The following is a 230,686-nucleotide window of genomic DNA, read 5'->3' on the forward strand; positions in this document are numbered from 1 at the left end:
CGGTCGAGCTGCCCCTCCAGGCCCACGAACGCGGCGATCTCGCGGACGCGTTCGCGGTGCCGCCGGTCCTCGCGCGCCGCCGCGGGCAGCCGCAGGCCCGCGGCGAGGAATCCGGCGCGGGTCAGCCGGTGACGGCCGAGCAGCAGACAGTCCTCGACGGTGGCGTGTGGTGGCAGGGCGAGGTTCTGGAAGATCCGGGCCACCCCGAGCCCTGCGATCCGGTGCGGCGGCAGGCCGGTGAGCTCCTGCTCCCCGAGGCGGACGCTTCCGCCGGCGGGCCGGCAGACACCGGACAGCACGTTGAAGCAGGTGGACTTTCCGGCACCGTTCGGGCCGATGAGGGCGTGTACGGTGCCCGGTCGCACGGTGAAGCTCACCGCGTCGAGCGCGGTCAGTCCCGCGAACCGGACCGTCACGTCCCGGACGGTGAGCGGCGGAATGTCGGAGGCCACGGTGGCCCCGGTCGTCCCAGTCGTCCCGGTGGCCCCGGCGATCTCGGTCGTCCCGGTGGCCCCGGCGGTCTCGTCGGCGACGGGTGTCGCCGCGCTGTGGTGTTCTTCCACGGTGGGTTCACCCCTTCCATCGGGACAGGGACGGGAGCCCGTCGCGCGCGGGTGCCCCGTCGGCCGCGGCGTCCTCGTCGACCACGCCGAGATAGCGACGGCGCACCTCGTCGGAGGCGGCGAGCTCGGCCGCGGGGCCGGACAGGGTCACCTCGCCGACCTCCAGGACGTAGGCCCTGGAGGCGAGCCGCAGCGCGAGGGCCGCGTTCTGTTCGACGAGCAGGACGGAGGTGCCCTGTTCGTTGATCTCCCGCACGGTGTCGGCGATCCGCGCGGCCATCAGCGGGGCGAGCCCGAGTGACGGTTCGTCCAGCAGCAGCACCTTGGGGGCACCCATGAGAGCCCGGCCGACCGCGAGCATCTGCTGCTCACCGCCGGACAGCAAACCCGCGCGCTGCTGGGCGCGGTCGGCGAGGACCGGGAACAGGTCGTGCACGCGCCGCAGTGCGCGTGCCCGGTCCACTCGGCCGCCGGTGCCGCCGAGTGCTCCGGCGCGCAGATTGTCCGCGACCGTCATCCTGCTGAACACCCGCCGCCCTTCCGGGACTTGGGACACCCCGGCGGCCACCACCCGGTCCGGCGCCAGCCGGTCCAGCGGTCGTCCGCCCAGCGTGACCGTGCCGCCGGTGACCGCTCCTCCGTGGAAGGAGAGGGTCCGGCACACCGCCCGCAGCAGCGTCGACTTGCCCGCGCCATTGCCGCCCAGGACCGTCACCACGGTTCCCTCGGGCACCTCCAACGACACGTGACGCAGTGCGCGTACGGGGCCGTATCCGACCGACAGTTCCCGCACGAGCAGAGCGGAACCGTCCATGGCACCTCCCTTGTCCTTGCTCGGTGTGGCGCTCACCTCAGCACCGGCGGACACCCCAGTCCACGGGGTACGGCCGAAACGCGGCGGGAGCCCAGCGGTGGCCCCCGCCCGTTGTGCACGCGCACAACACCGCGTGTCAGGGGCCTGTGCGACCCCGTGTCCGGGTGGCATCCTCCGGCCATGGGAGGGCGCAGACCGCGGACCGGTCATGACTGGAAGCTGCTAGCGGAGTCGTGTGTGGCTCTGCTGGACCGGCTGCCCGAGCTCGTCGACGAGCACGTCAGGCAGCTCACCGAGTACTCCTCCGTCTACGGACAGGTGCTGCCGTACGACCAGCAGTGGCGGGAGGCGGAGACCGCGATGCGGATCGGCATCCAGGCGATCTCCGCGCCCCGGGACTCACCCCGCCGCGATCTGGAACACGCCGAGGCGGCGGGCCGGCGGCGGGCCCAGCAGGGGCTGCCGCTCGAACTCCTCGTGCACGCCTACCGTGCCGCGGGCTATCTGGTGTGGGACGCGCTGATGGAGAGCGCGGCGAGCCGGGAGCCCGAGCGCCTCGCGGTGCTCATGCGGTGCGCCACGATGGTCTGGTCGGCCGTGGACGCGCAGGCCGCGACCGCGTCGGAGTCCTACCTCGCCACGGAACGGGAGCTGCGGCGGCGCACGGACGAGCAGTTGCAGGCCCTGCTCGACGCTCTGCTGGAGGGCCAGGAGGCACCGGGGCTCGCGGCGCGGGCGGCCGCCGGGCTCGATCTGCCCGAGCACGGACCGTACGCGGTCGTGGTGCTGCGGACGGAGCGCCACGACGGACGGGACGGCTGCGTCCGGCCGATGCTGGGGGCGGGGCTGCGGTTCATCTGGCGGATGCGGGCCGACTGCGAGATCGGGGTGGTGGCGCTGGACGCCGACCAGGGCCTGGACGCGGTGGCCCGGCTGCTCGACGGACGGCGCTCGGGTCCGGGCGGTATCAGCCCCGTGGTCTCGGGACTCGGCGAGCTGGGCCGGGCCCGGCGGTGGGCCGAGCTGGCGCTGCGCACCTGTCCGCCGGACGCGACCGCTGTCGTACGCCTCGATCAGCGGATGCCGACGGCACTCGTCGTGAGCCAGCCGGAGCTGGCCGACCGGCTGGTGTCGGACGTGTTCGGCGCGCTGCTGGAGCTCGAACCGGGCGACCGGGCCGTGCTGATCGAGACGCTGGACATGTGGCTGGCCTGCGAGGGTTCCGCGGGTCGGGCCGCGGGCCGCCTGTACTGCCACCGGAACACCGTCTTCAACCGCCTCCGCCGGCTGGAGCAGCTGACGTCCCGCTCACTGGCCCGCCCCCGCGACCTGATCGAGATGACCCTGGCCCTGGACGCCTACCGGCTGGCAGGCGCGAGGGCGGTCCCGGGGACGGGTACGGGGACTGGGACTGGGACTGGGGTGGGCACGGGGGCGGGACGGTGAGACGGCGGCGTCGGACGACAGGCGTCGGCCGTCCGACTACAGGCGACCGACGGCAGGCAACCGACGACCGACGGCAGGCGACCGACGGCAGGCGGCAGGCGGCAGGCGGCAGGCCACAGAGCAGGGCGGTGGATCGCCCTGGGAGCCGAAGGGGTGGCGAACCCCTTGGGCCTCAGACCAGGAAGTCCCGGCCGATGTTCTCCGCCACCCGCTCCAGGATCGGCCCCGCGTCGGAGATGCACTTCGCGATGTCGGGCTCGACCTCGGTGAGGGGATACGCCCGCCGGATGCCGGCCCTGCCGAGCGCCTCCGGCGGGAGCGCGAGGCGGCCGCAGACCGCGACGACCTCCTTGCCTTCGGCACGGGCGGCCGCCGCGACCCCCGCGGGCGCCTTTCCGTGCAGTGTCTGCTCGTCGAGGGACCCCTCGCCGGTGATCACCAGCGTGGCGCGCTCCAGCGCGGCCGCGAAGCCGAGGACCTCGAGCATCACCTCGATGCCGGGCCGGAAGCGGGCGCCGAGCACCAGAGCCCCGTAGCCGATGCCGCCGGCGGCGCCCGCGCCGGGCGCGGAGGCGTACCCGGCCGCCTTCGGCCCGATCGCCTTCTCCAGGACGGTCGCGAAGTGGGCGAGTGCGGTGTCCAGCGTCGCCACGTCGTCGGGACCCGCCCCCTTCTGGGGGCCGTACACGGCGGGCGCGCCCTTGGGGCCCGTCAACGGGTTGTCCACATCGCTGGCGAGGACGAGGTCGACCGCGGAGAGCCGGTCGTCCAGGCCCGACAGATCGGCGGTCTCCACGTCACGCAGTGCCGCGCCGCCGGGAGCCACCGGCTCACCGTGCGCGTCGAGGAAACGCGCGCCGAGCGCGGACAGCATGCCCGCGCCGCCGTCCGTCGTCGCGCTGCCGCCCACGCCGAAGACGATGGTGCGGGCACCGGCGTCCAGCGCCGCGCGCAGCAGTTCCCCGGAGCCGTACGTCGAGGACGAGAGCGGGGCGAAGACGCCCTTGGGCAGCCGCTGCAACCCGCTCGCCTCGGCCATCTCCACGACCGCGGTGTCACCGCGCAGCGCGTACGCGGCGGTCACCTCGTCGCCCAGCGGTCCGGCGACGCGCACCTCGCGGCGCTCGAATCCGGCCGCGACCGCCGCGTCTACGGTGCCGTCACCGCCGTCGGCCACGGGCAGCGACTCGACCTCGACCCGCGGCGCGACCCGGCGCAGTCCGGCCGTCACCCGCTCCGCGACCTGCACGGCCGTCAGCGATCCCTTGAACTTGTCCGCGGCGATGAGCACACGCGGGGTCCGATTCACTGCAGCGTCCGCCACCTTGCATTCCCCTTGCTTCCGGGCCTTGCACACGTCAAGGCAGTCGCGCCGCTGCGACCTTAACCGGAGGAAGCCCCCGCCGTCATGCCCCGCCCAGCCCGCGGGACAGGCTGCGCGACGGCCCTCGGGGCGGCCCGCGGCCGATGCTCACGGGCGCGCGGCATCGGCGGCATCGGCGTCGTCGAGGGCGCCCGGAGCGCCCGCTTCCGTGCCCCAGCGAGCATCCCCGCCCGGAATTGGGTAGACCGGAGCCATGACCCCTGTGGGCACAGACCTCGCCGACCGCGTCCTCGGGGGCTGGCTGGGCCGGATCGCGGGCAACATGCTCGGCAAGCCGGTCGAGCAGGGCGACCACTGGACGCGGGACCGGATCGACCGCTATCTGCGGCAGGCCGCGGCCCTGCCCCTGACCGACTACCTCCCCGGGCCCGCAGAGGACGCCGCGGGCGGCGAGTTCGAGCTGCGGCCCGAGTGGCGCGACTGCGTGCGCGGCCGCATCCACGGCAGTTGCCGTGACGACGACGTGGACTACGCGATCCTCGGGCTCGACCTCCTGGAGACGCACGGCTTCTCGTTCAGCACCGAACAGGTGGGTGACCTGTGGCTGCTGCGCCTGCCGTATCTCCAAACGTTCACGGCGGAGCGGGCCGCGTACCGCAACCTCGCCCAGGGTCTGAAACCCCCGCTCACGGCGACGTACGAGAATCCGTACCAGGAGTGGATCGGCGCGCTGATCCGCGCCGACGTCTACGGCTGGACCTGCCCGGGGCTCCCGCAGCGCGCCGCCTCGCTGGCCCGCCGGGACGCCGTCCTCTCGCACACCGGCAACGGCGTGTACGGCGCGATGTGGGCGGCGGCGCTGATCTCCGCGGCCTTCACCGCCCCGTCCGTCCGGGACGCGCTGGACACGGCACTCACCGTGATCCCCGCGAGCAGCCGCCTGGCCCGCACCGTACGCCGGGTGCAGACGCTTCACGAGACCCGGATGACCTGGGAGGACACGCTCAACACGGTGTCCGAGGAGACCGCCGGGATGGGCTGGATCCACACGGTGCCGAACGCGGCGGTCCTGACCGCCGGGCTCCTGTACGGCGACGGCGACTTCACGCGCACCATCACGCTGACCGTCCGGGGCGGCCTGGACACCGACTCCAACGGCGCGACCGCCGGCTCCGTCGCGGGCGTCCTGTGCGGGGCGGACGCGATTCCCGCGCAGTGGAAGGACCCGCTGGAAGACACCGTGCGCAGCGCGGTGTTCGGCTTCGACGGGGTACGGATCAGCGAGCTCGCGTCGCGCACGGTCGCGTTGGCGGAGGTCGGGGCCGGAGCCCGGATCTAGCGCGCGGCGGGCCGGTTCGTCGTCCTGGCCGCGGGGGCCGAAGTGCCGTACGTTCCAGGGGTGTTGGAGTCGGTGTCCCGGCCCGCTCCCTTGTGTACCCGCGCGCGGCCGGGCAGCGAGTCCGGGGAACATCCGAGTCCGGGGAACGTCGGGACGCGCTCGATACCCTTCCTGGGTGACCACTTCGGACTTCGCCGCATACATCGCCGGTCTGCCCCGTGTCCTCGCCGGGGCCGCCGCTCTCTTCCGGGACGCCGAGGGGCGGGTGCTGCTCGTCGAGCCGAACTACCGCGAGGGCTGGGCGCTGCCGGGCGGAACCGTGGAGTCGGACGCCGGGGAGAGCCCACGGCAGGGCGCGCGCCGCGAGACGGCCGAGGAGATCGGCCTCGACGTGGAGCTCGGACGGCTGCTGGCCGTCGACTGGGTCCAGGGGCCGGGGCGCCCGCCGCTGGTGGCGTATCTGTACGACGGCGGAGTGCTCGGCGAGCACGAGCTCAAGGCGATCCGCCTGCAGGAGGAGGAGCTGCTGTCCTGGCGTCTGGTGCCGCGCGAGGAACTGGCCGCGCATCTGCCGGGCGCGCTGGGCCGTCGTGTCCTCGCCGGACTCGACGTCCTGGGGAAGGGCTCGGGGACGGCGGAACTGGAGAACGGCCACCGGGTGGGCTGACCCGGGCGCAGGACGCGCGGGGCCTCGGCACAGGGATCCGGCCCCGGGTGACCCCGGGCGCCCGGTCCGCGGGTTCCACGGGTTCCCCGGGTTCTGGTCGCTCCGGGCCCGCGGGTCTTCTCACCGCGACCCGGCACGCGTGCCCCTCGCACAGCCGGTGCCCGTGTGTGCCCGCCTCACACGCGGGAGCGTGGACGCCCATGCCTCGGCGGCCGAGGGCTCACCCCTCGGCCGCCGGGCCCGCGTTCTCGTCTCTCGTCTCTCGTCTCTCGTAGAGGACCCTGCGCGGGTCAGCCGAGGATCCTGCGCTTCTGTTCCTCGAATTCGGCTTCGGTGAGGACGCCCTGGGCCTTGAGGTCCCCCAACTGCTTCAGCTGATCGATCTTGCTGGTCATGTCGTCCGCCGGCGCGGCGGGCGGGGGCGCGGCGGCGGGCGGCGGCTCCTGGTACTGCTGCTGGGTTTCCTGCTGGGCCCATCGCCCCTGCTGACGACGTGACACACGGTTCGAGACGGCGGTGGCTGTACCGGCCACGACGGCGGTGCGGGCGACCCCGCGGAGGAGACCTGGCACGGTGGTTTCCTTTCAGGCACGAGGCGGAGGGAATGCCCCTCAAGGGATTCGATACCTCGCGGTGCGCCGAATTCCCGGCGCGCCGGACAGGTCCATTGGAGCACCGTACGCATTCCCCCGCACATCGGTCTCGGCCCCGACCGGCGCGGTTTCCGACGATCTGCCGGTCCGTCATTCTCGTGGCAAGCTGAAATGTGGCCACCGACCGTCACCCGGTCAGTGGCGAGGTCTAGTCAGAAGGAGCTCGCAATGGCTACGACGGGTATGCACCGGCAGGGAACCGCCGGCAGTTCGGGCGCGTGGGTGTCCGGCTGGACCGCCTTCGCCGGGGTCATGATGATCTTCGGCGGTGCGATGGCGATCTTCCAGGGCATCGCCGCCATCGCCGAGGACGACGTCTTCGTCACCACCCGCAACTACGCTTACAGCTTCGACCTCACGAGCTGGGGCTGGATCCACCTCACCCTCGGCGTCCTGGTCGTTCTCGCCGGCGTCGCCGTGTTCCGCGGAATGCTGTGGGCCCGCATCGTCGGCATCACGCTGGCGGGCCTGGCCATGATCGCCAACTTCATGTGGCTCCCGTACTCCCCGGTGTGGGCCAGCGTTCTGATCGCCATCGACGCCTTCGTCATCTGGGCGCTGTGCGTCGGGTCCGGCCGGGACGCCGCCCGTACCGACTAACACCTGACCGGCCGCGCCTTCCCAGCGCGCTCCGACCAGCAGCGGCCCCGCACCGAGGTGCGGGGCCGCTGTCGGTTCAGACTCATCCCACTCAGACTCATCCCACCCCCAGACCCCCACGCGGCGCAGCCGGGCACGCGCCGCGGGCGCGGGGGGGCACGGCCCGCCGCGGGCCCGGCGGACGCAGCGAGCATGTGGCGGGCACGGCGGACACAGTGAGCACGCGGCGAGCACGGCGAATGCAGCGGGCACGGCGGCGGACGCGACGGGCACGGCGGCGGACGCGGCGGGCACGGCGGCGAGCACGACCGCGCCCCCGGATACCGCTGGTCGGCGGTGTCCGGGGGCGCGGTCGAGGCCGGTCCGCCTCGCCGTCGGCGGAGCGGACCGGCCTCGGTGTCCTCTATCCGGCGTCCGTGTCGTCGAGCGCGGCCAGCACCGCCGGCACCGGGATGCGCCCGGAGGCGACCATCTGGGCACCGCCGCGTCGCAGGGCGGTGGCGAAGGGCGCCGCCCACACGTTCTCGTAGACCAGGATTCCGGCCGAGTTGCCGGGCTTCAGGGCCCTGCCCGCCTCCTCGATGTCGTCGTCGCCGAGCAGGCCGGAGGACGCGCCCTCGAAGACGGCCAGGTCGAGCGCGCCGTCTCCGGTGAGGTCGGCGATCTCCAGGCCGACCACGGATCCGTCCTCGTCCTTTCTCACGAACAGAAGGTCGAGGATCCGAATGAGGCCGCGGTCCACCAGATCGACCAGAATCGGAAATCCCTCGCCCGTCATTCGGTTGCCGGGAAACTCGACGACCACATAGTCGATCGGTCCCATCTCGACGAATTCCTCTTCGCTCACGGCTTCACCCCTGCGTGGTCATGGTGATCCCCCTACCCCCCATTGCATTGCAGTCCATTGCAGCATCGGACCGATGCCGCCGCACTTCGGTGCGACGGCCTTTCCCGCGCCTGACGGACGCGGCGATCCGGGCGGTTGGAGCGGCGGCTCGGGGTTCAGCGACTCAGGGCTCGGCAAGGCCCGGGGCTCGGACGCGGCTCGGGGCCCGGACCCCTCGGTGGCTCGGACGGTTCACGCGGTCAGCTGGTAGATGCTCTTGCCCACCAGCCACAGCCCCAGGAACAGCACCAACGAAACCAGCGCCTGCTCCTGGTGCCCCTCCAGCCACGTACGCAGCTTCGCGAGCCGTACGTGGGCCGATCGCGGGGCGAACGTCGCGTAGAGCTCCATCGTCAGCAGGCTGGAACTGGCCAGCAGGCAGTAGCCCATCAGTGCCGCGTACGACGCGGCATGCGCGAGGTTCGCGTCCACGACCGTGGCGGCTCCGGCCGCGACCATCCCCCACGGCTGGAGCAGCAGCGCCAGCCCGGCCGCGGACCAGGGGGAGATCTGCTCGATCCTCGACATGAAGCCGGCCGACTTGCGCCGCTTGCCGATGTTGCGGCGGGTGCGCTCCGCGTAGCAGACCATTCCGACGCCGATGGCCAGTTTGACCGCCAGGGCGGCCGTCGACGGCGCGGACTTCGGCGCCGGTGGCTGGCCGCCGGTCATGATCAGTACGGCGGCGATGATGCCGACGAAGGTGGCCAGCCAGGTGAGGATGAAGGCGAGGCCCTTCCAGACTCCGTTGCGTGCCGACAGCACCAGCACGAATCCGGTGACCGGCAGCGGGTCCAGGGCGATCACCAGACCGATGAGGACCAGGTCAAGGACCATCGCCGCCCCCGCCTGGTCCAGCACGGCTCACCGCCGCGGCATCGCGCATGCCTTCATCGTCACCTCCCCCGCCCACCTCCACAAATCCACGGTTCCACCCGCCTCACCATCGCCCGCCGAACACCCCCGTACGGCCCAATGGCACTCGCGCCGCGAGCCCGGCGGACGCACCGGACCGCACCCTGGTTGCGCGGTCGCTCCCGACGGGGTGTGCGGCGACTGCCCGAAGCGGGGAGCGGAATACGCGCAGGCGAAGGACCCGGCCCGAACACCGGCGGCGGCCGGAGCCGTTGGCGCGGGCAGCGCGGGCAGCGCGGGCAGCGCGGGCAGCGCCGAGGAACGGTTCCCGGTGATCACCCGCCTCACCTCGCATCTCATCGCGGTGAACCTGCTGGACTCCGCGACATGGCTCGCCGCCCAGGCCTTCCTCACCGCCGTCCCCCTGCTCTTCGTGGTCGCCTCCTTCGCCCCTCGGTCGGTACGCACCGAGATCGTCGACTCCGTGCACGACGTCCTCGGCCTCGGCGGCTCCGCGGGCATCACCGCCGGTGCCGTCATCGCACGGGAACCCGCCGTGGCCCGCCGCCTGGGCTCGCCCGACCGGCCCGACCGGCCCAGCGCGGGAACCGGCCGTAACCCGAGGTCCGGGTCTCCCGATTCACCCAACTCGCCGGGCATATCGCCCAGAGCTACCTTGGTGAGCGGGCCGGACGACCCCTTCGGCCGGCAGGCCCGGATCACGATCCAAGGACGGTGGCCGGCATGACAGACGCACGTCACTACGACGTCATCGTTATCGGAACCGGCGCGGGCGGCGGGACCATCGCCCATCGGCTGGCACCCACCGGCAAACGGATTCTCCTCCTCGAGCGCGGTGGCTACCTCCCGCGCGAACGCGACAACTGGGACTCCACGGCGGTCTTCGTCAAGGGCAAGTACCGCGCCCCGGAGTTCTGGTACGACCGGCACGGCGACGAGTTCCCGCCCGAGGTCAACTACTACGTGGGCGGCAACACCAAGTTCTACGGCGCCGCGCTCTTCCGGCTGCGCCCGGAGGACTTCGGCGAGCTGCGCCACCACGACGGCCTCTCCCCCGCCTGGCCCCTCGGCTACCAGGACCTGGAGCCGTACTACACCCAGGCGGAACACCTCTACCTCGTGCACGGCCGCCACGGCGAGGACCCGACCGAGGGGCACACCAGCGCCCAGTACGCCTACCCGCCGGTCCAGCACGAGCCGCGCATCCAGCGGCTCAGCGACGACCTGGAGAAGCGGGGGCTGCACCCCTTCCACCTTCCGATCGGGGTGAACCTCACCCAGGACGACCGGGGCCGGGCCGTGCACACCAGCGCCTGCATCCGCTGCGACCGCGTCGACGGCTTTCCCTGCCTGGTCGGGGCGAAGTCCGACGCGCAGGTGATCTGCGTCGACCCCGCCCTCGAACACCCCAACGTCGAGATGGTCACCCACGCGAACGTCCGGCGGCTCGACACCGACGCCACGGGCCGGAGTGTCACCTCCGTCGTCGCGACGGTGGGAGACGGTGACGGCTCGGCCGACGGTACGACCGTCGAGTTCAGCGCCGACATCGTGATCGTCGCCTGCGGCGCCGTCAACTCGGCTGCCCTGTTGCTGCGTTCGGCGAACGACCGGCATCCGGGCGGCCTGGCCAACAGCTCGGACGTGGTGGGCCGCCACTACATGCGGCACAACAACCTCGCCCTGATGGCCATATCCGAGGAACCGAACGACACCAAGTTCCAGAAGACGCTGGCGCTGCACGACTGGTACCTGGGGTCCGACGACTGGGACTACCCCCTCGGCGGCATCCAGATGCTCGGCAAGTCCGACTCCGAGCAGATCCACGGCGAAGCGCCGCGCTGGGCCGGGGCCATCGCTCCCGACATGCCCTTCGAGGTACTCGCGCACCACGCCGTCGACTTCTGGCTGTGCGGAGAGGACCTGCCCCTCGCGGACAGCCGCGTCACCCTGGACCGGGACGGCGCCATCCATCTCGCCCTCGACGAGAAGAACAACATCGCCGGCCTCCAGCGCCTGCGGCACGAACTGCAGAGCATGCTCGGCCACTTGGGCATGCGCGAACACCATCTCCTCCCGCACAGCATCTATCTGCACAAGGGCATGCCCATCGGCGCGACGGCGCACCAGGCGGGAACGGTCCGCTTCGGTCACGACCCCGCCGAATCGGCTCTCGACATCAACTGCAAGGCCCACGACCTCGACAACCTGTACGTCGTCGACACGAGCTTCTTCCCGAGCATCGGAGCGGTGAATCCGTCGCTGACCGCCATCGCCAACGCGCTCCGCGTCGGAGACCACATCGCGGAGCGTCTGCAGTGACCCCCAAACACACGGCCGACGGCCACCCCCCGCACCACACCCCGGCGGAACGGGCCGCGCTCGGCAAGGCGGCCCGGTCCGCCGTACCCCGTTCCAGCCACGCCGACTTCGCCCCCTCGCCGAAGCGGACCGACCCGGTGGACGTCGTGGAGGGCCAGTCGGCGACCCGGGTGCCCGAACTCGTCCCGATCCGCTACGGCAGGATGACCGAGTCGCCCTTCCGCTTCTACCGTGGGGCCGCCGCCATCATGGCCGGGGATCTCGCCGACACCCCCCGGTCCGGGATCAGGGTCCAACTGTGCGGCGACGCCCACCTGTTGAACTTCCGGCTGCTGGCATCGCCCGAGCGCCGCATGATGTTCGACATCAACGACTTCGACGAGACGCTGCCCGGCCCCTGGGAGTGGGACGTCAAACGGCTGTCCACCAGCTTCGTCATCGCGGGCCGGGCGAACGGCTTCAGCACCAAGGAGCGCGCCGACATCGTCCGTGCGACGGTGCGGTCGTACCGCGAGTGGATACGTCGCTTCGCCGGGCTCGGCAATCTCCCCGTGTGGTACACGCATTTCGACGAGGACTGGGTACGGACCCATATCGCCGGGGAGTTGAGCTCGCGGGCCCGCGAGCGCTGGTCCAGGTCGACGGCCAAGGCGCGCGGCCGGGACACCCTCCAGGCCTTCGCCAAGCTCACCCACCTGGTCGACGGCCAGACCCGCATCGCCCCGGATCCGCCGCTGATCACGCCGCTGCAGGACCTGCTTCCCGATGTCGAACGCGGCGCGCTGGAGAAGCAGATCCGCCGGCTGATCGACCGTTACGGCCGGAGTCTGAACTCCGACCGGCGATTCCTTCTGGACCAGTACCGGATCGCCGACGTGGCCCGCAAGGTGGTCGGTGTGGGCAGTGTGGGCACTCGCTGCTGGATCATCCTGCTGCTCGGCCGGGACGACGAGGATCCGCTGCTTCTGCAGGCCAAGGAGGCCGACGAGTCGGTGCTGGCGCCGTTCGCCGGTGCCAGCGAGTACCGGACGCAGGGCGAGCGCGTGGTCGCCGGCCAGCGGCTCATGCAGGCCACCAGTGACATCTTCCTCGGCTGGGAGCGGGCCGACGGCATCGACGGCCGTCCACGGGACTTCTATGTGCGGCAGTTGCGGGACTGGAAGGGCATCGCCGAACCCGAGGCCATGGTGCCGTCCGGCATGCGGGCCTTCGGCGAACTGTGCGGTGCCACGCTGGCCCGCGCGCACGCGAGGTCCGGCGACCGGATCGCCATCGCCTCCTACCTGGGCGGGGGTGACGTCTTCGACCGGGCTCTCGTCCCGTTCGCCGAGGGCTACGCCGACCAGAACGAGAAGGACCACCAGGCACTCGTCGACGCCGTCCGCTCCGGCCGCGTCAAGGCCGAGTCGGCCTGACAAGGAGACCAGCATGGATCGCTATCCGCCCATCGCCGACCACGGCCTCGTCGGGGACCTGCAGACCGCGGCCCTGGTGTCGTCCCAGGGCGTCGTCAACTGGTTCCCGGCACCACGCTTCGACTCCCCCAGTGTCTTCGCCTCGCTGCTGGACCACGACGGCGGCGGCTACTTCCGCCTCGCGCCCGATCACCCCGACGGAACGTGGAAGCAGCTGTACTACCCGGACACGGCGGTCGTGGTGACGCGCTTCATGTCCCCGGACGGCGTGGGCGAGATCATCGACTACATGCCGGTCCTGACGGGCCCGACCCCGACCGACCGGCACAGTCTGGTGCGCGTCGTGCGCTCGGTGCGCGGCACCGTGCACTTCGCTCTGGAGTGCCGGCCGCGGTTCGACTACGCGCGGGCGGGCCACGAACTCGACCTGACGCCCGGCACGGCGGTGTTCCGGTCCCCGGGGGCGACCGCCTACCTCCAGGGCAACATCCCGTTCGAACGCGACGGGAACGATGTCCGGGGCGGCATCACGCTCGACAACGGCGAGCAGGCGGCCGTGGTGTTCACGGTGTGCGGGCCGGACGGCGAAGCGCCGCCGCCCCCCACGATCGACGGGCTCACCGAGGGCCTCTGGAACAACGTCGACTTCTGGCAGAAGTGGGTGCGCACCTCGAACTACCGGGGCCGCTGGACGGAGATGGTGCACCGCTCCGCGATCACCCTCAAGCTCCTCACCTACGCCCCGACCGGCGCGCCGGTCGCCGCGCCCACCATGGGGCTGCCCGAGCAGGTCGGCGGTGAGCGCAACTGGGACTACCGGTACACGTGGGTGCGGGACGGCTCGCTGTCGGTGCGGGCGCTGCTCGACCTCGGCTTCGTGGAGGAGGCGACCCAGTTCACGCGCTGGCTCGGCGACCGTCTGCGGGAGCGCGAAGGACCGGCCGACGAACCCCTCCAGATCATGTACCGGGTCGACGGCGACCCTCATCTGACGGAAGAGATCCTGGAGCACTTCGAGGGCTACCGCGGCTCGTACCCGGTACGCGCCGGAAACGCCGCCTCCGACCAGTTGCAGCTCGACATCTACGGCGAGGCCCTCTACGCCCTGGCCGAGGGCCGCGCGGTGGGTGAACAGGCGGGCTACCACGGCTGGAAGGGCCTGGCCGGCATCCTCGACTGGCTCGCGGACAACTGGGACCGGCCCGACGAGGGCATCTGGGAGACCCGCGGCGGGCGCAAGGACTTCACCTACAGCCGGGTGATGTGCTGGGCCGCGTTCGACCGGGGCCTGAAACTGGCCGCCGAGTTCAGCAGGCCGGCCGACACCGTCCGCTGGACGAAGGCCCGGGACGCGATCCTCGAACAGGTCATGGCGCGCGGCTGGAACGAGAAGGAGCAGGCGATCGTCCAGCACTACGACGGCGCCGTCCTGGACGCCTCCCTGCTGCTGGCCCCCCGCGTCGGCTTCGTCTCCCCGCGCAGCCCCGGCTGGCTGAGCACCCTGGACGCCATGGAGCGCGTCCTCGTCTCCGACAGCCTCGTCTACCGCTACGACCCCGAGGCCTCGCCGGACGGACTGCGCGGCTCCGAGGGGACGTTCAGCCTGTGCACGTTCCTGTACGTCGACGCGCTCGCCCGGGCGGGACGGCTCCCCCAGGCCCGCTACACCTTCGAGAAGATGCAGACGTACGCCAACCATGTCGGCCTGTTCGCCGAGGAGATCGGCCCCAGCGGAGAGCAACTGGGCAACTTCCCGCAGGCCTTCACCCATCTCTCCCTCATCATGGCCGCGACGACACTGGACGAGGCGCTCGACCGGCTGCGTCCCTGAACGTGTCCACCCTGTGGGTCCGTCGCATACGCGCTGTGTCCGGGAAGCCTGCGCGGGGGTCCGGTGTTTCCCGCGCTGCTCCTCGGCGGCGCGATGGGCGCCCTGCCGGCGCCGCTCGCCCCGACCCGGCACGGCCTCCGAGGCCGCCCGGTACGACGCGCCGGCCTCCCGTCCGGTCAGACGTCGCCGCGCTGTGTCCAGGTGCCGCGTCTGCCCGCCTTCATCAGCGTGTTGACGATGTGGGACCGCTTGCGGCTGCCGCGGAGCAGTTTCTCCGCCGCCAGTCCGAACGCCAGCGCGGGTGCCGCGAGTCCGAGCGTCTCGCCGGCGCCGAGGGCCAGCCCGGCACCGGCGAGACCGAGACCGGCTTCGGCGGCGGCCCAGGTGAACTGCCGAGGCGCTCCCCCGGTGGCCGGCAGCTTCGTTCGGACCGTCCGCAGCAGCGCTGACAGATCGTCGTCGGCCGCCGCCGCGTCCGCGGCGCGCAGCGCGTTCTGGAAGTCATCGCGCCGACGGGTCACGGCGTCGTCCTGATAGATCTTGGCGATGTCCTGCCAGCTCAGTGTTCCGACCGCCGCCAGGTCGGACGGGGTCAGGCCGTGCCCCGCGGGTGACGTGGAGGCAGGGCGCACGGGCTCGAACAGCGCGTCCGTCGGGCGCCCGAGGTACAGCCCGACGTCGGCCGCTTCCGGCAGGGACCGCGGGGATGCCCCGTCGGTGCCGAGCGTACGCTGCACCGCCGCGTTCCACGCCTGCGTCGCGGTGTTCCGGATCGCGGTCCTGTGCGGCGGGTCCGTCGCGTCGAGGTGGGCGATGAGCAGTGCTCTGCGGTGCCGGTCCGATTCTCCCAAGTGGTCGGCCAGGTAGGCGAGTGTGCGTTCCACCGGCGCGTAGTCGTGGCCCGGGAGTCCGGGCAGCTCCGCCACTTCCTCCAGCACGTCGCAGTACGAGCTGGGGCGCTCCACGGCACTCGTACCCAACGGCACTCCGGCTTCGCGGGAGAAGTGGTGCAGCGTCCATGCCACGGCCTGGAGCCTCTGCCGGACCGCGCTGCCCTCCTCGTACCGCGTTCCCAGGACGGTGCCTCGTGCGAACAGCGGACCCGGATTGGCGTCCCCACGTTCCAGGATCGCCTCCGCCAGCCTGATCACGGGCTCCGCCGTCTGGAACGACGACGAGAGCCATCCGGGTTCCAAGGCGCGATGCAACCCGGTGGTGACCAGGGTGAACGGGTCGCTCCCGGGTGGCGCGCCGGTGGTGCAGCGCAGGAACTCGGGGCAGCTGCGCGCGAAGGATCTGAAGTCGTCGGACTCGAACAGGGTCTGCACCACCGGGCTGTCGATGAGCTGGATGTCGCTCAGGACCACCGTGTGCCCCAGCAGGGCCTGGATCTTCAGCATGACGCCCAGCGACTGGTCCTGTGGAACCCACTCGGACAACCGCAGGTGCTCACCGTCGAGCCAGTAGGCGTAGATCTCCATGACCCTCTCCCCCGCTGAATGAGCTTCTTCTCATCGAAACCTGACGGCATGCCACCGCAGTCGTCCGCACGGAGGCGCGAACTCCGCTGGACGGCACGCCAGTTGCGGTGGGCCGCGAGACGATCATGCCAGTGACACCCGCTCTCCGACCCTGAAATCCGTTCGCTCCGAGCAGGCACGACTCCTACTCTCGGTCCATGAACAGGCCCCTCGTCGCCATCCTCAGTGGCGCAGGTATCTCGACCGACTCCGGAATCCCCGACTACCGCGGGCCCAACGGCCTGTGGCGGCGCGACCCCGAGGCCGAGAAGCTCGTCACGTACGAGTACTACATGGGCGATCCCGAGATCAGGCGCCGGGCCTGGCTGATGCGGCGCGAGAGTCAGGCGCTGCAGGCAGAACCCAACCCCGCGCACCGGGCAGTTGCCGAGCTGGAGCGGTCCGGGGTGCCCGTGCGGGTGATCACCCAGAACGTGGACGGACTGCACCAGCTCGCCGGAATGCCCGAGCGCAAGGTCCTCGAGCTGCACGGGACCGCGCGGACCGTGGTGTGCACCAAATGCCACGCCAAGGCACCCATGGAAGAAGCACTCGCCCGCGTCGACGCCGGGGAGGACGACCCGGCATGCTTGAAGTGCGGCGGGATCCTCAAGCCGGCGACCGTGATGTTCGGCGAACGACTCGACCCCGTCGTCCTCGGCGAAGCCGCCGCGATCACCAAGGCCTGCCAGATCTTCATCGCCGTCGGCAGCAGCCTCCAGGTCCAGCCGGCGGCGGGCCTGGCGGGCGTCGCCGCCGACCACGGAGCGCGGCTCGTCATCGTCAACGCCGAGCCCACCCCCTACGACGAGATCGCCGACGAGATCGTCCGCGAACCCATCGGCACCGCCCTGCCGGAGCTGCTGCGCCAGTTGCACGCGGCGAACCGATAGCCAGGAATGCCTTGTCCGGCTGCAATGCGGCAAGGTCGGCTGGTCCGACTCATCGTTGGCCGGCCGCGCGCAGGCGCTTGCCGCGCTTCCCCGTCGCGGCCTTGAGGGGGATCAGCACCACCCACCACCACTTCGCGCTCGTCGGGGACACGAAGGCAAGCGGCACCGCGATGGCGAAGACCGCCACCGTCGACGCCAGATCGGCCACATCGTTGCGGGCGACGGAGTCGGGCAGTGCCTCGCTGCTGAGCCACGGGCGTTTCCACAACACGACCGCCAGCGCGAGTTGTGCGGCTCCCACGGCCGCGACGGCGCCGGAGTAGGCGGCCACCGACTGCGGCTGGTCCCCGTACTCGGCCAGCAGGGTGGTGGGGAACGGCATCAGGGCGACCAGCCCCAGGCTCAGCAGCCCGAACCGGATGACCATCCCGTCAACTTCCCGTGTGAACCGGAACATCTGGTGGTGGCCCCGCCAGAACGCCGCGATGACCAGAAAGCTGATGGCGTACGCGAACAGGTTGGGCATCACATCCCCCAGCGCACGCTCGAACCCAACGGAGTCCAGCCCGGCAGGCAACGTGATGTCCAGCGCCAGCAGCGTCATCGCAATCGCGAAAACGCCGTCCGACAGCGCCAGGAGTCGCGCCGCGCTCCCCTCGTCGTCCCTCGCTCGCTGATGGCGGTCCACAACCCCCACCCTAGGATCAAGCATCTGGAAATGCCCAGATTGCCCCTTCTTCTCCGTCGCTGCGCGGGAAGCCGTTCCGGCGCTCCCAGGGGTCCGTTCGAAGTACCGTCGGGAGCGGCGGGCCGGTCGGTGGCAAGGCCTGCTCCTACGTTCGATCTCATGACGAACGCGTACACAGACCATGCGCAGACGCTCACCCGACGGGGCGCGCTGGCCGGGCTCGCAGCAGGGGCGGGGGCAGTCGCGCTGTCCGCGGCGTCAGCCGCCTCGGCGAGCTCGGCACCGGCGTTCGCGACGGAGCGTGACGCCCACCCTTCGGCCCCAACTCCCGCACCCGACGCGTCGCCGACGCCCGGCGCCATGCAGTTGTTCACGGACCCGGGGCTCAATTTCAACGCGCTGCTCGCGCTCGGGGGCGCCGGGTACGGCGCGGCCGAGGTCGGGGAGGTGCTGACCGCCGTCAACGCCATCAACGCCGCCGGGGCGAGCGAGCAGACCTATACCGCGGAGTTCCGCCGCTGGGGTGACCGGCTGACGACCACCGCCTCGCCTCACGAGCAGACACACCGCGCTCACTCGCTGCGCGCCGCCCAGTACTACGGGCAGGCGCTGTTCTTCGTGCTCGGCTCGGAGACCCCGGGTGACGAGAAGAAGCTCTATCTGGCGGGGCGCCGGTCCTGGGACACCTTCGCACGGCTGTGCACGCCGACGGCGATCACCGACCAAGTCCCGTACCAGGGCAGGATCTCGATTCCTGTCTGGTTCTTCCGCCCCGACGACTCGGGAAGGCCCCGGCCGACCGTCATCCTCACGAACGGGAGCGACGGCCCGAACGTCGACATGTGGACCTACGGGGTCTCCGCAGCGCTCGCCCGCGGCTGGAACGCGCTCGTCTACGACGGCCCGGGCCAGGGCCAGTTGCTCTTCGTCGACCAACTCGTCTTCAGCCCACGCTGGGAGCAGGTGGTCTCGCCGCTCGTGGACTGGCTGGAGCGCCGCAGGGACGTCGACGCCCGTCGGATCGCGCTGACCGGCCTTTCCATGGGCGGTGACCTCGCACCACGCGCCGCGGCCTTCGAGCACCGGATCGCCGCTCTGGCCGCGCTGCCGGGCTGCCTCGCCCCGTGGCTGGGCTTCCCGGCGGAGCTTCGGGACATCGTGACGCCGGACAAGGCGGAGACCAACCGTATCTGGAACGAGGAGGTCGCCCCCGAACTGACGCTGTCCGAGCAGTTCGTCCTCAAGAAGCGGATCGAGCCCTTCTCGATCCCGGCGATGCTCGCCGCCCGGCAGGGCCGGCTCTTCACCGACTTCTGGACACCGGCCCAGCGGATCATGGCACTCGACATCACCCGGATCGTGGGCCGCATCAAGTGCCCCACACTGGTCCTCGACTACGACGACGAGATCTTCTACCCGGGTCAGCCACGCGAGTTCTTCGAACTGCTGCGCACCCGCAGGGAGTTCCGGCTGATGCGGGCGGCCACCGGTGCCCAACTGCACTGCTCGCCGATGGCGCCGCAACAGCACTGCGAGGTCGTCTTCGACTGGCTGGAGGACACCCTGGGTCGGGGCGACCGCGGTTAGTCGGCATCGGTCAGGCCTCCCCGGCACGACCGCTATGTATTGCCAGCGATCACTGCGCGGGCCACGTGGGGGGCCTGACACCAACTGCCCACTTCGGTCGGTCCATAGGGCGCTACCGCCGTGCTCGCCCGCGTCGACGCCGGGGAGGACGATCCGCCGTGCCTGAAGTGCGGCGGCATCCTCAAGCCGGCGACCGTGATGTTCGGCGAACGCCTCGACCGGTCGGCCTCGGCCAGGCCGCCGCCATCGCCAAGGCCTGCCAGGTGTTCATCACGGTCGGCAGCAGCCTCCAGGTCCAGCCGGCGGCGGGCCTCGCGGGCGTCGCCGCCGACCACGGAGCCCGGCTCGTCGTCGTCAACGCCGAAGCGACCCCCTACGACGACCGCGCCGACGAGGTCGTCCGCGAACCCATCGGCACCGCCCTGCCGCAGCTGCTGGGCCGACTCTGCGGGGACGGCGGTCAAGTGCGGTGAGCTGAAGCGTTGTTCGCGGGACCGCTCGCAGGTGGCCCGCTAGGCGCGGATCCCGTCGCAGGCGAGGTGCAGCTGCCGCGGCCCGCGCAGCACGGCGTTCTTCCGGTACGGGGGCGGGTCCTCCAGCAGACGCGGGTTCTCCAGCCTCCGGGCCAGCTCCGACAGGGCGAACTGGGTCTCCAGCCGGGCGAGCGGTGCGCCGAAGCAGCTGTGGATGCCGCTGCCCAGGCCGAGGTGCTGGATGTCCGGGCGGTCCGGGTCGAAGCGGTCCGGGTTGTCGAAGCGCTGGGGGTCGCGGTTGCCCGACGCAAGGACCAGCCACAGGGTGGCGCCCTTGGGGATGGTGATCCCGCGGACCTCGATGTCGGCGACGGTGGTGCGCTGCGGCACCAGTTGCACCGGCGGCTCGAACCGCAGCAGCTCCTCGACGATGGGCACGGCCAGCCGCGGATCGGCACGCAGCCGCTGGAGGACGCCGGGATTGCGCAGCAGGGTCAGCATGCCGTTGGTGATCAGGTTGACCGTGGTCTCGTGTCCGGCGATGAGCAGCAGCGCCGCGGTGCTGAGCAGTTCCATCGTGGTCATCGGGCCGTCCTCGCCCTTGGCCGTCGCCAGCTGGGAGAGCATGTCCTCCCCGGGGTTCCTGCGGCGCTCCTCGATCAGACCTGCCAGGTACATGCCCAACTGCATCCGCGCGTCCTGCGCGCCCTTGTCCCGCTCGGCGGGATCGGCGTCCGGGTCGGGATCGAGGTTGGCGGCGAGGGTGTCCGCCCAGGTGTGGAAGCGCGCCTCGTCCTCGCGCGGCACCCCGAGCAGCCGGCAGATCACCGTCACCGGGAAGGGGTACGAGAACTGTTCCACCAGGTCGATCCGGTCCGGGTCGCCGATGCCGTCGATGAGGCCGGTGACGATGTCGCGGAGCTCTCCGCGCATCCCGTCGACCCGGTGGGGGGAGTGCGGCGGACCGAAGGGGCGGTTCGTCATGCGCCGCAGCCGGTCGTGCTCCGGCGGGTCGAGCCGCAGGAAGCCCGGCGGCAGAGTGCTCTCCTCCTGCGGCGCCTCGGCCAGGGGGTCGGCGGCGTTCGAGGCCAGGTTGCGGGCGTCGGAGCTGATCCGGGGATCGTGCAAGAGGCTGCGGATCTCGTAGTACGTGCTGATCACGTACGGCCCGTCGGCCTCGTGGTGGACCGGAGTCTTCCGCAGCTCCTCGTAGATCGGGTACGGGTCGGCCCGGTTGGCGTAGTCCAGGATCTGGTGCAGCAGGGATTGCGTCATGGCGAGTCCTAGAGTCCTAAAGTCCTCGGGGCCGTGCGGTCAGTGCGCCGGGGTGAACGTCATCCGGCGGTCGGCCGGCGAGTATCCGCTGAGGGTCACGGTGGGGCCGTGGGTGGGGACCGAGGGGTCGGGGAAGTCCGCGTCGAGCGGCCGCTGTCCGTCCGGGCGCCGGTCGACCGTGGCGAACGGCGGCGGGAACGGCGCGGTGGTCTCGATCAGCCCCTGGTAGAACGGCAGCCACCGGCCGTGGTCGAAGGCGACGGCGCCGATGACACGCCCCTGGTACCCGTACACGCCGAGGAACCGGTGATCCGCCAGCGAGCCCTGGGAGATGAGGATCTCCGTCCCCATCGAGGGGATCCCGACGGACTTGATGTTGACTCCGAACTGCGAGGACCAGAAAGCCGGCACCTCCATGTGGGGCAGGCGGTCGGTGCTCTCGCTGAGCATGTTGTGCGCCGCGATCCGGGCTTGTGAGACGGCGTTGCCCCAGTGCTCCAGGGACAGGAACTGGTAGCCGAACAGGGGGTGCGGGCACCGGGCGACGTCGCCGGCCGCGTAGATGTCGTCGGTGACGATCCCGCGGATGTCGAAGGCGCGGCAGCCGGCGTCACAGGCGATGCCACGGGGACCCGCGCCGAGTCCGGACCCGGCGAGCCATTCGGTGTTGCGCAGGGCGCCGAGCGAGACGACCACCACGTCGGCCTCCACGGAGGAGCCGTCGGACAGCTGGGCCGCGCGCACCCTTCCCGAGGCGTCGCCCTCCAGGGCGGTCACCATGACCCCGGTCCGCAGGTCCACGCCGTGCTCGCGCTGCATCTCGGCGGCGACCGCGCCGACCACCCCGCCGAGTGCGCCGACCAGGGGCGCGGCGCCGCGTTCGGTGACGGTGACGCGGAGGCCGCGCTCACGGCAGGCGGAGGCGATCTCCGAGCCGGTGAATCCGCCCCCGATGACCAGGACCCGCTTGGGGCCCGCCTCCAGCCGCCGCGCGAGCGCGGCACTGTCGTCCCGGCTGCGCAGCACGAAGACTCCGTCGAGGTCCGCCTCGGCCTCGTGCGGCCACGGCCGCGCCCGTACGCCGGTGGTGATCAGCAGCCGGTCGTACGGCACCTCGTCGCCGTCGGCCAGCCGTACCCGTCGGGCGGCCATGTCCAGGCCGGTGGCCGGGGTGCCGAGCCGCCAGGTCGCGTCGACGGACCGGAGCCTGGGCAGTGCGGTACGGTCGGCGCTCGCCCGGCCCAGCAGCACCTGCTTGGACAGCGGGGGCCGGTCGTACGGTTCGCAGGGCTCGTCGCCGATCATGGTCAGCGAGCCCGCGAAGCCCTTTTCCCGCAAGGTCTCGGCGGCCCGCAGGCCGGCCAGCGAGGCGCCGACGACGACGATGCGGCCATCGCGTTTGAGCCGGTCCAGGGATCCGTCACCGGGCATGGGACACCCCCTCTGCCGGTACGTCCACGGCGTCGGGTTCCACACCGTCGGGTTCCACCGCATCGACGAGGACGGCCTGGACCGGGCAGGCCGCGGCGGCCCGGTCCAGCTTCTCGCGCAGCGCCTCGTCGGGCTCAGGGTCGTACAGCAGCGCCTCGTCGCCGTGCATGGTGAAGATCTCGGGAGCGAGGAACGCGCACTGCGCGTACCCCTGACAGCGGTTCAGATCGACGGCAATCCGTACCACGGGATCGGTCCTCTCCAAGGGCCCGGTCAAGCCTCCTGCGACCACTCTCGGCGGCCGGGCGGGAAGCGGCGACGAGGAGCGGACCGTTCGAGTGAGCGGTGTAGGCGGATCAGGCCGGAGGGGCGGGCGGTGCCGTGGAGGGGCGACGGCCCCACAGGATGTTCAGGCTGAGGAGCAGCGCCCAGGCCGGGAAGACCAGCTCGGACCAGGGCACGCCCGTTCCCGCCACGAGCAGCGTCAGGCCCGCGAGATAGCCGACGACGACGAGCGGGCGCGGGAACACGCCGAGCCGGCGGCCGATGGTCGACGTCGTGATGATGAACACCGCCGCCATCCGCATGGCGTACGTGGTCAGCAGGGCGTAGGCGAAGTGGCTGCCGAAGGAAGAGGAAGCGTCCTGCGGGCTTTCGCCGAGCACGGTCCCGGCCGCCGCGGCGGCACCGAACAGCGTGGCGACGAAGACCACGCCGCTGCCCAGGAACACGGTGGCGACGAACCGGTCCTCGGCCCGGCCGGCCTGCTCGCGGAGGGCGCCCATGAACCACAGGAACGCGATCCCGGCGAACGGCACCAGCTCCAGCGCCGTCCGAACGCCGTTCCGCTGTCCGGCGTCGAGGGTCACGCCGTCCCCGCCGCCGGGCAGAGCGACGCGCACCAGCACGATCGCCGCGGCCATCAGGACCGCGAACACCACCCCGGCCGCCCCGGCGGCCCGGGGTGTCGCGAGGCGCTTGTACTTCCGCTCCATGGTCTCCCGCTTTCTGCCGGCTCCCCCTTCGTCCAGACACCAGTGATCGCGGGGCTCACGCCACCGGGGTCACCCGGGAGGAAGACCGCGGTGCGCCATACAGGTCATGACAGCCGGTCGAATCCGGGCCGCCCCTGACGATGCGCTGCGTGCACCTGGCCGCTGTCACATCCGCCGATGCCCTGCGACTCCGGCATCCCCGATCACCGCGGCTCGAACGGCCTGTGGCGGCGCGACCCCGAAGCCGAGAAGCTCGTCACGTACGAGTACTACAAGGGTGATCCCGAGATCAGGCGCCGGTCCTGGCGGAAGCGGAGGAAGAACCAGGGGCTCCGGGCGGAACCCGACGCCGCGCACCGGGCCGTGGCCGATGGGTTCACGGACGAGGTCGTCCGCGAACCCATCGGCACCGCCCTGCCGGAACTCCTGCGCCGGCTGGGCGACCAGGGGATGTCCGGCGGCCCGACGGGTGCGTGAGAGAGGTCAGAACAGCGCCGATCCGCTCTCGAAGTCCAGGAGTCGCTTCTTGCGGTCCAGGCCGCCGCCGTACCCGGTGAGGCTGCCGTTCGCGCCGACCACGCGGTGGCAGGGCACGATGATGCCGATCGGGTTCTTGCCGTTGGCGAGGCCGACCGCGCGGGAGGCGCCCATGTTGCCCAGGGCTTCGGCGAGTTCGCCGTACGACCGGATCTCGCCGTAGGGGATCTGCCGCAGCTGGTCCCACACGCTGCGCTGGAACGGTGTTCCCGCCATCCGCAGTTCGAGAGTGAACTCCTTCAACTCACCCTCGAAGTAGGCGTGCAGCTGCTCCGTCACCTCGTCGAAGAGCGTGTCGTCGCGCTCGCCGAAGCTCTCCTCCGGCGGGCGGTGACGCTGACCGACCATGTAGAGGCCGCACAGGACGCCGTCGTCGGCGACCAGGGTGAGAGGGCCGTAGGGGCTGTCGATGACCATGTGCTGTTTCACTGAGCGTCCTTGATGCGTGACGTGCGTCGAGTACGGGGAGCGCGTGGTGCGGGCTTCGTGGCGTCAGAGGTGTGCGGGGTGCCGGCCGGTGCGGGGAGGAAGTTGATCGGGTGGCTGCCCGTCGCCCACAGATACTGCACCGCGTACGCCCGCCACGGGCGCCAGGCCGCGGCACGGGCCGTCAGGGCGGCCGGTGTGGACGGAAGTCCCAACTCCTGGGCGGCGTACCGGATTCCGAGGTCGGTGGGGAGGAAGGCGTCCGGGTCGCCGAGGGCGCGCATCGCGATCACGTCGGCGGTCCAGGGGCCGAACCCGGGGAGCGCGAGGAGCCGGGCCCGCGCCTCCTCCCAATCGTTCTCCACTCCCAGGTGAAGTGTTCCGTCGGCGAGTTGACCCACCAGCGTGGTGAAGGTGGCACGCCGGGTGCGGGGCATCGCGAGCGACTCGGGATCGATCGCCGCGAGCGCCTCCGGCGAGGGGAAGAGATGGGTGAGGCCGCCGTGCGGGTCGGCCACCGGATCGCCGTGCGCGGTGACCAGGCGGGCGGCGTGGGTCCGCGCGGCGCCCGTGGACACCTGCTGCCCCAGCACGGCCCGTACGGCGAACTCGGCCTCGTCGACGGTGCGCGGAACCCGGCGGCCGGGAGCCTTGTCGACCAGCGGCGCCAGCAGCGGATCCGCGCGCAACTGGCCGTCGACCGCCACCGGATCGGCGTCCAGGTCCAGCAGACGGCGGCAGCGGCTGATCGCGACGGCCAGGTCGCGCAGGTCGCTGAGGGTCAGGCGGCACGCGATGTGGTCCGGCATCGGCGTCAGGCCGGCGATGCCGTGCCCGTACGGCAGCCGGAGCGTCCGCCGGTACGCCCCTTCGCGCCACTCCTCCACCCCGGGTACGGCCGTCGCCGCGAGGTGTCCGAAGAGGTTGTCGGGGTTGAGCGGGGCGCGGAAGGGGAGCCGGAGGTTCAGTACGCCAGGCATTCCCGGGGTTCCCGCGGCGGCTTCGGCCCGGCTCCTGGGCAGCCGGGCGCGCAGCTCGCTCGGGGACAGCGCGAAGACCTCGCGGACGGTGTCGTTGAAGGTGCGGATGGAGGAGAAGCCGGCGGCGAAGGCGACCTCGGCCATGGGGAGCGGTGTCGTCTCGATGAGCAGCCGGGCGGTCTGGGCCCGCTGGGCCCGGGCGAGTGCCAGCGGCCCCGCGCCCAGCTCGGCCAGGAGCTGCCGCTCGATCTGGCGGGTGCTGTAACCGAGCCGGAGGGCCAGGCCGGGTACTCCGTCGCGGTCGACCACCCCGTCGCCGATCAGCCGCATGGCGCGGGCCACCAGGTCGGCGCGGTGGTTCCATTCGGGTGAGCCGGGGCTGGTGTCCGGGCGGCACCGCTTGCAGGCCCGGAATCCTGCCTGCTGGCAGGCGGCCGCGCTCGGGTAGAAGGTCATGTTCTGCGGTTTCGGCGGCACGACCGGGCAACTGGGCCGGCAGTAGATCCTCGTCGTCGTCACGGCCGTGAAGAACCATCCGTCGAAGCGCGCGTCCTTCGACTGGACGGCACGCACGCAGCGCTCCGTGTCCGTGTGCATCCCGTTCTGCATGCCTCAAGCATCGGGTACCCGGGAGTGGCGGGGCTGGCAGGAATCCGACATCTACCTCGCCCTGCCTGCGACCGGCCCCGGCCCCCTCCGCCGGGTGTTCCCGATCCCGCGACCGGCCCTCACCCCCGCTGCTCGTGCTGTGCCATCTCCCGATCAGAACCCGTGCCGGAAGCGGTCAGCGGGGCTCCTCGCCCTGGGCGACCTCCACCTCGTGGTGGAAGGCGAGGACACCCGCCCCCGAGGCGCCGGCCGAGACGGCGGCGCAGGCTGCGAGGACGAGGGCGATCCGGACGGCGGCGCGGGGGCGGTGCCGGGGAGTGGACAGAAGTGCCGCGACCCGCTGCGGGACGGGACCCGTGGTGGCCGCGGGGGCGAAGCCGGGGCGGTCGGAGCGGGCGTCCCCGACGGCCAGGGCCGCGCGGGCGATGGCCCGGGCGGTCAGCCTGCGGTCCCCCACGGCGACGGCGGCGGCCTCGTCCGCGGCGCGCTCCGCCGCGAGCGCGACGGTCGCGCGGACCGCGCGCAGGCCGGGATGACAGTGGGCCGCGAGTTCGGCGGCGACGAGGAAGCGGTGGTGCCCGCCGGCGTTGTGGGCCCGCTCGTGGGCGAAGAGGGCCTCGCGCTCGTCGGCTCCGAGGCTGCGCAGCATCGCGGTGGTGACGACGATGCGGTGCGGCCGGCCCGGGAGGGCGTAGGCGTCGGGGTGCGGCGATTCGATCACGCACAGGTCGCCCGCGGCGGGGCGGCGGTCGGCCTGGCTGCGCGCGGAGCGGAAGGCGCGCAGCTGGCGCAGGCCCGAGCGGACCACGGTCCAGGCCCCGACGGTGAGCGCGCCGGTCGCGGCGGCGGCCGCGGGCAGGACGACGAGGTCCGGGGCCGTGCGCAGGGGGTGGACGAGGTCGCCGAGGCCCGCGAGGAAGGGCAGCTTGAGCAGCCCGGTCAGGAGCAGCGCGCCCAGCGAGGCCACTGAGGCCCCGGCCAGCACCACCATCGCGAGGGTCACCGCCCACAGGGCGGTCGCCGGGGCGAGCCGCTCGAGGCAGCGGCGGGCCGGCGGCCCCACCACGAAGGGCACCAGCAGCGGGATCAGCAGCAGAAATGTCATGCCTCAGCCGATTCCGGACCCGTGTCGAGGTCAGGCTCCAGCAGATCGCGCAGGAGCCGCTCGTCGTCGGGGTTCAGCTGGGCGACGAACCGGGCCAGCGCGGTCTCCCGGTCGTCGTCCCGGTCGAGCTCGCTGTGCATGCGCCGCGCGGTGAGGCCGTGCGGGTCCTGGACGGGGAAGTACGCGTAGCCCCTGCCCAGCCGCTCGCGGCCGACGATGCCCTTCTCGTGCAGCCGGGACAGGATCGTCGTCACGGTCGTCCGGGCCAGACCGGAGTCCAGCTCGCGTTGCACACGCCCGGGTGTGAGCGGCCCACCGGCGGCCCAGAGAGCCGCCATCACGCTGGCCTCCAGCTCACCCGCCGGCCGGCGTTCGTCCTTGCCACTGCTCATGGGAACGATCCTCATCCTGCCTTCGTCTACAGTCCAGTAGACCGTCTACAGAATTGTAGTCCGCCGGGTACGCGTATCGACCGTGCCCGCCCATCCAGTACGAGAGGGCACGTGACGATGGTCGCACCTTTGTTCGGAGCGTCACAGCTCGCCGTGAATCCTCTCAGCGCCCATTCCCTGCTCGCCGCCTTCGGCGTCCTGGGGGGTGGGAGTGATGACCGGCCTGCCGATCGGCCTCTTCCTGCCCGGGGGCTGACGGCTGTTCACGGCGGGCCTGCTCCGCACCGGATCGGGGCAGGACGGTCTGAAGCTGTCGCTCGCCCCCTTCACAGCACCCGGCGGCGGATCAGCAGCCCCAGCGCCACCAGCCCCGGAAGCAGGGGAAGCCATACGGTGAGCAGCCGGTAGCCGAGAACCGTCGACGCGGCCGCGCCGGCGGGCGCCCCGGCGAGAGTGAGGGCCAGGGCGAGGGCGGCGTCCAGGGAGCCGAGGCCGCCCGGGGTGGGCAGCAGGACGGCGGCACTGCTCGCGGCGAGGTAGGCGAGGGCCACCCGCGCCGGGGGCAGCGGCAGGTCGATGGCCTGGGTGACGGCGATGACCACGGCGGCGTGCAGTGCGGCGAAGGCGAGCGAGCCGCCCCACAACGCGGCCGCCCGCGCGGGGACTTCGTGGACGGCGCGGACGTCCAGCAGCACGCAGCGCAGTGCGCGCCGCAACGGTCCGGCCAGGAGAGCCGCGGCGACGGCGGCCACCACCGCGGCCACCGCCCAGACGGTCGCGGTCCGGGCGGTCGCCGGCACCTGGGGCAGACGCAAGGCCCCGGGGCAGGCCAGGGCGAGCCCACCGATCAGACAGCCGCGCACCGCGGTCCCGGCACAGGCCTTGACGGCGAGGGCGGTCGCGGAGCGGGTGACGGGCAGTCCGCACCGGGTCAGGAACCGCAGATTGACGGCGCCCGCGCCGAGCCCCGCGGGCAGCACGTGGTTGGCGGCGGAGGCCGCGAACTGCACCGCCACCAGTCGCCCGGCGGGCAGCGGCCTCGTCACCGCGCCCTGTTGCGCGAGCGCCGAGCACGCCCAGGTCGCGATGGTGGCGGCGGTCGCCACCAGCAGCCAGCCGCGGTCGGCGACGGCGAGCCTGCCCACTCCCTCCTCGATCACCGGCCAGTGCCGACGGGCCAGAATCCCGGCGCACACCAGAACGAGCAGCGAAATCCCCGCGTGCCAGGACACCCGCCCGCCCCGCACGCCCCCGGACAGCCGCCGCCCGGCGGTCACCCCCGCGCGGTCGGCCACCGCGGGGGACGGCGCCCCGCCCGCGCCGGACACCGGCTCGGCCGACGGCACTCCACGTCCGCCGACGATCGGCTCGACCAGGGGTCCCCCTCCCCCGTGCCCCGGCGAAGGCCTGTCCGGCGGGACGGTCACGGCGTGCCGCCCCCCGCTCCCGGGGCGACGTAGACGTTCAGGCGACCGGCGCGATGCGGTGCCCAGTCGCGGGCGTACCCCGGCGGCCTGGTCCCCGGTTCGGTGAGGACGGCGACCGGCATCCGCCGGGCGTCCCGCGTGATGCTCGCCCGGGTGGCGTTGGCGTTGTGGCCACCGGTCGCCACGGAGGCGCAGCCGGTGTAGTAGGCGATGGGCACGGCCTGACGGCCGGTCAGCCGGCAGGGCGGCCGCACACCGAGCCGGTGGAGCTCCGTCGCCGTCGCCGCCCAGCCGCGGTGCCCGTCGGTGGTGCGCCGCACCGTGTCCTGCAGGACCGCGAACTGCACGGCCAGATGACCGGCGAGACCGAGGGCCACCAGCGTCACGATCACCGGTCGCCAGGGCCGGCCGGGGGCGGCGACCAGGTGGACGAGGGCGTCGGCGACGGGGATCGCGAGGAGGGCGTAGAACGGGAGCAGGAAGCGCGGGGCGGCGTATCCGATCATGAAGAGGTACGGGGTCGCGGCCGTCGCGGCGCAGGCCAGGAGGAGCAGGGTGGCCGCGGGGCGACGGGCCTTGACGGCGATCACCAGGCCGAGGGCCGCGACCAGCGGCAGGACGAACCACCACGCCGTCACCGCGGGGCCCGGCATCCCCCCGGTGCACGGCCGGCACAGCGCGCGTCCGCCGAGGCTGCGCAGTTGGTCGCCGATGGCGATGTTCCAGCCGAGGCCGCCCTGGATGCGCGAACCGTCCGCGAGCCGTTGCCCCAGTCCTCCGTACCCGACGTACGCCTCGACGATCCACTCGGCTGCTCCGGCGAGCAGCCCCGCCGCGAGCGCGAGCAGCGGCCGGGCCCGCCGCCACCGGGGGACGGCCACGGCGGCGACCAGCAGCGGCAGGGTGACCCAGACCGCGTCGGTGGGCCGCATCCAGGCCATCAGCGCGGCACTCAGCCCGACCCCCAGCGGTGCCGCCCGGTTCCAGCGGTCCGCCTGGGCGCGCAGGAAGCACCCCACGCAGACCAGGGCGCCGATCGCGACCCAGTAGTTGGGCATGGCCTGCGGGCCGTAGAAGAGGGTGACCCACAGCGTCGCGAAGAACGCGCCCGCCACGGCGAGGACCCGTACCGGGAAGAGTCCGCGCCAGACGCGCAGGGCCACGAACAGGCCGAGTCCGGACAGCACGGCGAGGTAGACCCGCAGCAGGCTGGTGGACGACGACCAGGAGGCGATCGGCGCCACGAGCAGGGAGACGCCGCGGGCACGCGGCGCGCTGAAGAACGCGGCGGGGGCATGCGGGGAGACCTGGCTGACGTACACCGTCTCGTCCCAGCCGAGGCCCATCGCGGGGTGCACGAGGACCAGTTGGGCCACGGTGAACGCGCCCGCCACCAGGGCGAGCAGGCGCGGGTCACCGGCGTACCGGGACACGCGGGCCGCTCTGTTCGGCGGTCCGTGCCGGCGGGCGCCGATGAGCGGGACGTTCAGGGTCTTGGCCATCGTCCACCCTCCATCCCTACACGCTGTAGGGTTATTTCACCCTACAAGACGTAGGGTGAAGGCGGGAGCCGGGGATTCCCGGACAAATTACCGCGCTCATGGGCAAGTCGCCGCGCCGGTCGGGCATCCGAGGGAACACCCGGGGCGGTGTGCGCGGCCCCTGAGGCCGGGGGGACGCCCGCATCGGCACCCTTCCCAACTCCCCTACGCGCTGTAAGGTGACGGGCATGGCTGGCACAGGTCCCCACGGAAGGGCGGAGCGGCGCAGCGCGGGCGAGCTGGAGAGCGAAGTCCTCGCCGCCCTATGGGCCACCGACGACGCGCTGACACCCGCCGAGATCCAGGCCGAGATCGGCGGCGGACTCGCGTACAACACCGTGCACACCATCCTCAAGCGCCTGTACGACAAGGGCCTGGTGCTCCGTGACGTGGACGGCCGGCGCGGCGCCTACCGGCCCGCGAAGAACGCGGCCGAGCTGACCGCCGAGGCCATGCACCAGGCCCTCGACCGCGGACCCGACCCGATCGCGACCCTTCAGCAGTTCGTCACCGGGCTCAGCCGCCAGGAGGAGGAAGCCCTGCGCGACCTCCTCGGAGGGACCGGTCCATGAGGATCGACGTCTACGTTCCGCTCGCTCTGGCACTGCTCCTCGCGGGAGTCGCCCCGCCGGTGGGCAGGCGGGTGTCGCCGGCCCTGGCGGCCCGCGCCCTCACGGCCGCCGCCGCGCTGACCGCGGCGGCCTCCACGTGGGCCCTGCTGCTGCTCTCGATGACGCTGATCGACCAGGCGCCAGCGGTGATCGCCGAGGCCGGCGAGGAGGGCCGGTCGCTGCCGGAGCCCGTCCCGGAGACCGTCGCGCTCTTGGCGGTGGCAGCCCTCGGCGTGATCGCCCACCGGCTCCTCGGCGTCGTACGAGCACACGCCTCCACCCGCCGGATGATGCTCAGGCTGTGCGAGGGGCACCCGCCGGACAGCGAGCTGGTCGTCGCCGCCTCGCCGACCCCGCACGCTTTCGCCATCCCCGGCAAGCCGGGCCGGATCCTGGTCACGGCCGCGATGTTCGGTGCGCTGGAGCCGGCCGAGCGGCGCGTTCTGCTGGCCCACGAACGCGCTCATCTCACCCACCGGCACGCGGCGTTGTCGACGGCAGTCGCCCTGGCCGCGGCGGCGAACCCGCTGCTCGTGCCGGTGCGCGCCACCGTCACCTTCCTGCTGGAGCGCTGGGCCGACGAGGAGGCCGCGAGCACCGTCGGCGACCGGCACACGACGGCCCGCGCCCTGGCGCGGGCCGCCCTCGTCTCCCAGCGCGCCCGCACGGGATGCGCCCTGCATTTCTCCGAGCACGCCGTCACCCGTCGGATCGCGGCCCTGCAGACCGCTCCGCTGCCCGTCGTCCGGTCCGTCGGCGTGGCCGTCCTGGCGCTCGGGGCCCTGCCCGCGCTGGGCGCGGTCGACGCGACGGGCGATCTGCTGCGCCTGCTCGCCGAGACACTGCCCGGCCTGTAGAAGGGCGGGCCACCGTTCACGGCTCTCGCTGGATACGGTCGCGCTCATGACACCTTCCGAGACGGCCCGCCACGACCTGTCGCACTCCGGGCGGGTTCGGTGCGCGACGTTCAACGTGCTGCACGGGCTGCCGATGGCGGCGGGAAGGCCCGTTCCCGTCCCGGCCGCGAGCGGCTGCGAGACGCCACTCGTCCGGGCCGTCGTCTCGCTGGACGCCGACGTGCTGGCGCTCCAGGAGCTGGACCGGCTGCAGGAACGCTCGGGCGCGGTGGATCAGGCGTCGGTCGCCGCCGTGGGGTCCGGTGCGCACGACTGGCGTTACGCGTCCGCGTTCCACGGCGGTCAGGCGGCGGACGGCGGCTGGGTCCAGGACCCGTCCGAGCCGAGACTGCGGGTGTACGGGCCGGGCGGGGCCGACGCGGCCCTCGGTGTTCCCTCGCACGGCATCGCTCTGCTGTCCCGGCTGCCCGTACGGCACTGGAGGGCGCGACGGCTGGCCCCGGCGCCTCTCCCCATGCCGCTGCGGACGCCCGGCCGCCGGGGACTCACCGTGGCCAGGGACCAGCCGCGGGCGGTGCTGGCCGCCGTGCTGGAAGGGCCTCGCGGGCCGTTCACCGTGGTGGCGCTGCACCTGTCGTTCGTGCCGGGCTGGAACATCCGCCAGTTGCTCACCGTCCGCGCCTGGATCGCCGACCTGCCCCGGCCCCAGGTGCTTCTCGGCGACTTCAACCTCACCGGCGCGATCCCGCGAGCGGTCCTCAACTCGGCCGGGCCGACCGGTCGCACCGAACCTCGGCGGAACCGGCGGAACCAGCGGGAAAAACCCCTTCCGGTGCCGCGCGGCTGGCGGGACCTGGCCCGCACGCCGACCTATCCGGCGCACCGTCCCCTCGTCCAGTTCGACCATGTACTGGCCACCGGAATCGAGGCGGGGGCGGCCGGTGGGGCACACGCGCCGCGTACCGCGATCTCGGATCACCGGCCCCTGGTGGTCGAACTCTCCCTGTGACCGAGGCGCGCGGCCGCGTCCGGTGGCCGCCCTGTCAGCCCAGCTGCCCGGCGAACGCGTCGTACGCCCGTTCGTCGAAGAGCACGAAGCGGACCTCCTCGACATCGGTCTTCGCGGCGCGGACCGTCTCGATCGCGATCCGGGCCGCGTCGTCCATCGGCCAGCCGTAGATGCCCGCGGAGACGGCGGGGAAGGCGACGGTACGGGCACCGAGCTCGTCGGCGACGCGCAGCGACTCGCGGTAGCAGGAAGCCAGCAGCTCGGAGCGGTCCTCCGCCCCGGCGTAGCGGGGGCCCACGGTGTGGATCACCCAGCGCGCGTCGAGTTCGCCGGCGGTCGTGGCGACGGCCCGGCCGGTCGGCAGCCCCTTGCCGTAGTGGCCGGCGCGCAGCTTGCGGCAGTCGGCGAGGACGGCCGGGCCGCCGCGGCGGTGGATGGCCCCGTCGACGCCTCCGCCGCCGAGCAGCGAGGAGTTCGCCGCGTTGACGATGGCGTCGGCGCTCTGCCGGGTGATGTCGCCCTGAACCAGCGTGATCGTGGTCATGACTGTCTCAGCCTCCTCCAGACGGCCTTCGCCGCGTTGTGTCCCGACATGCCGTGCACTCCCGGCCCGGGCGGAGTGGCCGAGGAGCAGAGGAAGACGGCGGGGTGCGGAGTGCTGTACGGGAACAGGGACAGTTTCGGGCGGAACATGAGCTGGATTCCGGAGGCGGCACCGCAGGCGATGTCGCCGCCCACGTAGTTGGCGTTGCGGGCCGCGAGCTCGGGTGGTCCGGCGGTCGCGCGGGCCAGCACACGGTCACGGAAGCCCGGCGCGAACCGCTCCAGCTGGCGCTCGATCGCGTCGGTGAGGTCTCCGGTCCAACCGCTCGGGACATGGCCGTACGCCCAGAAGACCTGTTTGCCCTCGGGGGCGCGGGAGGGGTCCATGACACTCGGCTGCACGGTGATCAGGAAGGGCGCGTCGGGTGCCCTGCCCTCGCGTGAGGCCGCGCGCAGCGCGCTCCCGATCTCCGCTCGGCTCGCCCCGACCTGTACCGTCCCGGCGGCGCGGGCCTCCGCGGCGGTCCAGGGCACGGGTCCGTCCAGCGCGTAGTCGATCTTGAAGACGCCGGCCCCGTAGCGGTAGCCCTCGTAGTAGTTCCCGAATCCCGCGATCCGGGCCAGCGCCGTGGGCGAGGTGTCGAAGACGTACGAGCGGGCGGGCGGCAGATCGTCCAGGCGCTTGACCTCGTAGTCGGTGTGGACGGTGCCGCCGAGGTCCTTGAGATACGCGGTGAGGGCGTCCGAGACGGACTGGGAGCCGCCGCGTGCGACCGGCCAGCCCCGGGCGTGCGCGGCCAGCGCGAAGACCAGGCCCACGGCGCCCGTGGCGACACCCTCCAGCGGAGCGATGACGTGCGCCACCAGGCCGGCGAACAGCGTCTTGGCCCGCTCGTCGCGGAAGCGGCGCATCAGCCAGGTCGACGGCGGCAGTCCGGCCAGACCGAAGCGGGCGAGGGTGACGGGGTCCCGGGGCAGCGCGGTCAGCGGCAGCGACATGAAGTCGTGCGCCAGGGTGTCCCACTTGCTCAGGAACGGCGCGACGAGCCTGCGGTACGCGCCCGCGTCGCGCGGGCCGAACGAGGCGGCCGTCTCGGCGACGGACCGCGAGAGCACCGCCGCCGAGCCGTCGAGGAACGGATGCGCCATGGGGAGCTCGGCGTGCAGCCACTCCAGGCCGTACCGCTCCAGGGGCATCGCACGGAACGCGGGTGAGTTGATTCCCAGCGGATGCGCCGCCGAACACGGGTCGTGCCGGAAACCGGGCAGGGTCAGCTCTTCGGTGCGCGCTCCCCCGCCCACCGTGTCGCGTGCCTCGAACACGGCCACGGAGAAGCCCCGGCGGGCCAGCTCCACGGCAGCCGTCAGTCCGTTCGGCCCCGCACCCACCACGACGGTATCGAGCATCGACGGCACCTTCGGACTCCTTTGTCAGCCGACGGCCACTGAGGATCAGGATATGCCGGGGCACCGACAGCCTTGACGGCGCGGGGCGTTGGACGGCGATGCCGCGGACCCGCGCGCCGGCCTCCGGACGGGAACCGGGACCCCCGCGTGGGCCGCGGAAACCCCCCTCAGGCCCCGGCCTCCACCTGCTCGGGCCGCGCCGCCAGCAGGGCCACCACCCGGCGGGCCGTGGCCTCGTCCCGGGCGGCCGTGAACGGCAGCGCGTTGCCTCCCGTGACACGGAAGGGCTCACCCCGGAGCGTCAGATGGGCGCCGCCCGCCTCCTCGACCAGCAGCAGGCCCGCCGCGTGATCCCAGGCCGCCTCCCAGCTGAATGCCGTGGCATCCAGCTCGCCGCGTGCGACGGCCAGATATTCCAGGCCGGCCGAGCCGCACGCGCGCGGGACGACGCCCTCGACGCGCAGGCCGAGGAGCGCGCGCTTCTGCTCGTCCGTGGTGTAGTCCGGGTGGGAGGTCGCGATGTCGAGGTCACGGCCGGGCTCGGGCGAACCGGAGCGCAGGGGCACGCCGTCGAGAACGGCGCCCCGGCCCCGTATCGCGGTGGCGAACTCGTCGCGCGCGGGCGCGTACGTCCACGAGGCGTGCACCACCCCGTCCAGTACGAGCGCGACCAGCGTGCAGAACCCGGAGTCGCCGTGCACGAACTGCCGGGTGCCGTCGACGGGGTCGACGATCCAGACCGGCGCCGTCCCGCGGATCGCCTCGTAGGTCGCCGGGTCTGCGTGCACCGCCTCCTCGCCGACCACGACCGAGCCGGGCAGCAGCGCGGTGAGGGCCTCGGTGAGGTACTTCTCGGCCAGGCGGTCGGCGTCCGTCACCAGGTCGTGCGGGCCGGACTTCTGGTCGATCTCGTGCGCGGAGAGCTGCCGGAACCGGGGCATGATCTCGGCGGCGGCCGCCCTGCGGATGGCGTCCTCCACGTCGGACGCGCGGTGCGCGAGAAACTCGTCGATGGTTTCGATGTCTTCGATCATGGCTCCATGACAGCACGCGCCACTGACAATCCCCACCCCTCCGGGGTACTGCGGGTGGAATCACCATGAATTCCCGGGGCTGTCGATCACCGACGACGGCCCGCGCCCACGAGCGGCGGGGAAGGGATCACGGTCACCGGGAGGGTCACAGGTGCCGCGAAGGGTCACAGGCGCCGGGAAGGGATCGCGCGGACCGCTCGGCACCGGTGCCGCCGATGCCGGGCCGAGCCTCACCGTCCGACCGCGTACCCCTGCATCCCGCGCGGATTGGCCCCCGCCGACAGCACGCCCGTCGCGGGATTCCGGGCGACCGCGCACAGCCGCCCCTCGGACCAGGCCTCGGCGACCGTGACGTCGTGGCCCCGGCGGCGCAGTTCCTCGACCACCGCCTCGTCCGTACGGGACTCGACGGTGAGGCTGCCGGGACGCATGCCGCGCGGGTAGAAGGAGCTGGGGAAGCTGTCGGTGTGCCAGTTCGGGGCGTCGATCGCGCCCTGGAGGTCGAGTCCGCCACGCACCCGCGGGCGCAGCGCCACGGACAGGAAGAAGTGCGTCTGCCACTGGTCCTGCTGGTCGCCGCCGGGGGTGCCGAACGCCATGACCGGCACACCGTCCCGCAGCGCGATGGACGGCGTCAGCGTGGTGCGCGGGCGGCGGCCCGGGGTCAGGGAATTGGGCAGCCCCTCCTCCAGCCAGGCCATCTGGAGCCGGGTGCCGAGCGGGAAGCCCAGTTCCGGGACGACCGGGTTGGACTGGAGCCAGCCGCCGCTGGGGGTGGCGGCGACCATGTTGCCCCAGCGGTCGACGACGTCCAGGTGGCAGGTGTCGCCCCGGGTGCCGCCGTCCGCCGCCACCTCGGGTTCCGCGGTCGCCCGGGCCACGGTGGGTTCACCGGCGCCCGGTACGGCGAGCGCGTCGAAGCCGGGCTCCCCGGCGGCCGCCACGCGCGCGTGCCCGCTCATCCGCGGCTCGCGGCCGCCCGGGCCGCCGGGGCGCAGTTCGTACGACGCCTTGTCCCCGACGAGCGCCCGCCGGGCGGTGTTGTAGGGCTCCGACAGCAGGTCGTCGAGCGGTACCTCGGCCGCGTCCCCGTACCAGGCCTCGCGGTCGGCCATGGCGAGCTTGCAGCCCTCGACGAGCAGGTGGACGTACTCGGCGGAACCGTGGCGGGGCAGTTCGGGCGGGAGCAGCGCCAGTTGCTGGAGGAGGACCGGGCCCTGGCTCCAGGGGCCCGCCTTGCACAGGGTCCAGCCCCGCCAGTCGTACGTCGCCGGCGCCTCGTAGGTGGCGGTCCAGCCGGCCAGGTCGGCGGCCGTCAGGGTGCCGGTGTGGCGCTCCCCGCTGGTGTCCATGGTGGGCCGCCCGGCCTGCCGGACCAGGGCCTCGGCGATGAAGCCGGAGCGCCACACCTCCCGTGCCGCGTCGATCTCGGCCTCCCGGTCCCCCGCACCGGAGACCTCGCCGAGCAGCCGTCGCCAGGTCGCGGCGAGCGCCGGGTTGCGGAACAGCTCGCCGGGGCGCGGCGGCCTGCCGTCCGGCAGATACACCCGGGCCGAGGAGGTCCACTCCGTCTCGAACAGCGCTCGTACGCTGTCCACGGTCGCGCCGACGCCCTCCACGGGCGCGTGGCCGTCCTCGGCGTACCCGATGGCGTACTTCAGGACGTCGGCGAGCGGCTTGGTGCCGTGGTCGCGCAGCAGCAGCATCCAGGCGTCGAACGCACCCGGCACGGCGGCGGCGAGCGGGCCCGTACCGGGTACGAGATCCAGTCCGAGCCCGCTGTAGTGGGCGATCGTCGCTCCGGCGGGCGCGACGCCCTGCCCGCACAGCACCCGTACTTCACCGCCCGCGGGTGCCAGCAGGATCGGGACCTCGCCGGCGGGTCCGTTGAGGTGGGGTTCGACGACGTGCAGGACGAACGCGGCCGCGACGGCGGCGTCGTAGGCGTTGCCGCCGTCCTCCAGGACGGCCATCGCGGACTGCGAGGCGAGCCAGTGTGTGGAGGACACCATGCCGAAGGTGCCCTGGAGGGTGGGTCGGGTCGTGAACATGCCTACCACCTCGCGGTACGGAGCGATCAACCTCGGTCCCGACTATGACACTTGCCCGCCGACGGACCGCAGGACGGGCGGTACGGGCGGCACAGGCGCTACGGGCGGCACGGGCCCGTCAGTTCACGGGCGTCCACGCCGTCGTGCCCAGGGTGTTCTCCGGACCGATGTCGAGCGGGTCCGGCAGCGGCAGGGTGACGACGCCCTGCCCCTTCCGCGGCGCCACGCGCAGATACGTGCCGTCCTCGGCCGCCATCCGCCAGTAGAGGCCCGCCCGGGCGCTCTCGCCCGGCCGGAGCGTGAAGGGCGCGGGGCCGGGATCCTCGGGCGCCATGGGCACCTTGTCCGTCCCGACCACTCTGCGCACGCCGGTGATCGGGGCGCCCTCCGGGCCGAGGACGCCGACGACGTCCGGGTAGCCGTCCACCGCGTACGGCCGCTTGCCGCAGTTGGTGAGGACGAGTGTCATGGCGCGCAGCCCCATGGCCGCGTTGACGGGACCGGTGCCGAGGCGCAGCCCGGACCCCGGGCAGCCGCGGCCCTGCAGGCCCGGCACGCTGCCCGACGGGGAGGGCACCGGCACGGACGTCGGGAGCTCGGGCGGTTCGATGCGGAGAGGCGCTGACGCGTCGGTCCCGACCGCGCTCGGAAGCGGAGCGGCCGTACGCTCCGGGTCGCGCTCACGGTCGAGCTCGGCGCCCAGCCCGCACCCGCTCGTGACCGTCACCATCAGGCAGGTGAGGACGACCGGGCGAACCCACCTGGCCTTCGCGCGCGGACCGCCGGCCGAGCCGGAGCCGGCCCGTCGCGGACCACCGGCGACGTCACCGCCGTACGGCGGACCCGCGGCACCCGCCTCCGCGCCGGACTTCTTCGGGCGTGTCGCGATCATCGGCAGATCATGGCACGGGCGCCCGGCGGACGGACTCACTCCGCCTGACCTCGTGCCGTCACCAGGCCCGACTCGTAGGCGAAGACGACCAGTTGGGCCCGGTCGCGGGCGGCGAGCTTGGTCATGGCGCGGCTGATGTGGGTCTTGGCCGTGAGAGGGCTGATGACCATGTGCGCGGCGATCTCCTCGTTGCTCAGGCCGCGCGCGGCGAGCGCGGTGACCTCGCGTTCGCGGCGCGTGAGGCCCTCGAGGCCCGGCGCCGTGGCCCGGTCGGGAGGCCGGGCCACGAACTCCCCGATCAGGGTGCGGGTCACCGAGGGCGACAGCAGCGCCTCCCCGCGCGCGACGACCCCTATGGCCTGGAGCAGATCGGCGGGCTCGGTGTCCTTGAGGAGGAAGCCGCTCGCCCCGGCCCGCAGTGCCTCGAAGACGTACTCGTCCAGTCCGTAGTTGGTGAGGATGACGACGCGTACCCCGGAGAGCGCCGGGTCGGCGGCGATGCGGCGGGTCGCCTCGATGCCCGTCATCACGGGCATCTGCACGTCGACCAGGGCGACATCCGGTAGCTCGGCGCGGACCAGGTCCAGCCCCTGTGCCCCGTCGGCCGCCTCGCCCACCACCTCGATGCCCTCCTCCGCGTCCAGCAGCGCGCGGAAACCGGCGCGCATGAGGGCCTGGTCGTCGACGAGGGCGACCCTGATCAGGCGGCCGGCCCCTGCCCCCGCGCCCAAGCCGCTCATCGGGCCTCCTCCGGCAGGCCCAGGGGCAGTTCGGCCCGTACCGAGAAGCCGCCCTCCGCGCGCGGTGCGGCACGCAGGGTGCCGCCGAGGGCGGTGACGCGTTCGCGCATGCCGGTGAGGCCGATGCCCGGGGTGGGCGGCCGGGACTGCCGGGCGATCCCGTCGTCGTGCACGCCTATAGTCAACTCGTCCCGGGTGTAACCGAGTTCGACCGTGACCTTGGCGGGGCCCGCATGCCGCGCCGCGTTGGTCAGGGCCTCCTGGACGATGCGGTACGCGGCGCGGTCCACGGTCGCCGTGAGCGGACGCTCCTCGCCGCTCACCCGCAGATCGACGGCGAGTCCCGCGGCACGGGCCCGCTCCACCAGGAGCGCCGGTGTGCCGGTCGGCTCGTCGGTGCGCAGCACCTCCAGCGTGGCGCGCAGTTCACGCATCGCCTCACCGCCCGCCTCCTGGATGGCGAGCAGCGCGGGCGGCACGTCCTCGCCGCGTTTGCGCGCCAGATGGACGGCGACTCCCGCCTGGAGTTTGACGATCGAGATGCTGTGCGTGAGCGAGTCGTGCAACTCCCTCGCGATACGCAGGCGTTCCTCGCCAGCGCGACGCAACGCCGCCTCTTCGCGGGTGCGTTCGGCCTCCAGGGCGCGCTGTTCGGTCTGACGGAGATAGGCCTGCCAGTTGCGGTCGGCGAGACCTGTGACGAGGGCGCACAGGAACCAGCCGGCGAGCAGCAGGGTCCGCTCCACGACCTCCCGTGTCTCCGGTCCCGTCGTCACGAATCCGGCCAGGAACAGGGCACTCGCCAGAGCCGCGACACCACGGTGGCCGGCTCTGGCGGCCGTGTGCACCGCGCCCAGGACGGGCAGGGCGGACAGGGTGCCGGGGTGGGCGTGCACGACATACCCCGTCGTGGCGGCGGTGGTGATCGCCAGGACGACGCGCGGCGCGCTGCGGTAGGCCGCGAGGGTGAGCGAGCCGAGGGCGATCAGGGCGAAGTCGAGGGCGGTCGTGCCCTCGTCGAACACGGCCGCGGTCACCACGAGGGCGCCGACCACGACCGCGAGGGCCGCGTCGGCCAGACGCCTGCGGACGACCTGGTCGAGCTGCATGTCCGGCACTCTATGCGGCTGTTGCGACCGTCGCGTCAGACCTGTGGATGGATGCCCGGCTACTCCCGCTGGAGTAGCCGGTGCCGGGCACGGGGCCGGCCGGGGTAGCCCGAATCGTCTTCGGCCGTACGACGCCCGCGACCCCTCGTCCGGGCCAGGGTTGCCGACGGCGGCCGATCGCCCGGCAGCCACCCGGTCCACTCAGGAGGCACCCATGGCCCTGTCCCTCTCCACGCCCTTCCGGTACACCACCCCGCCCCCGCGGAAGTCCGTCACGGGCGTGACCGCCGACGTCTACGCCCAGCTCGCCTCGGACTTCGGCATGGAGCGCCCGTCCACCTTCGTCGTCCTGTCCTCCGTCCCCGAACTCCTCACCGCCACCTGGGCGTTGATGCGGGAGTCATTGATCGCCGGCGAAGGTGACCGGACCGGGAAGGAACTCGCCGCGCTCGGGGTGTCGCTGGCCAACCGGTGCCCCTTCTGCGTGGACGCGCACACCATGCTGCTGCACGCCACCGGGGACCATTCCCTCGCCGAGGCGATCGCGCGCGGAGAGACACCCTCCGACGAGGGGCACGCGCGCGTGCTGGCCTGGGGCCGGGCGAGCCGGACCCCCGGGGCTCCGGAGCTGACGCCGTTCCCGTTCCCCGCCGCGCACGCCCCGGCCTACATCGGTACCGCGCTCACCTTCCATTTCATCAACCGGATCGCGTCGGCACTGTTGACCGAGAACCTCCTTCCGGGCAATGCGCAGCGGTTGCGGGCGGTACGGAGTCTGGGCGGGCGTTCGCTGGCCAGGACGGTGCGCCGCCGGCCCGCGCCGGGGGTGGGTCTCACGCTGCTCGACGCACCGGGTCCGGGGCCCGACTGGGCGCGGGGCACCGCCGTCGGCCCCGCCTTCGCCGCCCTGCGTGACGCCGCCACCGCGGGGGGCGGGCTGCTCGACGCGGCGGACCGCTCCCTCGTACGGGAAACGCTCCAGGGGTGGGACGGCTCGCACCCGTCGCTCGCGTGGGACGGTCTTCCGGACCGTTCGCGCCCCGGTGCGCGGCTGGCGCTGCTGGCCGCTCTCGCCCCGTACCGCATCACGGACGAGGACGTGACAGCCTGGCGCGATCCCTCCCATTCCGACCGGCATCTGGTGCGACTGGTGGCCTACGGCGCGTTCGCGGCCGTCGACCGCGTCGAGCGGGCGCTCCCGGCCCGCGTCGCCAAGAAGCCGTCGTAAGTCGCCGCGACCACCGCGAGGCCGGCGCAGCGAGGGTCGATCAACAAGCGCCGCACAAAGCAGACATTTCGCGCCAGCATCGGTCAAGCGTCGCCAAGGTGAGTCACTGTCACCACACGGGCACGGAGCGAGTTGGCCCTTCCGCGTCACAGCGTCTCGTGTGACACTGGCGTCCCGTCCGCAGTGCGGGCCTCCTCCGCACCATCCCCCACGAGAAGTGCGTTTTGGGTTCTCTTCCTCTGCCGCTCGCGCTCGCCGCGCGCCTGCTACCGGTCGCTCTGCTCGCCTCCGCGGGCTGGGCCCTGGCGGCCGGCCCGTCCGCAGCGACCCCCTCCGCCGAGCACGAACCGACGCAAAAGAAGACAACCGACTCGGCATCGGCCCCGTCGACCTCCGCGGCCACCAAGACCTACGCCGCGTCGCCCGCCCCCTGTGACGGCGTACCGGACGCGACGATCAAGTCGCTCGTTCCCGGGGCCAAGACAGCCGGCCAGGAGATCGCGTCGACCGACAAAGCGGTGCGCCGCACCTGCTCGTGGAACGCGCTGGAGGGTTTCGACTACCGCTGGCTCGACGTCTCCTACGAGATCAAGGCTTCGGACGCCGCGGCGGAGAAGGCCTACAAGGACCGCCTCGCGGACAAGAGCGGCGGCGGGGCGGTGCCCGGTCTCGGCGACTCCGCCTACTCCGTCGTCAATCTCAGCACCGAGGACAAGCAGCAGACCCGCGAAGGCGTGGTGATCGTCCAGGCGTCCAACGCCCTGGTGGTCATCACGTACAACGGCAGCGACTTCGAGACCAAGAAGGCGCCCGGCACCAGCGAGATCAACAAGGGTGCCATCAAGGCGGCCAAGGAGGCGACGGCGGCGCTGGAGGACGGCCAGAAGAGCTGACCGTCCTCCGGTCCCGCTGTCAGACCGCGGCCCTGTCCTTCCCGCGGAGCACCATCAGCGCCAGGTACAGTGCCATCGACGTGCCGAGCCCGACCGCCCAGCCGTAGTCGGCGAGCGACTCCAGTGCCGGGACGGGCCGCCCGTCGATCAGCGGATGGAAGTCCGCGCCGCCGACGGCCAGGACGCCGCCGGTGACGAACGCGACCACGGCCCGCCAGTTCCAGCCGCCGTCGTACCAGTAGCGGCCACCCGTGCGATACAGGTCGGCGAGGTCGAGCTTGGTGCGGCGCAGGATCCAGTAGTCGGCGATGAGGATGCCGGCGACCGTGCCGAGCAGACCGCCGACCAGTCCGAGCCAGGTGAAGATGTAGCCCTGCGGGTCGGAGTACAGCTTCCACGGGAAGATCAGCACGCCGAGGACGCAGGTGGCGAGCGCGCCGGTACGGAAGTTGATCTTCCGGGGCGCGATGTTGGAGAAGTCGAAGGCCGGGGAGACCAGATTGGCCGCGATGTTCACGGACAGTGTCGCGATCAGCACGGTGACCAGCGCGAAGAGGATGCCGACGACGTTGTCCGCCTTGGCGGCCAGCTGGACCGGGTCCCAGATGGCCTCGCCGTACACCGCCTGCGAACCCGAGGTGACCATGACGGACAGGAAGGCGAAGAGCGTCATGGTGGTGGGCAGGCCGAGCGCCTGACCCCAGGTCTGCGCCTTCTGGCTCCTGCCGTACCGGGTGAAGTCCGGGATGTTCAGCGACAGGGTGGACCAGAAGCCGATCATGCCCATCAGCGAGGGCCAGAACAGCTTCCAGAAGTCCCCGCCCCAGCCGAGCTTCGACGGCTGGTCGAGCAGCGGCCCGAAGCCGCCGGCCTTGCTGCTCATCCACCACAGCATCACGCCGGCGCCGACGAGGACGAAGGGTGCCGCCCAGTTCTCGAACCGGCGGATGGTCTCCATCCCCCGGTAGATGATGGCGACTTGGAGCGCCCAGAAGATCGCGAACGACAGCCACATGGTCCAGGCGTGGCCGCCGACCTGCGAGGCGTTCCTCCAGCCGTCGCCGAAGAGTTTGCCCGCGAGGAAGTAGATCGCCTCGCCGCCGATCCAGGTCTGGATGCCGAACCAGCCGCACGCCACCAACGCCCGTACGACAGCGGGGAGGTTGGCCCCGCGGACCCCGAAGGAGGCGCGGGCGAAGACCGGGAAGGGTATGCCGTACTTCGGCCCCGCGTGCCCGGTGAGCAGCATCGGGACCAGCACGATCAGGTTGGCGAGCGCGATGGTGAGGACGGCCTGTTTCCAGTCCATGCCGACGGCTATGAGACCCGAAGCCAGCGTCCAGGAAGCGGTGTTGTGGGCCATGCCGACCCAGAGGGCCGAGAAGTTGTACGTGGTCCAGGTGCGCTTCTCGACCGGAACCGGCAGCAGGTCTTCGTTGGCGTAGGGACCGCTCGGCGCGGGCGCGTCGGGCGCGATCTCCACCCGGCCGTCGGGGAGGGTGACTTGTCGGGCGGGCGGGCTGTCCGGGGGGACGGTTTCTGTCATGAGCAGGCCAATCAATGAGGAGTGACGGGAAAGGCCGTGCGGGACATCCTGGGGGGTGCGCGGGGAGCGCCCTGGTCCCCTTCCCGGGACGGCGGGAAGGGGAGAACTGGGGGACCTTCAGCTACTGGCCGTTGACACCCGGGATGACCTGCGTCCCGTACGCGTCGATGGTGGCCTCCTGCGCGTCGTGCATGTCGTAGACCGCGAACTGGTCGACGCCCAGCTCGCGCAGCGCGTTCAGCTTCTCGATGTGCCGCTCGGCCGTGCCGATCAGGCAGAACCGGTCGACGATCTCGTCGGGCACGAACGCGGTGTCGGGGTTGTCGGCGCGTCCGTGGTGCGAGTAGTCGTAGCCCTCACGGGCCTTGATGTACTCGGTGAGTTCGTCGGGTACGGCGGCCGAGTGCTCGCCGTACTTGGAGACCAGGTCGGCGACGTGGTTGCCGACCATGCCGCCGAACCAGCGGCACTGCTCGCGCGCGTGGGCGAGCGCCTCGGGCGAGTCGTCCTCGGTGATGTACGCGGGCGCCGCCACGCAGATCTTCACCTCGGAGGGGTCGCGCCCGGCCTCGGCCGCCGCGTCCTTGACGGCCTTGACCATGTATTCCGTCAGGTAGAGGTCGGCGAGCTGGAGGATGAAGCCGTCGGCCTCCTCGCCGGTCATCTTGAGGGCCTTCGGGCCGTACGCGGCCATCCAGACCGGCAGTTCGGCACCCGGCTTGACCCACGGGAACTTGATGACCGTGCCGCCGAGGTCGGCCTCGTCGCCCCGGCCGAGGGCGCGGATGACCTTCATCGCACCGCTTATCCGGGCGAGCGTGTTGGGCTTGCGTCCGGCGACGCGCATCGCCGAGTCGCCGCGCCCGATCCCGCACACCGTGCGGTTGCCGTACATGTCGTTGAGCGTCGCGAAGGTGGAGGCGGTGACCTCCCAGGTGCGGGTGCCCGGGTTGGTGACCATCGGGCCGACCGTCAGCTTCTCGGTGTTGGCGAGAATCTGGCTGTAGATCACGAAGGGTTCCTGCCACAGCACGGCCGAGTCGAAGGTCCAGCCGTACGTGAAGCCGTTGGCCTCGGCCCGCTTCATCAGCTCGATGACGCGGGAGGCCGGGGGGTCTGTCTGCAGGACGAGTCCGAAGTCCATGGCGCCGCTCCTGGTCGCTCAGAGAAGGTACTGACAGGTGGATCGGGGGGTGTAGACGCCGTGGCCCGCGCGTCCGGTGAACTCCCGTTCGGTGATGACCGGTTCGCCGCGTGAGAGCACGGTCTCGACCCGTCCGGTGACCCGCTTGCCCTCGTACGCCGAGTAGTCGACGTTCATGTGGTGGGTCTCGACCGACATGATCTGCTCGGCGTGCGGGTCGTAGATGACGACGTCGGCGTCGGCGCCGGGCGCGATGGTGCCCTTCTTGGGGTACAGGCCGAACATCCGGGCCGGGGTGGCGCAGGCGATCTCGATCCAGCGGCGCCGCGAGATGTGTCCGTCGACGACGGCCTGGTGCAGCAGGTCCATGCGGTTCTCGACGCCGGGAAGGCCGTTGGGGATCTTGGAGAAGTCGCCGCGGCCGAGTTCCTTCTGCCCCACGAAGCAGAACGGGCAGTGGTCGGTCGACACGACCTGGAGGTCGTTGGTGCGCAGGCCGCGCCACAGGGCCGCCTGGTGCTCCTTGGGCCGAAGGGGCGTACTGCACACGTACTTCGATCCCTCGAAGTCCGGTTCAGCGAGGTTGTCGGTCGACAGGAACAGGTACTGGGGGCAGGTCTCGCCGAAGACGTTCAGGCCTTCGTCGCGGGCGCGGGCCAGTTCGGCGACCGCCTCCGTCGCCGAGACGTGCACGACGTAGAGCGGGGCGCCCGCGACCTGGGCGAGCTTGATGGCCCGGTGGGTGGCCTCGGCCTCCAGGAGCGCCTTGCGCACCTCTCCGTGGTAGCGCGGGTCGGTCTCGCCGCGGGCCAGCGCCTGTTCGACGAGTACGTCGATCGCGATGCCGTTCTCGGCGTGCATCATGATCAGGCCGCCGTTCTCGGCGGAGCGCTGCATGGCGCGCAGGATCTGGCCGTCGTCGCTGTAGAAGACGCCCGGGTAGGCCATGAACTGCTTGAAGGAGGTGACACCCTCCTCGACCAGCAGGTCCATCTCCTTGAGCGTCTCCTGGTTGACGTCGGAGACGATCATATGGAAGGCGTAGTCGATGGCGCAGTTGCCGTCGGCCTTGGCGTTCCAGGCGTCGAGGCCCTCGCGCAGGGAGTGGCCCACGCTCTGGACGGCGAAGTCGATGATGGTGGTGGTGCCGCCCCAGGCGGCGGCCCGGGTGCCGGTCTCGAAGGTGTCGGAGGCGAAGGTGCCGCCGAAGGGCAGCTCCATGTGGGTGTGGGCGTCGACGCCGCCCGGGATGACGTATTTGCCGGTGGCGTCGATGGTGCGCTCGGCCGTCCACGACTCGGCCGCGGGCGTTCCCGTCGCGGCGAGGGCGGCGATCCGGCCGTCCTCGATCAGGACGTCGGCGTGGATCTCGTCGGACGCGGTGATGACGAGACCACCACGGATGACGGTACGGCTCATGCTCCCTCTCCTTCCGGTCGTGCGTGCACTGAGGGGACTCCGAGGTTGTCAGGGGCTGGGGTCAACGCTGTTTCCTGGCGAGGAAGCTCGTGGGGCGGTTCACGGGCGGAGCCGTGCCGACCGCCGTGCCGCGGGTCCGGCCGGTTCCGGGCGCCGCCGTCCGGCGCCCGGAACCGGTCCGGGCCCGCGGCACGAGCTGTCCCTACGGCGCGGTCAGCGGCCCGTAGGCCCCCGGGGCGCGGTCGCGGTAGAACTGCCACCGGTCGCGGACCTCGCGGAGTTTGGCCATGTCCAGGTCGCGGACGACGAGTTCGCTCTCCTTGTCGCTCGCCACCTCGCCGACGAACTGGGCCTCGGGGTCCACGAAGTACGAGGTCCCGTAGAAGTCGTTGTCGCCGTACTCCTCGACACCCACCCGGTTGATCGCGCCCACGAAGTACTCGTTGGCGACCGCCGCGGCCGGCTGCTCCAGCTGCCAGAGGTAGCCGGACAGACCGCGTGAGGTGGCCGAGGGGTTGAAGACGATCTCGGCACCCGCGAGGCCGAGGGCACGCCAGCCTTCCGGGAAGTGCCGGTCGTAGCAGATGTAGACGCCGATCCGGCCGACGGCCGTGTCGAAGACGGGCCAGCCGGAGTTTCCGGGCCGGAAGTAGAACTTCTCCCAGAATCCAGGGACTTGGGGAATGTGGGTCTTGCGGTACTTGCCCAGGTAGGAACCGTCGGCGTCGATCACGGCCGCGGTGTTGTAGAGGACGCCGGGCTGTTCCTCCTCGTACATCGGCAGGACGAGGACGAGGCCCAGTTCCTTCGCCAGCGCCTGGAAGCGCCGGACGATCGGCCCTTCGGGGATCTGCTCGGCGTACGCGTAGAACTCTTTGTCCTGGACCTGGCAGAAGTAGGGTCCGTAGAACAGCTCCTGGAAGCACAGGACCTGTGCGCCCTGCGCGGCCGCGTCGCGAGCCGCCTGCTCGTGGACCTGGATCATCGATTCCTTGTCGCCGGTCCATGCGGTCTGGAAGACGGCGGCGCGGATCACTCTGCTCATCGGGACCTCCGGTCGCTCGGTGTGCTGGGGCGGGCGCCGGAGATCGCGTCGTCCGCCCGGAGGGCGGGCCCTGCGGCGTCCGGTGCGTGCTCTCGGCGTGCCGGGCGCAGGTCCTCGTACTGGATGTACTTGGGCCTGCGTCCGGGGCGGCGAGAGTGCGTGCCGGGCGTCGCGGGGCAGACGCGAACTCCGGCGCCCGCCCCAGGAGCCTAGAAAGCCCGGACCGGGTCTTTGAGTTGCACCGTGTCACGTCTGAAGTGCTGTGCCGTTCCACGGTGTCACCTCCGCGTGGTCCCGTGTTTCACCTGAGTCGTCGTGTGTTTCACCGCTGTTGCGCACCGAGGTGTCACCGGTGCCGTGCACCGGGATTCCCGTCGGTGCACAGGGGGCCTCACCGTTGTCGTGCATGGAGCTCACCGTTGTTGTGCGTCGTGCGCGAGAAGGGCGATGTGGACGGAGGCGGCTTGCTCGAAGTCGTCGAGGTCGACGCCGAGGCGCGCCTGTATGGCCTCCAGGCGGCGGTAGAGCGCGGGCCGGCTGACGTGGTGGAGCTGGGCGGTGCGCGACTTGTTCCGGCCGGTGGCGAGGTAGGTCCGCAGGACGGGCAGCAGTTGCGGGTCCGCCCGCGCGCCGCAGAGCAGCCCGTCGAGTTCCCGTTCCGCGAAGGACTGGACGTGCGGGTCGTCCCGGAGGAGCCGGACGAGGCCGCGCAGATGGACGTCGCGCAGCCGCACCAGCGCCGGCCGGTCCTGGTCGGCGGGGGTGTCGGCGGCGGCCTCGGCGACGTGGAGGGCCTCGCGGAGTCCGGCGGGGACGTCGTCCCAGGCGGTACGGGGTCCGGCCGCCGCCACGGTGGCGGGGACTCCGGTCTCGTGCCGCAGCCGCACGGCGAAGTGCGCGGCCAGGGCGTCCGCGTCCTGGTCACGGGCGAGGCTGAGCAGCAGGGCGGTGGCTCCGTCGGACAGCTCGGCGACGAGCCCCGGGAGCCCCAGCAGCCTGAGTACGCGGTCGAGTTGGGCGGGATCTCCGTCGCGTACCACCAGGGGGACGAAGGTGCGGCGGTTCACGGGCAGGCCGGCGGCCCGCGCCCGGGGAAGGAGCTGGCGGGCCGGTACGACACCGCTCACCAGGTCGGTCAGCAGGCTCTGCGCGGACTCCTCCTCCCAGGTGTGGACGGAGCCGCCGAGCATGCGGTGCAGGACCAGCGCCTCGGCGGCACGGTCGGCGAGCAGCCGCCCGGTTCCCGCGTCGCCCCGGTGGCCGCACAGCACGATGCGGCCCCATCTCTCCCCCCGTCCGCCCAGTTCGGCGCGGATCCAGCCGTCGCCCTCGCTGCCGCCCGCCTGCCGGGCGATGCGGTCCCAGTCGCGCAGGACGTCGTCCACGGCGGAGCGTTCGCCGGCGGTGGCGAGGACCCGGTGGGCGAGGTTGGTGACGACGACGGGGCAGGCGGCGTGCACGGCGATCTCGTCGAGCATGCTCTGGAGCGGGGCACCGGTGGTGATGAGTCCGGTGAGCGCGGTCCGCACGGCCTCGGAGAGGCTCACGGCGGCGAACTTGCTCCGCACCAGCCGGGACTGCACCTCCTCCGTCAACTCGGCGAAGGGGAAGGGCCGGTGGAGCACGACCATCGGCAGTCCGCAGCGTTCGGCGGCCCGGCGCATCACGTCCGGGGGCGCGGGGAAGGCCCGGCCGAGTCCGAGGACGACGGCGGCGGCCTCGGCGCGGTGGAGCGAGCGGATGTACTCGGCCTGGGCGTCGGGGTCGCCCGCGAGCAACACCCCTGTGGTGAGGACCATTTCGCCGCCGCTGAGCATGACGCCCACGTCGGCGGCCTCGGCGACGTGCACCCAGCGGACGGACCGGTCGAGGTGGCCGGCGCCGGCCACCACCTCGGGTTCTCCGGCGAGCACCCGGTCCAAGGCGAGGACCTGGCGTACCGAAAGAGCGGGTTCCAAGGCGGTGGTCATGGCGGCGTTCCCCTTTTTCTGTGGCTCGGTTCGCCTCCGGAGGCTGCGGCCGGTGCCGAGGACTCGACGCGTGCTCAGCCCTTCGGGTCTTCGCACGTCGGGTTTTCGACACCGGGCGCCCCATCGGCTCGCTCGCCCTTGCTCACGATCTGCTACTGGGCGCGCCTCAGGGCGCGTTCGAGGATCGACGCGCCCTCCTCGGCCTCCGCGACCGTCAGGGAGAGCGGCGGTGCGATCCGCAGCACGCTGGTGTTGTGACCGCCGCCCTTGCCGATCAACAGGCCTTCCTCGCGGGCCGCTTCGAGTACGGCCGCGGCCGCTTCGGGGTTCGCCCGGTCGGTGCCGGGCTCGACCAGCTCGATGCCGATCATCAGTCCGCGCCCGCGCACCTCGCGCACCCCGTCGAACTGCGCGGCGACCGCGCGGAGCCGTTCGATGAGCAGGCCGCCGACGCGCCGGGCGTTGCCCTGGAGGTCGTGTTCGAGGAGGTAGGTGAGGTTCGCGAGCGCCGCCGCCATCGTGACCGGTGAACCGCCGAAGGTCGAGATGGAGTTGGAGTCGAGGCAGTTCATGATCTCGGCGCGGGCGACGACACCGCCGACGGACATGCCGTTGCCGATGCCCTTGGCGAAGGTGAGCATGTCGGGCGGGCCGGAGGCGGCGTGCGCCTGCCAGCCCCAGAAGTGCTCGCCGGTGCGGCCCCAGCCCGTCTGCACCTCGTCGGCGATCCAGAGGATGCCGTGCTGCTGGAGGACCTCACGGAAGGCCGCGTACAGGCCGTCGGGGGGTGCGGTGAAGCCGCCGACGCCCTGGACGGGTTCGGCGATCAGCGCCGCGGGCGGGCGGACATGCCCGAGCAGGTCCTTGAGGTCCTCGACACACGCGGCGATGAACTCGTCGTCGCCGAGGTCGGCGTACGGGCCTCGCGTCCGGACGCCGCCGTGCACGTACAGCGTCTGGAGCGGTGACAGGGAAGTCGGTGACCAGCCCTTGTTGCCGGTGATCCCGACCGAGCTGAACGACCGGCCGTGGTAGCTGTTGCGCATCGCCAGGATCTGGTTGCTCCGCCGGTGAGCGGTGGCGAGCAGCAGGGCCGTGTCGTTGGCCTCGGTGCCGGAGGTGGTGAAGAAGACACGGGCATCGGGGATGCCGGACAACTGGGCGACGCGCTCGGCGAGTTCGACCATCGGCCGGTTGAGGTAGAGCGTCGAGGAGTGGATGATCCGGCCGGCCTGCTCGCTGACCGCTTTCGTCACCTCGGGCAGGGCGTGCGCGGTCATCGTGGTGAGGATGCCGCCGAAGAAGTCGAGGTACTTGTTGCCGTCGGCGTCCCAGACGTGGCGGCCCTCGCCGTGGGTGATCTCGATCGGGTCCTCGTAGTACAGGGCTAGCCAGTCGGGCAGGACGGCCTGGTGGCGGGTGTACAGGTCGGTCATGGCTGCACCAGCCCTTCGTAGGCGTCGGGGCGCCGGTCGCGGTAGAACGCCCACTGCTGGCGTACTTCCTCGATGAGGTCGAAGTCCAGGTCGCGGACGATGAGTTCCTCGGCCTTGTCACTCGCCGTCTCGCCGACGAACTGGCCGCGCGGGTCGACGAAGTACGAGGTTCCGTAGAAGTCGTTGTCGCCGTACTCCTCCTGCCCGACCCGGTTGATCGCGGCGATGAAGTACTCGTTGGCGACGGCCGCCGCGGGCTGCTCCAGCTGCCAGAGATGGGCGGAGAGGCCGCGGGAGGTGGCGGAGGGGTTGTAGACGAGCTGGGCGCCGTTCAGGCCGAGCTGCCGCCAGCCTTCGGGGAAGTGGCGGTCGTAGCAGATGTAGACGCCGATCCGGCCGACGGCCGTGTCGAAGACGGGCCAGCCGAGGTTGCCGGGCTTGAAGTAGTACTTCTCCCAGAAGCCCTTCACCTGCGGGATGTGGTGCTTGCGGTACTTGCCGAGGTAGGTGCCGTCGGCGTCGATCACGGCCGCCGTGTTGAAGTAGAAACCGGACTGCTCGACCTCGAACACGGGTACGACGATCACCATGCCGGTCTCGCGCGCGAGCTCCCGCATACGGGTGACGGTGGGCCCGTCGGGAACCGGCTCCGCCCAGCTGTAGTGCTCCGGCTCCTGGACCTGGCAGAAGTAGGGGGCGTTGAAGACTTCCTGGAACCCGATGACCTTGGCACCCTGCCGGGCCGCCTCGCGGGCGTGCTCCACATGTTTGGCGACCATGGATTCGGTGTCGCCGGTCCAGGTGGCCTGGACCAGGGCGGCGCGTACGACGTTGGCCATGAGCTGCTCCTTCGACGGGACGTCAGAGAGCCTCTACGCCCGTAGACAAAGGCTGTAGAGGCTCGAAAGTAAGCCCCCCGGACAGCCTTGCCAAGACCATCGTCGTTAACCCGCTGAGTCGATCACGTTTCTGACCCCCACGGGTGAGTGACGTGGCCGGTGGCCCCGGCCGGTGGGGCCGATCGGAGGACGGGACCGCCGCCCGGCGTCGCCGCCCGGCGGGCCCGGCGGCCGAGTTCCGCCGCCGCCCGCGGGGCCGGGCGGCCGGGCCGCGCGACCGCGCCCGGAGCCGGCGGTCACGCGGTGAGGCCGGCGACGCGCAAGGCGTGGAGCAGGTCCCAGTGGCATTCGTCGGACACGCTCCGGGCCGCCTCCAGGAGGAGCGGCACAAGGCGATGGGGGTCCGCCTCGGCGCTGCGGGCGGCCTCCTCGGGGGCGCGCACACGGACGTACGCGTCGAGGAGCGCGTCGAGCTCACGCCGACGGCCCTGGTGGGCGAGGTCGAGTACGGCGGCCCCGATCTCGGGTGCGGGCCGGGAGACGCCCTGGCGCAGCATCTGCCGGCCGTCGGGGGTGCGGCCGGCGGCGGTGAGCGCGTCGGCCGCGGCGACCAGGCGGTCGGCGGGCAGCGAGGCCGCCTCCCACAGCAGGGTGGCCCAGTCCGCGTCGAGCCCGGCGCGGTGCAGTTCGGCGGCGAGCAGGGGGAATCGTGCGGCGGGCCAGTACGCCGCCTCGACGAGCAGGGCGTGCGCCTCTCCGCTGCGGCCTTCGCCGCGCAGTCGCGTGAGTGTCCCGATGGTGTCCGCGGTGAGCCGTCGCGCGTCCTCGTCCACCGGCTCCGGCCGTGTCCGCGGGCGCACGGGTTCCTCGGCGGCCCCCGCGAAGCGTGCGCCGCGCGGTGTACGCCTGCTCGGCGCGGCCGGGGCGGGCAGCACCGGCGCCGTCTCCGGCAGGGCCGTGGGCGCGGCGTCCGGCTCCGCCATCCCGGCGAAGCGGGCGCTGCCCCGGGAGCGGCGCTTCGAGCGTTGCTTCGGCGCGGGAGGCGCGGGGCGCTCGGGGGTGGACTGGGAGCGGTCGGCGCGCTCAGGGGGCACGTAGGAGTCTTCAGGGCGCATGCTCGGGTCGTTCGCGCCCCGCTGCTGCCGTGGGACACGCGGCGCGCCCCCGCCTTCACCCGCGACTCCCCCGCCGTCACGCCCGGAGTAGGGCCCGTCGTGCTCGGCGCCCCCGCCGTCCTGTCCGGCTCCCCCGCTCTCCCGCCCGGTGTACGGCCCTTCACGCCCGGCGTACGGGGCGTACGCGTCGGTACCGGAGCTCGGGGCGGTTCGTTCGACCGGGGCGTACGCGCCGGAGCGGGACGGGGTCCACCCGTCCGGCGAGAGGGGCGCGGCGCCCCGGATGTACGCCCCCTCGCCGCCCGGTGCGTGGTCCACCGGCGGAGACACGGGCCCCGCCTGCTCAGGGACCCTCGGGCGGGCGCCGGGACCCGGCTCCGGGGTCCGGCCGAGGGAGCTCGTACCGATGTCGTGAACGCCCGCTTGCCCGCCCGGAAGCGCGCTTGGATGCGTGCCGGAAGCACCCGTCTCCGGGCCGCGCCGGGCGCTTCCCGTTTCGGACGGGTCCGCCCAGCCCTCCGGCTGCCCGGCCCACATGCCGTCCCCGGCGGCGGGGGCCGGGAAGCTCAGCGCGTCCTGCGCGCGGGTGCGCAGGGCTCGGCGGTCGACGCTGTCCATGCGGTGACGGAGCTCGGTGCAGCGAGCGCTGGCGCGTGCGTGATCGTCCTGGGCCCAGGCGAGGTCCAGACGGATCGTCTCGGCCTCTTCCCGGGAGGCGGCCGAGTGGAGCAGCCCGCCCAGCTCGGCCTGGCGTTCGGCGGCGTAGCGCTGTTCACGGAGCATGACGTCGAGGCGGTCGCCGAGGGCGTCCCGGCCGCCCGGACGGGCGTCGTACGCGGCCAGCGAGGCGTCGTGCAGGCCGCGGGCCCGTTCGGTCTCCTGAGCGGCGGCGCGCTCCCCGAACCCCGCGCCGACATCCTGCAGGAGCGCCTCCACGACGTCCCAGGGCGGCACTTCCCAGCCCTGGAGGCAGGCTCGCATCCCGTCGGGATCGCGTTGCCAGAAGACTCCGCACCAGCCGCCGTTCTGGTCCAGTCGTTCCACCAGCCCGTTCAGGTACCTGGCGAACTCCAGTACCTGTCCCGGGAGTTGTTCTACAGCCATCACCCAACTCCCCGCCCGACGTGAGTGTTCCGCCCCGATAGAAAACACCAACTGTGTTACGGGACGGCTACAGGGAGTTTTCGGAGCGGACGCAGAGCCCTCAGGGCGGGACCGCATCGGCGCACTCCCCGTCGGGCACGCCGATGTCGAGCGACCCTACGCCCCTCCCCCATCAGCTTGTTGAAAGCCGACCCATCGCACCCTGCGCGCGAGGGCCGCCGGCGCCGGCGCGCGCGGGCCGCTCGCGCGTGCGGCGGCCTGCGGGCCCGCAGCCCGAACTCCCGCGAGAGCGGCGGACCTTGGGGTGGCCTCAGATGCGGCACACCTCCACCGCGGGCGCCCGGGGCAGGACCAGCCGGATCAGGGCGGCGACGCCTTCGTCGTCGTTGCTGGGCAGCACGATGTCGGCGGCGCGCAGGGTGTCCTCGTGAGCGTTGGCGACGGCCGCGGCGAGCCCGGCCGCGCGCAGCATCGGGATGTCGTTCGGCATGTCACCGACGGCGGCGGTGTGTTCCAGCGGCAGTCCGCGCCGCTCGGCGAGCAGGCGCAGCGCCTCCCCCTTGTCCACGCCGGGGGCCGACAGTTCGAGGAAGCCGCCGGTGGACCTGGTGATCACCGCGCGGTCACCGACGACCGTGGCGAGCACGTCGGCCAGTTCGTCCACGAGCAGCATCGGGTGAGCGGCGAGAATCTTGGTCACGGGATCTCCGTCCACCGGTGCGGACGTGTCCTCCAGGGGCAGGTGCGACCAGTTGTTCGGCACCAGCCGCGCGAAGGCGGCCCCCAGCCGGAGCCCGGACACGAAATCGACACCCACCGCGATCCCGGGCACCGCGTCCCGCACCGCGCGCAGGATCCCCGCCGCGTCGCCGGAGCCGAACCCCCGGCAGTCCAGCAACCGCCCCGACGCGACGTCGACGGTCACGGCGCCGTTGCTGCACACCACGGGCCCGGTGAGCCCGTAGCGCCGGGCCAGGTCCAGGGTGTCCCGGACGGGCCGTCCGGTCACCCCCACCACGGCGACGCCGGCCCGCCCCGCCTCCGCGAGCGTGCTCAGGGTGCGTTCGCGGATGACTCCGGACGAGTCGAGCAGGGTGCCGTCGAGGTCGGTGCAGACGAGGCCCACGACCGTGCGCACGCGGCGTCCGCGCCTGGCCGCGGCCTCCGGACCGGTGGAAAGCCGCGCCCCGCCGAAAGGCGGCTGGTTCGAAGTCGCCACGCCTAAGCGGGCGTTGGTGTTCGACATGGCCGGAGGCTAATGACTACGCGTGTAGACAACAAGTGATTATTCCGTGAATTCAACAATCCGGCGACCACCCACGACAGACGGCAGACGCAGACGACAGCGACAGCGACAGCGACCAACGGCAACGGCAACCACGGAGTAGGGCCCTGCGCCCGCCCCCACCACGCCGACCGGCCATCGGCCATCGACGACCGGCCACCGGCAGGCACGGACTGCCGACGCGGACGACCGGCAGAGACAGCCGAACGGGTCGGCCGACAGGGGCATGACACACCCATCCTCGTGCGGCGCCCGGACGGCGCACGGAGGCCGGTCAGACCACCGGCACCAACGCGCACCGCACGACGAGGTCGTCCATCGAGAGCCCGAGGGCCCGCGCCAGCGCCGCGACCGTGAAGAAGGCGGGCGTGGGCGCGCGCCCGGTCTCGATCTTGCGCAGCGTTTCCGCGGAGATTCCGGCCACCCCGGCGACGTCCACCATGCTGCGACGGCCGCGGGCCTCCCGCAGCAACCGGCCGAGCCGTTCGCCGCGTTCGCGCTCTTCGGGGGTCAGGGGGGTTCGCACCATGGACCCATTCTAATACCGGTATAGTAATTGGTATGGTGGAACTGAAGACGGACACATCGATCGACGAGATGCGCGCGGCCGGCCAGGTCGTGGGCAAGGCGCTCACGGCGGTGCGGGAGGCGGCCGACGTAGGCGTCTCCCTCCTGGAGCTCGACGAGGTGGCGCACCAGGTCCTGCGCGACGCGGGCGCGAGCTCACCCTTCCTCGGCTATCGCCCCTCCTTCGCGCCCACGCCCTTCCCGGCGGTCATCTGCGCCTCCGTGAACGACGCGATCGTGCACGGCATCCCGACCGACCAGCGGCTGCGCGACGGCGACCTGGTCTCCATCGACTTCGGCGCCGAACTGGGCGGCTGGGTGGGCGACTCGGCGATCAGCTTCATCGTCGGTGAGCCGCGCGCCGCCGACGTGCGGCTCATACGGACCGCCGAGCGCGCCCTCGCCGCGGGGATCGAGGCGGCCGTCGTCGGGAACCGCATCGGGGACATCGCGCACGCCGTCGGCACGGTGTGCCGCGCGGCGGGGTACGGGATCCCGGAGGGCTTCGGCGGGCACGGCGTGGGCCGCCGGATGCACGAGGACCCGCCCGTCCCCAACGAGGGCCGTCCGGGCCGCGGACTGCCCCTGCGCCACGGCATGGTCCTCGCCATCGAGCCCATGCTCATCGGCGGCGGCACGGACGGCTATCACGCGGCCCCCGACGGCTGGACGCTGCGCACCGACGACGGCTCCCGAGCGGCCCACACGGAGCACACGGTGGCCATCACGGACGCGGGCCCTCGCATCCTGACGGCGCGCTGACCTCTCGGGGAGTCGACTGCCGCGGGGCGAAAGGGCCGTCCAGCCGCCCCGCGGCTCGATCGCTACGGCGTGGGCCGCACCACCATGGCCGAACCTCCGCCCCGCCGCACCTTCTCCGCGGCGGCCAGCCACTTGCCGTTCGCGAGGCGCTGGACGCCCGTCGCCGCGCCGATCTCCGGGTTCGCCTTGAAGGAGTGGCCGATGGCTTCGAGCCGCGCCTTCAACGGGCTGTCGTACAGACCGGGTTCGAGTTCCGTCTGGGCGGCGTTGCGCTGGCTGGCGCGTGGCGTGGCGATCGCGTCGACCAGCGGGAGGCCGCGGTCGACGAACTCGGTCAGCGTCTGCAGCACGGTGGTGACGATGGTCGCGCCGCCCGGTGAACCGAGCGCCACGACGGGCTTGTCGTACCGGTCGAGCACGATGGTCGGCGAGATCGAGGAGCGCGGACGCTTGCCGGGACCCGGCAGGTTGGGGTCGTGCACGGCCGGGTTGGCCGGCGCGAAGGAGAAGTCGGTCAGCTCGTTGTTCAGGATGAAGCCGCGCCCCGGGACGGTGATCCCACTGCCACCGGTCTGCTCGATGGTCAGCGTGTAGGCGACGACGTTGCCCCACTTGTCGGCCACCGTCAGATGGGTCGTGTTCTCGCCCTCGTACGTCGTCGGGGCGGCCGTCCCCGCGGTGGCGCAGGCGGCGGGACTGCTCGGGTCGCCCGGCGCGAGCGGGCTCGTCAGCACGGCGTCGTCCTTGATGAGGCAGGCTCGCCCGTCCGCGTACTTCTGCGAGAGCAGGCCCTTGGTGGGTACGTCCTCGAAGGCCGGGTCGCCCACCCAGCGGCCCCGGTCCGCGAACGCGATCCGGCTCGCCTCGATGTAGCGGTGCAGATACTGCGCCTCGCTCGCCTTCGAAAGGTCCGTCTTCTCCAGGATGTTGAGCGCTTCGCCGACGGTGGTGCCACCGGAGGAGGAAGGTGCGATCGAGTAGACCTTCAGACCGCGGTACGAGGTCTTGGTGGGCGCCTGGCGCTTCGCCTCGTACGCCGCGAGATCGTCCAGGGACAGCTTGCCGGGGCGGGCGTTGTAGCCGGACGCCGGGTCCACGGGCGGCTTGTTGACGGTACGGACGATCTCCCGGCCGAGGCTGCCGCCGTAGACCGCGTCCGCCCCCTTCCTGCCCAACTCTTCGTACGTGCGCGCCAGATCGGGGTTCTTGAAGGTCGATCCGACGACCGGCAGCGCGCCGCCGGGCAGGAAGAGCTTCGCGGTGTCGGGGAAGTTCTTGAAGCGGGCCTGGTTGGACTCGGTCTGCGAGCGGAAGGTCGCGTCGACGGTGAACCCGGCGCGGGCGATGCGCTCGGCGGGCTTCAGGACGCTGCCCAGGCGCTTGCTGCCCCACTCGTCCAGGGCCGTCTGCCAAGTGGCGGGCGTGCCCGGTGTGCCCACGCCCAGCCCGCTGGTGACGGCGTCCGCGAAGGGGAGCGGCTTGCCGTTCTCCAGGAACAGCCCGGAATCGGCGCTCAGGGGCGCGGTCTCGCGCCCGTCGAGCGTGCGCACCGTACGGGACTTGGCGTCGTAGTAGACGAAGTAGCCGCCCCCGCCGATGCCGGACGAGTAGGGCTCGGTGACGCCGAGGGCCGCCGCCGTGGCGACGGCCGCGTCGACGGCGTTGCCGCCCTGCTTCAGGACCTCGATGCCGGCGGCGGAAGCGTCCGCGTCGACGCTCGCCACGGCGCCGCCGTAGCCGACCGCGACGGGCACCTTCGCGGCGGACGACTTCGCGACCGCGGCCGGTGGCCCGGGCGGCGCCGCCGCACCGACCGACACCACCGCGGCCGAAACCGCCAAGACCGCCAGATTCCGCGCAAGTGGGCGACGCATCCGTACCTCCAGTCAACAGCCGTCTGCGCAGCGTAACTTCCCCGGCATGCCCGCGTCAGGCCCCCTCGAACGCCGTTTCGGGAGCCCGCTAGCATGCGCGCCCATGAATGACGACGTGCGCAACATCGTCCTCGGCGTCCTGGCGACCGGCCTCAGTGCCGCGCTCGGCTGGCTCGCCCGTACCTATCTGTGGAAGCGCAAGCTCCGCCGCAAGCAGGCGTTCTTCGGGCTGCCCGACAACGCCGAGTCGCTGCTGGTGGTGAACCGCGAGGCGGGCGGCCCGGAGCTCACAGTGATGCGCCATGACGTGTTCGCGCTTCTCGAACTGTCCGCACTGATCAAGGACTGCGGCGCGCACGCCCAGGTCATCGCGCACGACGCGACGCAGCAGGGCTTCGGGGAACGTACGGAGTTCTGCGTGGGCGGGCCGTCGTCGAACCGGCGCATGGCCGCGCATCTGCACTCCCTGCTGCCCGGCATACGCGTCAACGTCGATTCCGAGCCGGGGCCCGACCGGGGCGCCTTCCAGATCGGCAGCGAACGCTTCCGCCTGGACCCGGGCAAGGCCGAGTACGTGATCCTCGCCCGGCTGACCGCGGGGCAGACCCGTGACGCGAGACCGGTCTTCCTCTTCTGCGGCCAGCGCGCGATCACCAACCAGGCGGCGACCCGCTATCTCGCCCGCAACCACACACGCCTCACCCGCAAGCACGGCAGCAACAGCTTCGTACTGCTCCTGAAGGTCGTGAATTCCCAGGCGTACGGCCCCGATGTCGTCGAAGTCGTCGCGGACGTCACCCGCGCCGCCCAGACCCCGTTGCCCACGCCACCGCCCACGACGCCGGAGCCCGAAGAGGGCGAGAGGACCCCGGCGGCACCGACCACGACCCGGTCGCGTCGGCGTACCTGACACCGACGCTTTCCGGCCGTCCGCACGGACGCGGGGTCGACCGGATCCCGATCAATGAAATGCACACTTCAACAATCGTTACCCGCACGTAACTTACCGACGGGTTACTTCGGGTAGGCCGCCGAGGTTACCGTCGGGTCACTTTGCACTGACCGAGTGAGGAGTGACCCGTTGGGACACGGTCGCAATCCCCTGCGCACAACCGCCGTCGGTGCCGTCTCCGCGACACTCATCGCCGCCGCAGGCCTGGGCCTGGCCCCCGCCGCCCAGGCCGCGGGCGGCACGAGCGGCGTCCGCTTCGTCGACATCTCCGGAGACGGCGGCACGACCCTCAAGGGCAATGTCGTCACCCCCGCGGGAGCCGACGGCACCCGCGCCTACCCGCTCATCGTGCTGCCCACAAGCTGGGGCCTGCCCCAGGTCGAGTATCTGGCGCAAGCCCAGAAGCTCGCGAACTCCGGCTATGTGGTGGTCAGTTACAACGTCCGCGGCTTCTGGCAGTCGGGCGGCGAGATCGAGGTCGCGGGGCCGCGCGACACGGCCGACGTGTCCAAGGTGATCGACTGGGCGCTCGCGAACACTCCCGCCGATCCACGCAAGGTCGGCGTGGCGGGCATGTCCTACGGCGCCGGAATCAGCCTGCTCGCCGCCGCGCACGACAAGCGCATCAAGGCGGTCGCGGCACTGAGCGGCTGGGCGGACCTGACCGAGTCGATCTACTCCGGCCGTACCGAGCACGTACAGGCGGCCGCCCTGCTGAACGGCGTCGGGCACATCACCGGCCGTCCCAGCGCCGAGACCCAGCAGGTGTTCAAGGACTTCTTCGCCTCGAACCTGTCGAAGGAGCAGGATCTGATCGACTGGGGGAAGAAACGTTCCCCCTCGACCTACGTCGACCAGATCAACAAGAACGGCGCCGCCGTCTTCATGGCCAACACCTGGGGCGACACGATCTTCTCGCCCAACCAGTACGCCACGTTCTACGAGGAGCTGACCGGACCCAAGCGGCTTGAGTTCCGCCCCGGCGACCACGCCACCGCCGAGCTGACCGGCCTGTTCGGGCTCCCCAACGACGTGTGGACCGACACCGGCCGCTGGTTCGACCGCTATCTGGCGGGCGAGGACAACGGGATCGACCGCGAACAGCCGGTCCAGCTCAAGTCCCGCTCCACAGGCGGCTACGAGGGCTATCCCGACTGGAAGTCGATCGGCGCGACCACGAGGAAGATCGCCCTCGGGGGCACCACCAGGATCCACACGAACGTCGACTCGGGCGCGGACGGCGGGGTCATCTTCCTGTCCAGCATCCTCGACCAGCTCACGCGGATCCCGCCGGTCGCCTCGATCCCGCTGCTGCCGCGCTACTGGGCGGCGGTGTGGCAGTCGGAGAAGTACACGAGCGCCCAGCACATCCGCGGCACCGCCCGGTTGCACACGACGGTCACCGGTACCAAGGAGAGCGGCACCCTCGTCGCCTACCTCTACGACGTGGGCCCGCTCGGCCTCGGCAAGCTGGTCAGCAACGCGCCGTACACCTTCCACGGGCAGACGCCCGGAAAGCCGTTCGGTGTGGACCTGAAGTTGTTCTCCACGGCCTACGACGTCCCGGCAGGGCATCGTCTCGCCCTGGTGGTCGACACGGTCGACCCGCTCTACATCGAGCACAACCCGTCCGGCGCGCAGCTGACCTTCTCCTCGCCCGAGCACGACCCGTCCTACGTGTCGGTGCCCCTGCGCGAACAGTGATCTCCGGCTGCCGCCGGCCGGGCCTGGCCCTGTGAGCTGCTGCTCCCCCTACGGTGTCGGGGCTGTGGGGGGAACCCCACCAGGCAGCAGCGTCCCTGGTTCGGCCGGAGCCACCACGGCCTCGGTCTCGGGACTGCGCCGCTCCCACCGGGACGCCCGCGGGGCGGACCAGGAGAACAACACGCACATCCCGTTGCAGATCGGCGAGATCACCGTCACCACGGGGATGAACGGCAAATCGTAGTCGAGGTTCGCCGCGATCAGCTTCCCGGTGGGAAGGAACTCTTCGTAGGTGAAGGGCGCGGACCGTTGCCACGCCGTCATGGCCAGGAGGTTCACGGCCAGTACGGGCTCCGACGGCGGGTTCCCGACGGTGAGGATCGGCGCATCGCCACCGCTCGGGACACGACGACCGTACGGCTGGGCCTCCTTGGCGCGGGCGATGAGGCGTGCGCGACGGCACGCCCGCTTCGGGGTGCACGCCATCAGGTGCCGAATCCCTTGCGTGGCAGGGCAGTCGGGAACCTGTTCGGGGACGGGCCCCCGGGCGGGCGGACGGTCCGGCGCGCCGCCCGCGGTGGCCGCGGCGAGCCGTGCGGTGAGCGCTCGCGGGCGCGCGGACACACGTGTGGTACGGATCATGCGGAGCGCTCCCCGCTCAGTGCTTGAGGATCTTGGAGAGGAAATCCTTGGCGCGGTCGCTGCGCGGATTGACGAAGAACTCCTCCGGGGTGCGGTCCTCGATGATGCGGCCGTCCGACATGAAGACGACACGGTTGGCGGCGGAGCGCGCGAAGCCCATCTCGTGCGTGACGACGACCATGGTCATGCCGTCGCGCGCGAGTTGCTGCATCACCTCCAGGACTTCATTGATCATCTCGGGGTCGAGCGCCGAGGTCGGTTCGTCGAACAGCATCACCTTGGGGTCCATGGCGAGCGCGCGGGCGATGGCCACACGCTGCTGCTGTCCGCCGGAGAGCTGAGCCGGGTACTTCGGGGCCTGGGAGGCGAGGCCCACCCGGTCCAGGAGTTCCCGCGAGCGCTTGTCGGCCTCCTCCTTCTTGCGGCCGCGGACCTTCGTCTGGCCGAGCGAGACGTTCTGCAGGACCGTCTTGTGCGCGAAGAGGTTGAAGGACTGGAACACCATCCCCACTTCGGCGCGGAGCCGCGCGAGGGCCTTGCCCTCGTCCGGGAGCAGCTGCCCGTCGAGCTTGATCGTCCCCGACTCGATGGGCTCGAGCCGGTTGATCGCCCTGCACAGCGTCGATTTACCGGACCCGGACGGGCCGATGATCACGACCACCTCCCCCTTGGCAACGGTGAGGTTGATGTCCTGCAGAACATGCAGCTCCCCGAAGTGCTTGTTGACGTCGTGCAGCTCGATCAACGGATCGACGGCCATCCCGGTCCTGCCCACTCTCGGCTGTGTCGGTCAGCGCAAACTATCTACGCGAATCAGTACTTAACGGGCGACACGCACGCAGGGGAATTAACCGTATTTGAGGCTGCATGACGAGCAGATCGCGACACTCCGGCCCTCCCCCGGATGCCTCCCGGGCCCCTAGGCCTCCGCAGCCTCGGCGTACATCTGGGACAGCTCGGGGACGCCCTGTACGGCCCAGTCGAGTCCGGCCTCGACCACCGGGATCTCGCGGCCCGAGGCCAGACGGACCGCCGGGCTGCCTCCGGGCCAGACATGCCAGGCGGCGCCCGGCACCGTGCGCACCACGACCGTGCCGAGGTAGAGGCCGGCGTCATTGCCGAGCCAGGGCAGCGCTTCGGGATCCTCGCGCCACAACGGCAGGAGCTGGTCGAGGGCCGCCAACGAGGCCGGGGTGTCATCCAGTTCGAGGCCGACGGCCGCGGCGTGGGAGCGGAGCAGTTCACATTCCGAGAGCAGCTCGGCGACCCCCTCCGGATCGTCCTCGAAGGCGGCGGCGAGGGCCTGGTCCCGTCGTACCGGATGCCGCTTGCGCCACTTGTCCAAGAAGGGGATGTTCATGACCGGCCTCTCCGTGGGTGCGATCGCCGAAGCTCCGCGTTCCCGGCATTTGACACGAATGTATCTTGCGGCAGTTGATCACGGAATCGGGGGAATCGCGCCGCCCGTCAAACCGCGGCCCGGACCTCCCTCAGGTCTTCCCCGGCCGGGCGAGGCACACCCTTGCCGGGGGTGCACCTCGTCCAGAGGGTTCAACGCGGCATGATCTCCATGCGTGTTGGCTTTCGCGCTTCGCCGGCCGTACAGCGCGCCGCGGAAAGGGAGTTGCCCGTACGGAACGCCGTGCGGTCGGTCGACGAGGGCGCCGGGGACCGCCCCGGCGGGCGACGGCGGAGGGACGGACATGACCGGGGAAGCGATCACGGACCTGGTGACGATCGCCCGTGTGCACAACGAGCGGCGCGAACTCGTCGACGGCGACTGGGGCGAGGTGGCCTCCGTCATCCGGCTGGACTCCGGGCGGTTCACGGCCGCCGCGCTGCTCTCCAAGACGGACGGTCTCGATCTTCACGTGGTCGGGCTGGACGCCGTCGACGGCACTCCGGTGCTCGGCATCAAGCCGTATCTGCGGGAGTTCGGGCGGCGCGCGGCGGTGGTCCAGCCGGAGTGGGCGGACGAACTGATTCGCCGGTACTACCGAACTCCGGCCGGGTGAGGAATGGCTTCCGATCGCGAAGATCCGTGGAGTCCGGACATCACCCGACCACGCCGTGGCGCGGACGCGGCCACGCCGGGCGCGGACGGGACGGGGAGGGGACGGGTCGGGGCGCGGACGGGTCGGGGCCTAGACGTCCAGGTCCACGACGACCGGCGCGTGGTCCGAGGCGCCCTTGCCCTTGCGTTCCTCGCGGTCGACGTACGCGTCCTTGACCGCCGTCGAGAACGCTTCGTTGCCGTAGACGAGGTCGATGCGCATACCGCGGTTCTTCGGGAAGCAGAGCTGGCGGTAGTCCCAGTAGGTGTACGGGTGCTCGTACTTGAGGGGACGCGGGACCACGTCCGTCAGGCCCGTCTCGCGCAGGGCGGCCAGCGCGGCGCGCTCGGCCGGCGTGACATGGGTCAGGCCCTCGAACGCCGCCACGTCGTAGACGTCGTCGTCCGTCGGAGCCACGTTGTAGTCGCCCATCACGGCGAAGGGCCGGCTGCCCGCCGCGTCACCCGCGACCGCGGCGCGCAGGGCCTCGAACCACTGGAGCTTGTACGCGTAGTGGGCGTGGTCCACCTCGCGGCCGTTCGGCACGTACACCGACCAGACACGGACCGGGCCGCAGGTCGCGGAGACGGCCCGGGGCTCCTCCACGCCCTCGTACCCGGGGTCGCCGGGGAGGCCCTTGACCACGTCCTCCAGGCCGACGCGCGAGATCACCGCCACGCCGTTCCACCGGCCCGTGGCGTGCACGGCGGACTCGTAGCCCAGCTCGCGCAACTGTTCGACCGGGAACTGCTCGGCGGCGACCTTGGCCTCCTGGAGGCACAGCACGTCCGTGCCGCTGCTCTCCAGCCAGGCCAGCAGCCTCGGGAGACGGGCGGTGATCGAGTTCACGTTCCAGGTGGCGATGCGCATGCCTCACAACCTACCGGGCGGGTACGACAACGGGTCCGCCGGAGACACCCGGGCGCCGCGAGGACAGCGCGGGAGAGGTGCCGGTTCGCACACGGCCGTCTCAGACCTCCGCCGACGCCCCCGGAGCGAGCCGCAGGTGCTCGGAGCCGCCGAGGGCGCCGATCTGGCGGTCGTAGATCGGCCGGGCCAGGTCCGTGAGCAGGGCGTCGTGGATGTCGTACGCGCGTTGCGGCTTGACCTCGCGGACGTACTCGATCACCTCGGAGATCTTGTTCCACGGGGCCATCACCGGGAGCATCAGCGTCTCGACCGGCCGGTCGGGAACGGTGAGGGCGTCGCCGGGGTGGAAGACGCGGCCGCCGTCGACGAGATAGCCGACGTTGGTGATGCGGGGGATGTCCGGGTGGATCACGGCGTGCAGCTCGCCGTGCACCTGGACGTCGAAACCGGCGGCGGTGAACGTGTCGCCGTGGCCGACGGTGTGCACCCGGCCGGGGAAGGCGGCGGAGACCTTCTCCGCCACCGACCGCAGCGTCCAGATCTCGGCCGCCGGGTTCGCCTCCATGGCCGCCCGCAGCCGCTCCTCGTCGAAGTGGTCCGGGTGCTCGTGCGTGACGAGAAGGACGTCCGCGCCCAGAGCGGCGTCCGTCTCGCTGAAACCGCCGGGATCGATGACGAGCGTCCGCCCGTCCTTCTCGAGACGGACGCAGGCGTGCGACTTCTTCGTGAGCTTCATGGGTCCATCCTGCCCCCGCGCCCATGCGGAGGTAGGACTCCCGCGGACCTCACCGCCCGCTCACTCCTCGGGTGTCGTCTCCTCACGGATGACCTGCTGCGCCACCTTGAACGCGCTGTTCGCGGCCGGCACACCGCAGTAGACGGCCGTCTGGAGCAGGACTTCCTTGATCTCCACGGGGGTCAGACCGTTGCGCAGGGCGGCGCGGGTGTGGAAGGCCAGCTCGTCGAGGTGGCCGCCCGCGACCAGGGCGGTGAGCGTGACACAGCTGCGCGAGCGCCGGTCGAGCCCGGGCCGGTCCCAGATCTCACCCCACGCGTACCGCGTGACGAACTCCTGGAAGTCCCCGGAGAACTCGTCCGCCGAGGCCAGCGCCCGGTCGACGTGCGCGTCTCCCAGCACCTCGCGCCGCACCTTGATCCCGGCGTCGTAGGGATCGGGCCGCCCCATGACCTCGGGCGCTACGACGGCCGGGGCGATCTCGGCGAAGGGCCCGGCCTGCGGCGGAACGACCGCGAGGGACTGCGCCGGCGCGACCTGGACCGCCATCTGACCGGTGGACGAGTCGAAGGCGGGCTGCCAGGCCGTGGAGAAGTGCCGTACGAGCAGATCCGTGACGGCCGCCGGTTGCTCCACGGGAACCAGGTGCGAGGCGCCGGGCACGACCGCGAGCCGGGCATCCGGTATTCCGGCGACCAGGGTCCGCGCCTCCGCGGGCCCGGTGACCTGGTCGTCGGAGCCGACCAGGACGAGCGTGGGCACACCGACCATGCCCAGTTCGGCCCGCACGTCGAAGGCGGCGAGCGCCTCGCAGGCCGCGATGTAGCAGCCGGGGTCGGTGGTGCGCACCATCTGCACGGCCCACTCGGTGATCGCGGGCTGGGCCGCCACGAAGCCGCTCGTGAACCAGCGTTCGGGCGAGGTACGGGCGATCGGGTCGAGCCCGTTCGATCGCACGATCACCCCGCGCTGCCGGAACTCGTCGGCCGTGCCGAAGCGGGGCGAGGCGGCGATCAGCGCCAGGGAGGCGATCCGCTCCGGACAGCGCAGCGCCAGCTCGATCCCGAGGGCCCCGCTGAACGCGCAGCCCGCGTAACCGAAACGCCCGACACCGAGCTGGTCGAGCGTGGCAAGCAGCCGCCCGGCCAGTTCGGACACCGATCCGGCCGGATACGCGGGGGCCCCGCCGTGTCCCGGCAGGTCGAAGCGGAAGACCCGCCAGCTCTTCGCGAGCTCCGGGACCTGCCTGTCCCACATGTGCCAGGTGGTGCCGAGCGAGGGTCCGAGTATGAGGACGGGGGCGTCTTCCGGGCCGTCGATGCGGTACTGAAGGGCAGGGGTCTTCGTCTCACTCACCGCCCCACGCTAACTTCCGCCCCTGTCCGGGAGGAAATGGGGCCCATTCGTCCACGGCGCCCACACGGGTCCGCCACATGCGTCCAAGCCCTGGTCGGAGCACGCGTGGCGGGTCCGACGGACCGACTCTGACCGGCTCGGACCGAGTTGGACCGAATTGGACCGACCCGGGAATCCGGTCCGCGTCAGAACTCGCCCGGTGCCCCCAGGCCCGTCAGCGCGCCGACCGGGTCGAGGTCGGGGGTGCCGCGGGGCCACCAGTCGTCGTGGCCCGGCTCGGACTCGTAGGCGTACCACAGGCCGTTCCGGCCGAGGCGGAGCTGGGCGTCGCCGCGCGGGTGGGTGAGGTGGTTGCGCCAGGGGCGGAAGGCGGGAAGGTCGGCGGCCAGCAGCAGCGGCCGGGCCCGGTCGAACCGGCCCGCCGGAGGGTCCCAGGGTTCCTCGAGCACGCTGAGCGCCTCGAACCCGCCCTGCCGCCAGGCCGCGACGGCCCGCGCCAGGTCGGCCGGCGTACGACCGGTCGCGGAGGCGAGCGAGGAGTAGAGGGCTCGGGTGGCGGCGGTGAGACCCGAACCGGGGCGGGCCGCGGCGATACGCACCGCGTCCTGCCAGAGCGTCAGCTCCGCGACGGGATCGCGGCCCGAGGTGAGCAGCGCGTGCGCGCGGGCGGCCGCGTCCGTGGCCAACTGATCCAGCGCGAACGGGTCCGGGCCGCCCGGCGCGCCCGGGTAGGTCGGCGGCTGCTCGGGATGCGCGGGCGGCGGCAGCGGGGCGGGGAGAGGGGGCAGCACGCGCCGCGCGACGGCGTCACGGGCGCGCACGCCGGGCAGCGGTGCCGGCTCCCGCTCCTGGGCGGCACGGGCCGCGCGGGCGGCGTTGCGCCGGGACAGCGCGTCCAGCAGCTCGCGTTCACCACGGCCGCGCAACAGCAGCAGGACGAACGGGTCCTGGTCCAGCAGCCGCGCCATCTGATAGCAGAGCGCGGCCGCGTGCTTGCAGGGGTGGCCGAAGTCGGGGCAGCTGCAGTGCGGTTCGAGTTCGCCGGGGCCGGGGAGCAGGTCGACGCCGCAGTCCGCGAGCGACCTGGGCATCTCCTTGTCGAGCAGTGCGGCGATGTGTCCGGGGCGCTCGGCGGCCGCGTCGAGAAAACGGTCCCAGTCGTCGTCGGCCAGCGTCCGCACCCGCACCTGGACGCGGTACGGCCGCGGGCGGCTGCCGTGCACATACGCGAGCACCAGGCCCGGGGTGACGGTGATGGCGTCGACGTACCCCTGCCCGGCGTACCTCCGCCCGCGCGCCAACCGCGCCGCGTCCAGCGCCCCTTCCTCCAGCGCCCCGACCCAGGCGTTGCCCCACCACGTCTCCGCGAACGCGTCGGCCTCCGGAACCCGCGCGGGGAAGCGCGGGAACGTACGGCGCAACTCACCGTCGCGGCCGGGGGATGCCATGGAACGGGGAAGCCGCTCGGCGGGGACGGCGGCGGCCGGTCTGCCGAACGGGGTGTGGGCGTCGGCCGGCGAGTGGGGAGCGGGGTGAGCCCGGCGCGGCCCGGGCGTTGCCTCGCGGGCGGTCCCGGGGGCGAACTCGGACGGCGTGGGCCGAACGGTCGGGGACTCCGGGTGCGGGGTCTCACCGTGGAGGAACGCCGGGTCGAGGGACCCTGGACGGAGGGGCCCGGAGGCGAAGGAGTCGGTGGCGGAGGAGTCGGTGGCAGAGGGCTCGGGGTCGAGAGATCCCGAGGTGAAGGAGTCGGTGGCCGCCCCTGTGTCGCGCTCGGCCGCGGGGTGCGCGGGTTCCCCATGGCCCCGGTCACGAATGGCCTCACCGGTGGCGTCGGCCGGGTGCGCCGCTCCGGTGTCGGCGGGATGCGCCGGGTGTCCGGTGACGGCGGCCACGTCGGGGGGCAGCTGGAAGGCACCCGCGAGCAGATCGCGCAGTTCCCGCGCCCGGGATTCCCGGTCCGTGTTCGCGGGGTCGACGGGACTCCGTCGCCCCCGGGAGCCGGTCGACGACGTCCTGGCGGACCGGCGCCGTGGGCCGACTCCCTTGCCCGCGGCTTCTGTTGCTCCTCCCCCGTCGCCCTCCTTCCCCTCCGTCCCCTCCGTCCGAACTCGCCTCGCCTCGTCCCGCGCGGCGCGCAACGCCTCGCGGGCGATGTCACCAGGGCGTGCGCCTCCCGCGGTCCCCGCGCCGGAACGCCCGGCCGACGGGTGCTCCGTCACTTCCGCAGGCTCCGTCGAGATCTCGGCGGAGCGGGCGGGGCGCTGACCCGAGCCGGCCTCGGCGGCACCGTCGGACACGGGAAGCGGCACATCGCCCACGTCACGCACATCGCCCACGCGAGCACCGGCATCGGTCCCGGGGGCGGGGTCGGTCTCGGGGTCGGAATCCGCGTCGGAGTCGGTGGCCGCATCCGGGTACGCGTCCGAACCCGCACTCTCCCCGACCCGGACGCCGGTCCCCTCCGCGGCACCGGCACCGGCGGCCTTCGCTGCCGCGGTCGCCCGTCGCAGGGCCTCGCGGGCCGCGTCACTCGGCCTGGCTCCCGGAGAGGGCGCCTCCTCGGGCACGGTGGGCGCCGCGGAGGAAGCGGGTGCCGAAGGCCGGGTGGACGAGATGGACGACGTACCGGTGACCGCTTCCCGCGCGGCGCGCGCACCCGCGTGCCCGTCGGCCGCCGGAGTCTCCCGCGCGTCCCGTCCGTCCCTCCCCTCGCGCTCCTTCTCCCGGGCGGCACGCAACGCCCGACGAGCCTCGTCGGCCGGCCGGTCCCCGGTCGCGGGACGCGGCCGACCGGCGCCGTCGGCCCACTCGCCGCTCCCGGCCTCCGAGGCGCGACGCTCCTCCCCCTCGGTGCCGCTCATGTCGGCCTCCGAAGCGATACGAGGTCCGACAGCTCACGGTCGGTCAGTTCCGTCAGGGACGCCTCGCCGGAGCCGAGGATCGCGTCGGCGAGGGCTCGCTTGGCTTCGAGCATCTCGGCGATGCGGTCCTCCACCGTGCCCTCGGTGATGAGGCGGTGGACCTGGACGGGCTGGGTCTGGCCGATGCGGTACGCGCGGTCGGTGGCCTGCTCCTCGACCGCGGGGTTCCACCAGCGGTCGAAGTGCACGACATGGCCCGCGCGGGTGAGGTTCAGGCCGGTGCCGGCGGCCTTGAGGGACAGCACGAGGACCGGGGTCGCCCCGCTCTGGAAGCGGTCCACCATGCGTTCGCGCTCGGCGACCGGTGTGCCGCCGTGCAGGAGCTCGACGGGGACGGCGCGGGCCGTCAGGTGTGCGGTGATGAGGCGGGCCATGCCCACGTACTGCGTGAAGACCAGTGCGGAGCCGTCCTCGGCGAGCAGCGTGTCCAGCAGCTCGTCGAGCAGTGCCAGTTTGCCGGAGCGGGCGGAGGGGCCGTGGGCTGCGGCCTGCGCGTCCTCCTTCAGGAAGAGCGCCGGGTGGTTGCAGATCTGTTTGAGGGAGGTCAGGAGCTTGAGGACCAGTCCCCTGCGGGCGATGCCGTCGGTGGTCTCGATCGCCAGCAGGGATTCGCGGACGACCGCTTCATAGAGCGAGGCCTGTTCGCGGGTCAGCGGGACGGGGTGGTCCGTCTCCGTCTTGGGCGGGAGCTCGGGGACGATTCCGGGGTCGGACTTCTTGCGGCGGAGCAGGAACGGGCGGATCAGCCGGGCCAGTCGGGCCACGGCCTCGTCGTCCTCGCCGTTCTCCACGGCGCGCGCGTGCCGGGCGCGGAAGGACTTGAGGGGGCCGAGCAGCCCCGGGGTCGTCCAGTCCAGCAGGGCCCACAGCTCGGAGAGGTTGTTCTCCACGGGTGTGCCGGTGAGTGCCACGCGCGCGGGGGCCGGGATCGTCCGCAGGGCCTTCGCCGTCGCCGAGTACGGGTTCTTGACGTGCTGTGCTTCGTCGGCGACGACCATGCCCCAGGGCTGGTCGGCGAGGTGGGGGGCGGCCGACCGCATCGTGCCGTACGTGGTGAGGACGAAGCCGCCGTCGAGACCTTCGAGGGTGCGGTCGGGGCCGTGGAAGCGGCGCACCGGGACGCCGGGCGCGAAACGGGTGATCTCCCGCTGCCAGTTGCCGAGGAGCGACGCGGGGCAGATCACCAGGGTCGGTTCGCTGCGGGACCGCCGCAGGTGGAGCGCGATGAGCGTGACGGTCTTGCCGAGTCCCATGTCGTCGGCGAGGCAGCCGCCGAGCCCGAGGGAGGTCATGAGGTCCAGCCAGGCGAGGCCGCGGAGTTGGTAGTCCCGCAGGCGGGCATCCAGGCCGGGGGGCGGCTCGACGGGGGTCACGCCCGCCGTGAGGCGGTCGCGCAGCGCGGCCAGCGCGCCGACCGGCACCGCCTCGACCGTCTCGCCGTCGACCTCGGCGGTTCCGGTGAGCGCGACGGAGAGGGCGTCGACGGGGTCGAGCAGGCCCAGTTCGCGCTTGCGGGCCTTGCGGACGAGCGCCGGGTCGACCAGGACCCACTGGTCGCGCAGCCGGACGACCGGCCGGTGGGACTCGGCCAGGGCATCCATCTCGGCCTCGCTGAGCGGATCTCCGCCGAGGGCCAGCTGCCAGCGGAACTGGAGGAGTTCCTCGCTCTCGAAGAATCCGGTCCCGTCGGTCGCCGACCCCGGCGCGGGGCGCACCACCGCGGCGGCGCTCAGGTCGTGGGCCAGGTCCCGGGGCCAGTGCACGGCGACTCCGGCCGCGCCGAGGCGGGTCGCCGCGACCCCGAGCAGATCCGACAGCTCCTCCTCGGAGAGGGCGAGCACATCGGGCACGTCCTGTCCGGACAGGCGGTCCAGGGGTGGCCAGACCCGGGCGGCGCGACGGACGGCGAGGGCGGCGTCGACGCGCGCGCGGGGTCCGAAGACCTCGTCGGCGTCGCCGGCCCACAGGGCGGCGGCGTCGACGACGAGGGTGGGGTCGGCGAGGCTGTGCACCTGGACGACGGCGGCGCCCGCGCGGCGCGCTCCCTCACCGTCGTCGAAGAGCTGGTGGGCGGACAGGTCCAGGCGCAGCGAGATCCGTACGCCCGCGTCCATGCCCGCGGCGACCTCGGCGGCCCAGTCGTGGGCGCCGGCCAGCCGCTGCGGCTCACGCGCCGCGAAGGGGCTGCCGGAGGTGTACGGCGCGGCCGGGGTGCGCGGCAGTGTGTCGGCGACCGCGTCCAGGAAGGAGCGCATCAGCGCTTCCGGCTCGGGCAGGCGGACCGGTCCCTTGCCGGGCAGCGGTACGGCGTGTCCTTCGTACGGGAGGGCCGCGGCGACCGACCTCAGGTGGGCGATGTCGTCCTGGTCCAGCGGGCCCGCGCGCCAGGAGTCGAAGCCGTCGGGGGTGAGCCCCGGCAGCAGTCGCCCGCGCGCGACGAGACGCAGCGCGTGCAGCGCGGCGGCGCCCCAGCAGGCGGTGGCGGGATGCGCCGCGGGGTTCCGGCGGGCCCCCGCGAGCAGGGGGAGGGCTTCGCCGACGGAGAGCGTCAGCGCGGGCACGGTGCCCCTGCGGACTCCTGAGCCGTGCGGTCGTACGACCGTCAGTTCGGTGTGCTCGCGCGCGGACGCTCCCGCGCGGTGTGCGGCCGACGGCGCGCCTTCGGGGTGCTCCCCCGTCGGCCCGCTCTCCCCATGCTCCTCGGTGGGCAGTGGGTCGCCCTCCGGGTCCCAGAACGCGATCCGTCCCTCGCGGGGCAGCGGCGCGGGCAGGAAGACGGCGGCGAGCCGCACGGAGGGCGGCTCGCCGGGAAGCGGCCGCGCCGTGAGCTCGCGCGCCGAGGGATCCGTCGCGGACGCGGAGCGTGCCCGTGCCGGGTGCGCCCCGGCGGAAGGAACCCGCTCGGCCACCACGTCCACCCCGTCCCGCATACGCCCGGTCACCTCCCGCCCCTCGGTCGAATCAGTTGTCTTCGACTCTACGGGCGGGGTCTGACAATCGGCTCCCACGGCCGCGCCGCGCGGGCGCGGGCCGTCCGCGGGGCGGGCCGGGACACGTGCGCCTCGGGACGCGACCGGTGCGGGGGCGGGCTACGGGATCGTGCGCGAGACGACGTACACCATGGGGTGTCCGGGCTCGGAGCGGTTCACGACGATGTCCTGGGTGGGCGCGGGGTCCTTCTGCTTGTGGACGAGTCCCCACCAGGGACCGGGTCCCGTGAACTCCCAGCCGACGACCTTCTGGTCGCGGCCGTTGATGGTGACGTCGCCCTTCTCCAGGGCGTCACGGCTGGTGCCGACGTCCGCGAGGAACTTGTCGAGGCCCGCCTCGTTCGTGCCGAACTGGACGTAGAGCCGACTGGTCTTCCAGTTGTTCGTCTCGTAGTACGCGACGTCGGTGGACCTGCCCGGGATGGGCACCTGGTAGAGGCGGCGCTGGACGCGCGAGGGCCAGCCCGAGGTGAGGCCGGTCGCCGAGTACTTCTCCTCCTTGTCCTTGCCGCTGTCGCGGCTCTGGTTGGCGGAGATCACCAGGTAGCCGGCCGGTACGCCGATGAGCAGCACGATGATCAGCAGCGTCAGGGCGCGGCGGCGGACCTTGTGGCGCGGGTCCTCCGGCGGCCGCTGTGGCTCGTCCGGGGGCGACGCCTGGCGTGGCAGCGAGGCCGTCACAGCGACTCCTGGGTGCGACGGGACTCGGCGTAGCGCTCGTACCGTTCGTAGCGCTCCACGCGACGGCGCTTGGCGCGCCGGAAGCGGCGGGCGACCAGGCGCGCGAGGTCCGCGGCGCCGACCATGCCGGCCTCGGGGCCGAGCTGGGCGCGCGCGATCCGTGCCTCGGGGCGGTAGCCGCGGCCCGTGAGGTGCCTGCGGAAGGCCTCGCGCGCGGGGCCGATCAGCAGGTCGTCGGCCGCGCTGACACCGCCGCCGATGACGAAGCAGGAGGGGTCGAGGGCGGCGGCCAGGTTGGCGATGCCGACGCCGAGCCACTGACCGATGTCCTGGAGGAGTTCGACGCACATGGCGTCGCCCTCGCGGGCCAGCTCGGTGATCATCGGGCCGGTGATCTCCCCGATGTTGCCCTTGACGTGCTCGATGATCCCGTACGCCACCGGGGAGTCGGCGGCGGCGAGCTCGCGGGCCTCGCGGACCAGCGCGTTGCCGGAGCTGTACTGCTCCCAGCAGCCGCGGTTGCCGCACGGGCAGCGGTGGCCGCCGGGCACGACCTGCATATGGCCGAACTCGCCGGCGACACCGAACTTGCCGCGCTTGACCTGGCCGTCCTCCAGGATCGCGCCGCCGATGCCGGTACCGAGCGTGATCATCACGAGGTGGTCCTCGCCGCGCCCGGCGCCGAAGCGCCACTCGGCCCAGGCGGCGGCGTTGGCGTCGTTGTCGACCAGGACGGGCACGGCGAGCCGCCCCGCGAGGCGGTCGCGCAGCGGCTCGTTGCGCCAGGACAGGTGGGGGGCGAACAGGATGCGGTTGCGCTCCGCGTCGACCCAGCCGGCCGCGCCGATGCCGACGGCGTGCACGTCGTGCCGGTCGGAGAGGTCCAGCACCAGTTCGACGATGGTGTCCTCGACGACCTTGGGGCTCTTGGACTTGTCCGGCGTCTCGGCGCGGACCTTCTCCAGGATGTTGCCGTCGGCGTCCACGACGCCCGCCATCACCTTCGTGCCGCCGATGTCGATGCCGACGGTGGGGACGCGGGGTGCCGTCAGATGGGAACGGCGCTCGCGTGTCCCCACGGTCCGCAGGACGGTGGCCCGCGCGGAGCCGATGGGGGTGCCCCCCGCTCGAGCGGAGCCGAGAGCTCGGGGGAGCGCGAGGTCGCGGTAGGTGCTCATCGCGCCGATTCTGCCCTACGCCGCACCGGGGCCGCACCGTGGAAGCGCGGGGACGCGCGTGACCCGTGGGCCGCCCGTGGCCGGTCCCGGCCGGTCGCGGGAGCCGTTCGGGTCACGGCACGGCCCTCCTCACACGGCGCGGTTCTCCAGTTCGTGCCGCAGGTCGTCCAGCTCGCTTCCGCCCGCCATCTGGCGCGTCAGCTCGTCCAGCGTGATCCCGTCCCGGGTGTAGCTGCCCGACATGGTTCCGCGCTTCAGCAGGACAAAACGGTCGCCCACCAGGTACGCGTGATGCGGATTGTGGGTGATGAACACGACACCCAGTCCGGCGTCCCGTGCGGCGGCCACATATTTGAGGACCACGCCGGACTGCTTCACGCCGAGGGCGGCGGTGGGCTCGTCGAGGACCAGGGCCTTGGCGCCGAAATGGACGGCACGGGCGATCGCCACGCACTGCCGCTCTCCTCCGGAGAGGGTGCCGATCGGCTGGTCGACGTCACGGAGGTCGATACCCATGCGCAGGAGTTCCGCGTGGGTCGTCCGCCGCATGAGGTCGACGTCCAGGTGCTTGAACGGACCGAATCCCTTCCGCGGCTCGGAGCCGAGGAAGAAGTTCCGCCAGACCGGCATCAGCGGGACGACGGCGAGGTCCTGGTAGACGGTGGCGATGCCTCGGTCCAGGGCCTCGCGCGGGGACGAGAGCCGGGTCTCCTCGCCCTCGACGCGCAGGGTGCCCGCGTCGTGCTGGTGCCGGCCAGCGATGATCTTGATGAGGGTGGACTTGCCCGCGCCGTTGTCACCGAGCACGCAGGTGATCTCCCCGGCGCGGACCTCCAGCGACACCCCTTCGAGGGCGCGGATGTTGCCGTAGTACTTGCTGACGTCGTCGAGCTCGACGAGCGGCGTGCCGTCCGTGGCGGCGGGTTCCTCGGCCATGTGCGTGTCCGTCGTCACTTCGTCGCCTCCGCGCGCTTGCGGACCCAGTGGTTGAGCAGGGTCGCGAGGAGCAGCATCACTCCCAGGAAGAACTTGAACCAGTCCGGGTTCCACTCGGCGAACACGATGCCCTTGCTGACCATGCCGAAGATCAGCGCGCCGACGGCCGCGCCGACCGCGGAGCCGTAGCCGCCGGTGATCAGACAGCCGCCGATGACGGCCGCGATGATGTAGATCAGCTCGTTGCCGACGCCCTCGCCCGACTGCACGACGTCGAACGAGAACAACAGGTGCTGGCCGGAGATCCAGGCGCCGAAGGCGACACCCATGTAGAGGCCGATCTTGGTCCTGTCGACCGGGACGCCGACCGCCCGGGCCGCTTCCTCGCCACCGCCGACGGCGTAGATCCAGTTGCCGACGCGGGTGCGCAGCAGGATCCACGTGGCCACGGCGACCAGGACGAACCACCACAGGATGGTGATCTTGAAGTCGAGGCCGCCGATGGTGATCGTCGAGGCGAAGACGTCCTTGGCGGAGGAGAAGCCCTCCATGTCGGAGATCGACTTGGTGGAGACCGTGCCGCTGATCAGCTTGGTGAAACCGAGGTTCATGCCGGTCAGCATCAGGAAGGTTCCGAGCGTGATGATGAAGCTCGGCGGGTCGGTGCGGGTCAGCATCACACCGTTGAAGACGCCGATCGCGAGGGTGACGAAGAACGAGACGACCACGCCGACCCAGACGTTCGCCGTCATCTGGTAGCTGAACATCGACGAGATCAGCGCGGAGCTGGTCACCATGACGCCCGCGGAGAGGTCGAACTCGCCGCCGATCATCAGCAGCGCGACCGGGACGGCCATGATGCCGATGACCGACGCCGCGTACAGGACGGTGCTGAGGCTCGCGGTCCGTACGAAGCTGTCCGCGAAGATCGAGAAGAAGAGGAAGACCGCGACCGCGCCGACCACGGAGCCGAGCTCGGGGCGGCTCATCAGCTTGCGCAGGGGCGAGGTCTTCAGGAGCCGTTCGTCGGTCCCGGGGCCCGGCGTCGGCGCGGGTGCCGTGGCGGTCATCGGGTCCCCCGGTCCGCGTACTGCTCCAGCTCGGAGGCCTGGTCCTTGGTGATGATCTGCGGTCCGGTGAGGACGGGCCGGCCCCCGCCGAGGACGTCCGCGTTGTACTTGTAGAGCCAGAGCAGGTCCACGGCCTCGTAGCCCTGGAGGTAGGGCTGCTGGTCGACGGCGAAGCCGAGGGTGCCGTCCTTGAGCCCGGCGGCCACCTTGGCGTTCAGGTCGAAGGTGTCGATCTCGGCCTTGCTGCCCGCGTCCGCCTTGGCCTTGACCGCGGTGTCCGCGAACGGCGCGCCGAGCGTGACGACCGAGTCGATGGACCCGTCGGCCTGGAGCTTGGCGCCGATGGACGACTGCACGTCGGGCATGCTGGTGCCCTGGACGTAGAGGTTCTGCACGGTGCCGTCGAACGTCTTCCTGACGCCGGCGCAGCGCTGCTCGTGGCCGACGTTGCCCTGCTCGTGCAGGACGCACAGGGCCTTCTTGCGGCCCCGCTTGTTCAGCTCCTCGCCGACCGCCTCACCGGCGATCGTCTCGTCCTGGCCGATGTGGGTGAGCGCGCCGAAGGCCTTCGACTCCTCGGAGCCGGAGTTCACCGTGATCACCGGGATGCCGGCCTCGCGGGCACGCGCGACGGCGGCCTTCATCGCGTCGGGCTTGGCCAGCGAGACGATGATGCCGTCGACCTTCTTGTCGACCGCGGCGTCCACGAGCTGTGCCTGCTGCTGCGCCTCGTCGTCGTGCGAGTACAGGAAGTTGATGTTGTCCTTGTCGGCGGCCTGCTGGGCGCCCTTCTGCACGATGTCCCAGAAGGTGTCGCCATCGCCCGAGTGGGTGATCATCGCGAAGGTCCACCTGGGGGTGTCCACCGCGGCCCTGCCATGGGCCTCCGCCGCCTTGCGGGCGTCCTCGGCCCGCTTCCCGCCGGTGCTGCTGCATCCCGCGAGGGACACCGTCAGCGCTCCTGCCAGCGCGATGGTCACCCAGGTCCGAGTCCGTGCCACGAGGCCTTGCCCTTCTTGCCGTGCTCCTTGGTGTGCCGGGCCAAGCGGACCGGCCCGGGGGCCCTTCCGCGGGCCCTTCGGGGCCGGTGTCGAACCGGCCCAAACGACCAAGTATCGATCACGGGGATCATCCACCCGACCGGCGGGTCCCGCGCGCGATGCGCTTCAGGGGCGTGGCGGGGCCACTCACGTGGTGTCGACGGGGGCGCTCGGAGGCCTGCGCACGAGCCCGTCAGGATCCGGGGAACCGCCCGCCGCGCCGGTCGCCGTCCGCGGCACGGCGCTCGCCGGGCGAGCGGGTCACGGCCGTACGAGGAGCTGGAACTCGAAGGAGTAGCGCGAGGCGCGGTAGATGTGGGAGCCGAACTCGACGGCGCGGCCGGTGTCGTCGAAGGTGGTGCGCTGCATGGTGAGGAGGGGAGCCCCGGCCGGTTCGCCGAGCCGTTCGCCCTCCTCCGCGCTCGCCGCGCGGGCACCGACGGACTGGCGGGCGCTGTGCAGGGTGATCCCGGCGCCGCGCATCAGCCGGTACAGGCCGGTGGTCTCCATCCGGTCGCTGTCGAGCTCCAGCAGGCCGGGGGGCAGGAAGTTGCAGAGGTACGCCATCGGCTCACCGTGCGCGAGACGGAGCCGCTCGACACGGTGGACCTCGCTGTCCTCGGCCACCCCGAGGGCGGCGGCGATCTCGGTGGACGCCGGTTCGACGGTGTTGACGACCACCTGGGTCGCGGGGCGCTGGCCCGCCGATTCCAGGTCGTCGTAGAGGCTGCTGAGTTCCAGGGGGCGCTTGACCTGGCTGTGCACGACCTGGGTGCCGACGCCGCGGCGCCGTACGAGCAGGCCCTTGTCGACGAGGGACTGGATGGCCTGGCGGACCGTGGGGCGGGACAGGCCGAGCCGCGCGGCGAGCTCGATCTCGTTGCCGAGCAGGCTGCCCGGGGTCAGTGCTCCGTGCTCGATGGCGGCCTCGAGTTGCTGCGACAGCTGGAAGTACAGCGGGACCGGGCTGCTGCGGTCGACGCTGAGCTGGAGCGACACGGTCGGATCCACATCTGGTTTGGGCACGGCCCGAGCGTAGCTCCGGGAGATGTTGACGGGAAGTTGTGAAGTTCGATTGTCCGGACAAAGCATTGACAGCACGGCGGGTCGGCCCTCACTTTGTTCCCATGCGCATCGGACTCATCGGAGCGGGTCGTATCGGTACATTTCATGCGACCACTCTCAGCCGTCACCGTGAGGTCGGCGGCTCCCTCATCGTCACGGACGCGGACCCCGCACGGGCTCAGCGACTGGCGGACCGGCTGGGCGCGACAGCGGCGCCCAGCGTGAACGAGATCTTCACCTGGGGCGTGGACGCGGTGGTCATCACCGCCGCCACCTCGGCCCACGCCGAACTGATCGGTCGGGCAGCACGCTCCGGGCTCCCGGTCTTCTGCGAGAAGCCCATAGCGCTCGATCTGGCGGGCACGCTGGCCGCGCTCGCCGAGGTGGACGCCGCCGGAACGGTTCTGCAGATGGGATTCCAGCGCCGCTTCGACGTGGGCTACACGGTCGCCCGCGAGGCAGTGCGGTCGGGCCGGCTCGGCCGGCTGCACACCGTACGCGCGATGACGTCCGACCAGTCGCCGCCCCCGGCCGAATACCTCCCGCTCTCCGGAGGGCTCTACCGCGACTGCCTGATCCACGACTTCGACATGCTGCGCTGGGTCACCGGCCGCGAGGTCGTCCAGGTCTACGCGGCCGGCTCCGACGCCGGACCCGCGATGTTCCGCGAGGCGGGCGACATCGACACCGGCGCGGCCGTCCTCACCTTCGACGACGGCATGCTCGCGACGGCGACGGCCACCCGGGTGAACGGCGCGGGCTACGACGTCCGCATGGAGCTCTCCGGCGAACTGGACCAGATCACCGTCGGCCTGGACGACCGTACGCCGATCGCCTCGACCGAACCCGCCGGACCGCCGCCCGCGGACAAGCCGTGGACGGGCTTCCTGGAACGCTTCGGCCCCGCGTACGAGGCGGAGCTCGCCGCCTTCGTCGAGGTGGTCCGCGGCGAACGCCCGAACCCCTGCGACGGCCGCGAGGCACTGGAGGCGCTGCGCATCGCCGAGGCCTGCGAGCTGTCGCGGCGCGAGCGACGCGCGGTCTCACCGGCGGAGATCCCGGGCGGCCGGGACTGACGGGCGCACATCGCGCCCCGAACCCGGCCGTCCGCCGGTTCACGAGCCCCCGGCGGCCGTGCGGTCGCTCAGCCGAGCAGCCGCACGGCCGGGCTCTCCCGGTCGACGCCGAGCAGCCGGTCGCAGTGCTCGCACGTCAGCCGGTACGGCCGCACCAGGTTGGTCTGGATGCTGCCGGTGCCCGACTCCTTCGCGTCCGGACAGTAATAGGCGAGGCGCAGCCGCACCCAGGGGTGACTGGTGGGCGCGGCGGCCTTGATGCCGTCGCGGGTGTCGGTGAAGGGAGCCCACCAGAAGTCGATCAGCGCCCGGACCGCCAGCCGCTCCGGGCCACTGGTCGTGTCGAACCCCGCGAGCCTGGCGGCGGTGTGGTGGCGCTTGAATCCGCTGCGGCTTCCGGAGCACAGCGCCTGCTCGGCCCCGCGGTCGAACACCGTCGTCCGCCCGGTCCGCTCACAGACGAAGCAGTCCAGGCTGAACTCCAACTGGGAGCGCCAGTAGAGCCGGTGGGAGTCCTCCAGGCCGGTCAGCTCCGCGGTGATCTCCGCCGTACGCAGCACGGTCGACGCTCCTCACGCGGCACCGGGCCGCTCACCAGCGCACCGGCATACGGCGCACGCCTCGCATCAGCATGCCGGGCAGCCATCCGCTCGGCGGTCCGTCGAGCGCCAGGTCCGGGCACCGCTCCAGCAGGGAGCGGAGCGCCACGCGGGCTTCGATCCGGGCCAGCGGCGCGCCCAGACAGTAATGGATGCCGTGCCCGAAGGCGAGATGTCCGCGGGCCTCGCGCCGGATGTCGAAGCGGTCGGGCGCCGGATAGCGCACCCCGTCGCGGTCCGCCGCGGTGAGACCGATCATCACCGCTTCACCGGAGGCGATCGCCGTGCCGCCGATGTCGAGCGGCTCCGCGGCATACCGGAAGGTCGCGTTCTCCACCGGCCCCTCGTAGCGCAGGGTCTCCTCGATGGTGGCGTCGAGGAGCGTCATGTCGGCGCGCAGCGCGGCGAGTTGGTCGGGATGGGCGAGCAGGGCCCGGACCGCTCCGGCGATGAGGTTGACCGTCGTCTCGTGTCCGGCGATCAGGAGCACGAACGCCATGCCGCGCAACTCCTGCGGCGAGAGCCGGTCTCCGTCCTCCGCGGTGGTGCGGATGAGGCCGCTGAGCAGGTCGTCCGCGGGACCCGCACTCCGTTTGTCCTCGATCAAGTCGCCCAGATAGGCGGAGAGTTGGACGAAGGCCGCGTGCTCGCTCTCGGCGCTGGTGGGCGCGACCGCCTCCGTGGACATCGCGCGGAAGGCCGCCCGGTCCACCTCGGGCACCCCGAGCAGCTCGCAGATGACCGTCAGCGGGAGCGGATAGGCGAACGTCTCGACGAGGTCGGCGCGTCCGCGCGGGAGCATCGCGTCGAGCAGCTCGTCGGTGATCTCCTGGACCCGCGGGCGCAGCGCCGCCACCCGCCGAGGGGTGAACTCACGCGCGATCAGCGCCCGCAGCCGGGTGTGCCGCGGCGGGTCGGCGACCAGCAGATGTTTGCCGATCAGCTCCTCGTCGAGGAACGTGACCCCGATCTTCTCCGCGTCCTTGGCCAGCCGCGGGTCGGCGAGCGCGGCCCGGGCCTCCTCGTACCCGACGACGAGCCAGGTCTCGTGGCGCGCGTCCGGCGACGGCAGGCGCACCCGGTGCACCGGACCGAGCGCGCGTAACTCGGCGTAGACCGGGTGCGGGTCCTCGGTGAACCGCGCCCCGTACTCCCCCAGATCGATCACGACTCCCCCTCTCGCCCCACCGCTCAACGCGCGAGGGCCGCGATCAGTGCCCGTCCCCCTCCAACAGCCCGGCGTCGTACGCCAACAGGGCGATCTGCACACGGTTGTTGAGATCCAGCTTGGCCAGGATCCGCGAGACGTGCGTCTTGACCGTGGCGACACTCATGAACAGTTCGCCGGCGATCTCCGCGTTCGAACTCCCCCGCCCGACGGCCACGGCGACCTCGCGCTCCCGCTCGTTCAGTACAGCCACCCGTGAACGCGCCCCGGACCTGCGGGTGTCGGGGGCGGAACCCGCGGCGTGTTCCATCAACTGGCGGGTGACGGTGGGCGACAGCACCGGATCTCCGGCCGCGACCCGGCGTACCGCCGCCAGGATCTCCGCGGGCGGGGTGTCCTTGAGGACGAAACCGGCCGCGCCCGCCCGCAGCGCGCGCAGCACCTGGTCGTCGGCGTGAAAGGTCGTCAGGACCACTACCTGGGGCGCCTCTTCGCGCCTGCGGAGCCGCTCGGTGGCCGTCAGTCCGTCGACGTTCGGCATCCTGATGTCCATCAGGACGACGTCGGGCCGGGTGCGGTCGACGAGCGCCTCCACCTCGCCACCGTCCGCGGCCTCACCGACGATCTCGACGTCCTCGGCGCCGCCCATCATGAGGGACAGCCCCGCTCTCACCAAGGGGTCGTCATCGACGAGCAGCACACGAATCGCAGTCATGGCACCCACCTAACCAGCTCCCCAAGCAGTCCATCGCCCCCTCCGCCCCTACCCGACCCACCCCTGGGGCTCCGCCCCAGCCCCCGCTCCTCAAACGCCGGAGGGGCTGAATCTTCACCACGCACGACCCACAGCCGGGATCCGGCGGAAGGGGCCGAATCTTCACCACGCACGACCCGCAGCCGGGATCCGGCGGAAGGGGCCGTGCCGGTACATCCCTATGTCCGTCGCTTACGTTCGGATCGAGCAGCGGCTCCCGTTCAGCACTCACGTCTGATCCAGCGGCGACGGACTGGGATGTACCGGCACGGCCCCGCCCCACCCACCGGACCCGACCCGACCCGACCCGACCCGGAAACGCCAGCGCGAGCGAACCCTCACCGCCCCCACGGCAACCAGGCCCGAACCCGAAACCCCCCGTCCCCCACCGCCCCGTGCTCGAGCCGCCCTCCCGCCAGAGTCGCCCGCTCCGTCAACCCGATCAGCCCCTGCCCGGACCCCGGCACCTTCGGCACCTCGCCCGGCGGCGCGGAATTGGCGACGGTCACGGTCAGCCCGTCCCCGGCAGCCCCCCGCACCGTCACCGTGACCTCCGCCCCGGGCGCGTGCTTGCGGGCATTGGTCAGTCCCTCCTGGGTGATGCGGTACGCGGTGCGGCCGACGGACGCGGGCACGGCGGCCGGGTCGGCGACACGGTTGTCGAGAACGACCTTCGTACCGGCGGAACGCGACTCGGCGACCAGCCCGTCGAGCGCCGCGAGCGTCGGCTGCGGCCGCCCCGCGTCGTCGGAGTCCCCGGCCCGCAGCACCCCGATGATCTCGCGCAGGTCCTGCAGTGCCTCGTGCGCGCTCTCCCGGATGACGCCCGCGGCCCGGGCGACCTCCTCCCGGGGCGCGTCGGGCCGGAACTCCAACGCCCCCGCGTGCACGCTCAGCAACGTGAGCCGGTGCGCGAGCACGTCGTGCATCTCGCGCGCGATCGCCTCCCGGGCCAGCCGCTGCGCCTGCTCGGCCCGCAGCGCCGCCTCGGCCTCGGCCCGTCGCGCCCGGTCCCGCAGACTCAGCATGAGCTGCCGCTTGGACCGGACGAACATGCCCCAGCCGACCAACGCCGAGGTGAGCAGCGCGGTGACAGCGATGGCGGCGGGGTACGGCAGGTCCGGGTCGGGCCGCAGCCAGAAGTACGCCGGGAGCAGCGCCAGCTGGACGCCGGCGACGCAGGCCACGTAGCGGAAGGGCCGGTGCACAGCGAGGGTGAAGAGGGCGACCAGGCCCGCACCGCCCGCCGTGTTCGAGACCAGCCCGACCGGCATCATGGCGACGGCGAGCCCCAGCGGCCACCGGCGCCGCAGCCAGACCGCCGCACAGGCGAGCGCGCCGATCCACTGGTCGGCGACGGCGAGGCCGTGCGGGGTGTTCGGGTCGTCGGTCAGGGTGTTCGCGGCCGCGAGTCCGACGGCGACGGCCAGCAGGAAGAGGCCGAAGTCGACGACCCAGTCGCGCAGCGTGCGCCGCGGCCGTCCGGAACGCCCCGCACGCTCGGCGTCGTGGTCGAGCTCGGCGGCCACGGCGGACGGCAGCAGCCAGCGTCGGCCCGGCAGGGTCGACGCGGGAACGTCACGGGGCTCGGGCGCCGGATTGTCACCACTCACGGTCGACAAATCTACGCAGCCGAACCCGCCGCCACCTCCCCACGAGCACGGTCACCGACCAAAGTCGGCCCACTTCAGACTTTCGTCGGGCCGAGGGCCTGGCACCCCGCGACTTCGGTCGGACAGCCCTCGCCCCGCGGCCGATGTGCCTGGGGGGTCCGCGGGGCGAGGGTCGTCCCATGAAGCAGATTCTGGAGGTGCTCGGATTCGTCGCCCTGGTTCAGGGCGTCCTCGGCCTGGTCCAGGAGATCACGGGCCGACTGCACGGGTGGGGACTCGTGCAGCGGCTCGGTCTCCTCGACGGTTTCGAGATCTACGCGAGCGCCGTACTCCTGGTGCTGGCGTTCGCGCTGTTCGCGGCCGCGGAGACCCAGAAGCCCGGCTGACCTCGGCCCGGACTCCCGGCGACCCCGCCCACCGGCCGATCAGCAACCGAAGTTGATCAGCTTGAACGTGACGTAGTGGTCCGAGGTGTAGTAGTCCTCCAGGGTCTTCTTGCCGGTCACGATGCGACGGGCGCCACGCGTCGAGGATCCGGGCGTCTTGACCGTGTACTCGTGGTAGTACCCGGTGGACTGGGAGGGCAGAACACCCTCCCGGTTCTGGAAGACCGCCCCGTCCTGCGAGTACGGGAAGGGGCCTCCCGAGTCGATCAGATCCAGGGTGTCGTACGCCTGGGACGGCAGCGCGCCGTAGCAGATGCTGCCGACGGCGGTGGCCGCCGCGTTGGCCGGAACCACGGCGGTGCCGCCGACGAGCAGGGCGGACATGAGGGCCACGAGGGCACCGATGCGAGTGGTACGTGGGGGGAATCTCATGGACCTAGGATGACGCGCGTAGAGCATGACATGTCAATGTCAAGGAAGCTGATTTCTCCCGCTAAGTCCGATGATTTATCCGGGAGTTAACCTGTCGCGCGGCGTCCTCACCCGGTCCCCACAAGCACCGGGGCACCACCCACCAGGCTCGTCGCCCGGAACGTTCACCACCGAGCGCGACGCCCTCCGGCGACGGCCTCCAAGGCCATCCCCCGGCGCGGCTAGTAGCTGCCGTACGTCGGCCGGCCCTCGCGCTCGTAGGTGTTGATGGCGACGCCCGCGCCGGTCGAGGTGCCACCGGCATGCCGGAACGCGGTGGGAAGGGCGCCCTCGGCGAAGAGGCGGCGGCCCGCGCCCAGCACGACGGGGAAGGTGATCAGGTGCAGGGTGTCGACCAGGTCGAGCGCGAAGAGCGACTGGGCGAGCGCGGCGCTGCCGTGGACCTGGAGCTCGCCCTCGGTGCGCTCCTTGAGAGCGGCGACCTCTTTGCCGAGGTCGCCGGTGATCACGGTCGTGTTCTCCCAGGCGGGCTCAGTCAAGGTCGAGGAGGGGACGTACTTGGGCAGGGCGTTCAGCTTGGACGCGATCGGGTCGGCCTGGTCGGTGATCTTCGGCCAGTAGCCCGCGAAGATCTCGTAGGTGCGCCTGCCCAGCAGAAAGGCGTCCACGCGGGAGAACACGTCGGTGATGAAGCGTCCGAAGTCCTCGTCGCCGTAGGGGACGCTCCAGCCGCCCTGCTCGAAGCCGCCGCTCGGGTCCTCCTCGGGACCGCCCGGCGCCTGGTGGACTCCGTCGAGCGTGACGAAGGCGGTAACAGTGAGCTTGCCCATGACGGTGCCTGCTTCCTTCCGGTGGGGTCTGCTGTCATCAGGGCAGACCCCACCGGCGCCCGCAACTCATCGGTCCCGCGACGGAGTCACCCGGCATCCGTCTCCCCGGTCCCGCCGCGAGGCTGTCCCGCTCACGACTCCACCGCCGCGCCACGGAGGCACCTGGCACCTGGCACCTGGCACCCGGTCGAGCGTCCGGCCTCGACCGGATCACCCCGCGTCGGTCGAGAAGAGGCCGCCCGTCGGGCCCTGCTTGTCGCCGCCCTGGGCCTTTCTCAGGGCATTGGCGAGGCTCTCGATGGTGAGGGACTGGAGGATCACCCGCCCGTTGCCCTCCAGGGTGGCGAGCGACAGACCCTCGCCGCCGAAGACCGCGTTCATCATCCCCTGCCGGTTGAGGCCGCCGATGCGCTGGATGCCGTACTGGATGCCCTCCTCGAAGGCGACGACACAGCCCGTGTCGACCTCGACGCGGCCGCCGAAGTCGGCCGGGTTCAGGTCGATGAAGTTGCCCGCGCCCGCGATGATCACCGTGCCCTGCCCGGTGAACTTCTCCAGGACGAATCCCTCGCCGCCGCTTCGTCCGGTCCGGCCGCCCTGGAAGGCGATCCCGAACCGCACGGTCGACTCCGCCGCCACGAACGCGTCCTTCTCGGCGAACCACGCGCGCGTGCCGTCGAGCTCCAGAGCGCGCATCTCACCGGGCAGCACGCCGGCGAAGCCGACGGTGCCCTCGCCGCCCGTCGAGGTGAAGTACTGGAAGGCCAGGGACTCGCCCGCGAGGGCGCGCTGCCCGGCCTGCATGGCGGTGCCCACGGCCTGGCGCAGCATGCCGCCCATGCCGCCGCCACCGCCCTGCTGCTGGCCACCGCCGCCCGACGGCCCGGAGAGCCGCGTCTCCATGGTCACGTTGGTCGTCTTGAACAGGAACTTCCCCGCCTCGCAGTACACGGTCTGGCCGAGGCCCAGGGTGACCACCGCCATCTGCATGGCGTTGCCGACGATTTCTTGCTGAAGAGTCACACCAGGGGAACGCGGGAAGCGGAGCGAAGAGTTCCGCGCCATCGGGTGAGCCGTTGCGCCCGGTGCCGGCGTCCGGGAACGCGGTGTCCGTTCGCCGCCAGCGCCGGGCGGGTGCGACCGCTGGGATGGACACATGACTTCTCAAGGAACCATGAACGGCAAGGTGGCCCTCGTGACCGGTGGCAGCCGGGGCATCGGGGCCGCGACCGCGCTGCGCCTCGCCCGCGAGGGCGCGCACGTGGCCGTCACCTACGTGAGGGGCAAGGAGGCGGCGGAGGACGTCGTACGGGGCATCGAGGCGCTCGGGCGCAGGGGGCTCGCCCTGTGCGCGGACTCCTCGGACGCGGTGGAGGCCGGCGGGGTGGCCGACCGGGTCGTCGCGGAGTTCGGGCGGCTCGACGTGCTCGTCAACAACGCGGGGGTGGGTGTCCTGGGCCCCTTGGACTCCCTGTCCCTGGCGGACGTCGACCGCGTGCTCGCCGTCAATGTCCGGGGGGTCTTCCTGGCCTCCCGGTCGGCCGCGCCGCACCTCGGGGACGGCGGGCGGATCATCACGATCGGCACCTGCATGACACAGCGGGTCCCCGGCCCCGGCGGGACGCTCTACGCGACGAGCAAGTCGGCGCTGATCGGGCTGACCAAGGCGCTGGCGCGGGAACTGGGCGACCGCGGGATCACCGCCAACATCGTCCATCCCGGGCCGATCGACACGGACATGAACCCGGCGGACGGCCCGTACGCACCGGGTCAGGCCGCGATGACCGCCGTGGGCCGCTTCGGCGCCGCCGACGAGGTCGCGTCGATGGTCGCGTACCTGGCGGGGAGCGAGGCGGGGTACGTGACGGGGGCCGAGTTCGCGGTGGACGGAGGCCACGCGGCCTAGCGCGTCGGGGCCCGCCCGCCCCCTGGCGCGGGCCCCGGACGTCGAGCGCGGCCGGGTCGTCGTCGGGCCGGGCCCGGTCACTGCGCCCAGCGAGTTCGAGGCGAGGGCCGCCCGAGCCCGTCGCACGGGACGACCGGGCGCCTACGGCCGCCCGGAGCACGGCCTGTGGGACGCACCGGAATCGGTCTGTCCCACAGGCCCGCGGCCCGTGGATCCGGCCCCGGCGCCGCGCCGGCAGCGGAGCCGGGGCCGGGAGGCTCAGCCGCCGAGCTCCTGGTGGCGCGCCACCAGGCGTGCCGCGCCCTCCTCCGTCAGGGAGCCGAACAGGCGCAGGCGGGAGATGCCGCCGTCCGGGAAGATGTCCACGCGCGCGTGGGTGCCGACGACGGGTGCGGCCAGGGTGAAGCGGTGGTTGGTGTCGGGCTGGAGGCGGGTGCGGGGCAGGACCTCGGTCCACTCCCCCGCGTCGCCGTTCCTCACCGAGACCGAGGCCCATCCGGCGCTGTTGCCCTTCAGGTACGCCGTGTCGATCTCGAGGACACGGATCTCGGACTGGGCGACGAGCCGGTAGCGGATCCAGTCGTTGCCGTTGTCGCGACGGCGGCGTGTCTCCCAGCCGTCGTCCATCTTGCGGGAGCGGCCCGGCTGGATGGTGTTGGTGGCGGGCGAGTAGAAGAGGTTGGAGGCGTCCTCCGCCTGTCCGCCGTTCTCCAGGGCGACCACGTCGAAGGTGCCGAGGGCGGACAGCCAGCGCGGGTCGGGCACGACCTCGCCGTACACACGCAGCCGTGCGATGCCCCCGTCGGGGTGCTGGTTGACGCGCAGGTGCGTGAAGCGCTGTTCGACGGAGACGGCGAATCCGTTGGCCGCGTGACCGCCGACCGCGGTGCGCGGTACGAGGGTCGTCCACTTCACGTCGTCCGCGAGGAGTTCCTCCGGGGAGGGCGAACCGGGCACCGACGCGCCCTCGACCGACACCGCCTGCGGGTAGTTGCCGCGGAAGTGGGCCGTGTCGACCACGATCCCCCGGATCACGCCGGGGGCGCCGAGGCGCACCAGGGCCCAGTCGTGGTCCTCGGCGGTCGGCCACGGGTGCTCGGCCGAGGCGCCGCGGCGCCGCCGGGTCTCCCAGCCGTCCATGATCTTGCCCTTGTGGCCGAAGTGCTCGGGGTCGAACTCGGCGGGCCCGGGGACGAGGAGGTTCTCGCGCTGGGCGAAGAACTCGTCGTTGGCGGCCACGACCCCGGCGCCGAGCTGCCGGTCGGCGAGGTCGGCGTACTGGGTGAAGGGGAAGTCGGCGGTGCGGTAGTCCGCGTACGGGTCGCCGCCTCCGTAGGGGTTCGCGTCTCCGGTGAAGGTGGCCAGAACGGTTGGGCGCTGCGCCGTCACGATGATCGATCTGCCTTTCGGGGTCGGCCGTTGCGGGTGCGGATGCGGTGCGGGTGCCGGAGTGCGGTGCGGCGGTCGGTGGTGCGGATCAGTGGGGTGGTGCGGATCAGTGGTGGGCCGGTGATGGTGATCGGTGAGGGGGTCGGGTAATCGGTGAGGGGTTACGGGTGGCGGGTGAGGAGGTGGCCGGCGGGCTCGGCGAACCGGCCCTCGGCGACGATGCGTTCGCCGCGCAGCCAGGTCGACTTCACGACGCCGGTGAGGGTCCTGCCTGCGTAGGCCGTCACCCGGTTGCGGTGCTGGAGTGCGGCGGGATCGACGGTGAAGGTCTCGTCGGGGGCGAGCACCGCGAAGTCGGCGTCGCGGCCCGCCTCGATCGCGCCCTTGCGGTCGCCGAGGCCGACCAGTTCGGCCGTGCGGGTGGACATCCAGCGGACCACGTCCTCCAGGCCGTGGCCGCGCGCCCGGGCCTCGGTCCAGACGGCGGACAGGCTCAGCTGAAGGCCGGAGATGCCGCCCCACGCGGTCGCGAAGTCGTCCGTCTTGAGGTCGGCGGTCGACGGCGAGTGGTCGGTGACCACGCAGTCGATCGTGCCGTCGGCCAGCGCCTGCCACAGCAGGTCCTGGTTGGCGGCCTCGCGGATGGGCGGGCAGCACTTGAACTCGCTGGCGCCGTCCGGGACTTCCTCGGCGGTCAGGGTGAGGTAGTGCGGGCAGGTCTCCACCGTGAGCCGGACGCCCTCGGCCTTCGCGGCGGCGATCAGCGGGAGCGCGTCGCTCGACGAGAGGTGCAGCACGTGCACGCGCGCGTCGAGGCGCTTGGCCTGCGCGATGAGACTGGCGACGGCCGTGTCCTCGGCGTCACGGGGGCGCGAGGCGAGGAAGTCGGCGTACCTCCGGCCGCCCTTCTGCGGGGCGGACGCCAGGTGGTGCGGGTCCTCGGCGTGCACGATCAGCAGGCCGCCGAAGCCGGCGATCTCGGCGAGGGACCGGGCGAGCTGGTCCTGGTCCAGTTCGGGGAACTCGTCGACGCCGGAGGGCGACAGGAACGCCTTGAAGCCGAAGACTCCGGCATCGTGCAGGGGCCGCAGATCCTTGACGTTGCCGGGGAGCGCGCCGCCCCAGAAGCCGACGTCGATGTGCGCCTTGGAGCGGGCGACGTCCTTCTTGGTACGGAGGTTGCCGACCGTCGTCGTCGGCGGGAGGGAGTTGAGCGGCATGTCGATCAGGGTGGTGATGCCGCCGGCGGCCGCGGCGCGCGTCGCCGTCCAGAAGCCCTCCCACTCGGTGCGTCCCGGGTCGTTCACATGGACGTGGGTGTCGACGAGTCCGGGCAGCAGGACGTCGTCGCCGAAGTCCTCGAACCGGGCATCGGGCGGCACCTCGGCGTCGTGCGGCAGCACGGCCGTGATCTTCCCCTGGGCGACCGCGACCGAAGCGGCGCGCGTCCCTTCGGGAGTGATGACGCGCGTCGAGCGCAGCACCAGTTCGACGTCGGACACCCGGACCCCTCTCTCTGCCGCCGTTGAATCCCGCTGCCGCCGGTTTACTTCCACGAAACGAAATTCAACGTTCTGTTGAAGGAGTCTTCACTCCGGCCCTCGCGTCGTCAAGGGTTCACTCCTCCACTCTGCCCCCGACCTGCTCCGCTCTGGATGTTTCCACAAAGCGGAAGTATGGTTCCGACAAGCAGAATGTGGCTCCGCACAACCGGGGAGTCGACCGACTGCCGGGTAGGCTGCGTCTCTGCCTGCCCGCCACCCGCCACCACCCCGCTCGAGACGCTTCGGGTCACCCTCTCGATCCGCTCGATTCTGCGCCCCGAAAGGACCGCCGCCGTGCCGCCGTCCAGCGCCAGCACCACCGACGCCAAATCGTCCGCTCCCAGTGGCGGTGTCCAGTCCCTCGAGCGCGCCTTCGATCTGCTGGAGCGTATGGCGGACGCCGGGGGCGAGGTCGGCCTGAGCGAGCTCTCCGCGAGCAGCGGGCTGCCGCTGCCCACCATTCACCGGCTGATGCGCACCCTGGTGGCCTGCGGATACGTACGCCAGCAGACCAACCGCAGGTACGCGCTCGGCCCCCGTCTCATCCGCCTCGGCGAGTCCGCCTCCCGGCTGCTCGGCACCTGGGCCCGCCCCTACCTGGCGCGCCTGGTCGAGGAGACCGGGGAGACCGCGAACATGGCGCTGCTCGACGGGGACGAGATCGTCTACGTCGCCCAGGTCCCGTCCAAGCACTCCATGCGCATGTTCACCGAGGTGGGCCGCCGGGTGCTGCCGCACTCCACGGGCGTCGGCAAGGCGCTGCTGGCCCACACCCCGGACGCCGAGGTGCGCGCGCTGCTCTCGCGAACCGGGATGCCCGCCGCGACGGAGAAGACGATCACCACGCCGGACGGCTTCCTCGCCGCGCTCGAAGAGGTACGCCGGGCCGGCTACGCGGTGGACGACAACGAGCAGGAGATCGGCGTCCGCTGCCTGGCCGTCTCCGTGCCCGACTCCCCGACCGCCGCCGCGATCTCGATCTCCGGTCCGGCCGGCCGGGTCACCGAGGCCGCCACCGACAAGATCGTGCCGGTCCTCCAGCAGGTCGCGGCCGAGCTGTCGGAGGCCCTGGCCAGCTCGGGCCCCGGCGCCGCCTGACCGGGGCACCACCCCGGCCCGGCACGCGACGGTCCCGGCCCGGCTCAGTCCGACCCGGCCGCTCCGACGCGCTCCCCCAGGCGCCCGTCCGCCATCTCCCGCACCGCGTCCGCCTCGCCGAGGTGGGCGCGGTCGTGCGTCACGAGGACGGTCGCCGTGCCGCGTTCACGGGTGAGCCGGACCAGCAGGTCGAGCACGGCCGTGCCCCGTTCGTGGTCGAGGGCGCTGGTCGGTTCGTCGACGAGGAGCACGGACGGCTCGTTGACCAGCGCGCGGGCGATGTTCACCCGCTGGCGCTGACCGCCGGAGAGCTGGTGGGGACGCCGGTGCGCCAGCTCTTCGAGTCCGACCGCGGCAAGCAGCTCCCGCGCTCGTTCGGCCACTTGGCGCCTTCCGTCCAGGTGGCCCATCACCTGGAGCTGCTCCAGCGCGGTCAGTGAAGGCAGCAGGTTCGGCTGCTGGAACACGATCCCGATCGCGCGCCGCCGCAGGACGGCCCGTTCGGCGCGGGTCAGCGCCCCCGTCTCCGTACCCCCGACGAGGACGCGGCCCCGGTCCGGGGTGACCAGGGTCGCCGCGACCGCGAGGAGGCTGGACTTGCCGGATCCCGAGGGGCCGACGACGGCCGTCATGGTTCCGGCCGGAACCAGGAGACCGACGCCGTCCAGAGCGGTCAGGCGGCCGTCGCCGTCCGGGTAGGTGAGGGTGATGTCGTCGAGCGTCAGGCTCATGGGGCACTCTCTCGTGGGTCGGTCCGGCGCTTCTGGGCGCCAGCGTCGGGCGCGCTTCCGTGCCGTGCGTCGCGCGCGGTCACCGCGCTGTCATCGGGCGCTTCCCAGCGCGGTCAGCGGGTCGACGGCGGTGATCCGCCGGACGGACAGGCCCGCGCCGAGCGCCCCGAGGACGGTGATCACGGCGGCGGGTCCGAGCACGGTCGGCCCGTCCAGCGCGAACGGCACGTCGCCGCCCCGCACCAGCGCTCCGGCTCCGGCGGCGAGCCCGGTGCCGAGCAGCGTGCCTCCGGTGAGCATCAGCACCACCTGGCCGAGCGCGTCCCGCAGCAGGTACGGCGTGGAGGCGCCCAGCGCCTTCAGGACGGCGATGTCGGGCGACCGCTGGATCGTCCAGACCGTGAAGAACGCTCCTATGACGAGCGCCGAGATGGCGAAGAGGAAGCCGCGCATGAGCTGGAGCGAGCCGTTCTCGGCCCGGTAGGAGCCGATCGCGGTGAGGGCGTCGTCCCTGGTGAGGGTCCTCGTGCCCGCGGCGCGGTCGGCCGCCGCCAGGTCGGCGCCGTCGGTCCGCAGGGCCACCACGGTCGCCGGACCGGAGAGGTCGGTCCACACCACGGGGGTGTGGCTGTACGCGGCACGGCCCTCGACGGCCGCGACCGTCCGCTCGGTGCCGCCGAGCCGCACCCGGTCCCCCGCCGCGACCCCGAGCTCGGCGGCGGCCTTCTCCGAGAGCACGACCCGGCCGGGGGCGACCCCGGCCGGGGCGATCCCGGAGTGCGGCCGTACGGCGAAGGAGGACACCGCGGCCGTACGGTTCCCGGCGCCCGCGTTCAGGGTGCGGATGCCGATCGGCTCGGCCGAGGTGACGCCCGGCCTGTCGGCCCAGATCCGCCACGCGTGGGCGGGAACCGTCGAGCCGGTGAACGACACCGACTGCCCCGCGGGCGGCGCGGCGAAGGCGAGGTGGTCGGCGGGCAACCCGGTGACCGCCGAGGTGTTCTCCTCGGCGAGCCCGGCGGTCAGCCCGGACAGCAGCCCCACGAGCAGGGTGATCAGTACGACCACGGCCCCCATGAGGGTGAACCGCCCCTTGGCGAACCGTAGGTCTCTCCATGCGACGAACATGGCTCCACCCTGCGGTCCGGACCGGGCCCGGGGCATCGCGCCGCGGCATGGTTCACCCGCGTCGAAAGGGGGTGTCCCCGTCACTGGGAGGCGGACCGGCCGGCATCGGAGGAACGGTCGCTCACGGACGGGGGAGGGAGGCCGCGGGGACGAAGGGGGCAGTCCGCTTTCAACCTTTCGGTTGACCGGGTCCCGCCCGGACCCGCCTACCCTGGAACGACCATGAATGTCCCCCGCCTCTCCCCCGTCGTCGCCGTCCTGCGCCGGTGCCTGTACGCCCTGCTCGCGGGGCTTCTGGTGCTGGCCGCCGTCCGTGCGGGGGACAGCGGGCATCCGCGAGCGGTGGTCCTGTCGGTCCTCGTGACCGGCGCGGTGCTCGCGGCGGGCGCCGTCGGTCCGGCGGTGCACCGCTCACGGCGTACGGCCGCGCTGTGGGTGGCCGCCCTGAGCGCGAGCTGGCTGGTGCTGGTCACGCTCTCGCCGGACGGGCTGTGGGTGGCGTTCCCGCTCTACTTCCTGCAGCTGCACCTGCTGCCGGTGCGCTGGAGCCTGCCCGCCGTCGCCCTGACCGCCGGGGCCGCCATCGCGAGCTTCGTGGCGCACGGCGCGCCCCTGACGCCCGGCGCGTTCATCGGCCCGCTCCTCGGGGCGGCGGTCGCGGTCGCCACCGTCCTCGGGTACGAGGCGCTCTACCGGGAGAGCGAGCGCCGCCGCGAACTCATCGAGGAACTCGTCGCCACCCGCGCCGAGCTGGCCGAGGCCGAGCGCACGGCGGGCACGCTCGCCGAGCGGGAGCGGCTCGCCCACGAGATCCACGACACGCTCGCCCAGGGCCTGTCCAGCATCCAGCTCCTGCTGCGGGCCGCCCAGCGTCTGTTGCCCGCGGGCTCCCCGGCGGCCCCGCACCTGGAGCAGGCCCGCTCGACCGCGCAGGACAACCTCGCCGAGGCCCGCCGTTTCGTCCACGCCCTCACCCCTCCCGATCTGGAGCACGGCTCGCTGGCCGGCGCCCTGGAGCGGCTGTGCCGGTCGGCCGCCGTGGACACCCCGAAGGTCCGCTTCTCGGTGAGCGGTCCGCCGGCCGGGCTTCCGACCCCGTACGAGGTGGCCCTGCTGCGGATCGCCCAGTCGGCGCTCGGCAACACGCTGCGCCACGCGCACGCCGACCGCGTGGAGATCACGCTCAGCTTCATGGACACCTCGGTCGCCCTGGACGTGGTCGACGACGGTGCCGGCTTCACTCCCGGTGACGTACGGCCGGACGGGGACCGTGCGGACGGGGGCTTCGGTCTCCCCGCGATGCGCTCGCGGGCGGAGTCGCTGGGCGGGACGTTCACCGTCGAGTCGGTGCCCGGACAGGGCACGGCGGTGGCGGTCACGCTGCCGCTGCCCGTCGCCGGGGTGCCGGCGGGGACGGGGTCCGCGGGCCTCGGCCGGCTCCGGCTGCCGGACGCCGTGGGGAGCCGGCCATGACCGTCCGTCTGCTGCTCGCGGACGACCATCCCGTCGTCCGCGCGGGGCTGCGTGCCGTGCTGTCCGGCGAGCCGGACTTCGAGATCGTCGCGGAGGCGCCGACGGCGGAGGCCGCGGTGGAGCGCGCCGGGGCGGGCGATGTCGACGTCGTCCTCATGGACCTCCAGTTCGGCCCCGGGATGCACGGAGCGGAGGCCACGGCGGCCATCACGGCACGTGCCGGCGCGCCCCGTGTCCTCGTCCTCACCACGTACGACACCGACGCGGACATCCTCGCCGCGGTCGAGGCGGGCGCCTCGGGCTACCTCCTCAAGGACGCCCCGCCCGAGGAGCTCTCCGCCGCCGTGCGCACCGCCGCGTCGGGTCACTCGGCGCTGGCCCCGACGGTCGCCGACCGCCTCATGGACCGCATGCGCACCCCCGCCGCCGCTCTCAGCCGTCGCGAACTGGAAGTCCTCGAACTGGTCAAGGACGGTCTCTCGAACCAGCAGATCAGCAAGAAGCTGTTCCTGAGCCAAGCGACCGTGAAGTCCCATCTGGTCCACATCTACGCGAAGTTGGGCGTGGACTCCCGCACGTCCGCGGTGGCGGCGGCCACCGACCGGGGTGTCATCCGCAGGCGGGGCTAGGGCGTGTCCGCCCTGGGACCAGGCAGGGAAGGGGCCCGGACAGGCCGGAGCTGAGCGCCCGCCGGTGCCTGCGCGGGCCCGAGAGGACCCCCGCCGGTCAGGGACGGCGCTCGCCCTGGGTCACCGGCGGCTTCGGTGCGGGGGTTCTCCGAAGAGTTCCACCGCGGCGCGCACGTCCGCGAGACGCGTCGCCAGGGCGCTGACCGAGCCGATCGCGCCCGCGACCAGGAGGAGGGAGCGGCGCAGCCGGGGGATCTCGGGCTCGCCCGCGGCGGCCATCGCGGCGAGCGCCGCGAGTTCGTCCTCGGCGATGCCGCGGTCGGGGAACTCGGCCGGATGCGCGGCGAGTTCACGGCGCAGCCGGGAGACGGCGGTCCGTAGTTCCGCCACCCTCGGGTCCTCGTCGCTGCCGGTCACTGGCCTCTGCCCCAAGCTCCGCAACACAGCTCTCCCCTGGCACGCCGTTGTGCGTCGGTCCTTCTCGTGTCGGCCCCAGCTCCCCATGGCGGTGGTCGGGCGCCGGGGGTCGCGGGCCAGTAAACGCCACCTGATGCGCCGGGCGCCACCGCCCGGACCGAAATTCAGCCCGGCGACATCGGGGTGACGGCCCGGGTTCCGAGGCGCGCTCCGGCCCGGTCGGGTATGCAGGGGACATGACGGAGAACACGGACGAGGTGGCCGGGCTGCTGCTGGCGGCCGGCGGCGGCCGGCGCCTCGGGGGCCGCCCCAAGGCACTCCTGCCGCACCGGGGGCGACCCCTCGTCGAACACGCGGTCGGCGTGCTGCGCGCCGGCGGCTGCACCCGCGTCCATGTCGTCCTCGGCGCCCGGGCCGATGCCGTACGGGATCAGGCGTCGCTGGCCGGGTGCGTCCTCGTGGACAACCCGCAGTGGGAGGAGGGCATGGGCTCCTCGCTGCGGGCGGGGCTGGACTCGCTGGCGGACTCGGGGGCGCGGGCCGCGCTGGTGTCGCTGGTCGACCAGCCGGGGATCGGCCGGGAGGCGGTGGCCCGCGTGCTCGCCGCGTACACCTCTCCGCTGTCGCTCGCCGCGGCGGCGTACGACGGTGAACGCGGCCATCCGGTGCTCTTCGGGGCCGGCCACTGGGCCGGGATCGCGGCGACCGCCACCGGCGACCGGGGCGCGCGCGCCTACCTGAAGGCCCACCAGGACGCGGTCACCCTCGTCGAGTGCGGGGATGTGGCGCGGGCGTACGACATCGACACGGAGGCCGACCTGATCCACCTTGAGTGAACGGGGTGGCACCGAGCGCCACCTTCTGTCGACCCGGAGAATCTCGACATCAACAAACCATTGAACTTCCACCATGAGGAAACTAGTATCCACTGTTCAGAAGCGCCCCGCCGTGTCGAGGGCGCCCGGCGCCATCCCCGCGCCCCATGGCACCGGGTGCCAGGCGCGGTGACGCCGCCCATGGTTCGCTCGCATGGCCCGTATGTTGCTCGCCCGCACGTAGCTCGCTGAAGGAAGTGACAGCTCATGTCCGCACCAGCGCCGTCCCCGCTGGCCATCGTCGACGCCGAGCCCCTGCCCCGGCAGGAAGAGGTCCTCACCGACGCGGCCCTCGCCTTCGTGGCCGAGCTGCACCGGCTGTTCACGCCCCGGCGTGACGAGCTCCTCGCCCGCCGCGCGGAGCGCCGCGCCGAGATCGCCCGCACCTCCACGCTCGACTTCCTCCCGGAGACCGCCGCGATCCGCGCGGACGACTCCTGGAAGGTGGCCCCCGCTCCGGCCGCGCTGAACGACCGGCGGGTCGAGATCACCGGCCCCACCGACCGCAAGATGACGATCAACGCCCTCAACTCCGGTGCCCGGGTGTGGCTCGCGGACTTCGAGGACGCCTCGGCGCCCACCTGGGAGAACGTGGTCCTCGGTCAGCTCAACCTGATCGACGCCTACACCCGCAGCATCGACTTCACCGACCCGAAGTCCGGCAAGTCGTACGCGCTGAAGCCGGGCGACGAGCTCGCGACGGTCGTGATGCGGCCGCGCGGCTGGCACCTGAACGAGCGCCACCTCGTCGCCGCCGACGGCACGCCCGTGCCCGGCGCGCTGGTCGACTTCGGCCTGTACTTCTTCCACAACGCGCAGCGGCTGATCGACCTCGGCAAGGGCCCGTACTTCTACCTGCCGAAGACGGAGTCGCACCTCGAAGCCCGCCTGTGGAACGACGTGTTCGTCTTCGCGCAGGACTACGTCGGCATTCCGCAGGGCACGGTCCGCGCGACCGTCCTGATCGAGACGATCACCGCCGCATACGAGATGGACGAGATCCTCTACGAACTCCGCGACCACGCAGCCGGGTTGAACGCGGGCCGCTGGGACTATCTCTTCTCCATCGTCAAGAACTTCCGTGACGGCGGCACCAAGTTCGTCCTGCCGGACCGCAACGCGGTGACGATGACGGCCCCGTTCATGCGCGCGTACACCGAACTCCTCGTCCGCACCTGCCACAAGCGCGGCGCGCACGCGATCGGCGGCATGGCCGCGTTCATCCCCTCGCGGCGCGACGAAGAGGTCAACAAGGTCGCCTTCGAGAAGGTCAAGGCCGACAAGGACCGTGAGGCCGGCGACGGCTTCGACGGCTCGTGGGTGGCCCACCCCGACCTCGTCCCGATCGCGATGGCCTCCTTCGACGCCGTTCTCGGCGACCGGCCCAACCAGAAGGACCGGCTGCGCGAGGACGTGTCGGTCGCGGCCGGTGACCTCATCGCCATCGACTCGCTGGACGCCCGGCCGACGTACGACGGTCTGGTCAACGCCGTGCAGGTCGGCATCCGTTACATCGAGGCCTGGCTGCGCGGCCTCGGCGCGGTCGCCATCTTCAACCTCATGGAGGACGCCGCCACCGCCGAGATCTCGCGCTCGCAGATCTGGCAGTGGATCAACGCCGGTGTCGTCTTCGAGCACGACGGAAGGACCGTGGCCGCCACCCCCGAGCTGGCGCGCGAGGTCGCCGCGCGGGAACTCGCGGACATCCGTGCCGGGATCGGCGAGGAGGCCTTCGCGGCCGGCCGCTGGCAGCAGGCGCACGACCTGCTCCTGAAGGTCGCGCTGGACGAGGACTACGCGGACTTCCTGACGCTGCCCGCCTACGAGCAGCTGGCCGGCTGACCCGGCCTCAGTGCGCCGCTCCGTCCGCGGGTCTGTCCGAGTGGCCCAGGGACCTCTCCGGGGCCACTCGGTCGCGTACGAGGCGCTTGACCGCCGTGGGCTCGGGGAAACCCTGCTCGCGGCGGTCCCAGACCACCTCGTCGTTGACGCGGACGACGAAGACGCCGCCCGTGCCGGGCTTGAGGGACAGCTCGTCGAGCTCCGCCTCGAAGGTGGTGAGCAGTTCCTGCGCCAGCCAGGCCGCGCGGGGCAGCCAGCGGCACTGGGTGCAGTACTCGATCTGGACCCGCTGGACGTCTGTCATCCGAGATGCACCGACCAATCCTGTTCCGCCGCCGGTTTGCCGTGCAGGTCCGGGACCCGTTTGAGCCAGTCGGGCCGCCCCCGCTGGGTCCGCTCCGCGCGATCGGCGTCCTCCGCGGCGAGCTGCTCACGGCTCGGGAAGTCCGTGGGCAGCCAGGCGGTGGAGGACCGGACGCGGGCGAGGAGATAGCCGACGTAGGCCTCGCGGACCGCGTCGGGGCTCGTGAAGCCGGGCTCGTCGGTCAGCCAGGCGTCGGGCACCTCGGCCAGGACCGCGCGCAGCAGCTCCTCGGTCACCCGGGGCGCGAGCTCGGCGTCGGCCGCGCGGGTGTCCGGGTGGTGGCCGCCGAGCGCGTGGCGCCGGAAGTCGTACGCCTTCTCCGGCGACGACGCGTCCCAGCGGTGGTGGAAGACGAGGGCGGCGCCGTGGTCGATCAGCCAGAGCCGCGGCGGCGCGATGCCGAAGGTGGGCCAGACCATCAGGTTCGAGCTGTGCACCGTGCGGTCCACATTGACCGTCAGGGCGTCCAGCCAGATCACCTTGCCCGCCTCCAGCGGGTCCACGGGGAAGGTCCGCGCGATATCCGGCGTGAAGTCCTTCGCGCCCGGCAGATAGTCCATGCCGAGGTTGAGCCCGGCACTGGCCCGCAGCAGGTCCTGGACCTCCTGGTGGGGCTCGTGCCCGCCGACGGCAGGATCGAAGTGGACGAGGACCAGCTCGGGGAACCGCAGCCCGAGGGCGCGGGCCAGCTCACCGACGATGATCTCGGCGACCAGCGCCTTGTGGCCCTGGGCGGCACCCGTGAACTTCACGACGTAGGTCCCCAGGTCGTCGGCCTCGACGACTCCGGGCACGGAGCCGCCCGCCGTCAGCGGGGTCACGTATCGAACAGCGGTCACGTCGCGGAGCACACCTGACACTGTAAAGCAGCTGATCGCTCCGCCCCCGGGCGTCAGGTGCGGGCGAGCGGGTTCGGCAGCGGCACGTACCGCGCGTCCGCGCCGTCGGCGCCCGTCCAGCGGAGCAGCAGATTGGTCTTGCCGGGAAGAGTGGGCGAGGCGAGCAGGTCGGCGAGCTCGGGGAGCCCGAGGTCGGTGCCGTGGCGTCGGAGTTCCCGTCGTACGGCGGGCCAGGGGTCCGCGCCCGGGAACCGCTCGGCGAGGAGGGCGGCCAGCTCGGCGAGGTGGTTGACGATCAGGCAGTAGACCAGCCGTTCCCAGCCTGCCTCGCGGGTCACGCCCGGCAGCAGTTTCACTCCCTCCGCGTCCCGGAACAGGGCCTGGACGGGCATGCCGGCGGCGTCCACGGCGACCAGGGTGTTCTGCAGGTGGGCCTCGACGACGACTCCATGGCGTGCGAACGCCTCCAGCACCGGGGGCACCACCTGGCGGAGGTACGCGGCCCACCAGACCGAGGGCTCGGTCAGCCTGTCCAGCGGGTTGCCGTCGAAGCCCTCGACGAGGGCGGCGGCGAGCAGCGGGCCGGCGCCGGGGACGAGGTGGTCGCGCAGCCCGTCGCGGACCAGGACGGCGAGTTCCTCGAAGGCGAAGTCGGCCGTGCGGTAGCCGCGGTCGCTCAGCCAGGCCGCGGAGCCCCGCGGGGCGGCGAAGGCGGCGGCGGTCGCGGCGTCGGTGGCGCGCATCTTCAGCAGGTCGTGCTTCCACAGCCGGCGGATGTCGTTGGTGATCCGCACATCGAGGCTGAACTTGACGAACAGGTCGTCCTCGGGGGCGTAGAGCGTGCGGATGGCGGCCGTCGGCCACAGCGGGCGGGCGGTGCGTCCGACGCGTACGAGCCGGCCGTCCGCGAAGGCGTCCCGGATCGCCGGGAGTGCGCCGGTCAGGTCGAGCTGCCAGGGGTGGGCGGGCAGCAGCCGGTAGCCCGGCGGGGCCTGGCCCAGCGCGTCGAGCGGCGTCGTGTCGCCCTCCTCGACGACCGCGTCCTCGCGCACCGCGAGCAGCTCCAGCGGGAACCGGGCGCAGGCCTCGGGGGCGTACGGCAGCCAGCCGGTGACCGGGCCGCCGCCGCGGGCCTTGGGCGCCGGGTGGTACGGGTGCCCCATGATCAGGGACTGTTCGGAGCGCAGGTACGGGTCCTCGGGCGGCGACGTGCGGGCACGGGCGCGGAGGAGGGCCGCGACCACGTCCCGGCTGTCGGTCATCTCGGCGGGCAGCTCGGAGTTGGCCGCTCCGGTGGACCGGCGCAGTGCCTCGGCCGCGAGTGCGACCAGTTCCCGGTGGGTGAGCCGGTGCCAGGCCCCCTCGGTGTACACCTCGGGCTCGACGGGCCGCCGCGTCCCCCGCACCCTCAGCATCCGGCCACCGGCGCGGAGCCGGTGGACGCCCGGATCCGGTGTGGGCTCCGCCAGTTCGCGAAGGAGACAATTGAGCAACGGCGCGGCGGCGTACGCGTCGGCGGCCTCGTCCATGTCACCCCCGTTGACGTGGGGGAACACGGTCGGCATGAAGTCCACGCGATCCATCCGGTCCATTCGATTCATACGGTGCGCTGGTGATCAGTATGTCTGCCGCGGCGGACGGACCCGACGCAGTCCCGTACCCAAGGAGCCCGCCTGTGCACCGTCCCTCCACGCCCGACACCGAGGCCGCGTTCGCCGAGGAACTGAGCGCCGTACGCCCCGAACTGTCGGCGCCGTACGCGGAGGCGCTGCCCGGCGCCCGGGCGGCCGTACTGACCCGGCTGTGGCGCGCGCTGGCGTACGAGCCGCTGCCGTGGATCGCCCGCCGTGACACGGCCGGTGACGGCCTCACGCTCCGTCTGACGGACGGCCGCCGGCTGCACGGACCGCGCGCCGACCCGTACGCCACCTCCGCGTACGTGACCGAAGTGCGGCTCGCCGGGCGGACGTACGACCGTCCGGAGCTGCTCGTCGACGCCCTCGGCGTACCGCACGGCCCCGCCTTCGCGGCCGAACTCGCGCACAGCGTCGCCTCCATGGCCCTGTCGCGGGCGGACCGGGCGGCGTCCTGCGACACCCCCGAAGCGACCGAGGCGAGCTGGATGTGGGAGCAGCGGATCGTGGACGGGCATCCGTATCACCCCAACTGCCGTGCGCGGCCCGGGTTCTCGGTGGCCGAACAGCTCGCTTACGGGCCGGAGCACCGGCCGTCGGTGGAGTTGGGCCTGGTGGCGGTGGACGGCTGTCTCGTCACGGGAGAGTGGCCGAAGTGGCTGCGGGACGGGGAGCGCGTGCTGATCCCGGTGCATCCCTGGCAGACCGCCCATGTGCTGGACGCCCCCGTCCAGGAGGGCTTCGCCGCCCACCCGTTGATGTCCCTGAGGACCCTCGCGGTGCCGGACGGGCCGCATGTGAAGACCGCGCTGAGCGCCCGGCTGACCTCGTCGGTGCGGGACATCTCGGTGTACTCGGTGGAAACGGCGGAAACGGTCTCGGCGTTCATGGAGGGGATGACGGCGGGCCTGGACGTTCCGCTGCACATCACCCGTACCCTCGGCGCGGCCACCGCCGGCTTCCCCGATCTCGCGGCGGTGGTGCGGGAGTCCCCGGACGGCTACGCGGGCGCGGACGAGAGGTGTGTGCCGGTGGCCGCCCTTCCGCTGACCCTGCTGCCCGAAAAGGCTTCCTGGCTGGCCGAGTTCACCCACCTCGTCCTCACCGCGGGGCTGCGGATGCTGGAACTCGGGGTGGCTCTGGAGGCGCACGGGCAGAACCTGCTCGTGGTCCTGGACCGCGCGGGCTCCCCCGTCCGGCTCGTCTACCGCGACCTGGCCGACATCCGGGTGAGCCCCGCCCGGCTGGCGCGCCACAACATCGCGGTCCCACGGCTGTCCGGACGTATCGTCACGGACGACGAGACCGCCCTGCGCCGCAAGCTCTTCGGCTCCCTCGTCGGCGGCGCGCTGGGCGCGACGGCGGGCTCGACGGCCGCGCTGCGCGAGGCCCTTGAGACGGTCGCGCCGGATCTCCCGCGCACCGAGGACCTTCCCGCACTCCTCGGCGAGCCGCTCCCCACCAAAGCCCTGACCTTGATGCGGCTGTCCCCCGAGACCCCCGGTGACCTGTGGACACGGCTCCCGCAGCCGCTCGCGGGACCCGGCTCGTCATGAGGCGGGACACCTCTCGTTTTTACGCGCGGCACCTTTGATCAATAGGATCCGCCGATGATCACAAGACAACGGCTGGCGGCGGGCGTCTGCGCCCTGCTCGCCGCCCTGGCCGCCGGGATCGCCTTCCCGGCCGGAGCGGTCGCCGACGAAACCACGGCTGTCGCTCCCAAGGTCGAACTCCTGCTGGACGTCAGCGGTTCGATGCGTGCCCGGGACATCGACGGCGAGTCGCGGATGTCCGCGGCGAAGCAGGCGTTCAACGAAGTGCTCGACGCGACCCCGCAGGAGGTGCAGCTCGGCATCCGCACCCTCGGCGCCAACTACCCGGGGGACGACCGCAAGAAGGGCTGCAAGGACACGGCCCAGCTGTACCCGGTGGGGACCCTGGACCGCACCGAGGCCAAGACCGCCGTCGCGACCCTCAGTCCGACCGGCTGGACCCCGATAGGCCCCGCCCTGCTCAAGGCGGCCGACGACCTCGAAGGCGGTGAGGGCACCCGTCGCATCGTGCTCATCAGCGACGGCGAGGACACCTGCCAGCCGCTCGACCCGTGCCAGGTGGCCCGCGAGATCGCGGCCAAGGGCATCGACCTGACCATCGACACCCTGGGGCTGGTCCCCAATGTCAAGGTGAGCAAGCAGCTGAGCTGCATCGCCGAGGCCACCGGGGGCACGTACACCTCGATTGAGCACAAGGAGCAGCTCAGCGACCGCGTCAACCAGTTGGTGGACCGCGCCGCCGATCCGGTGGTGAAGCCGGTGGCCGTGAAGGGTGCCGACTCGTGCACCGGGGCGCCCGCCGTCAAGTCGGGCATCTACACCGACCGCGAGGAGTTCGCGCAGCACCGCTGGTACCGCGTGGAGCTCGAGCCGGGCAAGGAACTGCGCGCCTCGGTGAGCATCGCGGCGGACCGTCAGGTCCGTCCCGACTACGGGGTGATGCTGCGTGCCGTCACCACGCGCGGCCGGGAGATCGTGCGCGGCGAGGCGGCCGGGAACGGCCGCACCGACGTCGTCTCGACCGGTCTGCGCTACCCGAAGGCCGAGAACGACGACGAGTACGGGGCCGCCGAGGTCGTATGCCTCCAGGTGTCCAACTCCTTCTCGGCCGCGGCGGGCGTGAAGACCACGCCCGGACTGCCGCTGGAACTGACCGTCGACGTGGTCGACGGCCCCGACCAGGCGAGTGACGTGGCCTCCTTCGGCCTCGGACGCGGCTGGTGGCTGCTCGGCGCCCTGGTGCTCACCGGCTTCCTCGCGGGTGTGCTGTGGGGCTGGATCTCCCGTTGGCGGTTCTCGGTCTGGAGGACCAACTGATGCGTATCCGACGTGTGCTGAGCACCGCCGCGCTTCTCGCGGGGGTCGCCGCGGCGCCCGCGCTGCTCGGAGCGGCCGCTTCCCCGGCCGTCGCCGACTCCTCGCCGTCCGCGAGTCCGTCGGACGACGACGCCGCGCCCACCGAGGCCGGTACGTCGTTCCGTACGGCGACCGAGATCGAGCAGGGCCTGCGGGCCACCGCCAGCGGGTCCGCGGGCGACTACCTGTACTGGTCGTTCCCCGCGGACGCCGGGCAGCGGCCCACCGTGAAGGCGACGGTGAAGCTGCCCGAGGCGTCCAGGCGCGCCTCCGCCGAGACCTGGCAGATCGACGTGTACGACGGGCTGCGGCGCCGTCAGGCCTGCCAGTTCGGGTCGCAGACCCGGACGGCGGCGACGGACGCGGCCTCCGTGGAGCTGTCCTGCACCCTGCGCACGGTCCGCGCCTGGTCGGAGACCTGGGCCAACGACCCGCTGCCGGGCACCTATTACATCCGGCTGACCGCCACCGGTCTCGGGGCGGCCGACCTGGGTCTGCCGGTGAGCACGGAAGTCCAGGTGGATTCCAAGGACATCGGCGGTTCGGCGGCGGTCGACGGCTCGCTCGCCGAGCCGCTGGTGCCGGGCATCGCCACGACGGCCGAGAAGTCCGACGAGGAGTCCGACTCCGCGACGGCGGCGCTGTCCTCGCTCGAACCCGACGACGGCTGGACCTCCGGCTGGTGGTCCGACCGCTGGGTGTGGACCGCGGTCGGCGGCGTCCTCGCGGCCCTCGCGGGCATCGGCGGATACGCGCTGACGCGGGGCACCGGACGGCCTTCCCGGGTTCCGCCGGGCGCCTGACCCGTACGGCCGCAGAAGCCCGCCGCGCTCCCCGTCCGGGAGTACGGCGGGCTTCTGCCGTCCCGCCCGGTGTCAGACCTCGCGCAGGGCCTTGGCCAGGGGTCCGTCGCCCGCCACGTCGACGCTCCGCTCGCGCAGCGCGTCGAGCAGCGTCAACGTCCCCCGGCTCATGGCCTCGCACGTCGGCGTGTCCATTGTCAGGCGGACGTCGGGCTCCCGCGGGGCGGTCCCGTCCCCGTGGAGCGGCCCTTCCTCCGCGCCCGGCCATACATGGAACCGGCCCTCGTCCAGGTGGACTTCGACCAGTCCCTCCCCCACCCCGGCGGCGTCCAGCCCCCGCAGCAGCGGCAGCGCGAACCAGTGCGCCCGTACGGCGTCGGTGGGCCGCCGCTCGCCCAGCGCGGGCGCGCCCCACTCTCCGAGCGCCTGGAGCACGGGCAGCAACTCCCGTCCTCGGGAGGTGAGTTCGTAGACATAGGCCGCGCCGGGAGGCGGCAGGCGCCGCCGGGTGGCCAGACCGTCGCGCTCCATGTCCTTGAGCCGGGAGGCGAGGACGTCGGTGCTGACGCCCGGCAGATCGGCGTGCAGATCGGTGTAGCGGCGCGGTCCGCCGAGCAGTTCGCGGACGATCAGGAGGGTCCACCGGTCCCCGACCGCGTCGAGGGCGCGGGCGGCGGAACAGTACTGGTCGTAGCTTCGGCGCGGTGACATGCGACGCAGTCTAGCTATCTTGTTGGACTTTCCAAGCTCGTACTTGGTAAAACCAAGCAACACCACAACCGGAGGGCGCAGCGCATGGAGTTCCGGCAGTCGAGCAAGCTCAGCGAGGTCTGTTACGAGATCCGCGGCCCGGTGATCGAGCACGCCGACGCACTGGAGGCGGCGGGCCACAGCGTGCTGCGCCTCAACACCGGCAACCCCGCCCTCTTCGGGTTCGAGGCGCCGGAGGAGATCCTCCAGGACATGATCCGGATGCTGCCCCGGGCGCACGGCTACACCGACTCCCGAGGCGTCCTGTCCGCCCGGCGGGCCGTCGCCCAGCGCTACCAGGACCGGGGCCTGGAGGTCGGCGTGGACGACGTCTTCCTCGGCAACGGCGTCTCGGAGCTGGTCTCCATGGCCGTACAGGCCCTGGTCGAGGACGGTGACGAAGTCCTCATCCCCGCCCCGGACTTCCCGCTCTGGACGGCCGTCACCACGCTCGCCGGCGGCAAGGCGGTGCACTACCTGTGCGACGAGCAGTCCGAGTGGTACCCGGACCTGGAGGACATGGCGGCCAAGATCACCGACCGGACCCGCGCGGTCGTCATCATCAACCCCAACAACCCGACGGGCGCGGTCTATCCGAAGGAGATCGTCGAGGGCATCCTCGATCTCGCCCGCCGGCACGGGCTGATGGTGTTCGCCGACGAGATCTACGACCAGATCCTGTACGACGACGAGGTGCACCACTCGGCCGCCGCCCTCGCCCCCGACCTGGTGGTGCTCACCTTCTGCGGGCTGTCGAAGACCTATCGCGTCGCCGGCTTCCGGTCCGGCTGGCTGGTCGTCACCGGGCCCAAGCAGCACGCCCGCAGCTATCTGGAGGGGCTGACGATGCTGGCCTCCATGCGGCTGTGCGCCAACGCTCCGGCGCAGTACGCCATCCAGGCGGCGCTCGGCGGCCGCCAGTCGATCCACGAGCTGACCGGGCCCGGCGGCCGGCTCCGCGAGCAGCGCGACCGCGCCTGGGAGAAGCTCAACGAGATCCCCGGCGTCTCGTGCGTGAAACCCAAGGGCGCGCTGTACGCGTTCCCGCGCATCGACCCCGCGGTGCACCCGATCCACGACGACGAGAAGTTCGTCCTCGACCTGCTGCTGCGCGAGAAGATCCAGGTCGTCCAGGGCACCGGCTTCAACTGGCCGCGCCCCGATCACTTCCGCATCCTCACCCTCCCGCACGCCGACGACCTGGACGCGGCGATCAGCCGGATCGGGCGGTTCCTGAGCGGGTACCGGCAGTAGGGAGCCGGGGGACGCCGGTGGGCCGACCGGAGGAGCAGGTGCTGCGGTCCCGGGCGGCCGGTGTCACCGTACGAGGGACAGCAGCTGACGCAGGGACGGAAGGGCGCGGCGATGGGTGACCTGCTCCTCGTACGGCACGGTGAGACCGAATGGTCGATGTCCGGGCGGCACACCGGGTCGACGGATGTCCCGCTGACCGACAACGGCCGCGAGCAGGCGCGCCGGCTCGGTCCGCTGATCGCCCGGCACCACATCGCGGCGGCGTTCGTCAGCCCGATGCGCCGGGCGCGGGAGACGGCCCGACTGGCCGGGGTCGGCGGCGCCCGCGTCGACGCCGACCTCTCCGAGTGGGACTACGGCGGGTACGAGGGCATCACGACCGTCGAGATCCACCGGGAGCGGCCCGACTGGTTCCTGTTCACGGACGGTGTCACGGCCGGGCCGCCCGAGCACCCCGGGGAGAGCCCGGACGAGGTCGGGGAGCGCGCCGAGCGGATGCTGGCCAAGATCGACGCGGCCCTCTCCGAGTCGGAGGGCAGCGTGGTCGTCGTCTCGCACGGTCACTTCCTGCGGGTGCTGACCGCTCGGCGGCTCGGACTGACCGCCCAGTCCGGCGCCCTCTTCCAGCTCGGCACCGGGACGATGAGCCGGCTGAGCACCGAGCACCGGCGGCATGTGGTGGCCGGATGGAATGTCAGACCCGACGCGTACTGTTCCCATGAACCGCTCGCCCCGGCGGACGAGGAGCCGAAGGAGCACTGACCCGCGGCCGGGGACGAGTGCCGTGGCACCACCCTGTGGTGGAGGGAGCGCGCCGTGACACGACCGCCGAGCGCCGCACAGCGGCGCGTCATCGACGCCGCCGACCCCGTGACGGGGCGGCTCAAGGGCACCGAGGCCCAGCTCGCCGCACTGGTGAAGCGGGGGCTCGCCTTCCGTCATCCGCGGCCCCCGCGCGACCATTTCCTGACACCCGCCGGGCATCGGCTCCGTGAGTCGTCCGGGACGCCCGAGCCCGCCGGCGCCGCCGAGCCGTCCGCTCCCGCGGCGTCCGGGGTGTTCGCGGCGCGGACCGGCGGCGAGGCGGGGGCCGAGACGGGCCCCGCGCGGCTCCGGGAGGTGCACAGCGCCTGGCAGGGGCTCCTGGAGCTGCGCCGGATGACCACTCCGGACGGCGCCACCGACCGTCCGTGCGCCTGGGAGCGCGCGCATCTGGTGCAGGCCGCCGCCCTCGCGCTGGAGGCCGCGGGACACCAGCCCGCCGGAGCGGTGGGCGGCGGTTACCGGGTGCGTCCGACACCGCAGCCGGAGGCCGTCGCCGTACGCGAGCCGGACCCCGAGGCGCTGCGGGCCTGCGCGGTCACCCTGGAGAAGGCGGGCTGGCAGGCCGGCGAGCACACGGAGCCGCGCACGGGCGCCCGGTACGTTCTCGCCTCGCCCCGGCGGGCGTGAGGTGCGCGGGCACGGGCCGGTCCGGGAGCGCCGGGCACCCGCGACGCGCCGAGGCGCGGGCTCCGAAGGGTGTGCGGAACAAGGGAGTCGGACGAGCCCCGCCCGTGTGTGTGGGAACCGTCGCGGCCCCGTGGCCGAAAGCCTCCGGAGCCCCTGATGCGGTTAGTGTCGTGGCGGCCGCCGCAGCAGCCGAGGCAGCTGCCTCGTCGCAGCGGCTGAAGTCGTCGCCGTCGTGGTCGCATCGTTGTCGCCGTCGCAGTCGCCGTCGCCGTCGCAGTCGCAGTCGCAGTCGCAGTCGCAGTCGAAAGGAAAGTCGTGGCAGAGGTGTTTTCCGTCCCCGTGACCGTTCGCGGGTACGAGACCGATGTGCAGGGACATCTCAACCAGAGCGTGTATCTCCAGTACGCCGAGCACGCCCGCTGGTCGGTGCTCCAGGCGGCCGGGATCAGCCAGGCGGTCCTGGCGGCCCGGGGTGTGGGCCCGGTCGCGCTGGAGACGACCATCCGCTACCGGCGCGAGCTGCGGGCCGGCGACGAGGTCGAGGTGACCTGCGTCTTCCTCTGGGGCGAGGGCAAGAGCTTCCGTATCGAGCAGACCATCAGGAAGACGGACGGCACCGTGGCCGCCGAGATCACGGCGGTCGGCGGGCTGATGGACCTCACGGAGCGCAGGCTGGTGTCCGGCCCGCGGGACACCTTCACGTCACTGGCCACCGACCCGGGCCCGCTGGGGCTCTGACCTCCCCGGAGCGCCGCGCCACGCCTCGCACGGCCTACGCGTCGAGCAACTCCGGCCGGTGCGCCTCGTCGTAGGCCGCGCGGGACTCGGCGATCGTCACGCGGTGCCGCTCCGCCCAGTCGGTCAGGGAGAGCAGCGTCACGTGCAACTCTCGCGCCACCGGAGTGAGTTGGTACTCGACCTTCGGCGGCACCGTGGGATGGACGGTGCGGGTGACGAGACCGTCGCGCTCGAGATTGCGCAGGGTGAGGGTCAGCATGCGCCGGCTGATTCCCTCGATGCTGCGCTCCAGTTCGGTGAAGCGGATCGGGCCGTGCGCGGCGGCCACGATGATCAGCACGCTCCATTTTCCGGCGACCCTGTCAAGAACCTCGCGGACCGGGCACGCCTGCGCGAGCACTGCCTGCGAGGTAACACCGGTGTTCCCCTGGGACATCGAAGTGCCTCCTTATGCCGGTCTCCATGGTCACTGACGATGTACCCCGTTACAAGTCGTGCACCAAGGAAGAACGCCATGGAATCGAGACGGTCCATGGAGGACACGGAGGTCACCGGTCATGCTGTCCCGGACCGAGCCGGCGAGCTCGTCGACACCACGAACGTACTCCCGGTGGGCCTCGCTCGTCGTCCTGTGCGCGGGCACACTGATGACGATCCTGGACGGGAACATCGTCACCGTCGCCATGCCCGCCATCCAGAAGGATCTCGGCTTCTCCGCTCCCGGGCTCGCCTGGATCGTCAACGCCTATCTGATCCCGTTCGGCGGACTGCTGCTGCTCGCGGGCAGGCTCGGCGATCTGGTGGGCCGCCGGCGGATGTTCACGGCCGGACTCGCCGTGTTCACCGCAGCGTCCGTGCTGTGCGGGGTCGCCGACGGGCAGGGCATGCTGGTCGCGGCCCGCGCTCTCCAGGGCGTCGGCGGGGCGATGACCTCGGCCGTCGTCCTCGGCATGCTCGTGGCCCTGTTCCCCGAGCCCCGCGAACAGGGCCGCGCCATCGCGGTGTTCAGCGCGGTCGGCGCCGCGGGCGGGGCGCTCGGCACCTTCCTCGGGGGCGCTCTGACGCAGGCCCTCCACTGGCACTGGATCTTCCTGATCAACCTGCCGATCGGTGTGCTGGCCTGGGTCGCGGCGCTGCGCATCCTCGCCCCGGACACGGGAGCCGGCCTCGGCAGGGGTGCCGACTATCCCGGCGCGGTCCTGGTCACGGGTGCGCTGATGCTGACGGTGTACACGATCGTCGGCTCCGGAGAGCGGGGCCTCGGCGGCACCCTCGCGCTCGGCGTGCTCGCGGTCGCCCTCTTCGCCGGATTCACCGTGCGTCAGGCACGGGCCGCCCGCCCCCTGCTGCGGCTGCGGCTGCTGCGCTCCCGGACCCTGACGAGCGCCAACGGTGTGCAGATCCTGATGATCGCCGGGATGTACGGCTTCCAGTACATCGGCGCGCTCTACCTCCAACGCGTCCTCGGCTGCGGCGAGTTGCTCACGGGTACGGCGTTCCTGCCCGCCCCGATCGCCATCGGTGTGCTGATGCTGAGCCTGTCGGCGCGCACGATCGCCCGCTTCGGCCCGTACCGGGTCCTGCTCGCCGGACTCGCCCTCATCACCGCGGGCATGGCCCTGCTCAGCCGGGCCCCGGTCGACGGCTCGTACGCCACCGACGTGCTGCCCCCGCTGCTCCTGCTCTCCGCGGGATTCGCGGCCGCGATGCCCGCGGTGACGGGGCTCGCCATGTCCGGCGCGCGTCAGGAGGACGCGGGTCTGGCCTCCGGGCTCTTCAACACCACGCAGGTGGTGGGCGGTTCACTGGGTCTCGCCGTGCTGACGACGCTGGCGGCGAGCCGCACCGAGCGCCTGACCGGCGCGGGTGAGCACGTCGTCGCGGCGACGGCGGACGGCTACCGGCTGGCCTTCACGGTGGCCACGGTCATCGCGGCGACGGCCCTGACGCTGGCGGCCGCCCTCCTGCGCCCCGGGCGGAACTCCTCGACCGCCTCGGCGGAGGAAGAACCTCCTCACGCGCCCTCTTCCGCCGACCCGGCGTCGTCGGGCGTACGGACGGGCACCGGCACCTGATTGAAGCCGTAGTAGATCGCGAGGAGCCCGTGCGCGGCCAGGGTCAGCGGCGCCGAGACGAAGGACAGGGCGACCGCCGCCGGGTAGGCGAGGGAGCCGAGGGCGAAGCGGACCCGGGTGCGCCGGGCGCCCTCCAGGTCGACACGGCTGTCGAGCAGGCGCCCGGTGCGGGTGAGGTGCCACCACACGGCCTGGAACGCGAGGGCCATGGCGACCATGACCAAGCTGTAGACGGCGGCGGCGACATGGGACGGCCCGCCTTCGCGCAGGTACTCCGCGACCATCGCCGTCGGCCAGGGAATGGCGGCCACCACCATCAGCAGAAGCAGGTTCAGGAACATCAGCGTGCGGTCGACCCGGGCGACATAGCTGAAGACCTGGTGGTGGTTGATCCACATGATGCCGATCACCAGAAAGCTGACGACGTAGGCGGCGTAGGAGGGCCACTGCTCTCCCAGCGCGTGCCACAGACCGCCGTGCTCACCGACCTCGGGGACCTTGATCTCCAGGATCAGCAGGGTGATGGCGATGGCGAACACGCCGTCGCTGAAGGCCTCCACACGGCCCGACTCGTTCATGACCGACTCTCCCCGTTGTGACCGCGTCCGCACGTGGTTGCCGTGCGGCTTCCGTGCCGTACGTGCCGTTCATGCGCTCAGACCGTAACCCGGCGCGGCTCGACAGTCGGCCCCGATGCGTCAACTCGCCCTCGCCCGGCGGGTATACGCCGTCTTCAATCTCTGGTAGGAAACTTTCCTAACAGTACGCGGCAGCATCACTCCCCCATCGGAGGTACCGTGCGCACCCCCCACATAGGCACATCGCGTCGCACCCTGCTCACCCTGATCGGAGCCTCATTGGTAGCTGGCCCCCTCATCGCCACCCAGACGGCGACCGCCGCCCTCGTCGGCCTGGACGACCCGGCGAAGAAGGAGATCGCCATGAAACTGGTCTCCAGCGCGGAGAACTCCTCGCTGGACTGGAAGGCGCAGTACAAGTACATCGAGGACATCGGCGACGGACGCGGCTACACCGCCGGGATCATCGGCTTCTGCTCGGGCACCCACGACATGCTCGACCTCGTCGAGCTGTACACCCGGCGCAAGCCCGGCAACGTCCTGGCCAGGTACCTGCCCGCGCTGCGCGAGGTCGACGGCAGCGACTCTCACGAGGGCCTGGACCCCGGCTTCCCCGCCGACTGGCGCCGGGCCGCGCAGGATCCGGCGTTCCAGCAGGCGCAGAACGACGAGCGCGACCGTGTCTACTTCAACCCCGCCGTGCGGCAGGGCAGGACCGACGGCATCGGGGTCCTCGGGCAGTTCACGTACTACGACGCCATCGTGATGCACGGCGACGGCGGCGACAGCACCAGCTTCGGCAGCATCCGGCGGCGCGCCCTGGCGAGGGCCAGGCCGCCGGCCCAGGGCGGTGACGAGGTGACGTATCTGAACGCCTTCCTCGACGCGCGCGTGTGGGCCATGAAGCAGGAGGAGGCCCACTCCGACACCAGTCGGGTCGACACCGCGCAGCGGGTCTTCCTGCGCAACCGCAACCTGAACCTCGACACTCCGCTGGACTGGAAGGTCTACGGAGACAGCTTCCACATCGGCTGACGGGCGCGGAACAGGCGGAGGGCGCGGCACATGTCCAGTGCCGCGCCCTCCGTGGTCCGTTCATCAAGTCGGCTCGCACCGGCGGCCGTTGGTCCCCGAAGAACGTGCGGGCCGCGATGTCCGACTCAGTGGGCCGGTACCGCCTTGAGGTCCTCGCCCGCCTCCATCGGGTGGGTCACGTCCCCCGCGTTCTCGCGTCCCCTGCCGAGGTGGTTGAAGACGAGGTTGAGGACGACGGCCGCGACGCAGCCCGTGGAGATCCCGGAGTCGAGGACGATCCGTACGGTCTGCGGGAACGCGTGGTAGAACTCGGGCGCGGTGATCGGGATGATGCCCACCGCGAGGGAAACGGCCACGATCAGCACGTTGTTGTCCTTCTCCAGGCCCGCCCTGACCAGGGTCTGGATACCGCTGGCCGCGACCGAGCCGAACAGGACGACACCCGCCCCGCCGAGCACCGGACGCGGTACGACGGCGATCAGGGACGCGGCCATCGGGCACAGTCCCATCAGCACCAGGAAGCCGCCGCCGGTGGCGACGACGTACCGGCTGCGGATCCTCGTCATCGCGACGAGGCCGATGTTCTGGGCGAAGGCGCTGCACATGAAGCCGTTGAAGAGCGGGCTCAGCGCCGAGCCGAGGGTGTCGGCGCGCAGTCCGGCCGCGATGGTCCTCTCATCGGCGGGGCGCTCGACGATCTCGCCCAACGCCAGCATGTCCGCGGTCGATTCGGTCATCGAGACGACCATCACCACGCAGAGCGAGAGGATCGCGGCGAGCTGGAACTGCGGGGCGCCGAAGTGGAACGGCGTCGGGAAGCCGACCACGTCCGCGTCGGCCACCGGCCCGAAGTCCGTGACGCCGAAGGGGATCGCCACGAGCGTGCCGACGACCAGGCCGAGCAGGACCGCGATCTGCTTGACGAAGCCGCGGGTGAAGCGGCGCAGCAGCAGGACGATGACGAGGGTCACCGCCGCGAGGCCGAGATAGGTCCGCGAACCGTAGTCGTCCGCCACGGGGTTCGGGCCCTGCGCCCAGCCGAAGGCGACCGGCAGCAGCGAGACACCGATGAGCGTGATCACCGTGCCGGTGACGACGGGCGGGAAGAAGCGAACGGCCTTGCTGAAGAAGGGAGCCGCGATGAATCCGAGCACGCCGGCGACCATGACCGCGCCGAAGATGACCGGCAGGGCGTCGCTCTTGTCCTTGGCGGAGGCGACGACCGCCGTCATCGGCGCGACGCCGGCGAAGGTGACGCCGTTGACGAAGGGCAGCCGGGCTCCGATCTTCCAGAAGCCGAGGGTCTGCAGGAAGGTGGCGAGCCCCGCGGTGAACAGGCAGGCGCCGGTGAGGAAGGTGAGTTCGGTGGCGGAGAGACCGACCGCGGCGCCGACGATCAGGGGCGGGGCGACGACTCCGGCGTACATGGCGGCCACGTGCTGCAGGCCGCTGGTCGCCATCTTCAGGGCGGGCAGCTTCTCGTCGACCGGGTGTTTCGACCCGATGGCCGTTCCGGCTGGTCCAGTTGCTCCGGATGTTCCCGTTTCTCCGGTCGATCCAGTTGCTCCAGTTGCTCCAGTTGGTCGTGCATCGGTGCTGGGCTCGGGCTGGGCGGCCACGGCGGCTCCTCCGGTCGGGTACACGTCGCCGTCGACGTGGGTGTCAGGGAGGTGATGCGCGGTCGTGCGGGACCGGGACGATGACCGTCGCGCGGACACGGTGTCCACGCGGCGGAGACCGTTCCGGGGCGCGCACGTCCATGCACGCCCCGGCTACGGCCGCCGTGGACCCCGCTCGGGTCCACGGCTACCGGCCGAGGGCCGTCCCCCTCCGCCGGAGTTCTGCGGTGGTCAGGCCTGCGCGGCGATCCGCGCCAGGCGCTGTGCCTCGTCCCGCGTGGAGCGGGCGATGGCGTCCTCGTCGACGTTGAGCAGGCGGCTGTCCTCGACGACCGGCTTTCCGTTGACGAGCGAGAGGGTGACCGGGGCTGCGGCGCCGAAGACCAGCGCCGTCACCGGGTCGGCGATCGAGGCGTGCGCCAGGGTGTCGAGCTTCCACAGCACCAGGTCGGCGAGCTTGCCCGCCTCCAGGGAGCCGATCTGGCTCGCGCGGCCGAGGACCTGGGCTCCTCCGTAGGTGCCGAGGCGCAGCGCCTGACGGGCGTTCAGGGCGGCCTCGCGGTGGGCGCCGAGCCGGTTGATGAGCAGGGCGTTGCGCAGCTCGGTGTGGAGTTCGCCCGACTCGTTCGACGCGGTGCCGTCGACGCCGAGGCCGACCGGGACGCCCGCCGCGAGCATGTCGGGGACCCGCGCGATACCGGCGGCCAGCCGGGCGTTGGAGGACGGGCAGTGGGCGACGCCCGTCTTCGTACGGGCGAAGGCGGCGATGTCGGAGTCGTTCATGTGGACGCAGTGCGCCATCCACACGTCTTCGCCGAGCCAGCCGGTCGACTCGAAGTACTCGGTCGGGCCCATGCCGAACAGTTCCTTGCAGAACTGCTCCTCCTCCACGGTCTCCGAACCGTGTGTGTGCAGCCGTACACCCTTGCGGCGGGCCAACTCGGCGCCCTGCTTCATGAGTTCGGTGGAGACGGAGAAGGGCGAGCAGGGCGCGACGGCGACCTGGGTCATGGCGTCGAAGGAGGCGTCGTGGTGTTCGTCGACGGTCGCCTCGGTGGCGGCCAGCGCGCCTTCGAGGGTCTCTACGGCGAAGTCCGGCGGCAGTCCGCCGTCCTTCTCGCTGCGGTCCATGGAGCCGCGGGCGAGGGTGAAACGGACGCCCGTCTCACGGGCGGCCCGGATGATGGCGCCGGACAGGTCGCCGGATCCCTTGGGGAAGACGTAGTGGTGGTCCATGGCGGTGGTGACGCCGCCGCGGGCCATCATGGCGAGGGAGCCCTGAGCGGCCGCGTAGGCCATCGGCTCGTCGATGCGCGCCCAGGTCGGGTACAGCGCGACGAGCCAGTTGAAGAGGTTGTGGTCCGTGGCGAGGCCGCGGGTGATCCACTGGTAGAAGTGGTGGTGGGTGTTCACCAGACCGGGCGTGGCCAGGTGCCCGGTGCCGTCGATGCGGCGGACCACGTTCTCCAGGTTCTCGGGGGCCTTTCCGGGGCCCACCGACTCGATCCTGTTGCCGGCGACGACGATGTGACCCGAGGCGTACTCGGTGTCGCCCGCGTCCACGGTCGCGATGGCGCAGTTCTCGATGACGATGCGCTGGACTGCCACGACGGTTCCTCGTTCTTCCCATTGGCGGACGGACCCGGGGGCCGAGCGGGGTGACGACCGGGTCCGTGGTGCTGTCATTGCGCAGATGCCCCCGCTCTCCCCTGGGACTTGACGCCGGCGCACGCGTCGGGGGTCGAGCAAGTAGTCCTGCGGTGCAGTACTACAAGTTGCTGAGGTCCACCGGGATGCGCGGCTCGCAGCCGTCGCGCAGGACGGTGCCCTCGATGAGCCCGTACGGGCGGTCGGCCGCGAAGTAGACCTCGTTGTCGTTCTCGAGGCCGAACGGCTTCAGGTCGACAAGGAAGTGGTGCTTGTTCGGGAGCGAGAAGCGGACCTCGTCGATCTCGCTGCGGTTGTTGATGATCCGCGAGCCCATTTGGTACAGGGTCTGCTGGAGGGAGAGGGAGTACGTCTCCGCGAAGGCCTGGAGCATGTGCTTCCTGACCTGGTCGTAGGACTTCTCCCAGTTGGGCATCTTCTGCTCGTCGCCGGTCCAGTTGAAGCGCCAGCGGCCGGAGACCTGGGTGGCCAGGATGCGGTCGTACGCCTCCTGGAGCGTCGTGTACTTGTCCTTGACGTAGCCCCAGAACTCGGAGTTCGTCGAGTTCATCACGACGAGGTCCTTCAGGCCCGAGATGACCTCCCAGGTCTCACCGTCGTAGGTGATCTGGGTGACGCGGGTCTCCTGGCCCTTGCGGACGAAGGAGTGCTTGACCTCGTCCGCGCCGATGAACCGGGAGTTGGCGTCCGAGGCCTCGATCCGCTCCCAGGCGTACTCCTCGATACGGATGCGTGCCCGCTTGATCGGCTCCTGGCTGGTCACGAAGTGCCGGGCCAGATGGATGCCGAACTGCTCGGCGGACTCGATGCCGTACTCCTTGGCGAAGGCGTACACCGTGTTCTTGGTGGTGTCCGTGGGCAGGACGTTCGCGTTGGAGCCCGAGAGGTGGACCTCCTGCATGTCGCCGCTCAGCGCGACGGACACGTTCAGGTCCTTGATGTGGTGCGTGTCGCCGTCGCGGGTGATCTTGACGACGCGGTTCTCGGCCTTGCCGTACTGGTTCTGTCCCAGCATCACAGGGTGGGCGCGGCGGGAATTGTCGGTCATGTCTGCTAGCTCCCTCGGTAAACGGAGTAGCCGAACGGGTTGAGCAGCAGCGGTACGTGGTAGTGCTCGCCCGGCCTGACGGCGAAGGTGATCGTCACCTCGGGGAAGAACGTCTCGCTGTCCCGATTCGCGGGGGCGTCCTGCTGCGCATCGGCTTGCTGTGTCGCTGGATCCGACTCGAAGTACCGCTCGACCGCGAAGTCGAGCCGTACATGGGTCGTGCCCTCCGGCAGCGCCGGAAGGTCCTTGCACCGGCCGTCCGCGTCGGTCGCGGAACCGCCGAGCGCCTGCCAGTCGGCCTCGCGCCCGGCGCGGGCGGCGAGCTGGACGGCGACGCCCTCGGCGGGGCGGCCGACGCTGGTGTCCAGGATGTGGGTGGACACGGAGGCGGTGGTGTCGGTGCTCATGCCTCTTCTTCCTGTACGAGACGGCCGAGCCGGATGCGGTTGATCTTCCCCAGTTCGACGCGGACGATCTCACGCTCCCGCTCGGCCGAGTTGCCGATCCGTTCCTTGACCGCGTCGCGCATCTGCTCGCCGGTCCGGCCGGTGGCGCAGATGAGGAAGACGTGGCCGAACTTCTCCTGGTAGGCCAGGTTCAGTTCGAGCATCTCCTCCTTGAGTTCCCCGGAGGCGCCGGCCATGCCGCGCTGTTCCCGGGAGGAGGTCGGATCGCCGGGTTTCGGGCGCCCGATGGGCGGGTGCCCGGCCATCGCCTCGGCCAGGTCCGCGTCTGTCAGCTCGGCCATGGCGGCGTCGCTCGCGGCGAACAGGTCGTCGGCGGTGGCGCAGGGGCGGGCGGCGAGCAGCCGCTCGGCCCATGCCCGGGAGGCGCAGGCCTCGTGCAGGGCGGCGAAGGCCGCGCGCTCCTCCAGGGCGTTGAAGCGGGCGAGGCCGCCAGGTGTCGGACTCGACGTCACGGGAGCCTCCGTGGCCTTGTGCTGGACGGGCTGCGGATCAGCTAACGCCCTCAGAAACACCACGTCAACACTTTGTTGAAAACTTCGGGTTACAAAAACCGCCGCCCGATCGAGCCGGACGGCGGCGGGTGACGGCAGGCGGACCCCTGCCGTCCTGAGACGCGTTTGCGCTGGTCAGGCGTCCTTTTCGCGATTCAGATAGTTGTAGACGGTGAACCGGCTCACGCCGAGCGCGGTCGCCACCGTCTCCACACCGTGCCGCACGGAAAAGGCCCCGCGCGCTTCCAGTATGCGCACGATCTCCTGCTTGGCCTTGCGGTCGAGCTCCGCGAGCGGCTTGCCCCGCTTGCGCTCCAGGGCGGCGAGGATGTGGTCGAGCGAGTCGGCGAGCTGGGGCAGGCGCACGGCGACGACGTCCGCGCCCTCCCAGGACAGCACGACGTCGTCGACGCCGGCCTGCTCGGGCGCCAGCATCTCGCCCCCCATGGCGTCGACCAGCGGCTTGACCGCCGCGACGAAGGGGTCGTCCCCGATTCCGGTCACTTATCGCCCTCCCCGGCGGCGCCCACGACGTTCACCTGGAGGGAGACGCGGGTGGCGCCCGCCTCCAGAGCCTTGCGCAGCAGATCGTCGACGGCGGTGAGCACGGCGTCCGCGCCGCCTTCCGCGGTGTTGCCGAACGGGCCGACGTCCACGGCATCCAGTTCGGCCGCCTCGATGACCTCACGGGCGACCAGCGCGTGCCGCGGCGCCTCGTCGAGGTCGAAGGGCTCGGTCGTGAACTCCACTCTCAATCGCACGGGCTCAACCTACTGCGCGCCCCGGACATCCCGGCATCCCCCTCGGGCCCGAGCCGGTCACCCGGACGGCTTCGCCCTCGGCACCCCCTTGACAAGGTCCGACACCCGACGGCAATCTTCCATTAAGCAGAAACGAACTTCCGCAATACGGAATCACCTCGAACCGCCGGCCCGGCCGACAGCACGGCCGCCAGTACGGAAGGGAGCGCCGAACCCATGGGATTCGCGGACCAGCGCTTCAACGTCAACCTGTCGATCCTCTTCACGGAACTCCCGCTCCTGGAGCGCCCGGCGGCCGCCGCCGCGGCGGGCTTCACCGCGGTCGAGCTGTGGTGGCCCTGGGTCGACTCCCCCACCCCGGAGCAGGCCGAGCTCGACGCCCTGAAGAAGGCGATCGAGGACGCGGGCGTCCGGCTGACGGGGCTGAACTTCTACGCCGGACAGTTGCCCGGCCCCGACCGGGGCGCCCTGTCGATCCCCGGTGAGGAGTCGGAGAGGTTCCGCGCCAACATCGACGTGGCCGCCGACTTCGCCGCGTCGCTGGGCTGCGGGGCGCTCAACGCCCTGTACGGCAACCGCGTCGAGGGCGTGGACCCGGCCGAGCAGGACGCGCTCGCCCTGGAGAACCTGGTTCTCGCGGCCCGGGCCGCGGACCGGATCGGCGCGATCCTTCTCGTCGAGACCCTCAACCGGCCGGAGTCACCGCTGTACCCGCTGGTGACCGCCCCGGCCGGCGTCGGCATCGTCGACAAGGTCAACCGGGCGACCGGCCTCGGCAACGCCAGGTTCCTCATGGACCTGTACCACCTCTCCATGAACGGCGAGGACCTGCCGCAGGTGATCGCCGCCTACGCCGACCGGACCGGCCATGTGCAGATCGCCGACAACCCCGGCCGCGGCGCCCCGGGCACCGGCACCCTCCCGCTGGAGGAACTCCTCGACCAGCTGGCCAAGGCCGGTTACGAGGGCTGGGTCGGCCTGGAGTACAAGCCGGGCGACCGGCCGAGCGCGGAGGCCTTCGACTGGCTGCCCGCCGACGTCCGGGCCGCCCGCTGAGCGGCACCCCCGAACACGCAGCAGAGATTCCAGAGAGGCACCCTCATGAGCAACGACAACCTCCCCAAGGTGGCCTGGATCGGTCTCGGCATCATGGGCTCGCCCATGTCGGAGAACCTGATCAAGGCCGGGTACGACGTCACCGGCTTCACGCTGGAGCAGGACAAGCTGGAGCGCCTGGCCGCCGCGGGCGGCACGGCCGCCGCCTCGATCGCCGAGGCCGTGCGTGACGCCGACGTGGTGATCACGATGGTGCCCGCCTCCCCGCAGGTCGAGGCCATCGCGTACGGCCCCGACGGCATCCTGGAGAACGTGAGGTCCGGCGCGCTGCTGGTCGACATGTCCTCGATCACCCCGCAGACCTCGGTCGACCTGGCGAAGGCGGCGAGGGACAAGGGCGTCCGCGTCCTCGACGCCCCCGTGTCCGGCGGCGAGGCCGGTGCGATCGAGGCCGTACTGTCGATCATGGTCGGCGGCGAGCAGGCCGACTTCGACGAGGCGGAGCCGATCTTCGAGGCGCTCGGCAGGACCATCGTGCTGTGCGGTCCGCACGGCTCGGGCCAGACCGTGAAGGCGGCCAACCAGCTGATCGTCGCCGTGAACATCCAGGCGTGCGCCGAGGCCGTGGTCTTCCTGGAGAAGTCCGGCGTGGACCTCAAGGCCGCACTCGACGTCCTCGGCGGCGGGCTCGCGGGCTCCACCGTGCTGGCCCGCAAGAAGGACAACTTCCTGAACCGCGACTTCAAGCCCGGCTTCCGCATCGACCTGCACCACAAGGACATGGGCATCGTCACGGACGCCGCCCGCACCGTCGGTGCCGCGCTTCCGGTCGGCGCCGTGGTCGCCCAGCTCGTCGCCGCCCTGCGCGCCCAGGGCGACGGCGGACTGGACCACTCCGCGCTGCTGCGCGCTGTCGAGCGCCTCTCCGGCGCCCGGATCTGAACCACGGCTGGAACCGGCGGGGAGCCGGCCGACGACCGGCCGGACCCTGCCCGGGCCCCCCGACTTCCAGGCCCCTGACTTCCGGGCCGCGGCGGCGCTGACACCTGTCCTGTCGCGCCCAGGCGCCGCCGCGGCCCGGATCCGCCTTCAACAAACTGTTGACGTCCAGTTCACCCCGAACCTAGGCTCCACCAAGCGGTAGATGTCCACATAGCGGAAGAGGGTTTCCGCTGATCCCGCTGCCCTCTCGTACGGAAGGTCCACGATGTCGAAGCGCGTGCTCACGACCGAGTCCGGCGCCCCTGTCGCCGACAACCAGAACTCCGCCACCGCCGGCGTCGGTGGCCCGCTCCTCCTCCAGGACCAGCACCTCCTGGAGAAGCTCGCCCGGTTCAACCGCGAGCGCATCCCGGAGCGCGTGGTGCACGCCCGCGGCTCCGGCGCGTACGGCTACTTCGAGGTCACGGACGACGTCACCGGCTTCACGCACGCCGACTTCCTGGACACGGTCGGCAAGCGCACCGAGGTCTTCCTGCGCTTCTCGACCGTCGCCGACAACCTCGGCGGGGCGGACGCGGTCCGCGACCCCCGCGGCTTCGCTCTGAAGTTCTACACCGCCGAGGGCAACTACGACCTCGTCGGCAACAACACCCCGGTCTTCTTCATCAAGGACCCCATCAAGTTCCCCGACTTCATCCACTCCCAGAAGCGCGACCCGTTCACGGGCCGGCAGGAACCGGACAACGTCTGGGACTTCTGGGCGCACGCACCCGAGGCCACGCACCAGGTGACCTGGCTGATGGGCGACCGGGGCATCCCGGCGTCGTACCGCCACATGAACGGCTACGGTTCGCACACCTATCAGTGGACGAACGCCGGGGGCGAGGCCTTCTTCGTCAAGTACCACTTCAAGACGAACCAGGGTGTCCGCAGCCTCTCCACCGAGCAGGCGCAGGAGCTCGCGGGCAAGGACCCCAACTCCCACCAGACGGACCTGCTCCAGGCCATCGAGCGGGGCGTGAACCCGTCCTGGACGCTGTACGCGCAGATCATGCCGGCGGCCGAGGCGGCGGACTACCGCTTCAATCCCTTCGATCTCACCAAGGTGTGGCCGCACCAGGACCACCCGCTCCAGCGCGTGGGCCGGCTGGTCCTCGACCGCAACCCCGACAACGTCTTCGCCGAGGTCGAGCAGGCCGCCTTCTCCCCGAACAACTTCGTTCCGGGCATCGGTCCCTCCCCCGACAAGATGCTCCAGGGCCGCCTGTTCGCCTACGCGGACGCGCACCGCTACCGCCTGGGCGTCAACCACACCCAGCTCGCGGTGAACGCGCCGAGGGCCACCACCGCGGACAACTACGGCCGCGACGGCCTCATGGCGTCCAACACGCAGGGCCGCGCCGCGAAGAACTACGAGCCGAACTCCTACCACGGCCCGGCCGAGACCGGCCGCCCGCTGTCGGCCCCGCTCGCGGTCGCCGGGCACACCGGCACCCACGAGGCGCCGCAGCACACCAAGGACGACCACTTCTTCCAGGCCGGAGAGCTGTACCGGCTGATGTCGGCCGAGGAGCGGTCCCGGCTCGTCGCGAACATCGCGGGCGGCCTCGCGCAGGTCTCCCGCGACGACGTCATCGAGAAGAACCTCGCCCACTTCCACGCCGCGGACCCGGAGTACGGCAAGCGGGTGGAGGAGGCGGTCCACGCCCTGCGCGAGGACTGAGAACCCGACTCGCGTACCGCCCTTGACGGGAGGTCAGGACGGTACGCGCAGCCCGCGGTGGATCGAGCGGCCCGGATGAGGGGTGACCGCGCGAAAGACCCGCGGGCGAGGCGAGGACCGCGGCGGCATGCGAGCCAGTGCGGTGGTGAAGGTCCCGGGACCCGCTTCTCGACCTGAGGGAAGAGGCGTCACGGTTCCGTCGCATCCGCCGCGGTCCCAGCCACACCGGCCCACCAGGGCCCGCCCACTCCGTCCGGCGGCGCGAACGTACTGTCGCGCCCAGCCTCGCGCCGTCGGACGGCAACAGCCCATGCCTCACCGGCGGAGCGCCGGGTACGGACGGTCCCGTACCCGGCGCTCCGCCTTCCGTGCGCGGCGGACCGGGCCTCCGGGTGCGGATTCCGGCCGCGCGCAGCAGCCTGGGACCATGGAGGCTGACGGCATGGAACTTCCGAGGATCGTGGTGCACACACCGGCGCTGGACGGATCGCGGCGGGTCACCGAGGGCGACCGGGTGCTCGGCATCGCGTACCACCTCGACGACGTGGTCGAGATCCTGCGCCAGGCGGACGTCGACCTCGACGCGATCGAGGTCGAGGAGAGCGACATCATCGAGTGGCAGGGCGGCGGCCCCGACGACTGGCCCGGCCTCTCGGAGCACACGGACGGATGAGGTCGAGGGCCGCGGCTCGCGGCCCGCCGCGTGCCGCGTGCCGCGAGCTGCGAGCTGCGAGCCGAAACGGGCGGCAATCGGACTCCAGGCGTACGCAAGCGGGCGTAGAAGGCCTACGGAACCCTCAAATCAACCTCTGAACACTGCCCCGGGGGCTTCTCCTCCCGCCGAATGAGGCACATTCTCGGCACACGGGGCCCGCCGGCACGGGGGCGGCGGGTCCCGAACGGGGGAAGCACGGGGGCACGGGGGAAAGCACCATGAGTGGGAGCGCGGCGGTCGGGCCCAGGCCTCAGACCGTCGCGCTGCCGCGTGAGGGCCCCCACCGGACCGTGAGGCTCACCGCGTCGGCCCCGCGTCCGCGGGATCCGGCGGCGGGCCGGACCGGCCTCGGCGGTGCGGCGGAGCACGCACCGCCCCGGGGCGATGAGGACGGCGGCGGAGGCCGCTGCGTCGGGGTCACCGGCGACGGGACCGGCTGGGGCTCCGGAGGCGGCCCGTACTGACCGCCCGCGGGTCCTTCAGGAACGGCAGGATGTGCCGCAGGAAGAGACCCGGGCGCTCGTTGTACGGCTCGTGGGCCGTGGGCAGCAGAACACTCAACGTCCCTGCGGGGAGCATGCGTTGAGCACGGCGGCCGTCGAGGAGAGCGGGGACGACCGGGTCACGGCTCCCCCACACGAGCAGGATCGGCAGATCCAGGGCGGCGGGGTCCGCCAGGCCGAACTCCGGGTCGGCGAGACCGCGCCAGACGGCGCAGTGCACCGCCAGTCTCCGTTCGTCGTGGGGCAGTTGGCGGACGCGGGCGTACGTCTCCCGGGCGCTGGGCGTGCCGAGCCGGCCCAGATAGGCGCGGGCCAGCGGGACGACCAGCCGGCGGGCACGGGCGGGACGGCCCATCACCTCGCGGCAGAACCAGCGGGTGAACGCGGTGTGCCGGGTGAAGCCGGCCGGGTCGACCAGGACGAGCGCGGTGACCGACGCGGCGCGGGGGCCCTCGGCGAGGCGGCAGGCGACATAGCCGCCGACGCTGTTGCCGAGCACGGCGACCTCCCGCACGCCCTGCTCCTCGGCGAGCGCGTCGATCACCCGCTCCGCGACCTCCACCAGCCCCTCGGGAGTGACCCGGCCGGGTTCGGGCGCGGTGGAGTCGCCGTATCCGGGCCAGTCCACGACGAACGTGCGGTACCGGTCGGCGAGGGCGGGCAGCACGGCGTCGAAGTCACGGCCGTCCCCGGGATTGGCGTGCAGAAGCAGCAGCGCGGGGGCGTCGGGCGGGACGGAGGTGCCCTCCGGCCGGGCGCCGGGATACGGGGGGAAGCAGCGTACGGCGATGTCGCCGAGGGGGGTGGGGACGGTCATCCGCATGGGGCGAGCATGCCGGACCCGCCCGCGCCTGGGAACAACGCGCGAGGGCGGCCCATCCCCCGGGGTGGGCCGCCCTCGCGTGCGAACGAGCGCGTTCGTCAGACCTTCAGCGTCCGGATCGCGGTGGGCGCGTGGCCCGGCTCGGTCGCGATCTCCTCGAACTCCACGACGTTGCCGATGTCGTTCGTCCTGCTCATGGCGATGTTGGTGACGCGCTCCAGGATCGCCTCGACGACGACCGGGACCCGGAACTCGGCGGCGAGCTTCTTGGCCTGCTCGAAGGCGGCGCCGAGTTCGCCCGGGTCGGTGACCCGGATCGCCTTGCAGCCGAGGCCCTCGACGACCTTGATGTGGTCGACGCCATAGACGCCCAGCTCGGGGGAGTTGATGTTCTCGAACTCCAGGTTGACCTGGAAGTTGATGTCCAGGCCGATCTGCGCCTGCCGGATCAGGCCCAAGTAGGCGTTGTTCACCAGGACATGGACGTACGGGATCCTGTGCTGGGCACCGACGGCCAGTTCCTCGATCATGAACTGGAAGTCGTAGTCGCCGGAGAGGGCGACCACCTGCGCGTCCGGATCGGCCTTGGCGACGCCGAGCGCGGCCGGGATGGTCCAGCCGAGCGGGCCCGCCTGACCGCAGTTGATCCAGTGGCGCGGCCGGTAGACGTGCAGCATCTGGGCGCCGGCGATCTGCGAGAGGCCGATGGTGGAGACGTACCGGGTCTCCGGGCCGAAGGCCTTGTTCATCTCCTCGTAGACGCGCTGCGGCTTGATCGGGATGTCGTCGAAGTGCGTCCGGCGCTGGAGCGTGGCCCGCTTCTCCTGCGCGGAGGCGGCCCAGGCGGAGCGGTCGGGGAGCCTGCCCTCAGCCTTCAACTCCCTTGCCACCGCGACGAAGAGCTCCAGAGCGGCCTTGGCGTCGGAGGCGATGGCGTAGTCGGGCGCGAAGATCTTGCCGAGCTGGGTGGGCTCGATGTCGACGTGCACGAACTTCCGTCCGGCCGTGTAGACGTCCAGCTTGCCGGTGTGCCGGTTGGCCCAGCGGTTTCCGATGCCGAGGACGAAGTCGGACTCCAGGAAGGTCGCGTTGCCGTAGCGGTGCGAGGTCTGCAGGCCCACCATGCCGGCGTTGAGCTCGTGGTCGTCGGGCAGGACACCCCAGCCCATGAGCGTCGGGACGACCGGAGTGCCCGTCAACTCGGCGAACTCGACGAGGAGTTCGGCCGCGTCGGCGTTGATGACACCGCCGCCGGCCACGATCAGCGGGCGTTGGGAGGCGTTCAGCAGCCCGATCGCCTTCTCGATCTGGGCGCGGGTCGCGGCGGGCCTGTAGGCCTGGAGCGGCTCGTAGGTCTCGGGGTCGAACTCGATCTCGGTGAGCTGGACATCGATGGGCAGGTCGATGAGGACCGGCCCGGGACGCCCGGAGCGCATGAGGTGGAACGCCTGCTGGAACACGCCGGGAACCTGCGCGGCCTCCAGCACGGTGACGGCCATCTTCGTCACGGGCTTGGCGATCGACGCGATGTCGACGGCCTGGAAATCCTCTTTGTGGATCACCGCGGTCGGCGCCTGGCCGGTGATGCACAGGATCGGGATCGAGTCGCCGGTCGCGGAGTAGAGGCCGGTGATCATGTCGGTTCCGGCGGGGCCCGACGTACCGATGCAGACGCCGATGTTGCCCGGGTGTGTGCGGGTGTAGCCCTCCGCCATGTGCGAGGCGCCCTCGACATGCCGGGCGAGGGTGTGGCTGATCCCGCCGGATGCCTTGAGCGCGGCGTAGAAGGGGTTGATCGCCGCACCCGGGACGCCGAACGCGTCGCTGACGCCCTCGCGCTTGAGGATCTCGACTGCCGCGCGGGCAGCGGTCATACGAGCCATGGAGTACTCCTGCTTCGGCTGTCGGATTCGCGCTCCCGTCGCGCCCCGCGGAGAGCTGAAATTCCGTATTGCGGAAACTAACTTCTACTATCTGGAAGCAATGTAGGCGTCGCGGCCAGGAGCGTCAAGGGCGGGCCCCGCGACGGATCCGGCCGGCGGACGTCACGCCGTTTCGCTGCCGGACGCCGCCCGGCAGGAGGACGATGGACGCGCTGACCCGACGTGATCTCCTGGAGTGGGCCATGGCCGAGAGCGTGCCGGTGCGGTGCCCGGCCTGCCGCCGCGAGCACCTGTACGCGGCTCCGTCCTATCCCTGTGTGTGCGGAGCGCCCGTGACGGCCCCGCTCGACCGCCTCGCGGAGCCGGCCCCCGTCACTCACCGCGCGTGGGACGAGGACTGGGCCGACGTCCGCTGCGAGGCGTGCGGCCACGAGACCCAGTGGCCCCACCCGGAACTGGGCTGCCCGTGCGGAACGACGCTGCGGATTCCGGTACGAGGGGTACGAGCCGTCCACCGGCCGGGCAGGGCGGAGTCGACGCCGGACGCCACCGGGGCCGGCACCGCGCGACGCGACGGCACCGACGTGTCGGCGGAGGGCGGCGACGGGGGCGGCCGCCGGAACGCCGCCGCGAAGAACCGCCGGGACGACGACGGGAGCGGCCGGACGGACGCAACCGCCATCAGCCGCCGGGGCGACGAAACCGGCCGGGCGGACGGAGGCGGGAACAGCCTTCCGGACGGGGGCGGGGCCGACGATCAGGACACCGGCCCGGGCGAGGACCGGGGTGCCGAGGTCGGGGCGTCGCCGGGTGTCGGGCGGCGCGGGCGTGACGTGTCCCCCGCCCGCCGACCGGCGTTCCAGCCGGTCACCATCCGCACGGCCCGCGACGCCGTCACCGCGGCCGCGCTGTATCTGCGCTGGCTGGGCTACCGCGACATCCGGCGCGCGGACCAGCGGCCCCCGTCCGGGATCGGGCTCGCCGCGCGCGGCGTCCTGGCGCAGGTGGTCCCCACCGTGCGGCCGGCCTCACTGCGCGACGTGGAGTGCCTGTGGCTGACGGCCATGACGGAGTCGGCGGACTGCGTGTTCTTCTCCCTCGCGGGCTACGCCGACGACGCCCGCGCCCGCGCCGACACACTCGGCGTCGCCCTGTTCGTCCTGGACCTCACAGGCACCCCGCAGCCGGTGAACAGCCCGGCCGACGACCTCGTCGCCGTCACGGACTGACCACCGGACACGTACACGGGCACGGGCGCGGGCACGGGCACGGACACCGAGCGCGTCTACTCCGCGTACGTCTCCCGCAGTTCGATCTTCCGCACCTTCCCCGACACCGTCATCGGGAAGGTCTCCAGGACGCGCAGCCGGCTGGGGATCTTGTAGTGCGCCAGCCGGCCCTCGCAGAAGGCGCGCAGCTCGTCCAGGGTGAGGGGGTCGGCCGGATCACGCGGGATGACACAGGCGAGCACTTCCTCGCCGTAGCGCTCGTGGGGGATGCCGACCACCTGGACGTCGGCGATCTTCGGGTGGGCGTACAGGAACTCCTCGATCTCGCGCGGGTAGATGTTCTCCCCGCCGCGGATGATCATGTCCTTGATGCGGCCGACGATCTCCACATAGCCGTCCTCGCGCATCATCGCCAGGTCCCCGGTGTGCATCCAGCGCCCGGGGTCGACGGCCTCGGCGGTCTTCTCGGGTTCGTTCCAGTAGCCGAGCATGACGCTGTATCCGCGGGTGCACAGTTCTCCGGCGCTGCCGCGCGGGCGGGTCACGCCGTCCACCGGGTCGACGACCTTCACCTCAAGGTGGGGCAGGACCCGGCCGACCGTGCCCGTGCGGTGTTCCAGGTCGTCCTCCCGGCGCGTCTGGAGCGAGACGGGCGAGGTCTCCGTCATGCCGTAACAGATCGAGACCTCCTCCATGTGCATCTCGGCGACCACCCGCTTCATCACCTCGACCGGGCAGGGCGAGCCCGCCATGATGCCGGTGCGCAGGGTGGACAGGTCGTACGTCGCGAAGTCGGGGAGGTTCAACTCCGCGATGAACATGGTGGGGACGCCGTAGAGCGACGTGCACCGCTCCTGCTGCACGGCCTTCAGTGTCGCCGCCGGGTCGAACGACGGGGCGGGGATGACCATGCACGCGCCGTGCGAGGTGGCGGCCAGGTTCCCCATGACCATGCCGAAACAGTGGTAGAAGGGGACGGGGATGCAGACCCGGTCCTGCTCGGAGTAGGCGATCAACTCGCCTACGAAATAACCGTTGTTGAGGATGTTGTGGTGGGAGAGCGTGGCCCCCTTCGGGAAGCCCGTCGTCCCCGAGGTGTACTGGATGTTGATGGGGTCGTCGCAGGACAGCTCGCTCCCGCGGGCGTGGAGGTCCTCGTACAGGTCAGGGGTTCCGCGCCCGAGCAGCGCGTCCCAGCTCGGGTCGCCGATGTAGACGGTCTCCCTCAACCGCGGGCACCTGCCGCGCACTTCCTCGACCATCGCCCGGTAGTCGCTGCTCTTGTGGCTGAGGGAGGCGAAGAGCAGCGAGATGCCTGCCTGGTCGAGGACGTACGCGACCTCGTGGGTGCGGTAGGCCGGATTGATGTTCACCATGATCGCGCCGATGCGGGCGGTGGCGTACTGGACGAGCACCCACTCCGGGCAGTTGACCGCCCAGATGCCCACCCGGTCGCCCTTGGCGATGCCGGCGGCGAGCAGCGCGCACGCCAACTCGTCGACCTCGGCGCCGAACTGGGCGTACGTCCAGCGCCGCCCGGAGGGCACGTCGACCAGTGCCTCACGGTCCGGCCAGGCCCGCACCGCGCGGTCGAGGTTGGCCCCGATGGTGTCGCCGAGCAGCGCCGTGCCGCTCGTCCCGTGTGCGTACGACAGCTCACTCACCGGAAGTCCTCCTCGCGGTACTCGGCGTCCGAGCCGGCGGCCGTGGCCTCGCGCAGCTCGATCCGGCGGATCTTGCCGGAAACGGTCTTGGGCAGCTCGCCGAACTCCAGGCGGCGGACGCGCTTGTACGGAGCGAGCACCGAACGCGCGTGCTCGAAGAGCACCTTGGCGGTGTCGGGGCCCGGCTCGTAGCCGGCCGCGAGGACGATGTACGCCTTCGGCACGGCGAGGCGCAGTTCGTCGGGGGCCGGGACCACGGCGGCCTCGGCGACCGCCTCGTGCTCCAGGAGCGCGCTCTCCAGCTCGAAGGGCGAGATCTTGTAGTCGGAGGCCTTGAACACGTCGTCGCTCCGGCCGACGTAGGTGATGTAGCCGTCGGCGTCGCGCGCGCCGATGTCGCCGGTGCGGTAGTAGCCGCCCGCCATCGCCTCCGCCGTACGGTCGGGGTCGCCGTGGTAGCCGGTCATCAGGCCCACCGGGTGCGCGGACAGGTCGAGGGCGATCTCCCCCTCCATCGCGCCGGGCGCGCCCGACACCGGATCGAGCAGTTCGACGCGGAAGCCGGGACTCGGCCGGCCCATGGAGCCGGTCTTGAGCTGCTGGCCGGGGCTGTTGGACACCTGGACGGCGGTCTCCGTCTGCCCGAAGCCGTCCCGGATGGTGACGCCCCAGGAGCGCCGGACCTGCTCGATGACCTCGGGGTTCAGCGGCTCGCCCGCGGCGACGACCTCGCGCGGCGGGGTGCCCAGCCGGCTCAGATCGGCCTGGATCAGCATGCGCCACACGGTGGGCGGGGCGCAGAACGTGGTGACGCCGGCCCGGTCCATCTCCTCCATCAGACGGCTCGCGTCGAACCGCGTGTAGTTGTACAGGAAGACGGTCGCCTCCGCGTTCCACGGCGCGAAGAGATTCGACCAGGCGTGCTTGGCCCAGCCGGGCGAGGAGATGTTCAGGTGCACGTCACCGGGCTGGAGGCCGATCCAGTACATGGTGGCCAGGTGGCCGATCGGGTACGAGACGTGGGTGTGCTCCACCAGTTTGGGCCGGGCGGTGGTGCCCGAGGTGAAGTAGAGCATCAGCGGATCGTCGGCGTGGGTGGGTCCGTCCGGCTCGAACGCGGCGTCGGCGGCGGCCGTCTCCTCGTACGCCTGCCAGCCGGGCCGGGTGCCGCCGACCGCGATGCGGGTGTAGCGGCCGGGCACCTCGTCGAACTTCGCGGTGTCCTCGGCCCGGACGACGACGTGCCGCACCTGGCCGCGCTCGACCCGGTCGGCCAGGTCGGCGGCGCCGAGCAGCGGGGTGGCCGGGATGACGACGGCGCGCAGTTTCATCGCGGCGAGGGCCGTCTCCCACAGCTCGACCTGGTTGCCGAGCATGACGAGGATGCGGTCCTCGGCGCGTACGCCCCGGTCGCGCAGCCAGTTGGCCACCCGGTCGGAGCGCTCGGACATCGCGGCGAACGAGACCTCGACGCGATCGCCGTCCTCCTCGACGAGGTGCAGGGCGGTGCGGTCGTTGTCCCGCGCGATGACGTCGAACCAGTCGAGCGCCCAGTTGAAGTGTTCCGGGCGGGGCCAGCTGAAGCCCTCGTAGGCCTTGGTGTAGTCCGCGCGGTGTTCCAGCAGGAAGTCCCGCGCGGCGCGGAACTCGTCCGTCGCGCCCGTCGTCGCCGTCATGTGTCCTCCTCGTTGCCGGACCGCCGCCTACCATCGTGTATTCCGTGATGCAGGTCTCACCACCCCCGAACGGGGGGTGCGCCGCGATGAAGGGGCGAGCAGGTGGCAGCAGACACAGCCGAGGCAGTGGAGATGCGGGGCGCGCTGGTGCGGCTGCGACGCGCGACGGGGCTGCCGGTCGCGTTCGGCGGCCTGGTCGACTCCGGCGGCCGGCTGGTGCGCATCAGCGAACTGAGCGGTACGGCGACGCCCGCGCTGAGCGCGCTGGCCGTCTCCTCCGGCAACGGCCTGGGCGGCAAGGCGGTGGCCCTCGCCCGGCCGTGCACGGTGAGCGACTACTCGGCCTCACGGCAGATCAGCCACGAGTACGACGTGGCGGTGGCGACGGAGGGGCTCCGTTCCGTCCTCGCGGTTCCGGTCGTCGTACGGCGCCGGGTGCGCGGTGTGCTGTACGGCGCCCTGCGGACGGCCCAGCCCCTGGGCGACCGCACGCTGGGGGCGGCGGTCGCGGCGGCCCGTGACGTGGAGCAGGCGCTCGTCGTCCGGGACGAGGCCCGCGGTCTCCTCGCCCTCGCCCATGAGCCAGGACCGGCGACGGGAGGCGCGGCCTGGGAGGAGGTGCGCGAGGCGCACGGGGCGCTGCGGGCGCTGGCCCCGCGGATCGCCGACCCCGCGCTGCGGGCCGAACTCCTCTCCGTGTGCGGCCGGCTGGCCGACGCCGCGGCACCGTCCACGGGGGCCGCGCGGGAGGTCGGACTCGCTCCCCGTGAGGTGGACGTCCTCGCCTGTGTCGCCGCGGGCGCGACGAACGCGGCCGCCGCCGAGCGGCTCGGGCTCCGCCCGGAGACCGTGAAGGGGTATCTGCGTTCGGCGATGCGCAGGCTCGGCGCGCACACCCGTCTGGAGGCGGTCGTCGCCGCGCGCCGGGCCGGTGTACTGCCCTAGCACACCAGCCCTTCTGGCGCTCCTCATTCAATCTGACCGACATTGAAATGACTTATGCGCGGCCGCTGTTATTTCCCTCACCACGCCGACTGTCCGAAATTCAAAGAGACACTGCCTAATATTGGCCGGGACACGCCACACGAGGGGAGCGGTGACCGTGCGAGGGGACTTCAAGGAACCTGCGAGACCCCGCCCCGACCTGGTCATCGGCCGGGAGGGCCTCTTCGCGGGGGCACGCGAGCAGCTCTCCGACGGCGGCAGTGTGCTCGTGCACGGGCCGGCGGGAATAGGAAAGTCGACCGTCCTGCGGGCGTTGGCCGCGGAATGCGCCGAATCGGCACGGACCGTCTTGCGCTGCTCGGCCACCGAGTCCGAATCCCATCTCCCCTTCCTCGCGCTGGCCGACCTCCTCGGCCTGGTCGTCGACGAGATCGCCGACCGGCTGCCCGCCCCGCAGCGCACCGCCCTGGAGTCGGCGCTCACCGGCCGCGGCGAATCCACCCTCCAGCGCGACGGTCTCGCGCTGCGGCTCGCGGTGCTGTCGGCGTTCCGCGCCCTGGCCGCCCAGGGGCCGGTGCTGATCGTCGCCGACGACCTGCAGTGGCTCGACCCGGCCAGCGCCGAACTGCTCGGCTTCGCCGCTCGCAGGCTCGGCGGCACCCCGGTCCGCATGCTGTGCGCCGTCCGTACGGACACCGAACCCGGGGCACGGGACCACGATCGCTATCTACGCGCGTCCCCGCCGGAGACCCTGGCCCTGCGGGTCGCCCCGCTGGCCCGCGCCCATGTGGCCGAACTCCTCGGACAGCGCGGCTACACCGGCCTGCCCCGCTCCACCGTGCGCGACATCCACCGCACCAGCGGCGGCAACCCGCTCTTCGCCCTGGAGCTGGGCCGCGCCCTCGCCGAGTCCCCGACCCCGCCGAGCCCGGGCGAACCGCTGCCCGTGCCGACGTCGCTGCGCGCGCTCGTCCTCAGCCGCCTGGACATGCTGTCCGCCGAGGCCCGCCGCACCCTGCTGGTGGTGAGCGCGGGAGCCCGCCCGACCCTGGCCCTGCTGCACGCCGCGGGCCGGGAGAACGCCGAGGCGGACACGGCGTCGGCCGCCGCCCTCGGACTCCTCGCCACCGAACGCGAGACGCCCGGCATCCGGTTCGCGCACCCCCTCGTCTCGGCCGCCCTGTACGCGGAGGCCGACGCCCAGGAGCGGCGCGCCGCGCACGCCGCACTGTCCCGCGCGGCCTCCGACCCCATCGAGCGGGCCCGGCACCTCGCCCTCTCCACCACCGGCACGGACCCCGCGGTCGCCGCCCGGCTCGGCGAGGCCGCGGCCGCCGCCCGCGACCGCGGGGCGCCCTCCGTCGCCGTCGGGCTCGGGCTGCTCGCCGCCCGGCACACACCGGCCGACACCCGGCCGGGCGCGGACGAACGGCGCCTGCAGGCGGCCGAGGACGCGCTGACGGCCGGGGAGACGGACCTCGCGCGGGACATCGCGCGCCAGGTGCTGGCCCGGGCCACCGCACCCGCCGACCGGGTCCGGGCCTGGATGGTCGTCGTCGACGCCGCCGGACAGGCCATGGCCGAGATCGACGCGGTCTTCCCGCAGGCGCTCGCGGACGCGGGTGACGACCCCGGCCTGCTCGCCCTCGTCCGCTACCAACTCGCCTGGCGGGCCCTGCTCATGGACGGCGAGATGGCCAAGGCCCGTGAGGAGGCCGCCCGGGCGGCGCGGCTCGCGGCCCGCGCCGGGGACCGGCGCACCGAACTCCTCGCGCTGGGCTTCCAGGCGCAGATGGAGACCCTGATGGGGCATCCGGACGCGCCGTCGACCATCCAGCGGGCGATGCGCGAGCCGCAGGACCCCCGGGTCGCCTGTGACCACAACGGCGCCGGAGCCGCCCGCTTCCGCTGGCTCATCATGGGCGACCGGCTCGCCGAGGCCCGTACGGCCATCACCGCGCTGCTGCGCGAGGTGCAGCGGCGCGGCATGGTCGAGAGCGAGCTGCACTTCCTGCGTGGCCTCGCCGAGACCGAACTGCGCTCCGGTCACTGCGGCCGCGCCCTCGACCTGGCCCGGGAGAGCCTCAGGCTGGCCCGTGACACCGGCATCGGCGAGGCGGCCACCGCCATGTTCACCTCGCTCGCCGAGGCGGCGGGCGGTGACGTGGACCGGGCGCTCGCCCTCGCCCATGAGGCCGTGGACCGCGCCGAGGAGGACGGCGACCTGGTCTACCTCTCGCGCGCCCTGGGCGCCCTCGGGCACGCCCAGCTGGTCGCCGGGGACGCGTCGGCCGCGGTCCACTCGCTGCGCCGGGTCAGGGAGCTGGAGGAGGGACTCGGTGTCGTCGACCCCGCCCGCGGCCGCTGGCACGGGGACCTCGCCGAGGCACTGGTCAGGATCGGCGAGACCGCGGAGGCGCAGGACGTCATCGACGTGACCCGCCGACGCGCTCTGCGGCTGGAACGCGAGAGCGTGCTCGCCGTGCTCGACCGCGCCGAGGCCCTGGTCCGCGCCGCTCGCGGCGAACAGGGGCCCGCCGAACGCCAGTTGGCGTCCGCGCAGGACCGCCTCGGCAAGCTGGGCTACGGCCTGGAGGAGGCCCGCGCCGCGTACGCCCTCGCCGGTCTGCGCACCCTCTCCCAAGGTCCCGGCTCCGCTCGCCCCGTCCCGGGACCCACCTCCTACGACGAGGCCGCCCGGTTGTTCCGCCGGTGCCGTGCGCTGCCCTGGCTCCGTCGGGTCGAGGCGGCGTCCGCACTCCCTCCGGCCGCGCCGCCCCTCGCCTCCGCCGCCCTCGACACCCTCGCCGCGACCGAGCGCCAGGTCGCCGCCCTGGTCATGGAGGGCGCCACCAACCGCGAGATCGCCGGGCGCCTGTTCATCAGCGTCAAGACCGTGGAGGCCACCCTCACCCGGGTGTACCGGAAGCTGGGGATACGCTCCCGGGTGGACATCGTGCGGCTCGCGGCGGAACGCAGGCCCGACTGACCATCCTCCCGGCCGACGACGGGAACGGTGGGCCGGTGAGACTCCGCGGCAGGGCGCGACGAAGCCGAGGGGACGTCAGGGCGCGGCGGCTCGGAGCCGGTTGGGCTACGGGACGATGCCCGCGCCGGGTCGGCGGGCCTCCGGAGCAGGCCGGTCGGAGCCGGAAGGGGTCCGGGGCGGGGCGCCTCGCCGTGCGGGAACATCGGCGTCAGCATCCGGTACCACTGGCCTTCGGCCACCCTCGGGGAGGCGCCGGTGCGGGCCGCTCAGAGCCGGTTGGGTTCCAGGACGCCGCCGCTCCAGAGCCGGTGAGGCTCCGGAGCGGGCCAGTCGGCCTCGGTGCGAGGCCGGGGCCGGGCGCCTCGGACTCGGGGAGGCGCCGGTGCGGGCCGCTCAGAACCGGTTGGGCAAGTAGGCCAGTCGGCCTCGGTGAGGGGCCGGGGCGGGGCCGGTCGCTTCGGCTGAATGGACGTCAGCGGACGTGGCGCCCGGGCCGGGAACAACCGGGCTGTGCCCGTGTCAAACACGGCTCGCCCCGGGCAAGGGTTTTCCCTCCCCCACGCCCACTAGGGGGTTCCCTCATTGGTGAGAGCGGTCTCACGCCCTAGCGTGTGGGCGTGCCGCTCGCTCGGGCACACGGCGCCCCACCCACAGGCGTCGTGCCTCACCCCCCACACCCGTGCGTCCCCCCACCGGCAACCTCCAAGGAGACCCATGTTCGGGCTCAACCGCGCCAAGAAGACCGCCGCTGTCTGCGCGGCGACCGCTGCCGCCGCCGCTACCGCCCTGCTCGGCGCCCCCTCCGCCGCAGCCGCGCCCCAGCCGATCGTCGGCGGTACGACGACCACGACGACCGCGTACCCGTTCATGATGCAGATCACCGACGCCTCGCAGAACCAGTTCTGCGGAGGCACCCTGGTCGCCGCCAACAAGGTCGTGACCGCGGCCCACTGCATGGTGGGCGAGACCACCAGCAGCGTCCGCGTCGTGGGCGGAAGAACGTACCTCAACGGCACGAACGGCACCGTCAGCAAGGTCAGCAAGATCTGGATCAACCCCGGCTACACGGACGCCACCAACGGCGACGACGTGGCCGTACTGACCCTGTCGACGTCGATGTCGTACACGACGGCGAAGTACGTCTCCTCCTCGGACACCGGCGTGTACGCGACCGGCGCCACGGCCCGCATCATCGGCTGGGGCACCACCTCGGAGAACGGCAGCTCCTCCAACCAGCTGCGCACCGCGACCGTCCCGATCGTGTCCAACTCCAGCTGCGCGAGCTCGTACGGCTCCGACTTCGTGGCCACCGACATGGTCTGCGCCGGGTACACCTCCGGCGGCGTCGACACCTGCCAGGGCGACAGCGGCGGCCCGCTCCTCATCGGCGGGGTGCTGGCCGGCATCACGTCCTGGGGCGAGGGCTGCGCGGAGGCCGGCTACCCGGGTGTCTACACCCGCCTGACGACGTTCTCCAGCCTGGTGACCACGCAGGTCAACTCGTAGTCACCGATGATCTCCTGAGTACCCCTCAGGTAAATACCGGGGGGCGTTGCGGGCCTCCACGAGCGGCCCGCAACGCCCCTCATCCACTTCCCGGCCCTCACACTTGCCGGCGGACGGCTTCCCCGCAGTGCCCTGTCCGTCCGCCGGCACCTCGGGTCGCGCACCCTCGCGCAAGTGGCCTCAGGGCCGGGCGACCGTGCCGAACCTGACGTCGTACCCCTCCCCCTCGTGCATCGCCGCGAGCATCCGCTCCCCCTCGGCCGTGACCTCGTCCCGCTGTGTCTTCGTGAGCCGGCCGAAGGGTTCGACGACGAGCGCGCCCTCCTCCAGCTTCCACAGGCCGGACAGGAATCCGTCGACCAGCAGGGTGCTGTAGGCCTGATTGCCCTGCCAGGTGCGCCCCTTGAGGTCGGCCGGCACGACCCGGGAGCGGTCGGCGTGGGACAGGAGCAGATTGTCGAACTCGGGCAGGAAGCGGGGCGGGGCCGGGGTGTCCGCGTCCGGGCGGGACGCGTCGGGGAGGTCGAAAAGTTCCGCTCCGTTCTCGTCGCGGAACGTGACGAGCCGGGACCGGAGCCGCTCGAAGACCTCGCGGAGCCGGGTCAGACCGGCCCAGGTCTGCATGTCCTTGACCGAGGCGGGGCCGAAGGCGGCCAGATAGCGCAGCACGGTCGCGTCCGGCGCCGGGACCGGCTCGGCGGCGCGGCCCAGCCAGTGCTCAGCGGTGGTGAGGGCGACCTGGCCGCTCCGGCCCCACAGACCGCGCGGGGTGACCTGGACGAGCGGCAGGGTGCAGCGGGCCGCGATGGAGAGGGCGAACGGGTCGGCGTCCGGCCACTCGGTGAGCAGCGCCTCCCGCAACTGCTTCATGGTGCGCGGCTCGGTTTCCACCAGTTCACGGCTGATCGCGGCGAGCCGGTCCAGGTCGACGCCGGCGAGCCCCTTGCGGAACTGGCCCAGCTCACGGTCGCGGGCGGCCTGCACCAGCGGACGCAGGGTGAGGGCGTCCTCGGCGGTGTGCGTGTGGATGGTGGAGCGCATGGTGACGATCCGGACGGCCTGGCGCGCGTCCATGGCGGCCGACAGGTGCTCGGGCCGGAACCCGTCCACCCGGGCGGCGAGGGCGTAGTACGGCGGCTTCACGTTCTGTGCCTGGAGGCCGAGGAGGTGCCCGACCGCGGCCGTCGCGGACAGCGGGGAGCGGCGCAGCAGCAGCTGACGGTCGAGGGTCGCGCGGTTGAGGGCGCGGGTGCCGAGCACGGGGGCCGTCGCGGTCGTCTTCGTCATACCCGGCACGCTAGCGCCCCTCGCGGACACCTTCTGTCCGCAACTCCCACCGCGATCCCGATGCCGCCGGACACCCGGGGATCGTTTGCCCCGTATATCCTGCTCCGTGATCACACAGACGTACGTTCGACCCTGGAGGCAGCCGCGATGTCCGAGCGACGCGCCCACTCAGCCTCGAACAACGGGAAGGGCACAGGGGACACGGACAGCTCCTCGGAGGCGAAGAACTCCGGGGGTCCGAGGGGTGCGAAGGCCGGCCGGATGTCCGTCTGGCGGCGCGCCCTGACCCCGCCGTCGGCGCCGCCCCCGCCGCCGCCGGCACCGAAGGAGACTCCCCCCGCGCCCGAACCCGCCGAGGTCGCCAGCGTCGTCCAGGCCGCGCTGTACCGCGACGGGGTGCGGGTGTCGACGCCCGCGTCCCTGGCCGAGACGTTCCGTGAGCTGCGCGAGCAGCCGTCAGGGATGGCGTGGATCGGTCTTGCCCGTCCGACGGAGGCCGAACTCCTCTCGCTGGCAGCCGAGTTCGACCTGCATCCGCTGTCCGTCGAGGACGCGATGGAAGCGCATCAGCGTCCGAAGCTGGAGCGCTACGGCGAGACGCTCTTCGTCGTCCTGAGCGCCGCCCGCTATCTGGACGCGGTCGAGGAGGTCGACTTCGGCGAGCTGCACGTGTTCGTGGGGCCGGACTTCGTGATCACGGTCCGGCACGGCGCGGCGCCGGACCTCTCGGCGGTGCGCCGCCGCATGGAGGACAGCCCGGAACTGCTGAGACTCGGCCCGGAGGCCGTGCTCTACGCGATCCTCGACTCCGTCGTCGACGGTTACGTCCCGGTGGTCTTCGGTGTCCAGAACGACATCGACGAGATCGAGACCGAGGTCTTCCGCGGTGACCCCGCGGTCTCCCGCCGTATCTACGAACTCTCCCGCGAGATGGTCGAGTTCCAGCGCGCCACCCGCCCGCTGGTCGGCATGCTGCACAGTCTGATGGCCGGTTTCGCCAAGTACGGCACGGACGAGGAACTCCAGCGCTACCTTCGCGACGTCGCCGACCACGTCACCCACACCAGCGAACGCGTCGACGGTTTCCGCCAGGCCCTCACCGACATCCTCACCGTCAACGCGACGCTGGTCACCCAGCAACAGAACGCCGAGATGCGCGCGTTGGCGGAGGCGGGCTTCGAACAGAACGAGGAGATCAAGAAGATCTCCTCGTGGGCCGCCATCCTCTTCGCCCCGACCCTCGTCGGCACGATCTACGGCATGAACTTCAACCATATGCCGGAACTGACCTGGCGCTTCGGCTACCCGTTCGCCATCGGCCTGATGGGCGTGGTGTGCGTGAGCCTGTACTTCATCTTCAAGCGACGCCACTGGCTCTGAGCCGGCCCCGCGAGACCGTCCCGGGACCCCTGTTCCGGGAGTTGGGACGCCTGTTCCGGGAGCAGGGACACCTGTCCCGGGAGCGTGGAAGGCTCAACCCGCCGGCGCGATGGTGACCTTGACGTGTTTCATCAGGGGCTGGTCGCTCTGGAGGCTGTAGTCGCCGATCGCGCACAGCACGTTCATCTCCGGCATGTACCCGGCCGCGCAGCCGCGCGGGATGTCGTAGGGAATGGCCAGGTAGCCGTCCAGACCGCGGTGGCTGCCGTCCTTGGCGGTGCTGACGATGTCGACCGGGGCGAACTCGGAGATGCCGCGTTCGCGCATGTCGTCCTCGTTCATGAAGACGAGTGTGCGCAGGTTCTTGACGCCCCGGTAGCGGTCGTTGTCCGAGTAGATCGTCGTGTTCCACTGGTCGTGGGAGCGCATGGTGCCGAGCGCCAGCGTGCCGGGAGCGGGGACCACGTCGGGCAGTGAGGCCGTGGAGAACTCGGCGCGTCCCGTCGGAGTGAGGAAGACCAGTTCGCGAGCGGGCTGTTTGATGCGGAAGCCGAGCGGAAGCCGCACGCGGCGGTTGCAGTCCTCGAATCCGTCGAGGGCCCGCGCCATCGTGTCGCGGATGCGGTCGTAGTCCTCGATGTACCACTCCCACGGAGTCTCGCTGTCCGGAAGGGCGGCGCGGGCCATTCCGGCGATGATCGCGGGCTCGGACAGCAGGTGCTTGGAGGCGGGGCGCTTCATGCCGACGGACAGGTGGACCATGCTCATCGAGTCCTCGACCGAGGTGCTCTGGACGCCGCCTCGCTGGTGGTCCTTCTCGGTCCGGCCCAGGCACGGCAGGATGAGCGCCCGGCGGCCGTGGACGAGGTGGCTGCGGTTGAGCTTGGTGCTCACCTGGACCGTGAGGTCGCAGTTGCGCAGCGCCGCGTAGGTGTACGGGGTGTCGGGCGCGGCGAGCGCGAAGTTGCCGCCCATGCCGACGAACACCTTCACGTCGCCGCGGTGCATGGCGTGGATGGTGGCCACCGTGTCCATGCCGTGCTCGCGGGGCGGGTCGATCTTGCAGACCTCGGCCAGCCGGTACAGGAACTCCTCACTGGGGCGGTGGTCGATGCCGCACGTCCGGTTGCCCTGGACGTTGCTGTGGCCGCGCACCGGCGAAGGACCGGCGCCTTCCCGGCCCAGATTGCCGCGCAGCAGAAGGAGGTTGACGATCTCTCGCACGGTGTCGACGCCGTGTTCGTGCTGGCTGACACCGAGACACCAGCTGATGATGGAACGGTCGGCGTCGCGGTAGACGCGGGCGGCCTTGAGGATGCCGTCCCGGTCGATCCCGGACTGGAGCTCGATCTCGTCCCAGGACGTGGCCTCGCACACCGCGCGGTACTCGTCGAAGAACGCCGTGTGGCGGTCGATGAACTCCTGGTCGACGGCCTTGGGGTCGGTCCCGGACTGCTCCAGGATCGCCTTGGCCATGCCGCGCAGGAGCGCCATGTCGCCGCCGATGCGGGGCTGGAGGTTCAGGGTGCTGGTCCGGGTGGACTTGAAGAGGGCCATGTCCGTGAAGTCGTGCGGAACGATGGTGCGGGTGGCGGCCGCCTCGACCAGTGGGTTGACGTGCACGATCTGGGCGCCGCGGTGGTAGGCCTCGGCCAGCGCGGTGAGCATCCTGGGCGCGTTGGAGGCGGCGTTGACGCCCATGATGAACAGGGCGTCGGTGGTCTCCCAGTCCTTGAGGTCGGCGGTCCCCTTGCCGGTGCCCAGGGACGCCTGGAGAGCGCGGCCACTGGCTTCGTGGCACATGTTCGAGCAGTCGGGCAGGTTGTTCGTGCCCAGTTCACGGGCCATCAGCTGATAGAGGAACGTGGCCTCGTTGCCGAGGCGGCCGGAGGTGTAGTACGACGCCTGGTTCGGATCGTCGAGTTCCCGCAGGACACGGCCGACCAGTTCGAACGCGTCGCGCCAGCTGATCGGCACATAGTGGTCCGACTCCGGGTCGTAGACCATCGGCTCGGTCAGCCGGCCCTGGTCCTCCAGGGCGTAGTCGCTCCAGCCGAAGAGTTCGGTCACCGAGTGGGCGGCGAAGAACTCCCGGCCGACCCGCTTGCCGGTCATCTCCCAGGTGACGTGCTTGATGCCGTTCTCGCAGATGTCCAGGTGCAGGCCCTTGGTGTCGTCGGGCCACGCGCATCCGGGGCAGTCGAAGCCCGTGTTCTCGTGGTTCATGCGCATGATCGCCCGCGGGCCGTCCACGAGGGCGCGTTCGCGCACCAGGAAGCGGCTCACGCTCTTGGCCGCACCCCAGCCGGCGGCGGGGTGATGGTACGGATGGAATTCCGGTTCACCCTGGGGGTCGGGCCCCACACGGGACTCCAGGCCCTCCTGGCCGTCCTGGGATGCGTTCAAGAGTCTCACCGAGCCTAGGACTGGGGTCGTCGTCCGTGATTCGCGGCGTGCTTGCGGCGGCTCTTCTTCTTCCGGCGTCGCTTCGAGGACATGGGAACCTCCCTCACTCGCAGGACATCGGGAAGCGTCCTGAACTCCGGGGATCCACGATTCCATACATCACATATCGTCGCGATTCGACCCGATAATGCCTCGAAATGCACGGATATGCTGTCAATAGTTCCATTCAACTCATCCTTCGACCCCCTCCCCCAGGAGCAGGCATGCCCAGCGAACCCGCGCCGATCAGCGAGGCTGCCCGGCACGCTCTCGAGCAGGAACTCGCCGACCTCCGCACCGAGCGGGGAACGGTCGCGGCGACCCTGCGGGACTCCGACGCGGAGGTGGGCGACAGCGCCGACGAAGCGGACGAGTTGCAGCGCGCCGACGATCTCCGGCGGCTGGACGACCGTATCTCCGACATCACCACACGCCTCCGTCAGGCGGAGTCGGCCGGCCCGCCGCCCACCGACCTGGTCGGCGTGGGCAGCACGGTCACCGTGCGGTTCTCGGACGGCACGGTGGAGACCGTTCAAATCGGCGAGACCGCCGCGGTGTTGGACCGGACGCTCGTCACGGCCGACAGCCCGCTCGGCAGCGCACTGCTCGGCCACCGGGCGGGAGACACCGTGAGCTTCGAGGCACCCGACGGGCCCGCGAGCGCCGTGGTGGTCTCGCTGGGCGAGTCACCCGAGCGCAGCGGCTGACCGCGGCGACCGACCGGTCCCGTCAGTTCCCGTAGCGGGCAGGCGGCCCCGCTAGTACTCGTAGCGGGAGGGCGGGAAGGGGTCCCGGGACCGCCGGGTGACGTTGCCCGTCGGAATCCGGCCGGCGCCCACCTCGAGGTCGATCTCCTCGCGCTCTCTCCTGTACGCGGATTCGGGGTCCTCCGTCGGACCGGCCACCAGACCGGCTTCCCGCCGCTCGCGCTCGGTCCGCGCGTACAGCTCGTCGTCGTTCACCCGCAGGGGCATTCCCCTGTTGTGGGCGTGCTCCGGATCGCCTTCGACATCCCGGTTGGACTTGTGGTGCGTCATGCGCCGCCTCCTCAACTGACTACCCGGCGTTCACGCGCCCGGGTACGCCTTCGATGTCAGGAGTCCTCCGTCCCGTCCTTCGTCGTACGTTCCTTACTCGTTCGCCGTTTCGCCGGCGGTCTGCCCGCTGTCCCGCTCCGGGCCGTTGCCCGGGGCGCCCTTGCGCACGGTGCAGTGGACCGAGCCGTCCCGTCCGTCGGCGACGATCGTGTCGCCGGGTTCGGCCTCGCCACCGAGCAGCAGCTCCGCGATGCCGTTGTCGAGTTCCGTCTGGATCGTGCGCCGCAACGGGCGCGCGCCGAACTCCGGTTGATGACCATGGGCGATCAGCAGCTTCTTGGCCGCCTCCGTCACCTCGAGCTTCATGCCCTGCGCGTGCACCCGGCGTTCGCTCTGCCCGAGCAGATGACCGACGATCTCCGCCAGGTCGTCCTCGGTGAGGCTGTGGAAGATGATGATGTCGTCGATGCGGTTGAGGAACTCGGGCAGGAACCGGGTCCGCAGTTCGCCCATCAACGCGTCCTTGAGCTCGGACACGTCCCCCTTGTGGTCGAGGATGCGGTGGGCGCCGATGTTGGACGTCATGATCACGACGCAGTGCCGGAAGTCGACGGTGCGGCCCTGGCCGTCCGTGAGGCGCCCGTCGTCGAGGATCTGGAGCAGCGTGTTGAAGACATCGGGGTGCGCCTTCTCCACCTCGTCGAACAGGACCACGCTGTACGGCTGCCTGCGGACCTTCTCGGTGAGCTGGCCCGCTTCGTCATAGCCGACGTATCCCGGAGGCGCTCCGACGAGACGCGCGACCGTGTGCTTCTCCTGGAACTCGCTCATGTCGAAGCGGATCATGCGGTTCTCGTCGCCGAACAGCAGCTCCGCGAGGGTCTTGGCCAGCTCCGTCTTGCCCACGCCGGTGGGGCCGAGGAAGAGGAAGGAACCCACGGGTCGGTTCGGGTCGCCCATGCCCGCCCTGTTGCGGCGTACCGCCTGCGAGACGGCGGTGACCGCCTCGTCCTGGCCGACGATACGGGCGTGCATCTCCTCCTCCAGCTTGAGGAGCTTCTCCTTCTCGCTGGCGGTGAGTTGGGACACCGGGATGCCGGTGCGCCGGGAGACGATGTCCGCGATGTCGCGGGCGGTCACGGACACGACACCGGCGCGCCGCTCCTCGATCCCCGCGAGCTCGCCCTCCGCCTCGGCGATCCGCCCCTTCAGCTCTCCCGCGCGCTCGAAGTCCTCGGCACCGACGGCCTGATCGCGTTCACGGCGCAGTTTCGCGATGCGGTCCTCGCGTTCGGCGACCTCGGTCGAGCGGCCGGCGCCGCGCAGCCGCACCCGCGCGCCCGCCTGGTCCATCACGTCGATCGCCTTGTCGGGCAGGAACCGGTCGCTGATGTACCGGTCGGAGAGTTCCGCCGCGGCGGCCAGGGCGCCGTCGGCGAAGCGGACCTGGTGGTGCGCCTCGTACGCGTCGCGCAGTCCCTCCAGGATCTGCACGGTCTCCTCGACCGTCGGCTCCGGAACCATCACCGGCTGGAAGCGCCGTTCGAGCGCGGCGTCCTTCTCGACGTACTTGCGGTACTCGTCGATGGTCGTCGCACCCACCACGTGCAGTTCTCCGCGGGCGAGGGCGGGTTTGAGCATGTTGCCCGCGTCCATCGAGCCCTCGCCGGTCGCGCCCGCGCCGACGACCGTGTGCAGTTCGTCGATGAAGAGGATGATCTCTCCGTCCGACGCCTGGACGTCCTCGATGACCTTCTTCAGCCGCTCCTCGAACTGCCCGCGGTACTGGGCACCCGCCACCAGGCCGGACAGATCGAGCGAGACGACGCGCTTGCCCTTCAGGGTGTCGGGAACATCGCCGGACACGATGCGCTGCGCGAGTCCCTCGACGATCGCGGTCTTTCCGACGCCCGGCTCTCCGATGAGCACGGGGTTGTTCTTGGACCGTCGCGAGAGGATCTCGATGGTCTGCTCGATCTGCTCGGCCCGTCCGACCACCGGGTCGAGCCGCCCGGCCTTCGCCTCTTCCGTCAGGTCCCGTCCGAACTCGTCCAGGGTCGTGGCGGGCTTGTCTGGCTCGGCGGGACGGCTGTCCGGGCGGGCGGCCCGTTCCGTGAGGCCCGCCAGCTTCTGCGCGTCCTGCCCCTCGGCACGCAGCAGCTGGGCGGCGCCGGTGTCGGCGTCGCCCAGCAGGGCGCCGAGGATGTGCTCGGGGCCGATGTAGGACACACCGGCCGCCTGCGAGCGGGCGAACGCGGTGGCGAGGGTGCGTTTGGCCGCCGGGGTGAGGCCCGGTTCCGAGGACGGTTCGCTGGTCTCCCGGGGAAGCACCTCGGCCAGCTGGGAGGCGAGGGTGTCGGGATCCACGTCCGCCCGGGCCAGCAGCGAGCGCGACGGTTCCACTCGCGTGGCGGCCCAGAGCAGGTGCTCCGTGTCGAGATCGGACGAGCCGTCCTGCAGGGCGCGCTGTGCGGCCAGGTTGAGGAGTTCCTGCGAGGACTCTGTCAGCAGTCGTCCGATGGGCACTCGCTGCACCGCCGGGGGTGATGACGCGGGCGACATCCCGAAGAAGCGGTTCAGCATTTCACCGAAGGGATCGGACGCGCCGAAACCGTACGACGACATCGACATGGGCAGCTCCCGGAGCGGTGTGAGTCCTTCCACCATTTCGCGGCGCCTATTGCTCCGCAACCGGAGCGGCCATCCGCGACACCAAGGCCATGACCTGCGGAAATGCCTTGGCGAAACGGCAAATCGCCGCAGGGAAAGGTGCGTTGACGGACTCCGGAGAACGGGCACGGAATCCGGGCCCGGCCCCGCTTCCCGGCAGGGCGGAACCGGGGGCCGGAACCCGCTCCCGGCAGGGTCAGGCCGTGTCCGTGCTCGCGTCGCTCCACGGGTCGAGGGCCACCACGGCCTCGTCCGTGTGGACCAGGAACGTCAGGGTCTGGCGGAAGTACAGGTCGATGCCGAGGGAGTCGTGGGCCGTGTAGCCGATGGCGAGATCCTCACCGAGCCGCAGCTCGTAGTCGCCGCCCCGGGTGGTGAGCAGGAAGGCCCCCTCCATGGCGGGGGCCCAGATCAGCCGGCCGTCGAGCATCCGGCCGAGGTGGGCGGCGATGGGGTAGCCGTGGTCGGAGGTCTCGCTGACCGCCGTGTACGCCTCCGCCCCCAGCAGCAGCGCGTACGGGCCCTGCACGCCCGCCAGACGGAGGGTGCTGAGCGCGTGGCTGACCGCGTCCGGGAAGTCGCGCGGCTCCGCGGGAAGACGGAGCACGGGGTTGGAGGTGCGGGCGCGAAGACCGTCGATGCCGGCCGCCGCGTACCCGTTGAAGACGGTCTGGTCCTCGGCGAAGGCCATGGTGCGGGCGGCGTCCTTGACCGGCTGCCAGTCGGAGTCCTTGGCGCCCCGGTCGACGTCGTCGACGGCGGCACGGCTCACTCTGAACGGCACCGTCAGCTCGACCAGGGGCTGCACCTGGCGCAGCCGTGCGGTGACACCGGGTGACGGCCCGTCGATGCCGGTCAGGTGGCCCGTCCCCACGGCCGCGCGTTCGGCGCCATCGGGGCCCGAGACGTCCACCGCGCGCCGGCCGGCGAGGTTGCGCCGGAAGGTGCGGCGCGCCTCGTCCTCGATCTCGGCCCAGGCCGCGGGTGTGATGGGGGCGAGTTCGCGGTGCAGGTTGCCGGTGCCGTCGAGCGTGGTCATGTTCAGGCTCCTTTGAGGCTGCCGATCCCCAGTGAGCCGTCCGCCGCCGCCGGCTCGCCGGAACCGGCGGGGAGGTCGGCCGCCGTCTCGTCGGAACCGGCGGGGAGGTCCGCCGCCCGTTCGCACGGAGGGGCGGGGAGGTCGTCGAGGAAGTCCACGGTCGGCACGTGGAAGAGGCATCCGGTGATCGCGGTCGAGAAGTCGAGGATGCGGTCGTGCGGGGCCCGGCCGTCTCCGAGGAACATGTTCCGCAGCATCTGCTCGGTCACCTCGGGGGTGCGGGCGTATCCGATGAAGAACGTGCCGAACTCGCCTTCTCCCAGGGTGCCGAACGGCATGTTCTCCCGCACGATCTTGCGTTCGCCGCCGTCCTCGTCGGTGATGGTGTTCAGCGCGACATGGGAGTCGGCCGGCTTGACGTCGTCGGGGAGTTCGACGTTGGCGAGCTTCGTGCGCCCGATGACCTTCTCCTGCTCGTCCGACGGCAGCGCGTTCCACGTCCGCAGGTCGTGCAGGTACTTTTGGATGATCACGTAACTGCCGCCCTCGAACGCGGGGTCCTCGTCACCGACGATCACGGCTTCGGCGGCGGGCCGTCCCTCGGGGTTCTCGCTGCCGTCGACGAAACCGAGCAGGTCGCGTTCGTCGAAGTACTTGAACCCATGGACCTCGTCGACCACCGTGACCGCGCCGTCCAGCCGTTCCACGATCAGCCGGGCCAGTTCGAAACAGAGGTCCATCCGTTGGGCCCGGAGGTGGAACAGGAGATCTCCCGGCGTGGACGGGGCCCGGTGCCGCTTCCCCGTCAACTCCACGAACGGGTGCAGCTCTTGGGGGCGCGGCCCGCCGAACAGCCGGTCCCAGACCGCCGATCCGATGCCGACGATGCAGCCGAGCTCGTCGCCGGGCGCCCGGAAGGCGACGGAACGGCGCAGCCCCGAGACATCCTCCAGCAGGCCGCGGACCGTGTCCTCGTGCCCCGGCGTGACGGTGACCACGAGGAACACGGTGGCCCTGGCCGGTCGGGAGATCACAGCCTGTGGCTCGGCCAAGGGTCGGCCTCCTCATGAGACGTGGAGGTGTCCGTCGTGCGCGGACCGGTCGGTTCCTCCTCCCATCCTGCTTCGTCCCGGGGGAAACCGCGCGGGAACCGGGCGCGCCGGCGGTGCCCTCAGCCGCTCACGATGCCCACGACGACGTTGATGGCCGTCGCGAGAATGCTGGTGCCGAAGACGTACGACAGGAGGGAATGCCTCAGCACGATCGAGCGGATCGCCGAACTCGAGACGTCGGTGTCGGAGACCTGATAGGTCATTCCGAGGTTGTAGCTGAAGTAGAAGAAGTCACGGTACGCGGGCGGGTCGTCCGCGTTGAAGTCGATGCCGCCGCCGGCCTCGTAGTACACGTAGGCGTAGCGGGTGGCGTACATCAGATGCAGGGCGGACCAGGCCAGGAACACCCCGAACAGGGCGGTCACGGCCGCGGCGTGGCCGTTGTCGGCCTGGCCGCGCACGAGCAGCAGCACGATGGCGAACAGCCCGCACAGGGCGACCGCGACCACCACGAGTTCGTCGGTCAGGGGCCGGAAGTCCTCGCGCCGCGTGTTGTCGCGGGTGGCCGCGGCGGTCATGGGCCACAGCACCAGCCAGCCCGCCAGGACGAAGAACAGTTCGGTGGCGGCGATCCCGGCCAGCAGGCCCAGGATGGCATCGGTCGGCAGTGCGACGGCCACGCCCACCAGTGCGCCGAGAACGACCGCGCCCGTCAGGCGCGGCACGGCATCCAGGGGCAGGATCATCCTCATACACCGCCACGGTATCCCCGTGGCAGCCGGTCGGCCCGGCGGAACCCGCCGCCCGGAGCACCGGCTTCCGCCGGGCCGGCCGGCGACGGCGGCGGACGGGCCCGCCCTTGGGACGGCGACGGACCGGCTCGCTCCGGGGCCGCTTCTCAGACGGGGAACAGCAGGCAACTGCTGGTGGTGTGGGCGAGCAGCCGGTCGGCCGCGTCGAAGAGCTCGGCCTGGGCGAGGGCCGTGCGGCGGCCGCTGCTGACGACGGTGCCGACCGCGCGGACCGTGCCGGTGTCCACGGTGACCGGCCGCAGGAACTTCACGGTCAGGTCGAGTGAGGTGTATCCGGTGCCCGGGGGCAGCACGGACTGCACGGCGCACCCCGCCGCGGAGTCGAGCAGGGTGGCGTAGACGCCGCCGTGAACGCTTCCGATGGGGTTGTAGTGCTCCTCCCCCGGGACCAGAGCGAAGACCACGCGTCCGTGCTCGACCTCCTCGAGGGTCATGCCGAGGGTCGCCGAGATCGGCGGTGCGGGCAGCCGTCCGGCCTGCATCTCGCGGAGGAAGTCGAGGCCGCTGTACCGGCCGACCGCGGCGGCGGAGACGGTCGGGTCCTCCCAGTCGTACGTGCGAGACCTGCCCATGACGCTCCCCGTTCCCTTGACGTTGCCCGATCTAGCTTTGCTTTTCGAAGTTAGCCAGTCCCACGTCTGGATGTCAATGTCACAGCCAGCCTACGATGGGGCCCATGACGTGGCTCGACACAAGCACCGAGAACTGCACGGTCCAGCGGACGCTCGACCTGATCGGCGAGAAATGGTCGATGCTGGTCCTGCGCGACGCCATGAACGGCGTACGGCGCTTCGAGGACTTCCGGCGGCATGTCGGGCTCTCCGAGAGCGTGCTGGCCGACCGGCTGCGGAAGCTGGTCGCGGCCGGGATCCTGGAGACCGTTCCGTACAGCGAGCCGGGCAGCCGCACCCGGAACGAGTACCGGCTCACCCGCAAGGGCTGGGAACTGTGGCCCGCCATGATCGCCCTCAAGCAGTGGGGCGACCGCTACACGGCGGACCCCGAAGGTCCGCCCCTCGAGGTCGTGCACGCCGACTGCGGCGAGGAGGTGCGCACGACGGTCGTCTGCGGCGCCGGGCACGGCGCCCTGATTCCGCCGGAGGCGCGCACCCGCCCCGGCCCGTCGGCGAGGCGCGCCGACTCCCCGCCCGACTCCCCGCCCGGCTGACGCCAGGCGGGGAACGGGCCAGGAAACGGGACCGGTACCGGGCCGCCTCGTGGTGCCGGAGCCCGGCTCGTGGCAGCGTGGCCCCGTACGGGCCGTCCCAGCACGTCGGACATGGACGTCCGTCGCACGGGCATCTGGTTCGCGTGACCGGCACAGCGGTGCATCTCGTACGGCGACCGCTGCGCGGGAGGGACCGACCAGTGGAGGAACGATGAGCACGGAGACGGGGCCGCCGGCCCGCGAACGGTGGGCGGCGAGGGCCTCGCTGGCCGCGGCGGCGCTCGCCGTGGCGGTGCCGCTCGTCTTCGGAGGCGTACGCGGATTCCTGCTCCTCCTCGCCGCGCTCGCGGGCATGGCCGTCGCGGCGGCGGCCCTGTGGTGGACGCTGACCCGGCGAGGTCTGGTGCGCTGGATCGCGGGGCTGCTGGCCGTCGTCGTCCCCATCGCCGTCATCGTGGTCCTCGCGATCACCCTGCTGTGGACCCTGCTGCTGTCCCCCGTGCTGTGGATCCTCGCGGTGTGGAGCGGCCGCTACGCGCTGCGGAGTGCCCGCGGCCGTGTCCGGCCCATGAAGGAGCACCGCACCCCACCGCCACGGCGTCCCTTCGTCCTGATGAATCCCCGGTCCGGCGGCGGCAAGGTGGCACGGTTCGGACTCGTGGAGAAGGCCGAGCGGCTCGGCGCGCGCGTCGTCCTCCTCGACCCGGAGCACCATCAGGACGTCACCGCGCTGGCCCGGCAGGCGGTCGCGGACGGAGCGGATCTGCTGGGCGTCGCGGGCGGCGACGGGACGCAGGCGCTCGTCGCGGCCGTCGCCGCCGAACACGGTCTCCCGTTCCTCGTCGTCTCGGCCGGCACCCGCAACCACTTCGCCATGGACCTCGGACTCGACCGCGACGACCCCTCCACCTGCCTCGATGCCCTGTCGAACGGGGTCGAACTCCGGGTGGACCTCGGCTTCGCCGGGGAGCACCCCTTCGTCAACAACGCCTCGTTCGGCGCGTACGCGGCCGTCGTCCAGGATCCCGCCTACCGCGACGACAAGATCGGCACCATCCTGCAGCTCCTTCCGGACCTGCTGACCCGCCAGCGCGGACCGCAGCTGACCGCCCGCGCCGCCGGCACGACGCTGGAGGCCCCGCAGGCGCTGCTGGTGAGCAACAACCCCTACCGCACGAACGACCCGGCCGGTCTGGGCCGCCGCGAGCGGCTCGACTCGGGACTGCTGGGCATCCTCGGCGTCAAGGTGGACAGCGCCGTCGAGGCCGCCGCCCTCCTGCTCTCCCCGGACCCGCAGGGCCTCTCGGTGCTCACCGCGCGCGAGGTGGTCGTCGGCGGCGACAGCGAGGAACTCGAGGTCGGCATCGACGGCGAGGCCATGATCCTGCCCACCCCGGTGCGCTGCCGTGTCGAGCCGGGCGTGCTCCGCGTCCGCGTCCCGAGGAAGCGGCCGGGCGTCCCCGCGGCCCAGCCCACCCTGGACTGGCGCCGGCTGCTCGCGCTGGCGATGCTCGTGGGCCGCACGGCCGGCGTACGACGCCCCGGCCACAAGCCGAAGCCGGAGCCACGAACCGACAAGCCCTGAGCACCGCTTCGGCCGGCAGGGCCGTCAGCCGTCCCCCGTGGGACGGAGGGGACCGCGCTCGGCGCGCGGGAGACCGCGCGGAAGACTGATGGCGAAGACCGTGCGGCCGGGACCGCTGGACAGGCCGACGGTGCCGCCGTGGGCGAGGACCAGGGAGCGGGCGACCGCGAGCCCCAGCCCGCTGCCGCCCCGGTCGCGGCTGCGCGCCTTGTCGACGCGGTAGAAGCGGTCGAAGACCTGTTCCTGCTCGGCGTCCGGGATACCGGCGCCGGAGTCGAGGACGCGGACGACCGCCGCGTCGGTGGACACGGACAGTTCGACGCCCACCGCGGTGCCGGGCGGGGTGTGCACCGCGGCGTTGGTGAGCAGGTTGTCCAGGACCTGACGGATGCGCAGCGGATCCAGACGCAGCCGTACGGGTCCGGGGCCGACGGTCGCCGACAGGGTGTGGCCGGGGTGGCCCGCGCGGAAGGCGTCCACGGCGTCGCGGGTCAGCGCGGCGAGGTCGGACTCCTCCAGGCGGAGCGGGGTCTCGACCTCGGCGGCGTCCAGCCGGGCGAGCAGCAGCAGGTCGTCGAGGAGGACACCCATCCGGGCCGCCTCGGCACGCAGCCGGGCCAGGTGCTTCTCGCGCTCCGCGGGCTCGTTGGCGGCGGCGTACTGGAAGAGGTCCGCGTAGCCGCGTACGGACATCAGCGGGGTGCGCAGTTCGTGCGAGGCGTCGGCGACGAACCGGCGCAGCCGCTGCTCGGCCTCGGTGCGCACGGCGAGCGAGTCGTCGATGTGTTCCAGCATGGTGTTGAACGCGGTGCGCAGTTCCTGGACCTCCGGGCCGCCCTTCCCGCCTCCGGCGCGCACCGGGAGCCGGGCCGAGCCGGTGAGGTTGTGCGAGGTGATGCCCCGGGCGGTGTGCGCCATGTCGCTGATGGGCCGGAGGCCGCGCCGCAGCACCGCCCGGCCGGCCACGACGAGTGCCAGCAGGGCGAGGGCGAACGCCACGACCTGGACGGTGATGAGCTGCCGTACGGTGCCCTGGAGGTCGGCCATGGGCGCGGCGGTGACCAGGACCACTCCGGGTTCGACCTCGCAGGCGCGCAGCTTGTAGGCGCCCTCTCCGTCGATCCGCGCGTCCCGCAGGCTGTGCGCGGAGCCCTCGGGCGGCAGGGCCTCGGCGGCGGCCGTGAGGGCGACGGTGTCGGCGGGCACGTCGGCGGGTTCACGGAGCACGGCCCGGCCGCCCCTGACGTCGTAGACGGCGGTGAACCAGCCGTAGTAGGGCTGCTGCCGCACGGTGCCGTGGGACGCCGCGTCCTTGGACTGGGCGATCTGGACGAGCTTCATCTGCTGGCCGAGCTGGCGGTCGAGGTAGTCCCTCATGTACGTCGTCAGCGCCGTGCCCACGACGGCGAACACGACGAGCGACAGCGCGCCCATCCCGAGGGCGAGCCGGGTACCGAGGCGGGTCCGGCGATACGTCTCCCGGAAGCCGCGCGGACGGACGGACGGAGCGCGTGACTCCCGGCTCCTCACGCGGCGACCTGCCGCACCACGTAACCGACGCCGCGCACGGTGTGGATGAGCGCCGTCCCTGCGTCGTCGGTGCCGTCGAGTTTGCGGCGCAGCCGGCTGACGACGAGTTCGACGACGTTCGAGCGGCCGCCGAAGCCGTACTCCCAGACGTGGTCGAGGATCTGGGCCTTGGTGAGGACGGTGGGCGACTTGCGCATCAGGTAGCGCAACACCTCGTACTCGGTGGGGGTGAGCGTGAGCAGCCGGCCCGAGCGCCGTACCTCGCGGGTGTCCTCGTCCATGGTCAGGTCGGCGACCGTGAGCACGGAGCGCTGGAAGCCGGGTCCCGCGCTGCGGCGCAGCACGGTGCGCAGCCGGGCCATGAGTTCCTCCACGGCGAACGGCTTGACCAGATAGTCGTCGCCGCCCCGGGTGAGGCCGGCGACCCGGTCGGCGACTCCGTCGCGGGCGGTGAGGAAGACGACGGGCACCATCGTTCCGGACTGCCGCAGCCGGTCGAGGACGGCGAATCCGTCCAGGCCGGGCAGCATCAGATCGAGCACCACGATGTCGGGGTGGAACGCGGCGGCCCGGCGCAGCGCCTCCTCGCCGGAGTTGGCCGTGACGGCCTCCCAGCCCTCGTAGCGGGCGACCGTCGCGACGAGATCGGCTATCGGAGGGTCGTCGTCCACGACCAGGAGGCGCACTTTTTCCACCCGCCCATAGTGCTTCACCCGACGGGCGGCGCCATAGCCGCGGCGGCCGGTGATCCACATCGATAAGCACTTGAAAGTCGGCCGACAGGAAAACGACAGCTCTCACCCGGCAGGCTCGGTATCCCCACGACCGAACGAGGAGCTGCCCTCCGTGACCACAGTCGACCGCGTCCAGCCGCCCCCCACGGCGATACGCCCGAGGGTGGTGGCCCGCACCGGCCTGTACGCCCTGCTCGCGGCGAACGCCGTCGTGGTGGCGGTGTTCTTCGTCCGGGCCGGGTTCGCCTCGAACACGCTGATCGTGCTGGGCCGGTTCACCGGCCTGTACGGCGCGCTGCTGATGGCCTTCCAGCTGGTGCTCGTCGCCCGGCTCCCCTGGCTCGACCACCGGATCGGCATGGACCGGCTGACGTCCTGGCACCGCTGGGTCGGCTTCGGCCTGCTGTGGACGCTGCCGTCGCACGTGGTCTTCATCGTCCTCGGCTATGCCGAGGGGACCCCGACGGGCCCGGTGGACGAGCTGGTGGAGCTGGCCACGACGGTCGAGGGTGTGCTGCGCGCGCTCGTCGCCCTGGTGCTGATCATGACGGTGGGCGCGGTGTCGGCCCGCTGGGCCCGGCGCCGCCTGGCGTACGAGACCTGGCACTTCATCCACCTCTACACCTATGTCGCGGTGGTGCTGGCGTTCACGCACCAGGTCGCGGCCGGCACGACCTTCACCGCGTCTCCCGCGGCCACGGCGTACTGGTGGACCCTGTGGGGCGGGGCGCTCGGCGCGGTGCTCGTCGGCCGGGTGGTGCTGCCGCTGTCGCGGAACCTGCGTCACCGGCTGCGGATCTCGGCCGTCGTACCGGAGTCGGACACCGTCGTGTCGATCTACGTCACCGGACGCGACCTCGACCGGCTGCCCGCCCGGGCGGGCCAGTTCTTCCTGTGGCGGTTCCTCACCAGGGACCGCTGGTGGCAGGCCAATCCGTTCTCCCTGTCGGCCGCGCCGGACGGCACCCGGCTGCGCCTGACCGCGAAGACGGCGGGTGACGGCACGGCCGCCCTGCGCCATCTGAAGGTGGGCACACGGGTCTTCGCCGAGGGGCCCTACGGCGCCTTCACCGCCCTGCACCGCACCCGTCCGGAGACGCTGCTCATCGCGGGCGGCGTCGGAGTCACCCCGATCCGGGCGCTTCTGGAGGACCTGCACGACCATGTGGTGCTCATCTACCGGGTGGCCGCCGACCGGGACGCCGTGCTCCTGGACGAGCTGCGCGAACTCGCCGCCGCCAAGGGGGCCGAGCTGCACGTGGTGACCGGCCCGGCGACGCCGGACAGGCTGGCGCCGCGCGAGCTCGCCCGGCTGGTGCCGGACGTCGCCGACCGGGATGTCTTCGTGTGCGGGCCGCCCGGCATGACGAGCGCGGTGCTGCGCACCCTGGGCGATCTGGGTGTGCCCAAGGCGCAGATCCATTTCGAGCGTTTCAGCCTGGCGGGATGAGAGGGACACCATGAAACGAGCACTGCCTGTCGTGGCCCTGTCGATCGCGGGTCTGATCCCGCTGTGGCGCTACGCACCGTCGCAGGACACCCCTACCACCACGGAGGCCGCCGAGCCCGCCCCGAACTCACCGTCGACGCCGTCCTCTTCCTCTCCTTCGTCGTCCTCGTCGTCCTCGTCGGGCGCGGCCTCGCGAGTCGTCCGGGGCAGCACGGTCACCACCGCGAAGGGTGTCGTTCAGGTCGAGGTGACCTTCGAGGGCGACACGATCGGTTCGGTGCGGATGCTCCAGCAGCCGGACCACCCGCAGACCACCGCGGCCGTGCCGAAGCTGATCGAGGAGACGCTCCAGGCGCAGAGTGCCGACATCGACACGGTGTCGGGCGCCACGATCACCAGCGACGGATACGTGACGTCGCTCCAGGCCGCCCTCGACGCGAAGGGTTCGTGAGTGCGCCGCGTCGAACACGTCATGGGCTTCCCGGTCTCGCTGCTGATCGGCGACGAGGACGCCGTCGAGGAGACCGCGGACCCGGTGCTCTCCTGGCTGCGTGAAGTCGACGCGCGGTTCAGCCCGTTCAAGCCCGGCAGCGAGGTGTCCCGGCTGAGCCGGGGCGAGTTGGACCGGGCCCGGATCAGTCCGGATCTGGCCGAAGTCCTCGGTCTGTGCGAGGAGTTCCGCGTCGCGAGCGGCGGCGCGTTCGACGTGCGGCTGCCCGGTCGCGGCCTCGACCCGTGCGCGGTCGTGAAGGGCTGGTCGGTGCAGCGGGCCGCGGAGTTGCTGACAGCGGCCGGGGTGCGCGCGTTCTGTCTCAACGCGGGTGGTGACGTGGTGACCGCCGGCGGCCCTTGGCGAGTGGGTGTACGCCACCCGGAACTGGCCGACGCCTTGTGCACGGTGCTGGAGATCACCGACGGGGCGGTGGCCACGTCCGCGCGGTACGAGCGGGGCGACCACATCCTCGACGGACGCACCGGCCGGCCGGCGACCGGCCTGCTCAGCGTCACGGTCGTGGCGCCGTCGCTGACCGAGGCGGACGCGACGGCCACGGCGGCCTTCGCGCTGGGCGCGGAGGGCGTCGAGTGGGCCGCCTCACGCGAGGGCTGCGAGGTGTTCGCGGTCGACACCGCCCACCGCGTCTTCCGCACGGCGGGTCTTCCCGTGGCGAGTTGAGCGTGGCGGGCGGTGACGCTCATGGCGGGGTGAGCGTGGCGGGCGCGCCCGTGGCGGGGTGAGCACGGCGGGCGTGCCCGTGGCGGGTGAGCACGGCGGGTGCGCCCGTGGCGAGTTGAGCGTGGCGGGCGATGGCGCCCAGGGCGACGCGGGATGGCGGGCGGTGACGCTCATGGCGGGGTGCCCGTGGCGGGTTGAGCGTGGCGGGCGCGCCCGTGACGGGTGAGCACGGCCGGCGGTGACGCCCGTGACGGGTGAGCACGGCGGGCGGTGACGCCCGTGACGGGTGAGCACGGCGGGCGGTGACGCCCGTGACGGGTGAGCACGGCGGGCGGCGGGCGGCGCGCCTCACGCGAACCCGCCGTCGCGGGCGGTGCGGCGGACGCCGCCCGGCGTGAGGGCCTCGCACCGAAACACGCCGGAAGCGTTGACGTGCCCCTGTCGGAAACCTATCTTCTGGTCGAACCTCCGCACAGCGTACGAGATTTCGAACATCTTGGGCCGTCAAAGGGGACTCACCATGTTCCGCACCCGCCACTGGTTCGCCCTGGGAGCAGCGCTGCTGGCGCTGCTCGCCTCCTTCCTCACCCAGCCCGCCGCCGCGGCCGACGGTCGGCCGTACACGAACCCGGTCAAGTCCCAGAAGGGCGCGGATCCCTGGCTGGAGTACTACAACGGCAGCTACTACCTGGTGACGACGTCGTTCACCAACGAGCTGACGATGCGCAAGTCTCCGACGCTGGCCGGGCTCGCCACCGCCCCCAGTGTGCGGATCTGGTCGGACACCACCTCCGGCCGCAACGCCAACTTCTGGGCGCCGGAGATCCACTTCATCGACGGCAAGTGGTACCTGTACTACTCGGGAGCGCAGAGCGGGGCCGCCTGCTGCGACACCCAGCGCACCCATGTCCTGGAGAGCGCGGGCTCCGACCCGATGGGCCCGTACACCTACAGGAACACCCTCACCGGCTCCAACCTCGACCCCGGCGGCTGGCTGATCGACGCCAGCGTTCTCCGGTACGGCGGCAAGCTGTACCTGGTGGGCAGCGGCTCGGTCGGCGGCAGCAAGCAGAGCCTGGTCATCGCGCCGATGAGCAATCCGTACACGCTGAGCAGTTCGGCCTTCACCGTCATCTCCAGCCCCACACTGAGCTGGGAGACCTCCGGCGCCCCCGTCAACGAGGGGCCCGAACCCCTCTACCACGGCGGCCGGACCTTCCTCACGTACTCCGCCAGCTACTGCCAGACCGCCGACTACAAGCTGGGCCGGCTCGAGCTGACCGGCACCGATCCGCTCAACCCCGCCTCCTGGACCAAGAAGCAGACCCCGGTCTTCCAGCGCGACGACGCCGCCGGGGTCTACGGCCCCGGCCACAACGGGTTCTTCACCTCGCCCGACGGCACCGAGAACTGGATCGTCTACCACGCCAACAGCTCCGCGAGCGGCGGCTGCGGCAACGGGCGTACGACCCGGGCGCAGAAGTTCACCTGGAACGCCGACGGCACGCCCGAGTTCGGCACCCCGGTCGCGACCGGCACCACGCTGGCGGGCCCCTCCGGGGAGACGGCCACGACCCCCACGGCGTACACCGTGGTGAACCGCAACAGCGGCAAGTGCCTGGACGTGGAGGGCTCGAACACCGCGGACGGCACCAACGTCTTCCAGTGGACCTGCACCGGTGGCGCCAACCAGAAGTGGCGCGTCGAGGACCAGGGCGACGACACGAGCCGCCTGGTGAACGCCGCCACCGGCAAGGTCCTGGACACCGCCGACTGCTCCGCCGCCGACGGCGCCGACCTCCGCCAGTGGAGCTGGCTGAACAACAACTGCCAGCGGTTCAGGCTCATTTACACCGGAAGCGACTACGTGCGGATCGTCAACGCGAACAGCGGCAAGGTCGCCGACGTGGCCGGCTGCGGTACCGGCGACGGCATCGACGTACGCCAGTGGACCTGGCTGAACAACACCTGCCAGCAGTGGCAGCTCAAGCCCACCGTCTGACACCGGGAGAGCAACGACCATGCGACATCTCATCGCCCGCCTGCTGACCGCGGTCCTCGCCACGCTGGCCCTGCTGGCCACCGGCACGCCCGCCCAGGCGGCGGCCCCGGCCTCCCCCGCGGTGACCTTCACCAACCCGGTGGCCGAACAGCGGGCCGACCCCCACATCTTCAAACACACCGACGGTTACTACTACTTCACCGCGACGGTCCCGACGTACGACAAGATCGTGCTGCGCCGGGCCACCACCCTCCAAGGGCTCGCCACCGCTCCGGAGACCACCATCTGGACCAAGCACGCGAGCGGTGTGATGGGCGCGCACATCTGGGCACCGGAGATCCACTTCATCGACGGCAAGTGGTACGTCTACTTCGCGGCCGGGTCGACCAGCGACGTGTGGGCGATCCGGATGTACGTCCTGGAGAGCTCCGCCGCGAACCCGCTGACCGGCGGCTGGACGGAGAAGGGACAGATCGCCACCCCGGTCTCCTCCTTCTCCCTCGACGCGACCACCTTCGTCGTGGGCGGGGTCCGCTATCTCGCCTGGGCGCAGCGCAATCCGGCCGAGGACAACAACACCAGCCTGTTCATCGCCAGGCTGGCCAACCCCTGGACCATCAGCGGGACTCCAGTGGAGATCTCGCAGCCCACGCTGTCCTGGGAGACCGTCGGGTACAAGGTCAACGAGGGCCCCGCTGTCATCCAGCACGGCGGCAAGGTGTTCCTGACCTACTCGGCCAGCGCCACCGACGCCAACTACTGCCTGGGCATGCTGACCGCGTCCTCCTCCGCCGATCTGCTCAACGCCGGTTCCTGGACGAAGGGTTCGCAGCCGGTGTTCCGGAGCAGTGCCGCGACCTCGCAGTACGGTCCCGGCCACAACTCGTTCACCGTCTCCGAGGACGGCAGGTCGGACGTCGTCGTCTACCACGACCGCAACTACAAGGACATCAGCGGCGACCCGCTCAACGACCCCAACCGCCGCACCCGCCTGCAGAAGATCTACTGGAACGCCGACGGCACCCCCGCCTTCGGCATCCCGGTCGCGGACGGCGTCTCCCCGATCCGCCTCTCCTCGTACAACTTCCCGGACCGGTACGTCCGTCACTGGGAGTTCCGCGCGAAGATCGAGGCGAACGTCACCAGTCTCGCCGACTCGCAGTTCCGTGTCGTGACCGGCCTCGCGGGCACCGGCACCGTCTCGCTCGAGTCGGCGAACTACCCCGGCTACTACCTCCGTCACAAGAACTTCGAGGTGTGGGTGGAGAAGGACGACGGCACCACCGCATTCAAGAGCGACGCCACCTTCCACCGGCGGTCCGGCCTCGCCGACACCGCCTCCGGCGTCTCGTTCGAGTCGTACAACTACCCGGGCCGGTACGTCCGTCACTACGACTACCTGCTCCATGTGCAGCCCGCCGACACGACGGCGGCCAAGGCGGACGCGACGTTCTACACCGAGTAGACCGGACGCCAGGGGCGGATGCCGGGCGACCGGCGGTGCGGGGCCCCGCACCGCCGGTCGCCCGGTATCGAGGGCGCGCGCGGCGGCCCCGGTCTCCGACGGGTGATCAGCTCCAGCGGACGGGCAGGGTCCGATAGCCGTGCCCGATGAATGACTCGGCGAGGCGCGCCGGCCCCCGCGACACGTCCGCGCTCAGGGTGGGGAAGCGCTCGAAGAGAGCCGGGAGGGCGATCGAGGCCTCCAGCCGGGCCAGTGGGGCGCCGACGCAGTAGTGGATACCGTGGCCGAAGGCGAGGTGCTCCTTGTCGACGCGGGTGATGTCGAAGCGGGCCGCGCTCTCGCCGTGCCGCAGCGGGTCACGGCCGGCCGCCGCGTAGGTCGCCAGGATCGCGTCACCGCGCGGAATCAGGGTGCCGTCGGGGAGCTTGATGTCCTCGACGGCGTAGCGCAGTGGGAGGTTGGCGATCGAGGGGGCCCAGCGCAGGGTCTCCTCGATGACCTCGGTCCAGGGGATCTCACCCGACAACACGCGGGCGAGCTGGTCGGGGTGGGCGAGCAGGGCGTGGACCGCGTTGCCGATGAGGTTCACGGTCGTCTCGTGGCCCGCGCCGATGACGAGCAGGAGCGTGTCGATCAACTCCGCCTCGGTGAGCTGGGATCCCTCCTCGTCACGGGCGGCGATGAGCGCCGTCGTCATGTCGTCGCCCGGGCGCTCCCGCTTCGACTCGACGAGCCGGTCCAGCAGTTCGTGGATCTCCCGGTACGTGGCCATGGCCTGCTCGGGGCCGAGGGTGGTGTCCATGTTCGCCTCGATGAGACGCGCGATGTCGGCGCGCCCCTCCTCCGGCAGGCCGAACAATTCGCAGATCACCCGCATCGGGAGCGGGTGCGCGTAGGCGGAACGGAGGTCGGCCCGTTCGCCCGGGGCCTCGGCCATGCGGTCGAGGAGATCGGCGGCGATCTCCTCGATACGGGGCTCCAGCGCGTCGGTGCGCCGCTTCGTGAACGCGGGGGAGACGAGCTTGCGCAGCCTGCGGTGGTTGGCGCCGTACGCGGTGAACATGTTGGTGACGCCGACCCAGAGACTGACCCAGCTCTCGCGGTACGTGCCGTCGATCCACGCGGGCCAGTGCTGGTTGGGGTCCTTGGAGACCCGGTCGTCGGCGAGGAGCTGCTTGAGCGTCTCGTACCGGGTCGGGAACCAGGCCGGTATCCCGCTCGGGAGTTCGACGAGAGCGGCGGCGGGGGCGCCTCCCTGGTCCCGTGGGGTGCGGTGGAGGCCGCGTAACCGCTCGGCCTCCCCGTGAATGTCGGCGCCGGTGGGGTCGATGACGAAAGGCTGCTCCGGCACGTGGGCTCCTGTCGCGGGTGGGTCACCAGTCGAGGTGCGGCGTCTCGCGCAAACGGTCGATCACGGTCCGCCGCATCGTAACCCGGCTCCCTCCGAGGTGCGGAACAGGGAGAGGACGCCTCAACACCCGTACAGATATAGAGAGTTGCTGACGACCCGGCAGGCCGGAGCTCGGGTGGGAAAGCCCGGCCCCGCCGGGCACGAAGACTGCCCGGCCCGGGCGCCAGGACTGCCCGACGGGCCTCGGACAGACGCCGACCGCGTCAGAACACGACCGTCCGGCCCTCGCGTCGAGCCTGCCGGGCGGTGCGGGAGACGCCGTGCGCCTTCAGGCCGTCGGCGCCCATCAGGGAGATCCGGCCGCCGCTGTCGCCCTGTTCACCTTCCGCGCGACGGCCCTCGAGCGCCTACGATCCTGCCGTGGTCCTCTTCGTCCTGGAACGCGTGTCCCCGCTCCCCGTCGCCGAGAGCTGGCGGCGCCTGACCGACTGGCCCCGGCACGCGGACGTCGTCCCGCTGACCCGGGTCACCGTGCGCACGCCTCCGCCGACGCGGGAGGGCACGGTCTTCGTGGCCCGGTCGGGGCTCGGGGCCCTCGCGTTCGACGACCCGATGGAGGTCGTCTCGTGGCGTCCGCCGGGCGACGGGAGCCCGGGAACGTGCCGGCTGGTCAAGCGCGGCACGTTCGTCACGGGCTGGGCCGAGTTCGAGGTGCACCCGGCGGAGGGCGGCGGTTCACGGGCGGTCTGGCGGGAGGACCTGAGCGTGCGCGGGCTGCCCGGGTTCGCCGACCGGCCGCTGGGGTGGTCGGCCCGGTGGATGTTCGGGCGGGCGATGGACGGGTTGCTCGGGCGGGGTGAGGACACCGGGCGGGGGTGAGGGGGCCGGCAAGCCGGCGCTCACGCCCCACCCGCATCCGTCAATCCCCCCGCAGAATCGGCGGATTGGCGAGCCGGACCAGTTCCAGCGCCTGTTCCGGGAACCAGTCACCCGCGGCGGGGTCGACCGTGCCGCGCTCCGGGTCCTCGGGGCCCGGCGTTCCGCGCAGGCAGAGCCCGTCCGACTCGCCGGGTGTCTTGATCCACAGCCGGGCGTCCTGGAGCGGGTCGCCGGTGCGCAGAGTGGGGCGGGCGCCGAGACCGCGGTTCGGCGGGTTGCACCAGTCCTGCGGGTCGGTGTACGTGCCCGCGGGCGGGGTCCAGGGGCCCTGACCGTTGCGGCTGGAGTCGGTGACGAAGTGCTTCATGCGGGACGGCGGAGTGTGCACCCGCGCGTCCAGCCAGGACTGCGCGTCCGCCCGCGGCCACCATTGGTTCGGGCACTCGGCGACGTCCCCACCGCCGTCGGCGTAGGCCAGGCAGGACGAGATCAGCTTGCCGTACCAGGAGTTGGCGTCGTCGGTGTTGTAGTTCGAGGCGTTGGTGTAGAAGCCGGAGGCCCGCGCCACCCCGCCCCTGATCAGGCGCGGCACGATGGAACTGACGGTGTGCCAGCCCGGGTGCCCGGTGTCGAGATAGACCCGCGTCCCGGAGAGCGGCTCCAGCTTGTCGACCGCGTAGTTGACCTCGGCGTACCGCGCGGCGGTCTTCGTGCCCTGCGCATCGTCCTGGCCGCAGTCGGAAGGCAGCAGGGCGAGGGCGTCGGGTTCGAGGGTGACGATCGTGTTGCCGTGCCCGATCCCCCGCGCCACCGCGTCGATCCACGCCTTGTACTCCGCGGTGTCGGCGGCCCCGCCCGCCGAATAGTTGGAGCAGTCCCGGCCGGGGATGTTGTAGAGCGCCAGCACGGCGCTCGCGTCGTCGTGGCCGGCGTCGCGCACCACCCCGCGGACCAGCCGCTCCACCTGGGCCGGTGTCTGGTCGCCGAACCACACGGCCTGCGGGGTGTTCACCATCGTCAGAAGGCCGGCCGCGTCGCGGTACCGGCCGGCCCGGGCAAGGTCGACGGCCTGCCGGTACGCCGCCGGGTTGGGCTCCGGGACGTACAGCGACGGTCCCCGGTCCGTGGACTCGGCGGCGTGCGCCGGAGGTGCGGCGAAGAGGGCGGCCAGCCCGACGGACAGAGCGGCCAGCCACGTCGAGGTACGTCGTCTCATACGGGTTCACTCCTGGTTCGCCACGGTCACGAGGGACTTGCGGGAGCGCTCCCACAGGAGATTCGTCGAGAGGCATGCCTGCGTCAATACAGGGCGCAGAAGAAAGGCCCACCGCGGTCCGCGGCGAGCCTCGGCCTGGCCCTCACACCTTCAAGCCCTCGATCGCCCGAGCTCTCAAGCCGTCAGCCCTCAAGCCCCCGAGCTCTCCAGCTCTCCAGCTCTCCAGCTCTCCAGCTCTCCAGCTCTCCAGCTCTCCAGCTCTCCAGCGACCGTCCCGCCGGCGCGGCTCTCACGCCACCGACCCGATCCGTCGCGCCGGAACCGAGGACGCGTCGTGGTGGATCGGCGTGTGGGCTCCCGTGAGGGAAACCCCGCTTCCCCCACGCCGGTTGGCCACGATCTCCGAGGCGATCGACAGGGCCGTCTCCTCGGGTGTGCGCGCTCCGAGGTCCAGGCCGATCGGGGACCTGAGGCGGGCCAGCTCGATCTCGGTCACGCCGACTTCGCGCAGCCGTTCATTGCGGTCCAGGTGGGTACGCCGTGAGCCCATGGCGCCGACGTAGGCCACGGGGAGCCGCAGCGCGAGCCGGAGGAGCGGCACGTCGAACTTGGCGTCGTGGGTGAGGACGCACAGGACCGTGCGGGAGTCGACCTCCGTGCGCTCCAGGTAGCGGTGGGGCCAGTCCACGACGATCTCGTCCGCGTCGGGGAAGCGGGCCGCCGTCGCGAAGACCGGGCGGGCGTCGCACACCGTGACCCGGTAGCCGAGGAACTTGCCCATGCGGACCAGGGCCGAGGCGAAGTCGATGGCGCCGAAGACGATCATGCGCGGGGGCGGGACGGACGACTCCACCAGGATCGTGAGCGGCGCTCCGCAACGAGAGCCCTGCTCTCCGATCTCCAGCGTTCCGGTGCGGCCGGCGTCCAGTTGGGCCGCCGCCTCGCCCATCACCGTACGGTCGAGTTCGGGGTGGGCGCCGAAGCCGCCCTCGTACGAGCCGTCGCCACGCACGACGAGGGCGCGGCCCATGAGTTCGGCGGGACCGCTCACTACGCGGGCGAGCGCCGCCGCCTCCCCGCCCGCGGAGGCGGCCAGGGCGGTCGCGAGCACGGTCCGGCGGGCGGTGTCCCGCGCGCGGACCGGAGTGATCAGGATGTCGATGACGCCGCCGCAGGTCAGGCCGACCGCGAAGGCGTCGTCGTCGCTGTAGCCGAAGCGTTCGAGGACGGTCTCGCCGTCCTCCAGCGCCTGCACGCACAGTTCGTAGACCGCTCCTTCCACGCAACCGCCGGAGACCGAGCCGATCGCCGTGCCGTCGGAGTCGACGGCGAGTGCGGCACCGGGCTGGCGGGGCGCGCTGCCGCCGACCGCCACCACGGTGGCGACGGCGAAGTCGCGGCCCTGCCCGACCCACCGGTGGAGCTCTTCGGCGATGTCCAGCATCTCTCGGTCTCCTTGACTGCGGTTGCGTGGAAGGAAGGCGGGCGTCAGTGGACGCCCATCCAGCTCTCGATCGGGTTGAGCGCGAAGTAGACGAAGAAGATCACCGTCAGGCCCCACATGAAGGCCCCGATCTCCCGGGCCTTGCCCTGGGCGATCCTGATGGCGACATAACTGATCACGCCGGCCGCCACGCCCGCGGTGATCGAGTAGGTGAACGGCATGATCACGACGGTCAGGAAGACCGGGATGGCGGTGCCCCGGTCGGCCCAGTCGACGTGGCGGGCGTTCGTCATCATCATGGCGCCGATGACCACCAGCGCCGCCGCCGCGACCTCGCCGGGGACGATGGCCGTGAGCGGGGTGAAGAAGAGGCAGGCCGCGAAGAACAGGCCGGTGACGACGGAGGAGAGTCCGGTGCGGGCACCCTCGCCGACGCCGGTCGCCGACTCGACGAAGACCGTCTGGCCGGAGGCGCCGGCGACACCGCCGACCGCTCCGCCCGCGCCGTCGATGAACAGCGCCTTCGACAGGCCCGGCATCCGGCCCTGGGCGTCGGCCAGCTCGGCCTCGGTGCCGACGCCGATGATGGTGGCCATCGCGTCGAAGAACCCGGCGAGCACGAGCGTGAAGACGATCATGCCGACCGTCATGGCGCCGACCTGGCCCCAGCCGCCGAACTCGACCTCGCCGAAGAGCGAGAAGTCCGGCATCGAGACGGCGCTGCCGTGCAGTTCGGGAGCGCCGCCGGCCCATTGCTTCGGATCGATGGCCCCGGCGGCGTTGAGGACGACGGAGACGACCGTTCCGGAGACGATGCCGATGAGGATCGCACCGGGGATGCCGCGCGCTTGGAGCATGAAGATCAGCAGCAGGGTGGCGGCGAAGAGCAGGACCGGCCAGCCGGCGAGTTCACCGGCGGGACCGAGGGTGACCGGGGTCGCCTGGCCCTGGTGCACGAAACCGGCCTTGACCAGGCCGATCAGCGCGATGAACAGGCCGATGCCCATGGTGATGGCGTGCTTGAGCGCCAGCGGGATCGCGTTCATGATCATCTCGCGCAGCCCGGTGACGACCAGGAGCATGATGACCGCGCCGTACATCACGCACATGCCCATGGCCTGCGGCCAGGTCATCTGCGGGGCGACCTGCGAGGAGAGCACACCGGACACGGAGAGTCCGGCGGCGAGGGCGAGCGGCACCTTGCCGACGAAGCCCATGAGAAGCGTGGTGAAGGCCGCCGCGAACGCGGTCGCGGTGATCAGGGCCTTCTGGCCGAGCATGTCCCCCGCCGCGTCCTTTCCGGACAGGATGAGGGGGTTGAGCAGCAGGATGTACGCCATCGCCATGAAGGTGGTGACGCCGCCGCGCACCTCACGCGCGATCGAGCTTCCCCGCTGGGATATGTGAAAGTACCGGTCGAGCCAGGACCGTCCGGCCGGAACGCGGCTGCCCGCGCCCGCGTCCGTCGCGACGGTCTTCGGCTCCAGTGACTGCTGGGTCATGTGGGCCTGCTCCCAAGGTTCAAAGGGGCACCCGCGACAGCCGTCCTGACGACTGGTGAACCGCGAACGCGGTTGCGGGATTTGGGAAGGTGCTTCGGCCGCACGACCCGGGGGACGGCCCGAGACGAACGAGAAGAACTCTGGTGCGGTACGTGCCTGTTGCCTACTGCTCCCTGCTGGGTCCCCGGCATCCGCGAGCGGTGCGGTGGCCGGGTGCTCCGGGCGGCGCGGCGACGTGTGACGTTCCCGGCCGCCCGGAGAGATGTGTCCGGTGCCTACGCGGTTCCCGTGAGGTGCTCGGGGCGTACCGGCGTCCGGTTGAGCTCCAGACCCGTCGCGTTCCGGATCGCCGCGAGGACGGCCGGGGTGGACGACAGGGTCGGGGCCTCGCCGATGCCACGGAGCCCGTACGGGGCGTGGTCGTCGGCGAGTTCGAGCACATCGACGGGGATGGTCGGTGTGTCGAGGATGGTGGGGATCAGGTAGTCCGTGAAGGAGGGGTTGCGCACCTTCGCGGTCTTCGGGTCGACGATGATCTCCTCCATGACCGCGACGCCCAGGCCCTGGGTGGTACCACCCTGGATCTGGCCGATGACGGACAGCGGATTGAGCGCCTTGCCGACGTCCTGGGCGCAGGCCAGTTCGATGACCTTGACCAGACCGAGTTCGGTGTCCACCTCGACGACGGCGCGGTGCGCGGCGAAGGAGTACTGGACGTGGCCGTCGCCCTGGCCGGTGCGCAGGTCGAAGGCCTCGGTCGGACGGTGCCGCCACTCGGCCTCGATCTCGACGGCCTCTTCCTCGAGCACGTCGACGAGATCGGCGAGGACCTCGCCCCCGTCGGTGACGACCTTGCCGCCCTCCAGGAGGAGTTCGGCGGTGGCCCAAGCGGGGTGGTAGGTGCCGAACTTGCGCCGGCCGAGTTCCAGGACCTTCTCGCGGACCAGCTCGCAGGAGTTCTTGACGGCGCCACCGGTGACGTAGGTCTGACGCGAGGCGGACGTCGAACCGGCGCTGCCCACCCGGGTGTCGGCCGGCTGGATGGTCACCTGAGCGACGCCCAGTTCGGTGCGGGCGATCTGCGCGTGGACGGTGACGCCGCCCTGGCCGACCTCCGCCATCGCGGTGTGCACGGTGGCCACCGGCTCGCCGCCGACGACCTCCATGCGGACCTTGGCGGTCGAGTAGTCGTCGAAGCCCTCGGAGAAGCCGACGTTCTTGATGCCGACGGCGTAGCCGATACCCCGGACGACGCCCTCGCCGTGCGTGGTGTTGGAGAGACCGCCGGGCAGCTGCCGTACGTCGGCCTCCTCTCCGGCGGCGAGCCACTGCTGCTCGGGCGGCAGCGGCATCGCCTTGACGCGGCGCAGGAGTTCGGCGACCGGGGCCGGTGAGTCGACGCGCTGCCCGGTCGGCAGCAGCGAGCCCTGCTCCATCGCGTTGAGCTGACGGAACGCGACCCGGTCCATGCCCACCTCGTCGGCGAGCCTGTCCATCTGGGCCTCGTAGGCGAAGCACGCCTGGACCGCGCCGAAGCCGCGCATGGCGCCGCACGGCGGGTTGTTGGTGTAGAGCGCGATCGCCTCGATGTCGACGTCCTCGACGACGTACGGGCCGACGCTCAGCGAGGAGGCGTTGCCGACGACCGCCGGGGAGGCCGACGCGTAGGCGCCGCCGTCCAGCACGATCCGCGCCTTCATGTGCGTGAGTTTGCCGTCCTTGGTCGCCCCGTGCTCGTAGGAGAGCTTGGCGGGGTGGCGGTGGACGTGTCCGAAGAAGGACTCGAAGCGGTTGTAGACGATCTTGACGGGCTTGCCGGTGCGCAGCGCCAGCAGGCAGGCGTGGATCTGCATCGACAGGTCCTCGCGGCCGCCGAAGGCACCGCCGACGCCGGAGAGCGTCATCCGGACCTTGTCCTCGGGCAGGCCGAGCACCGGGGCGATCTGGCGCAGGTCGGAGTGCAGCCACTGGGTGGCGATGTAGAGCTCGACGCCGCCGTCCTCACAGGGCACGGCGAGGCCGGACTCGGGGCCGAGGAAGGCCTGGTCCTGCATGCCGAAGGTGTACTCGCCCCTGACGACGAAGTCGGCCTTCTTCGCGGCCTCTTCGACGTCGCCGCGGACGATCGGCTGGCGGTGCACGATGTTCGGGTGCGGGACGTGGCCGATGTGGTGGTCGTCGCGGTTCTCGTGGACGAGGATCGCGTCGGGCGCGGTCGCGGACGCCTCGTCCGTGATGACCGGCAGCTCCCTGTACTCCACCTTGATCTTGGCGGCGGCGCGGCGCGCTGTCTCCGGGTGGTCGGCGGCGACGATGGCGACGGGCTCGCCGTGGTGGCGCACCTTGCCGTGCGCGAGGACCGGGGTGTCCTGGATCTCCAGGCCGTAGTTCTTCACGTCGGTGGGCAGGTCGTCGTACGTCATGACGGCGTAGACGCCGGGCTGTGCCAGGGCCTCGGAGGTGTCGATGGACACGATCTCGGCGTGGGCGACCGGGGAGCGCAGGATCTGGCCCCACAGCATGTCCTCGTGCCACATGTCGGACGAGTAGGCGAACTCGCCGGTGACCTTGAGGGTGCCGTCCGGGCGGAGCGTGGACTCGCCGATGCCGCCCTTGGTCTTGGAGCCCTGGGTGATGTTCGTGGGCGTACCAGTCGTACCCATGGTCAGACCGCCTCAGACTGCCGGGCGGCCGCCAGACGGACCGCGTCCATGATCTTCTCGTAACCGGTGCAGCGGCAGAGGTTGCCCGAGAGCGCCTCGCGGATGTCCGCGTCGGTCGGGTTCGGGGTGCGCTCCAGCATCTCGTCCGCCGCGACCAGCAGGCCGGGGGTGCAGAAGCCGCACTGGACGGCGCCGGCGTCGATGAACGCCTGCTGGATCGGGGAGAGTTCGGTTCCCTCGCCGGTCTGCGAGTCGTGGCCCTTGGCCGCCCAGTGCTTGGCCTCGTCGAGCGAAGTCCCCTGCTTCTCGGGGGTTCCGCAGACGCCGGTGGAGCAACCTCCGTGCTCCGCGCGCTGCTTGGCGAAGTCGGCGAGCCCCTCGACGGTGACGACCTCGCGGCCCTCGACCTGCCCCGCGGCGACCAGGCACGAACACACGGGCACGCCGTCCAGGCGGACGGTGCAGGAGCCGCACTCGCCCTGCTCGCAGGCGTTCTTGGAACCGGGCAGGCCGAGACGCTCGCGCAGGACGTACAGGAGACTCTCGCCCTCCCAGACGTCGTCGGCCTCCTGCTCGCGGCCGTTGACCGTGAAATTGACACGCATTACGCGACTCCCTCCGTGCGGGCGGCGGTGCCGCGGTAGGACTCCCAGGTCCAGGTCAGCGTGCGGCGGGCCATGATGCCGACCGCGTGGCGGCGGTAGCTCGCCGTGCCCCGGACGTCGTCGATCGGGTTGCAGGCGCCGGAGCACAGGTCCGCGAACTGCTTGGCGACCGACGGGGTGATGATCTTCCCGTTGTCCCAGAAGCCGCCCTCGTCGAGCGCCGCGTTCAGGAACTCCTCGGCGGCCTTGGCGCGGACCGGGGTCGGCGCGGCCGAGCCGATGCCGGTGCGGACCGTACGGGTCTCGGGGTGCAGGGCCAGACCGAAGGCGCACACCGCGATGACCATCGCGTTGCGGGTGCCGACCTTCGAGTACTGCTGCGGTCCGTCCGCCTTCTTGATGTGGACGGCGCGGATCAGCTCGTCGGGCGCGAGCGCGTTGCGCTTCACGCCGGTGTAGAAGGCGTCGATCGGGATCAGCCGCGAACCGCGCACCGACTGGGCCTCGACCTCGGCACCCGCCGCGAGGAGGGCGGGGTGCGCGTCGCCGGCCGGGGAGGCGGTGCCGAGGTTGCCGCCGACGCCGCCGCGGTTGCGGATCTGCGGGGAGGCCACCGTGTGGGAGGCGAGGGCCAGCCCGGGGAGCTCACCGCGCAGGTTCTCCATGATCTGGGTGTACGGGACGGAGGCGCCCAGACGCACGCTCTCCTCGCCGACCTCCCACTCGCTCAGCTCGCCGATGCGGTTCAGATCGAGAAGGTACTCGGGCCGGCGGTGGTCGAAGTTGATCTCGACCATCACATCGGTGCCACCCGCAATCGGCACAGCGGTGGGGTGCTCAGCCTTGGCGGCGAGCGCCTCCTCCCAGCTGGCGGGGCGAAGGAAGTCCATGAGTGGCTCTCTTCATTCGTATCGTGGTTCGTTCTGATCAAGCCAGATCGTGTGCGGGCGGCCCGGCTCGTTCATCAGGTGTTTACGCGGAGTGGGGTCAGTACACAGCCGTGTCCCGCACCGGGGTCAGTCACCGAAACCATGAAGGAGTTGGCTGGCCAGCGCGCGCATCTTGTAGATTCGTATGAACCGAGGTCATCAGCAACCTCTTCGTTTTCCTCCGGAAACAGAGAGCAGAGCCCTCCGGAAACAGAGACCAGAGCCCTCTGCAAACAGAGAGCACAGCCCCCTGCGAACAGTGAGCACGGCTCGCTGGAACAGTGAGCACAGCTCTCGAATGCCCAGGACACAGACCCGAGGGGCCGGAACCACCGGCTCCTCGGAACCCACGGACCGGCTCTTCGGAGCCCGGGTACCCGCTCGCGGGCCCACCACAGATCCATCGTAGATTTCGAGACAAAGAACGGCGGCGACGAGAATGCGGCTGCGCGCACTGCTGGACACCGACGCGCTGGGCCTGCGGCTGCTCGGCGGCGAGGACGAGCTCGACCGCACCGTACGCGGTGTGATGACCACCGACCTCAAGGACCCCAGCCGCTACCTCTCGGGCGGCGAGCTCGTGCTCACCGGCCTCGCCTGGCGGCACGACGCCGACGACTCGGAGCCCTTCGTCCGCATCCTCGCGGGAACCGGGGTCGCGGCCCTGGCCGCCGGTGAGGCGGAGCTCGGCGACATCCCCGACGACCTGATCCTGGCCTGTGCCCGGCACCGGCTGCCCCTGTTCGCCGTGAACGAGTCGGTGGCCTTCGCCACGATCACCGAGCATGTCGTACGCCAGGTGTCGGGCGAGCGCGCCGGGGATCTGGCCGCCGTGGTCGACCGGCACCGGCGGATGATGACCTCGGGCCCGGCGGGCGGCGGCCCCGAGGTGGTCCTCGATCTGCTCGGCACCGACCTCGACCTGCGCGCCTGGGTCCTCTCCCCCGCCGGACGGCCCATCGCGGGCTCCAAGGTCGCGGGCGCCGCGCTGCCCGCCGACACCTGCGCCAGGCTGGCCGCCGAGCACCTGGCGGCGGTGCGCACCGGGCGCCGGGGACCGCACCGGGTGGCGGTGGGCCCGGCGACGTACTCGCTCTTCCCGATCCGCTCGTCGGGGCGCCCGGCGGGCGCCTCCCGGGACGTGCGCGAGACGGTGCTCTCCGAGTGGCTGCTCGCCGTGGAAGCGGACGCCGGGGACTGGCCCGAGGAACGGCTCGACCTGCTCCAGGGCGTCACCCAGCTGATCGCGGTGGAGCGGGACCGGCGGGACGCGGCGCGCACGGTGCGGCGACGGCTCGCGCAGGAGGTGCTGGAGCTGGTCCAGGCGGGCGCGGCGCCCGCCGAGATAGCCGCCCGGCTGCGGGTCGCGGCGCCGGTGCTGCTGCCCGGCCTGGGCGCGGCACCGCACTGGCAGGTCGTGGTGGCGCGCGTCGAGTGGGACGGCGGCGAGATCGAGGGCGGTCCGGTCGCCCAGGCGCTGCTCGAGGAGATCCTCGTGGACCCGCAGTCGCCGGGGCCGGAGCACTCCGACCGGATCGCCGTCGCGCACACGGGTGACGAGGCGGTCGCGCTCGTCCCCCTTCCGGCGGTCCCGGCCGAGGACGGCGCCCCCGAGCCGGGCCTGCTCGCCGACTCGCTCCTGGCGGCCGTACGGGACCCGCTGTCGGCCGGCCTGAACGACGACGGGCGGCTCACGCTCGGCGTCAGTGCCGCCGTGCACTCGGCCGAGGGGCTGCGCGGCGCCCTGGAGGAGGCCCGGCACGCCCGCCGGGTCGCCGCGGCGCGCCCCGGGCGGGTCTGCGCGGCCGGACACCAGGAGCTGGCCTCGCACGTCCTGCTGCTGCCCTTCGTCCCGGACGACGTGCGCCGCGCCTTCACCGCCCGCCTCCTCGACCCGCTGCGCGAGTACGACCGCCGCCATCGCGCGGAGCTGATTCCGACCCTGGAGGCCTTCCTGGACTGCGACGGCTCCTGGACGCGCTGCGCGGCCCGGCTGCACCTCCATGTCAACACGCTGCGCTACCGCGTCGGCCGCATCGAACAGTTGACGAGTCGTGATCTTTCGCGCCTGGAGGACAAGTTGGACTTCTTCCTGGCACTGCGGATGAGCTGACCCCAGCGGCCCCACGCGAACCGATCGCAACCGATGACTTTGTGAAATCCTTCACCCACCCTCTTGGCCGCGCCCGGTGATCCGTGCTGAGATGCCACCACTCAACAGCTCAATGGTGTGCTCGGGGAGGGCAACGTGGCGCATACCGCCATGTCTGGTACCGGAACGACTGCAGGGGACGATCCACTCCAGACCGCGGTATGGCGGCTGCGCTCGCGCGCCTGCTGGGTCGACGCGGCGGCGCTGCTCCAGCCGCGCACGGCGGCACCGGCGCTGCAGAGAGCGTCCCTGCTCGTCGAGCGCTGCCTCTACACCGAGCAGGGCTGGGCCGAGGCAGAGGACGCGCTGCGCACCGCGGAGGCCCTCGCGCAGAGCGATGACGAACGGGGCGCGGCGGCCTGCGAGCGGGGTCAACTCGCCTATGCCGCCACGCTGCTGAACGTGCGCGACCGGGCCGACGAGGCACGGGCGGCGCTGGGCCGGGCCGCGGCGCTGCTCGCGCCGGGCGCGCCCGGGCGGGCCCTGCTGGACTTCCGCCGGGGGCTGCTCGCCGAGAATCTCGCCCACTCACCGCAGTCCGCCCGCGCCGCGTACCGGCGGGCGCACGCCGGCGCGACCGCCCAGGACGATCCGCTGCTGCTCTCCTGCACCTGGCGGCACCTCGCCGGACTCGCCCTGCGCGAAGGGGAGTTGGCGGAGGCCAGGCACGGATTCGCGGAATCTCTCCGGATCCGGGAGGAGCTGGGCTATCTCGTCGGTACGGCACCGGCGTTGGCGTCCCTGGCCGACGCCGAGGCCGAGCCGGAGGCGTCGCGCCTGCGGGCGGAGGCGGGACGCCTGTTCCGGCTGCTCGGCGGCGTACCCACCTGGCTGGCCGACCAGTTGGCTCCGCCCGCGGCGACGGCCTGATCACGTACGGGCGGACGGACACTCCGCCCGTACGCGCAGGCCCCGGTATCCGCAGTCCCCGGTATCCGCGGGGCCCGGCAAACGCAGGCCCCGGCCGCACGCAGGCCCCGGCCACGTGCGGGCCCCGGCCATGTGCGGGTGCCGGCCACTTGCGGGTGCCGGGCACTTGCGGGTGCCGGCCACTTGCGGGTGCCGGCCACTTGCGGGTGCCGGCCACTTGCGGGTGCCGGGCACGCGCGGGCCCCGGTCACGTGCGGGTGCCGGGCCGGCCGGCCGCGGCGCGCTCAGCCGGCGACGGGAAGCCCGCGGGCGAAGCGGCGGACGGCGTCGGTGAAGGCGTCCGGGTCGTCGAAGTTCGCCAGGTGCCGTGCCCGCGGGATCAGTTCGACGCGGGCGTGCGGATGCGCGCGGGCGAAGTCCGCCTCCCCGGCGCGGAAGAACGTGTCCTTCTCGCCGTTCAGGATGAGGACCGGAGCCCGCACATGGCGCATCGCACCCGCGTCGAAGCGTCCGAGCACCTCGCCCCAGGCCACGGGCAGGGTATGGAAGGCGTAGCCGGAACGGATGGTCGCCTCCACCACTTCCGGCGGGTAGAGCCGCCGCAGCAGCCGGTCGTTCCACCGGGTCAGGCGATCCGCCGGAACCCGAGGAACCAGCCCGGCCACCCACCGGTAGGGCGCTGCCCGCAGACCACGGGTGGAGGCGCTCGCTCCCGCGAGGACCAACCCGCGCAGTCGTTCCGGACGGTGCCGCGCGAACTCCAGCGAGGCGTATCCGCCGAGCGAGTGGCCGACGACCAGCGCGGGCCCGCGGCCGAGCGAGTCCACCGCCGAAGCGATGATCTCCGTCGCGGCGCTCAGGCTCCAGGGCTGTGCCGAGCGCTCGCCGTGGCCGGGCAGGTCGACGGCAGCCACCGGGAACTCGTCCCGGAGCGCGGCGAGTTGCGTGCTCCACTGCCCGGCGCTGAAGCGCGTTCCGTGAACGAAGACGATGGGCACCGCGTCCGCCGCCGTCATCAGTACCCCCGGGTGACACGGTCCTCGAGCCGACTGCATCGGCGGGATCTTCCTCGTGATCAAGGGGAGTCTAGAGCCTCTGGACCGGCGTCGGCAGGTTCCGCGTGAGCGTCGCGGCATCGCCGCGGAGGGCTGCCGCACCCGGTTCCGGTCGATCCGCCGGGCCCGGTGAGCGGGAGAAGCGGGCGGGCGGCGGGCCGGCGGTACGGACCGGCCGTCTCAGGAAGCGCCGGCGAAGTGCTCGCGTACCAGGGCCTGGACGACCACCAGGTCCTCGGCGATCAACGCGTCCAGCAGCGCGGTGTGTTCGGCCGCGTCGGCCACCAGGTCGGCGCGGCCCCGGGAGACGGGGCCGCCGACCAGCGGCCACTGGGCGCGGCGGTGCAGGTCGTCGGCGATGCGCACCAGCTGCGCGTTGCCTGCGAGGGCCAGAACGGCACGGTGGAAGGACCGGTCGGACTCCGCGTAGGTCGCGCGGCAGCCCGAGGACGCCGCCCGCACGGTGGCCTCGGCGAGCGGACGCAGCTCGGCCCAGCGGGCGGCGGGCACGGTACGGGCGAGACGGAGCATCACCGGGACCTCGATCAGGCCCCGGATCTCGGCGAGTTCGGCCAGCTCCCGGGTGCCGCGCTCGATGACGCGGAAGCCCCGGTTGGGGACGACCTCGACGGCGCCTTCGAGAGCGAGCTGCTGCATGGCCTCCCGGACGGGCGTCGCGGACACTCCGAAGCGATCGCCGAGCACGGGGGCCGAGTACACCTCGCCGGGCGCGAGTTCACCCGCGACGAGCGCGGTGCGCAGCGCGTCGAGGATCTGCCCGCGCACGGAGGCACGCTGCACGACGGGCCGGGGCGCCTCGGGACGCACGGCGGGGCGGGCATCCTCGGGACGTACGGGGCGGACATTCTCGGCCTGCACGGGATGGGCGTCGTCGCCACGTACCGGGCGGACGCTCTCGCCGTACGCCGGACGGGCGTCGTCGGCGTGTGCCGGGCGGACGTTCTCGCCGTGCGCTGGGCGGCTATCAACGGTGTGCGCGGGGCGGGCGTTCTCGGCCTGTACGGGATGTGCGTCGTCGGCACGTGCCGGGCGGACGTCGTCGCCGCGTGCCGGGCGGACGTCGTCGGTGCGGACCGTGGAGCGGGCGTCGTCCGTGTGTACGGCGGCGCGGTCGTCCTCGGTGCGAGGGCGCGGGATCGGCACCTCGCTGTGCGTGTGCTCACCGCGGGCCGAGGCCATGGCGGGGCCGCCGCCCGGCCCGGCGTCCGGTCCGGCGCCCGCGGGGACGCCCCTCGCCCGGCCCGCGTCAGCGGCCCCCGGCTGGGGCGGAACCCGATGGGCGCCCGTACGGATCTCCGGGTCCCACACCCCGACGGAGCGGTGCGCACCGCGCGGATCGGCCTGCTCCACGGGGTCCTCCTCCGGCTCGGTGGTACTTCGGTTCATGGCGTCGGTTGTTACTCGTCCGTCAAGCACGATAGGCGCACACGGCTCTAGTTCAAACACCCGAAACTGAGGGTAAGGTAAGGCTTACCTGCTAACGATCGTGAAGCGATGGTTCCGCATGTCCGCTCCCGCCCCGACCGCCGGCACCGCCACGGCCGCCCCGACCGGCCCCGGCACGCCGCCCGCCGCCGTGTCACCCGTGGCGGAGGCGTACGCGCGGCTGAGTGAGGTCTTCCCGGACCTGAGCGTCAGCGAGCTGGCGGCCGGAGAAGGGGCTCCACGGGGCGTGGGCTGGGCCGCCGCCGCCGGGCTCGCCGAGGGCGGGCCCGAGCTCGACGCGTTCCTCGCCTGGGACGAGGCCCAGGTGATCCGGGACTACGGACAGCGGGCTCGGCCCGATGTCGTGGCCGGCTTCGGACTGCACCGGTACGCCTGGCCGGCCTGTCTGCTGATCACCGTGCCGTGGTTCCTGCTGCGCCGGGTGCCCCGGCTGCCTGTGGAGCACGTCACATATCAGCGCGAGCTCGGCCGGATGGCCGTTCGGGTCACCACGTTCGCCTGCCTGCCGGACGATCCGGCCGCCGGCCTGCCGGGCGCCAGGGTCGTACCGGACGAGGAGGCCCTGCGGGCGGAGGTGCGGGCCGCGGTGGCCGAGCACCTGGAGCCGGTCCTCGGCGGATTCGGTCCGCGGATGCGGCGGCGCGGCCGGGCCCTGTGGGGCATGGCGACGGACGAGATAGTCGAGGGCCTCTGGTACGTCGCCGGTCTGTTCGGCGAGGAGCCGCGCGCGATGCGCGAGCTGGAGACGCTGCTGCCCGGCTCGGCCCGGCCGTACGTCGGCTCGCCGGCCTTCCGCGAGCTGACCGGTCCGGACGGGGAGCCGCTGCCCACCCGCGACCGGGTGAGCTGCTGTCTCTTCTACACACTGCGCCCCGCCGAGACGTGCGCCACCTGCCCGCGCACCTGCGACGCGGACCGGATCACCAAGTTGACGGCCGCCGAAGCGAGTTGAGTCGCCCTGGGCGAGCGCCGGTCCCGGCGCGCCCCGGTATCACACCGGTCGAGCCCGCCCTCGGAGCGCGCTCCCGGATGACAGGCGATTCACAATTTCCTCACTTGTCGCGGGAACTTTCCGTGGAACCATTCGTATGGGTAGTCTTATTCGTACTCAACTCCCGTCCCTCGCGCGGCAGTTCGAGCAGAAAGTCGCCCTGCGCATCCCCTGGCACTCCCTTGGCGGCCTCTTGCCCCGAAACCCCCTGAGGGCCGACGTGATTGGGCCACTATGGCGGGCGTTACGCCCTATCCCAATGCAAGGGACCCCAGATGAGACTTACCGACATATCGCTGAACTGGCTGCTTCCGGGCGCCGTTCTGCTCCTGGGCCTGCTGGCGGCGGTGGCGGTGCTCGCGCGCGGCAAGCGGTCCGGGGACAGCACGAGCAGCGACGACTCGTGGGAGCGCACCGAGGAGCGCCGCAGGCGTAAGGAGGCCATCTACGGCACGGCCTCCTATGTGCTGTTGTTCTGCTGTGCCGCGGTCGCGGCGGCACTCTCCTTCCACGGCCTGGTCGGCTTCGGCGAGGAGAACCTCGGCCTCTCCGGCGGCTGGGAGTACCTCGTCCCGTTCGGCCTGGACGGCGCGGCCATGTTCTGTTCCGTTCTCGCGGTGCGCGAGGCCAGCCACGGTGACGCGGCACTCGGCTCCCGCATACTCGTGTGGACCTTCGCCGGTGCCGCCGCCTGGTTCAACTGGGTGCACGCGCCCCGGGGCATGGCCCACGCCGGCGCGCCGCAGTTCTTCGCGGGCATGTCCCTGTCGGCCGCGGTGCTGTTCGACAGGGCGCTGAAGCAGACCCGTCGTGCCGCGCTGCGTGAGCAGGGCCTGGTGCCGCGTCCGCTGCCGCAGATCCGTATGGTCCGCTGGCTGCGCGCGCCCCGCGAGACGTACAGCGCGTGGTCGCTGATGCTCCTGGAGAACGTCCGCTCCCTGGACGAGGCCGTGGACGAGGTGCGCGAGGACCGGCGCCAGAAGGAGCAGACCCGACTGCGCCGCCGGAACGAGCAGCGGGTCGAGCGAGCGCACCTCAAGGCGCTCAGCCGTGGTCACCGCGGCTTCGCCGGACGCGGTGGCGCCCGGGAACTGGAGACGGCGACCGTGGAGCGCGCGCCCTCCCAGGCCTCCGCGGAGCCTGCCATATCCACCGCGGAGCAGCTGCCCGTACTCTCGCGGCCCTCCCTCTCGCCCGTCCGCAAGAGCACTGAGCCGATCACCGTCGACCTCACCACGGAGGACGACACGATGGCCCTGCCGCGGCTCGACTCCCTGGAGCGCAAGCTCAAGGACCTCGAGCAGCAGTTCGGCTAGGCGCGGATCCGAGCCGGGCGACAGCCCGGACGGCCCGGCCGGAATCTCCGGCCGGGCCCGGACAGGACGACGGCGGCGCGGTGTCCCTACACCGCGCCGCCGTTCAGTTCGAACCACACCGCCTTGCCCACGCCGTGTGCCCGTACGCCCCACGCGTCCGCCAGGGACTGGACGAGGACGAGACCTCTGCCGTGCGTACCGTCGTCGGCGTTCGGTACGCACAGTCTGGGCCTGCGTGCCACGAAGTCCCGGACCTCCACGCGGAGTCCGCGCGGTCCGACGGTCGCCGTCAGGACGGCGTCGTCGTCGGTGTGGATCAGGGCGTTGGTGACGAGCTCGCTGGTCAGCAGCTCGGCTATCTCGGACCCTTCCGGCTGCCCCCACTGCCGTAAGAGCTCCCTCAGCGCCTTGCGCGCCTCGGGCACCGCCCGTAGATCCGCCTTCCCCAGCCGGCGCCGGAGCTGCCCGCCGTCCGGCTGTTCCGTCGCCCCGTCGGACGCTTCCTCCACTGGATCCGTGGAGAAGGCCCCCCTGGTCATGGGACCACCTCCTGATACCTGCCTCTTCATGACCCCCGCCTGCGTGCCGATGTCGGGTCCCTTCCTGCTCGAACACGTTCACGGGGATCCATGCCCCATCGGGAACGTGACAGTCATGTCGAATCGTCAACCGCCCCCCGTACGGTCACGGGTGCGCGACGCCCGCCCGGGGAAGTGAAGGGTGGGACAGAGCCGTCCGAGCACCGAGGAGCCGCCGTGCACGACGACCGTTCGCTGGTGGAGGCGCGCCTGGAGCGCGCGCTGGGGCAGTGCCTGCGCCCGGCGCAGTACGCCGAACGGGTGCCGCTGGCGCTGTCCGTGTGGCATGTGCCCGGCGAGCCGGTGCCCGTCGACCAGGCGCTCCAGGCCTCCTACGAGCCGTTCACGGCCGGCACGGTCTGGGGAAAGCCCTGGTCGACGAGTTGGTTCCGCATCGAGGGCCGGGTGCCCGAGGAGTGGGCGGGCCGCCCGGTCGAGGTGGTGATCGACCCCGGGTTCACGGGGGACGGACCCGGTTTCCAGGCGGAGGGGCTGCTGTACGACGCCGCCGGCATCCCCCTCAAGGGCATCCACCCGCGCAACCGCCACCTCACCGTCGGGTCACCGGCGAGGGGAGGCGAGGCGGTGCATCTGCTGCTGGAGGCGGCGGCCAACCCCGCCGTCCTGCACGGCTTCGAGCCCACGCGTCTGGGAGACGTACTGACCGCGGGCGATCGGCCGATCTACCGATTCGCGGCTGCCGACCTCGCCGTACTCGACGAGGACGTGTGGCATCTGGTCCTCGACGTCGAGGTGCTCTCCGAGCTGATGTACGAGCTGGATCCGCAGCGGCCGCGGCGGCACGAGATCCTGCGCGCGCTGGAGAACATGCTCGACGCCCTCGATCTGCACGATGTCTCCGGCACGGCGGCGGCGGCACGGGCCGAGCTGGCGGAGGTCCTGTCGCGGCCCGCGTCGGCGAGCGCGCACCGTGTCTCGGGGACCGGGCACGCGCACATCGACTCGGCGTGGCTGTGGCCGCTGCGCGAGACGGTCCGCAAGGCGTCCCGGACCTTCGCCAACGTCACGGCGCTGGCCGCCGACTACCCGGAACTGGTCTTCGCCTGCTCGCAGGCCCAGCAGTACGCCTGGGTGGAGGAGCACCAGCCACACATCTGGGAGCGCATCAAGAAGGCCGTGGAGGACGGCAATTGGGCGCCCGTGGGTTCGATGTGGGTGGAGTCCGACGCCAACATGCCGGGCGGTGAGGCGCTGGCCCGGCAGATCGTGCACGGCAAGCGGTTCTTCCGGGAGAAGCTGGGCGTCGAGACCGAGGAGATCTGGCTGCCGGACTCCTTCGGCTACACGGCCGCCTTCCCCCAACTGGCGAAGCTCGCCGGTGTCCGCTGGTTCCTCACCCAGAAGCTGAGCTGGAACCAGTCCAACAAGATGCCCCACCACACCTTCTGGTGGGAGGGCATCGACGGCACCCGGGTCTTCACCCACTTCCCGCCCGTCGACACCTACAACTCCCAGTTCCACGGCCGCGAACTCGCCCACGCGGAGCGCAACTTCGCGGAGAAGGGCCGGGCCACCCGCTCGCTCGTCCCGTTCGGCTGGGGCGACGGCGGGGGCGGCCCGACCCGCGAAATGCTGGAGAGGGCAAAGCGGTTGCGGTCCCTGGAGGGCTCACCGCGCGTCGAGGTCGAGAAGCCGTCGGCGTTCTTCGCCGCCGCCGAGGAGGAGTACGGGGTCCACGCACCGGTGTGGTCGGGAGAGCTGTATCTGGAGCTGCACCGGGCCACCTACACCACGCAGGCCAAGACCAAGCAGGGCAACCGGCGCTCGGAACACGCGCTGCGCGAGGCCGAGTTGTGGTGTGCCACCGCCGCTGTGCGCGATCCGTCGTACACCTACCCCCACGACGCCCTCGACCGGCTCTGGAAGACGGTACTGCTGCACCAGTTCCACGACATCCTGCCCGGCTCGTCGATCGCCTGGGTGCACCGGGAGGCCCGGGAGACGTACGCGCGGGTGCTGACGGAGCTGGAGGAGATCACCGAGGAGGCCGTAAGGGCTCTCGGGTCCGGCTCACCGGCGGTGCTGAACGCCTCGCCCTACGAGCGGACCGAAGTGGTCGGGGACGGGCTGGTGACGGTCCCGGGGCTGGGCGGCGCCGCCGTACGGACCGGCGGCGGAGCAGAGGTTCGGGTCGAACAGGCCGACGGCATCATCGTGCTGGAGAACGACCGGCTCCGGGTGCGGATCGACCGCGACGGGCTGCTCACCTCCGTACGGGATCTCGCGCACGGCCGGGAAGTGCTGTGCGGTCCCGGCAACCTGCTCCAGCTCCACCCCGACCATCCCAACGCCTGGGACGCCTGGGACATCGACCGGCACTACCGGCGCACCCACACGGATCTGACGGCCGCGGAGTCGGTGGACCTGGTGGAGAGCGGGCCGCTGCGGGCGGCCGTGCGGGTCACCCGGGCCTTCGGCTCCTCCCGGATCACCCAGGAGATCCGGCTGACGGCCGCGAGCCGGAGGCTGGACATCGTGACCGACGTCGACTGGCAGGAGTCGGAGAAGGTCCTCAAAGCCGCCTTCCCGCTCGACGTCCAGGCCGAACGGTCCGCCGCCGAGATCCAGTTCGGACACGTGCACCGTCCCACCCACGCCAACACCGGCTGGGACGCGGCCCGTTTCGAGATCTGCGCCCACCGCTGGCTGCGGGTCGCGGAGGAGTCGTACGGCGTCGCGGTGCTCAACGACTCGACGTACGGCCATGACGTGACCCGTAGCCCGCATGCCGACGGCCTCGGCACCACCGTACGGCTGACCCTGCTGCGCGCCCCGCACAGCCCGGACCCGGAGACCGATCTCGGCACGCACCGGTTCACGTACGCGCTGCTGCCGGGGGCGGGTGTGGGGGACGCCGTGGCGGAGGGGCTCGCGCTCAATCTGCCGCTGCGGCAGGCCGCGGTGCCCGCGCTCGAACCACTGGTGAGCGTCGACGACCCGGCCGTCACCGTCGAGTCGGTCAAGCTCGCGGAGGACCGCAGCGGCGATGTGGTGGTGCGGTTGTACGAGTCCCGGGGCGGACGGGCCCGCGCCCGGGTCACCGCGGGCTTCCCGGTGGCCCGGGCCGAGGTGACCGATCTGCTGGAACGGCCGCTGCGCGAAGCTCCTTCGGAGATCGAGCTGCGGCCGTTCCAGATCCTCACCCTGCGGCTGCGGCCGGCCCGCTAGGACAGGAGAGCGGGAAGGGCCGGGCCCGCGGTGCGCGTGCCCGGCCCCGGAGGACGGACGCGGTCACTTGCCGCCGGCGCCCGGGGTGCGGATGTGGGTGATCTTGTGGTTGCGGTCCAGGTCGACGACGAGCTTGGTGGGAGCCGACACACCCCAGGTGAGGGTGATGCCGACCCGGCCTGCGGTGCCGTTGCCCTTGACCGTCCACTTCAGCGGGACGTTCTGGGCGCGCAGGATGCCGTCCGCGTGGTTGCGGTCCTCCCACTTCGCCACCTCACGCAGGCCGTCGGCCCGGAGGTAGAACTTCCGCAGTTCGGTGGCGAGCCTGCCACCGTTGTCCGGGTCGCTCTTGGCGTCGATGTAGGCGCCGTAGAAGTCGGCGACCCGGGTCACGTCGTCCGACGACTTGCCGTTGACCGTCCGCTGCGCGACGGCGCCCGCGGCCGTCCCTCCCGTCGTCGCCTGTGCCGACGCGGTGAGCCCGAGCGGCAGCGCCACGGCGGCGACGAGACCGGCGATCAGAGCGGTGCGACGGACGTGCTTGCGGGCGGTCGTGTTGCTGTTCATCAGTGTGCTTCCCCGATTTCGATGGTTCGGAACTGCGTCGCGGTGTGCGGGCGGCCCCCTCGACCCCCGTGGCGTGGGGGCCGCTCCGGCGACGCCTTGAGCATCGGCGGCCCCGCGGTGCGGGCACAACGGGCGGCGCCCCATCCGCAACGGTGGAACCATCCCAGGCCTTCCGACCTCTCCTTATGGGGAGTGCCTGGGATGCCGTCCTGGGACGCGAGGCAAGGGGAACCGGTGTCGTCCCAGGACGAGGTGGAGGAGTTCGCGGCGCTGCTGCGGCGTCTGAAGGCCCGCACAGACCGCAGTTACGCGTCACTCGCGCGCCGCCTGAACATGAACGCCTCGACGCTGCACCGGTACTGCTCGGGGGACGCCGTGCCGCTCGCCTTCGCACCCGTGGAACGGTTCGCCGCGTTGTGCGAGGCCAGCCCGGCCGAACGGACCGAGCTGCACCGGCGGTGGATCCTGGCAGTGGCGGCACGGCAACGGCCCCGGCCGGCGACCGAGTCCGTACCGGGAGTCACCGAAGCCCGCGCGGCGGGCGGCGAGGACCCCATGGCCGACGGGGCACCTGAGCTCGTGTCCGCACCGGGTGCCGACTCCGCTTCCACACCGGGTGCCGACGCCGTATCCACGCCGGCCGCCGACACCGTGCCCGCACCAGCCGACGACTCCGTGCCCGCGGGAGTGCCCGACCCCTCGCCCGGTCCCCCGGAGACCCCCGCGGAAAGCCTCCCCGGCTCGTCGCGGGAGCACGGCGCGGCGTCGCGCCCCGCCTCGCGAAAGCCCTGGTACAGGCGCCGCGTGACGGTCACCGCGGCTGTCGTGACGGCGCTGATCGCCACCCTGGGCAGCCTGTCCGCCCTGCCGTCCGGGCGCTCCTCGGCCACCGGCGACGACCAGGCGTCCGGCACGAAGACCGCGAGGACGGCGGGCGCGCGGCCCGGCTCCCCGACACCGTCCGCCCACCCCTCCAGCACGCGCGGCCGGCCGTCCGGCACGCCGTCCCCGAAGGCATCCGGCAAACGAGACGCCTCGCCGGGCCCGTCCGCGAGCCCCTCCCCCCCGGCCGGCTCCGCCGCCGTCCCCCTCACCTGGACCGTGAACTCCCATCGCTGGGCGGTCGGCTGCGCCCACAACTACGTCCTCGACAAGGCGCCCGAGCAGGTGCCGCCTCCACCGGCCCCGCAGGACGCCTCCCCGTGGGCGCGGACACAGAACGGGGTGCACGGCGGCCAGACGCTCGTGGACATCACCGTGCAGGGGCAGACGGACGCGGCCGTCGTCCTGGAGTCGCTGCAGGTCCGGGTCGTCGGACGCTCGGCCCCGCTGAAAGGCACCGCCTACTCCACGGGCGGGGGTTGCGGCGGCAGCATGGGCCCCGGCTCGTTCGCCGTCGATCTGGACATGGACCGGCCCATCGCCCGCCCGGTCCCGAGCGACGACGACGGAACGGGCTCCCGGACTCTGCGCATGCCTTTCCGGGTGTCTGTGAAGGACCCCCAGGTGCTGATGATCGACGCCCAGACCGAGGCCTGCGACTGCCGCTGGTATCTGGAGCTCGCCTGGTCCTCACGGGGTCGCACCGGTACGGTCCGGATCGACGACCAAGGTGTCCCGTTCCGCACCAGCGGCATCAAGGGCCTGCCGCACTACTGGTACAGGGAGAAGGGCTGGACCCTGCTCCCCGACTGATCGAGATCCGCGGCACACCCGACCGGTACCAAGGGCTGTCCCGTAATCCTTGCGATGCACCGCATCTGACGCCGTGCGCTGATCCACCGGGCATCGTGCGCCGGGGCGGTCCACGCCCCGGCGCGTGCGGCACCCGGCTGCCGCACGTACAACCATCGGGCCCCGGGGCGGGTCTGCCCTGTCATGCGAAGACTCATCGTCGCCGGCGCCGCGCTGCCGGCCGCCCTCGCGGCTTCCGTCCTTCTGCCCCCGGCCGCCGCCCACGCCCGCACACCGACGCCCGCCGCCGACTTCAACGGCGACGGCTACGGCGATCTCGCCGTCTCCGCGCCCGGCGCGGCGATCGACGGGCACACCCTGGCCGGGGCGGTCGTCGTCGCCTACGGCTCGTCCGCCGGGATCAAGTCCTCGCGGACGACGATCGTCAGCCAGAACACACCGCGCGTGCCGGGTGTCGCCGAGGCGTTCGACCGCTTCGGCGCGTCCACCGCGGCCGGGGACTTCAACAAGGACGGATACACCGACCTTGCGGTCGGCGCGCCCGGCGAGGACATCCCGCGCGGTGACGACTGGGGCTCGGTCACGGTGCTGTGGGGCAGCCCGAAGGGACTCGGCGCGGGCGGGGCGCTGAGCCAGCCGCTGGGCATCGAGCAGACCGGATTCGGCACCGCGGTCACCGCCGGGGACTTCGACGGGGACGGCCATGCCGACATCGCGGCGAGCACGGGCAGCGGCACCCACCTGTGGCTCTACCTCAACCGGAGCACCGGCCAGTCCGGCGAAATGGGCTTCGTGCTCACCGACTTCGAGGCGTCGGCGATGCCCGCCACCGGCACCGGCGTCACCGCGCTCGCCGCCGGGGACGTCGACGGCGACGGCACCGACGACCTGGCCGCCGTCACCAACCCGCTCAGCGGCTCCGGCGGCGCGCTCTACCTCTCCCCCGGGGTCCCGGCGAACCGCCGCGCGGCGGGCGACCTGCCCCCGGCACTCTCCCTCGCCATCGGCGACGTGGACGGCGACGGCCACGACGACGTCGTGTCCGGGCAGCCGTACGGGCGCGAGGAGGTGAACGGCGCCGGGGACGGCGGCAGCGTGACCGTGCTGCGGGGCTCGGCGCAGGGCGTCGACGGCCGACGGGCGGTCGTGATCACGCAGAACACTGCCGGGGTGCCCGGGGTCGTCGAGGAGGGCGACCGCTTCGGCTGGTCCGTCGAGCTCGGCGACGTCAACCGGGACGGACGGGCCGACCTGGCCACCGGCGCCATCGACGAGGGCGTGGGCCTGACGGGCTTCACCGGCTCCGTCACCGTGCTCCCCGGCTCCGCGAAGGGCCTGACCGGCACCGGCTCGTACGCCTTCCACCAGGACACCCCGGGCGTGCCCGGCGTCGCGGAGTCCCGCGACTCCTTCGGCGAGGCCCTGGCGCTGGCCGACACCGACCGCGACGGGCGGCTCGACCTGGCCGTCGGCGCGCCCGGCGAGAACGGCTGGTACGGCGCGCTCACCTCGCTGCGCGGCGACGGAGTGCGGATCACCTTCACCCGCGGGGTCGGCTTCAGTGCGGAGACCATCGGGCTCGCCACCGGCGAGGACTGGTACCCCGAGTTCGGCGCGCCGATCAGCGGCTGAGCCCGGACGCTCGGGCAAGGGGGCGCGTTCCGGTGCGCACACCACCGGGACGCGCCCCCTTGCCGTTCCAACGCGGGCCGACACGCGGCGAGTTGCGAGGTGATCACACCCGCCGCGCGGCCCGACCTGCCAGGATCGATGGGATGTCCTCACCCTTCTCTCCCGGTCCGTGGCCGGTGTCGCTCGGCACTCCGCGGCTGCTCCTGCGTCCCACCGAGCCCGCCGACGTACCCGTGCAGTCGCGGCTCTGGACCGACCCCGAGGTGCGGCGTCACCTCGGCGGGCCGGTGCCGGGCGAGGTGCTGCGCGCCCGGGAGCGGGGTGCACACGTGGGAGACGGCCGCCGAGCTGCTGCCCGACGTCGCCTGCCGGTCCGCCACCCGCGGTCGCCCCGTCGCGGCACGAGGGATGAGCGGAGCGAGTAACTCCCACTCCAGATCGGTGAGTTCATGGCGGCGTGTCACCCCACTCTGATCCACCACCCGATGATCTTTGAAGGCGGACCCTAGGGGCGCGGCATGTTGCGCAGGTTGGAGCGGGCCATCTGCACCATCCGTCCGACGCCGCCGTCCAGCACGATCTTCGAGGCCGAGAGCGCGAAGCCCGTCACCATGTCCGCGCTGATCTTCGGCGGGATGGAGAGCGCGTTCGGGTCGGTGACGACGTCGACCAGGGCCGGGCCCTTGTGGCGGAAGGCGTCCTTGAGGGCGCCGGCGAGCTGCTTGGGCTTCTCGACCCGGACGCCGTACGCGCCGCACGCGCGGGCCACCGCCGCGAAATCCGGGTTCTTGTTGGCGGTGCCGTAGGAGGGCAGCCCGGCGACGAGCATCTCCAGTTCGACCATGCCGAGGGACGAGTTGTTGAAGAGAACGACCTTCACCGGCAGGTCGTACTGCACGAGGGTGAGGAAGTCGCCCATCAGCATGGAGAATCCGCCGTCGCCGGACATCGACACGACCTGTCGCTTCCGGTCGGTGAACTGGGCGCCGATCGCCATCGGCAGCGCGTTGGCCATCGATCCGTGCGAGAACGAACCGATCACCCGGCGGCTGCCGTTGGGCGAGATGTAGCGCGCCGCCCAGACATTGCACATCCCGGTGTCCACCGTGAACACCGCGTCCTCGTCGGCCAGTTCGTCCAGCACCGAGGCGACGTACTCGGGATGGATCGGAACGTGCTTCTCGACCTTGCGGGTGTACGCCTTGACGACCCCTTCGAGGGCGTCCGCGTGCTTCTTCAGCATTTTGTCGAGAAAGCGCCTGTTCCCCTTGGGCCGCACACGCGGGATCAGACAGCGCAGGGTCTCCTTCACATCGCCCCACACCGCCAGGTCCAGCTTCGACCGGCGCCCCAGGCGCTCGGGCCGCACATCGACCTGGACGATCTTGACGTCGTCCGGGAGGAAGGCGTTGTACGGGAAGTCGGTGCCCAGCAGGATGAGGAGATCGCACTCATGGGTCGCCTCGTACGCCGCGCCGTACCCGAGGAGCCCGCTCATGCCGACGTCGAACGGGTTGTCGTACTGAATCCATTCCTTGCCGCGCAGCGCGTGCCCGACCGGAGACTTGATCTTCTCGGCGAACTGCATGACCTCGGCGTGCGCGCCCGCCGTGCCGCTGCCGCAGAACAGGGTGACCTTCTCCGCCTCGTCGATCATCGCGACGAGCTTGTCGATCTCGGTGTCGCCGGGCCGGACACTGGGCCGGGAGGTGACGAGGGCGGTCTCGATCGTCTTGTCCGGGGCGGGCTCGGCGGCGATGTCGCCGGGCAGCGAGACCACGCTGACGCCGGACTGGCCCACCGCGTGCTGGATGGCGGTCTGGAGCAGTCGCGGCATCTGCTTCGGGCTGGAGATGAGTTCGCTGTAGTGACTGCACTCGCGGAAGAGCTGGTCGGGATGGGTCTCCTGGAAGTAGCCGAGGCCGATCTCGCTGGAGGGAATCTGCGAGGCGAGGGCCAGCACCGGGGCCATGGAGCGGTGCGCGTCGTACAGGCCGTTGATCAGGTGGAGGTTACCCGGACCGCAGGAGCCGGCGCAGGCCGCGAGTTTCCCGGTGATCTGGGCCTCGGCGCCCGCGGCGAAGGCGGCGGTCTCCTCGTGGCGGACGTGGATCCAGTCGATGGCAGCGTTGCGCCGGATCGCGTCCACGACCGGGTTGAGGCTGTCGCCCACGACTCCGTACAGCCGCTTGACACCCGCGCGGACGAGAATGTCGACGAACTGCTCGGCGACGTTCTGCTTGGCCATGGCGCACGCACCTCTTCGTGATCCTCGAAGCCCTCGGGCGTCTCGGGTCCCCCTGGTTCCCTGGTCCATCCCTGGGTTCCATGAATTCACACGGTGCGCGGTTACGCCTCCCAGACGGCGGCGGCGGTCCGGTCGTCGGCGTATCCCTTGACCCGCACCAGGCTGTCCGCCAGGAAGGCGGCCAGGCCGGGCGGCTCCGCCGTCGACCACCGTGTCGTCAGGTACTCGGCCAGCTCGGGTTCGCCGCGCAGCGGCTCCGCCAGGCCGTTCGTGCACAGCAGGAGCGTGTCGCCCGGGCGGGCGACGGAGGCCCGGAACCGGAAGGGGGCGCGGGGCGGCCGGGGGGCGGGTTCGTACGGGCTCGGGGGTGTCGTGATGCCCAGGTCCATGGTGAGCCGGTCGCCCTCGGGGGTCTCGTGGGGCAGCGACCCGAAGCCGACCACAGCCTCGCCGGTGGTGTCGGCGACCCGCGGTTCGATGTCCTGCCACTCGCCGTCCCGCAGCCGGAACAGGCCGCCCGGGCCGACGCCGAAGAACACCCGGGTACGGCACTCCGGGTCGGCGGGCAGCAGCAGACAGCGCAGGCCGGCGGTGTACTCCTCGGGTTCGACGCCCTGCTCCGCCGCGCTGGCCCGCAGTTTTCCGAGGCTGCGGTCGGTGAGCCGGTGCAGGCCCGACTTCAGGTCACCGCGCCGGGCGGCCCGGATGTCGTCGGACAGCCGCGCGTGGCTGCGCCCGACGGCCCGCGCGATCCACTGACACGCCTCCGCCGCGGCCCGGTGCGCGCCCGGCGTGGCCCGGGCGCCGGTCGCCATCGCGACCAGGACGAGCGCCTGCTCGCCCGCGCCGAACCGCGCGGTGAGCAGCGAGTCCCGGCGCGGTTCGCCCCGGTAGCGCGCGGAGTCCCCGCGCACGGACACGGCCCGCAGGGTGCTCGTCCCGTACCGTGCGCCGTCCAGCACGGTGTCGGCGACCAGGTCGTCGAGTTCGTCCGGGTCGGCGGGCGGGAGCGCGGTCGGTTCGGCGTCGTAGGTGGGCGGGCCGGAGCCGACGTGGCCGACGGAGGACGGCTGCCCGACGACGGAGAGGGCGGTCTCCCGAGGCTCGCCGGGCGCCCTGTCCTCGGGGTCCGCGTCGGGGGGCGGTGGCCGGAAGCCGCCGGTGGTGCTGGGCAGCGCTGGGGCGGGGGGCGCGGCCGGGGGGACGGCGGGAGCCGACACGGGTTTCGGCGGTACGTCCGACGGCGCCCTCGACGCGGGCACCTGGGGTGCGGGCGGCTCCGGTGACGGATCGCTCCGGGTGTCCCGGGACGCGTCCGGGCCGGGCTCCTGGGCGGTGAACCCCGGCGGCTTCGGGCCGGGCGGGAAGGGTGCGGGGGCGATCGGGTCGGGGGCGCGGTCAGGGGGCGCCGGCTCCCAGGGAGCGGGCTGCGGGGTGGGCCCGCCCCGGCCTGCCTGGCCGATGTCGGAGCCGGGAGGCGGCACCGGGCCCCGCTCCCATCGGCCGGGCCGTGACGCCGCCTCGTCGCGCGGGGTCGCGCCGGGCCAGGGCACGGAGGCCGCGGTGCCACCGGGCCGCCCCGGTACGGCGGGAGGCTGCCTCGGCAGGAACGGCGGCTGCTTCCCCGTCCCGGGGGAGGACGGCTCCGGCGCGGTGGGAGGCCGCTCCGGGTGCGGCGGGCCGTCGGGGCCCGCCGTGTCGGGCCGCGGGACGGACCCGCGTCCCGGCAAGGGACCCGCACCCGGACTCGGCGCGGACCGCGGATCCGAAGCCGAAGCCGGACCCGGCGCGGACCGCGGATCCGAAGTCGGCCTCGGGTCCGGTCCCGATGCCGGACCCGGTCCCGATGCCGGACCCGGCTCGGGCCCGGCGCCCACTGTCCCCGCCGCCGACGCGAACCGGTCGTCCAGGGAATCGGCCACGGGCGCGGGCCCCGTGTCCTCGGTGGAGTCGTCGTACAACTGGCCCCACCAGTCGTCCTCGTGACCGGTGGGCTTCTCCCCCTGCTGGCTCATGCCCGTAATTGTCCACCGCGACCGCCGGTTGAAAACGGTGCATCCGGAAAAACCGGCCAAGGTGCGGGCCGTCGAACGGCGCGTCGAGTGAATCGCCGAACAGGAATTCGTACAAGAAACGTGTGCACACATGACCGCCGGGCGGTCCCACCCCCCACGGGAGAACCGCCCGGCGGCGTCCGGGTGACCGGGGCCTAGCGCACTTCGTAGGCCCGGGTCACGGTCTGGACGACCGAAATGCCGTTGGCGTCGGTCAGTTCGGCCCTCAGGGCGACCTGCTCGCCGTCGGCTCCGGCGTGATCGACGGTCGCGGTCCACCGCCCGTCACGCCGGGACATGTCGGCCGGTCTCCAGGTCTGCCCGTCGTCGTAGGAGTACGACAGCTTCACGGTGGTGAGCGCTCCGGGCCGGTAGCCCGCGTGCCCCGTCGCGGAGAGCGAGATCCGCTGACCGTCCTTCGCCGGCAGGGTCTTGAGGCCGTCCTCGGGCAGCACATAGCGCGGGAAGAGCAGCGGAATGCCCTGCGAGTAGGCGTCCTCGTCGAGGTGCGAGCGGAAGGACCAGGTGGTCACGGTCCGCGGGGACCGGTTCCAGACCCGCGAGCCGATCTTCTGTGTGGCGAGGGTGAGACGGTACGAGGAGTCGTCGGCCGGGACCTCGAACACGCCGTACGGGACGGAACTCTCGCCGATCGTCTCGCCGTCGCGCTTCAGCTCCATGGAGCCGATGTCCCCGAATCCGCCCTGGACGCCCTGGTGTTCGGCGTCGCCCCAGAAGCCGGGCGCGACCCCGATCAGATTGTCCTGGCGCTCCGCGGCGAGAGCCTGCTCGCCGGAGGCGTCCAGCGGAGCGACCGGCGAGAGGACCCCTCCGTACCACTCCTCGGTCCGGCGCTCGCCCTTCGTGTAGCTGCGCACCGGGTCGATCATGAACTCGCCCCAGGGGAAGCTGCTGGACACCTGGTGCCCCCAGCCGGTGGTGCCCGCCGAGGAGTACTCGGTGCGCTCGAAGGGTGTCGGCACGGTCTCCAACTCACCGAAGTAGCCGGTGAGTCCGCTCGGACGGGTGACGGAGGGCAGGTCGATGTAGTCGGTGGCGGTGCCCATCGCCCGGTAGGTGGCGCGGGTGGCCGCCAGGTCGCGGTCGTGGACCCGGTAGGTCAGGTCGTGCTGGATCCGTCCCGTCTCCGGGAAGGCCAGGTTGTAGATGTACGGGCTCTTGGCGGTGGCCTTCCAGCGCAGGGTCACGTCCGGCGCCGCGAGCAGGGCGCGTGCCTCGTCGGCGGGGACGGCCAGGACCGGAAGGGGGCCGCCGGTGAAGCCGGTGGCCGGGTACCAGCGGCCGGGTGCCTCGCGGTAGGCGAGGACCGCGACCGCGCCCGCGGCCTTAGCCGCCGACGCGACGGCGGTCGCGCTGCCGCTGTCCGGCAGCTTGACGAGCGCGATCTTCCCCTTGGCGCCCGCCAGTTCCTCCGCCGTACCGGATCCCGCGTCGACGAGTCCGGCCCGTCCGGTGCCGTCGAGGTTGGCGGAGGACGTGGAGCCGGTCACGGGGTGCAGCGACGGGCCGCCCACGACGGCGAGTTCGGAGATCTGCGGAGCCGCGGCCCGCCAGAAGCTGTCGAACTCGAAGGTGCCGTCGCTCGCGCGGCCGTCGACCGAGGCGTAGTAGCCGCGCAGGGAGCGGCCGCCCGCGGCCGTTCCCGCGTGCAGCCAGGTGTCGTCCCAGGAGCGGGCGAACCCGAGGGTGGCTCCGCGGAGTTCGGAGGGCTTGTCGGTCTTCACGCTCAGCCGGTGGGCGGTGCGGGCGTCGAGCACGACGGTGGTGTCCTTGCGGATCTCCAGCTGCGGACGGGCCAGATATGTCAGCGAGTCGAGGAGCGTGCCCGCCGTCTCGGGGGTGGCGACGAAGCTGGAGAGGAAGTAGCTGCCGGGGTGTATCTCGTAGGTCTGGTCGGTGGCGCCCTCGTTGAAGCGCCGCTCACCGCTCGCGTCGTCCGTGCCGATGAGGTCGACGGAGGATGCGGAGCCCGCGGGCCGTCCCAGGCGGTCGATCAGCTTGACGCGGAGGGTGACCGTCTCCGGCTGGATGTAGAGGGAGAAGGGGGTGGAGACCGCGACACCGTCGGCGGTGGCCAGGACCCGGCCGGTGATGTCGCCGTACTGGGCGCGGGCCAGGGACGCGTTCGGGTCGAGTTTCAGCGGGACCGTGACGGTGGCGCCCGGCGCGACCGTCACCGAGCGGGCGCCGAGCCGGGCGACCGTCGAGCGGACGGCGGATCCGTCGTTGCCGGTGACCCCGTCGAGCTCGAGCCTCAACTTCACGGGTTTGTCAGCGGTGTTGGTGTACGGCACGTCGACGGTCGTACGGTCGCTGCCGTCCTGCGGCCAGGTGAAGGAGCCGCCCTGCACGGCGGGCGAACCGAGCACCGTCGCGTCGACGGCGGCCTTCACGTCGAGGCGTCCGCCGCCGGTCTCCCGCACGTCGCCGGGGATGTCGGCGTCCGCGGAGGAGACGAGGGCGGCCTTGATCTGCCGGGCGGTCCAGTCGGGGTGGCGCTGCTTGACGATCGCGGCGGCACCCGCGACGTGCGCTCTGGACCGGACCTGGCACACCCGCCGGAACCGCGGTCGACCACCAAGGAGGCGACCAGTGCTGACCACGCGGAGCTCGCCAAGGAATTTCCGGTGGCCGGCGGCAACATCAAGAACATCGTCCTGAACGCGCGTGCCGTGCACCAGCTGCCTCCTCAGGTTTCCTTGGGTTCGGCAACCGACGTGTCGCGGATCCAGCCCTCACGTCGTCTCCGCCCGCACCGTGGAGAACCGGTAGCGACATCGCTTCCGACATGGCCTTCGAGGTCGCCATCGACGTACCGCTCATGGACCGGTAGGCGTGGACGCCGCGGCCGCCCGCGTCGGCGGCGGAGATCGCCACGCCCGGCGCGGAGATCTCCGGCTTCAGGGTGTGCGAGCCGTAGGCCGGTCCGCGGCTGGAGAAGGACGCCGTGGAGTCGTCGCGGTCGACGGCGCCGACGGTGAGGACGCCAGGCGCGCAGCCGGGCGAGGACACGGAGTTGAGGCCGGGGCTGGTGTTGCCGGCCGCGATGACGAAGAGGGTGTCCGTGTTCGACCTGGCGAGTTCCTCGGTCGCCGTACTCATCGGGTCGGTGCAGTCGGTGCGGGCGGGGTTGCCGAGGCTCATCGAGACGACGTCGGCGCCCTGGTCGACCGCCCATTGCATGCCGGCGATGATCCACGATGTCTCGCCGGAGCCGTAGTCGTCGAGGACCTTGCCGTTCAGCAGGTCGGCCCCGGGGGCGACGCCCTTCTTCGTGCCGCCGCTCGCCGCGCCGGTGCCGCCGACCGTGGAGGTGGTGTGGGTGCCGTGGCCCTGGTGGTCGCTCGTGTCCTCGGAGTCGGTGAAGTTCTCGGAGGCGGTGACGCGCCCCTTCAGGTCGGGGTGGTCGGCGTCGACGCCCGTGTCGAGGACGGCGACCTTGGTGCCCTTCCCGTCGTAGCCCGCGGCCCACGCCTCGGGTGCGTGGACCTGCTTCGTGGAGCGGTCGAGGGTGGCCCGCACCTTCTCGTCGAGCCAGAGCTTCTTCAGCGAACCGGCCGCGCGGGTCCGGGGGTTCGTGATGTCCGCCCAGAACTCGGCGGCCTTCTTCTTGTCGGCCCTCAGCGCGACGCCGTCGATCGGGTCGAGGACGAGACCGCGTTCGGCGCCGCGCGGGGCGGCCGGGACACTGCGGGCGACCGAGGTGGCGTACGTGGCGATGAGCGGCAGCGCCGAGGTGTGCGCGTCGTCGTAGCCCTGTCTCACCAGGCCCGTGACGTTGAAGAGTTCCTCGTCGACGCGGCCGGCCGCGAGGGCGGCGACGGCGCCCTCCGGATAGACGTACAGGTCCTTGCCGGACTGCCGGGTCTGGGTGAAGGGGGTGGTGCCGTCGGCACCGGGCAGGGCGGTCGCCCCGTCCTTCGTCACCAGGACACGGTCGCCGGTGACGAGCGTGACGACGGCGCCCGAGGCGGGGGTCCCACTGCCGGTCAGCGGTCTCGGCTGCTGTGCCGCCGCCGTGGGTACGGCTGTCGTGACGGCGAGGACGGCGGCGGTGGCCGCCCCCATGGCCGTACGCGAGATCCCTCTCCCCAAAAGTCCCACTCCCCAAGGTCGGTCCGTCCGTGTCCGCGAGCCGGTGCGGCCGCGAGCCGCGGAAGCCGGTACGGCCCGCGTTCGCGCAGGCCAGGCCAGGCCCAAGCGGGGCACTACGGACGGCGGTTGGTGCTGCGGTGGCGTGAGCTTGTCAGAGGGGCGGGGGGTGCGGCGATGATGTGCCGAGGCGGGTTTGCGCCGTGGCCGCTTTCCGCCACGGCGATGCCGACCGGTCGGAACGCATCCTTGGGAGGGGACATCGCCGCATGCTGGGAGCGATAGGTCTGGACGAGACGCACGAGTCGGCGTACCGGGCGCTCGTGTCCGTGGGCGCCGCCGACGTGCCCGATCTCGCGCGTCGGCTCGCGCTCGGCGAGTACGACACGGAGCGCGCGCTGCGCCGGCTGGAGCGGCACGGTCTGGCCGCCCAGTCCTCGGCACGGCCCGGCCGCTGGGTGGCCGCGCCGCCGGGGGTCGCCCTCGGGGCGCTGCTCACCCAGCAGCGGCACGAGCTGGAGAAGGCGGAGCTGGCGGCCGCGCTGCTGGCCGAGGAGTACCGGGCCTCCGCGGCCGAGCCGGCCGTGCACGACCTGGTCGAGGTGGTGATCGGCGCGGCGGCGGTCTCCCAGCGCTTCCTCCAGCTCCAGCTGGGCGCGACCGAGGAGGTGTGCGCGCTGGTCACCGGGAACCCGGTGGTGGTCTCCGGCACGGACAACGTCGCCGAGGCGCAGGCCGCGGACCGGGGTGTCGCCTACCGCGTGGTCGTCGAGCGGTCCGTACTCGACCTGCCCAGCGGCATCACCGAGCTGTCCGCCGCGCTCGGCCGCGACGAGCAGGTGCGGGTCGTGGACGAGGTGCCGACCAAGCTGGTGATCGCCGACCGGGCGCTCGCGATGGTGCCGCTCACCTCGCACACCGCGGAGCCGGCCGCGCTGGTCGTGCACGCGAGCGGGCTCCTGGAGCTGCTGTCGGGGCTGTTCCAGTCGGTGTGGCGGGACGCCCTGCCGCTGCGGCTGGGCAGCCGGGGCGTGCTGGAGGAGGAACCGGACGGCCCGGACGCCGCCGACCTGGAGATCCTCTCCCTCCTCCTCGCGGGGCTGACCGACGCGAGCGTCGCCAAACAGCTCGACCTGGGCCTCAGGACGGTGCAGCGCCGGGTCAAGCGGCTGATGGAGCTGACGGGCGTGACGACCCGGCTGCAGCTGGGCTGGCACGCGTACGAGCGGGGCTGGGTGGCGCGGGACTGACCTGCGGTTTCCCGTCCGCTCCGGCACCCTGGGCAGATGGGAGCGTGGGAACTCCTGCTGGTCGGCGTGGTGATTCTGCTCGGCCTGGCAGGAGTGCTGGTGCCCGGACTGCCGGGGTCGTGGCTCGTCTGGGCCGCGGTCCTGTGGTGGGCGCTGAGCGACCCGCAGGCCCTCTCCTGGGGCGTCCTCGTCGGTGCGACCGCGGTCCTGCTGCTCTCCCAGGCCATCCGCTGGATGCTGCCGCCGCGACGGCTGCGCGAGAGCGGCGCCACCACCCGAATGGCGGCGTACGCCGGTGCCGGGGCGATCCTCGGCTTCTTCCTGGTGCCGGTGGTCGGCGCCGTGCCCGGTTTCATCGGCGGGATCTACCTCGGCGAGCGGCTGCGCCTCGGCGGGCACGGGGAGGCGAAGGCCTCGGTGCGGACCGCGATGCGCTCGGGCGGCTGGAGCGTGCTGACGGAACTCCTCGCCTGCCTGATGATCATGGGTGCCTGGCTGGGCGCTGTCATCTGGGGCTGAGCCGGCACCGGAGGGTGCCAGGCGTCGGCTAGCGGGCGGCCCGCGGCGGGAGGAGGGCGTTCAGTTCGATCGTGTCGCCGAGCGCTCGCATGCCGGAGTCGTTGAAGTGCAGATGGTCACCGGGGTCGTAGGCGGGGAGGATCCGGCTGGGACGGGCGGGGTCGCGGACGGTGGCGTCGAAGTCCGCGACCCCGTCGAAGATCCGGTGGGTGCGGATGGCGGCGTTGACCGCCTGCCGCACGGCTTCCCGGGCCGGGGTGTACGCGCCGTGCCCGCCGTACGGGGTGATCGTGGCGCCGATGACCCGGATGCCGCGGGAGTGCGCGCGGCGGACGAGAAGCCGGTAGGCGTTCTCCAGAGCGCGGGGGTCCGTCTGCGCCGGTGTCCCCTTGATGTCGTTGATGCCCTCCAGCACGATCAGCGCCCGGACGCCCGCGCGGGAGAGGACGTCGGCGTCCAGGCGAGCCAGAGCGCTCGGGCCCCGGCCGTCGAGCAGGAGGCGGTTCCCGGCGATCCCCGCGTTCAGGACGCCGGCCCTGCGGTCGGCGGGAAGGCCGCGCAGCCGGGCGGCGAGCCGGTCGGGCCAGCGGCGGTTGGCGCTGAACGAGGAGCCGGTGCCGTCGGTGATGGAGTCGCCGAGCGTGACCACGCTGCCCGCGGCCGGAGGGCCGAGCACGTCGACGCCGGTCACGTAGTACCAGTTGCCGATGGTGGTGGTGTAGGCGGCGCCGCTCTCCTCGGCGGTCCGGTCGCCCTGCGGAGCGATGAAGTTGGCCTGGAGCGCGGAGCGGTGGTAGGTCGCCGGGCCCGAGTCGGCCGGGGTGTGCAGCGAGACCAGGAGGTTGGCGTCGGCGGGGACCGACAGGACGACGGGGTCGCTGACCAGGTCCCGGCCGGCGGGGACGGTGACCGACCTGGCGCCGGCGAAGGTGACCGCGCGCACGGAGCCCGCGACGGCCCGGGGACTCTCCGGCTCGCCCGGCCGCTGCAACGCCAGCGTCACGGAACCGAGTTGGAGCGGTCTCGTGCCGAGCCGGTTGGACAGCCGGACGCGAGCGGCCCGGCCGCCGACGCTGGTGTGCACGACGTTGCGGATGGAGGCGCCGGGCAACGCGGGCGCGGTGTCGGAGGCGGCGGCCTCCCAGGTGCCCGTCCAGGTCCGGACCGGTTTCGGAGCGGTCCGGCCGGGCGCGGATCTCGCCTCGGCGATCGTGCTCGGCGAGGCGAGGACCAGGGCGGTCGCCAGGGTGACGAACAAGCGCCGGAACGTGCTCGGGCGAGTCATGAGGGCATCGCTTCCCCGGGCATGGGCTCCCGCAACCACCGTCACACCATCGGGCGCGATGCCCCTCCCGACGCACCGTCACAGGTTCGGGCGCGACGCACTCCTCCCCTGGTCCTAGGTCCGGAACCCGATGCGTCGCGGGCGGGGGCGTGTTTGGGTGCTGTCATGACCGAATTCAGCGAGGCCGAGCGCGCGTATCTGAGGTCGCAGCGACTGGGGCGGCTGGCCACCGTCGACCCTGTCGGGCAGCCCCAGGCCAACCCCGTCGGCTTCTTCCCCCAGGAGGACGGAACGATCCTGATCGGCGGCTACGCGATGGGGACCACGAAGAAGTGGCGCAATCTCCGGAAGAACCCGAAGGTCGCCCTGGTCGTCGACGACATCGTGAGCCTCAAGCCGTGGAAGGTCAGAGGCATCGACATCCGCGGGGAGGCGGAACTGCTCACCGGCGCACACGACTTGGGACCGCACTTCAGTGAGGAACTGATCCGCATCCACCCGAGGAGAATCCACAGTTGGGGCCTCGACGCCTGAGCGGCCCCACGGATCGGGCCGGTTGGCGGGCCGGTCACCCGATGCGAGCCGGGGGCCGGGCCGTTGAAGATCGCGCGGCGGGCCGGTCTTGGGTAGGGTCGCGGCCCATGACCGCCTCGGAACCCACCATCCTGGCCACCTCGGGTGGTCACCGCGTCGGAGACCGCACCCGGGTGACCTTCGACGCCCTGGTCCACCACGCCGTGGACCTGGCCGGCGTCCGGGGGCGGCGGCCCCGCGTCATGTACGTCGGGACGGCGATCGGCGACGCCGAGCACTTCACGACGCGCATGAGCGAGGCGGCCCGGGTGGCGGGATTCGATCTCACGCCCCTTCACCTCTTCCCCATGCCGAACCTCGAGGACATCGAGGGAACGGTGCTCGCGCAGGACGTCGTGTGGGTGATGGGCGGCTCGGCGGCCAACCTGCTCGCCGTGTGGCGGGTCCACGGGCTCGACACGGTCTTCCGCCGGGCGTGGGAGGCCGGGGTCGTGCTGAGCGGGGTGAGCGCCGGGTCGCTCTGCTGGTTCCGGGGCGGCACGACGGACTCCTTCGGGCCCGAACTGCGGCCGCTCACCGACGGACTCGGCTATCTGCCGTTCGGCAACGGCGTCCACTACGACAGCGACCCGGGCCGCCGTCCTCTCGTGCACCGCCTGGTGGCCGACGGCACCCTGCCCGTCACCCACTGCACCGACGACGGCGTGGGCCTGGTCTACCGGGGCACCGAACTCGTCGAGGCCGTCACGGAGATACCGGGCAAGGGCGCGTACGTCGTCCGGCGCGTGGGGGAATCGGTGGTGGAGGAGCGGATCGAGCCCCGGCTGCTGCCGTCGCCGCGGGACTGACCGAGTCCGGCCGCGAAATCGGTTGTCGCACCGCCGAATGCCCGTGGCACGATGCCGCGATGATCCCCGTCCCTCCCCTGCCACCCACCGTTCCCGCGGGTCGGACGGCCCGTCATCCGCAGCCCGTGCTGAGCCTCGGGCAGGGCCTGGAACTGCGCCCCTGGCGCCTCGCGGACGCCGACGTCCTGGTGACGGCCGCCCAGGACCCGGCCATCCGAAAGTGGAACCTGCTGCGTGTGGAGTCTCCGGACGCCGCGCGCCTCAGGATCGAGCGCATGCACGAGCGTTGGCGGGCCGAGACGGGCGCGGTGTGGGCCGTCGCGCGGGCGGCGGACGGGCGGGCCCTCGGCCTCGTGGGGTGGAACGACGTCGACCTCGCGGACGGCAGCGCGGAGATCGTCTACTGGGTCCTGCCCGGGGCCCGGGGCGGTGGTGTCGTGGCCGAGGCCGTACGGCGCCTGAGCCGTTGGGCGCTGGAGGACCTCGGTCTGTACCGGCTGCGGCTGTGCCCCTCGGTGGCGAACCCGGCGTCCTGCCGGGTGGCGGACAGGACCGGGTTCGTCCTGGAGGGCACCATGCGCGGTGCGCTGCTGCACGAGGACGGCCGGCACGACCAGCACCTGCACGCCCTGGTGCGGGGGAACCTGCCGGGCACCCGGTGAACGCGCCGCCCGGCTCGGGCCGTTCGCCTACGGCTCCCCCGCAGCCCGCAGGTGCCGGACGGCGTACGAGCGCCACGGGCGCCAGCCGTCCGGGATGTCCGCTCCGGGCGGTGCCACGTCCGGGTCGCCGAGGGCGCGGGTGCGGATGACGGCGGCGACGCCCTCGTCCATGCCGGGCAGCGCGAGCAGCGCCTCCTGGGCCTCGTCGCGGTCGGCGCCCGGGTCGAGACGCAGGGCACCGTCGGCGAGGGCGGCGGTCAGGGCACCGAGGGGGCCGTCCGGCTCCGCCTGGGCGAGCACGGCGGCCTCGGGAAAGAGATGCGTGAGCGTGTCGCAGGGGGCGTCCAGCGCCTTGCCGTACCGCTGCACGAGTCGCTCGGCCTCCGCCGCCCCCACCAGCGCGCGCACCGCCAGCTCGTCAGGATCGGCGGTGCCCGGCGACCTGAGGCCCGGCCGCGCCGCGACCAGGGGACCCAGCCGCGCGTCGGCTCCCAGCCGCTCGTCGACGGCGTACGGATCCGCGTCGAGGTCGAACAGCCGCCGCAGCCGCTGTACGGCGGTGGTGAGGTCCCGGAGATCGGTGAGGTGGAGCCGGGCGTCGAGCCAGCCACCGGGGTGCGCGGCACCGGTCGGGGCCGACACTCCCCCGGCGGGGTCCGGTGCTCCTTCGGCACGGCTGGTCCCGCCGGAACCGGGGCGGCCCGCGCCCGTGCCCGCCCGTTCGTCGACGGCCACGATCCCCGTGCCGTACGGCAGCCTCAGGGTGCGCCGGTACGTACGGCGGCCACGGCGGCCGCCGACGGCCTCGACCCCCGGGACGGCCTCGGCTGCCAGCAGGTCGAAGACGGCGGTGGTCTGGTAGGGCCCCCGGTGGGCGAGCCGGAGCGGGACACCCGCGGCGGGGGTGGCCGCGCGCCGGGCGGCGGGGCCGGTGCGCGGCGCGGCGGCGCGCACCTCGCTCGGCGTCGACGCGTAGACCGCGCGGATCGTGTCGTTGAACTGGCGCACGCTGGCGAACCCCGCCGCGAACGCGATCTGCGTGATGGGGAGTTCGGTGGTCTGGAGCAGTATCCGCGCGGTGTGCGCCCGCTGGGCCCTGGCCAGCGCGACCGGACCCGCGCCGACCTCCGCCGTGAGCTGCCGCTGGACCTGGCGGGCGCTGTACCCGAGACGCGTGGCGAGCCCTCCGACGCCCTCACGGTCCACGACGCCGTCACCGATCAGGCGCATGGCCCGGCCGACGACGTCGGCCCGTACGTTCCAGGCGGCGGAGCCCGGCACGGAGTCCGGGCGGCATCTGCGGCAGGCCCGGAAGCCCGAACCCTGCGCGGCGGCGGCCGTCGCGTAGAACCGCACGTTCTGCCGCTTGGGTGTCACCGCGGGGCAGCTGGGCCTGCAGTAGATCCCCGTCGTCCGCACGGCGAAGAAGAACTCCCCGTCGAACCGGGCGTCCCGGCTCCGCACGGCCTCGTACCTGGTGTCCTCGTCGATCACCCTTCCAGTGTGGCCCGCCCCGCACCACGCGGCTGGCGGAAATCGGACACGGCACTGCGATCCGGGCAAGGCCTCGCCCACACCCCGCGCCGACCGGCCGACGGGAGGCACGATCCGGCGCGGGACCGCACAGGGCAAGGCAACCGGACGAGGACAGAGGCGGAGGCGGAGGCAGAGGCAGAGGCGGAGGCGGAGGCGGACGTCCAGGCGGCGCGGACGAGCGCAGGGGGCGGATCGGGTCCGGACGGCCGCGAGGGCAGGTCCAGCCACGGCTGGGACTGGCCCGGCCACCGCTAGGGCTGGTCCGGCCACGCTGGGACTGGCCCGGCCACCGCTAGGGCTGGCCCGGCCACGCTGGGACTGGCCCGGCCACCGCTAGGGCTGGTCCAGCCACGCTGGGACCGGTCCAGCCACCGCTGGGACTGGTCCAGCCACGCTGGGCGGACTCGGACGGCAGCGGAGCCGGGCGGGAGCGGAGACGGGGGCGAGGGTGGGGAGCGCGGGTGGGCCGCGCTCCTCCGCCCTCTCTCGGCTACCAGCGCCCGCGCTTGGCCTCCATCGCGGCGCGCCCCTCCGCTCCCTTGCGCTTCCAGTCCCGGCGGATCTCGGCGCGCACGCGGGCGTCCGTCTTGGCGACGATCCGCTGGTTCTCGCGGAGCAGCTTGCGGTAGCTCTCGAGACGCCGCTCCGGCAGATCACCGGAGTCGACGGCCGCCAGAACCGCGCACCCGGGCTCGGCGACATGGGCGCAGTCCTGGAAGCGGCAGTCGGCGGCGAACTCCTCGATCTCGGAGAACACCTGCCCGACGCCGCTCTCGGCGTCCCAGAGCCCGACCCCGCGCAGCCCCGGGGTGTCGATGAGGACACCGCCGCCCGGCAGCGCGAGGAGGTTGCGGGTCGTCGTGGTGTGCCGTCCCTTGCCGTCCATGTCGCGGGTGGCCTGGACGTCCATGACGTCCTCGCCCAGCAGCGCGTTGGCCAGGGTCGACTTGCCCGCTCCGGACTGCCCGAGCAGGACCGCCGTGCCTCCGGCGAGCACCGCTTCGAGGATGTCCAGCCCCTCCCCGGTCGAGGAGCTGACGGCGAGGACGGGAACCCCCGGGGCGGTGGTCTCCACGTCCTCGACGAGGTGCGCGAGGGTCGCCGCCTCCGGCACCAGGTCGGCCTTGGTGAGGACGACCACGGGCTGCGCGCCGGACTCCCAGGCCAGCGCGAGGAAGCGTTCGACGCGGCCGAGGTCGAGTTCCACGGCGAGCGACACGGCGACGACCGCGTGGTCGACGTTGGCCGCGAGGATCTGCCCCTCGGACCGCTTGGAGGAGGTGGAACGCACGAAGGCCGTACGTCGTGGCAGGTACGCCCGTACGTAGCGCGGGTTGCCGGACGGTTCGACGGCGACCCAGTCGCCGGTGCACACGACCCGCATCGGGTCGTGCGGTGTCACGAAGGCGGTGTCGGCGCGGATGACCCCGTCGGCGGTGACCACGTCGCACTGGCCGCGGTCGACCCGGATCACCCGTCCGGCGACGAGCCCTTCGGAGTCGTAGGGAGCGAACTCGTCCGCCCAGGCGTCGTCCCAGCCGTAAGGAGCGAGCGGGGAAAGACCCAGGGAAAGGGACGGAGTCGGGAAGGTGGAGCTGGAAGTCAAGGGAGACCCTTCAAAGGGCGGCCCCGGCGACGCGCACTGCGGCGCGAAGGAAGAGGAAGGTCAGCCGGCGGCCACGGAGGTGGACTTGATGAACTTCTGGATGCGGGCAGCGCCCTTCACAGAGACAGCCATCGGTCACACCTCCTGGAACTCACTCAGCCGGCAGACGGCGACCACCGGTCGCCTGGGAACGAGACAACCCTAGCCGCAGGTCTCGGTGGGAGGCCACCTCTTTTTCCCTCGAGGAGCCCCGGAGTGGAGCGGCTGTGCCCGCCACCCCCATGAACCGCCGGATGCCGGCCCCTTGGACAGGCGAGCGGGCGAGCGGGCGAGCGGGCAGGCATGCAGGCAGGCAGGCAGGCGGCGAACGCGACGCGCTCGTGGAGTCGTTCGACGCCGACGGTCGCACGCGCCACGCGGCAGGGCGCCACCGGCTGGACCAGCGAGCACCCGGTGCATCGCCAGGGCCGCTGTTCGGCTCTCCGCCGGCCGGCCGCGGCGTACCGTCGCCGACCGGCAGAGGCGTCGCCGCCCATGGATCCCCCGGTCAGTCCTCGATGAACCGAACCGTCACGCTCCGCCGCCGCCCGGGACCGCTGACGTAGCCGACCACGTCCCCGACTTCCCTCCACATGAGGGCCTCGCCCATCGCGGAGTACGGGCTCAGCCTCTCGCCCTCCCCGCCCGGCAGCAGGGCCACCTCGTAGACCGTGGTGCCGTCCTCGTCCTCCACCCCCACCAGGCAGCCCGGAGTGATCCGCGCCCCGCCCCTGAACGAGGGATCGGGCACCACCTGATCGAGCACGGCCCGGAGGAATTCCTGGCGGTCCCTCAAGGACTCGCGCCGCTTCTCGTGCTCGGCCAGCTGCCCCTTGCGTGAGGACGAGTCGACGGCGACGATCTCCGGGACGGGCAGGTTCAACGCGTCCTGCACCCGGTCCAGTTCGCGCCTGACCCGCCGGTAGGCGTTCGTCGAGAGCCTGTCGACCTTGATCCGGAGCGTATCGGGCGCGGCCGGGCGGTAGGGAGCCGCCGCCTGGTCGCGGACCGAGGCCCGCACCTGCTTGCGGGCCCCGTTCCTCCTCCCGCCGGCCGCCTGGGGCGTCGTCCTGAGGGTCGGCTCGGGACCCGCCTCGGCAGTGACCCGAGGGCTCGCCTTCGGCCTCAGCAGCTCCGTCGTACAGCCATGCTTCAGCGCCGCGTCGGAGTACGAGGCATGGTGACGTACCAGCGCCCACTGCCGGCCGTCGACCAGGACCGGAACGTCGACCCTGCCGATCGCCGACCGGATCATGGCATGGACCTCGTCATGGCCGAGCCTGAGCACAGGCTTCCCGTCACGCACGATCTCGACCGCGTCCGCGCCAGGGTGACCGGGGGCACCCGCCTGCGGAAGAAAACGGGCTGAGCCCGCGGCACGTTCCCCCTGCCGGAAGGGCACGGTGCGGCGCAGGCTGAACGCGTGCTGGGCGGCGTTCACCTCGTCCCGGTGCAGCCAGGCGGCGGAGACGAAGCGCGAGGGGTCGGCCGTCCAAACCTGCCGGGTGTCGTCCGGGCCCGGGCCGCGGGCCGTGACCGCCGGGGCGGTACGGGGTTCGGGGGCGGCGCCAGCGGGCTCGGGATCCTCCGCGTCCACCGGTGCCCCGGAAACCTCCGGCGCTGCCGGGATCTCCTCGGACGGCGCGGCGGCCCGGGGGGACGGAATCACCCGGGCCACAGGCTGCGGAACCCGCGTCGCCTCCGGCTCCGGAACCGGCCTCGGCCGCCGACTCGTGCCGGCATCACTAGGTGACGCGCCGACCTCACGAGATGACGTGCCGGCCTCACGGGGCGACGTGACGGCCTCACGGGGCGACGTGCCGGCCTCACGAGGTGACGTGCCGCCCGCGCTCCTCGCCGCGGTCTCGATACCGAGCCGTTCCAGCTCGGTCCACAGTGGCTCGAGGGCCTTCTCCGGATCCAGGAAGAACCGGCTTCCCCGGATGCGGACGAAGGTCCAGCCCACTCGCTCCAGTTCCCGCTGACGCGCCGCGTCGGCGTCCGCGTTCTCCTCCGTGTGGAAGGCGTCGCCGTCGCACTCCACCGCGAGCCTCTTCGTGCCGCCCTCGACCACCAGGTCGATGCGGTAGCGGCCTGCGGGGTACTGCGGGCGCACGCGGTAGCCGCGTTCGCGCAACGCCAGGTAGACGCGCTGCTCGAAGAGACTGTCGAAGGCGTCATGGGGCTCGTCCGGCCTGACCTCGCCGGCCACGGCCCCGTCCTGCTCCTCCGCGGGCCTGGAGAACCAGTCGAGGTAGCCACGGCGCAGATCGGTCTCGCCGAGCTCGGTCAGCGTCACGCTGTGGAAGAGCCAGACCTGGTCGCGGGCGCGGGAGGCGGCGACGTTGATGTGCTGCCGGGCGAGTGTGCTGCTGTAAGGGCCGATGCGCCGCGCGCCGTCGGCACCGGCGAGTGAGGCCACCAGGCTGATGAAGACGATGTCGCGCTCGTCGCCCTGGAACTCCTCCGCGTTGCCGACGCGCAGCCGGCGCCGCTGCCGCTCGTCCAGCGGGATCCGGTCGGCGAGCAGATCCTCGATGAGGAACTTCTGCCCGGCACCGAGCAGGGTGATCACGCCCATGGTGCGGCCCCGGTAGGCGGGGTCGTCGATGCACCGGGCGATCTCGTCCACGACGCGCTCCGCCTCGGGCCGGTTGAACTGTTTCTGCCCGGTTCCTTCCACATGGCCGTCCACGATGTGCACGGAACGCAGCGGCCGCAGCCGGCCGGCGCCGTACTGACGCAGCGGCTGGAGCCTGCCCCCGTAGCAGAGCGCGTTGGAGAAGCCGATGATCTCCGGCATGCACCGGAAGTGCTCCTGGAGCATCAATCTGCCGCGCCCGCCGGCGAGGCCGGACGCGATGTCGAAGAGGCTGGCGGTGGGCGTGAACAGATTGCGGCGGGACGCGGGCAGTCCGCCGAGCATGCGCCGCTGCAGGGAGAAGAGTTCGTCGTGGTCGATGCCCACGTTGGCCGGGCTGACCTGCTGGTCGTCGCCCACCACGATGATCTTCGAACCGAGCCAGGCGAGCAGCAGCGCTTCGGGACCCGACTGGCTCGCTTCGTCGATGATGACGACGTCGAAGCGGCCCGGCCGGTCCATCGGGACGGTCTCGGTCACCTGGTGGAGCGGCATGATCCAGGCGGGCACCGCTTCCTGGCTCTCGTGCAGGCTCTCGCGGGCCTGGCGCCGGTAGACCGGGGCGTACTTGCCGGTGCCCTTGCCGAGCTTCCGCACGCTCTGCTGATACGACGTGAGGGCTACGGCCTGGTCGTCGGTCAGTCTGGACAGGCAGCTGTACCAGGCCTTGTCGGCCGCGAGGCGTTCGAGGCTGATGCGGATGTCGGCGTCCGCCTCCGCGAGCCGGCGCATCTGGACGGACTCGGCTTCGGGGTCGGTGAGCTCGTGCATCCGCCGGTGCCAGGCCGACCAGGCCCATGCCCGTTCGTAGTCGGGCAGCCGGTGGTCCCACACGGGGTCTTCCGCGGTCGACTCCAGTGCGTCCGCGAGGTCGGGCACCTGCGCGGCGACCACCGTGTACGCCGCGTCGCACTCCCGCTTCAGACGCAGCGCCTCACGCAGGTCGTCCAGTTCTCCGACCGCCGCGGCGTAGGCGGCGGTGTCCTGTGTCTCGGCGGCGACGCGTGCCCGGTCCACGACCGGTGACGCGCCCCGCCGGTGCGCCGCGGCCCTGAGCGCCTCGAGCGTCGCGGCGATCCGTGCGCGGTGCTCCCCGGCGGCGCGGCGGGTGGCGCGGGCCCGCAGCAGACGGCGTACGGCCTGCGCGGTGTCGTCCGTGTGCCAGGACCGTCCGGCCAGGCCGGGCGCCGCCGCCGCGGCTGCCAGGACGTCCGCCCGCCGGTCTGCGAGACGGGCGAGCGCGGTGAGCGTGGCGGCATCCTGGCGGAGCCTCGCGGTACGCCGGGCGGTCGCCGTCCAGGCGGCGGTGCCGCCGTCGCCCCATTCGCTCTCGATCTCGTGGAGGCGCCTCTCCAGTCGGACGCGGTCCAGGACGACCACGGCGGCGGACTCGGTGGCGACCGCCTGTCCGTCGACCCGCACGGTCTCCGGGAAGTCCCCGACGGCCTTGCGCAGCTTCGACTTGAGGCCCAGCGGCCCGCGCAGCTTCTCCCCGGACGCCAATCCGTCGCGCAACGTTCCGGCGAGGCCGAGCGCCGTGGGGACGTCGTACGCCTCCAGGCCGCTGACGAGCACGCCGCCGAGGGACGCGGCCAGCGTCTCGGCCGCGTCGACGGCCGCCTCGGTCCGCTCCAGGCGGCTCCGCAGGTCGAAGTCCCGTCCGGCGAGTACTTCCTCGCGCAGGTGCGCGGCCCAGGGCGCGGCATCGGCCGTCGTGGTGGCGAGGTCCCCCGCGAGGCCGTCGAGGGCGGTGGCGAGTCGGTCCTGAGCGGCGGCGGAGAGTCCGGAGACGGCGTCGTCGAGCCGGGACACCGTACCGTCCGCGCGCAGCGCCGCCAGGTCCGTGTCGGCGGCCCGGATCGCCGTCACCGCATCGGCGAATCCGTGCGCGGAGAGCAGCTCCGCCGGGTCGGGCAGGGCGGCACTGGATCCGGCGGCCAGGGCCCGGTCGCGGGTGGTGAAGGCGAGGGAGGCGCGCCGCAGCTCCGCGCATGCCGCCGCGTCGGCGGTCGGGACGTCGGCCGGTACGGAACCGATCCAGTTCAGCCGGTCGCGTTCCGAATGCAGGCGGGCGGCGATTCCCGCCAGGGTGCCCTGGTAGTCGCCGATGTCGGCCGGGTGCCGATAGGTCTCCCGTTCGCGCAGCGCACGGAGGGCCTTCAGCGCTCCCGCCTGGGTGGAACGGGCTTTCGCCAGGCGCTCCTCGTGCTCCTTGATGTGCCGGAGATACGTCCGCGCGGAGAAGTCGCCCTGCCGGTCGAGGATCGCCTTGACCGACTGCTCCAGTTCCTGCTGGGCGGCGCTGTCGTCGGTGCGGCTGACGCACAGTTCGCGGATGCTCCCGGGCAGTTTGTCCTTGAGGACCTTCAGCGCTCGTGCCGTATGGCTGGTGATCAGTACGCGCCGCCCGTGGGCCAGCAGATCGGTGACCAGATTGGCGATCGTATGGGTCTTTCCGGTGCCGGGCGGTCCCTGGACGACGACCAGGTCGCGGTCCGTCAGCCGCTCGGCGATGGTGCGCTGTTCGTCGTTGGACGGCAGCGCGAAATACAGCTCCTGGCGGTGGCCGCGCGTCCCGCCGCTCCCGCGATCGTCCCCTTCGAGGTCGCCGAGGCGGGTGTCACCGCCCGCGCCCGCGATGGCACGCAGCAGGGCCGTCGGCTCCGCGCCCTGTTCCACGCGTGCCGCGACGCCGCGCAGGGCGTCGAGCATGCTGCGCTTGGTCCGCTCCCGCAGAATCAGCATGGGGGCGAAGCCGACGACGGGGACCGCGGGATCGCCCGCCGAGCGGGGCCGTTCGGCACCGCGCTCGTACCGGCCCGCCTCGTGGGCGGCGATCACCCAGGCATTGAGCGCCCGGTGCAGAGGCTCCACCGCGAAGGGGTCGGTCGTGTCTCCGGCCTCTTCGAGATCCTGCTGGACAAGGGCGCGGGTGTGCGCGCGAGCCTTCTGGTCGGCGTCGAGCATGGACTCCTCGAGCACCGGTGCGCCGCTCTCGGGGTCCGGTCCGACGGTGATGGCTCCCGTGACCGCGTCGATGGCGATGACAGCCCGGCAGGTGACGAGATGACGACGCACCCGCTCACCCGCGGCGGACCAGGCCAGATGACCGAAGCCGACGACGAGTTCGTAGCTCTCGCCGAGGTCGGTGGTGTCCTCATGGATGCGGTAGAGCTGATCGTAGGCGCGCATCACCGGCTTCACCGTGCGGTCCTGCTCGGCCCAGCGCATCCATGCGGCGGCCCAGGTGCGGTGCTGAGCGAGGACCTCGTCGCGGAGCCGGAAGTCGTCGAGGGCGACGGTGACGGTGCCGCGCTCGGCGCTGCCGCCCGCCGACACGGTGGACGACGGCAGTTCGGCGACGACCGTGGGCGTGGGTGCGTCCTGCCGTCCGGAGTCCCGTATCTGCGTGTTGTCCAGCCAGTGTGCGAGGAGGTCCGGCGGGCCGGGCGGATCGTGACGGACCGGGCGGTCGGCCCGGAGCCAGAGCGGGCTCTCGCCGGGCACGCTGTCCGTCAGAAACGACGCGAAGGTATCGGGCAGTTCCGAGAACCAGATCCGGTGACGCGAGTCGTCATGGTTGCGCACCGGCTTGGTGCGGCTCTCGCCGACCTCCGCGAGATACCGGAAGATCTGGCGGACGGCATCCTCGGGCGCGGGGGTCCCGGACGGGACGGCGGAGGAGGAGGGAGCGGCGGGGACGGACACGATGACCTCGCTGACCTGACGTGACCACTTTGTGAAGAACGCGTGCGCATCCTATGCGCACGCGCTGACACCGGGGATTGGCAGCCCGTCCTCCGACAGTTCTCCTCGGCTCCTCGGCGCGAACAGGCCCTTCCCTGTACCTTGCCCTCCGCGACCGGCGCTCCGGCCTCGCCGCGGGCTCCGGGTCGCGTGCTCGGTGTGACATCGCGTCCGGGGCCCCGTCGGACCCTCGGCCGAATCGGGGGATCGACGGGCCGACGCGTCAGTGAGCGGTCGTGCAGCGGTCGCCGTTGAGGGTGAAGGCGTCGGGGGCCGTGTTCCCGTCCTGCCAGGTGCCGTTGAAACCGACGGCGAAGGAACCGCCCGCGGCGACCGACTTGTTGTAGTCGGCGGCGGTCACGGTCACCCGGGAGCCGTGCTGGTCGTACGTGCCGTCCCACATCTGCGACACCCGCTGGCCGTCGTCGAAGGTCCAGGCGATCTGCCAGGAGTCGAGGGCTTCGACGGACGTGACGGTGACGGTGGCCTGGAAGCCGTCCGGCCACTCGCTGACGATGTCGTAGGTCACCTCGCAGGACGCGGCGCTCTTCGTGGAGTCCGCGGGCTTCGAGGAATCCGGGGTCCTGCCGGCGGCGCGGGCCGAGGACGAGGGCGAGGAGGTGCCCTGGGGCTCGGGATCGGATTTCGAGCCCGTCCCGGCGCTCGGGGCCCCGGGCTCGGGCGAGACGAGCGAGCCCGCGCCGCGGTTGGTCGCCGACGGGGACACCACACCCGGGTCGGCCACCGGCTGACGGTCGGCCGAGCCACCGCTCGCGACGGCGCCGCCCTCGTCTCCGGCGCCGAAGGGCATCAGGGAGACGGTGAGCGCGAGGCCGGAGACGATGACGGCGGCGACCAGCAGCCCGGTGCGGCCGATCCGGGGCGCGTCGGCCTTGGCCTCGGCGATGCCGGTGTCCACGGCCGCGTCCGTGCGCCCGCCGGCCAGCCCGGCTTCGGCGGCGCGGCGCCTGCGTTCCAGATAGGCGAGGCCGCCCCAGCCGATCACCCCGCCCGCGAGCGCGGCGGGCAGCCCGCCGCCGTGCAGCCGCAGACAGCCGGCCGCCTCCGCGCACTCCACACAGCGGGCGAGGTGCTGCGAGAGGTCCTCGGGCGTCTCGGCGCCCGGTGACCGGGTGACCGCGTCGAGGAGCCGGGCGTAGCTGCGGCAGTTGGTGTCCATCGGGGTGTCGAGGTGGTTGCGATGGCACCGGTCCCTGAACAGCGCCCGCACCTGGCCGAGTTCCTCGGCGGCCGCCACCGGGTCGAGACCCAGCCGCCGGGCCACCGCGGGCAGCGGGAGCGCCTCCACCTCGACCAGCCACAGCAGGGCCGCGTCGGCTTCCTGAAGATCCCTCAGGCCGCGCAGCGCGATCGGGCGGTGCAGGGGAGGTCCGGTGTAGCGGGCGGCCTTCTCGGAGTTGAGCCACAGCCTGAGGTCGGGGTCCAGACGGTGGCCCTGACCGTGCGCCTCCCAGGCGGCCGCGCTGGTCCGAACCGAGCTCAGCAGCAAGGGGATCCGGGGCAGCCGGGGGGTTCTGCGGCCGGTATTCTTCGAGCGGACCCCGACCGCGCGCGCCTCATGGATTCCATGGGTGAACGCCTCGGTGGCCAGCTGGGTGGCAGCGGCGGAACCCGATGTGCACAGGTCGGCGTACGACAGGACCGCGTCCCAGCATTCCGAGAACAGCGCGGCCTCGGCGGCATCCTGGGGGGTCGGCAGGTCTGGCATGGGGGGCTCCTGCATCCACTGCTTCCATGTGCAACGTCACACAACGCCCAACTCGCCTTGTTTCATTGGGGAGTTGGAGACCGTCTCAACAACGGGCCAGAGCCTTTCACGGTTTCGACACAACTGACAAGCGGCGTATTCACATCGCGTGGTCGCGCGATCACACGGCGGGCCCGTCCGGCTTCCGGCGCCCCGAGTGTCGTACGGACCGCGGGCCGTGGGGGATCGATCGCTTCAACTTTCACAAGACCCACCACTCCCCCCGCCGGTGCGGCGCCGACTTGGTACGGAACGGGCACGGTGCGACGCGGCACACGGCACTGCGGCGCACGGCCCAGCCGCACATGACTCAGCGGCACATGGCACCACAGCGCACGGCCCGGACGTACGGATGACGTCCGGGCCGTGCGGGTGCGCCTCGGGGCGCGGGTCACACCTGGTTGGCCGGCTCCTGCGCGGGAAGGCTGTCCATGAAGGAGCTGACGGAGAAGACCGCGCGGCCCGGACCCGGCTCTCCGTATCCGGGCGGCGACTTGAGCCCGAAGTCGTCCATCGTGGCGCGGTAGGCCTCGAGCAGGCGGATGTGGTACTCCAGCGGCGCACCCTGCGGGTTGGCCTTGCCGAGCGGCGTCGTCGGCTCCGGGCACCAGGTGGTGAAGCGGGGCGTGATGCCGTGCGACATGAAGAAGCGCAGCCCCTCGGTCGTCGACGCGATGGCCTCGTCGACGGTGGTGAAGCCGAACGGCTCGGCCATCTCCACGCCCGCGACGAAGTTGGGGATCACATTGCGCGCGCCGAAGATCTCGGCGGAGTCGAGGATGCGCTTGTGCCACTCGTCCCTGCCGACGTAACGCTCCTTGCCGGGGCAGTACAGCTCGAACAGACGGCGGTCCCACACCTCGTAGTTGGGGTGGTAGATCTGCACGCCGTAGTCCTTGAACCGCTGCACGTCGTCGCGCGGCAGGGCCTGGGCCACCACCTTGCCGATCCACCGCCCGGGGAACCGCTCCTCGATGGCCTTGGCGTAGTGCCCGTAGAAGTCGGCCTCGTCGCGCCCGGCGACCGTCTTGGTGATCGCGCCACCGGTGAGGGTGTAGGCCGTCGACGCCTTCGCGGTGTCGTAGCGGTCGATGATCTCCAGCGCTTCGAGGACCTCCTCGACGTCCTTCACACCGGTGTACGGACGGCCGGCGGCCTTGTGCTGGCGCCAGTTGTGGTTGATGTCGCAGTACTGGCACTCCTCCTTGGCGCCGAAGTACTGGCACACGCGGAAGACCGTGAGGTAGATGAGGTACCCCCACTGGATCGTCGGGGCCACCTCCATCACGGACTTCCCGTTCGAGAGGGTGTGCCGGTAGTACTCCGGCATCGGAGGCACCCCGACGTCGGAGATCCGCTTCCCGTCGAGGTACAGCCCGAGGACGCCCTCGTCGTCGGCGGCGACACGGTACGGCGAGGCGGGGTTGACGCGCACGGACACGACGGTGCGCCGCAGGTCGTACGGGCCGCCGGTGAGGATGATCTCCTCGGGCGGGCGCCGGAGCGCGGCCTCGCCCAGCTCGGGCAGGGTGCCGTGGTCGAAGGAGAAGATGAAGTACGACTTCGGTTTGACCTCACCGCTCTCGTTGTCGCTGAGGGCGGACGCGTCGAAGGCCATACCCCCGCGGAGCAGGTCCTCCTTGAAGACGGCTTCCCGCGGCACGTGCGGGAACCGCTCCATCAGATCCTCGACCAGCGCGGTGCGGCTGCCCATCCCGATCTCCTCGCTCCCGACCTGCTTCGTCTGTCGTGTTCGACTCCTCACGGTATGCCCCCGCCCGGACATCAGCCGTGCCGGGTCCCCTCGCGCCGCGCGATGTGCGCGGGAGCGGGCCGTCCGGGCGGCAGCAGCGGGTCCGGCTCGGGCGCGCCCCAGACCGAGGTCAGCGGCAGCGTGCCGGCCCACAGACCGAGTGCGGCGTCGGGCCCGTCCCCGTCGTCCGGGGCGCCGGTGCGGATCTTCACGGAGGCCTCTTCGAGGGAGAGCGCGAGCAGGGTGGTCGCGGCCAGTTCCTTGCGGCTGGGCCGGCGCGCGTAGTCCCACTGTCCGGGCGTGGCGTGCTCGGTGAGCCGCCGCAGCGCCTCGGTCTTCTCCTCGGGGTCGGTGACCCTGCGGGGTACCCCGTGGATCATCGCGCTCCGGTAGTTCACCCCGTGCTCGAACACGGACCGTGCCAGGACGAGTCCGTCGACGTGCGTCACGGTCACGCACACCGGGGTGTCGCCGGCCAGGCTCCTGCTGGCCACGGACCCGTGGACGTACAGATCGCGCTCGCCCCGGCCGTACACCGTCGGCACCACCATCGGCCGTCCCTCGACGATCACCCCGAGATGGCAGATGAAGCCCGCGTCCAGGATGGCGTCGAGATCGGCGCGGTCGAGGCTGCCCTGCTCGCGCAGCCGGCGGTGGCGGGTGAGGTCGGTGTCGGGGAGGGGTCCGTAAGCCATGGTCGCGAGAATACCGATATCGCAGGGAAGTGGGTCATGGATTGACTGAATCGACACACCAAAGGTGTTGTAGCAACTAAATCCGCATCACGTGCACCACGCAGGTCGTTCGGAGAACGCCGGGTCGAGCTCCCCCGGCGACACGGGCGCGACCCTGGTGACACCGAGCACCCCGCCGCCGCCGAGCCGCCGCCCCGCCAGTCCGCGCCCACGGTCCGTGCCTCCCCGCCCTGCCGGTCGACGTCGCCCCGGGCCGCCGGTCCGCGCCGCCGGTCGGCTCCCCCGGTCCGCACTCGATCCCCGGAGAACTCGTTTGCTCCGTCCGGGCGCCGCTGCGAGAGTCGTGGCCATGTCTGCCTTCACCGCGTACGACGGGACCGAGCTGAGCTTCGAGGCCTATGGCGACGGCTCGCCGGTGGTGTGTCTGCCGGGCGGACCGATGCAGGACTGCGTGTATCTCGGGAATCTGGGCGGCCTGTCCGAGCACCGGCGGCTGATCATGACGGACCCGCGCGGAACCGGCGGCTCCGCGACCCCCGAGGACCCCTCCTCGTACCGCTGCGACCGGCTGGTCGACGACGTGGAGGCCCTGCGCGAGCACCTCGGCCTCGACCGGATGGACCTGCTCGCGCACTCCGGCGGGACGAATCTCGCGATCCTCTACGCGCAGCGCCATCCGGACCGCGTGGCGCGGCTCGCGCTGATCACACCGAGCGTCTACGCCGTCGGGATCGAGATCGCCCCGGAGGTCAGGACGGCGACGGCCCGGCTGCGGCACGACGAGCCGTGGTTCCCGGAGGCGTTCGCGGCGCTGGAGGCGATCGTCGCCGGCAACGGGGACGCCGACGCGTTCCGGGCCATCGCCCCTTTCTGGTACGGGCGCTGGGACGAGACCGCGCGGGCGCACCGGGCCGCGGAGGACGCCCACAAGAACCACGAGGCCGCGGCCCGTCACCTCGACGGCGCGTTCGCCCCGGACGCCACCCGGGCGGCGCTCGGCCGCCTGGCGTGCTCGGTGCTGGTGCTCGCCGGTGAGGTCGACCTGAACTCCCCGCCTCCCGCGATGGCCGCCCTCGCCGACCTGTTCCCGCACGCCGAGCTGGTCGTTCAGCCCGGGGCCGGGCACTTCCCGTGGCTCGACGACGCGGAACGGTTCGTGACGACGACGGCGGCGTTCCTCGCCCGTCCGGCCCTTCAGGAGCCTCTGGCCGGCCGGCTTCGCCCCACCGTGTGAGGCACGCTCCGAACACCGGGGTCAGGCGGCCCGCGCCAGTTCCTCCGGGTCGATCCGGTACGCCGGCTCCCTTCCCGACAGCAGGCGTTCGATCTCGTCCAGCACGGTCAGGCCGAGCCGGGCGACCTCGTTGCCCTGGGAACCGGCCAGATGGGGCGTGATGAAGGCGTTCGGGAGGTCGTACAGCGGGGAGTCGGCGGGGAGCGGCTCGGGGTCCGTGACATCGAGGATCGCGCTGATCCGCCCGGCGCGCAGCTCCTCGACGAGGGCGTCGTGGTCGACCAGGGCGCCGCGTGCCGTGTTGACGAGGACCGATCCGGGGGGCATCAGGGCGAGTTCGCGGCGGCCGATCAGATGCCGGGTCTCGGGGGTCTGCGGGGCGTGGACGGTGACGATGTCGCTGCCGCCGAGCAGCGCGGCGAGCGGCAGCAGCGGGACACCGAGGGCGGCGGCCCCGGCCTCGTCGACGTAGGGGTCGGCGAGGCTCACCCTCAGGTCGAAGGGCCGGAGCAGTTCGATGAGGCGCCTGCCGATGCGGGAGGCGCCCACGATGCCGACGCGGCGGCCGAAGTTGCCGATGCCGGGCAGGATGTCGCCGTGGGGGAAGCTCCGCTCGGTGCGCAGGCGGTCCCGGTACGCGAAGGCGTCCTTGCCGGCGAGCAGGATCATGGCGAGCGTGTACTCGGCGACGGGCAGCGCGTTCGCGGCGGCGGCCGACGACACGACGATCCCGCGCTCCCACACCTCCGGCGTGGCGAAGCCCTTCACGGAACCGGCGGCGTGCAGCACGGCACGCAGCTTCGGGGCCGCGTCGAGCGCGTCGCCGTCGAGCGCGGGGCATCCCCAGCCGGTGATCAGGATCTCGGTGTCGGCGAGGCGGGCGCGTACCCGTGGATCGGTGAAGTCACGTGCCACCGGGGAGAGATCGATGTCCACCAGCTCGCGCAGCCGGGCGAGTGCGTCCGGAGGGAAGATCCGCGTCAGGTTCTCGGCGGTCATGGCGAACATCGCCACAGGACGCTGGGGCAAGGAGGTGGCCTTCCGGTTCGGCGACGCCAACGACAGCAACCGCTCTCTACGGTAGGCCGCGGCACGTGAGAGGGTCAACGGACAGGTCTGCCACCTGGGCGGACGGGCAGGGTACGTTCCCCGGGTGGTCATCACACGGACCACGCACGGCGACTTCCCGGAGAGGGACGACCAGGATGACTCGGACCCTGACCAACTGGGCCGGCAACATCACGTACGCGGCCCAGGAGCTCCACCGGCCCTCCTCGCTCGCCGCGCTCCGCGCGCTGGTCGCGGACAGCTCTCGCGTGCGCGTGCTGGGCAGCGGGCATTCCTTCAACGAGATCGCCGAACCCGGCGCGGACGGCGTCCTGCTGTCGCTGACCGCGCTGCCGCCCGCGGTGGACGTCGACACGACGGCCCGTACGGTACGGGTCTCGGGCGGCGTCCGTTACGCCGAACTCGCCCGCCGGGTGCACGAGCACGGGTTCGCGCTGCACAACATGGCCTCGCTCCCGCACATCTCCGTGGCGGGCTCGGTCGCCACGGGCACCCACGGGTCCGGCGTCACCAACGGGTCGCTCGCCGCCGCCGTGCGCGAGGTCGAGCTGATCACCGCGGACGGTTCGTCCCTGACGATCGGCCGGGGCGACGAACGCTTCGCCGGTGCCGTGACCTCGCTGGGCGCGCTCGGGGTGGTCACCGCGCTCACCCTCGACCTGGAACCGGACTTCGAGGTGAGCCAGCACGTGTTCACCGAACTCCCCCTGGAGGGACTGGACTTCGAGGCGGTCGCGGCGTCGGCGTACAGCGTGAGCCTGTTCACGGACTGGGGTCGGCCCGGCTTCCGGCAGGTGTGGGTCAAGCGGCGCACCGACCGGCCGGTGACCGGCTTCCCGTGGGCGGCGCCCGCGACCGGGGCCATGCACCCCGTGCCGGGGATGCCCGCGCGCAACTGCACCGAGCAGCTCGGCGTCCCGGGCCCCTGGCACGAGCGACTGCCGCATTTCCGGGCCGAGTTCACCCCGAGCAGCGGAGCCGAGCTGCAGTCCGAGTATCTGCTGGCGCGCTCGGACGCCCTGGACGCGCTGCACGCCCTGGACGCGATCCGTGGGACGATCGCGCCGCTGCTGCAGATCTGCGAGGTGCGGACCGTGGCCGCCGACCGTCAGTGGCTGAGTCCGGCGTACGGACGGGACACCGTGGCTCTGCACTTCACCTGGGTGGCGGACACGGAGGCCGTCCTGCCGGTGGTGCGGCGGGTCGAGGAGGCGCTGGAGCCGTTCGAGCCGCGGCCGCACTGGGGCAAGGTGTTCACCGTGCCGCCCGCGGTGCTGCGCGGACGCTCGCCGCGGCTGGCCGACTTCAGGGCCCTGGTCGGCGAACTCGACCCGGCGGGGACGTTCACCAACGCCTTCGTGGGGGACTTTCTCCACCCCCTTTCCTAACCCCTTGTCGAAAGTCCCTCCCAGGCCATAGCCTTGCGCCGCGCCGGGGCCGACGGGCCTCGTCACGGCACGGAGGGACCGAGGGCAGCGATCGGTGCCGTGCCGCCCCGGGGGCGCCCCGGACCCCGGCCGGAAGATCTGGTCGGCCGACGTGCCCGGTACCCGGTGCGCGGAAGCGAGGGGAGCCCCATGAAGCGCGGCACATCACGCGACATCCGCACCGCGAACCGTTACGAGGTGCTGCGCCAGATCATCGCGGAATCGCCCACCTCACGGCAGGAGTTGGCGACGGCGACCGGGCTCAGTCTGGCCACGGTCGCCACGCTCGTCGGTGAGCTGCTCGATCTGCGGATGCTGACCGAGGTCGGGTTCGAGGACTCCGCGGGCGGCCGCCCGCGGGGGCTGGTGGCGGTCAACGCGACGGGGGGCGCCCTCATCGGCGTCGACATCGCGGAGACGTACGTCCGCGTCGAGCTGTTCGACCTCGCCCTGAACGTGCTCGCCCGCGCCGACGAGGACATGCGCCCCGGCGAGAGCCGCCCGGAGCAGGTCGTCGGGCATGTCGCGGCCGCCGTCAGCTCGGTCGTGGCGCAGGCCGGGGTGGAAGGCGCGCGCGTCCTGGGCGTGGGCGTCAGCGTCCCCGGACAGGTCGACCGCGACAGGGGGGTCGCGGAGTACGCGCCCAACTGGGACTGGCACGACGTGCCGTTGCTCGATCTGCTCGCGGAGCACATCGCCTACCCCCTGTACCTCGACAACCCGCTGCGCGCCTGCGCCGTCGCCGAGTTGTGGTTCGGCGCGGCCCGCGGCCGCGGCGACGCCGTCGTGGTCAACCTGGGCACCGGCGTGGGCGCCGGCCTGGCGCTCGGCGGCGGACTGCACCGCGGTGTCAGCAACAGCGCCGGCGAGTGGGGCCACACCACCCTCGTCCTGGACGGGCGGCTGTGCCATTGCGGCAATCACGGCTGTGTGGAGACCTACGTGGGTGCTCCCGGAATCATGCTGAATCTGCGGGAGTCGAGCCCCGGCAGCACCCTGCTGCATCCGGAGGACCAGACGGCCACCATCGACGCCCTCGCGGCAGGCGTCGCCGCGGGGGACCCGGTGGCCCTCAAGGTCGTGCGCGACACGGCCCGTTACCTCGGCGCCGGGATCTCCGACCTGGTGAACCTGCTCAACCCCGAAGTGGTCGTGCTGAGCAGCTGGGTCGCGGCCACCCTCGGGGAGCCGCTGCTGCGCGAGGTGCGCGAGGCCGTCGCCCGGCACGCGCTGCGGCGCCCCTACGCGGCCACCGAGATCGTCCTGTCCCCCATTCCGACCGACCCGGTCTGCCTCGGCGCCGCGACGTTCGCCCTCGAAGGAGCGCTCCAGTCGGTCGGCCAGCGGCCGGCCGCCAAGCGGGCCGCCCCCGCACGGAGCCGTACCGCACCCTCCGCGTGACGACGCACTCGGCACCGTCGGCGCGGTCTGCTCCAAGGAGCGCCGCTTCGAGGTGAGTTGAGGCACCCCGGTCCGCCCCGGAGGTGGACCGGGACTCCGTCGCGTCCGGTATCCCGAACCCCCGACAACGCTTCGCACCGACTTCGTCCAACCCCTTGCCGAAGCCTTAGCAGAAGGTTAACGTCCCGCACCGCACCGCGAATTCGAGCCGCAGCCGCACTCAGACCGCATCCAGGACAAGGACGTCAACATGTCGGCAATGAGCAGCAACTGGGACCGTCGATCCGTATTGAGGGCCGCCGCCGGGCTCGCCGCCCTCGGGCCACTGGCCGCGTGCGGCAGCAACAACGGGCGTTCCGGGGGCGGGAGTTCGGGCAAAGAACTGGTCCAGTACTTCCACGCCTACGGGGAGGCGGGCACCGAGCAGGCCATCAAGAAGTACGCGAAGGCCTACGACAAGGCCCAGGTGACCACGCAGTGGATCACCGGCAGCGACTTCGAGAGCAAGCTGTTCGCCTCGCTGCTCACCAAGAACGCGCCCGACCTGTTCGAGTTCCACCCGCAGATCCAGCTCGTCAAGAGCGGCCAGGTGGCGGACCTGAGCGACATCATCGAACCGGTCAAGGACGACTTCAACCCGGCCGACATCGCCTCGCACACGGTCGACGGGAAGACGTACGGCGTCCGGATGATCGACGACCCGCAGTTCTTCTTCTACCGGCCCTCGCTGCTGGAGAAGGCCGGCGTCAAGGTCCCGACCACCCTCGACGAACTCATCGAGGCCGCCGCGAAGTTGACCACCGGCAAGGTCAAGGGCCTGTTCATCGGCAACGACCTGCACGCGGTGATCAACCCGATGATCTGGTCGGCGGGCGCCGACACCCTCGACGACAAGAACCAGATCGCCTACCACACCGAGGGGGTCAAGGAGGGCCTGAAGAAGATGCGCAAGCTCTTCACCAGCGGCCACCTGCTCCTGGACGCCCCGGCCGACTACTGGGACCCGTCGGCGCTCAACCAGGGCCTGTGCGCCATCCAGTTCTGCGGGATGTGGGCGATGCCCCAGATGCAGAAGGCGCTCGGCGACGACATCGGGGTCTTCGCCTTCCCCAAGGTCACCGACGACGGCAAGCCCTCCGTCTACAACGGCGGCTGGTCGATGTTCGTCAACGCCAAGGGCAAGAACGTCGACCTGGCCAAGGAGTACGTCAAGTGGCTCTGGATCGAGCAGAAGAAGTACCAGGAGGACTGGTCGCTGTCGTACGGCTTCCACATACCGCCGCGCTCATCGCTCGCCGCGTCCGCCACCAAGCTCAAGTCGGGCCTGCCCGCCGAGGGCGTCAAGCTCTTCAGCGAGTACGGGCACTTCGACAACATCGGCTGGACCCAGTCCATGATCACCGCCCTTGAGGACGTCTTCGCCAACTCCGTCCGCAAGGACGGGGACCCGGAGGCCGCGCTCGACAAGGCCGACGTGACCGTCAACCGCGAGCTCAAGAAGCTCTTCGGATAGACCGACGGACGGGCTGCGACATGTCGATCACCACCCCACGCGGAGTCTCGCGCCCCGCCCCGGCCAAGGCCCAGGCGGCCCGGCCGCGGCGGGGGCTGCGGGGCGGCAGCACCCTCAGCTTCTGGCTCTTCACCGGCCCCTTCCTCCTCGGCCTGCTCGTGTTCGTGTACGTGCCGATCGGCTGGAGCCTGTGGCTGAGCTTCTTCGAGGCGCGCTTCACGGTCACCCCGGACAAATTCGTCGGCTTCGACAACTACCGGCAGATGCTGGAGAACGGCAACTTCACCGGGGCACTGGTCACCTTCACCGTCTTCGCCGCGTTCATCGTGCCGCTGACCTGGGCGCTCTCCCTCGGCCTGGCGATGCTGGTGAACCGGCTGCGGTTCATGCGGGCGTTCTTCCGGTCGGTGTTCTTCCTGCCGACCGCGTGCAGCTATGTCGCCGCCTCGCTGATCTGGAAGATGTCCATCTTCAGCGGGGTCCGCTTCGGTCTGATGAACACCTTCCTCGGCTGGTTCGGGATCGAGAACATCGCCTGGCTGGCCAACCCCGAGCCGCCCTGGTACTGGCTGGTCATCGTGACCGCCCGGCTGTGGCTCCAGGCCGGCTTCTACATGATCCTCTTCCTGGCCGCCCTGCAGAACATCCCGCCGGAGCTGTACGAGGCCGCCGCGATCGACGGTGCCAGGCCCGGCTGGCAGACCTTCCGCCACATCACCCTGCCGCAGCTGCGCGCCACTTCGACGGCCGTGATCCTGCTGCTCCTGGTGGCCGCCTACCAGGCCTTCGACGAGTTCTTCAACCTGCTGTCGAAGACCACCTGGGGCCGCCCACCGCTCGTCGAGCTGTACTACACGGCGCTCGGCCAGGCCCAGGACTACGGCGCGGGCAGCGCGGGCGCGGTCATCCTCACCCTGCTGATCTGCATGGTGACGCTGCTCCAGGGCAAGTTCATGGGATTCGGACGCGGGGAGGAAGCCGAGTGACCGCCGTCATGGAAGGCCGGAAGGCCCACGCCGCGCCGCCGAGGAAACGCGGAGGGAACCGGCGTGGCGCCCTCGGCAGCACCGGCCTGTACATCGCCACAGGGATCGCCGGCCTGCTGTTCCTCGTCCCCTTCTACCTGCTCGTCCGTAACGCGCTGTCGACCGACGCCGAAATCACCGGCGAGAACTGGCAGTTCTTCCCCACCGATCTCAAATGGGGCAACATCGGGGAGCTGTTCGACGACCCCACCGTGCCCTTCGCCCGCTCCCTGTGGAACTCCGCCGTCGTCGGTGTGCTGCACACCCTCGGCACCCTGCTGGTCTGCTCGCTCGCCGGCTACGGCCTCGCGCGCATCCCGTACAAGCACGCCAACAAGGTCTTCTACGGAGTACTGGTGACCCTGATGGTCCCCTCCGCCGTCACCTTCGTCCCGAGCTTCGTGCTGGTCTCGTCACTCGGATGGGTGGACAGTCTTCGCGGTCTCATCATCCCGGGGCTTTTCAGCGGTTTCACGTGCTTCCTCTTCCGGCAGTACTTCTTGGGGTTCCCGAAGGAGCTGGAGGAGGCGGCGCGCATGGACGGGCTCGGCTACTGGGGCGCGTACTGGCGCATCGTCGTGCCCAACTCGCTGAACTTCTTCGCCGCGATCGCGACCATCACCTTCATCAGCGGCTGGAACGCCTTCCTGTGGCCGCTGGTCATCGGCCAGAACCCCGAGGCGTGGACGGTCCAGGTCGCCCTCTCCTCGTACATGACGAACCAGACCGTCAACTTCCATCTGATCTTCATGGCCACCGCCATTTCCATCCTGCCCCTGGTGTTCGTGTTCCTCTTCCTCCAGCGCTGGCTGGTGCAGGGCATCGCGCAGACCGGCATCAAGGGCTGAACTAGGAGACGCATGTCTTTCCGCACCTCCCCCGGACCACCGGCCTCTCCCCCGTCCGTCACCGACTACGTCGAGGACTTCTCCCCCGGCAGCGGCGCCCTGCCGCCACGCGCCTGGTACCCGGCCTCGGACGCCAGGTCCTTGTCACTGAACGGCAGTTGGAGCTTCCGGCTCTCGCCCACCGCCGACGCCGAGGACGACTCCTTCGCGGCCGAGGGGTACGAGGCCGGGGGCTGGGCCGAGGTCCGGGTCCCCGGCCACTGGGTGCTGCAGGGCCATGGCGCGCCGATCTACACCAACCACCTCTACCCGTTCCCGGTCGACCCGCCGCGCGTGCCGACCGAGAACCCGACCGGTGACCATCTGCGCCCCTTCGAGCTGCCGTCGGACTGGCCGGCGGACGGCGGCACCGTGCTGCGCTTCGACGGCGTCGAGTCCTGTGCCCGGGTCTGGCTGAACGGCACGGACCTCGGCGAGTTCAAGGGCTCCCGACTGCCGCACGAGTTCGCCGTGGGCCATCTGCTGAGGCCGGGCGGCAACGTGCTCGCGGTCCGGGTGCACCAGTGGTCGGCGGGCTCCTATCTGGAGGACCAGGACCAGTGGTGGCTGCCGGGCATCTTCCGTGACGTCACCCTGCTGCACCGCCCGGCGGGCAGCGTGCTCGACTTCTTCGTGCACGCCTCCTACGACCACCGCGAAGGCCTGGGGACCCTGCGCGTCGACTCCGACGTCGACGGGCGGGTCCTCGTGCCCGCCCTGGACATCGATGTCGGGACCGGCACGGCGGTCACGGTGCCGGTGCTGCCGTGGACGGCCGAGACGCCCCGGCTCTACGACGGCGAACTGGTCACGGAGGGCGAGCGCGTCCCGCTGCGCATCGGCTTCCGTACCGTCGCGCTCGAAGACGGTCTGATCAAGGTCAACGGCAGGGCGGTCCTCTTCAAGGGCGTCAACCGGCACGAATGGCATCCGGAGAAGGGCCGCGCCCTCGACCCGGAGACCATGCTCGCCGACGTGCTGCTGATGAAACGGCACAACATCAACGCCGTGCGCACCTCGCACTACCCGCCGCACCCCGCCTTCCTCGACCTGTGCGACGAGTACGGCCTGTGGGTCATCGACGAATGCGACCTGGAGACCCACGGTTTCACCGAACAGGCCTGGCGCGACAACCCCGTCGACGACGCCCGCTGGACACCCGCGCTGCTCGACCGGGCGGCCCGCATGGTCGAACGCGACAAGAACCACCCGTCCGTCGTCATCTGGTCCCTCGGCAACGAGGCCGGCACCGGGCGCGGTCTCACCGCCATGGCCGAGTGGATCCGGGGCCGCGACGGCTCGCGCCTCATCCACTACGAGGGCGACATCGACTGCCGTGACACGGACGTCTATTCGCGCATGTACGCCCCTCACGCCGAGGTCGAGCGGATCGGCCGGCGGCTGGACGGCGGCGGCCGACGGCGGCGCGAACTCCCCTTCATCCTCTGCGAATACGGACACGCCATGGGCAACGGCCCCGGCGGCATCGCGGACTACCAGGCCCTCTTCACCTCGTACGACCGCGTCCAGGGCGGTTTCATCTGGGAGTGGATCGACCACGGCGTCCAGGACGAGCGGTACGGGTTCGCGTACGGCGGTGACTTCGGCGAGGAACTGCACGACGGGAACTTCGTCTGCGACGGACTTCTCTTCCCCGACCGGACACCGTCCCCCGGGCTCGTCGAGTACAAGAAGGTGATCGAGCCCGTCCGCATCGACGGCGGGGCCTCGTCCGCCGCGTCCGAAGGCGGCCGGGCGCTGGGCTCGGACGGCACCGTGCGCGTCACCAACGGGTACGACTTCGCGGACCTCTCCGCCCTCGCCTTCGAGTGGTCGTACCAAGTGGACGGCGAGACCGTCGAGTCGGGCCCGCTCTCGGTGCCCGCGCTCGCAGCGGGCGAGTCGGCCGACGTCAAGCTGCCGACGCCGCCCGCGGACCCGCGGGGCGCCGAGAGCTGGTGGACCATCCGTGCGGTGCTGGGCGAGGAGACGCCGTGGGGGCCGCGCGGCCATGTCGTCGCCTGGACCCAACTGGCTGTCACAGAGTCGGTGTTGCCACACCTGACGCCGACCGGCGCTCCGGTGCCGGGCGGGCGGGTGATCACCCTCGGGCCGGGCACCTTCGACGCCCGCACCGGTGCGCTGCTGACGATCGGCGGGGTCGAGGTCACCGGCCCGCGACTGGACGTGTGGCGCGCCCCGACCGACAACGACAACGGAGCGAGCTGGCAGCCGGACGCCCGCCACGGGACGCTCTGGCGCAAGCTGGGCCTGCACCGGATGCGGCACCGGCTGGACGGGGTGGAGCCGGGCGACGACGCCCTGACCGTACGCACCCGGGTGGCGCCCGCGGCCTGGGAGGTGGGCCTGCGCACGGTGTACCGGTGGACCTCCGACGGCACGCGGCTGCGGCTGACCATGTCCGTGGCCCCGGAGGGCGACTGGACGCTGCCGTTGCCCCGGCTCGGCGTCCGGCTCGGGCTCACGGGCTCCGCGGACCGGGTGACATGGTTCGGCGGCGGTCCCGGCGAGGGCTATCCGGACACCAAGTCGGCTTCTCTGATCGGCCGTTGGGAATCGACGGTCGACGAGATGCAGACGCCGTACGTGCGCCCGCAGGAGAACGGCGCCCGGCCCGATGTCCGCTGGGCGCGGATCGGGGGCCTGCGGATCGAGGGCGACCCGTCCTTCTGGTTCACCGCGCGCCGCTGGACCACCGAGCAGCTGGACGCCGCGGACCATCTGCCGGACCTGCGGCCGGGCGACACGGTCTGGGTCAACCTCGACCACGGCCAGCAGGGCATCGGTTCGCAGTCGTGCGGCCCCGGCGCGCTTCCCCCGTACCAACTGCGGGCCGAGCCCGCGGAGTTCTCGTTCGTCTTCTCGGAGATCCATGACTGACACCGTCATACCGACCGCGGCCGGACGGCTCTTCAGCCGTCCGGCCGCGGTCGCGTCCTGCGTCGCGTTCGTCCTCATCGGCATGATCCAGGCGTTGTACGGTCCCGCTGTGCCGGGTCTGCGTGCGGAGTTCGGCCTGACCCCGTCGGCGGCCGGACTCGGCCTGAGCCTTCACTTCACCGGTGGGGTCGCGGGCGTCCTGGCCTTCAACGCCGTTCACGCCCGGATCAGCAACCGGGCTTTGCTGGGCGCCAGTTACGGGCTGATGGCGGCCGGAGCGGCGGGGTTCGCGCTCGCCCCGAACTGGCCGCTCGCCCTCACCGCCGCCTTTCTCGGGGGCCTCGGCTTCGGCGGTGTCGACTACGGCCTCAACCAGTTGTTCGCCGTCGGCTTCGGCGACCGTTCGACGGCGATGCTGAACGTCCTGAACGCGCACTTCGGCATCGGCGCCGTGCTCGGGCCCGCGTTGATCGCGTGGGTGGGGCCCGACGACTACCCGTACGCGTTCGGGGCGTGCGCGGTGCTCGCGGGCGGGCTGGTCCTGTGCACGGGCGGGGTCCGCGGCGGGGCGGCGGAGACCGCCGCCCCAAGTGACCGGGCGGCGCCCGTCTCCGGAAGCGGGCCGCTCTCCCGCGTTCTGATCGGCTTCCTCGTGCTCTACATCCTGAACGTCGCCGTCGAGGCGGGCGTCGGAGGCTGGGAGCCGACGCATCTGGAGACCGTCGGCTACAGCGCGACCGTCGCCGCGTCCGCCACCTCGGTGTACTGGCTGATGATGACGGCGGGCCGTTTCCTCGTCGTCCCGGTCGCCCTGCGGTACGCGCCCGAGCGCATCCTCGCGGTCTGCGCGGCCGGCATGACGGCGTGCCTGCTGCTGGCGCTGATGCCGGGGGCGGCCCCGGTGGCGTACGCCGGTGTGGGGCTGTTCATCGCACCGGTGTTCCCGACGGGGCTGACCTGGCTCAACAGCGCGCTTCCGCAGGCGGGGAGAGCCGGGGCCTGGGTGATCGCGGCGTCGATGATCGGCGGCGTCGCCGCTCCCCCGCTGCTCGGCGTGGGTATCGAGGCGTCGGGCATTCACGCGGTGCCCTGGCTGCTGACGTTGCTGTCGGCCGCCTCGCTGGTGGCCACCGTCCAGCTGATCCGGCTGACCAGGAGGTCCTCGCCCCGAGTGCCGTGAACCACGATCGGCGGGCCCGTCGGCGGCCCCGCGGGGGGGCGCACCAGCGGGCCGGTCGCGCGGTCGGGTGACCGCGCGACCGGCCTGTCGTCCCGCCTCCGCGCCGCCCGTGGGGCTCAGTGGTCCGCGCAGCAGGGTGTCGGGTCCGGCACCTCGAAGGGAACCAGCGTCCCGCCCGCGGCGGGCATCGCCGCGAGGACCAGTCGGCCGTCGCGCCACTCCGGACGCACGTGGTCGCGCGTGACCAACCGCCGTTCCGTCGGGACGCCTTCGGGCGCGCCGAGCACGGCGATCCGGTCCACCGCGGAGACTTCCAGCAGTCGCGTGACGGTCACGGTGCCGGTCAGGGCCTCGGCCCCCGGGTACAGGACGGCGCGGCCACCCGTGCGCGCCGTGTGCTCGGCGGCGGCGTGGGCGGCGCCGGCCGCGAGGTCGTCGGGCCCGTGCCGCTCGCCGCCGAAGGCAACGCCCAGGACGACACCGGGACCCACGTCAGGACCGGCTCCCAGCGGGCCGCCCTCGACCGTCCCCACGCCGACGCCCACGCCCTCACCGGCACCGGCACCGGCACCGAGGCCGGTGCCGGTGCCGGTGCCGGATTCGGTCCCTGTGAGCCGCAGCCAGGCCGCGCGGGCCGCACGCTCCGACGGCAGGGCGAAGGACAGCGCCGTGTGCGGCCGCCGTCCGTCCCGTACGTGGTGCGTGCACCCCAACACGTCTTCATGCAGGTCGAGTTCGACAGCCAGCGCACGCAGCAGGCGGTCGGCCTCCCGCAGGGCTCCCGTGTGACCGGTGTCGACTCCGACGACGTACGGCTCGGTCACGACGGGAGGACCCACACCGGGTTGGAGTAGAACCACAGGTCCTTCCACGGGTCCGCGTCGCCGACGACGTCCACCGCCGGACCGGCCGGGTCGACCGCCGCGCCCATCAGGCCGACGGCGGAACGGTTGCCGTCGGTGCCCCGCAGACGGACGTACACGGGCCGGTCGACGGCGCCGAGGTCGTAGGTGAGCCGGACCGTGCCGGCCGATTTGTTCACCTCGTAGGACCGGGTGACCCGGGCGGTGGGAGCCGTGATCGTGTCCCGGTCCGCGACCGGGCCCGTCACATCGCCCTGGATGACGTCGACGCGCGCCAACTTCGGGAGGAAGCCCGCCCAGTTGGGGCCGCCGGCCAGTCCCAGGTCGACGGTGAGCGTGACCCGGGTGCCCTTGCGCACGTGCAGCGCGCCGCCGAGGGTGGCCCAGCGGCCGCCGCCCGCGACCCGCGCGTCGAGACCGCTGATGAGCTGCCCGTGGTCGACCCACACCCGGCCGACGCGGATGCCGTCCATCACGGCGGCGTACGAGAATCCGTCGGCGCCGACGTGCGTGCGGCTGTACTGGCCGGGCCAGTAGTCGCCCTGGGTGAGGTCGATCCTGCCGCCGTAGACCGGGTCGGTGTGCCTGCCGTTGGCGGTGAAGTCGCTGTCCGGTCCGCCGCGTACGGCGGTGTCCGTGTAGACCTGGTGGGAGTCGGAGTTGGCGGTGATCCATCAGGGCTTGCCCTCGGCGAGCAGGCTGTCCCACAGTCCGCCGACGGTGGCGGTCATCCAGTCGAAGCCGCCCCAGGTGCGGTAGCTCTCCAGCGGGTACCCGGCGAAGGCGGCGGCGCTCGGGCTGTTGTCGTAGATCCCACGGGCCCGGCCCATGCCGAGCGGTGCGGCCAGGCCTGCGGCCTGGTGGCCCGGGGCACCTTCGAAGCCGACGGCGATCTGCCGGCCGGGGGCGGTGGCGTCGCGCCAGCCGCGGATCTCGTGCGGCGAGTCCACACCGCGCCGCGCCGGGTGGTTGGCGAGCATCAGGGCGTCCTTCACCTTGCGCCGTTCCACCTGCTGCGCGAGGAAGTTGAGGCCCGCGATCGCCAGCGCCTCGTTGGCGGGCGTCGAGTCGGAGGCGCCCTTGACGCTGCCGTCGTAGTCGGTCTCGAACTGCTTGAGGACCACGACCTCGTTGCGGCCCGGGTGGACGAAGACGGTGCCGTGCTCGGCGGCCGGGATGTTCCACTCGAGGCCCTGGAAGACGAGCGTGTCCTCGTACGCGTCCCGGGCCTCCTGGATGTCCGGGTTGACCTTCTCCACACCGATCTTGGCGTGCGTCTCGCTGCCGTGGTCGGTGATGACCATCCAGTCCAGGCCGTGTGCGGCACCCTGCCGGACCTGGTCGCCGACGCGGTACTTGCCGTCGCTGCTGTACTGGGTGTGGATGTGGTGGTCGCCGGCCAGCCACAGGAAGCCGTTCCTTCTCCGGCCTCCCGCGGAGGCGTACGCGGGGGGGGGCGGCCCCCTGCGCGAGGACGCCTCCGGCGGCGAGACCCGCGCCGAGCAGCCCCGCGCGGCGCAGCAGCGAACGGCGAGACTGCTGCTCGGGAGTGAGCGCCTCGTCGGGCACGGAGGTGTCGAAGGCGGCGGGCAGCGGGGCGCCCGTGTCCTCGTGGCCGTGATGGTGGTGATGGTGATGCCCGTGCTCGTGTCCGTGCGTGTGCCCCATGACCGTCTCCTGAGTCCCGCCCCGCCCCTGCGGGAGCGTCATGAGGAGATTCGGCTCGGAGCATGAACGGCATGCGGCGTACTCGTGATCGCGGGTGCGACCTGGACCGGTCAACTGCCTTTGTCAGTAAGGCGGTTGACCGCCAGGGTGTCCGTTGCGTCAGGACTTCCGTGGAGTTCGGGTCCGGTCAGGACTAGGGTTCCGCCTAGGTTCCCTAGGAAAACTCTCCGTGGCGCAAAGGTGGTCCTCCATGGCTCGTGCCGGGCTCACGACCGAACGGGTCGTGCGGGCCGGGGCCGATCTCGCGGACGAGATCGGCTTCGAGAACGTCACCGTGTCGGCGCTGGCCCGGCAGTTCGGGGTGAAGGACGCGAGCATGTACGCGCACGTGAAGAACGTGCGGGAGCTGCGACAGCGCATCGCGCTGCTCGCGTCCGGCGAGATGATCGACCGGATCGCCGCCGCCGTGGCCGGACGGGCCGGCAAGGACGCGCTCGTCGCCTTCGCCGACGCCTATCGCGCGTACGCGCTGGAGCGCCCCGGACGCTACCGGGCCACCCACACACAGCTCGACCCCGCCCTCGTCGCCGGGACCACGGCCTACCGCCGCACCGCCGAGGTCACGGCCGACGTCACCTACGGCATGCTCCGCGGCTACGGGCTGTCCGAGCCCGATCTGACCGACGCCGTACGCCTGTTGCGCAGCACCTTCCACGGCTACTGCAACCTTGAGGCGATCGGCGGATTCGGCGCCTCCCGCGCCGTGGAGACGTCGTGGCGGCACGCGCTGGACGCCCTGCACGTGGCCCTGGAGAACTGGCCCCGCGCCGAGGACGAGGATCTCGGCTGACCCGCGCCCTCACTCGGTGCCGGCGGGTCTCAGCGGGCTCGTCACCGGATTGCTCAGATGCTGATAGATCACCGAGCTGCGGAAGTTGACGATCTCGCGCCGCTTGCTGAAGCGGTCCAGCAGGAAGGAATGCAGCTGGTCGACGTCCGGGACGGCGACATGGACGAGGAAGTCATCGCTGCCCGAGACGACGAAGACCGACAGGACCTCGGGAAGACCCGCCGCGTACTGCTTGAAGCCCTCGAGGACCTCGCGGCTCAACGGCCGTACCTGCACGGACAGCAGGGCCTGGACAGGACGGTTGAGGGCGCGCAGGTCGACGGCCGCGTGATAGCCGGTGATCACGCCGCGGTTGCGCAGGGCCCGTACGCGCTCCAGGCAGGTCGACGGGGCGATGCCGAGCTTGCGGGCCAGCTCCCGGTTGGTCTGCCGCGCATCGCGCTGAAGGTGTTCCACGATCGCCGAATCAAGTTCATCCATGACCGCCACTCTTCCCATTCCACCGAATTGAATTCGGCAGATCGTCCGACCATCGCACCGACTGTCTACGTTCGACACAGGATGCCGAACAGTGACCGGGGGGCCGTGCCGATGAACGTACGAACGCGACGGAGTCCGAGCACGCGGACGAAGCGGGGGCCGAAGGCCGTGCGGACGGGGCTGGGGCTGCGGACCGGGACGGCCCTGTGCATGGGGGCCGTCCTGGGGCCCGGGGTGCTCGCGCTGCCGTCCTCGGCCGCGGCGGCGGCCGGGCCCGCGTCGGTGCTCGCCTGGGCCGGGCTGATCGCACTGAGTCTGCCGGTCGCCCTCGTGTTCGCGGCGCTGAGCGCCCGCCACCCGGACGCGGGCGGTGTCTCGGCTTTCGCCCGCCGGGCCTTCGGGGAACGGGCCGCCGCACCCGTCGGCTGGTGGTTCTACTGGACCGTCCCGCTCGGTGTACCCGCCGCGGCGCTCATCGGGGGCGCGTACGTGGCCGACGCGACGGGCCGGGGCGGCGCCACCGCGACCGGGGTGGCGGCGCTCGTCCTGGCGGCCGCGGTCGGGGCGAATCTGGCCGGCCTGCGGACCTCGGGGCGCGCGCAGCTCCTCATGGCGGGGCTGCTCACCGTGCTCCT

Annotated in this window: 185 protein-coding genes and 8 pseudogenes (2 of these 193 cut by a window edge); 78 read left to right on the forward strand and 115 right to left on the reverse strand. The window is 72.0% G+C overall.

The genetic code is table 11. The annotated features are described in order from the left end of the window. Both OOK38_RS01980 and OOK38_RS01985 read right to left on the reverse strand, forming a co-directional pair. Nucleotides 1-440, reverse strand: the 5' portion of a protein-coding gene (locus OOK38_RS01980; protein WP_266765924.1) for an ABC transporter ATP-binding protein. It extends 346 nt beyond the left edge of the window; only the first 440 of its 786 coding nucleotides appear in the window; its start codon is at nt 438-440; its stop codon lies off the left edge, out of view. A 130-nt stretch (nt 441-570) separates the two neighbouring features. Continuing rightward, nucleotides 571-1,377 (reverse strand): ABC transporter ATP-binding protein, encoded by an 807-nt coding sequence (locus OOK38_RS01985; protein ID WP_266763813.1) that lies wholly within the window; start codon nt 1,375-1,377, stop codon nt 571-573. 180 nt (nt 1,378-1,557) lie between these two features. Between OOK38_RS01985 and OOK38_RS01990 the strand changes: the two genes are divergently transcribed. Further along, entirely contained in the window at nt 1,558-2,823 is a 1,266-nt protein-coding gene (locus tag OOK38_RS01990; RefSeq protein ID WP_266763812.1) for a CdaR family transcriptional regulator, read from the forward strand. A gap of 172 nt (nt 2,824-2,995) precedes the next feature. On the opposite strand, the gene OOK38_RS01995 is transcribed toward OOK38_RS01990, so the two are convergent. Beyond that, nucleotides 2,996-4,114: a glycerate kinase gene (locus tag OOK38_RS01995; RefSeq protein WP_266765923.1), complete on the reverse strand. Its 1,119-nt coding sequence runs from the start codon at nt 4,112-4,114 to the stop codon at nt 2,996-2,998. A gap of 286 nt (nt 4,115-4,400) precedes the next feature. Here OOK38_RS01995 and OOK38_RS02000 point away from each other — a divergent pair, with 286 nt between their 5' ends. Beyond that, nucleotides 4,401-5,486, forward strand: coding sequence for an ADP-ribosylglycohydrolase family protein (locus OOK38_RS02000; protein ID WP_266763811.1), 1,086 nt, complete (start codon nt 4,401-4,403; stop codon nt 5,484-5,486). Between the two features lie 175 nt (nt 5,487-5,661). Beyond that, nucleotides 5,662-6,153 carry an NUDIX hydrolase gene (locus tag OOK38_RS02005; protein ID WP_266763810.1) on the forward strand — a complete coding sequence of 164 codons (492 nt, stop codon included), beginning with the start codon at nt 5,662-5,664 and terminating at the stop codon, nt 6,151-6,153. 290 nt (nt 6,154-6,443) lie between these two features. On the opposite strand, the gene OOK38_RS02010 is transcribed toward OOK38_RS02005, so the two are convergent. Continuing rightward, nucleotides 6,444-6,725, reverse strand: coding sequence for an SHOCT domain-containing protein (locus OOK38_RS02010; protein WP_266763809.1), 282 nt, complete (start codon nt 6,723-6,725; stop codon nt 6,444-6,446). Between the two features lie 249 nt (nt 6,726-6,974). Between OOK38_RS02010 and OOK38_RS02015 the strand changes: the two genes are divergently transcribed. Continuing rightward, on the forward strand, nt 6,975-7,406 hold the full coding sequence (locus OOK38_RS02015; RefSeq protein WP_266763808.1) for a hypothetical protein: 432 nt from the start codon (nt 6,975-6,977) through the stop codon (nt 7,404-7,406). Between the two features lie 403 nt (nt 7,407-7,809). Here OOK38_RS02015 and OOK38_RS02020 read toward each other — a convergent pair whose 3' ends face one another. Both OOK38_RS02020 and OOK38_RS02025 read right to left on the reverse strand, forming a co-directional pair. Beyond that, nucleotides 7,810-8,229 carry a DUF6325 family protein gene (locus tag OOK38_RS02020; RefSeq protein WP_266765922.1) on the reverse strand — a complete coding sequence of 140 codons (420 nt, stop codon included), beginning with the start codon at nt 8,227-8,229 and terminating at the stop codon, nt 7,810-7,812. A 255-nt stretch (nt 8,230-8,484) separates the two neighbouring features. Next, nucleotides 8,485-9,129 carry a GAP family protein gene (locus tag OOK38_RS02025; protein WP_266763807.1) on the reverse strand — a complete coding sequence of 215 codons (645 nt, stop codon included), beginning with the start codon at nt 9,127-9,129 and terminating at the stop codon, nt 8,485-8,487. Here OOK38_RS02025 and OOK38_RS34480 point away from each other — a divergent pair. From OOK38_RS34480 to OOK38_RS02045, 4 genes are read left to right on the forward strand one after another with little or no spacing between them, the layout of a single operon-like run. After that, nucleotides 9,107-9,895, forward strand: coding sequence for a hypothetical protein (locus OOK38_RS34480; RefSeq protein WP_323178777.1), 789 nt, complete (start codon nt 9,107-9,109; stop codon nt 9,893-9,895). The two genes, OOK38_RS02025 and OOK38_RS34480, sit on opposite strands and share 23 nt — an antisense overlap. Then, entirely contained in the window at nt 9,892-11,490 is a 1,599-nt protein-coding gene (locus tag OOK38_RS02035; RefSeq protein WP_266763806.1) for a GMC oxidoreductase, read from the forward strand. The genes OOK38_RS34480 and OOK38_RS02035 overlap by 4 nt, the downstream gene beginning before the upstream one ends. Next, complete coding sequence (locus OOK38_RS02040) at nt 11,487-12,905, forward strand: DUF2252 domain-containing protein (RefSeq protein ID WP_266763805.1); 1,419 nt, start codon at nt 11,487-11,489, stop codon at nt 12,903-12,905. Before OOK38_RS02035 ends, OOK38_RS02040 begins: the two co-directional genes overlap by 4 nt. A gap of 13 nt (nt 12,906-12,918) precedes the next feature. After that, complete coding sequence (locus tag OOK38_RS02045; protein ID WP_266763804.1) at nt 12,919-14,736, forward strand: glycoside hydrolase family 15 protein; 1,818 nt, start codon at nt 12,919-12,921, stop codon at nt 14,734-14,736. A gap of 176 nt (nt 14,737-14,912) precedes the next feature. Here OOK38_RS02045 and OOK38_RS02050 read toward each other — a convergent pair whose 3' ends face one another. After that, complete coding sequence (locus OOK38_RS02050) at nt 14,913-16,217, reverse strand: hypothetical protein (protein ID WP_266763803.1); 1,305 nt, start codon at nt 16,215-16,217, stop codon at nt 14,913-14,915. Nucleotides 16,218-16,414: 197 nt separating this feature from the next. Here OOK38_RS02050 and OOK38_RS02055 point away from each other — a divergent pair, with 197 nt between their 5' ends. Further along, entirely contained in the window at nt 16,415-17,149 is a 735-nt protein-coding gene (locus tag OOK38_RS02055) for an NAD-dependent protein deacylase (RefSeq protein ID WP_266763802.1), read from the forward strand. A gap of 49 nt (nt 17,150-17,198) precedes the next feature. On the opposite strand, the gene OOK38_RS02060 is transcribed toward OOK38_RS02055, so the two are convergent. Further along, on the reverse strand, nt 17,199-17,837 hold the full coding sequence (locus tag OOK38_RS02060) for a TMEM175 family protein (RefSeq protein ID WP_266763801.1): 639 nt from the start codon (nt 17,835-17,837) through the stop codon (nt 17,199-17,201). A 159-nt stretch (nt 17,838-17,996) separates the two neighbouring features. On the opposite strand from OOK38_RS02060, the gene OOK38_RS02065 reads away from it, so the two are divergent. After that, nucleotides 17,997-19,424, forward strand: a complete 1,428-nt coding sequence (locus OOK38_RS02065; RefSeq protein WP_266763800.1) for a S9 family peptidase — start codon at nt 17,997-17,999, stop codon at nt 19,422-19,424. A 123-nt stretch (nt 19,425-19,547) separates the two neighbouring features. Continuing rightward, a pseudogene (locus OOK38_RS02070) lies at nt 19,548-19,897 on the forward strand (NAD-dependent deacetylase); the annotation flags it as partial. A gap of 39 nt (nt 19,898-19,936) precedes the next feature. On the opposite strand, the gene OOK38_RS02075 reads toward OOK38_RS02070, so the two are convergent. The 4 genes from OOK38_RS02075 to OOK38_RS02090 all read right to left on the reverse strand — a co-directional run bounded on the left by OOK38_RS02075 (nt 19,937) and on the right by OOK38_RS02090 (nt 23,598). After that, nucleotides 19,937-21,172 carry a cytochrome P450 gene (locus OOK38_RS02075; RefSeq protein ID WP_266763799.1) on the reverse strand — a complete coding sequence of 412 codons (1,236 nt, stop codon included), beginning with the start codon at nt 21,170-21,172 and terminating at the stop codon, nt 19,937-19,939. Between the two features lie 39 nt (nt 21,173-21,211). Next, entirely contained in the window at nt 21,212-22,603 is a 1,392-nt protein-coding gene (locus tag OOK38_RS02080; protein ID WP_266763798.1) for an NAD(P)/FAD-dependent oxidoreductase, read from the reverse strand. Then, nucleotides 22,593-22,850, reverse strand: a complete 258-nt coding sequence (locus OOK38_RS02085) for a ferredoxin (RefSeq protein ID WP_266848060.1) — start codon at nt 22,848-22,850, stop codon at nt 22,593-22,595. Before OOK38_RS02085 ends, OOK38_RS02080 begins: the two co-directional genes overlap by 11 nt. 109 nt (nt 22,851-22,959) lie before the next feature. Next, nucleotides 22,960-23,598 (reverse strand): hypothetical protein, encoded by a 639-nt coding sequence (locus OOK38_RS02090; protein ID WP_266763796.1) that lies wholly within the window; start codon nt 23,596-23,598, stop codon nt 22,960-22,962. 177 nt (nt 23,599-23,775) lie between these two features. Here OOK38_RS02090 and OOK38_RS02095 point away from each other — a divergent pair. Then, nucleotides 23,776-23,970 (forward strand): annotated as a pseudogene (locus OOK38_RS02095) (Sir2 family NAD-dependent protein deacetylase); the annotation flags it as partial. Nucleotides 23,971-24,081: 111 nt separating this feature from the next. Here OOK38_RS02095 and OOK38_RS02100 read toward each other — a convergent pair. The 6 genes from OOK38_RS02100 to OOK38_RS02125 all read right to left on the reverse strand — a co-directional run bounded on the left by OOK38_RS02100 (nt 24,082) and on the right by OOK38_RS02125 (nt 30,576). Beyond that, nucleotides 24,082-24,564, reverse strand: coding sequence for a methylated-DNA--[protein]-cysteine S-methyltransferase (locus OOK38_RS02100; protein ID WP_266763795.1), 483 nt, complete (start codon nt 24,562-24,564; stop codon nt 24,082-24,084). Continuing rightward, nucleotides 24,561-26,150, reverse strand: coding sequence for an AlkA N-terminal domain-containing protein (locus OOK38_RS02105; RefSeq protein WP_323178778.1), 1,590 nt, complete (start codon nt 26,148-26,150; stop codon nt 24,561-24,563). The genes OOK38_RS02100 and OOK38_RS02105 overlap by 4 nt, the downstream gene beginning before the upstream one ends. 175 nt (nt 26,151-26,325) lie before the next feature. Continuing rightward, nucleotides 26,326-27,255, reverse strand: coding sequence for a M48 family metalloprotease (locus OOK38_RS02110; RefSeq protein WP_266763794.1), 930 nt, complete (start codon nt 27,253-27,255; stop codon nt 26,326-26,328). Then, nucleotides 27,252-27,647: a BlaI/MecI/CopY family transcriptional regulator gene (locus OOK38_RS02115; RefSeq protein WP_266848061.1), complete on the reverse strand. Its 396-nt coding sequence runs from the start codon at nt 27,645-27,647 to the stop codon at nt 27,252-27,254. Before OOK38_RS02115 ends, OOK38_RS02110 begins: the two co-directional genes overlap by 4 nt. Nucleotides 27,648-27,973: 326 nt before the next feature. After that, entirely contained in the window at nt 27,974-28,879 is a 906-nt protein-coding gene (locus tag OOK38_RS02120; RefSeq protein WP_266765920.1) for a lysylphosphatidylglycerol synthase domain-containing protein, read from the reverse strand. A 191-nt stretch (nt 28,880-29,070) separates the two neighbouring features. After that, nucleotides 29,071-30,576, reverse strand: a complete 1,506-nt coding sequence (locus tag OOK38_RS02125; protein ID WP_266763792.1) for a hypothetical protein — start codon at nt 30,574-30,576, stop codon at nt 29,071-29,073. Nucleotides 30,577-30,803: 227 nt separating this feature from the next. On the opposite strand from OOK38_RS02125, the gene OOK38_RS02130 reads away from it, so the two are divergent. The 3 genes from OOK38_RS02130 to OOK38_RS02140 are packed head-to-tail and all read left to right on the forward strand — an operon-like array spanning nt 30,804 to nt 33,092. Then, entirely contained in the window at nt 30,804-31,187 is a 384-nt protein-coding gene (locus tag OOK38_RS02130) for a BlaI/MecI/CopY family transcriptional regulator (RefSeq protein ID WP_266763791.1), read from the forward strand. After that, the gene (locus tag OOK38_RS02135) at nt 31,184-32,083 is read left to right on the forward strand and encodes a M48 family metalloprotease (protein ID WP_266763790.1); all 900 of its coding nucleotides are present in this window, start codon (nt 31,184-31,186) and stop codon (nt 32,081-32,083) included. The genes OOK38_RS02130 and OOK38_RS02135 overlap by 4 nt, the downstream gene beginning before the upstream one ends. A 46-nt stretch (nt 32,084-32,129) precedes the next feature. Continuing rightward, on the forward strand, nt 32,130-33,092 hold the full coding sequence (locus OOK38_RS02140; protein WP_266848063.1) for an endonuclease/exonuclease/phosphatase family protein: 963 nt from the start codon (nt 32,130-32,132) through the stop codon (nt 33,090-33,092). A 34-nt stretch (nt 33,093-33,126) separates the two neighbouring features. Here OOK38_RS02140 and OOK38_RS02145 read toward each other — a convergent pair whose 3' ends face one another. The 7 genes from OOK38_RS02145 to OOK38_RS02175 all read right to left on the reverse strand — a co-directional run bounded on the left by OOK38_RS02145 (nt 33,127) and on the right by OOK38_RS02175 (nt 40,868). After that, nucleotides 33,127-33,636, reverse strand: a complete 510-nt coding sequence (locus tag OOK38_RS02145) for an O-acetyl-ADP-ribose deacetylase (protein ID WP_266763788.1) — start codon at nt 33,634-33,636, stop codon at nt 33,127-33,129. After that, a complete protein-coding gene (locus OOK38_RS02150) occupies nt 33,633-35,042 on the reverse strand; it encodes an NAD(P)/FAD-dependent oxidoreductase (protein ID WP_266848064.1) in 1,410 nt (469 codons plus the stop codon). Before OOK38_RS02150 ends, OOK38_RS02145 begins: the two co-directional genes overlap by 4 nt. 167 nt (nt 35,043-35,209) lie before the next feature. Further along, the gene (locus OOK38_RS02155) at nt 35,210-36,076 is read right to left on the reverse strand and encodes an inositol monophosphatase family protein (RefSeq protein ID WP_266763786.1); all 867 of its coding nucleotides are present in this window, start codon (nt 36,074-36,076) and stop codon (nt 35,210-35,212) included. A gap of 230 nt (nt 36,077-36,306) precedes the next feature. After that, nucleotides 36,307-38,127: a gamma-glutamyltransferase family protein gene (locus OOK38_RS02160; protein ID WP_266848066.1), complete on the reverse strand. Its 1,821-nt coding sequence runs from the start codon at nt 38,125-38,127 to the stop codon at nt 36,307-36,309. Nucleotides 38,128-38,245: 118 nt separating this feature from the next. Beyond that, entirely contained in the window at nt 38,246-39,019 is a 774-nt protein-coding gene (locus OOK38_RS02165; protein ID WP_266763784.1) for a DUF4232 domain-containing protein, read from the reverse strand. A 35-nt stretch (nt 39,020-39,054) separates the two neighbouring features. Continuing rightward, the gene (locus OOK38_RS02170; RefSeq protein WP_266848068.1) at nt 39,055-39,759 is read right to left on the reverse strand and encodes a response regulator transcription factor; all 705 of its coding nucleotides are present in this window, start codon (nt 39,757-39,759) and stop codon (nt 39,055-39,057) included. After that, nucleotides 39,756-40,868: a sensor histidine kinase gene (locus tag OOK38_RS02175; protein ID WP_266848070.1), complete on the reverse strand. Its 1,113-nt coding sequence runs from the start codon at nt 40,866-40,868 to the stop codon at nt 39,756-39,758. The genes OOK38_RS02170 and OOK38_RS02175 overlap by 4 nt, the downstream gene beginning before the upstream one ends. A gap of 214 nt (nt 40,869-41,082) precedes the next feature. On the opposite strand from OOK38_RS02175, the gene OOK38_RS02180 reads away from it, so the two are divergent. Together OOK38_RS02180 and OOK38_RS02185 are read left to right on the forward strand one after the other, a co-directional pair. Continuing rightward, entirely contained in the window at nt 41,083-42,096 is a 1,014-nt protein-coding gene (locus OOK38_RS02180; protein WP_266763783.1) for a carboxymuconolactone decarboxylase family protein, read from the forward strand. A gap of 224 nt (nt 42,097-42,320) precedes the next feature. After that, complete coding sequence (locus OOK38_RS02185) at nt 42,321-42,989, forward strand: hypothetical protein (protein WP_266763782.1); 669 nt, start codon at nt 42,321-42,323, stop codon at nt 42,987-42,989. Between the two features lie 19 nt (nt 42,990-43,008). Here OOK38_RS02185 and OOK38_RS02190 read toward each other — a convergent pair whose 3' ends face one another. From OOK38_RS02190 to OOK38_RS02235, 10 genes are all read right to left on the reverse strand, one after another. Further along, complete coding sequence (locus tag OOK38_RS02190) at nt 43,009-44,535, reverse strand: NCS1 family nucleobase:cation symporter-1 (RefSeq protein WP_266763781.1); 1,527 nt, start codon at nt 44,533-44,535, stop codon at nt 43,009-43,011. Between the two features lie 121 nt (nt 44,536-44,656). Then, nucleotides 44,657-45,679 (reverse strand): TIGR03842 family LLM class F420-dependent oxidoreductase, encoded by a 1,023-nt coding sequence (locus tag OOK38_RS02195; protein WP_266763780.1) that lies wholly within the window; start codon nt 45,677-45,679, stop codon nt 44,657-44,659. An 18-nt stretch (nt 45,680-45,697) separates the two neighbouring features. Further along, nucleotides 45,698-47,098 carry a dihydropyrimidinase gene (gene hydA / locus OOK38_RS02200; RefSeq protein WP_266763779.1) on the reverse strand — a complete coding sequence of 467 codons (1,401 nt, stop codon included), beginning with the start codon at nt 47,096-47,098 and terminating at the stop codon, nt 45,698-45,700. Nucleotides 47,099-47,300: 202 nt separating this feature from the next. Beyond that, a complete protein-coding gene (locus tag OOK38_RS02205) occupies nt 47,301-48,143 on the reverse strand; it encodes a nitrilase-related carbon-nitrogen hydrolase (protein WP_266763778.1) in 843 nt (280 codons plus the stop codon). Nucleotides 48,144-48,556: 413 nt separating this feature from the next. Continuing rightward, nucleotides 48,557-50,113: a PucR family transcriptional regulator ligand-binding domain-containing protein gene (locus OOK38_RS02210; RefSeq protein WP_266763777.1), complete on the reverse strand. Its 1,557-nt coding sequence runs from the start codon at nt 50,111-50,113 to the stop codon at nt 48,557-48,559. A gap of 152 nt (nt 50,114-50,265) precedes the next feature. Next, a complete protein-coding gene (locus OOK38_RS02215; protein WP_266763776.1) occupies nt 50,266-51,549 on the reverse strand; it encodes an aspartate aminotransferase family protein in 1,284 nt (427 codons plus the stop codon). Continuing rightward, nucleotides 51,546-52,388, reverse strand: a complete 843-nt coding sequence (locus tag OOK38_RS02220; RefSeq protein ID WP_266763775.1) for a nitrilase-related carbon-nitrogen hydrolase — start codon at nt 52,386-52,388, stop codon at nt 51,546-51,548. Before OOK38_RS02220 ends, OOK38_RS02215 begins: the two co-directional genes overlap by 4 nt. A gap of 296 nt (nt 52,389-52,684) precedes the next feature. Beyond that, on the reverse strand, nt 52,685-54,607 hold the full coding sequence (locus OOK38_RS02225) for a hypothetical protein (protein ID WP_266848072.1): 1,923 nt from the start codon (nt 54,605-54,607) through the stop codon (nt 52,685-52,687). Nucleotides 54,608-54,917: 310 nt separating this feature from the next. Further along, nucleotides 54,918-55,853 carry an HAD hydrolase family protein gene (locus tag OOK38_RS02230; RefSeq protein ID WP_266848074.1) on the reverse strand — a complete coding sequence of 312 codons (936 nt, stop codon included), beginning with the start codon at nt 55,851-55,853 and terminating at the stop codon, nt 54,918-54,920. A gap of 313 nt (nt 55,854-56,166) precedes the next feature. After that, nucleotides 56,167-56,421, reverse strand: a complete 255-nt coding sequence (locus OOK38_RS02235; protein WP_266763772.1) for a helix-turn-helix domain-containing protein — start codon at nt 56,419-56,421, stop codon at nt 56,167-56,169. A gap of 32 nt (nt 56,422-56,453) precedes the next feature. On the opposite strand from OOK38_RS02235, the gene map reads away from it, so the two are divergent. Further along, the gene (gene map / locus OOK38_RS02240; RefSeq protein ID WP_266763771.1) at nt 56,454-57,221 is read left to right on the forward strand and encodes a type I methionyl aminopeptidase; all 768 of its coding nucleotides are present in this window, start codon (nt 56,454-56,456) and stop codon (nt 57,219-57,221) included. A gap of 62 nt (nt 57,222-57,283) precedes the next feature. Here the strand turns inward: map and ggt are convergent, their stop codons facing one another. Next, nucleotides 57,284-59,095: a gamma-glutamyltransferase gene (gene ggt / locus OOK38_RS02245; protein WP_266763770.1), complete on the reverse strand. Its 1,812-nt coding sequence runs from the start codon at nt 59,093-59,095 to the stop codon at nt 57,284-57,286. 103 nt (nt 59,096-59,198) lie between these two features. Here ggt and OOK38_RS02250 point away from each other — a divergent pair, with 103 nt between their 5' ends. Continuing rightward, nucleotides 59,199-60,005, forward strand: a complete 807-nt coding sequence (locus OOK38_RS02250; protein WP_266763769.1) for a hypothetical protein — start codon at nt 59,199-59,201, stop codon at nt 60,003-60,005. Between the two features lie 171 nt (nt 60,006-60,176). Then, a complete protein-coding gene (locus OOK38_RS02255) occupies nt 60,177-61,751 on the forward strand; it encodes a CocE/NonD family hydrolase (RefSeq protein ID WP_266763768.1) in 1,575 nt (524 codons plus the stop codon). 48 nt (nt 61,752-61,799) lie between these two features. On the opposite strand, the pseudogene OOK38_RS02260 reads toward OOK38_RS02255, so the two are convergent. The 3 genes and pseudogenes from OOK38_RS02260 to OOK38_RS02270 all read right to left on the reverse strand — a co-directional run. Beyond that, nucleotides 61,800-62,045: pseudogene (locus OOK38_RS02260) on the reverse strand (amino acid ABC transporter permease); the annotation flags it as partial. 364 nt (nt 62,046-62,409) lie between these two features. Continuing rightward, on the reverse strand, nt 62,410-63,153 hold the full coding sequence (locus OOK38_RS02265) for an amino acid ABC transporter ATP-binding protein (RefSeq protein WP_266763767.1): 744 nt from the start codon (nt 63,151-63,153) through the stop codon (nt 62,410-62,412). A 159-nt stretch (nt 63,154-63,312) separates the two neighbouring features. After that, nucleotides 63,313-63,753 carry a DUF6278 family protein gene (locus tag OOK38_RS02270; RefSeq protein WP_266763766.1) on the reverse strand — a complete coding sequence of 147 codons (441 nt, stop codon included), beginning with the start codon at nt 63,751-63,753 and terminating at the stop codon, nt 63,313-63,315. 343 nt (nt 63,754-64,096) lie between these two features. On the opposite strand from OOK38_RS02270, the gene OOK38_RS02275 reads away from it, so the two are divergent. Further along, entirely contained in the window at nt 64,097-64,408 is a 312-nt protein-coding gene (locus OOK38_RS02275) for a TrmO family methyltransferase (protein WP_266763765.1), read from the forward strand. Between the two features lie 129 nt (nt 64,409-64,537). On the opposite strand, the gene OOK38_RS02280 is transcribed toward OOK38_RS02275, so the two are convergent. The 11 genes from OOK38_RS02280 to OOK38_RS02330 form a co-directional block, all read right to left on the reverse strand. Continuing rightward, the gene (locus OOK38_RS02280) at nt 64,538-65,317 is read right to left on the reverse strand and encodes an exodeoxyribonuclease III (RefSeq protein WP_266763764.1); all 780 of its coding nucleotides are present in this window, start codon (nt 65,315-65,317) and stop codon (nt 64,538-64,540) included. 100 nt (nt 65,318-65,417) lie between these two features. Next, nucleotides 65,418-66,053: an MBL fold metallo-hydrolase gene (locus tag OOK38_RS02285; protein ID WP_266763763.1), complete on the reverse strand. Its 636-nt coding sequence runs from the start codon at nt 66,051-66,053 to the stop codon at nt 65,418-65,420. 60 nt (nt 66,054-66,113) lie between these two features. Further along, a complete protein-coding gene (gene pcaC / locus OOK38_RS02290; protein ID WP_266763762.1) occupies nt 66,114-67,409 on the reverse strand; it encodes a 4-carboxymuconolactone decarboxylase in 1,296 nt (431 codons plus the stop codon). Nucleotides 67,410-67,594: 185 nt separating this feature from the next. Further along, nucleotides 67,595-69,631: an SWIM zinc finger family protein gene (locus OOK38_RS02295; protein ID WP_266765918.1), complete on the reverse strand. Its 2,037-nt coding sequence runs from the start codon at nt 69,629-69,631 to the stop codon at nt 67,595-67,597. Nucleotides 69,632-70,269: 638 nt separating this feature from the next. Further along, nucleotides 70,270-73,275, reverse strand: a complete 3,006-nt coding sequence (locus OOK38_RS02300; protein ID WP_266763761.1) for a DEAD/DEAH box helicase — start codon at nt 73,273-73,275, stop codon at nt 70,270-70,272. A gap of 147 nt (nt 73,276-73,422) precedes the next feature. Further along, the gene (locus OOK38_RS02305; RefSeq protein ID WP_266763760.1) at nt 73,423-74,004 is read right to left on the reverse strand and encodes a sugar kinase; all 582 of its coding nucleotides are present in this window, start codon (nt 74,002-74,004) and stop codon (nt 73,423-73,425) included. Beyond that, nucleotides 74,001-75,182: an ROK family glucokinase gene (locus tag OOK38_RS02310; protein WP_266763759.1), complete on the reverse strand. Its 1,182-nt coding sequence runs from the start codon at nt 75,180-75,182 to the stop codon at nt 74,001-74,003. The genes OOK38_RS02305 and OOK38_RS02310 overlap by 4 nt, the downstream gene beginning before the upstream one ends. Before the next feature lie 129 nt (nt 75,183-75,311). After that, nucleotides 75,312-76,118 (reverse strand): ATP-binding cassette domain-containing protein, encoded by an 807-nt coding sequence (locus OOK38_RS02315; protein ID WP_266765917.1) that lies wholly within the window; start codon nt 76,116-76,118, stop codon nt 75,312-75,314. 14 nt (nt 76,119-76,132) lie between these two features. Beyond that, nucleotides 76,133-77,188 carry an ABC transporter permease gene (locus tag OOK38_RS02320; protein WP_266763758.1) on the reverse strand — a complete coding sequence of 352 codons (1,056 nt, stop codon included), beginning with the start codon at nt 77,186-77,188 and terminating at the stop codon, nt 76,133-76,135. Beyond that, on the reverse strand, nt 77,185-78,189 hold the full coding sequence (locus OOK38_RS02325; RefSeq protein WP_266763757.1) for a sugar ABC transporter substrate-binding protein: 1,005 nt from the start codon (nt 78,187-78,189) through the stop codon (nt 77,185-77,187). Before OOK38_RS02325 ends, OOK38_RS02320 begins: the two co-directional genes overlap by 4 nt. A gap of 300 nt (nt 78,190-78,489) precedes the next feature. After that, nucleotides 78,490-79,227, reverse strand: coding sequence for a GntR family transcriptional regulator (locus OOK38_RS02330; RefSeq protein WP_266765916.1), 738 nt, complete (start codon nt 79,225-79,227; stop codon nt 78,490-78,492). 128 nt (nt 79,228-79,355) lie between these two features. Here OOK38_RS02330 and OOK38_RS02335 point away from each other — a divergent pair, with 128 nt between their 5' ends. Further along, nucleotides 79,356-80,369, forward strand: a complete 1,014-nt coding sequence (locus OOK38_RS02335) for a Gfo/Idh/MocA family oxidoreductase (protein WP_266763756.1) — start codon at nt 79,356-79,358, stop codon at nt 80,367-80,369. A 68-nt stretch (nt 80,370-80,437) separates the two neighbouring features. On the opposite strand, the gene OOK38_RS02340 is transcribed toward OOK38_RS02335, so the two are convergent. The 4 genes from OOK38_RS02340 to OOK38_RS02355 form a co-directional block, all read right to left on the reverse strand. Then, entirely contained in the window at nt 80,438-80,929 is a 492-nt protein-coding gene (locus tag OOK38_RS02340) for a hypothetical protein (RefSeq protein WP_266763755.1), read from the reverse strand. Between the two features lie 31 nt (nt 80,930-80,960). Next, a complete protein-coding gene (locus tag OOK38_RS02345; RefSeq protein WP_266763754.1) occupies nt 80,961-82,136 on the reverse strand; it encodes a cytochrome P450 in 1,176 nt (391 codons plus the stop codon). Between the two features lie 43 nt (nt 82,137-82,179). Next, on the reverse strand, nt 82,180-82,851 hold the full coding sequence (locus tag OOK38_RS02350) for a response regulator transcription factor (protein ID WP_266763753.1): 672 nt from the start codon (nt 82,849-82,851) through the stop codon (nt 82,180-82,182). A 377-nt stretch (nt 82,852-83,228) separates the two neighbouring features. After that, a complete protein-coding gene (locus tag OOK38_RS02355; RefSeq protein WP_266763752.1) occupies nt 83,229-84,503 on the reverse strand; it encodes a sensor histidine kinase in 1,275 nt (424 codons plus the stop codon). A gap of 179 nt (nt 84,504-84,682) precedes the next feature. Between OOK38_RS02355 and OOK38_RS02360 the strand changes: the two genes are divergently transcribed. Beyond that, complete coding sequence (locus OOK38_RS02360) at nt 84,683-84,889, forward strand: hypothetical protein (protein WP_266763751.1); 207 nt, start codon at nt 84,683-84,685, stop codon at nt 84,887-84,889. 39 nt (nt 84,890-84,928) lie between these two features. Here OOK38_RS02360 and OOK38_RS02365 read toward each other — a convergent pair whose 3' ends face one another. The 3 genes from OOK38_RS02365 to OOK38_RS02375 form a co-directional block, all read right to left on the reverse strand. After that, a complete protein-coding gene (locus OOK38_RS02365; RefSeq protein ID WP_266763750.1) occupies nt 84,929-85,321 on the reverse strand; it encodes a ribonuclease in 393 nt (130 codons plus the stop codon). A 221-nt stretch (nt 85,322-85,542) separates the two neighbouring features. Continuing rightward, a complete protein-coding gene (locus OOK38_RS02370; protein ID WP_266763749.1) occupies nt 85,543-86,151 on the reverse strand; it encodes a dihydrofolate reductase family protein in 609 nt (202 codons plus the stop codon). Between the two features lie 210 nt (nt 86,152-86,361). Beyond that, complete coding sequence (locus tag OOK38_RS02375) at nt 86,362-87,174, reverse strand: AIM24 family protein (protein ID WP_266763748.1); 813 nt, start codon at nt 87,172-87,174, stop codon at nt 86,362-86,364. 133 nt (nt 87,175-87,307) lie between these two features. Here OOK38_RS02375 and OOK38_RS02380 point away from each other — a divergent pair, with 133 nt between their 5' ends. Then, nucleotides 87,308-88,057, forward strand: coding sequence for a 3-oxoacyl-ACP reductase family protein (locus OOK38_RS02380; RefSeq protein ID WP_266763747.1), 750 nt, complete (start codon nt 87,308-87,310; stop codon nt 88,055-88,057). 258 nt (nt 88,058-88,315) lie between these two features. Here OOK38_RS02380 and alc read toward each other — a convergent pair whose 3' ends face one another. After that, nucleotides 88,316-89,446, reverse strand: a complete 1,131-nt coding sequence (alc, locus tag OOK38_RS02385) for an allantoicase (protein ID WP_266763746.1) — start codon at nt 89,444-89,446, stop codon at nt 88,316-88,318. Between the two features lie 161 nt (nt 89,447-89,607). Further along, a complete protein-coding gene (gene allB / locus OOK38_RS02390) occupies nt 89,608-90,948 on the reverse strand; it encodes an allantoinase AllB (RefSeq protein WP_266763745.1) in 1,341 nt (446 codons plus the stop codon). A 336-nt stretch (nt 90,949-91,284) separates the two neighbouring features. On the opposite strand from allB, the gene OOK38_RS02395 reads away from it, so the two are divergent. Then, nucleotides 91,285-92,088 carry an IclR family transcriptional regulator gene (locus OOK38_RS02395; RefSeq protein ID WP_266763744.1) on the forward strand — a complete coding sequence of 268 codons (804 nt, stop codon included), beginning with the start codon at nt 91,285-91,287 and terminating at the stop codon, nt 92,086-92,088. A gap of 44 nt (nt 92,089-92,132) precedes the next feature. Here OOK38_RS02395 and OOK38_RS02400 read toward each other — a convergent pair whose 3' ends face one another. Continuing rightward, on the reverse strand, nt 92,133-92,819 hold the full coding sequence (locus tag OOK38_RS02400; RefSeq protein ID WP_266763743.1) for an ABC transporter ATP-binding protein: 687 nt from the start codon (nt 92,817-92,819) through the stop codon (nt 92,133-92,135). A 90-nt stretch (nt 92,820-92,909) separates the two neighbouring features. After that, nucleotides 92,910-93,947, reverse strand: coding sequence for an ABC transporter permease (locus OOK38_RS02405; RefSeq protein ID WP_266763742.1), 1,038 nt, complete (start codon nt 93,945-93,947; stop codon nt 92,910-92,912). Between the two features lie 222 nt (nt 93,948-94,169). On the opposite strand from OOK38_RS02405, the gene OOK38_RS02410 reads away from it, so the two are divergent. Together OOK38_RS02410 and OOK38_RS02415 are read left to right on the forward strand one after the other, a co-directional pair. Next, nucleotides 94,170-95,420, forward strand: coding sequence for a sensor histidine kinase (locus OOK38_RS02410; protein ID WP_266763741.1), 1,251 nt, complete (start codon nt 94,170-94,172; stop codon nt 95,418-95,420). Then, complete coding sequence (locus OOK38_RS02415; protein WP_266763740.1) at nt 95,417-96,049, forward strand: response regulator transcription factor; 633 nt, start codon at nt 95,417-95,419, stop codon at nt 96,047-96,049. Before OOK38_RS02410 ends, OOK38_RS02415 begins: the two co-directional genes overlap by 4 nt. A gap of 120 nt (nt 96,050-96,169) precedes the next feature. Here the strand turns inward: OOK38_RS02415 and OOK38_RS02420 are convergent, their stop codons facing one another. After that, a complete protein-coding gene (locus tag OOK38_RS02420; RefSeq protein ID WP_266763739.1) occupies nt 96,170-96,466 on the reverse strand; it encodes a DUF5955 family protein in 297 nt (98 codons plus the stop codon). Nucleotides 96,467-96,702: 236 nt separating this feature from the next. On the opposite strand from OOK38_RS02420, the gene OOK38_RS02425 reads away from it, so the two are divergent. After that, entirely contained in the window at nt 96,703-97,302 is a 600-nt protein-coding gene (locus OOK38_RS02425) for an NTP transferase domain-containing protein (protein WP_266763738.1), read from the forward strand. A 246-nt stretch (nt 97,303-97,548) separates the two neighbouring features. Continuing rightward, nucleotides 97,549-99,183, forward strand: coding sequence for a malate synthase A (gene aceB, locus OOK38_RS02430; RefSeq protein ID WP_266763737.1), 1,635 nt, complete (start codon nt 97,549-97,551; stop codon nt 99,181-99,183). Nucleotides 99,184-99,190: 7 nt separating this feature from the next. Here the strand turns inward: aceB and OOK38_RS02435 are convergent, their stop codons facing one another. The 3 genes from OOK38_RS02435 to OOK38_RS02445 are packed head-to-tail and all read right to left on the reverse strand — an operon-like array spanning nt 99,191 to nt 101,951. Further along, on the reverse strand, nt 99,191-99,487 hold the full coding sequence (locus tag OOK38_RS02435) for a SelT/SelW/SelH family protein (protein WP_266763736.1): 297 nt from the start codon (nt 99,485-99,487) through the stop codon (nt 99,191-99,193). Next, nucleotides 99,484-100,398, reverse strand: coding sequence for a HipA family kinase (locus tag OOK38_RS02440; RefSeq protein WP_266763735.1), 915 nt, complete (start codon nt 100,396-100,398; stop codon nt 99,484-99,486). Before OOK38_RS02440 ends, OOK38_RS02435 begins: the two co-directional genes overlap by 4 nt. Before the next feature lie 41 nt (nt 100,399-100,439). Next, nucleotides 100,440-101,951 (reverse strand): IucA/IucC family siderophore biosynthesis protein, encoded by a 1,512-nt coding sequence (locus OOK38_RS02445; RefSeq protein WP_266849308.1) that lies wholly within the window; start codon nt 101,949-101,951, stop codon nt 100,440-100,442. A 110-nt stretch (nt 101,952-102,061) separates the two neighbouring features. Here OOK38_RS02445 and OOK38_RS02450 point away from each other — a divergent pair, with 110 nt between their 5' ends. The 3 genes from OOK38_RS02450 to OOK38_RS02460 are packed head-to-tail and all read left to right on the forward strand — an operon-like array spanning nt 102,062 to nt 105,735. Beyond that, nucleotides 102,062-103,576, forward strand: coding sequence for an IucA/IucC family protein (locus OOK38_RS02450; protein WP_266763734.1), 1,515 nt, complete (start codon nt 102,062-102,064; stop codon nt 103,574-103,576). Between the two features lie 54 nt (nt 103,577-103,630). Further along, the gene (locus tag OOK38_RS02455; protein WP_266763733.1) at nt 103,631-104,893 is read left to right on the forward strand and encodes a VWA domain-containing protein; all 1,263 of its coding nucleotides are present in this window, start codon (nt 103,631-103,633) and stop codon (nt 104,891-104,893) included. Then, complete coding sequence (locus OOK38_RS02460; protein WP_266763732.1) at nt 104,893-105,735, forward strand: hypothetical protein; 843 nt, start codon at nt 104,893-104,895, stop codon at nt 105,733-105,735. Before OOK38_RS02455 ends, OOK38_RS02460 begins: the two co-directional genes overlap by 1 nt. Nucleotides 105,736-105,807: 72 nt before the next feature. On the opposite strand, the gene OOK38_RS02465 is transcribed toward OOK38_RS02460, so the two are convergent. After that, nucleotides 105,808-106,446: a helix-turn-helix domain-containing protein gene (locus OOK38_RS02465; protein ID WP_266763731.1), complete on the reverse strand. Its 639-nt coding sequence runs from the start codon at nt 106,444-106,446 to the stop codon at nt 105,808-105,810. Between the two features lie 84 nt (nt 106,447-106,530). Between OOK38_RS02465 and OOK38_RS02470 the strand changes: the two genes are divergently transcribed. The 4 genes from OOK38_RS02470 (at nt 106,531) to OOK38_RS02485 (ending at nt 109,929) form a co-directional block, all read left to right on the forward strand. Beyond that, nucleotides 106,531-107,739: a pyridoxal phosphate-dependent aminotransferase gene (locus OOK38_RS02470; RefSeq protein WP_266763730.1), complete on the forward strand. Its 1,209-nt coding sequence runs from the start codon at nt 106,531-106,533 to the stop codon at nt 107,737-107,739. Nucleotides 107,740-107,850: 111 nt separating this feature from the next. Further along, nucleotides 107,851-108,501 (forward strand): histidine phosphatase family protein, encoded by a 651-nt coding sequence (locus tag OOK38_RS02475; protein ID WP_266763729.1) that lies wholly within the window; start codon nt 107,851-107,853, stop codon nt 108,499-108,501. Between the two features lie 54 nt (nt 108,502-108,555). Beyond that, entirely contained in the window at nt 108,556-109,191 is a 636-nt protein-coding gene (locus tag OOK38_RS02480) for a hypothetical protein (protein WP_266763728.1), read from the forward strand. A 315-nt stretch (nt 109,192-109,506) separates the two neighbouring features. Then, nucleotides 109,507-109,929 (forward strand): thioesterase family protein, encoded by a 423-nt coding sequence (locus OOK38_RS02485; RefSeq protein WP_266763727.1) that lies wholly within the window; start codon nt 109,507-109,509, stop codon nt 109,927-109,929. A gap of 34 nt (nt 109,930-109,963) precedes the next feature. Here OOK38_RS02485 and OOK38_RS02490 read toward each other — a convergent pair whose 3' ends face one another. Then, nucleotides 109,964-110,365, reverse strand: coding sequence for a helix-turn-helix domain-containing protein (locus OOK38_RS02490; protein WP_266763726.1), 402 nt, complete (start codon nt 110,363-110,365; stop codon nt 109,964-109,966). 121 nt (nt 110,366-110,486) lie between these two features. On the opposite strand from OOK38_RS02490, the gene OOK38_RS02495 reads away from it, so the two are divergent. Continuing rightward, nucleotides 110,487-112,004: an MFS transporter gene (locus OOK38_RS02495; protein WP_266763725.1), complete on the forward strand. Its 1,518-nt coding sequence runs from the start codon at nt 110,487-110,489 to the stop codon at nt 112,002-112,004. On the opposite strand, the gene OOK38_RS02500 is transcribed toward OOK38_RS02495, so the two are convergent. Next, nucleotides 111,944-112,582, reverse strand: a complete 639-nt coding sequence (locus OOK38_RS02500) for a TMEM175 family protein (RefSeq protein ID WP_266763724.1) — start codon at nt 112,580-112,582, stop codon at nt 111,944-111,946. The two genes, OOK38_RS02495 and OOK38_RS02500, sit on opposite strands and share 61 nt — an antisense overlap. A gap of 219 nt (nt 112,583-112,801) precedes the next feature. Between OOK38_RS02500 and OOK38_RS02505 the strand changes: the two genes are divergently transcribed. Further along, nucleotides 112,802-113,617, forward strand: a complete 816-nt coding sequence (locus OOK38_RS02505) for a chitosanase (RefSeq protein WP_266763723.1) — start codon at nt 112,802-112,804, stop codon at nt 113,615-113,617. A 125-nt stretch (nt 113,618-113,742) separates the two neighbouring features. Here OOK38_RS02505 and OOK38_RS02510 read toward each other — a convergent pair whose 3' ends face one another. From OOK38_RS02510 to OOK38_RS02540, 7 genes are all read right to left on the reverse strand, one after another. After that, on the reverse strand, nt 113,743-115,122 hold the full coding sequence (locus OOK38_RS02510; protein ID WP_266765914.1) for a nucleobase:cation symporter-2 family protein: 1,380 nt from the start codon (nt 115,120-115,122) through the stop codon (nt 113,743-113,745). Between the two features lie 345 nt (nt 115,123-115,467). After that, nucleotides 115,468-116,844: an 8-oxoguanine deaminase gene (locus OOK38_RS02515; protein ID WP_266763722.1), complete on the reverse strand. Its 1,377-nt coding sequence runs from the start codon at nt 116,842-116,844 to the stop codon at nt 115,468-115,470. Nucleotides 116,845-117,004: 160 nt separating this feature from the next. Further along, a complete protein-coding gene (gene pucL / locus OOK38_RS02520; RefSeq protein WP_266763721.1) occupies nt 117,005-117,952 on the reverse strand; it encodes a factor-independent urate hydroxylase in 948 nt (315 codons plus the stop codon). 5 nt (nt 117,953-117,957) lie between these two features. After that, nucleotides 117,958-118,359 carry a hydroxyisourate hydrolase gene (uraH, locus tag OOK38_RS02525; protein ID WP_266763720.1) on the reverse strand — a complete coding sequence of 134 codons (402 nt, stop codon included), beginning with the start codon at nt 118,357-118,359 and terminating at the stop codon, nt 117,958-117,960. Then, nucleotides 118,356-118,871, reverse strand: coding sequence for a 2-oxo-4-hydroxy-4-carboxy-5-ureidoimidazoline decarboxylase (gene uraD / locus OOK38_RS02530; RefSeq protein WP_266763719.1), 516 nt, complete (start codon nt 118,869-118,871; stop codon nt 118,356-118,358). The genes uraH and uraD overlap by 4 nt, the downstream gene beginning before the upstream one ends. Nucleotides 118,872-119,045: 174 nt before the next feature. After that, nucleotides 119,046-119,414: a helix-turn-helix domain-containing protein gene (locus OOK38_RS02535; protein ID WP_266763718.1), complete on the reverse strand. Its 369-nt coding sequence runs from the start codon at nt 119,412-119,414 to the stop codon at nt 119,046-119,048. Beyond that, nucleotides 119,411-119,671, reverse strand: a complete 261-nt coding sequence (locus OOK38_RS02540) for a hypothetical protein (RefSeq protein ID WP_266763717.1) — start codon at nt 119,669-119,671, stop codon at nt 119,411-119,413. The genes OOK38_RS02535 and OOK38_RS02540 overlap by 4 nt, the downstream gene beginning before the upstream one ends. A 216-nt stretch (nt 119,672-119,887) precedes the next feature. Here OOK38_RS02540 and OOK38_RS02545 point away from each other — a divergent pair, with 216 nt between their 5' ends. The 4 genes from OOK38_RS02545 to OOK38_RS02560 all read left to right on the forward strand — a co-directional run bounded on the left by OOK38_RS02545 (nt 119,888) and on the right by OOK38_RS02560 (nt 124,065). After that, nucleotides 119,888-120,727, forward strand: a complete 840-nt coding sequence (locus OOK38_RS02545; RefSeq protein WP_266763716.1) for a TIM barrel protein — start codon at nt 119,888-119,890, stop codon at nt 120,725-120,727. A 45-nt stretch (nt 120,728-120,772) separates the two neighbouring features. Beyond that, complete coding sequence (locus tag OOK38_RS02550) at nt 120,773-121,669, forward strand: 2-hydroxy-3-oxopropionate reductase (RefSeq protein WP_266763715.1); 897 nt, start codon at nt 120,773-120,775, stop codon at nt 121,667-121,669. A 265-nt stretch (nt 121,670-121,934) separates the two neighbouring features. Then, the gene (locus OOK38_RS02555; protein WP_266763714.1) at nt 121,935-123,392 is read left to right on the forward strand and encodes a catalase; all 1,458 of its coding nucleotides are present in this window, start codon (nt 121,935-121,937) and stop codon (nt 123,390-123,392) included. 442 nt (nt 123,393-123,834) lie between these two features. Beyond that, nucleotides 123,835-124,065, forward strand: a complete 231-nt coding sequence (locus OOK38_RS02560) for a hypothetical protein (RefSeq protein ID WP_266763713.1) — start codon at nt 123,835-123,837, stop codon at nt 124,063-124,065. 459 nt (nt 124,066-124,524) lie between these two features. Here OOK38_RS02560 and OOK38_RS02565 read toward each other — a convergent pair whose 3' ends face one another. Both OOK38_RS02565 and gcl read right to left on the reverse strand, forming a co-directional pair. Then, complete coding sequence (locus OOK38_RS02565) at nt 124,525-125,433, reverse strand: alpha/beta fold hydrolase (RefSeq protein ID WP_266763712.1); 909 nt, start codon at nt 125,431-125,433, stop codon at nt 124,525-124,527. A 98-nt stretch (nt 125,434-125,531) separates the two neighbouring features. After that, entirely contained in the window at nt 125,532-127,316 is a 1,785-nt protein-coding gene (gene gcl / locus OOK38_RS02570) for a glyoxylate carboligase (protein ID WP_266763711.1), read from the reverse strand. A gap of 455 nt (nt 127,317-127,771) precedes the next feature. Here gcl and OOK38_RS02575 point away from each other — a divergent pair, with 455 nt between their 5' ends. Then, the gene (locus tag OOK38_RS02575) at nt 127,772-128,545 is read left to right on the forward strand and encodes a hypothetical protein (protein WP_266765913.1); all 774 of its coding nucleotides are present in this window, start codon (nt 127,772-127,774) and stop codon (nt 128,543-128,545) included. A 56-nt stretch (nt 128,546-128,601) separates the two neighbouring features. Here OOK38_RS02575 and OOK38_RS02580 read toward each other — a convergent pair whose 3' ends face one another. Together OOK38_RS02580 and OOK38_RS02585 are read right to left on the reverse strand one after the other, a co-directional pair. After that, nucleotides 128,602-130,209: an AMP-binding protein gene (locus OOK38_RS02580; protein WP_266763710.1), complete on the reverse strand. Its 1,608-nt coding sequence runs from the start codon at nt 130,207-130,209 to the stop codon at nt 128,602-128,604. Continuing rightward, nucleotides 130,206-131,885 (reverse strand): AMP-binding protein, encoded by a 1,680-nt coding sequence (locus OOK38_RS02585; protein ID WP_266763709.1) that lies wholly within the window; start codon nt 131,883-131,885, stop codon nt 130,206-130,208. Before OOK38_RS02585 ends, OOK38_RS02580 begins: the two co-directional genes overlap by 4 nt. Before the next feature lie 102 nt (nt 131,886-131,987). On the opposite strand from OOK38_RS02585, the gene OOK38_RS02590 reads away from it, so the two are divergent. The 3 genes from OOK38_RS02590 (at nt 131,988) to OOK38_RS02600 (ending at nt 137,325) form a co-directional block, all read left to right on the forward strand. After that, the gene (locus OOK38_RS02590) at nt 131,988-132,830 is read left to right on the forward strand and encodes a helix-turn-helix transcriptional regulator (protein ID WP_266763708.1); all 843 of its coding nucleotides are present in this window, start codon (nt 131,988-131,990) and stop codon (nt 132,828-132,830) included. 157 nt (nt 132,831-132,987) lie between these two features. Next, nucleotides 132,988-135,819 (forward strand): helix-turn-helix transcriptional regulator, encoded by a 2,832-nt coding sequence (locus OOK38_RS02595; protein ID WP_266765912.1) that lies wholly within the window; start codon nt 132,988-132,990, stop codon nt 135,817-135,819. 714 nt (nt 135,820-136,533) lie between these two features. Then, entirely contained in the window at nt 136,534-137,325 is a 792-nt protein-coding gene (locus tag OOK38_RS02600; RefSeq protein ID WP_266763707.1) for a trypsin-like serine protease, read from the forward strand. A gap of 180 nt (nt 137,326-137,505) precedes the next feature. On the opposite strand, the gene OOK38_RS02605 is transcribed toward OOK38_RS02600, so the two are convergent. After that, a complete protein-coding gene (locus OOK38_RS02605) occupies nt 137,506-138,612 on the reverse strand; it encodes a winged helix DNA-binding domain-containing protein (protein ID WP_266763706.1) in 1,107 nt (368 codons plus the stop codon). A 261-nt stretch (nt 138,613-138,873) separates the two neighbouring features. Here OOK38_RS02605 and OOK38_RS02610 point away from each other — a divergent pair, with 261 nt between their 5' ends. Next, nucleotides 138,874-139,992, forward strand: coding sequence for a magnesium and cobalt transport protein CorA (locus OOK38_RS02610; RefSeq protein ID WP_266765911.1), 1,119 nt, complete (start codon nt 138,874-138,876; stop codon nt 139,990-139,992). A gap of 93 nt (nt 139,993-140,085) precedes the next feature. Here OOK38_RS02610 and OOK38_RS02615 read toward each other — a convergent pair whose 3' ends face one another. Further along, complete coding sequence (locus OOK38_RS02615) at nt 140,086-142,398, reverse strand: FdhF/YdeP family oxidoreductase (protein WP_266763705.1); 2,313 nt, start codon at nt 142,396-142,398, stop codon at nt 140,086-140,088. A 263-nt stretch (nt 142,399-142,661) separates the two neighbouring features. Between OOK38_RS02615 and OOK38_RS02620 the strand changes: the two genes are divergently transcribed. Next, nucleotides 142,662-143,144, forward strand: a complete 483-nt coding sequence (locus OOK38_RS02620) for a GreA/GreB family elongation factor (protein WP_266763704.1) — start codon at nt 142,662-142,664, stop codon at nt 143,142-143,144. A 51-nt stretch (nt 143,145-143,195) separates the two neighbouring features. On the opposite strand, the gene OOK38_RS02625 is transcribed toward OOK38_RS02620, so the two are convergent. The 6 genes from OOK38_RS02625 to OOK38_RS02650 all read right to left on the reverse strand — a co-directional run bounded on the left by OOK38_RS02625 (nt 143,196) and on the right by OOK38_RS02650 (nt 149,619). After that, nucleotides 143,196-143,474: a hypothetical protein gene (locus OOK38_RS02625; protein WP_266763703.1), complete on the reverse strand. Its 279-nt coding sequence runs from the start codon at nt 143,472-143,474 to the stop codon at nt 143,196-143,198. A gap of 93 nt (nt 143,475-143,567) precedes the next feature. Then, a complete protein-coding gene (locus OOK38_RS02630) occupies nt 143,568-146,105 on the reverse strand; it encodes an ATP-dependent Clp protease ATP-binding subunit (RefSeq protein ID WP_266763702.1) in 2,538 nt (845 codons plus the stop codon). Nucleotides 146,106-146,340: 235 nt separating this feature from the next. Then, nucleotides 146,341-147,183, reverse strand: coding sequence for a family 1 encapsulin nanocompartment shell protein (locus OOK38_RS02635; protein WP_266763701.1), 843 nt, complete (start codon nt 147,181-147,183; stop codon nt 146,341-146,343). A gap of 2 nt (nt 147,184-147,185) precedes the next feature. Further along, on the reverse strand, nt 147,186-148,235 hold the full coding sequence (locus OOK38_RS02640) for a Dyp-type peroxidase (RefSeq protein WP_266763700.1): 1,050 nt from the start codon (nt 148,233-148,235) through the stop codon (nt 147,186-147,188). 119 nt (nt 148,236-148,354) lie between these two features. After that, nucleotides 148,355-148,987, reverse strand: a complete 633-nt coding sequence (locus OOK38_RS02645; protein WP_266763699.1) for a DUF1345 domain-containing protein — start codon at nt 148,985-148,987, stop codon at nt 148,355-148,357. Between the two features lie 146 nt (nt 148,988-149,133). Next, nucleotides 149,134-149,619, reverse strand: a complete 486-nt coding sequence (locus OOK38_RS02650; RefSeq protein WP_266763698.1) for a PaaI family thioesterase — start codon at nt 149,617-149,619, stop codon at nt 149,134-149,136. 104 nt (nt 149,620-149,723) lie between these two features. On the opposite strand from OOK38_RS02650, the gene OOK38_RS02655 reads away from it, so the two are divergent. Continuing rightward, on the forward strand, nt 149,724-150,215 hold the full coding sequence (locus tag OOK38_RS02655) for a helix-turn-helix domain-containing protein (protein WP_266763697.1): 492 nt from the start codon (nt 149,724-149,726) through the stop codon (nt 150,213-150,215). A 211-nt stretch (nt 150,216-150,426) separates the two neighbouring features. Beyond that, the gene (locus OOK38_RS02660) at nt 150,427-151,800 is read left to right on the forward strand and encodes a diacylglycerol kinase family protein (protein WP_266763696.1); all 1,374 of its coding nucleotides are present in this window, start codon (nt 150,427-150,429) and stop codon (nt 151,798-151,800) included. A gap of 24 nt (nt 151,801-151,824) precedes the next feature. Here OOK38_RS02660 and OOK38_RS02665 read toward each other — a convergent pair whose 3' ends face one another. Together OOK38_RS02665 and OOK38_RS02670 are read right to left on the reverse strand one after the other, a co-directional pair. Next, a complete protein-coding gene (locus OOK38_RS02665) occupies nt 151,825-153,330 on the reverse strand; it encodes a HAMP domain-containing sensor histidine kinase (protein ID WP_266848077.1) in 1,506 nt (501 codons plus the stop codon). Further along, complete coding sequence (locus tag OOK38_RS02670) at nt 153,327-154,025, reverse strand: response regulator transcription factor (RefSeq protein WP_266763694.1); 699 nt, start codon at nt 154,023-154,025, stop codon at nt 153,327-153,329. The genes OOK38_RS02665 and OOK38_RS02670 overlap by 4 nt, the downstream gene beginning before the upstream one ends. 151 nt (nt 154,026-154,176) lie before the next feature. Here OOK38_RS02670 and OOK38_RS02675 point away from each other — a divergent pair, with 151 nt between their 5' ends. The 5 genes from OOK38_RS02675 to OOK38_RS02695 all read left to right on the forward strand — a co-directional run bounded on the left by OOK38_RS02675 (nt 154,177) and on the right by OOK38_RS02695 (nt 160,155). After that, nucleotides 154,177-155,514 (forward strand): ferredoxin reductase family protein, encoded by a 1,338-nt coding sequence (locus tag OOK38_RS02675; RefSeq protein WP_266763693.1) that lies wholly within the window; start codon nt 154,177-154,179, stop codon nt 155,512-155,514. 10 nt (nt 155,515-155,524) lie between these two features. Next, nucleotides 155,525-155,965 carry an FMN-binding protein gene (locus tag OOK38_RS02680; RefSeq protein WP_266763692.1) on the forward strand — a complete coding sequence of 147 codons (441 nt, stop codon included), beginning with the start codon at nt 155,525-155,527 and terminating at the stop codon, nt 155,963-155,965. Continuing rightward, nucleotides 155,966-156,688, forward strand: a complete 723-nt coding sequence (locus OOK38_RS02685) for an FAD:protein FMN transferase (protein ID WP_266763691.1) — start codon at nt 155,966-155,968, stop codon at nt 156,686-156,688. It begins immediately after the preceding gene. A gap of 520 nt (nt 156,689-157,208) precedes the next feature. Continuing rightward, nucleotides 157,209-158,690, forward strand: a complete 1,482-nt coding sequence (locus OOK38_RS02690) for a family 43 glycosylhydrolase (RefSeq protein ID WP_266763690.1) — start codon at nt 157,209-157,211, stop codon at nt 158,688-158,690. Between the two features lie 19 nt (nt 158,691-158,709). Beyond that, nucleotides 158,710-160,155 carry a family 43 glycosylhydrolase gene (locus OOK38_RS02695; protein ID WP_266763689.1) on the forward strand — a complete coding sequence of 482 codons (1,446 nt, stop codon included), beginning with the start codon at nt 158,710-158,712 and terminating at the stop codon, nt 160,153-160,155. Nucleotides 160,156-160,261: 106 nt separating this feature from the next. On the opposite strand, the gene OOK38_RS02700 is transcribed toward OOK38_RS02695, so the two are convergent. After that, nucleotides 160,262-161,506, reverse strand: a complete 1,245-nt coding sequence (locus tag OOK38_RS02700; protein WP_266763688.1) for a cytochrome P450 — start codon at nt 161,504-161,506, stop codon at nt 160,262-160,264. 420 nt (nt 161,507-161,926) lie between these two features. Here OOK38_RS02700 and OOK38_RS02705 point away from each other — a divergent pair, with 420 nt between their 5' ends. Then, nucleotides 161,927-162,385, forward strand: a complete 459-nt coding sequence (locus OOK38_RS02705) for an SRPBCC family protein (protein ID WP_266763687.1) — start codon at nt 161,927-161,929, stop codon at nt 162,383-162,385. A gap of 40 nt (nt 162,386-162,425) precedes the next feature. Here the strand turns inward: OOK38_RS02705 and OOK38_RS02710 are convergent, their stop codons facing one another. The 6 genes from OOK38_RS02710 to OOK38_RS02735 all read right to left on the reverse strand — a co-directional run bounded on the left by OOK38_RS02710 (nt 162,426) and on the right by OOK38_RS02735 (nt 170,705). Further along, entirely contained in the window at nt 162,426-163,601 is a 1,176-nt protein-coding gene (locus OOK38_RS02710; protein ID WP_266763686.1) for a glycoside hydrolase family 6 protein, read from the reverse strand. Nucleotides 163,602-163,890: 289 nt separating this feature from the next. Beyond that, the gene (locus tag OOK38_RS02715) at nt 163,891-165,045 is read right to left on the reverse strand and encodes an XdhC/CoxI family protein (RefSeq protein ID WP_266763685.1); all 1,155 of its coding nucleotides are present in this window, start codon (nt 165,043-165,045) and stop codon (nt 163,891-163,893) included. A gap of 44 nt (nt 165,046-165,089) precedes the next feature. Continuing rightward, entirely contained in the window at nt 165,090-166,547 is a 1,458-nt protein-coding gene (locus tag OOK38_RS02720; RefSeq protein ID WP_266763684.1) for an NCS2 family permease, read from the reverse strand. 275 nt (nt 166,548-166,822) lie between these two features. After that, nucleotides 166,823-169,210 (reverse strand): xanthine dehydrogenase family protein molybdopterin-binding subunit, encoded by a 2,388-nt coding sequence (locus tag OOK38_RS02725; protein ID WP_266763683.1) that lies wholly within the window; start codon nt 169,208-169,210, stop codon nt 166,823-166,825. Nucleotides 169,211-169,212: 2 nt separating this feature from the next. Continuing rightward, entirely contained in the window at nt 169,213-169,815 is a 603-nt protein-coding gene (locus OOK38_RS02730) for a (2Fe-2S)-binding protein (protein ID WP_266763682.1), read from the reverse strand. Then, on the reverse strand, nt 169,815-170,705 hold the full coding sequence (locus tag OOK38_RS02735) for a xanthine dehydrogenase family protein subunit M (protein WP_266763681.1): 891 nt from the start codon (nt 170,703-170,705) through the stop codon (nt 169,815-169,817). Before OOK38_RS02735 ends, OOK38_RS02730 begins: the two co-directional genes overlap by 1 nt. A 478-nt stretch (nt 170,706-171,183) precedes the next feature. Between OOK38_RS02735 and OOK38_RS02740 the strand changes: the two genes are divergently transcribed. Further along, entirely contained in the window at nt 171,184-172,857 is a 1,674-nt protein-coding gene (locus OOK38_RS02740) for a PucR family transcriptional regulator (RefSeq protein WP_266763680.1), read from the forward strand. Nucleotides 172,858-172,992: 135 nt separating this feature from the next. Then, nucleotides 172,993-173,766 (forward strand): hypothetical protein, encoded by a 774-nt coding sequence (locus OOK38_RS02745; RefSeq protein WP_266763679.1) that lies wholly within the window; start codon nt 172,993-172,995, stop codon nt 173,764-173,766. Nucleotides 173,767-174,050: 284 nt separating this feature from the next. Here OOK38_RS02745 and OOK38_RS02750 read toward each other — a convergent pair whose 3' ends face one another. Together OOK38_RS02750 and OOK38_RS02755 are read right to left on the reverse strand one after the other, a co-directional pair. Then, complete coding sequence (locus OOK38_RS02750; RefSeq protein WP_266763678.1) at nt 174,051-174,782, reverse strand: alpha/beta fold hydrolase; 732 nt, start codon at nt 174,780-174,782, stop codon at nt 174,051-174,053. 219 nt (nt 174,783-175,001) lie between these two features. Beyond that, nucleotides 175,002-175,634 (reverse strand): annotated as a pseudogene (locus tag OOK38_RS02755) (GntR family transcriptional regulator); the annotation flags it as partial. Between the two features lie 712 nt (nt 175,635-176,346). Between OOK38_RS02755 and OOK38_RS02760 the strand changes: the two are divergent. Together OOK38_RS02760 and OOK38_RS02765 are read left to right on the forward strand one after the other, a co-directional pair. After that, nucleotides 176,347-177,240 (forward strand): (2Fe-2S)-binding protein, encoded by an 894-nt coding sequence (locus tag OOK38_RS02760; RefSeq protein ID WP_266763677.1) that lies wholly within the window; start codon nt 176,347-176,349, stop codon nt 177,238-177,240. Between the two features lie 314 nt (nt 177,241-177,554). After that, nucleotides 177,555-178,595, forward strand: coding sequence for a DUF2637 domain-containing protein (locus OOK38_RS02765; protein ID WP_266763676.1), 1,041 nt, complete (start codon nt 177,555-177,557; stop codon nt 178,593-178,595). Nucleotides 178,596-178,681: 86 nt separating this feature from the next. Here OOK38_RS02765 and OOK38_RS02770 read toward each other — a convergent pair whose 3' ends face one another. Beyond that, nucleotides 178,682-179,104 carry an ATP-binding protein gene (locus OOK38_RS02770; protein ID WP_266765910.1) on the reverse strand — a complete coding sequence of 141 codons (423 nt, stop codon included), beginning with the start codon at nt 179,102-179,104 and terminating at the stop codon, nt 178,682-178,684. Nucleotides 179,105-179,350: 246 nt separating this feature from the next. Between OOK38_RS02770 and OOK38_RS02775 the strand changes: the two genes are divergently transcribed. Then, nucleotides 179,351-182,362, forward strand: a complete 3,012-nt coding sequence (locus tag OOK38_RS02775) for a glycoside hydrolase family 38 C-terminal domain-containing protein (RefSeq protein WP_266763675.1) — start codon at nt 179,351-179,353, stop codon at nt 182,360-182,362. 63 nt (nt 182,363-182,425) lie between these two features. Here OOK38_RS02775 and OOK38_RS02780 read toward each other — a convergent pair whose 3' ends face one another. Then, nucleotides 182,426-182,929, reverse strand: coding sequence for a hypothetical protein (locus OOK38_RS02780; RefSeq protein ID WP_266763674.1), 504 nt, complete (start codon nt 182,927-182,929; stop codon nt 182,426-182,428). 234 nt (nt 182,930-183,163) lie between these two features. Here OOK38_RS02780 and OOK38_RS02785 point away from each other — a divergent pair, with 234 nt between their 5' ends. Both OOK38_RS02785 and OOK38_RS02790 read left to right on the forward strand, forming a co-directional pair. Beyond that, nucleotides 183,164-184,624 carry a helix-turn-helix transcriptional regulator gene (locus OOK38_RS02785; protein ID WP_266763673.1) on the forward strand — a complete coding sequence of 487 codons (1,461 nt, stop codon included), beginning with the start codon at nt 183,164-183,166 and terminating at the stop codon, nt 184,622-184,624. A 183-nt stretch (nt 184,625-184,807) separates the two neighbouring features. After that, nucleotides 184,808-186,256, forward strand: coding sequence for an FG-GAP-like repeat-containing protein (locus tag OOK38_RS02790; protein WP_266763672.1), 1,449 nt, complete (start codon nt 184,808-184,810; stop codon nt 186,254-186,256). A 505-nt stretch (nt 186,257-186,761) separates the two neighbouring features. Here OOK38_RS02790 and OOK38_RS02795 read toward each other — a convergent pair. The 4 genes and pseudogenes from OOK38_RS02795 to OOK38_RS02810 form a co-directional block, all read right to left on the reverse strand. Then, nucleotides 186,762-188,504 carry a pyruvate dehydrogenase gene (locus tag OOK38_RS02795; RefSeq protein WP_266763671.1) on the reverse strand — a complete coding sequence of 581 codons (1,743 nt, stop codon included), beginning with the start codon at nt 188,502-188,504 and terminating at the stop codon, nt 186,762-186,764. A gap of 101 nt (nt 188,505-188,605) precedes the next feature. Beyond that, nucleotides 188,606-190,519, reverse strand: a complete 1,914-nt coding sequence (locus tag OOK38_RS02800; RefSeq protein ID WP_266763670.1) for a protein phosphatase 2C domain-containing protein — start codon at nt 190,517-190,519, stop codon at nt 188,606-188,608. Nucleotides 190,520-190,713: 194 nt separating this feature from the next. Continuing rightward, nucleotides 190,714-193,110, reverse strand: a pseudogene (locus OOK38_RS02805) (peptidase); the annotation flags it as partial. Nucleotides 193,111-193,378: 268 nt separating this feature from the next. Next, nucleotides 193,379-194,647, reverse strand: a pseudogene (locus OOK38_RS02810) (S8 family serine peptidase); the annotation flags it as partial. A gap of 293 nt (nt 194,648-194,940) precedes the next feature. On the opposite strand from OOK38_RS02810, the gene OOK38_RS02815 reads away from it, so the two are divergent. Next, nucleotides 194,941-195,921 carry a LuxR family transcriptional regulator gene (locus tag OOK38_RS02815; RefSeq protein WP_266763668.1) on the forward strand — a complete coding sequence of 327 codons (981 nt, stop codon included), beginning with the start codon at nt 194,941-194,943 and terminating at the stop codon, nt 195,919-195,921. Nucleotides 195,922-195,957: 36 nt separating this feature from the next. Beyond that, nucleotides 195,958-196,440, forward strand: coding sequence for a DUF456 domain-containing protein (locus OOK38_RS02820; RefSeq protein ID WP_266763667.1), 483 nt, complete (start codon nt 195,958-195,960; stop codon nt 196,438-196,440). 28 nt (nt 196,441-196,468) lie between these two features. On the opposite strand, the gene OOK38_RS02825 is transcribed toward OOK38_RS02820, so the two are convergent. Continuing rightward, nucleotides 196,469-197,650 carry an SGNH/GDSL hydrolase family protein gene (locus OOK38_RS02825; protein ID WP_266765909.1) on the reverse strand — a complete coding sequence of 394 codons (1,182 nt, stop codon included), beginning with the start codon at nt 197,648-197,650 and terminating at the stop codon, nt 196,469-196,471. Nucleotides 197,651-197,890: 240 nt separating this feature from the next. Here OOK38_RS02825 and OOK38_RS02830 point away from each other — a divergent pair, with 240 nt between their 5' ends. The 3 genes from OOK38_RS02830 to OOK38_RS02840 all read left to right on the forward strand — a co-directional run bounded on the left by OOK38_RS02830 (nt 197,891) and on the right by OOK38_RS02840 (nt 199,769). Further along, nucleotides 197,891-198,259 (forward strand): PPOX class F420-dependent oxidoreductase, encoded by a 369-nt coding sequence (locus OOK38_RS02830; RefSeq protein ID WP_266763666.1) that lies wholly within the window; start codon nt 197,891-197,893, stop codon nt 198,257-198,259. A 107-nt stretch (nt 198,260-198,366) separates the two neighbouring features. After that, entirely contained in the window at nt 198,367-199,107 is a 741-nt protein-coding gene (locus OOK38_RS02835; protein WP_266763665.1) for a peptidase E, read from the forward strand. A gap of 59 nt (nt 199,108-199,166) precedes the next feature. After that, on the forward strand, nt 199,167-199,769 hold the full coding sequence (locus tag OOK38_RS02840; RefSeq protein WP_266763664.1) for a GNAT family N-acetyltransferase: 603 nt from the start codon (nt 199,167-199,169) through the stop codon (nt 199,767-199,769). A gap of 27 nt (nt 199,770-199,796) precedes the next feature. Here OOK38_RS02840 and OOK38_RS02845 read toward each other — a convergent pair whose 3' ends face one another. The 6 genes from OOK38_RS02845 to OOK38_RS02870 form a co-directional block, all read right to left on the reverse strand. Continuing rightward, nucleotides 199,797-201,260, reverse strand: a complete 1,464-nt coding sequence (locus tag OOK38_RS02845; protein ID WP_266765908.1) for a DNA-3-methyladenine glycosylase 2 family protein — start codon at nt 201,258-201,260, stop codon at nt 199,797-199,799. Nucleotides 201,261-201,795: 535 nt separating this feature from the next. Beyond that, nucleotides 201,796-202,911: a ribosome small subunit-dependent GTPase A gene (rsgA, locus tag OOK38_RS02850; RefSeq protein ID WP_266763663.1), complete on the reverse strand. Its 1,116-nt coding sequence runs from the start codon at nt 202,909-202,911 to the stop codon at nt 201,796-201,798. Nucleotides 202,912-203,458: 547 nt separating this feature from the next. Beyond that, nucleotides 203,459-209,299, reverse strand: coding sequence for an AAA domain-containing protein (locus OOK38_RS02855; protein ID WP_266848079.1), 5,841 nt, complete (start codon nt 209,297-209,299; stop codon nt 203,459-203,461). 262 nt (nt 209,300-209,561) lie between these two features. Then, entirely contained in the window at nt 209,562-211,067 is a 1,506-nt protein-coding gene (locus tag OOK38_RS02860; RefSeq protein WP_266848081.1) for a cellulose binding domain-containing protein, read from the reverse strand. Nucleotides 211,068-211,497: 430 nt separating this feature from the next. Then, a complete protein-coding gene (locus OOK38_RS02865; RefSeq protein ID WP_266848083.1) occupies nt 211,498-212,820 on the reverse strand; it encodes a radical SAM protein in 1,323 nt (440 codons plus the stop codon). 71 nt (nt 212,821-212,891) lie between these two features. Further along, nucleotides 212,892-213,554 carry a pyridoxamine 5'-phosphate oxidase family protein gene (locus OOK38_RS02870; RefSeq protein WP_266848084.1) on the reverse strand — a complete coding sequence of 221 codons (663 nt, stop codon included), beginning with the start codon at nt 213,552-213,554 and terminating at the stop codon, nt 212,892-212,894. A gap of 349 nt (nt 213,555-213,903) precedes the next feature. Here OOK38_RS02870 and OOK38_RS02875 point away from each other — a divergent pair, with 349 nt between their 5' ends. Then, nucleotides 213,904-214,788: an alpha/beta fold hydrolase gene (locus OOK38_RS02875; RefSeq protein ID WP_266763658.1), complete on the forward strand. Its 885-nt coding sequence runs from the start codon at nt 213,904-213,906 to the stop codon at nt 214,786-214,788. Between the two features lie 21 nt (nt 214,789-214,809). Here OOK38_RS02875 and OOK38_RS02880 read toward each other — a convergent pair whose 3' ends face one another. After that, on the reverse strand, nt 214,810-215,817 hold the full coding sequence (locus tag OOK38_RS02880; protein ID WP_266763657.1) for a hydroxyacid dehydrogenase: 1,008 nt from the start codon (nt 215,815-215,817) through the stop codon (nt 214,810-214,812). Between the two features lie 176 nt (nt 215,818-215,993). Between OOK38_RS02880 and OOK38_RS02885 the strand changes: the two genes are divergently transcribed. The 7 genes from OOK38_RS02885 to OOK38_RS02915 all read left to right on the forward strand — a co-directional run bounded on the left by OOK38_RS02885 (nt 215,994) and on the right by OOK38_RS02915 (nt 226,190). Beyond that, entirely contained in the window at nt 215,994-217,244 is a 1,251-nt protein-coding gene (locus tag OOK38_RS02885; protein ID WP_266763656.1) for an FAD-binding protein, read from the forward strand. 189 nt (nt 217,245-217,433) lie between these two features. Next, nucleotides 217,434-218,684, forward strand: a complete 1,251-nt coding sequence (locus tag OOK38_RS02890; protein ID WP_266763655.1) for an ROK family transcriptional regulator — start codon at nt 217,434-217,436, stop codon at nt 218,682-218,684. Between the two features lie 250 nt (nt 218,685-218,934). Beyond that, nucleotides 218,935-220,197 carry an ABC transporter substrate-binding protein gene (locus OOK38_RS02895; protein WP_266763654.1) on the forward strand — a complete coding sequence of 421 codons (1,263 nt, stop codon included), beginning with the start codon at nt 218,935-218,937 and terminating at the stop codon, nt 220,195-220,197. 20 nt (nt 220,198-220,217) lie between these two features. After that, on the forward strand, nt 220,218-221,183 hold the full coding sequence (locus OOK38_RS02900; protein WP_266763653.1) for a carbohydrate ABC transporter permease: 966 nt from the start codon (nt 220,218-220,220) through the stop codon (nt 221,181-221,183). Next, nucleotides 221,180-222,070 carry a carbohydrate ABC transporter permease gene (locus OOK38_RS02905; RefSeq protein WP_266763652.1) on the forward strand — a complete coding sequence of 297 codons (891 nt, stop codon included), beginning with the start codon at nt 221,180-221,182 and terminating at the stop codon, nt 222,068-222,070. Before OOK38_RS02900 ends, OOK38_RS02905 begins: the two co-directional genes overlap by 4 nt. A 12-nt stretch (nt 222,071-222,082) precedes the next feature. Then, nucleotides 222,083-225,010: a glycoside hydrolase family 2 TIM barrel-domain containing protein gene (locus OOK38_RS02910; RefSeq protein WP_266763651.1), complete on the forward strand. Its 2,928-nt coding sequence runs from the start codon at nt 222,083-222,085 to the stop codon at nt 225,008-225,010. Continuing rightward, nucleotides 225,003-226,190, forward strand: a complete 1,188-nt coding sequence (locus tag OOK38_RS02915) for a sugar MFS transporter (protein ID WP_266763650.1) — start codon at nt 225,003-225,005, stop codon at nt 226,188-226,190. Before OOK38_RS02910 ends, OOK38_RS02915 begins: the two co-directional genes overlap by 8 nt. A 116-nt stretch (nt 226,191-226,306) precedes the next feature. On the opposite strand, the gene OOK38_RS02920 is transcribed toward OOK38_RS02915, so the two are convergent. Further along, the gene (locus OOK38_RS02920; RefSeq protein WP_266763649.1) at nt 226,307-227,014 is read right to left on the reverse strand and encodes a hypothetical protein; all 708 of its coding nucleotides are present in this window, start codon (nt 227,012-227,014) and stop codon (nt 226,307-226,309) included. Then, nucleotides 227,011-228,721 (reverse strand): annotated as a pseudogene (locus tag OOK38_RS02925) (PHP domain-containing protein). The gene OOK38_RS02920 and the pseudogene OOK38_RS02925 overlap by 4 nt, the downstream one beginning before the upstream one ends. A 250-nt stretch (nt 228,722-228,971) precedes the next feature. Between OOK38_RS02925 and OOK38_RS02930 the strand changes: the two are divergent. Next, entirely contained in the window at nt 228,972-229,571 is a 600-nt protein-coding gene (locus tag OOK38_RS02930) for a TetR/AcrR family transcriptional regulator (protein WP_266763648.1), read from the forward strand. Between the two features lie 9 nt (nt 229,572-229,580). Here OOK38_RS02930 and OOK38_RS02935 read toward each other — a convergent pair whose 3' ends face one another. Next, a complete protein-coding gene (locus OOK38_RS02935) occupies nt 229,581-230,051 on the reverse strand; it encodes an Lrp/AsnC family transcriptional regulator (protein ID WP_266763647.1) in 471 nt (156 codons plus the stop codon). 111 nt (nt 230,052-230,162) lie between these two features. On the opposite strand from OOK38_RS02935, the pseudogene OOK38_RS02940 reads away from it, so the two are divergent. Beyond that, nucleotides 230,163-230,686, forward strand: a pseudogene (locus tag OOK38_RS02940) (APC family permease) (its annotated part continues 688 nt past the right edge of the window); the annotation flags it as partial.

It is taken from the genome of Streptomyces sp. NBC_00568, from assembly GCF_026341855.1.
Classification (GTDB): Bacteria; Actinomycetota; Actinomycetes; order Streptomycetales; family Streptomycetaceae; genus Streptomyces.

Excerpts from the sequence above, each read along its gene's own strand:
- OOK38_RS01985 (WP_266763813.1), bottom strand. The coding sequence starts at position 1,377 with ATGGACGGTTCCGCTCTGCTCGTGCGGGAACTGTCGGTCGGATACGGC.
- OOK38_RS01990 (WP_266763812.1), top strand. The coding sequence starts at position 1,558 with ATGGGAGGGCGCAGACCGCGGACCGGTCATGACTGGAAGCTGCTAGCG.
- OOK38_RS02000 (WP_266763811.1), top strand. The coding sequence starts at position 4,401 with ATGACCCCTGTGGGCACAGACCTCGCCGACCGCGTCCTCGGGGGCTGG.
- OOK38_RS02015 (WP_266763808.1), top strand. The coding sequence starts at position 6,975 with ATGGCTACGACGGGTATGCACCGGCAGGGAACCGCCGGCAGTTCGGGC.
- OOK38_RS02020 (WP_266765922.1), bottom strand. The coding sequence starts at position 8,229 with ATGGGACCGATCGACTATGTGGTCGTCGAGTTTCCCGGCAACCGAATG.
- OOK38_RS34480 (WP_323178777.1), top strand. The coding sequence starts at position 9,107 with ATGAGGACCAGGTCAAGGACCATCGCCGCCCCCGCCTGGTCCAGCACG.
- OOK38_RS02025 (WP_266763807.1), bottom strand. The coding sequence starts at position 9,129 with ATGGTCCTTGACCTGGTCCTCATCGGTCTGGTGATCGCCCTGGACCCG.
- OOK38_RS02035 (WP_266763806.1), top strand. The coding sequence starts at position 9,892 with ATGACAGACGCACGTCACTACGACGTCATCGTTATCGGAACCGGCGCG.
- OOK38_RS02045 (WP_266763804.1), top strand. The coding sequence starts at position 12,919 with ATGGATCGCTATCCGCCCATCGCCGACCACGGCCTCGTCGGGGACCTG.
- OOK38_RS02050 (WP_266763803.1), bottom strand. The coding sequence starts at position 16,217 with ATGGAGATCTACGCCTACTGGCTCGACGGTGAGCACCTGCGGTTGTCC.
- OOK38_RS02055 (WP_266763802.1), top strand. The coding sequence starts at position 16,415 with ATGAACAGGCCCCTCGTCGCCATCCTCAGTGGCGCAGGTATCTCGACC.
- OOK38_RS02065 (WP_266763800.1), top strand. The coding sequence starts at position 17,997 with ATGACGAACGCGTACACAGACCATGCGCAGACGCTCACCCGACGGGGC.
- OOK38_RS02075 (WP_266763799.1), bottom strand. The coding sequence starts at position 21,172 with ATGACGCAATCCCTGCTGCACCAGATCCTGGACTACGCCAACCGGGCC.
- OOK38_RS02080 (WP_266763798.1), bottom strand. The coding sequence starts at position 22,603 with ATGCCCGGTGACGGATCCCTGGACCGGCTCAAACGCGATGGCCGCATC.
- OOK38_RS02090 (WP_266763796.1), bottom strand. The coding sequence starts at position 23,598 with ATGGAGCGGAAGTACAAGCGCCTCGCGACACCCCGGGCCGCCGGGGCG.
- OOK38_RS02105 (WP_323178778.1), bottom strand. The coding sequence starts at position 26,150 with ATGCAGAACGGGATGCACACGGACACGGAGCGCTGCGTGCGTGCCGTC.
- OOK38_RS02110 (WP_266763794.1), bottom strand. The coding sequence starts at position 27,255 with ATGACATTTCTGCTGCTGATCCCGCTGCTGGTGCCCTTCGTGGTGGGG.
- OOK38_RS02115 (WP_266848061.1), bottom strand. The coding sequence starts at position 27,647 with ATGAGCAGTGGCAAGGACGAACGCCGGCCGGCGGGTGAGCTGGAGGCC.
- OOK38_RS02125 (WP_266763792.1), bottom strand. The coding sequence starts at position 30,576 with ATGGCCAAGACCCTGAACGTCCCGCTCATCGGCGCCCGCCGGCACGGA.
- OOK38_RS02130 (WP_266763791.1), top strand. The coding sequence starts at position 30,804 with ATGGCTGGCACAGGTCCCCACGGAAGGGCGGAGCGGCGCAGCGCGGGC.
- OOK38_RS02135 (WP_266763790.1), top strand. The coding sequence starts at position 31,184 with ATGAGGATCGACGTCTACGTTCCGCTCGCTCTGGCACTGCTCCTCGCG.
- OOK38_RS02140 (WP_266848063.1), top strand. The coding sequence starts at position 32,130 with ATGACACCTTCCGAGACGGCCCGCCACGACCTGTCGCACTCCGGGCGG.
- OOK38_RS02145 (WP_266763788.1), bottom strand. The coding sequence starts at position 33,636 with ATGACCACGATCACGCTGGTTCAGGGCGACATCACCCGGCAGAGCGCC.
- OOK38_RS02150 (WP_266848064.1), bottom strand. The coding sequence starts at position 35,042 with ATGCTCGATACCGTCGTGGTGGGTGCGGGGCCGAACGGACTGACGGCT.
- OOK38_RS02155 (WP_266763786.1), bottom strand. The coding sequence starts at position 36,076 with ATGATCGAAGACATCGAAACCATCGACGAGTTTCTCGCGCACCGCGCG.
- OOK38_RS02160 (WP_266848066.1), bottom strand. The coding sequence starts at position 38,127 with ATGTTCACGACCCGACCCACCCTCCAGGGCACCTTCGGCATGGTGTCC.
- OOK38_RS02165 (WP_266763784.1), bottom strand. The coding sequence starts at position 39,019 with ATGATCGCGACACGCCCGAAGAAGTCCGGCGCGGAGGCGGGTGCCGCG.
- OOK38_RS02170 (WP_266848068.1), bottom strand. The coding sequence starts at position 39,759 with ATGAGCGGCTTGGGCGCGGGGGCAGGGGCCGGCCGCCTGATCAGGGTC.
- OOK38_RS02175 (WP_266848070.1), bottom strand. The coding sequence starts at position 40,868 with ATGCAGCTCGACCAGGTCGTCCGCAGGCGTCTGGCCGACGCGGCCCTC.
- OOK38_RS02180 (WP_266763783.1), top strand. The coding sequence starts at position 41,083 with ATGGCCCTGTCCCTCTCCACGCCCTTCCGGTACACCACCCCGCCCCCG.
- OOK38_RS02190 (WP_266763781.1), bottom strand. The coding sequence starts at position 44,535 with ATGACAGAAACCGTCCCCCCGGACAGCCCGCCCGCCCGACAAGTCACC.
- OOK38_RS02195 (WP_266763780.1), bottom strand. The coding sequence starts at position 45,679 with ATGGACTTCGGACTCGTCCTGCAGACAGACCCCCCGGCCTCCCGCGTC.
- hydA (WP_266763779.1), bottom strand. The coding sequence starts at position 47,098 with ATGAGCCGTACCGTCATCCGTGGTGGTCTCGTCATCACCGCGTCCGAC.
- OOK38_RS02205 (WP_266763778.1), bottom strand. The coding sequence starts at position 48,143 with ATGAGCAGAGTGATCCGCGCCGCCGTCTTCCAGACCGCATGGACCGGC.
- OOK38_RS02210 (WP_266763777.1), bottom strand. The coding sequence starts at position 50,113 with ATGACCACCGCCTTGGAACCCGCTCTTTCGGTACGCCAGGTCCTCGCC.
- OOK38_RS02215 (WP_266763776.1), bottom strand. The coding sequence starts at position 51,549 with ATGACCGACCTGTACACCCGCCACCAGGCCGTCCTGCCCGACTGGCTA.
- OOK38_RS02220 (WP_266763775.1), bottom strand. The coding sequence starts at position 52,388 with ATGGCCAACGTCGTACGCGCCGCCCTGGTCCAGGCCACCTGGACCGGC.
- OOK38_RS02225 (WP_266848072.1), bottom strand. The coding sequence starts at position 54,607 with ATGGCTGTAGAACAACTCCCGGGACAGGTACTGGAGTTCGCCAGGTAC.
- OOK38_RS02230 (WP_266848074.1), bottom strand. The coding sequence starts at position 55,853 with ATGTCGAACACCAACGCCCGCTTAGGCGTGGCGACTTCGAACCAGCCG.
- OOK38_RS02235 (WP_266763772.1), bottom strand. The coding sequence starts at position 56,421 with ATGGTGCGAACCCCCCTGACCCCCGAAGAGCGCGAACGCGGCGAACGG.
- map (WP_266763771.1), top strand. The coding sequence starts at position 56,454 with ATGGTGGAACTGAAGACGGACACATCGATCGACGAGATGCGCGCGGCC.
- ggt (WP_266763770.1), bottom strand. The coding sequence starts at position 59,095 with ATGCGTCGCCCACTTGCGCGGAATCTGGCGGTCTTGGCGGTTTCGGCC.
- OOK38_RS02250 (WP_266763769.1), top strand. The coding sequence starts at position 59,199 with ATGAATGACGACGTGCGCAACATCGTCCTCGGCGTCCTGGCGACCGGC.
- OOK38_RS02265 (WP_266763767.1), bottom strand. The coding sequence starts at position 63,153 with ATGGCCGTCGATCCGTTGATCGAGCTGCACGACGTCAACAAGCACTTC.
- OOK38_RS02270 (WP_266763766.1), bottom strand. The coding sequence starts at position 63,753 with ATGAACATCCCCTTCTTGGACAAGTGGCGCAAGCGGCATCCGGTACGA.
- OOK38_RS02275 (WP_266763765.1), top strand. The coding sequence starts at position 64,097 with ATGACCGGGGAAGCGATCACGGACCTGGTGACGATCGCCCGTGTGCAC.
- OOK38_RS02280 (WP_266763764.1), bottom strand. The coding sequence starts at position 65,317 with ATGCGCATCGCCACCTGGAACGTGAACTCGATCACCGCCCGTCTCCCG.
- OOK38_RS02285 (WP_266763763.1), bottom strand. The coding sequence starts at position 66,053 with ATGAAGCTCACGAAGAAGTCGCACGCCTGCGTCCGTCTCGAGAAGGAC.
- OOK38_RS02310 (WP_266763759.1), bottom strand. The coding sequence starts at position 75,182 with ATGAGCACCTACCGCGACCTCGCGCTCCCCCGAGCTCTCGGCTCCGCT.
- OOK38_RS02315 (WP_266765917.1), bottom strand. The coding sequence starts at position 76,118 with ATGGCCGAGGAACCCGCCGCCACGGACGGCACGCCGCTCGTCGAGCTC.
- OOK38_RS02320 (WP_266763758.1), bottom strand. The coding sequence starts at position 77,188 with ATGACCGCCACGGCACCCGCGCCGACGCCGGGCCCCGGGACCGACGAA.
- OOK38_RS02335 (WP_266763756.1), top strand. The coding sequence starts at position 79,356 with ATGCGCATCGGACTCATCGGAGCGGGTCGTATCGGTACATTTCATGCG.
- OOK38_RS02350 (WP_266763753.1), bottom strand. The coding sequence starts at position 82,851 with ATGACTGCGATTCGTGTGCTGCTCGTCGATGACGACCCCTTGGTGAGA.
- OOK38_RS02360 (WP_266763751.1), top strand. The coding sequence starts at position 84,683 with ATGAAGCAGATTCTGGAGGTGCTCGGATTCGTCGCCCTGGTTCAGGGC.
- OOK38_RS02365 (WP_266763750.1), bottom strand. The coding sequence starts at position 85,321 with ATGAGATTCCCCCCACGTACCACTCGCATCGGTGCCCTCGTGGCCCTC.
- OOK38_RS02370 (WP_266763749.1), bottom strand. The coding sequence starts at position 86,151 with ATGGGCAAGCTCACTGTTACCGCCTTCGTCACGCTCGACGGAGTCCAC.
- OOK38_RS02380 (WP_266763747.1), top strand. The coding sequence starts at position 87,308 with ATGACTTCTCAAGGAACCATGAACGGCAAGGTGGCCCTCGTGACCGGT.
- OOK38_RS02400 (WP_266763743.1), bottom strand. The coding sequence starts at position 92,819 with ATGAGCCTGACGCTCGACGACATCACCCTCACCTACCCGGACGGCGAC.
- OOK38_RS02405 (WP_266763742.1), bottom strand. The coding sequence starts at position 93,947 with ATGTTCGTCGCATGGAGAGACCTACGGTTCGCCAAGGGGCGGTTCACC.
- OOK38_RS02410 (WP_266763741.1), top strand. The coding sequence starts at position 94,170 with ATGAATGTCCCCCGCCTCTCCCCCGTCGTCGCCGTCCTGCGCCGGTGC.
- OOK38_RS02415 (WP_266763740.1), top strand. The coding sequence starts at position 95,417 with ATGACCGTCCGTCTGCTGCTCGCGGACGACCATCCCGTCGTCCGCGCG.
- OOK38_RS02425 (WP_266763738.1), top strand. The coding sequence starts at position 96,703 with ATGACGGAGAACACGGACGAGGTGGCCGGGCTGCTGCTGGCGGCCGGC.
- aceB (WP_266763737.1), top strand. The coding sequence starts at position 97,549 with ATGTCCGCACCAGCGCCGTCCCCGCTGGCCATCGTCGACGCCGAGCCC.
- OOK38_RS02435 (WP_266763736.1), bottom strand. The coding sequence starts at position 99,487 with ATGACAGACGTCCAGCGGGTCCAGATCGAGTACTGCACCCAGTGCCGC.
- OOK38_RS02445 (WP_266849308.1), bottom strand. The coding sequence starts at position 101,951 with ATGCCGACCGTGTTCCCCCACGTCAACGGGGGTGACATGGACGAGGCC.
- OOK38_RS02455 (WP_266763733.1), top strand. The coding sequence starts at position 103,631 with ATGATCACAAGACAACGGCTGGCGGCGGGCGTCTGCGCCCTGCTCGCC.
- OOK38_RS02460 (WP_266763732.1), top strand. The coding sequence starts at position 104,893 with ATGCGTATCCGACGTGTGCTGAGCACCGCCGCGCTTCTCGCGGGGGTC.
- OOK38_RS02465 (WP_266763731.1), bottom strand. The coding sequence starts at position 106,446 with ATGTCACCGCGCCGAAGCTACGACCAGTACTGTTCCGCCGCCCGCGCC.
- OOK38_RS02470 (WP_266763730.1), top strand. The coding sequence starts at position 106,531 with ATGGAGTTCCGGCAGTCGAGCAAGCTCAGCGAGGTCTGTTACGAGATC.
- OOK38_RS02475 (WP_266763729.1), top strand. The coding sequence starts at position 107,851 with ATGGGTGACCTGCTCCTCGTACGGCACGGTGAGACCGAATGGTCGATG.
- OOK38_RS02490 (WP_266763726.1), bottom strand. The coding sequence starts at position 110,365 with ATGTCCCAGGGGAACACCGGTGTTACCTCGCAGGCAGTGCTCGCGCAG.
- OOK38_RS02495 (WP_266763725.1), top strand. The coding sequence starts at position 110,487 with ATGCTGTCCCGGACCGAGCCGGCGAGCTCGTCGACACCACGAACGTAC.
- OOK38_RS02500 (WP_266763724.1), bottom strand. The coding sequence starts at position 112,582 with ATGAACGAGTCGGGCCGTGTGGAGGCCTTCAGCGACGGCGTGTTCGCC.
- pucL (WP_266763721.1), bottom strand. The coding sequence starts at position 117,952 with ATGACCGACAATTCCCGCCGCGCCCACCCTGTGATGCTGGGACAGAAC.
- uraH (WP_266763720.1), bottom strand. The coding sequence starts at position 118,359 with ATGAGCACCGACACCACCGCCTCCGTGTCCACCCACATCCTGGACACC.
- OOK38_RS02545 (WP_266763716.1), top strand. The coding sequence starts at position 119,888 with ATGGGATTCGCGGACCAGCGCTTCAACGTCAACCTGTCGATCCTCTTC.
- OOK38_RS02550 (WP_266763715.1), top strand. The coding sequence starts at position 120,773 with ATGAGCAACGACAACCTCCCCAAGGTGGCCTGGATCGGTCTCGGCATC.
- OOK38_RS02555 (WP_266763714.1), top strand. The coding sequence starts at position 121,935 with ATGTCGAAGCGCGTGCTCACGACCGAGTCCGGCGCCCCTGTCGCCGAC.
- OOK38_RS02560 (WP_266763713.1), top strand. The coding sequence starts at position 123,835 with ATGGAACTTCCGAGGATCGTGGTGCACACACCGGCGCTGGACGGATCG.
- OOK38_RS02565 (WP_266763712.1), bottom strand. The coding sequence starts at position 125,433 with ATGCGGATGACCGTCCCCACCCCCCTCGGCGACATCGCCGTACGCTGC.
- gcl (WP_266763711.1), bottom strand. The coding sequence starts at position 127,316 with ATGGCTCGTATGACCGCTGCCCGCGCGGCAGTCGAGATCCTCAAGCGC.
- OOK38_RS02585 (WP_266763709.1), bottom strand. The coding sequence starts at position 131,885 with ATGACGGCGACGACGGGCGCGACGGACGAGTTCCGCGCCGCGCGGGAC.
- OOK38_RS02600 (WP_266763707.1), top strand. The coding sequence starts at position 136,534 with ATGTTCGGGCTCAACCGCGCCAAGAAGACCGCCGCTGTCTGCGCGGCG.
- OOK38_RS02605 (WP_266763706.1), bottom strand. The coding sequence starts at position 138,612 with ATGACGAAGACGACCGCGACGGCCCCCGTGCTCGGCACCCGCGCCCTC.
- OOK38_RS02610 (WP_266765911.1), top strand. The coding sequence starts at position 138,874 with ATGTCCGTCTGGCGGCGCGCCCTGACCCCGCCGTCGGCGCCGCCCCCG.
- OOK38_RS02620 (WP_266763704.1), top strand. The coding sequence starts at position 142,662 with ATGCCCAGCGAACCCGCGCCGATCAGCGAGGCTGCCCGGCACGCTCTC.
- OOK38_RS02625 (WP_266763703.1), bottom strand. The coding sequence starts at position 143,474 with ATGACGCACCACAAGTCCAACCGGGATGTCGAAGGCGATCCGGAGCAC.
- OOK38_RS02630 (WP_266763702.1), bottom strand. The coding sequence starts at position 146,105 with ATGTCGATGTCGTCGTACGGTTTCGGCGCGTCCGATCCCTTCGGTGAA.
- OOK38_RS02635 (WP_266763701.1), bottom strand. The coding sequence starts at position 147,183 with ATGACCACGCTCGACGGCACCGGCAACCTGCACCGCGAACTCGCCCCC.
- OOK38_RS02645 (WP_266763699.1), bottom strand. The coding sequence starts at position 148,987 with ATGAGGATGATCCTGCCCCTGGATGCCGTGCCGCGCCTGACGGGCGCG.
- OOK38_RS02650 (WP_266763698.1), bottom strand. The coding sequence starts at position 149,619 with ATGGGCAGGTCTCGCACGTACGACTGGGAGGACCCGACCGTCTCCGCC.
- OOK38_RS02655 (WP_266763697.1), top strand. The coding sequence starts at position 149,724 with ATGACGTGGCTCGACACAAGCACCGAGAACTGCACGGTCCAGCGGACG.
- OOK38_RS02660 (WP_266763696.1), top strand. The coding sequence starts at position 150,427 with ATGAGCACGGAGACGGGGCCGCCGGCCCGCGAACGGTGGGCGGCGAGG.
- OOK38_RS02680 (WP_266763692.1), top strand. The coding sequence starts at position 155,525 with ATGAAACGAGCACTGCCTGTCGTGGCCCTGTCGATCGCGGGTCTGATC.
- OOK38_RS02690 (WP_266763690.1), top strand. The coding sequence starts at position 157,209 with ATGTTCCGCACCCGCCACTGGTTCGCCCTGGGAGCAGCGCTGCTGGCG.
- OOK38_RS02695 (WP_266763689.1), top strand. The coding sequence starts at position 158,710 with ATGCGACATCTCATCGCCCGCCTGCTGACCGCGGTCCTCGCCACGCTG.
- OOK38_RS02710 (WP_266763686.1), bottom strand. The coding sequence starts at position 163,601 with ATGAGACGACGTACCTCGACGTGGCTGGCCGCTCTGTCCGTCGGGCTG.
- OOK38_RS02715 (WP_266763685.1), bottom strand. The coding sequence starts at position 165,045 with ATGCTGGACATCGCCGAAGAGCTCCACCGGTGGGTCGGGCAGGGCCGC.
- OOK38_RS02720 (WP_266763684.1), bottom strand. The coding sequence starts at position 166,547 with ATGACCCAGCAGTCACTGGAGCCGAAGACCGTCGCGACGGACGCGGGC.
- OOK38_RS02725 (WP_266763683.1), bottom strand. The coding sequence starts at position 169,210 with ATGGGTACGACTGGTACGCCCACGAACATCACCCAGGGCTCCAAGACC.
- OOK38_RS02730 (WP_266763682.1), bottom strand. The coding sequence starts at position 169,815 with ATGCGTGTCAATTTCACGGTCAACGGCCGCGAGCAGGAGGCCGACGAC.
- OOK38_RS02735 (WP_266763681.1), bottom strand. The coding sequence starts at position 170,705 with ATGGACTTCCTTCGCCCCGCCAGCTGGGAGGAGGCGCTCGCCGCCAAG.
- OOK38_RS02740 (WP_266763680.1), top strand. The coding sequence starts at position 171,184 with ATGCGGCTGCGCGCACTGCTGGACACCGACGCGCTGGGCCTGCGGCTG.
- OOK38_RS02750 (WP_266763678.1), bottom strand. The coding sequence starts at position 174,782 with ATGACGGCGGCGGACGCGGTGCCCATCGTCTTCGTTCACGGAACGCGC.
- OOK38_RS02760 (WP_266763677.1), top strand. The coding sequence starts at position 176,347 with ATGTCCGCTCCCGCCCCGACCGCCGGCACCGCCACGGCCGCCCCGACC.
- OOK38_RS02765 (WP_266763676.1), top strand. The coding sequence starts at position 177,555 with ATGAGACTTACCGACATATCGCTGAACTGGCTGCTTCCGGGCGCCGTT.
- OOK38_RS02780 (WP_266763674.1), bottom strand. The coding sequence starts at position 182,929 with ATGAACAGCAACACGACCGCCCGCAAGCACGTCCGTCGCACCGCTCTG.
- OOK38_RS02790 (WP_266763672.1), top strand. The coding sequence starts at position 184,808 with ATGCGAAGACTCATCGTCGCCGGCGCCGCGCTGCCGGCCGCCCTCGCG.
- OOK38_RS02795 (WP_266763671.1), bottom strand. The coding sequence starts at position 188,504 with ATGGCCAAGCAGAACGTCGCCGAGCAGTTCGTCGACATTCTCGTCCGC.
- OOK38_RS02800 (WP_266763670.1), bottom strand. The coding sequence starts at position 190,519 with ATGAGCCAGCAGGGGGAGAAGCCCACCGGTCACGAGGACGACTGGTGG.
- OOK38_RS02815 (WP_266763668.1), top strand. The coding sequence starts at position 194,941 with ATGCTGGGAGCGATAGGTCTGGACGAGACGCACGAGTCGGCGTACCGG.
- OOK38_RS02820 (WP_266763667.1), top strand. The coding sequence starts at position 195,958 with ATGGGAGCGTGGGAACTCCTGCTGGTCGGCGTGGTGATTCTGCTCGGC.
- OOK38_RS02830 (WP_266763666.1), top strand. The coding sequence starts at position 197,891 with ATGACCGAATTCAGCGAGGCCGAGCGCGCGTATCTGAGGTCGCAGCGA.
- OOK38_RS02835 (WP_266763665.1), top strand. The coding sequence starts at position 198,367 with ATGACCGCCTCGGAACCCACCATCCTGGCCACCTCGGGTGGTCACCGC.
- OOK38_RS02840 (WP_266763664.1), top strand. The coding sequence starts at position 199,167 with ATGATCCCCGTCCCTCCCCTGCCACCCACCGTTCCCGCGGGTCGGACG.
- OOK38_RS02860 (WP_266848081.1), bottom strand. The coding sequence starts at position 211,067 with ATGCCAGACCTGCCGACCCCCCAGGATGCCGCCGAGGCCGCGCTGTTC.
- OOK38_RS02865 (WP_266848083.1), bottom strand. The coding sequence starts at position 212,820 with ATGGGCAGCCGCACCGCGCTGGTCGAGGATCTGATGGAGCGGTTCCCG.
- OOK38_RS02870 (WP_266848084.1), bottom strand. The coding sequence starts at position 213,554 with ATGGCTTACGGACCCCTCCCCGACACCGACCTCACCCGCCACCGCCGG.
- OOK38_RS02875 (WP_266763658.1), top strand. The coding sequence starts at position 213,904 with ATGTCTGCCTTCACCGCGTACGACGGGACCGAGCTGAGCTTCGAGGCC.
- OOK38_RS02885 (WP_266763656.1), top strand. The coding sequence starts at position 215,994 with ATGACTCGGACCCTGACCAACTGGGCCGGCAACATCACGTACGCGGCC.
- OOK38_RS02890 (WP_266763655.1), top strand. The coding sequence starts at position 217,434 with ATGAAGCGCGGCACATCACGCGACATCCGCACCGCGAACCGTTACGAG.
- OOK38_RS02895 (WP_266763654.1), top strand. The coding sequence starts at position 218,935 with ATGTCGGCAATGAGCAGCAACTGGGACCGTCGATCCGTATTGAGGGCC.
- OOK38_RS02900 (WP_266763653.1), top strand. The coding sequence starts at position 220,218 with ATGTCGATCACCACCCCACGCGGAGTCTCGCGCCCCGCCCCGGCCAAG.
- OOK38_RS02910 (WP_266763651.1), top strand. The coding sequence starts at position 222,083 with ATGTCTTTCCGCACCTCCCCCGGACCACCGGCCTCTCCCCCGTCCGTC.
- OOK38_RS02915 (WP_266763650.1), top strand. The coding sequence starts at position 225,003 with ATGACTGACACCGTCATACCGACCGCGGCCGGACGGCTCTTCAGCCGT.
- OOK38_RS02930 (WP_266763648.1), top strand. The coding sequence starts at position 228,972 with ATGGCTCGTGCCGGGCTCACGACCGAACGGGTCGTGCGGGCCGGGGCC.
- OOK38_RS02935 (WP_266763647.1), bottom strand. The coding sequence starts at position 230,051 with ATGGATGAACTTGATTCGGCGATCGTGGAACACCTTCAGCGCGATGCG.